Here is a 230,686-nt window from a genome sequence, read left to right as displayed (position 1 = left end):
TCTAAGCATCAAAGCATTAGAAGAAAATACGAATGAATCAGCGGACACTGAAAAACCAAAAGAAAAGTCAAACAAACAGTCTAAAAACAAACCTGAAATCAAACAGCCGTCACTGCGTGATGATGAAGACGACGAAGGTGCATTCACATTAGGCGATCAGATCGGTGATCAGCTTTCTGGCTTCATGACTGATGAAGACGAAGAGTAATAAATAAAAGGGTATATTTTACCGCACCCAACTGTATCTAGGTATAATGCCTATTTCAGTTGGGTGTGCTGTTTTTACTGAGTAAATTAGAAATGAGAAAGAAGGTGTTTTAGTAGTGAAACCAACTGTAGCAATTGTAGGTAGACCGAACGTAGGGAAATCAACGATTTTTAACCGTGTTGTAGGTGAACGAATATCCATCGTCGAAGATACATCCGGCGTGACGAGAGACAGGATTTATGCCGATGCTGAATGGCTCGGTCGCGAATTTGCTTTAATAGACACGGGTGGCATCACTTTGGAAGATGAGCCGCTGAATGTTCAAATCAGACAGCAGGCACAGATCGCCATAGAAGAAGCCGACGTCATCATCATGATGACAAGTGTGAAAGAAGGCGTCACATATGAAGATCAGCAGGTTGCTCCGATTTTATTCAAATCAGGAAAACCTGTTATTCTGGCAGTCAATAAAGCCGACAACCCTGAGTTGAGAAATGATGTGTACGAGTTTTATTCTTTAGGCCTGGGAGATCCCTATCCTATATCAGGCTCTCATGGTTTGGGTCTTGGAGATGTTCTGGATGAAGTCATCAAGCACTTCCCGGCTGACAATGAAAGTGACTATGATGAATCAACGATCAAATTCAGTGTCATCGGACGTCCGAATGTAGGAAAATCCAGTCTGGTCAATGCCATTATCGGCGAGGAACGCGTGATCGTTTCCAACATCGCCGGTACGACACGTGAAGCTGTCGATACACGTTTTCAGACCAATGAAGGACGAGACTTTGTCGTCATAGACACGGCCGGGATGCGTAAAAAAGGAAAGATCTATGAAACGACTGAAAAGTACAGCGTTTTAAGAGCGCTTAGAGCCATTGAGCGTTCCGATGTCGTCTTATGTGTCATTAATGCTGAGGAAGGTATCAGAGAACAGGATAAGCGAGTCTTTGGCTATGCACATGAAGCAGGCAAAGGAATCATTCTTGTTGTGAATAAATGGGATACCGTTGAAAAAGAAACAAATACCATGAAAGAGTTCGAACTGGATGTCAGAGATGAGTTCCAGTATCTAAGTTACGCACCTATCGTGTTTGTTTCCGCATTAACGAAGAAACGTCTGCATTTATTGCCTGAACGTATCGAAGAGGTCTTTATGAACCGCAACCTGCGCATACAGTCATCTATCCTTAACGACGTAGTCATGGATGCTGTAGCGACCAATCCGACACCAACGGACAAAGGCCGACGTCTTAAAATTTATTATACGACGCAGGTGTCTGTTTCACCTCCGACGTTCATTATTTTCGTCAACGATCCGGATCTGCTCCACTTTTCATATGCACGTTTCCTGGAGAACAGATTCAGAGATACGTTTAATTTTGAAGGAACACCTATTCGGATCATTCCCCGCAGACGAAAATAGAAAGAATAGAAAATCCTTAAAAGTCAACTATATTTTCTTCTCTAAATTAGCTATAATTTCAAGAGAATAGTATAAAAGCATTGCAGTATCAAGGATTCTATGGTATCTTTTTAATTGAAATGTCATAACAGACTATTTCACCCAAGTGCATTTTTATAAAAGAGAGTGCAGTAAGATCGCACGTTAATTCCTTAAATTGGCATGCATCGATCTTCTTTTGAGGAGGTGAAAGATAACGATGGCAAATAAAGCAGAATTAATCGAAAAAGTAGCAACTTCAGCTGACCTTACTAAAAAGGACGCAACAGCTGCAGTAGAAGCAGTTTTCGAATCAATCAAAGATACATTAGCTGACGGCGAAAAAGTACAAATCATTGGTTTTGGTAACTTTGAAGTACGCGACCGCGCAGCACGTAAAGGACGTAATCCTCAAACTGGGGAAGAAATCCAAATTCCTGCAACTAAAGTTCCAGCATTCAAAGCTGGTAAAGCTTTAAAAGACGCAGTTAAATCATAAAAGTTTAATACTTTTTAATTGTCGAGATCAGCCGATCTCGACTTTTTTTTGTACACACTCATCATCGCAGAGTAAAGGTCTTGAATGACATGTTAACTGAGAATCAGGAAATGATGGCCGAGACGGAGGAGAGCGAGAGGTGTAGTTGGTGTTTATCGCTGAAATCTAAGGGATTTTTGAAAAAAAGAGAAATTAATTGACAAATAAATAAGATGTACGTACTCTTAATAATGAAGAAGATCAAACAATCTGAAAGGATGATGAATGGACAATGTCCTCCAATCGAAAAGAGGAAATTAAGAACGAGGCAAAAGAGAGAAACGTCAGGTTTTTGAGGTTGATGTTTACGGATATAGATGGGGTCATCAAGAATGTGGAGGTCCCTATCAGTCAGCTTGATAAAGTTATGGACAACGAAATGGCTTTTGACGGTTCTTCTATAGATGGTTTTGTGGAAATCGATCAAAGTGATATGAAATTGCACCCGGATCTGGATACATGGCTGATTTTTCCTTGGGAACTTGATTCAAGTGACGGCCGTATCGCACGTTTTATCTGCGATGTTTATATGCCTACTGGAGAACCGTTTGAAGGGGATCCGCGAAGCAACCTTAAACGTGTCTTGAATGAAATGGAACATATGGGATTCACTGAATTCAATTTAGGACCTGAACCCGAGTTCTTCCTGTTTAAACTAGACGAAAACGGGAATCCAAGCAAGAATCTGAATGACCACGGAGGGTATTTCGATCTGGCTCCCACTGATTTGGCTGAAAACTGCCGAAGGGACATCGTTTTGGAACTGGAAGCACTGGGCTTTGAAATCGAGGCCAGTCATCACGAAGCCGCACCCGGACAGCACGAAATCGACTGGAAATATGCGGATGCCGTAGAAGCCTGTGATAATATCCAGACGTTCAAGCTGATCGTCAAAACGGTTGCCAGAAAACACGGACTCCATGCCACGTTCATGCCTAAACCGATTGAAGAAATCAGCGGCTCGGGCATGCATTTCAATATGTCTTTATTCAAAGACGGAAAGAATGCCTTTTTCGATGAAAGCAATGAAGATGGGCTGAGCAGGACTGCCTATCAGTTTATTGCGGGACTATTGGATCATGCACAGGCCTATACAGCTGTATGCAATCCGATCATCAACTCCTATAAACGTCTCACGCCTGGATTTGAGGCGCCTGTGTACGTTGCCTGGTCTGGAACGAACAGAACCCCTCTGATCCGTGTACCGGCGTCCAGAGGACAATCTACGCGTGTTGAGCTGAGAAGTGTCGATCCGACAGCCAATCCTTATCTCGCTCTGGCTGTTCTCTTAAAAGCAGGGATGAAAGGTATAGCTGAAGCTAAGAGTGCACCCAGCCCAGTAAATAAGAACATCTATAACATGAGTCAGTTTGAACGGGATGAAAACCAGATCCAGTCACTGCCAAAAACCCTTGCTGAAGCTCTTGAAGCATTGAAAAAGGACGAGACAATTAAAGATGCCATTGGTCAGCACATCTTTGAACGGTTTGTGGCTGCCAAAGAAGCAGACTGGAGAAAATATTCCACCGCTGTATCTCAATATGAAATGGACCGTTATTTTAAACTTTACTAAAAAATTCAAAATGAGAAAATGCCCTCTGAAAGAAGTTTTCTATGCTTCTTTCAGAGGTTTTTTTATGATCAGGTGATCGATAAAAAATCAGACATTTTTTCTTGCACTCTAAAAGTAAAAGTGGTATCATTCAAAAGTACTTATTAACAAAGGCATTATAAGCGATAAAAATACATTGGTATACACGAGGAGAGATTGAGATGAATGAAATAACTAGAGAAAAGATCGTCGATGACGTCAAGAAAGAGAATGTCCGTTTTTTAAGGCTGATGTTTACAGATATACTGGGGATCATTAAGAATGTAGAAGTACCTGTGAGTCAGCTCGAGAAAGTATTGGATGGAAAAATGATGTTTGATGGTTCTTCGATCGAAGGCTTTGTCCGAATCCATGAATCAGATATGTATTTAAAACCGGATCTGGATACCTGGCTCGTTTTTCCATGGGAAATCGAAACGTCAAGAAGTGGTCGGGTGGCACGCCTGATCTGTGATATTGCCAATCCAGACGGCTCGCCTTTCTCTGGTGACCCGCGTACCAATCTGAAAAGAATGATGAACGAAGCAAAAGAAATGGGCTTTACTTCATTCAATCTTGGGCCGGAACCTGAATTTTTCTTGTTTAAACTGAATGAAGAGCATGAGATCACAGAAAACTTGAATGACAAAGGCGGGTATTTTGATTTGGCCCCGACCGACTTAGCTGAAAACTGTCGTCGTGATATCGTGCTGGAACTGGAAGATTTAGGTTTTGAGATCGAAGCGAGTCATCATGAAGTTGCGCCTGGTCAGCACGAGATCGACTGGAAGTATGCAGATGCAGTAGAGGCCTGTGATAATATCCAGACGTTCAAGCTGATCGTCAAGACAGTCGCCCGTAAATATGGGCTGCACGCTACTTTCATGGCGAAGCCCTTATTCGGTATCAATGGTTCAGGAATGCACTGTAATATGTCTCTGTTTAAAGAGGAAAAGAACGCGTTTTATGATGAATCGGATGAAAGAGAGCTGAGCCAAACGGCCTATCAGTTTTTGGCGGGCCTGCTGCACCATGCGCCAGCTTACACAGCGATAACTAATCCAACTGTCAACTCATACAAGCGACTTGTTCCCGGTTATGAAGCACCTGTATATATCGCCTGGTCTGGTAGTAACCGAACACCAATGATCAGGATCCCTGCTTCAAGAGGCTTGTCTACACGACTGGAAGTACGTTCTGTCGATCCGACAGCTAATCCTTATCTGGCATTGGCAGTGATGCTGAAAGCAGGCCTTGACGGCGTGAAAAACGAGTGGATGCCGCCAGAAGAAACGTGTGACAATATTTATGAAATGAATGAGCATGAGCTGGAAGAACATGGCATCAAGTCTCTACCTACGAGTCTGCATAGTGCCTTGAAAGTGCTGAAAAGCGATGAAACAATACAGTCAGCTTTAGGCAATCATATATACAAAAACTTTTATCAGTCTAAAATGGTGGAATGGGATGCTTATAAAGCTTCTATCAGTCAATGGGAGAAAGACAACTACCTGCATTTATATTAAAAAGTTGAAAAAACATGATCCTTCTCTGAGGGGTCATGTTTTTTGTTTGCTAAGACTAGGGTAAAAGCATTACAATAAAAGGTATTATGATGAATGTATGGGGTGCTAGAATGAAAATATATACTGGTAGAGGAGATCATGGCAATACGAATCTGATCGGCGGCCAGACGGTCAGGAAAACGGATGTAAGGGTGGATGCCTATGGGAGTATTGATGAATTGAATGCCCAAGTGGGATTGCTTGCCAGTCTGGTCGATGAGGAAAAGACTGTATCGAGGAATATTATCAAAGAATCACTGAGTCGGATCCAGCACAACTTATTTGATATCGGCAGCATTCTGGCTGATAAGGGGAATAAACTGGGGATGCAGTTTAACCTTTCTGAGATCCAAACGATCGAACAGGAAATCGATGAACTGACAGAAAAAGTAAGTGAAATCAACTATTTCATCTTGCCGGGAGGAGCAAAACAGGCGTCGCAGGCTCATATAGCGAGAACAGTGACACGCCGGGTCGAACGAACAGTCATGAAGTTGAATGAAAAAGAACCTGTGGCGGAACCTCCCTTGATTTACCTTAACCGCTTGTCTGATTACTTTTTTGTATTAGCCAGATACTTGAATAAACTGGCTGAAAAAGAAGAAGTGTATTATACAAAAACAGGAAAAGTTTTTCATAATGACGAACGTCCTAAAAGGAAAGACGAGAAGTAAGTGAAAACAGGTTCGGGCAAATAGCTCAAACCTGTTTTTAATCAGATAGAATGGGTAGAACCAAGATAGCAGTGCTGTTTTCCCATTAAATACATATAGAATAGAAAAAAGAGGAGGAGACGAAAGTCTCCTCCTCTTTTTTCTATTTTGATCATTGACGTTCTGGGAGGGATTCGAACCCCCGACCGTTCGCTTAGAAGGCGAATGCTCTATCCAGCTGAGCTACCAGAACAATTTTACCAACAGAATTTATTATATAGTGATTTTATGAAAAAGTCAATAACTATTTTTAGATCATAAAACGACCGGGACGGGCAAAGAATGGTTCTGTTCGAACAACAATCTAATATCGTTTCAATCACACCGGTTTTTCGCTATAATATATAGGAACTGATAATCAAAGGAGAATGAAAAATGGATTGGTTTATTACTTTGCATCCTGTACTGCAGGCCCTGCTGGCCACATTATTTACCTGGGGCGTTACAGCACTTGGTGCATCTTTAGTCTTTTTAGTGAAAGAAATGAACAAAAATCTTTTAACGGCAATGCTTGGTTTTGCCGCCGGCGTAATGATTGCAGCCAGTTTCTGGTCTTTGCTCGCTCCGGCCATTGAGCTGGCAGAAGCGACAGGTGTTCCTGGATGGATCCCTGCTGTCGTGGGCTTTTTATCCGGCGGACTGTTTCTGTTCATCACGGATAAGCTATTGCCCCATCTGCATCCGAGTTTAAATGATAGCAATGGGAAAGAAGAAGGGATAAAAACAGACTTGAGACGCAGTGTCCTTCTCGTTTTAGCTATCACACTGCACAACATCCCAGAAGGACTTGCCGTAGGGGTGGCTTTTGGCGCTGCTGCTGCCGGCTTTCCAGCCTCTACGGTAGCGAGTGCTATTGCCCTTGCAGTGGGGATCGGACTGCAAAACTTCCCGGAAGGTGCTTCGGTATCCCTTCCTTTACGAAAAGAGGGGTTCAGCCGGTTTAAAGCCTTCGCTTATGGGCAAGCTTCAGGGATCGTCGAACCATTTGCCGGTGTCATTGGGGCGGCCTTAGTCTTATCCATGCGCCCGCTCCTGCCTTACGCCTTATCTTTTGCTGCCGGGGCCATGATTTATGTTGTGGTTGAAGAGCTGATTCCTGAAGCAAAAGTTGAACGGCATAACGATATCGGGACGATAGGAGCTATGATCGGCTTCACAGTCATGATGTTTTTAGACGTCGCTTTAGGTTAGTGATCATCTGCTCCAGTTGTTATAGTTGGTGACAGCTCATCAACTCTGTTAAAATTATAGTGAAGAACAGCAATTCATAGGAGGAATCAGAATGAAATTTTTAAAGGCTCAGCAGCAATTAGGCCATATAGTGTCGGATATCGAAAGATTCATTCAAGAGGGACATTACTCAAAAGATGAGCTGGTACTTATTTGTACAGAGGAAGAAAGAGCGAACTGTGAAGCGATGGTCGATATCGATGTGGAAACCGTCAGCAGAGAAAAATTGGATAAAGAGAGTAATTATCCGCTGGAAAAGTACCATCTTGAAGAGAAGGACATGGCTGTACACGAAGATACGATCGGCAGAGGCGGATTCATCCTTCTAGCCAAAGATGCTTCAACCTCTTCACACAGGAACGACAAGGACGCTAGGCTGGACAGCGACCAGTCAGGCGGGGCAGACGACTCTCATACAAAAGAGATAAAGAAGACCTCAGACGAATCAGATATGTCTTCGGCGGAAGATCTCACACCTCCGGGCTTCGGCGTTGATTTCAACGTGCCACAGTCTGATGCAGAGACCCATGAAGATGTTTTTAACCCGGAAGATCCCGATCCTGATCACTATAGAGAATGATTAGACAGGAGACTGCATACCGAACCCATTCAGTGTGCAGTCCCTTTTCTTTTTTTCATTGAAATAAGTCGGGAAATTAGATATACTAGAGCTTGTAAGTGCGAGAGTTACCCAAGTCCGGCTGAAGGGGACGGACTCGAAATCCGTTAGGCGGCTTTGTGCTGTGCGAGGGTTCGAATCCCTCACTCTCGGTATATAACCTTATAATCCTTGTGATTATAAGGTTTTTCCATTTTTGACTACCTTTTTGACTACCCCCTGTCTAAAAATCGATATAATTTGCAAATTTTTCAGCAAATGTGTCACGGGCTTCTTTGGTGACGTGAGTGTACACTTCCATCGTCACGCTTGCTTTTGAATGTCCTAGACGTTTTTGGACTTCTTTGATACTAGCACCAGCTTCAAAGAGGAGAGAAGCGTGAGTGTGTCTAAATCCATGAATAGGGATAGGTTCAAGATCTGTGTTCTTTATGATGCTTCTGAACCAGCGACGAGGTTTAGAAGGAGTGAGAAAGGCACCTTTGGTATTGTTAAATATGCGACTATGATTATTATATTTTTTCCAATCCAACAAAATATCTAAGGTTTTATCATCAATGGAGATGGTCCGCTTGGATGCTTTCGTTTTTGGGGTTTCGATATATAGTCCTTTTTCGCTTTCTGAGAGAGTTTTAGATACTTCTAGGGTTCTAGCCTCAAAGTCAATATCATTCCAGTCTAAAGCTAGTGCTTCACCTCTACGTAGACCAGTAAAAGCTAAGAGCCTGAAGTAAACGAGTGCTTGAGGGTGATTCCAATCTTCAAGAGCCTCCATGAATATTTTGAGTTCATGCCGATCATAGAATTTTTTCTTAGGAGCTTTTTTTACTTTCGGACGAATGACACCTTGCATAGGATTTTTCTCAATCATTCCGTTGATCAAAGCATAATCAAATATTTTATTTACATAGTTTAACCATTTCGATACATTTGAATACTTTTTCCATTCGTTTGCTTGCTGCTGAATCATATGCGTTGTTATTTTATCTATTTTGTAATTTCCAAAACTCGGTAAGATGTGATTTTCAAAGATACGCATGACAGAGAAGAAGGTGGAGGCTTTGACTGTATTCTTGTACCCGGGGGCCCAGCGCTCAAATACTTCTTTATAAGTCATTCCTCTGATATAACTATCCTGGAAATAAGTTCCTTCAGCAACTTGTTTTTCAATACGAAACAGTGCAATTTTTGCTTCACGTTTAGTATTAAATCCTCTACGAGTTGTCCGCTTCTTTTTTCCTGTTCTTGGATCGATTCCTAGATATGCTTGAAACTGATAAGCCGTTTCACCGTTTTTCTTTTTATATTTCTGTATTTCAGCCATTTTCATTCACCTCACATATGTTATAATAGGTACACAAAAGAGACCTACACTGTAGGCTTCTTTTTCTTGAACACACCTAGTACTTCTTGGCGGGAGGGTAGGTGTGTTTTTTTAATTTGCTTTTTTATAGATAACAGCAATTCTCGTATGCAGAGCTAAACCTTCTTCAGGTTTTCCAATGTTGACAATTTCAAGGTTATGATTGTTAGCATATGCTGCAATTTGGGGGTATAACTGAGTAGTTGCATATTTTTCTCCAACTATTTGAAATTCAGCAGCAACATATTTACCTTTGATACTGTTAATATATTCTCTTTCTGCTTCTAGCTTTATTTCTATTTTTTCTTCTTTATTTCCTCCAAATAAACCCATTAAATCACTTCTTTCTATAAATTTATTTTACAGTATAATTCTCAAAGTCTTCTCTGAACTCATTTTTGTATTGTGAAGTATCAGAGTAAAATTTTAATCCTAATAAACGGACATCATCATTTTCCGATAACACCTCAATATCATTCCGTTCTAATAGAGAAGTCAGGAAGTCTTCTTTCCATTTATCAGTCAATCTTAAATGATCACCTTTAGGTTCGAGGAAGACTTGGTAGGTGTAGTTTTCGTCTCGTAAGTAGAGCAGGAAGTCGGGCATAAATCCTCGTACACCGTCTATTTCCACTATTTTTATCTTACGTTCGTTTCTGATTAAATAGACATCATCGTATTTCTTCTTCAATTCCTCAATATAATCATTGATAAAATCGATAAAAGAATCTTCAAGGTTATTCACTATAGCTTTATCATATATAAACCAATCAAAGTGTCTCATAGATCGAGGCTGTTTGACTTCTGTCATGTCTGACACATTTGCATTCACTTTATTCATCTCTACATAATAATTATTGATAAGCTCAGAGAATGCTACTCCTTCAAAGACAGGCGTACCACGTTCTTTAGAATAGTTCAGACGTATTTTTTTCTCGAGATACTCAAAGAACTGATCAACCATTTTAAGTCTTTCTTTTGGGGTTAGATCTTCAAGGTTCATTGAGATGGGTGCAGATATATTTAACGTTGCTTTACCTAAAAAATCAGGACTATTTAAAAAGTCTTTCATGCTGGATAAAGAAGGTACATAGTTCTTGAAGTTCTCAAACCTAAAGAACGTATTACGTTGGATTGCTTTTTGTTTATATATGGAATCTATTTTCCAGGACAGAAGATGTGTATCGAAATTGACTTTAGATTTTACATTTCTACCGAATTGTTGCTCAATAGCGGGTTGAAAACTAATATCGTACGAATCATAAGCATTATATTTCTCCAACGTATCAAAGTCATCAGGAGTCGTTTCAACAAGTTTATTGATATAAATCTTCCCATCCTTAAAGATTGGATGCTTTCTAAAGCTAGGCTTTATTTTAGCTTCTAGTCGTTCGTAACTATCTTCTTTGACTTGGATGTTAGCAGCTTCAAGTGACTTATTGAGATTATTGATATAAGAGTTCTTATTAATTGTATGGTAGTGCAGTGATTCTATAGCTTTCATATCTGATCCGATAGCATCAAAACGTCTTTTATACGATTGTTCACCTTGATGTTCAAAAGGAAAGTAACGGGCGCCACGGCCAATAAGTTGAGCTTCACTATCGGTAGTCGTTTTTGTAGTGGATGCACCTTCACTCACTCGAACGATATCAAAAAGGTTCAAGACATCCCAGCCTTCATTTAGCTTAGCTACAGCAAATATTGTTCTAATTGGATTATTAGGCTCCTCAAGACTATTAAGCATGAGGGCATTGTCTTCAGAAAGAAATTCTTTACTATTTGCATTGATAGTCGTTGCATCAGTAAAGTCCCATTTGAGATCTTGGAGAACGTGATTCATATCTTTTGTCTTATAGTAATGGAACATTTTCCCCCAGATACCTTGGTTATGCTGGTAGAGTGCATATCCATGTTCGATTGTGTCTGTTAGTTTATCCAGTGTTAATGATTGAATCATATTAAGCAATATTTCGTTAGCTTTTACAGATGTAGCAATTTTATTTGATTTAAATAAAATAACAGGTTTTATCGATACATTGTTATCATGAGCTATATATTTACGGTATTGGCTGAGTAAGATAGCATGAAACATTTTATTATCGTCATCTTCATCAGCTCGAAGGAGCATTACGTTTTTAGAATAGCCATCATTCATAAAATGTTTTAAGTCATATTGGTATACGATTTTGTCACGGTATTTATCAAAGAGGGTGTCTTTAGTTAAATCGATAGTAGCAGTAAATTCCAGGAGTCTATTTTCCGGATTCAGTGCTAACAACTTACTTACAGTGTTTTCCCAGGTTTTTTCTTCAGCTTCTTTTGTATTAAGTTTCCGTTTGTCACGTTTTGTTAAAGCGTTGATATGATGAGCCTCATCAGCAAGCAAAATAACTTTATCCTCTTCTAACGAATCAAAAGTTAATGAATTTTCTCTAGGTTCAGTTAAATCCACGTGTAGTTTCTGAATAGTCGTTAGCTTAAGATATATCGTGTTTTTGTCTGGCAGTGAAGGAAAGACCTCAACAATTTGAATATTAATCTTTTCTCCATCAATAGTGATGCCATCTTTTGTAAAAAGATATTTAGATGAGGACAGGTTCGTTAAATTATCAAATGTTTTTCTGATAATAGCATCTGTATTAACAAAGAAGATAAAGTTTTGATGATTATGCTGCTTGAACAAGTAAAGCATAGTTCCAGCAAGCACCAAAGTCTTGCCTGATCCAGTAGCCATATGGAATAAAAGGTGATTAAAACTCATATTCGAATTTTCTAATTCCTGAGTATAAATTAGATGGCTAAGCGCCTCTTCTTGATATGGTCTTAAATCATGACTCAAGTTATCCGTTATATAGTTAGGAATTTCCTTAGGTGGTTCAAAAATGTTGAATGAATCAGCTATTTTTTTGTGTAGTAGTTCTTCAGCCAATTTATTCGCCTCCTTGACCATAGAATGAATGATTAAATTGTTTAACTTCGTCTGATATATCATATTGAGTATCATCAATTTCTGAATAATTTAGATACAGTTGATTCATATCTAAGACATCGATTAATACTTTTTTCTTTTCGTCTATGGATAGGGTAGAGAAGTGCTTATCTTCTACGGTTACTTTATTCAGCTCAACTTTGAAGTTTAAGTAGGCAGATGACTTCATTTCCTCCAATATGGATTCTAACACTTCCTCAGAGGTAATCTTAGTCAATTTATCGATATAATGTTGATTTAGACTATCTAATTCAGCATAAATAAAACTTCCACCGCCTCGCCAATTAACTTGGTTAGTTATACCGCTGCTTTCACCATTGATTGTATTTATTAGTCTCTTAGTGGTTAATTCTTTAATATAACTCAATTGTTCAATTGCTATAAACTGTCTCTTCTTTTTTATTGAGACCGCAGCTGTAGTGCCACTCCCGACAAAAAAGTCCAATACAATGTCATTTTCGGTGGTACATAAATCAATTATTCGAGAAATTAATTTTTCTGGTTTTTTTCCTTTTCTGAGTACTACGCCACCTTCATTATGAATATCATTTGGTAAAACATCATCCCATATATCAGTAGCGGGTTGAGCAAAAGTGTTTTCTCCATCAATATTTACCATTCTATCCTTAATAAATAGTATTAGTTTTCCATTTACGATGTAGTAAGGTTTTCTTCCCTCTCTTTCCATATAGAAAATCTTTTGGGGGTGCTCAAGTGATTCTTTTTTTAATTCAATCGCTTTTTTACTTATGCTATTTTCGTCTAGAGTTGCTAATTGAGCAATCCGATCAGAATTTTTATATACAAAATTACTTAACAACTCTTCATAATCCTCTTCGAGTTCTTTTTTTAATCTTGATTTACTAATTCCCATTTCTCTTGAAAATTCTTCTAAGACTGTAGTGAATTCCCATTTTTCAATTCCCCCGTCATAGTTTTTAATGAACTGATTGTATCTTTTATCCCAACCGTTCTTATTTTCCATAAATACTCTATTAGGACTCCAGTAATCCTCATCTTTGGAATAAATTACTACATACTCTGCAATGTTTACTACACCAGGGTTAATAACCTTGGCTCCAGTAACTGATCCTCGTTTAATAGTTATTATATTTTTCCGATTGTTTCTTCCGAATAACTCATCCAGCATGACTAACAAATAACCTAATTCGTTATTATCAATTGAAATTGCTATAGTACCATCTTTTTGTAACAATTCTCGCGCTATTTCCAAGCGAGTATTTATAAATGCTAACCAAGTTGAATGGTTAAATCGGTCATTGTATCTGAAACTATCATTACCAGTGTTATATGGTGGATCAATATAAATCAATTTTACTTTGCCAGCATAACGTTCTTTCAGAGTATGTAAAGCTAAGAGATTATTACCTTTAATGATTAAGTTATCCTCGTCATTGAATTCGGTAATCTCGTGTTCTCCATCTTCATCATACTTCTTAATATTAGTTAGTACTTTAGGAGATAAGAGGGTATCAATTTCTTCTTTTGCAATAACATTATGATAATAGACTTCTTTTTTACCTTCATCCTCATTGGACATGCCGCCTTCTAACACACAATCTTTAAAAGGGAAGTCTAGGACCACATCTGTATTGTAATTCAAATATTTACCATCGCTGGTCAATCCAATTTCATTCCGGTATTTTGTATAACTATTTTCCCAATAATTTTTATATCTTAGCATTTCGATGAATTCTTCAACTTTAAAAATAGTCATGTCTGCAACTGAAAGGGCATAGGCTTCTTTAATTTTATCGTTAGATAATAAAGCAGTAATGACTTTTTCATCGTAGTGTCTAAGATCTTCAATAACTTTATTTTTCAGTAGTGTTTCTTCGTCCCAATATTCAGGGAAATCCGAAAGCACAGATTTTATGTTATTCAATAGTGTTGTCTCTATTGTTGAGTTCACTGAACATTCTCCTTATTACAAATTAGAGTTCTACATCTACTCTTAAAGCTTTCCCTACAATCTTGGCAAGATTATCTTCCGTCACTATGTAAGGGCATAAACCTAGTTAGTAGTACCTTTTTCATTCTAACTTTACCATTGTATATGTTTTATCTCAATATAATATACAAGGATAACCCAATGGAATTAAAGCGGGAGTGTCAATAATTATGTGTAAATGAAGTACTCCTTCTATAAAATCGATTTATTAATTTGTTAATCTTTCAAACATTTTTTCTAGCTCTGCTTCAGCTTGTTGGAAGCCGCGGTGAATCCGTGTCAAAAACTTCTGATTGTACGTATCAAAACGGGAAACCAAAAAGCGATCCATAGATTCTTCATTCTGAAATTGCTCTTTACGTCGACTATACTTTTTAATTTGTTTATTAAAGGATTCAATCAAATTAGTGGAATACAAGCTCCTACGGATTGATAAAGGGAAATCGTAAAATGTAAGTAAGTTATCATTTTCTAGAATAGACTTGGCCAGTTTAGAGTAGCTACTGCGCCATTTTTCTGAGAAAGCAAGGCGAGCTTCAAGGGCCGTCTCTCGTGAATCTGCTTGATAAATCGTCTTAAAGTCTTCGCATATTTCCTTGCGATCAGCGACGCGTACTTTACTAGAAATGTTGCGAGAAACATGGACACAACAGTGTTGGTAAGCTGCTTGAGGAAAAACGTGATGAATCGTATCTTTAATACCCTTGAGACCGTCGGTCACGAAAAGAAGAACATCATTGACACCACGGTCGGATAAATCTTCCAATATCTCTTTCCATGTGACGGTCGATTCATTAGGGGCAATAGCGTATCCTAGGACTTCTTTGGCACCATCTGGTCGAATTCCCACCGCAATGTGTATGGCTTCTTTCTCAACGGTTTTCCGCTTCAAAGGAATATAGGTAGCGTCCAGATAAATGACTGCATAATGACTGTTTAGTTTACGCTTTTTGAACGCTGATACTTCTTCAGTAAAGACTTTAGTCATATTGGACATCGTTTGTGGTGTATAGTGATGACCGTACATTTTCTCAATCAAATCAGCAATTTCAGACATGGTAATACCTTTTTGAAAAAGATGAATGACGGTTTCTTCTAACGTACCATTGATTCGCTTATATGCAGGAAGAGTCTGTTGTTTAAATTCACCGTTGCGGTCGCGCGGAATCTGTAGATGAAGTTCGCCGTATTCTGTCTTGACCGTACGGTCATAGGACCCATTGCGTGAGTTCCCTGAATGGAAACCAATCCGATCATACTTTTCGTAATCCAAAAAGGCAGTCAGCTCTGTTCTCAGGAGCGTATTTACGGCTAATTCCAAGTGCGAACGGAATAATTCGTTCAAATCACCTTTTGTAGCTAGAGTCTGTAAGATATCTGTAGTAAGATTGTTCATAGGGAAGTCCTCTTTTCTGTGAATTTAGTGTGGTAACTCTATTCTACAGAAGGGACTTCCTTTTTTCTATTTACACAAAATATTTTACACTCTCATTAAAGCAATTCTACATCCTATACTTATATTAAACGAATAAACAAATACTAACCGTTGATATAATTATCAGAGTACTGAGATGAAAAACGAGTAAAATAATTATGTATAAATCTCATACAATAATGAATGGTCTGAGTTATCTACTTAACCATTATTATTAAAATGCATGTATCTGGTACGTCCAAGATAAACTCAAAGGTTTTGTAAACATTAATTTTGCCATACGATTTTCTTAGATGGAGTCATAATAGTACAAAATTAACCTAATGATAGGAGGAATGAATTTCAAAGCATTGCTAATGGCACAGATGAAATGGAAGATTAAAGAAGAGATGGAAGCTGAAAAAACTAGAAGAAAAAAGAAAACAAGAGAAACGCCCACTCTTGATGAACGCATTGAGATGCTGGAGCAGGCTATTTTAATTTTAAGTATGGAATAGATGTGAAAGGAAGTGAGAAGTGATATGTACGGATGTATTCTCAATATGTGGATCATGGGACGTATAGAAGAAACATACGTTATTGAACAGGCAAAACGTGGCCGCATTACTGAAGAAGAGCGAGATATGATTTTGGCTACGCCTAAAATATAACGAGCTATTAATTATCATACGAATTTAGTATTATTAAGTAAACGTATAAGTAGGTGTGTTGATTGAATCCATTAAGATTAAACAAAATGGAAAAAGATATTGTAGAAATTCAAAATGAAACTAGTGAATTGACAAATGAGTTAAATGAAATAAACGATGATCTTGAAAAAGTGATCTCTAATATTGAAGATATAAGCAATGATATTGAAAAGACCAAAAAGAATATACGATTGAAAGATAAAGATGTATTAACAGAACTGAATAAAGAAATAATGTTTTTACTAAGAAAAGATTTAGAATTAGAAAATGACAAATTGGAAAATCAATATGATATTTTAGAAGAACTTGAAAAATCTAAGGAAAAGCTTGAAAGTGCAGATAATAGCCTCCGAGAGCGGATAACACAACATAAATCATCTCTAAACATATTTAAAGAAGAAGTAAAGGTTGCTATTGCGATAAGGAATATTGGATGGTTTTTTTATTCTACAGCATTCGTAATTATTTTAGGAACAATACTTGCTACTTTAATACAAAATAACTTTGACTTAGTACAAAGATTTATTCACGATATTCAAGGAGGTGCGAAGCTTCTTTATTTCTTTTGTATAATATTGATAGTAGAGGGTGGTGCTATTGCTCGAAAATCTACAAGATATAAAGATGTAAAGGCTTTTTATGAGAAGGATAAGAATGTAAAAATCAAAAATGTTCTAACGCGACTGAGTTTTAATGATTTATATTTTGGATTATCATTTATTCTACTGTTATTTTTTCCAGACATTTTTATAAGCAGCTTTAGTAGTAGTTGGGGATTTTTAGCTCTTTCTATATTGAGTAGTCTATTAATTGCAGTGTTAATCCTTCATATAATTGATTTTGTTAAATTAATAATAGATACTTTCAATGATGCAATAGAGGATCCGAAAGATAGAATACTAGCTTTAATTGCAGCCGCTGGGACTGTCATTTCAGTAATTGCATTATTTAAATAAATTATACATTAGAGTAGTCCAATCGGGCTACTCTATTTATATAAATAAATATAAGAAGGAAAGGGTACAATTTGGTTGATTTTAGAATTAAACGATATAACTCATCAGATTCACTCAATATATACGAACGGATTCATGCAAACACTTATCTCGTGTGTGTTTTTTGATATCTTCACAGAGATGTTAAAGTCTTTTAAGCAGAAGGAAACAAGTTCGAGCGTCAGTTTGTTTGGCATTGCAAAACATTCTTTAGTTGTATTACTCATATTCGTTTTAAATGTGTATCTACCATTATTCGGATTCCAGGTATATGCACAAGGTTTTACTTTATGGATGGTAGTAACATATTTAATCAGTATTGCAGAAAACTGGGGAGCCTTGGGCTTACCATTACCAGATGCAGTTGAGAAGACGTTGATTAAATTGAAAGAACACACTGAAGATAAGATCCATATTGATGCAGATGTAATGAAGGTAGAAGAAAAAGAGAAAGTCATTACTAAGGAGGAAGAATAATGATACACGGATTATTTCCAGATCTACCAAAATTTAAAGACTTCAGGCTCCAAGTTGATCGACATTCAACCAAACGTTTCCCGGTATTAGATATGAATGGGAAGACAGAAATAGCTATCCATCACTCATTAACTAGACAGGGCTTATCAGGATCCAATGCAGAAGGTTTTGCTAGATATCATGTTAACGCTAATGGATGGCCATCTATTGGTTACTCATATGTCATTGAACCTGATGGAACAATTAAATTTTGTAACCCTGTTAATTGGAGAACCTACCACGTCGGAAACTCAAATAACTTTTCTATTGGAATTTGTTTGACTGGTGACTTCAGATATGAGGATCCAACAGATGAGCAGAAGAAGTCCCTAGTATTACTAGTAGAGCGTTTAAAGAAAGAATATCCTCAAATCAATCGTGTTCGTTCACATAATGAGTACCCGGATTATGCCTGGAAGAAATGTTGTGAGTTTGACTATAAGAAAGTATTATCTGAAGGTAATAAAGAAGCTTCTAAAGAAGAACTAGGCAGCACATATAAAGTCCAAGAAGGTGATACTTTTTGGAGCATAGCAAAAGGACGAGAATTTGATGTAATTGATTTAGAACACGCTAATCCAAAAGTTGATCCGCAAAAACTACAAATCGGACAAATGATAAATATTCCTGCTTCTGAGAAAGAAAAAGCAACGGCAGAAGAGAAGGAATCCAATGAGTATCATGGAAATTCCATAGTTAAGTATCTTGAATCACTAGGGCTAGATAGTTCTTACAATCATCGAGCTAGATTAGCAGTTAAAAATGGTGTAGTTAGTTCAACTTCTTCATATAAAGGAACAGCACAACAAAACATTAAGCTATTAAACATTCTGAGAGATGCCAATACTAAAGCTGAGCAAAAATATGAGGAATTAGTAATAGACGGATCATGGGGCGTAGCTACAACTAGACGATTGCAGCAAGTTCTTGGTATTGTTGTTGATGGTGTTATTAGTGGTCAAGTAATCAATGGAGTAACTCGAAACATTCATAGTGTTGAGTTTGGAAGAGGTGGATCATTATTAATTAGAGAAATGCAGAAAGTCTTGGGAGTGAAGGTTGATGGTTATATTGGAATTAATACGACTAAGGCCTTACAGCGACGAATGGGAACAACAGTTACTGGTAGGATTTCTCGCATGAATTCAGCAGTTGTCAGAGCAATGCAGCGTAGATTAAATAAAAATATATTTTAGATATTAAAAAGCCCTTACCTTAATTAGTGGGGGTTTTTAAATATTATGTGGAAATTAGTAATAGTAATTTGGTATACTACTCCCTAGAACCCTTAAGTAGGGAGAGATAGTATGGAAAAAGTTAGTTATTTTCAAAGAGCAATTGAAAACGGTATTACACGTCCTTCTTTAGTACAAGCAACGGATAGTAAAGAATATGTTTTAAAAGCTCGGAACGAAGAGGGAACTAGTGGAAAAACGTTACTTAATGAATTAATAGGATACAGATTGGGTAAGTTGTTAGATATTCCAATACCTAATCTCAAGCTATTGAGATTAGAAAAAGAGTTCATTGAAAACAATGATTATTATAGAGATATTGGGGCTAAACCAGGTATTTGTATAGGTAGTGAATATCTAAAAGGTAATGCTAAGGTAAACCCAGTTATACTTGATAAAGCGTCGAATATAAATGAAATACCAGGAATAATATTATTTGATCAAGTTATAATGAATAATGATAGAGCAGAGAATGATGGGAATCTATTTTTCGAAAGAAAAACAAAAAGAATTATAGCAATTGATCACTCTCATGTATTTACCTCTGATATATGGGATATAGGTCAAATTAATAGATTAAACAGCACTATTCCAAGTATAGTTAAAAATATAGATGGACCGGTGTATAAATATTGCTCTCCATTTATAAATGGGAATTCTCCTTTCCACTATTGCAAAACGAAATACGATAGTATAACATTAGAAAGATTAGACGAGGTGTTTTCTAACATCCCTTCAGAATGGAATATTTTAGAAGAAGAAATAATAGGGTTAAAAGAGTTTGTATGGGGACAAATACAGCAAATTGATGAGATATTAGAGGAAATAAAACCACACTTTAGTTATTGGAAAGGAAGTGTTTGATAATGAGTAAAATAAAGTTGAATTATGCGATTTGTCAGTATACTCCTGATCCTCTAAGAGCAGAGACTATTAATGTGGGTATGGTATTTCATTACTGGGATAATAAAGATGCATTCTCTGAATTTAGAAGAATAAGGAATAGAAGTAGACTTGCTTCTTTTGATGATGAGTATGATAAAGAGTATATAGATATGATGTTTGATTCCTTCAGTTATGATTTTGATTATAACTTAATTCATAGATTTGAGAACGTAATGGTTGATGAATTTAAAGGAATTAAAGATGACAACTTTTTATATTCTAAAACAAAATATTATGTTAACGAATTTAGTTTTACAAACATTAGAAGTATCTATACTACCTCGAAAGACGTTAATGAGGATATTAATGATTTACAGTCAACCTACTTATATTATGACAAAGCTAAAAACGAAAGAATATCAACTGATAAAGTTAGAAAATTAGTTAGTAAGCACATTATTAAGTATGGGTTGAGCAAAAAGTTAAAAGAACCAAAAGTTTCGGATATGTTTAATAATAAAATATTTGATTTTGAATATGACGACACGTACATTAAAGCATTCTCTTTGGATTATAAACGGCAGAGTGATCTTCATAAAAATATAAAAATTTTACTACATGACCTTCATCAAAACCAAGAAATTTTAAGTAATAAAAACTTAAAAATGATTATCGATAAGAGCTATAGTGATGATAATAAGTATATCGAAATTATAAACAATTCTATTGACAATAAATCTTTTCATTTAGAGATTGAACCTCTAAATGAATATCTTGAGGAGATAACGTCAAAAGGATTAAGTTAAATGTTTAAAGCCCTCACCTTAATCGGCAGGGGCTTTTTTTAATGACAAACGGTGGTATAATTAACTTTTAAATACATTATTAGCATCAGTAACTAATCTTTCCAAAAAGTTATAATAATAGTAAAGTTTATCTTTTGTACTATAGTCTCGATCATCTAAATTTTCTCCAGGGATATTTGGAAGGTCTTTTAATTCAATACTATGGTTAATTTTTACAGAATTTGGTAATTCTACATAATATTTATTCGTAGAAGAATCATCAACTTTTATTTCCCATCCTGAACCACCATATTGGTCTCCAATAAAAAAATTTGTAGCATTAGGTGGCGGATTATCTAATATTGGTTTCAAATCGCTAGTGTCTAAATGTTCTATATGCATAGATATAGAAGAATTAATAACACCTTCTTTTGAGATCTCTGATCTCATGGTATAAAAAGCTTTCATTAAAGGGTCGGACTTCATATCTGTCTGCCACGGATCATACCATTTGTTAAATTCTTCTTTACCAACAGTAGACCGCAAATTTTGCAATACATTGGTGACTGATCTAGAAAAAACAATAAAGTTTCTTAATCCGCTATCCCTTCTTTCGGGGCTTGAACCTAAAAAATCATTTAATCCAAACTTGGCAGTATTTAAAGTTCTTTCTGCATTCATTAATATAGAATTAGTTGTTTTTGCCATGTTTTTTCTCCTTTCACAAAAGAACGAACCAACATTTTTTATCAGTCTATTCGGCTTTTTTTATTTATTCAGATGGGCCGCTTAGTATAATGAAATTATAACATAAGGTAATAATTAGTTAAGAAAGAATGTAAAAAAAAAGACATCAGCATTCTTTTTTATTGCGCTTTTAACTTCTCATACTTCTTCAGAAACCGCGTATCATGCTGCAAATATCCACCATATAACTCCTTAGTATCTAGATCCACCATCAGAATCCAATCCGTGGTTTCGTCAACCTTCTTCAATGAAGGCCAGATCAAATCAAACCTAAATCCATCAATTTCCAGTATGTCTGCCATGAATTCCGAACCCATGTTGATCACCTCATGATTATTAAACTATCATCAGCCAAATATCTCATCATTTTTTCTATAAGCAAGCATTAGAGCAGTGGCTGCAATAATCGCATCATCCTCTGTAGGTCTAACTACCATGATTATTCGTTTATATATTTGAACAATGATAGTCCTGTAGTTAATATGTATAGAGACGGTCCCTCTATGTATAACATTATCCACTTGTTTATAGTATAATTCTGTCCATCCGTTCATGTAACACCTCCATAAAGATTATTATACGCTCACTTTAAATCTGTGGCTATATTCTATTAGAATTTTTTACTAGTTATGATATACTAAGAAAAGAAAAAGAAGCCAGAGGAATCATCAAAAGAAATGACTACCCTTTTGACTACCCTTTGACTTCCTTCATTAAGTCTTGTAGCACTATAAATATAATAAAGTTAGTGGTATTATAGGGAATACAGACCGTATTATTCTTGTAACTTGTCTGTAAGTGAATCCCTCACTCTCGGTATATAATTGAAAGGAATGATGATATGGCTAAGAGAGACTGGTTTACAATACCGAATCTTCTATCTTACTTTAGGCTTATCCTCATTCCTTTTTTCGTGTATTATTATGTCATTGCAGATACACAGGCGGATTATATGCTGGCGACAGGGATCCTGCTTATTTCAGGCATTACAGATGCGGCAGACGGATTCATTGCCAGAAAATTCAACCAGGGGACGAAAATCGGACAGCTGCTCGATCCAATTGCAGATAAACTGACACAGATCGCCGTCGTTGCGGTATTGATGATGAAGTGGCGGGCATTTATTTTTCTGTTCAGCTTATTCCTGATCAAAGAAACCTATATGACGGTCCAGAATATCCGCTTATACCGGAAAGACAAAAGGCTCGACGGGGCTGAATGGTATGGAAAAATAGCCACGATCGTTTTCTATCTGACGATGTTCATCGCCGTCTTTTTCCCGAATCTATCGGATGTGACCGTGACTTCATTAGTTGTACTGGCCAGTGCCTATCAGCTGCTTGCGTTTTTCTATTACGCCAGACTCTTCAAACAAATGCACAAAGGATGAAAGAATGAGACAGTTATTTTTATCACCTCTCATTTATGGTAAAATATGATTTGCTGATCTTCTGACTAAGTAAAGTCAGCGGCAGAAACAGTTAAAAATTCGTCAACATACAAAGGTGATTAAAAGATGACTATAAATCAGAATGAACTGAAAGCACTAACGATACTATTAAAAGCGTCTTCGAGCGTTGAAAAGGTAGTCAAGAAAGACATGTCTTCATACGGACTCAACGCCACAGAATTTACGGTACTTGAACTCCTGTACAGCAAAGGGAGACAGCCGATACAGAGAATCGGTCAGCAGGTTTTGCTTGCGTCGAGCAGCATCACTTATGTGGTCGATCGTCTGGAAGAAAAGAAATTCGTCAACCGCGTAGCTGATGAAAGCGATAGACGGGTCACCTTCTGTGAACTCTCTGATGAAGGGGAAACGTTGATGCAGGAGATCTTCCCGCGACATGCAGAGAAGATTGCTGAGATATTCGAATCCTGTACCGAAGAAGAAGTGCTGGCTTTACAGTCGACACTGAAAAAAATCGGATACAAAGCGGCTGATTTACTGAAGTAAACATCAGTCGTTTTTTCTTTTGATCCTTAATATCATCGGCCCGGAAGTGTTTAGTCGATAAACACTTTTTTTTATGGTATAATGGTTAAAGGTATATAAAAACTTTATGAAAGAATTGAGGGATGAAAGTGGCAAAAGTCGAAATAACCGCTGAAGTTCAAGAACTAGTGGAAACAGAACTTCGAAAAGGCGCCAGCAATTCCCGTATTGCTAATCTACTGGATTTGCCTTACAAAGAAGCAGTTGAAATCATAGATACGATCAAAGAAAATCTCCGACCAGATGTAGGGGATGAAATCATTTTTACTTTCCGTGAAGAACCGATGGAAGGCAAGATCGAAAAACTGCTGACGAACAGTGCAATAGTAAAAATCAACTGGACACATTCAGCTGAACGCATGCATGATTTAGTTGAAGAAAAAACAGTTGTCAATTTCAAAGATATCGAAGGATTCAAGAGTCAGATCAACGAAGATGACGAACAAGAAGAATAACTTTTCGATAAGCCATTATAGTGATGGCTTATTTTTTTGGAATCTTTTCTTGACAGCAGATGAAATCTGAGTTAGTATTTTGATTGTCAAATAGTTTGATGTTCAAACAATATTTGAAAGTTGAGATTTGGAGGGGTTGATGTGGATCAACGAATAAACGAAGTCAATGGATACTTGGTATCCATCTTCAATGATGTCCTTATGATCGAAGAACGTACTTTACAAATGAGTCAATTCAAAGATGTCTCAATCAAAGAAATGCATACGATAGATGCGATCGGCATGTATCAGGAACACACCACAAGTGAAGTCGCCAAAAAACTGGGGATCACAGTGGGGACCTTGACTGTTTCTGTCAACAACCTGGTAAGAAAAGGGTATGTTGATCGGGTGAGAAGCGAAACAGACCGCCGCGTCGTTCAACTGGCTTTGACTAAACGAGGTCGGCTGCTTTATCGTCTGCATGATAAATTCCATCGTGATATGGTAAAAGAAACGATCAATGAGATGGGTGAAAAAGAATCTGAAGTACTCATGCAAGGGTTGAAAAATCTACATGGGTACTTGGAGCGTACAAAGGAGCAGTTACCAGACTAATGAAAACCTTTGGAGTGACGATCCACTCAACAGGCAGATATGTTCCTGATAATGAGGTCTATAACGAGACGCTGACTCATTGGATGGAGACATCTGATGAATGGATCAGAAAAAGAACTGGGATCAAAAAAAGACACCTTTCAACAGGTGAGGATACAAGTGATTTATGTATCCGCGCCAGTCAGGCTGCTCTTTCGAAACAAAAAATAGATGTCAGTCAGATCGGTCTCGTCATTGTCGCAACCATGACGCCTGACAGTCAGTCGCCATCTGTTGCAAGTAAAGTTCAGGCAGCTATCAAAGCTGAGAATGCGGTCGCTTTTGACTTGAGTGCCGCCTGTTCAGGCTTTATCTACGGTTTGTCTGCAGCAGAAAAAATGCTGCGCCACATGGCCCATCCTTATGCACTTGTGATCGGCGGGGAAGTCATGTCAAAAACACTGGACTGGAGCGACCGAAAAACATCGGTCCTGTTCGGCGACGGAGCCGGAGCTGTTCTGTTAAAAAGAGATGGGGATACAGAGGCTTTCATTGCTGAAGATCTACACACAGACGGTGGAAAAGGGAGTGCCCTGGTCTCAGGAGAACAGGAAGTGACCAATCCCGTCTGTACAAGTGATGCTAAAAATGGTTTTCTGACGATGGACGGCCGGGCTATTTTCAACTTTGTAACTAAATCGATCCCAAAAAGTATCACGCAAGTAGTAAAAAAAGGATCGATTGACCTTGAGGAAGTGGATTTTTTCCTGCTTCATCAAGCCAATGCAAGAATTATAGAAATCGTTTCAAAGAAAATAGACAGACCATTATATAAATTTCCGATGAATATCGAAAATTACGGTAACACCTCTGCTGCCAGTTTACCTATCCTGCTGGACGAATCCATCGAAAACGGGACGATCAGACTGGGCAGTGGGCAAACAATCGTTTTAAGCGCGTTCGGCGGGGGATTGACCTGGGGAACGCTGTTAATAAAAATATAAAAATTCAAACAACATAAATGGAGGAAATTAAAATGACAACATTCGAACAAATACAGGAAATCATCGTGGATCAGTTAGACAAAGAAGAAAGCGAAGTACAATTGGATACAAACTTCAGAGATGAACTTGAAGCTGACAGCCTTGATCTGTTCCAGATCATCAACGATATCGAAGATGAATTTGACATCAAAATCGAATCTGAAGAAGGCTTGAACACTGTAAAAGATCTCGTTGATTACGTAGAAAAACAAAAAGAAGCAAAATAATTCTGGAAGGAGCTCCTAGATGAATCAATCATTAATAGAACAGATAGGGATCGATTATCCTATCATACAAGGAGCCATGTCTTGGGTAGCTACACCGAGTCTCGCAGCAGCCGTCTCTAATGCCGGTGGTTTAGGTATGCTGGGGTCAGGTCATGAGCCGAGCGAAGTGATAAGAAAAGCGATCAAAGAAACGAAAGAAATGACAGACAAGCCTTTTGGCGTCAACGTCTTACTCTTATCTCCATACGTGGATGATGTGGTGGATGTCGTGTGTGAGGAAAACATTAAAGTCGTCACCACAGGTGCAGGCACACCGGGTAAGTACATGAAACGATTTAAAGAAGCCGGAGTCACTGTTATTCCGGTCGTTGCCTCTGTAGCCTTGGCCCGCCGCATGGAAAAAGAAGGTGCGGATGCTATCATCTGCGAAGGAATGGAAGCCGGTGGTCATATCGGTAAACTGACAACGATGACCCTTGTTCCTCAAGTGGTCGATGCTGTAGATATTCCGGTCATTGCAGCTGGTGGCATAGCAGACGGACGTGGAATGGCAGCAGCAATGTTTCTTGGAGCTGCAGCTGTTCAGTTAGGCACCCGTTTTGTCGTTGCTCATGAAAGTATCGCACATGATACTTTCAAACAGCGTATCATCAAAGCCCGTGACATCGATACGGTCGTTACTGGACAGATCACCGGACATCCAGTAAGGGTCTTGAGAAATAAACTGACTAGAGAATATTTAAAAGTAGAAAAAGAAATGTCGAGTGATGAGAATCCTGACTTTTCCCGTCTTGAAGTACTGGCTAAAGGTGCTTTGAGAAAAGCGGTCGTTGAGGGAGATAAAGACGGCGGCTCATTCATGTCCGGTCAGATCGCTGGACTGGTCAAAAAAGAGCAGAGCTGTCATGACATCATTCAGGAACTAATGAGTGAATATGATGAACTGGTTTGACATCCGAGACTTTTTTAGACTATTACTTTGATTATCAAACTAATAACGAGTAAGCTTATCAGAATGAAGTTGACTAAAAGAACAGGAGCGATAGCTTGAAAACAGCGTTTTTATTCAGTGGACAAGGTGCACAGTATAATGAGATGGGGAAAGACTTCTATGATGAATTCAGTGAAGTCAGAGAAATCTTTGATTCAGCAAGCAGACAGCTGGATACGGACCTAGCTGAGATATGTTTCAATAGTGATGTCCGACTCAACGAAACACCTTTTACACAGCCTGCTATATTGACTGTCAGCTATGCGATCGAACACATCCTGAAAAAGTCTATGGACATTACGCCGGATGCTGTCGCTGGGTTGAGTTTAGGTGAGTATACAGCTCTGGTATCTTCTGGAGCTTTAAGTTTTGAAGAAGCGGTGCCGCTGGTGCACCAGCGCGGATCCTTGATGGAGAAAGCTGTCCCGGCTGATGAAGGGGCAATGGCTGCCATTCTTGGTCTGAAAGCTGAAACACTGATTCAGATATGTGACGAAGTATCCAAAGAGTCCTATGTGGCCATCGCCAACTTCAATACACCCGACCAACTGGTTATTTCCGGTAAGGCCGCAGGTGTTAAAAAAGCCATGGAAAAAGCAGTGGAAAGTGGAGCGAAAAGAGCCATCCCACTTAATGTGAGCGGACCTTTTCATACTGAGCTACTGGAGCCGGCAGGACAGGCCTTTTCAAAAAGCCTCGAAAAAGTCGATTTCAAGGCATTCACTGTCCCTGTGTATTCTAATGTGACGGCAGACGTTTATCCGGATACAGAAGCGATACAACTACTTCTGACCCGACAGATCTCTTCGCCGGTGAAGTTCGAACAGATGGTCAGCCAGATGATTTCTGATGGAGTGACGACCTTTATCGAAATAGGACCAGGAAAAACACTGCGTTCATTTGTTAAAAGCATCGATAAAAGTGTCGCAGTCAAGAACATAGAAAAAGTCAAACAAATAGATACGATCAGGAAAGTAATACAGTCTTAAAGGAGTCGAGTATGGACAATAAAAAAGTTGTTATTGTGACGGGGAGTTCAAGAGGTATAGGTAAAGCGATCGCGACCTTGTACTTAAAACAGGGACATACGGTCGTCGTCAATGGTCGAAGCGAGTTCACGCCTGAACTGATGGACTATTTTAACAGTCTCGGTGGCAAAGTCCACCCGATCGTTGGAGATATCAGTGATGAGTCGTTTGTCAAGCAGATGATAAAAGAAACGAAAAAAACACATAAGAGAATCGATGTCCTTGTGAATAACGCCGGACGTACCAAAGATAATCTGCTTATCCGCATGTCGGAAGAAGATTTTGATTCTACACTGACCGTCAACCTGAAAGGAACCTTCTTTACCGCAAGAGAAGCAGCAAAAGTCATGCTGAAACAGCGTTGCGGACATATCATCAATATTTCAAGCGTTGTCGGTACAGTCGGAAATGTCGGCCAGGCGAATTATGCAGCCAGTAAAGCTGGAGTCATCGGCTTCACTAAATCCATTGCTAAAGAACTAGCACCACGTGGAGTCGTTGCCAATGCGATCGCACCTGGATTTATAGAATCGGACATGACTGAGAGCTTAACGGATGCTATCAAGGAACAGGCTTTACAGTCCATACCACTTAAACGGCTGGGTACAGCAGAAGAAGTTGCGGAATTAGTGAACTTTTTGAGCGACCAGAAATACATCACCGGTCAAGTCCTGCACGTTGACGGTGGAATGGTCATGAATGGTTAAATCTAGGAGGATATAAATGGAAAGAGTTGTCGTTACTGGGCTAGGGGCTATTACTCCTTTAGGAAACTCAGTTGAAGAATTTTGGACAGGATTAAAGACTGGCAGGAACGGTATCGTTCCTTTAACTAAATTTGATGGAGAAGCCATTAATGTAAGTGTTGCCGGCGAAGTGAAAGATTTCGTGGCCAAGGAATTAATGGACAGAAAACTGGCTAAGCGAATGGATCCCTTCTCGCAGTATGGTGTCGCAGCGGCACTTGAAGCGATGAGAGACAGCGGTTTGGATGATTATGCATTCGATGCCGACCGTTTAGGCGTGATCGTAGGATCGGGTATAGGCGGATTGTCAGCAATGCAGAGTCAGATCATTAAAATGCATGAAAAGGGTCTCGACAGAGTCGAACCGCTTTTTGTGCCGAAAGCCATCGGAAACATGGTCGCCGGAAACATTTCTATAGCAACAGGCGCCAAAGGACCAAATTTATCCATCGTGACGGCATGTGCCTCAGGGAATAATTCCATTGGCGAAGCCTTCAGACAGATCAAACACGGCTATGCAGACTATATGCTGGCCGGCGGCTCGGAAGCCAGTGTGAATGAAATCGGCATGTCAGGTTTTGCCGCACTGAATGCCTTGTCAACAAGTGAAGATGTCAATGCTGCTTCAATACCTTTCGATAAAAACCGTCATGGTTTCGTCATGGGCGAAGGGGCAGGCGTGATCATTCTTGAGAGCCTGACCTCTGCTAAAGAACGGGGCGCACATATCTATGCCGAGATCGTCGGATACGGTGCAACGGGAGACAGCTTCCATATGACAGCTCCTACACCAGACGGCGAAGGAGCTGCTAAAGCGATGAAACTGGCAATGAAAGAGGCCGGAATCGAACCTGGTGAAGTTGGGTACATCAATGCGCATGGCACATCGACACCGGCAAACGACTCCGCTGAAACAAGTGCGATAAAAATGGCTCTTGGTGAAGCAGCGTCCAAAACGGTGGCTGTCTCAAGTACGAAGAGTATGACAGGTCACTTGTTAGGTGGAGCAGGCGCGATAGAGGCTATTGCAACTGTGATGTCTCTGCAGGAAAGCATCTTGCCTCCAACTATCAACACGAAAGAACTGGATGAAAACTGCGATCTGGATTATATCCTTGGAGAAGCCCGCGAAAAAGATTATCTGTTTGCCTTAAACAACTCTCTTGGTTTTGGCGGACATAATGCTGTGACCTGCTTTAAAAAATGGAGTGACTCTGAATGAACAACAAAGAAATAAAAGAACTGATCCATCTGATCGACCAGTCGAGCCTGATGCATTTTGAATTTGAGAATGCATCGGCTTCATTGACGCTCAGTAAGCGTGAATCAGGCGAAGACAGTCAGAAAATCGAATCATCCAGATCCGATGATCAGACTGCATTAACTAGACCGGAAAGCTCTATGCAGCAATCAGATAGAGTGGAAGTAGAAGCTGATTCAGTTGACGCAGTCAATGCAGAAGACGAACACTTTCATCTGATCAACTCACCGATCGTCGGTACGAGTTACCGGTCCAGTTCACCGGACTCTCCAGCTTTTATCAAAGTAGGAGATACCGTTGAAGAAGGACAGACGATTCTGATCATCGAAGCCATGAAAGTGATGAACGAGATCAAAAGTGATGTCCAGGGGACGGTAGAGGAAATACTTGTCGAAGACGGACAGGCCATCGAATTTGATCAGACCCTTGTAAAAATCAAAGCCAATTAAAAGGAGAATACAATGACAACAATGAATATTGCGGAGATTCAGGAACTGATCCCGAATCGTTATCCCATCTATTATATTGACAAAGTGACTGAACTGATTCCTGGAGAACATGTGACAGCGATCAAGAATGTCACGATCAACGAAGAATTTTTCCAAGGTCATTTCCCGGGAGACCCTGTCATGCCAGGTGTATTGATCGTGGAAAGTCTGGCTCAAGCCGGATCGATCCCGCTTTTGAAACTGGATCGCTTCAAATCTCAGACAGCTTATCTGGGCGGCCTGAACAAAGTCAAGTTCAGAAAAAAAGTCCAGCCGGGTGATGTCCTGGAACTTAAAGTGGACATCGTTAAGCTGAAAGACTATGCTGGTATCGGTAAAGGTGTTGCATATGTGGACGGCAAAAAAGTATGTGAAGCAGAACTGACATTCATTATCGGAAGATGATCTGTTTGACGCTTAAAAATGTATAAGGAAGGTATGTGCATGTTTCAAAAAATACTTATAGCCAATCGAGGAGAAATCGCTGTCCGGATCATTCGGGCATGTCAGGAAATGAATATAAAAACAGTGGCTGTATACTCAACGGCGGATAAGGATGCTCTTCATATGCAGCTGGCAGATGAAGCGGTGTGCATAGGCCCTTCTAAAGCAAACGAATCCTACTTGAATATACATAATATTCTAAGTGCAGCGGTTCTGACCGGCGCAGAAGCGATCCATCCTGGCTTTGGTTTTCTTTCGGAAAACAGTACGTTCGCGGCCATGTGTGAGGAAGTCAATGTCGCGTTCATCGGTCCGAAAAAAGAAGTCATCGATCAGATGGGCAACAAATCCAATGCACGGGATATGATGAAAAAAGCCGATGTCCCGGTCGTTCCGGGAAGTGATCATGCCATCACAGAATTCAAAGATGTCAAAGAAATGGTCGATGAGATCGGCATGCCCGTCATTATTAAAGCTGTAGCCGGAGGTGGCGGAAAAGGTATGCGGATGGTCTTTGAGGAAAAAGACCTTGAAGCGAAGTTCCTCCAGGCTCAGTCTGAATCGAAAGCGGCTTTTGATGATGACCGGATGTATGTCGAACGGATCATCACACCGGCGAAACATATCGAAGTACAGATATTAGCCGATCATTTTGGGAATGTCATCCATCTTGGTGAACGTGACTGTTCGCTGCAGCGGAATCATCAGAAAATACTGGAAGAAGCACCAAGTCCGACATTATCGGAAGAAACAAGGCAGCGTATTTGTCAGAGTGCTGTGGATGCAGCTGAAACAGTGGGGTATGAGAATGCGGGCACGATCGAATTCCTGGTGGATACGGATGAGAACTTCTATTTTATGGAAATGAACACCCGGATCCAAGTGGAACATCCGATCACTGAAATGATCACTGCTTTCGATATCGTTAAAGAGCAGATCAGGATCGCTTCCGGCGAACGTCTGTCCATCTCCCAGGACGATGTGACATTAACGGGACATGCGATCGAATGCCGGATCAATGCTGAAAATCCGTTGTTCAATTTCGCGCCGTCTCCAGGGAATATAGACTTTCTGAACATACCTTCGGGTGGCTTAGGGTTGCGTGTGGATACAGCGATGTTTGCCGGATCTGTGATCCCGCCGTACTATGATGCGATGGTAGCTAAAGTCATTACCCATGGCAACACGAGGGATGAAGCAATCAGTAAGATGAAACGTGCCTTGAATGAAATGGTGATCGAAGGGATCCAGACAAATCTGGACTTTCATATCGATCTGCTTCATGATGAGCACTTTAGAAACGGCCGATACACCACTGACACGCTTTCACAAGTCATTATTCCCGACTGGCTGAAAAGCAAGGAGGCTAATGGATGAGGTTATTCAAGAAACGGCCTTATATATCCCTGCAGAAGACCGAGGCACAGAATGGTCCTCAGGTACCGGACGGCATGTTTGAAAAATGCCCGAACTGTCAGAAACCGATCTATGTCAAATCATTAGGTAAAGCAAGACGGTGCCCGAACTGTCACTATACTTTTCGGATCAGTGCACAGGAAAGACTGGCCATCACGGTGGATGCTTCTTCATTCAATGAATGGGATACGGAAGTCACGACAGGTAATCCACTTGATTTTCCTGACTATGAAAATAAAATTGCCAAAATACAGATCAGAACGGGTCTGCGTGAAGCAGTGATGACGGGCGAAGCGCGTATAGGTGGACATGAAACGGCTATCGGCATCATGGATTCTCATTTCATTATGGGGAGCATGGGGCAGGCTGTCGGGGAGAAAATCACCCGCTTATTCGAACGAGCAGCTGAAAAAAATCTGCCGGTCGTGCTTTTTACCGCTTCAGGCGGAGCACGGATGCAGGAAGGGATCTTTTCTCTAATGCAGATGGCCAAGACGAGTGCAGCGATCAAACGCTTTTCCGATAAAGGGCTGTTTTATCTGACTGTACTTACCGACCCGACAACGGGCGGTGTAACGGCGAGCTTTGCCATGGAAGGCGATATCATTCTAGCTGAACCAGGTGCTCTCGTGGGATTTGCCGGCAAGCGTGTCATCGAACAGACGATCAAAGCTTCTTTGCCGGATGACTTTCAGCTAGCAGAAACAGTTATGAAAAACGGGTTTATCGATCAGATCGTCGAGAGAGAGAAACTCAAGCAAGTCATCACCGATCTTATCGATATGCATACCTATCCAACTGGAAAAGAAGGTGATCACGATGAGTAACGCAATGGATATCGTCAATCAGGCCCGCAGAACGGACCGGCTCAGCATGAAGGATATAACGACTGGATTAGTTGAAGGATTCATTGAGCTGCATGGTGACCGGCTCTATAAAGACGATGAAGCCATCATCGGTGGCATAGGTAAAATCAGCGGCATGCCGGTAACGGTCATCGGAAATGAGAAAGGGACGGACGTCAATGAAAGTGTCAGACGCAATTTCGGTTCCCCTCATCCCGAAGGCTACCGCAAGTCTTTAAGACTGATGAAGCAGGCTGAAAAATTCAATCGTCCCATCGTTAATTTCATCAACACATCCGGTGCTTACTGTGGTGTGGAAGCGGAAGAACGGGGACAGGGCGAAGCCATTGCCCACAATCTCTTTGAGATGAGCAATCTTAAGGTACCAGTTCTCTCCATCATCATGGGAGAAGGCGGGAGTGGTGGAGCGCTGGCTTTAGCTCTGGCAGATGAAGTGTGGATGATGGAATTTTCCATTTACTCTATCCTGTCTCCGGAAGGGTTTGCCTCTATCCTGTGGAAAGACGCCAAACGGTCATCTGAAGCAGCCGAGTTGATGAAGCTGACAAGTTACGATTTAAAAGAACTAGGGATCGTAGAAAAAGTCATCAATGAGAAAAATAATGATCAGTGGATCGACAAACAGCTGCTGATGAAACAGATGAAAAGTGACATCACAAAAAAACTGAATGAACTTGCAGCACTGCCAGTAGAGCACTTACTCGAAAACAGATATCAGAGATTCAGAAACTTTTAAGCAATGGGGCAGCACGATCCTGTTGCTTTTTTTTCGTCTCTTCTAGAATAAGATATGATACACTAGTTAAGAGGTGAGTGAAAACATGGGAGAACAGATAGAATTTCCAAAAAACTTCAATATGTATATGTCACAGGTCATGGAGCACTTAAGAAAAGGGAACGTCGTCGAGGCCATCGACTATATGAAAAAAGCTTACACCATCAAAGATGAAGACAGCTTGAATGTCCTGCTTGTCTCTTCGCTATTGCAGGCGGGCGAGTATGAAGAGGCACTGCGGCTGGCCGATGAGAAGAATGACTTTTATACATCCGATGAAAAAAGACTGCTGATTTACGTCGAGGTGCTGCTGGAAAATAACCAAATGCTCCAGGCAGAAAAACACATAAAAGAGCAGCTGGATAATCAGGCAGTCAAGTATGTCGATTCCTGGAATCGCCTGGACAGTCAGCTGGCTAAAATAAAAAGAGTGCAGGAAGAGAACAAACGAAAAGAAGAAGACAGGATCGTTAAGCAGCTCTTTTCCTTAGCATCGCTGAATACGCTTGAACAATTTGCTGCGATGAAAAACATCTACACTTTGCCGAATGCCAAACTGAAACAGCTCGCACCACAGCTACTGGTCAATCCTTATGTTCATCCGCTGGTCCGTGCGACCTTATTTTCTCTACTGGCAGAAAGGGGCGTGGATGGCTCTTATCCGTATCTCTGGTTTGGTGAGGTCAAAGAAGCGACCCCTAGCGAAACCTATCCCCTGGAGCAGCATCCGACTGCCAAAGCGATCGCTGCCGATCTGAACGAATGCCTGTCTCAAAATCCGTCGCTGTATCAGCTGGCTGAAAATGAGGTCGATACGGTCTTGTTGATGCTGTATCCGTTCGAGGCTGAAATCATTGCTCCGGGGGAAGAAAAAGCATGGGTCACGTCTTTAATCCGGATGATCGATCCGACTTTCGAATCTGCTGAAATGAATGAAAACGGAGATTCTGATCATATTTTAAGCTGGATCGAAAAAATCCATAGCGAATTGCTTAGATTTGAGTAACCACAGTTTACATCTGAGCTTAAATATTGTATGATATGTAAGTATGTTTAATAAATATGTGTAATAAAACGATCGTAACTGGAAAGAATTTTGTCCGGATACATCCTTTTATAACGTTTAAAATAAAAACAATGTCGGAGGTTAATAGTAATGGAAACAAATTTTGAAAAAACTGGGCCAACTACTGGTCGCTTAGAATTTACAATTGATCAGGAAACAGTTAAACAAGGGTTGGATAAAACCTTTAAAAAAGTTCAGAAAAACCTGAATGTCCCTGGTTTCCGTAAAGGACGTGTCCCTCGCCGTATCTTCAACCAAATGTATGGTGAAGCAGCATTATACGAAGATACATTAAATGATCTTTTACCTGATGCTTATTCTAAAGCACTCGATGAAGTGGATGTTGAACCAGTGGCTCAGCCCAATATCGATATCAAATCAGTAGGTAAAAATCAGGACTGGGAATTAGTTGCTGAATTGACATTGAAACCTGATGTTGAATTAGGTCAGTACAAAGACCTGGATGTTGCCAAACAAGATAGAGAAGTAACAGAAGAAGAAGTTGAAGAAAGCATTGAAAGACGTCGTCAAGGCATGGCAGAACTTGTCATTAAAGAAGACGCTGCAGAAGAAGGCGACACCGTCGTTATCGACTACAAAGGCTTTAAAGGCGAAGAAGCATTTGAAGGCGGCGAAGGTGAAAATCATTCACTGGAACTTGGATCAAATTCTTTCATTCCCGGATTTGAAGAGCAGTTAGTTGGCGTTAAAGCCGGTGACGAAAAAGAAGTCAATCTGACTTTCCCTGAAGAGTACCATTCAGATGAATTGGCTGGACAGGAAGCAACATTTAAAGTCAAAGTACATGAAGTCAAATCTAAAGAATTACCTGAATTAGATGATGAATTTGTTAAAGACTTGGACGAAGACGTTGAAACTGTGGATGAATTAAAAGAAAAAGCTCGCAAAGAGCTTGAAGAGCGTAAAGAAACAGCTGCAAATGATGCCCGCGACGATGAAGCAATCAGAAAAGCTGTAGAGAACGCAAAAATCGAAGAAATCCCACATGAAATGGCACACGAAGAAGTGCATCGTCAAATGGAAATGTTCCTGAACAACTTGAAACAGCAAGGTATCTCAGCGGACATGTACTATCAGATGACAGGTTCTACGGAAGCTGACCTGCATAAGCAGTTCGAAGGCGAAGCTGAATTCAACGTTCGCACAAACTTAGTGCTGGAAGCAATCGTTGAAGAAGAAAACCTTGAAGCGACTGAAGAAGACATGGAAAAAGAAATTTCCGAATTAGCTGAACAATATAATATGGACGTTGAGCAGGTACGTAATGTTCTTTCTCCACAACTTTTAAATAGAGATATCTCATTGAAAAAAGCCATTGATCTGATAACATCAACGGCTAATGAAACTTTAGAATCTAAAGAAGATTCTGACTCTGAATAATTTTTTAAATAAAATGGGGGATGCTGATAAAGCATTCCCGTTTTTCTTAATAGGAACAAAAAATCAAGGAACAAACTTGAAACGAGGTGACCAAAAAAATGTTTGATGATGAAGGACAAAACGGCAATATTTCATGTTCTTTTTGCGGAAAATCACAAGACCAAGTGAAGAAAATCGTCGCTGGTCCCGGAGTGTACATCTGTAATGAGTGTGTGGATCTCTGCCAGGAAATTATGGAAGAAGAGTTCAGTAAGCAATCGTTTGAAGGCGACATGACTGTACCCAAGCCATTTGAAATCAGAGAGATTTTAAATGAATACATTATTGGTCAGGAGTCTGCCAAGAAAACGTTATCTGTAGCCGTATATAATCATTATAAGCGTATCAACAGCATGGTTGATGCGGAGGACGATGATATCGAACTGCAGAAAAGCAATATCTGTCTGATCGGTCCGACTGGGTCTGGTAAGACCTATCTGGCTCAGACACTTGCCCGTTTATTGAATGTACCGTTTGCTATCGCAGATGCGACGAACTTGACGGAAGCTGGATATGTCGGTGAAGATGTCGAAAATATCCTGCTCAAACTCCTGCAGTCTGCTGATTATGATGTAGAAAGAGCTCAGCACGGCATCATTTACGTGGATGAAATCGATAAAATCGCGCGTAAATCAGAAAACGTCTCGATCACACGTGACGTGAGTGGTGAAGGGGTCCAGCAGGCGCTCTTGAAGATTTTAGAAGGCACGACAGCCAGCGTTCCTCCCCAGGGGGGACGTAAGCACCCGCATCAGGAACTGATCCAGATCGATACGACGAATATCCTATTTATCGTCGGTGGAGCTTTTGACGGTATCGAAACGATCGTTAAAAACCGTTTAGGTGATAAAGTCATCGGTTTCGGGGCGTCAACGCAACGTAAAGATGCTGAAGATAAAGGCAGCATCATGCAGCAGATCATTCCAGAGGATCTCCTGAAATATGGACTGATCCCAGAGTTTATTGGCCGTCTGCCGATCACTGCTGTTCTTGATAAGCTGGATGAAGATGATTTAGTCGAGATTCTGACTAAACCGAAGAATTCGCTCGTCAAGCAGTACAAAAAACTCCTTAAAATCGACGATGTCGACCTGGAATTTGAAGAAGATGCTTTGCGCAGCATAGGCAGAAAAGCAATCGAACGAGACACAGGCGCACGAGGTCTGCGCTCGATCATCGAGAGCATCATGATGGATATCATGTTCGAAGTACCGAGCCGATCAGAAATCAAGAAAGTCCGTATCACTGAAGAAACGGTCGAAACAAAGAAACATCCTGTTTTCTATAACGAAGACGGAGAAATGGTCAGTTAAGTGACTAGACTTTAACGAAAAAAGCCCTGCTTATCCGATTGACGGAGAAGCAGGGCTTTTTCATGTCTCAGCTGTAAAAATAGGATAAATCACTGGCAATGGTCGGGTAAGCAAACACAATGTCTGACAGCTCTTCAGTTTTCACTTTTTTATTTATAAGTATACTGAAGTAGTTGATCAGTTCATCTGCTTCGCTGTTCAGGCAAGTCGCTCCGACCAGCTGTCCGGATCCTTTCTCAGTGATGACCTTTGCTTTGGATACCGGTTCATTTTTTCTTGCGTAACTGAACCAGCTCGTTGCATCGATCTCTGAACATTCATACGTGTCGTCCGCTTCTGCTTCTTCTGCCGTCACACCGATCTGAGCCAGTTTCGGGCTCGTAAAGACGATGCTTGGGATAGTAGGGTAAACGAGGGGGGCATCATTCTTTCCTGTAAACTGAGAAACGATATAGCTGGCTTCCAGACTTGAAACGGGGGTCAGTTTAGGTTGTTTTTTAGATAAGACGTCTCCTATGGCATACACGGCTTGATTGCTCGTCTGGAGATAGTCGTTGACTATGATCCCCATTTTATCATAGTCGACCCCAGCTTTTTCCAGATTCAGTTTATCGACACTTGGCACGCGGCCAGTCGTGCCGAAAACCAGGTCTGTGCGGAGCGAAAAGTCGTTGTCTCCACTCAGCAGATACCCGTCCGCCTTGGTACTGATTTCAGTAACGTTGGTATCTAAATGAAAGGTGACACCTTTGGATTCCAGCTGATCCATGATTTCTTTTACAAATACCTGATCATATTCTTTAAGCGGTGTGGAGTTATGCTGGATCACATGCACCTTTGCTCCGGCAGCAGAAGCGATCGCCGCAAATTCAAAGGCGATATAACCAGCACCAATAAATGTGATGGTTTCCGGCATGTCAGCCAGAGACAGAAAGTCATCACTCGTGAGGAAATGTTCGTTTCCCCTGATATCTAAAATAAACGGGTGTGCACCTGTAGCAATAATGAAACGTTCAGCTTCCAGTACATCGTCATTGATTTGAAGAGAAGTTTCATCGATGAATGCAGCGGTACCGGTATAGACATCTGCACCGGCAGACTTCAGACTCTCTTTACTCTGTTCAGGTACAGGATCTGTGAAGGTCTTTTTGAACGCCATCAGATCCGGCCAGTGGACTGGAGGTGTATCGGTGACTCCTTTTCCTTTCATCTGTGCCGCCATGGTTTGAGCCTCTACTGCAGAAACGAGGACCTTTTTGGGGTCACAGCCGCGATTCGGACACGTTCCTCCCCAAAGGTCATTTTCAATGACAGCTACCTTTCTTTGAGTAGAAGCGAGCCCCGATGCGGCTGCCTTTCCGGCAACACCACTGCCGATCACAACGATATCATATGTCTTTTTCACCGTATCATCTCCTTGATTGTAGTTGAATGAAGGGTCTCCATGAAAAGCTAGGTTAGTCTTAAAAGCGTCCGATGTCTGATCGGATAGTAAGTTGTGTCTAGTATCTTAAACGTGTGATATTTGCGCAGAGACCTGATATGAAAAAGACACGAACTGTTAGTATTATATAGGGGAGATTGATCTTTCTCTCGACTAACTCTTTTAATTGAAACCCTTATTTTTTGTTGACAGACGCATCATAAATGGATTCGATTGCTTTTCTCAATGACTCATTGAATTCCTCATCGGACTGGTCGACACGCAGATCCTGTGTGAGTGCTCTTGAAAAGCTGGCGATCAGGCCTTCATTATGTCTGAGTTTTTCATTTGCTTCTTTCCGTGTATATCCGCCTGAGAGGGCAACGACTCGAACCACACGAGGGTGTTCGGTGGCTTCCTTATAGAGATTTGGTGTCTCTGGAAGTGTCAGTTTCAACATGACTTTTTCATCTTCAGCCAACTTATCAAGATGTTTCATGATCTCATCTTTTAAGATATTTTCGGCTTCTTCTTTTTCTTTACTGTGGATATTCACTTCCGGTTCAACGATAGGGACCAGGCCGGCATCGGTGATCTCTTTGGCAAATTTGAACTGCTGATCCACGATTTCTTTGATTCCTTCGGCATTTGCTTCATGTATCACTGAACGCATTTTTGTACCGAAGATATGACGTTCGTTGGCACGAACAAGCGTGTCTTTCAAGTTCGGGATAGGTTTCATCATCTGAACGCCTTTAGATTTTTCGGCTAGTCCATTGTCGACTTTAAGGAAAGGGGCGATCCCTTTTTCCTCCGCCAGATAATCCGCCGTATATTTTCCTTCTATTTTGCTGTCCATCGTCTGCTTGAACAGGATGGCACCCAAAATATGTTCCGAATCAAAGGCGGGGGCCGTGATGATCCGCGTTCTCATTTCATGGACAAGATCGAACATTTCGTCTTCAGTAGAATAGGCCTCTTCCATGACGCCGTATGCTGCAAGTGCTTTTGGTGTGCTGCCGCCACTCTGATCCAAAGCTGCTATAAAACCTTTACCATTTGAAACGTTATCAAAATGATTCTCTCTCATTATATCCGCTCCTTTAGAGTTTGTGTGTTCCTGTAAGTGATGAAAGAAAAATCTCCTAATCTCAGTTTATCACTAGTCATAAAAAACGTGTAGTAAAGCACATTATAGGTCGCATTTAGTCTATAGAGCTGACTGCTGTGGAGATGGCTTCCGGGTTTTAAGAAGAAACAGATCGGGTATAGAATAGCTCTGGATCGTCAAATGGTTTTTGACACTGTTTTGTAACAGAAAACATATTTGTCATTAATATTTAATATTTATCTTTATGTTTTTCGAAAATGTGGTATACTAACAAGTGATTTATTAAACGATTCAAGGAGAGATGACAATGAATAGCAATAAAATAGATTATGCTGAAATAACAATAAGTGCAGTTTCTCCTACTCAATATCCGGAAGATGGCTTACCAGAAATCGTATTAGCAGGACGTTCCAACGTCGGGAAATCTTCATTTATAAATACAATGGTCAATCGAAAAAAGCTTGCGCGAACTTCCGGAAAACCCGGGAAAACAAGAACTCTGAATTTTTTCAATATTGAAAACGAACTCTTCTTTGTAGATGTTCCCGGTTATGGCTATGCCAAAGCTTCTAATGCGGAGCAGGAAAAGTGGGGACGCATGATGGAAGATTACTTTTCCACTCGTGAAGAACTGGTGCTGGGGATACTGCTCGTCGATTTCAGACATGAACCTTCAGAACACGATATCTTGATGTATGATTTTTACAAACATTATGATGTGCCGGTGTTTGTTGTGGCTACAAAATCAGATAAAATTAAAAAATCTAAATACAACAAACATGAGAGTTTGATCAGAAAAACGCTTAAGATCAGTTCTGAGGACAAATTCTTCACGTTCTCTTCGTTTACAAGAGAAGGAAGACAAGAGGTCTGGGATGCTATTCTGGCACATATATCAAAGGATGAGAATGCATGAAGCTGATTATGTATGGTGTGAACCGGGATACTGTTTCTTCCGTTGACATTCATAAGTATGGACTGGATGAATCGCTGCGCATGCGTCATTTAAATGACATCAGTCGATTTGACGGGGTTTCTGAAATCGTTCTGGTCACTACAGATAATAGAAACGAATATTATTTATACATCGATGAACAGAGTTTCAGGCATGGTGACTTGCTGAGATATCTGTCTTCTCACACAGGGAAGTGTTTGGAAGAGATCATCCTGGAGACTTACAGTAAATTCAATAACGATGTGGTGAAGCATTTATTCACTTTGACTAGTGCTGCAAATGAACAGTCAGAGTCGGTGAATGTACTGGAACAGGCCTTATATGAGAGTAGTATCCAGGGAACAGCTGGGGACACACTGACCGGTCTGTTCAAGAAGGCCATAGAGTTCTCGCTTTCACTGTTTGATAACGAAACCTTATATCCGATCGTGAGCGGATATGAAACCAGGACTATTCAGTCACTAAAACAGTATTATCCCATAAAAGAGGATATGAATTTCCTTATAATAGGAAGCAATGACAGTATAAATCAGATAACCAAGTACATTATTGGAAAAACGAGTGCCTATTTGACCTTTCTGGAAAAGAATGAAAAGTCGAAAGCAATGGTAGCAAATATAAAAAAATGGATGAGCCTTACCAGTGACAGCCGATGGGAAAGCGAGATCCAGTCCGTTGAATTGAGTCAGCTGGTCTATCGTTTATCAAAAGCCGATATAGTGATCATAGGACCGTCTATTCAAAATGCCTGGCTTTCTGAAGAACTGCTGGATGATATGTTCGAAATGAGGCCGACAGCAAAGAAACAGCTGATCATAGATTTGTGCGGGTCTCAGGATGAAACACTCTTTTCTGATTATCCTGCCTTAAAGTATACTCAAATCGGTGACACTCCTGAGCAGGACTATTCCCTGGAGAAGATCGAAGAAGCCAGAACGTATTATGAGGAGTATTTAAGCAGTAAGACGAATGAATTCATGGAAATCTTCAATCGGAAAAATGAAGATAAAACCAGAGTATTGCCTTCGCGAGAGCCGGCCAGTCATAATGTCAGCTTTATCAAAAGAATAAGTTATAAAGTATAAGAAGAGTCAGCCGATGACTCTTCTTTTTTCGTAATAAATCCAATTAGATATCACCTGTCATTTAGTGTAAAATGAATAGATGGTAGAGAAGTGTTTTATAGAAAGAAGGGATATAAGTGTCTATGTTTTTGGATCAAGTTAAAGTTAATGTAAAAGCTGGTAATGGCGGAGACGGCATGGTAGCTTTCAGACGTGAAAAATATGTGCCTGACGGTGGACCCGCAGGTGGAGACGGTGGCGAAGGCGGAGATGTCATTTTCATCGTTGATGAAGGATTAAGAACGCTAATGGATTTCCGGTACAATCGTCATTTTAAAGCAGAACATGGTGAAAACGGTATGTCTAAAGGCATGCACGGTAGAGGAGCAAAAGATCTATTCGTTAAAGTTCCTCCCGGTACGATCGTTAAAGATGCGGTCACAGGAACGATGTATGCTGATTTGACGGAACATGATCAGAAAGCAGTGATTGCTAAAGGTGGACGCGGAGGCAGAGGCAACATCCGATTCGCTTCTCCAAGAAACCCTGCTCCGGAAATTGCTGAAAACGGCGAACCCGGGGAAGAAAAAGAAATCGAGCTGGAATTGAAAGTGTTGGCAGATGTCGGGCTTATAGGTTTCCCTTCCGTTGGGAAATCAACTCTATTATCAGTCGTGTCTGCAGCCCGTCCTAAAATAGGGGCTTACCACTTTACAACACTCGTTCCCAATCTTGGAATGGTCAAAACAGAAGACGGACGAAGCTTTGTCCTGGCAGATATGCCTGGATTGATTGAAGGAGCTTCTCAAGGTGTCGGCTTGGGCATTGAATTCCTGCGCCACATCGAGCGAACCCGTGTCCTTCTGCATGTGATCGATATGAGTGGAGTGGAAGGCAGAGACCCTGTCGAAGACTACTACACGATCAATCAGGAACTAGAAGAATATGATCTGAAACTGCGTGAAAGACCTCAGTTAGTGATCGCTAATAAAATGGATATGCCTGACTCGCAAGAGAATCTGGCGAACTTCAGAAAAGCTCTTGAGAAAGATGATCAGGATGTTGAGATATTCGAAGTTTCCGCCCTGACTCAAACAGGTCTTAACACTGTGATGTCAAGGACGGCAGAGCTGCTGGAAACCACACCTGAATTTCCTATGTATGAAGAAGAGACGGAGAAAGAAGAACGAGTCCTTTATAAATTCATACCTGAAAATAAAGAATATGCTATTACAAGAGAACCTGATGGTACATGGGTGATATCTGGTGATAAAGTCGAGAAACTTTATCAGATGACCAATTTCCAGTTCGATGAGTCTGTTATGCGATTTGCCCGTCAGCTAAGAGGGATGGGGATCGATCAGGCACTTAGAGATCGAGGTGCCCGTAATGGCGACACAGTCAGAATCGATAACTTTGAATTTGATTTTGTAGAATAAAGAAAGTAAAGGAATGTTTTATGGAATTATTATTTTTAGGTACCGGGTCAGGCGTTCCAGCGAAACACAGAAATTTGTCAAGCATTGTACTGAAACTGCTTGATGAAAGAAACAGTATGTGGCTGTTTGACTGCGGAGAATCTTCGCAGCATCAGATCCTGAACACAACGGTCAAACCACGGAAAATCGATAAGATATTTATCACGCATATGCATGGTGATCATATCTTTGGTTTGCCGGGACTTTTAAGCAGCCGTGCGTTCCAGGGGGGAGACACCCCGTTAACGATATATGGACCTAAGGGGATAAAACAGTACGTAACCATGACGTTAAAGTTGTCCCAGTCTGGTTTGAGATACGGTATACGCTTTGTTGAGATCGAAAAGGATGGCGTATTGTTTGAGGATGAACAGTTTGTTGTTACAACTAAGCGATTGCATCATGGTATACCATCCTATGGATACCGGATCGTCGAAAAGGACCGCGAAGGTGAACTCATGGCAGATAAACTGCATGAGATAGGTGTGCCTTTTGGTCCCTTGTTCGGCCGGCTGAAAAAAGGTGAAACGATCACTTTGGATAATGGGCAGGAAATCAGTGGCAAAGACTTTATCGGGGCCAAGCAAAAAGGGCGCATCGTCACTATTCTTGGAGATACTAAGTACAGTGAAAGCAGTATCGAACTGGCTCAAAATGCTGATGTTCTTGTACATGAAAGTACGTTCATGCATAAAGATAAAGATCTGGCACACAGTTACAATCATTCGACTAATCTCGAAGCAGTCACAGTTGCTCAAAAGGCCGGAGCAACTAAACTTCTGTTGACGCATATCAGTGCACGCTATCTTTATGCTGAAAGTAAACTGATGGAGAAAGCTGCACAGGAGAAGTTTCCAAATGCCTTTGTCATGAACGATTTAACAGAAGTTTCTATTCCACTAAAAAGAGAAGAGGGATGAGATGCGTTCATTAAAAGATAAAACAGTATGGATAACAGGAGCATCTTCAGGTATAGGAGAGGCGCTTGCTTATGGGCTGGCTGAAGAAGGTGCCATCCTCATACTTAGTGCCAGAAGAAAAGAAGAGCTGGAACGTGTGAAACAGGAATGTGTCAGGAGATACGACGCTCAGGTGATCGTCTGTCCGCTGGATGTTTCAGACAGAAACGAGATCGATCGTGTGATGGACATCCTTTATTCAAAACTGGATAAGATCGATGTACTGATCAACAATGCAGGGTATGGACATACTGAGAACTTTATCGATTATGATTTTTCCAAGGTCGAAAATATGTTCAAAGTCAATGTACTGGGACTGATGTATATGTCACAGCAGGTTGCCGGTAAAATGGCAGACCGCCGTTCCGGTCATATCATCAACATTGCTTCGATCGCCGGAAAAATCGCTACACCCAAGTCTGCAGTCTATTCATCTTCCAAGTTTGCAGTGATCGGTTTCAGTGATGCATTGAGACTGGAACTCCGTAAACACAACATTAAAGTGACGACCATCAATCCGGGACCAGTGGATACAGCTTTCTTTGATACATTCGATCCTGAAGGAAGTTATCTGGAACGAGTGGAACCGTTCGTGCTGACACCTGAAAAAGTAGCAGAAAAGACGATTGCTGTTATTGGAACGAACAAGAGAGAAGTCAATATACCGAAACTGCTGGAAGTATCTTCCAAATTCTATTCTCTCTTTCCTGTTCTGGGCGATTTTTTTGTCGAGCACGTATTCGATAAAAAGTAATATATATCAATGTAATATCTGAAAAATATGTGTTATTCTTATGTATATAAAGTGGTGTATTGGAGGAGAACGAAATGAAAAAACAATGGAGTATGGTTGGTGCTATCATATTGTTTTTAGGGGTCGCTATTCTATCTGTGTTAAATGTTGACCCTGTACCTGTTAATTTCGGATTTGCTGTCGTGGAATGGCCATTGATCGTCATAATATTCGTATCCGTATTACTTGGAGCACTGATCGCAACCTTGCTGTCTACTTACAAAGCATTCAAGGATCAGCGTAAAAACAAACACAAAAACTCAACTGATAAGACAGATGCCAGTGAGGGGCCAGGACTAAGAACGACACGTTCAGATAAGAGTGTCAAGGATAAACCGAATAGCGATGAGCCTGATTCAAAGTCCAAGTCACAGGATGATGACTTAGTGTAAAGCTGAAAATTATGGTAGGGGGAATAAGCATGAATGAAAATAAAATTGCTATCTTAACTGATTCAGGGTCTGATGTACCTCAAGAAATCAAAGAAAAGTATGATGTGAAAGTCATTCCGCTGAAAATCATTTTCAGTGATGGGGAATATATCGACAAAAAAACCATCACAGCTCAGGAAGTTTATGATCGCATGGAAGAGGAAATTCCAAAAACGTCGTTGCCTGATGGTGAAATGATCAAAGAAATGTTTGATGAAATCAAAGCTGAGGGCTATGAAAAAGTGGTTGCCGTGACTATTTCAAGTGGCTTAAGTGGAACGAATAACATGGTAAGAGTCGTTGCCGAACAATATGAAGGTCTTGATATCTTCGTGCTGGATACGAAAAATATTGGTATTGGCTCTGGGTTTTCTGTAGCCGAAGCTGCCATACAGTCCAACAGCGGAGTCGAATGGGAAACACTCAAAACGAACCTTAAAGAAGGTGTAGACAAGGCGAAAATCTTTTTCCATGTCCCTACACTTGAATATCTCCAAAAAGGTGGAAGAATCGGACTTGTTCAGTCTATTGTCGGAAGTATGATGAATCTGAAACCTATTATTACGTGTAATGACGAAGGCATTTATCATACTGTCGCTAAAGTCAGAGGAAAGTCTAAATCAGTGAAGAAAACACTTGAGCTCGTACAGGAATTTGCTGAAGGGTCTCAAAAATATCATTTAGCTATCGCTTACGGTGGGGAATCCGCACGTGAAGAGTCTGAAGCGATCAGGGAAGAAATGAAAGAGTTATTACCGTACTACGAACATTTTTACTATGATCAGGTCAGCCCTGCTTTAGGTGTCCATACTGGTCCTGGACTAATCGGTATCGGGGTACAGATTCTCGATTGATCAGTCTGAAAATAGAAATGTTTCAAGACACAATGAAGTCTATTCTTTATTGTGTCTTTTTTTTGTTATAATATAAGTCTGTGAGTAATACGAGGAGTGACAGAATGCAAAATAAAAAAACTGTATGGAAATTGAATAAACAGATAGACGAAGCAAAACGTGATCAGCTGGCATCAGAACTTGGTCGATCAAAAACATTCGCAGAGCTGTGCTTGAAAAGAGGCTTGGAGACGAAAGAGGCGGTCGAACAGTTTATTACCCCCAGTATGGATCTGATCGGAGACCCTTTTTTATTTTATGATATGGAAAAAGCAGTAGAGCGGATAATGGCTGCTGTGGAAAGTCATGAGCAGATAACTGTTTATGGTGATTATGATGCCGATGGCGTAACGAGTACGGCCATTCTTTATGAAGCCATCGAACTGCTCGGGGGACAAGTCGATTATTTTATTCCCAACCGATTCAAAGAAGGCTATGGTCCGAATGTCGAAGCATTTGATCAGTTAATTGATAATGGAACACACTTGATCGTGACCGTGGATAACGGTGTATCTGGTCATGAGGCTATTTCACATGCTCGGTCCAGAGGCGTGGATGTCATTGTGACGGATCACCACGAATGTCCGGATGTTCTCCCGGAGGCCTATGCGGTCATACATCCTAGACATCCGGAACAACATTATACAACACCGGACCTCTCCGGAGCGGGAGTCAGTATGAAAATGGCACAGGCTCTGCTTGGTGAAAATTCAATGGAGTTTCTTGAACTGGCAGCTATCGGAACGATTGCAGATCTGGTTTCATTGACCGGAGAAAACAGAGCGATCGCCTACTATGGTCTGAAAGTCCTGCAGCAGACGCAGCGTCTGGGATTGATCACTTTGATGCAGGCCAGTAATATCAAACCTGATTCAGTGGATGAAGAAACAGTAGGTTTTCAGCTGGCTCCCCCCATCAATGCGGTGGGACGATTAGGGGATGCCTCGTTGGTGGTAGACTTGTTGACCACCTTTGATGAAGAAAAAGCCGTTAAACTGAGTCATGAGATCCTGGCAAAAAATGATGAGCGGAAAGCTATTGTCGAGGCGATCACTGAAGAAGCGATGATCATGGCTGAAGATAAAAAAAATCAGTCCCTGATGGTTCTGGCAAAGAAAAACTGGCATGAAGGTGTGTTGGGGATCGTTGCAAGTAAGATCACTGAGAAATTCCATAAACCCGTGCTCGTTCTGACAGTCAATGAATCTGAAAATAAAATAAAAGGTTCCGGCAGGAGTATTGAAGGGTTCAATCTTTATGAGTGCGTTAATGACTTCAGGGATAAACTTCAAAGTTTTGGCGGGCACGAAATGGCCTGCGGTCTCAGCCTGGATCGAAGCTACTTGTCAGAATTCACAGAAGAAGTCAACAAAAAAGCGGAACAGCTGTCAGGTTCACTTAAAAGTGAAAAAACGTTTCATATCGCAACTGAAATCGACTGGAGAGATATCGATACACAAACTATCGAAGACATCGAGCAGCTGAAACCGTTCGGACAGGATAACACGAAACCACTGGTGAAAATCGGGTCAGTTTTTCCTGAAAATACAAAAAAAATCGGCGCGAATCAGACGCATTTCAAAGCCACTTTACAAAAAGACGATAGCCAGCTGGACATGATCGCCTTTAACAGCGCAGACTGGTCTGACATCCTGAAGTCCTCGCCGGAAATCGATATCATCGGTTACTTGTCGATAAATGAATGGAACGGATTCAGAAAAGTACAGCTTCAGGCTCTCGACTACAAGTCAAAAGAACCCTTGATCATTGATCAGCGGAAAAGTGCCATTCAGGACAAGATGTTTAAAGCATCGAATGTTCATTTCATCTTTTTCCAGAAAGCTATTGCCGCACAATGGACGCCACGTATCGATAGTGGGTCCACTCATCAAATCGCAGACAGTGAATCAGAATTAAAAGAAATTCCTTCCGGGACGCCGATCATCATCGTGGATACCCCAGAAGATGTTGAACATTTCAAATCGATTTATCAGACATATCAGTCACATCCGATCTACCTCTATTTTCATTCGCCTAATGACTATTATCTGAAAGGGATGCCCAAAAAACAGCATTTTCAGAAATTATACAAGTGGTTGATGAAAAAGCAGGAAGTCGTTCTGTCTAAAGACACGAAACACATGGTGAAAAGTATGAATTTAGATAAAGATACATTAAAATTCATGTTAATGGTGTTTTTAGAGAACGAATTTGTTACAATGGAAGATGGGAAGTTGAGTTTAGTGTCGAATCCGAGTAAAAAACAGCTGGAAGATACGCTGACTTATAAAAAAAGGCTGAAGCAGATAGAAGCAGAAGAAGTACTTGTCTACAGTTCTTTTAAAGAGTTGCTTGCTTACCTGAAAAAATAATGATGAACGATTCAAATGATGGAGGAAGACAAATGGATTTTAAGAAATATATTGCGGATGTTCCTGATTTTCCGGAAAAAGGTATCATATTTAGAGATATTTCACCATTGATGGCAGATGGGGAAGCCTATAAGGCCGCAACGGATAAAATCGTTGAATATGCTAAAGACAAAGGCGTTGAAATGATCGTAGGTCCTGAAGCAAGAGGCTTTATCGTAGGATGTCCAGTAGCTTATGAGCTGGAAATTGGTTTCTCACCCTGCCGTAAAAAAGGGAAGCTGCCAAGAGAAACGATCGAAGTAAACTACGGTCTTGAATACGGTACCGATGTTTTGCAATTACACAAAGACTCTATTAAACCTGGTCAGAAAGTGCTGATCACAGATGATCTTCTCGCAACTGGTGGGACCATCGCTGCTACGATCGAACTCGTAGAGAAACTTGGAGGCGTCGTCGTTGGTGCAGCATTCTTTATTGAATTGGAAGAGCTTAGAGGCCGAGACAAAATCAAAGGTTACGATATCTTCACCTTGATGAAGTATTAATAGACATTCTGAAATCTGCAGGTAAAGACCACGAGGGTGGTTTTTACCTGTTTTTTTTATTTAAGCATAGTAAGGGGAAAGAGGTCTTAAAGAAGGCTTAGAGTTAGAGTCTGAACCTAAAAAGCTTCAGCTTTTCAGCTGATTCGGTAAGTACGATTTGGGTTACGAAAAGAACTTGCCGAAGTTCTCACTATTCAGTAAGTAGGGAATAAAGAGCAGCACCTAATTACCGAAGTGGACCTGTACTCGACACATTGAAACTCATCCTGTCAACCTAATTACCGAAGTGAGCCTTCTTCGGTAATTAGGTTACTGCCAGCTAACCCTATCGACCGAATAACAGTAGAATTCGACAGTTAGAAAAAAATCGAACCTGCCTATCTGCCGAAGTTTGCTTTATTCGTCACTTAGGGAAGCGAGACCTGATCCTAATCGTCTAAGGTAGCTGGAGCGATCAAGAGTAACCTTAACGGAAATAGCTTTTATAGTCCTGCAGGAGATCTAGCTATCTCATGTAAAACGGCAAAGCATCGACTTATGATAAAGCGGAAGACGGACTGGTTTTTATCACGCGTTTGCGGGAGGAATCGATAAGGAAACACGAAAGAGGCTGGGACATTTCTGCCCCAGCCTCTTTCCTACGTTTAGTCAAGGAAAAACATTCCTCCTGCAGTTTTGTAACCAGTTCACACCGTAAATTTACAGGAAGTAGTCACAATAGCCGTTTAGTGACCAGTTGATACCGTGATTCACTAGGAAGTGGTTGTCATGCAGCGAAATCACTCATCTGAATGTCCTCACTCTCCAACAGTTTCAAAAAAGCAAAAAGGCCGGGAGTTTTTATCCCAGCCTTTTTCATTTCGTATGATATTTCTTAAAAAATGTGACTTCTGTATAATGAAACAACTTTCCCAAGGATTTTTACATCATTAAGTATGATAGGAGCCATCGTTTCATTCTCCGGCTGTAATCGGATATGATTGGCTTCTTTGTAGAATCGTTTACAGGTCGCTTCATCTTCATCAGTCATAGCGATAACGATATCACCATTATTGGCAGCTTCCTGTTTTCTGACAATGACCTGGTCGCCGTCTAAAATGCCGACATCCATCATACTGTCTCCGCGAATGGTCAGCATGAACAGATTGCCTTTTTCTATCTCAAGGTCATTGGGGATAGGGAAGTAGTCCGTTGCTTCTTCGATCGCAAGGATCGGTTCCCCGGCTGTGACGATACCCAGAAGGGGGATCTTATCCTCGTCCGGGTCGATGCCCAGCTTATCCAGTCCTAAAGGAGTAAATTCAATGGCTCGCGGTTTAGAAGGGTCACGCAGGATAAAGCCGTTTTTTTCAAGTCTGGCCAGGTGTCCGTGCACTGTAGAGGTAGATGATAGTGCCGTGGCTTCACCGATTTCTCTAACAGTAGGTGGATAACCTTTCTTTTTTACTTGTTTATAGATGAAATTCAGGATCTCCAGCTGTTTCTCACCTTTACGCCCTCTTGTCGTCATACTAAAACCCTCTCTGTTATTTGTTCAGTATATGGAACAACCGTTCTATATTTTATTAAAGTATAGCATAGTATATACCCTGAATCAAACGAATGTTCGAATAAAAGGAGGGGAGTGGAATTCTTAGAAGCTATACCTGGAAAAATGTCATTATTTTGATAAATAAATGAGAATGCTATCTATAACTACCACTTTATTGTCACAAATGGTATGATAGGTAATGTGAGAAATAAATGACTTAAATGGTGTAAGGAGGATAACATGCTTGAGAAACAAAAGCTCGACCGCATCAATGAATTAGTAAGAAAAGAGCGCAATGACGGCTTAACTGATGAGGAAAAGCAGGAACAAAAAGGTTTAAGAGACGAGTACATCAAAGCGTTCCGTTCTGGTATGAGAAACCATATAGAAGGCATGAAAATAGTAGATCCTGACGGAAACGATGTGACTCCTGATAAAGTGAAGGAAATCCAGAAAGATAAAGGCCTTCACGATCGTGGGTGAACGCCACTTACGTTTTCTTCTATTGATAGAGTTTACATTGAAATGAAAGCGTAATGATAGTACACTAATATAGTGAGTTTAAATTTTAAACAAACGGAAGGAATGAAGTTCATTGTTCGATAAAACCGATCAAATGGCAGTCGATACGATTCGTACATTAAGTATTGATGGCGTACAGAAAGCAAATTCAGGTCACCCGGGGTTACCTATGGGGGCAGCACCAATGGCGTATACATTATGGACACGTCACTTGAATGTCAATCCTAAAAACCCGAGATGGTTCGACCGTGACCGTTTCGTATTAAGTGCAGGACACGGTTCTATGATGCTTTACAGCTTGCTTCACTTGTCTGGCTACAAGGTCAGTGTTGACGATCTTAAAAATTTCCGTCAACTTGAAGGCAATACACCAGGGCACCCAGAAGTACATGTCACAGACGGCGTGGAAGCAACAACTGGACCGCTTGGACAAGGTATCGCGAATGCGGTAGGTATGGCAATGGCTGAAGCACACTTATCAGCTACTTACAATAAAGAGGGCTATTCTATCGTCGACCATTACACCTATGCATTATGTGGAGACGGCGATCTTCAGGAAGGTGTATCTCAAGAAGCTGCATCTCTTGCCGGACACCTTAAGTTGGGTAAACTGGTTATGTTATACGATTCCAATGACATTCAGCTGGACGGACCAACATCTAAAGCTTTCACGGAAGATGTCGGCAAACGCTTTGAAGCTTATGGATGGGAACATATCTTAGTCGAAGATGGCAACGATCTGGACGCTATCGACAAAGCGATCACAAAAGCAAAAGAATCAACAGACAAACCAACCTTGATCGAAATCAAAACAGTTATCGGCTTCGGAGCGCCCAACGCTGGAACACATAATGTCCACGGTGCACCATTAGGACCTGAAGGCGTTGAAGCAGCTAAAAAAGCTTACGGATGGGAAGGCGAAGATTTCTTCGTCCCTGAAGAAGTAGCTAAACGCTTTAAAGAGCACATGATCGATAAAGGCGATAAACTTGAATCAGAATGGAACAAAAAGCTTGAAGACTATCGCAATACCCATTCAGATCTAGCTGCCCAGTTTGAAGATTCATTGTCTGGTAAATTACCAGAGAACTGGGATAAAGAACTGCCAGTCTTTTCAGAAGGCGACGGGGCTGCTGCTACACGTTCAACAAGTGGTGAAGTGTTGAATTCCATCGCTAAAGCTGTTCCTAACCTATGGGGCGGATCTGCCGACTTGTCTGGATCTAACAAAACAACCATCGACGGTGTTGAAGATTTCCAGGCTGGACAATATGAAGGACGCAACATCTGGTACGGTGTACGTGAATTTGCCATGGCTGCTGCCTTAAATGGTATCATGCTGCATGGAGGGACCAAATCTTACGTCTCAACATTCTTCGTATTCACTGACTACTTGAGACCAGCTGTCCGTTTAGCTGCCTTATCAGAAATCCCAGCTATTTATGTCATGACACATGACTCTATTGCTGTAGGTGAAGACGGTCCGACACACGAGCCTGTCGAACAGCTTTCAAGTTTCCGCGGCATGCACAACTTATCTGTTGTGAGACCTGCTGACGGCAACGAAGTAGCAGCTGCATGGGAAGTTGCACTGACTTCACAAAGCAGACCAACCATGCTTGTGTTGACTCGTCAAAATCTTCCAGTCCTTGCCGGTTCAAAAGAATTGGCTAGAGAAAACCTTAAAAAAGGCGCCTACGTCCTGTCACCAGCTGACAAAGAAACACCGGACGGCATCCTGATCGCGACTGGGTCAGAAGTTTCATTGGCAATGGATGCTCAAAAAGAGCTTAAAGCACAAGGCAAAGACGTATCAGTCGTCTCAATGCCAAGTTTCGACTTGTTTGAAGATCAGTCTGACGAGTATAAAGAGTCAGTTCTTCCAAGTGCTGTTAAAAATCGTGTAGCGATCGAAATGGGCTCATCATTCGGCTGGCATAAATATGTCAAAGATGCCGGTAAAGTGATGGCTATAGATAAATTCGGTGCCAGTGGTAACGGCGAAGCAGTTGTTGAAGCTTACGGCTTTACACCTGAGAACGTTGTGAACACTTTTCTATCTTTAAACAGCTAAATCGTTCAAATACTGAATAAAGATCTGGAAAACTTCCTTTCAATTTCTTAATTGAAAGGAAGTTTTTTAAAAATCAAATCTTGAATCAAACGTATAATATACACTAAATTACGTTTATAGGTTTATTTTTCCATGTTAATTGTGTAAAATAGTTCAGTGAGCAGTTTTATTGGAATGTATAAAACGGGCGACAGGTTTATTAGTAACAAGTAATAGCTGAGAGGAGTGAATATGTATGGATATGTGGTTAGCGATAGTATTAATTTTATTGGCACTGATCGGTGGACTTGCTGGCGGATTCTTCATTGCCAGAAAATATATGATGGACTACTTTGAGAAAAATCCTCCTATCGATGAAAACATGCTGCGCATGATGATGATGCAGATGGGTCAGAAACCTTCTGAAAGAAAAATCAATCAGATGATGAGCCAGATGAAGACGCAACAGAAAAGTAAAAGCACAAAAAACAAAAAGAAATAGGTTGAATTGACGGACAGATAGCCTGTCCGTTCAACTTTAACCCAATATGACATATTGTCACATTGAAGAATGTAACCGGTAGAAAAATGTAAAATGTGGGAGATTAGAATTATGGATATATTTAAACGGTTAGGATGGTTTTTCAAGCAAGAGAAAAAATCCTATTTATTAGGGGTCGCAGGTTTAATGATCGTGGCTGTTCTGCAGCTGATACCGCCTCGGATCATCGGGATCGTGGTAGATGAGATCGAGACAGATGTCTTGACTGAACAATCATTACTGCAGTGGATGCTCATTTTGACTTCTACAGCTGTGCTGCAGTATATTTTGCGGTACATGTGGCGTGTGAATATATGGGGGAATGCCGCCAAGCTGGAACAAATAGTCAGAAAACAGTTATACGACCATTTTACAAACATGGATAATACATTTTTCCAGAAATACAGAGCCGGCGATTTAATGGCGCATGCAACCAACGACTTGCGTGGGCTGCGCATGGTCGCCGGTGGGGGAGTCCTGACGATGGCAGATGCCATAAGCGTAGGGCTGACAACGCTTTTGGCTATGCTGTTCGTCGTTGACTGGCGTCTGACACTGATCGCCGTCATTCCTTTGCCATTTCTGGCACTGACGTCACGTATTCTAGGCCAGCGTCTGCACTTGCGGTTTAGGGATGCTCAAGCTGCCTTTTCTCAGTTGAATGATAAAGTCCAGGAAAGCATTCAAGGGATCAAAGTCATGAAGACGTTTGGTCAGGAAAAGGAAGATGTCGAGAAATTCGAGAATCAGACGGATAATGTCGTTTTGAAAAACAAAGCAGTTTATAAAATCGATTCGCTTTTTGACCCGGCTATCACGCTGATCATGGGGCTCTCTTATGTCCTGACGATCATTGTCGGTGGATACCTTATTATGGGAGATGAAATTTCTATCGGTGATTTTGTCACCTTCATCAATTATATCGGTATGCTGGTCTGGCCGATGTTCGCTATCGGACGTTTGTTCAACATCATCGAACGCGGATCGGCAAGCTATGACCGTATTGAAAATCTTTTAAGAGAAGACAGTGCGATCAATGAAAGACAAGGGGCGATCGATGAACCTATTTCAGGCACACTTTCATTCGATATCGACGCTTTCAGTTATCCGGACGACGAAATGGTTGCTCTGCATCATGTGTCATTCAATATCGAACGGGGGCAGACTTTAGGGATCGTCGGTAAAACCGGTGCCGGCAAAACGTCGATCATGAAACTGCTCCTGCGCGAATATGATAACTATAAAGGAACGATCCGTTATGGCGGGTACGATATCAAGGATTACACACTTGATGCTCTTTTAAAACAAATCGGTTATGTCCCACAGGATAACTATCTCTTTTCGACAACGATCAGAGAAAACATCCGCTTTGCTGATCCGACATTGTCCCAGGAAGCTGTCGAAGCAGCTGCTAAACTGGCTGATATTCATGACGATATCATGGAATTACCAGAAGGCTATGATACCGAAGTAGGGGAACGAGGCGTCTCTCTTTCTGGCGGTCAAAAACAGCGTATTTCCATTGCGCGCGCCATTCTGATCAACCCTGAGCTCATGATCCTGGATGATTCATTATCTGCAGTGGATGCCAAAACTGAGGAGTCGATTTTATCGGGCTTGAAAGAGATCCGGGAAGGTCAGACAACGATCATTGCGGCGCACCGGATCAGTTCCGTCATGCATGCCGAAGAAATCATCGTTATAGAGAAGGGCACGATCATCGAGCGAGGCACGCACAGCGAACTGCTTGCTCATGGCGGCTGGTATGAAGATATGTATAATCAGCAGCAGCTGGAACGTAAACTGGAAGGAGAGGATTACTAATGATGGAACAGAAAGAGTTGTCAGTTAGACGATCCATACCTTTCAAAGAGCAGATGCATATCCTGAAACGCATCATGACCTTCGGCAAGCCATATAAGAAGCAGTTTGCTGTTGCTATCTTTTTCAGTGTCGCTCTTGCTATATCGACAGCTGCACTACCGCGTATCATTCAGCTGTTTATCGACAATCATTTGACGACAGGCGATTTGTCACTTTCGATCATTCTAACCTTTGCAGGGCTGCACTTTGGTGTGACGCTGATCCGGTTGACTGTCTGGTATCTGGAATTGTATCTTTTCAATATGGCTTCAGAGAAAACGGTCCAGAACATCCGTAATCAGCTATTTGAAAAGCTTCATACACTGGGGATGCGCTTCTTTGACCAGACCTCGACAGGCTGGCTCATCACGCGTGTCACTAATGATACGGAAGCAATGAAAGATTTCTGGAACGTCTTTTTGAACATCATGCAGGGAGTCTTTGGTGTCGTCATTTCATTAGGAGCGATGTTCCTCTTGGATGTGACCGTGACACTTTGGATCCTGATTTTTGCACCGGTGTTACTCATCGTGATACGTATCTATCAGGTTTACAGTTCAAAGACTTACAGTGAAATGAAGTCGAAACTGAGTCTGCTGAATACGAAGCTGGCTGAGACGATCAATGGGATCTCGATCATCCAGCAGTTCCGTCAGGAGAAACGTCTTCAGAAGGAATTCGAGGAGACGAACCAGTCTTACTTTGATTCGCGTTTTTCAATGACGAAAATCAATGCCCTGCTTTTGAGCCCGGTCATCAATCTGCTTTATACCTTGTCAGCCGTCGTTATTTTGACGATTTTTGGCCTGGAAGCACTGACGGGTCCGGTCGAAGTCGGGATCATTTATGCATTCACGACTTACGCCAACAACTTTTTCCGGCCACTGACACGCCTTATGGACAGCATGAGCTTGTTCCAGGACGGTATCGTATCCAGCAGCCGGATCTTGACGGTCATGGACAATGAGCAGTATGCACCGGCGCAATTGGATAAGGAAGACGCGCATATCGAAGAAGGAAAAATCGAATTCAAGAATGTATCATTTTCTTATGATGGCAAGAACAACGTACTGAAAAATATTTCCTTCACCGTCAATCCAGGCGAGACCATCGCTCTGGTCGGCCATACGGGAAGCGGGAAGTCTTCCATCATCAATGTACTGATGCGTTTCTACGATTTTGGTGAAGGGGAAGTCCTGATCGACGGCAGATCGATCAAAGAGTTTCCCATGCGTGAACTGCGTCAGCGTACCGGACTCGTCCTTCAGGATTCCTTCCTTTTCTACGGAACAATCAAAGATAATATCCGTTTACTGAATGAATCGATCACCGACAGAGAAATCATTGAGGCGGCACGTTTCGTTCAGGCAGACAAATTTATCGAAGAACTTCCGGGGCAGTATGATGCCAAAGTGGTCGAGCGTGGAGCCAGCTTCTCAAGTGGACAGAAGCAGCTGATCTCGTTTGCCAGTACGATCGTCAGAGATCCGAAGATCCTTATACTGGATGAAGCGACGGCCAATATCGATACGGAAACCGAAGCACTCATTCAAGAAGGTCTACAGCGAATGAGAAAAGGGCGTACCACAGTTGCGATCGCTCACAGATTGTCGACGATCAGAGATGCTGACCAGATCCTCGTACTGGATAACGGACATATCATTGAACGCGGCACACATGATGAGCTCATCGATAGCGGTGGACAATATAAAGACATGTACGAACTTCAGAATCTTGGGTTACAGACACAATAAATGAATAAGAACGCATGACTGCAGCGGAACGTCATCTTAGGATGAACGTTCCGCTGCTTTTTTGCTGGTTCTGAAGTTCAGACGGCAAAGTGAGCAGGATTTATTGGATGACTTTGTCTTTTTATGCTCGGAATGACAGTGTCAGGCGTCGAATGTTGCCGAGCTTGTCATTCTAAGCTTGAAATGACCAGGTGGAGAAGGAAAATATTTTGAGCCGGTCATTTTGAATCAGAAATGGCAGAGTCATGGTTAAAATATTTTTGAGCTTGTCATTTTGGAAAAAATATGACAGAGTCGAGGATGGGAGTCATGATGAGCTTGTCATCGTACCCCTGAAATGACAAGCCCGGAGTGAAATTATTACTGACTTTGTCATTTTGCGTCAAGAATGGCTCAGTCAGGAATAAAGCTTAGATGAGCTTGTCATTTTATGCTGCAAATGACAAAGTCATCGCCGGAAAGCTGACGAGCTGGTCATACAAAGAGGGGGGAGTGATGAAAAGTGTCAAGTCAAAGAGATACTGTGAGCGGGTGCGACATCATGTGGAGAAAAATGTTCACTCATGGTTCAGATGCTTACCGAGCACGACATTCTGAAGAGGAAACTGCTCACTGATGAGAGTAGTGGTCCATGAGTACGACATTCGGGGGCCAAAACTGTTTACTGGATAGAGGTGTGGTCTATGAGTACGACATTTGAAAGCGAAATCTGTTCACTGGGGGGAGTCGTGGTTCGTGAGTGCGACATCATGTGGAGAAAAATGTTCACTCATGGTTCAAATGTTTACCGAGCACGACATTCGAGAGCGGAATCTGTTCACTGATGAGTGTAGTGGTCCGTGAGCGAACAATACCGTCATAAATAGAAGGAAATACTGATATATAGCGCAACGATCGTTTCATTATTTCAGCATAAATGAACCTTTATAATGAAACAGGCTGACGCAGCAGCGCCAGCCTGTTCTGATCAAGTATAAGATTCTAGTTTCGGTCGAGTTCTTCAAACGCCTGCTGGATCTTTTCAGAATAGTATGCGTTCGTGTCTTTAATGCCTTCGACTTTACGTTCCACATAGAAAGGCTCGCCGATACGGACAACAGCTTTTTTACGTTTCACCAAGTCACTGAAGGTTAAAGGACCGCTGTATACAGCAGGGACGATCGGTTTCTTGCTCAACTTGGCTATAGTCACGGCGCCACCTTTCAATTCATTTGAATGACGCGTGCCTGTCGGGAAAATGATCAGACCCAGATCGGTTTCTTTTAAGGATTTGACAGGGGTTTTGATGGCGCTTGGGCCGGGATTGTCTCTATCGACCGGGAAAGCATTCATGTGCGTAATGATCCATCTGAAAACTGGATTCTTGAACAGTTCTTTTTTGGCCATGACACTGAACTGCTTGGGCGTGGTCGCCAGAACAAGATAGACCGGATCGATCCATGAACGATGTGGGGCGATTAAAATGTAATTGTCATCCTGTGGGAGGTTCTCTTTGCCGATCACCTTAAACTTGCCATTCAGTATCCAGACAAGTACCAGAATGATACTGCGTACAAATGAGAAAAACATAGTCGTCACTTCCTTTTCATATTTCTTCTAATAGTATGCGATAGGTTAGTCGAATTAGCAAGATTTTTTTAACACTTTATTGCATTATGCTGATGAATGTTGTATACTTAATGGCGGTGCATAACGCACTGATTTCACACCTTGACCGATGCCTTGAATGGTGCTCTGTATGCCATGGAGTGTTCAGGCAGATGACGTCAGGGGAGGAAAATACAAAAACCAAATGGAGGAATGACAAATGGCAGTAGTATCAATGAAACAATTATTAGAATCAGGGGTACATTTCGGACACCAGACTAGACGCTGGAACCCTAAAATGAAACCTTTCATCTTTACAGAAAGAAACGGTATTTACATCATCGACTTGCAGAAAACTGTTAAGCTGATCGACAAAGCTTACAACTATGTACGCGAAGTTGCAGAAGATGGCGGAACTGTTCTTTTTGTAGGAACTAAAAAACAAGCTCAAGATGCGATCAAAGAAGAAGCACAAAGAGCCGGCGCTTTCTACATCAACCACCGTTGGTTGGGTGGAACGTTAACTAACTGGGACACGATCCAAAGACGTATCAAACGTTTGAAAGATTTAGAAAAAATGGAAGAAGACGGAACATTCGAAGTCTTACCTAAAAAAGAAGTTGGTCTATTGATCAAAGAACGTGACCGCTTAGACAAATTCTTAGGCGGAATCAAAGACATGCCTGGCAAACCAGATGTCTTGTTCGTTGTAGATCCTCGTAAAGAACACATTGCAGTTAAAGAAGCTCAAAAATTGAACATTCCTATCGTTGCAATGGTAGATACAAACTGTGATCCAGATGATATCGATGTCATCATCCCTTCAAACGACGACGCTATCCGTGCAGTTAAATTATTAACTAAAACAATGGCTGACGCTGTTATCGAAGGTAACCAGGGAGAAGAAGGCTTTGAAGAAGAAGCTAAATCTGATTCTTTAGATGAAATCGTTGAAGTTGTAGAAGGCGACAACGAATAATTTAAACTTACAGGTTAGAATCATAATCTACTGAGGAGGAAGAAAAATAGTGGCAAATATTAAAGCGGCTCAAGTTAAAGAATTACGTGATAAAACAGGCGTAGGTATGATGGATGCGAAAAAAGCATTAGTGGAAACTGATGGCGATATGGACGCAGCTGTTGACTACCTAAGAGAAAAAGGCGTTTCTAAAGCAGCTAAAAAAGCAGACCGTATTGCGGCTGAAGGATTAGCAAACATTCACGTTGAAGGTAATGTTGCAGCGATCGCTGAAATCAACTCTGAAACGGACTTCGTTTCTAAAAACGATAAATTCCAGAACCTAGTTAAAGGTATCACTAAAACAGTGGCACAGGAAAACCCTGCTTCTGTTGAAGATGCTTTGAAACTGGAATTGAATGGTGAAACGATCCAGGACACGATCACTGAAGCAACAACAACGATCGGTGAAAAAATCACTTTCCGTCGTTTTGCAGTCGTTGAAAAAACAGACAACGATGTGTTTGGTGACTACGAGCACATGGGTGGACGTATCACTGTGTTGACTGTATTAGAAGGCGCTGACGAAGAAGTAGCACGTAACGTTGCCATGCACGTTGCAGCTATCAATCCTAAATACATTACACGTGAAGATGTAGCTCAAGAAGACAGAGATCACGAATTAAGTGTATTGACTGAACAAGCTAAAAATGAAGGCAAACCAGCAAACATCGTTGAAAAAATGGTTCAGGGACGTTTGAACAAATGGTTGGCTGAGGTAAGCTTGGTCGATCAGCCTTACGTTAAAAATCCTGACTTGACAGTTGGAGAATACTTGAAAGAGAACAACTCTTCAATCAAATCATTCATCCGCTATGAAGTCGGAGAAGGAATTGAAAAACGTTCTGAAGACTTCGCTGCTGAAGTACAAAGTCAATTAGGTAAAAAATAAGAAGAGTAAAGCAGGGATAGTTAACTATCCCTGCTTTTTTTTAGAGTGATAACGCTATGATTGTAAGATTTATTAATGACGCTACCTGTTAAATATGGTAAAATTATTGTGTATGAATGATGGAGGGAAAGATTTTATGGATGAGCCGAAATACAAACGCGTTATATTGAAACTAAGTGGTGAAGCACTTGCTGGTGATACCGGATTTGGTATACAACCACCAACCATTCACGAAATTTGTCAGGAAATTAAAGAAGTACATGAACTGGGCATTGAGATAGCTATCGTAGTGGGTGGCGGAAATATCTGGCGCGGTCATGTTGGGGCAGAAATGGGAATGGAACGTTCTCAGGCAGATTATATGGGTATGATCGCAACGATCATGAACGGACTGGCCCTGCAGGACGCACTTGAAAACATCGGGGTGCCTACGCGTGTTCAGACGTCGATCGAAATGAGACAGGTCGCTGAACCTTATATCAGAAGAAAAGCGATCAGACACCTGGAAAAAGGCAGAGTCGTCATTTTTGCCGGAGGAACGGGAAGCCCGTACTTCTCTACAGATACAACGGCGGCACTCAGAGCTGCTGAAATGCAGGCGGATGTCATCATGATGGCTAAGAACAATGTGGATGGGGTCTATTCTTCGGATCCGAACATCGATGTCGATGCCGTTAAATATGAGGAACTGACTTATCTCGATATTATAAATAAATCACTTCAGGTCATGGATACAACGGCTTCATCATTAAGCATGGACAATGATATCCCTCTAGTCGTATTCAAGTTGAATGAAAAAGGAAATATCAAGCGTGTTGTTCTGGGAGAAACGATCGGAACAACTGTCAGGAGGAAAAAATAATGACACAGGAAATTTTGAAAGAAACACAGGCACGTATGAAACAATCAGAACAGGCTTATATTAGAGAATTAGGTTCGATCAGAGCCGGGCGCGCTAATCCAAGTTTGTTGAACCGTGTAAATGTCGAGTATTACGGGGCACCGACACCACTTAACCAGCTGGCACAGATTTCTGTTCCTGAGCCTCGTGTACTTCTGATCACGCCTTACGATAAAAGTGCTTTAGGTAACATTGAAAAAGCGATCAACCAGTCGGATGTCGGTATTCCACCTTCCAATGACGGGAACGTTATCAGATTAGTTGTTCCTGCGCTGACTGCAGAACGCCGTAGAGAAATTGCCAAGCAAGTGGGCAAAGAAGCTGAAAATGCAAAAATCGCGGTACGTAACATTCGTCGTGATGCCATGGATTCACTTAAAAAAGCAGAAAAATCCGGTGATCTGACCGAAGACGATCTGCGTCAGTATGAAGAAGAAGTACAGAAACTGACAGATGCAAGTGTCAAAGCTATCGACAAATTATCTTCCGAAAAAGAAAAAGAAATTATTGAAGGTTAAGATCGAAGGTTAAAAAAGTAAGGAGAGTAGCACAGGGAAACTTAACAGAATGCCCGTTCAAGGTGTCATTCTCTAAGTTTATGAGCTTACTCTCCTTTTTCTTCTTTTTGATTACAGTTTATCGATGATGTATTTATTGACGAGTTTAGTGACAACAGCCGTTACAACTAAACCCATCAGGTATTTACTTATACGTTTCATGTGGGCGTTCCTCCCTTTATAAACTTTTTTAAACGACAATATTTCTACATATAGTATAGCAAACCAGCCTTTTCTGATAAACTATTAGGATCAGGACGGTTTATTCTTATATAATATTTAATGGTAATTCATGCTTTTTTTTACTACAATAGAAGAGATGTCACAGACTTTAGGAGGTATGGTGCAGTTAGTCTAAGCACCGATTATTATGAGTGAACAAGAAAAAAACATTCCAGATCACGTTGCAGTCATTATGGATGGCAATGGCAGATGGGCTCAAAAACAGGGCAAACCCAGAAAGTTTGGACATGAAGAAGGTATGGAAGCGATACGCAGAGTAACGATGCGTGCGAGTGAACGAGGAGTAAAAGTGCTCACGCTATATGCTTTTTCAACTGAAAACTGGAAAAGGCCTCCTCAGGAAGTCCATTTTCTCATGCAGCTGCCTATCCGCTTCTTTGACCGTTTCGTACCTGAACTGCAGGAAAAGAATGTGAAAGTGAATATGATCGGGTTTGAAGAAAAAGTTCCTCATTCTACTAAGAAAGCGATCAGCAGAGCAATGGATCAGACCAAAGACAATACAGGAATGGTACTGAACTTTGCCTTCAACTATGGTGGACGAGCTGAAATCGTCGAGGCGACACAGGCTCTGTGCCAGAAGGTTTTGAATAAAGAAATCTCCTGCAGTGATATTTCTGAAGAACGCATTGAAGAACATTTATTTACACGATCGATCGCTCCATACCAGAATGTTGATTTGCTCATCAGAAGCAGCGGCGAACAGAGGTTAAGTAATTTTCTACTGTGGCAGAATGCCTACAGTGAATTTTATTTTACAAACTTACTGTGGCCTGACTTCGATGGTGAAGTTTTTGATCAGGCTATCCTGGAATACCAGAAAAGACAAAGACGATACGGAGCAATTTAACATACAGAAAGCTGAGGATTGCATATGTTTACTAGAGTCATTACAGCGCTCATAGCTGTAGCACTGTTTATACCATTGATATGGATTGGGTCATGGCCGCTTGTTATCGGAATGGCCATACTAGCTGTCATTGGTCTTTCAGAATTTCTTCACATGAAAAAAATGAAAATGTCTTCACCCCCTGCGGTACTTTCTTTGATCGGCGTAGCCCTTATGGTTCTCTCTATTTACTTTCCGATCCTCTTTGCAGTGGAAGTATTCTCGCGGATCATTATTTTAACCATGGTGCTGCTCTTTTTATATTCACTCGCTTTTCAGGAAACGACCACAAAGGATATCTCAGAGATGATCCTGATGATGATCTATATCGGGATAGGCTTTTATGCCTTTGTCTCATTGAGACTCACTAATGTATCCCTGCTCGTTCTGATCCTGCTGGTCATCTGGGCAACCGACTCCGGAGCCTACCTGATCGGCAGAAAAATAGGCAGAACAAAACTGGCTCCAGCAATCTCCCCCAATAAAACGGTTGAAGGTGCGCTGGGAGGTACGGTATTGGCGTCAGTGCTGGTCTTCATTTTTCTTCAGTACTTCCCTCAGTCAGAACATGTCTTTGCTACATTTTTACTGATGGTCGTAATATCCATTACTGGACAAGTTGGAGATCTACTTGAATCCAAGATAAAAAGAGAGTACCATACTAAGGATTCCGGCACGATATTGCCGGGACATGGAGGCATACTCGATCGTTTTGACAGTCTGCTCCTTGTTTTGAATGTGTTGTTTATTCTTGGTGTCGTATGATCTATAAAGGAGTTTTGATATGATTCAAAATATTTTAGCATTTATTTTAGTTTTTGGGATCATCGTAGTGGTGCATGAGTTCGGGCATTTTTATTTTGCCAAGCGAGCCGGCATACTTGTACGTGAATTTGCGATCGGTTTCGGACCGAAACTTTTTTATCACAGAAAAGGTGAGACGACCTATACTGTGCGCATGCTGCCGGTCGGCGGGTATGTCAGAATGGCCGGTTATGAAGAAGAGGCCGATCTGAGACCCGGGATGGCTGTCCAGCTGTCACTTGATGCAGAGGACAATGTTGAAAAAATAGACATTCAGGGCTCTGACGAATCGGTCGATTCAGTGCCTGTTGAAGTTTCCTCTTTTGACTTTGATGAAAAAATGTATCTGACGGGACGAGTCGGCATGGATACAGAAGAAACCACCTTCAATGTCAATCGCGATGCCCTGCTAGTGGAAAAAGACGGAACGATCCTACAGATCGCGCCTAAAGACAGACAGTTCCAGAGTGCCTCGTTGCCTAACCGCATGCTGACGAACTTTGCAGGTCCATTGAATAACTTTATATTAGCTATTGTTGCTTTTACACTCTTGGCTTTTGTTCAGGGCGGTGTACGCTCGGACGAAGCTAGGTTCGGGAATGTGGAAGAAAATACCCCTGCGGCCGAAGCTGGCGTCGAAACAGGAGATAGAGTCTTGTCTATAGATGGTCAGGACGTCGATTCCTGGAATGAAATGGTCATGATCATTCAGGAGAATCCGAACGAAGAACTTTCCTTTACCCTGGAAACTGAAGAAGGTGACGTCTATGAAGAGACGATCGTGCCTTCAGGGGTGGAGGTAGAAGGAGACACCATTGGAAGGATCGGAGTAGAAGCCTACATGGAAGACGATTTAGGAGCCAAACTGACTTATGGTTTCACTGAGACCTTCTTTATCATCAGTCAGATCTTTACGCTGCTTGCGTCCTTCTTTACCGGAGGGTTCAGTGTCGATCAGCTTGGTGGTCCTGTTGCGATCTATGCTACGACAGAACAGGTCGTGCAGGCTGGAACCGTTGGACTGATCAGCTGGCTGGGCTTTTTAAGTGTCAATCTAGGCATTATGAATCTTCTGCCGATACCGGCTTTAGATGGCGGCAAGTTGTTACTCAATATTATCGAAGGCGTCCGTAAAAAGCCTTTGAGTCAGGAAAAAGAGGGTTATATCACATTGGTGGGCGTTTTATTCCTGCTTATCCTCATGCTGCTTGTCACATGGAATGATATACAGACATTCTTTTTAAATTAATCATTGAAGGAGATATCAGTTTATAATGAAGCAGTCAAAATTATTCGCACCTACATTAAGAGATGTTCCAAATGATGCTGAGGTCATCAGCCATCAGTTACTATTACGCGCGGGGTATATCCGTCAGCTGTCATCAGGTATCTACAGTTATCTGCCGCTGGCCAACCGCGTACTGGAAAAAATCAAAACGATCATTCGGGAAGAACTCGATGCGATCGACGGGGCTGAAATGCTGCTGCCGGCTTTACTGCCTGCAGACTTATGGAAAGAATCAGGCCGTTATGAGACCTATGGCGAAGATCTGATCAAGTTAAAGGACCGCCACGAACGGGATTTCATCCTCGGTCCGACACACGAAGAAACCTTTGCCAAGCTGATCAGTGAAGAAATCAAATCTTACAAAAAACTGCCGCTGCTCTTGTACCAGTTTCAGACGAAATACCGTGATGAAAAGCGTCCACGTTTTGGTCTGATGCGAGGAAGAGAATTTATCATGAAGGATGCTTATACCTTCCATGACAGTTATGAAAGTCTAGCTGATTCTTATGATGCGATCGCCCAGGCATATACGAACTCATTTACGAGACTTGGACTGGATTTCCGAGCCATCATCGGTGATGCAGGGGCGATGGGCGGGAGAGACTCCATTGAATTCATGGCACTGGCTGACGCCGGGGAAGATACCGTTGTCTATTCCGATTCAACGGATTATGCTGCGAACCTGGAAATGGCAGCCAGTTATTATAAAAAATCACCCAAAACAGATGTCCAGCTGGAACTTAAAGAAGTGGACACACCTGACACAAAAACGATCGAAGAAGTTTCTGACTACCTGAAAGTGGCTAAGGAAAAAATCTTCAAAAGTGTGTTATATATGGCTGACAAGGAGACCCCTGTTCTGGCCATCGTACCTGGAGATCAGGAAGTCAATGATGTGAAGCTGCGCATTGCTCTTGATGCTGAAGAAGTCGAACCGGCTACCGAAGAAGAGATCGAAAGTAAATTTAAATCGTATCCTGGCTACGTCGGACCTGTAGGCTTGGATAAAGATGTCAAGATCGTTGCTGATCTTCATGTTCAGGACATGGTCAATGGTGTCACTGGAGCCAACAAGGAAGACATGCACTACACGAACGTCAACACGGATAGAGATTTCACGGTAGATACCTATGCGGACATCCGCGTCGTTAAAGAAGGCGATCCGGCTCCGGACAACAAAGGGACTCTTCGTTTCACTAAAGGAATCGAGATCGGACACATCTTCAAGCTGGGCACACGCTACAGCGATGCCATGAATGCGACTGTACTGGATAACAACGGCAGACAGACCTCTGTCATCATGGGAAGCTATGGTATCGGCGTGAGCCGTCTGTTGTCGGCCATCGCAGAGCAGTATGCGGATGACAAAGGTCTCGTATGGCCATCTGCGGTCGCACCGTTTGACGTGCATATCATCCCTGTCCAGGTCAAGAAAGCAGAACAAATGGATCTGGCTCAAAAGCTGACTAAACAGTTCGAGGAACGCGGCTACTCTGTACTGATCGATGACCGCAAAGAGCGCCCCGGCGTCAAGTTCACGGATGCTGAACTGATCGGGATCCCCGTACAGATCACTGTCGGTAAAAAAGCGTCAGAAGGTATTGTTGAAGTAACGATTAGAGAATCTGGAGAGATGGTCGAAACGAAAGTGGATGATCTATTCCATACCGTCGAGATCCTAACTTCCAGTACAAACCAGAAATAAGCAAAGAGAGAACTGAGGCATTTTATGTCTCAGTTTTCTATGCTATTATCTTAAGACGAGCGAAGACTTTAGAAAGAAGGATCGAATGTGAGCTTAAGTAAACAGGAATTATTTCAAACCCTCTTGAAACAAATCGGATTTTCTCCTTCTCCAGAGGAAGCGGAATGGCTGAGAGAAGGAAAAGTAGAATCCGTGACCGTATATAAAAAACAGAGAAAATGGCACATCACCTTAAAACTGATGAACATTTTGCCTTTTTCTCTCTTCTTGTCTCTGAAAAATGCATTAAAAGCCTCTTTTGATGTTTTATCCGAGATCGAATTGTCCATACAGACGGAAGAGCCGGTAGTCACTGAAGAAAAAGTCCAGCATTACTGGAAATATGCCTGTCACCTGAGTGGGGTGGATTCGCCGATCTGTAATCGGGCATTTGCGGAAAACTATCCGACGAAAGACGGCAATCACTGGGTCTTTCTGATCGATCAGGAACTGGCTAAAGATAAATACGAGAATGACTTTCTTCCTAAAATCTCTCAGAGTTATCATCAGCTGGGTTTCCCCAAGCAGTTCAAACTCACACCTGTCGTCGATTCCCATGCTCACCAGAAAAAAGTCGAGCAGTTCAAGCTTCAAAAAGAAGAAGACGACCAGATCATGGCGCAGGAATACACGCGTCTGGTAGAAAAAGCTGAAAAGAAAAAAGAAGAGAACAAAGAAATCAAAGCGGATGGTCCGATAAAGCTGGGACGACCGATCCCCGCGAATGAAGAAATCAAACAAATGATAGCCATTGAAGAAGAAGAGCGTCGCGTCACCCTGGAAGGGTATGTCTTCGATTCGGAAATCAGAGAACTGCGCTCAGGCCGCAAGTTGCTTATTTTTAAGATCACAGATTACTCCTCATCCTTCTCATGCAAACGATTTTCCAATAATGAACAGGACGAAGCCATGTTCGAACGGATCAAACCGGGGACTTGGGTCAAGGTCAGAGGAAGCATTCAGGAAGACACCTTTATGCGCGATCTGGTCATGAACGTCCAGGATATCACTCAGACTTTTCATGCGAGCCGAAAAGATACATATCCGGAAGATAGAAAACGGGTCGAGCTGCATGCGCACACGAACATGAGTCAGATGGATGCCACACCAAGTGCAACAGATCTTGTCAAGCAGGCGGCTGAGTGGGGACACAAAGCTATAGCCATAACGGATCATGGTGTTGCTCAGTCGTATCCGGAAGCTCATTCTGCCGGCAGCAAGAACAATGTCAAAATCATTTACGGCGTGGAAGCCAATCTGGTGGATGACGGTGTGCCCATTGCCTATAATGAATCAGAAGACGATCTGCATGAAGCCACCTATGTCGTGTTTGACGTGGAGACCACAGGCTTGTCAGCTATTTATGACAACATCATCGAGCTGGCCGCTGTCAAGATGCATAAAGGGAACGTGGTGGCAGAGTTTCAGGAATTCATCGATCCTGGACATCGTTTATCGAATACGACTATCAATCTGACAGGGATCACGGATGAAATGGTCCGCGGGTCGAAATCGGAAAAAGACGTGCTGGAACAGTTCAAGGCCTTTTCAGAAGGCAGCATTCTAGTTGCCCATAACGCAACCTTTGATATGGGCTTTTTGAACACCGCCTATAAAAAGCATGATATGCCGATGTCTGAACTGCCGGTCATCGATACCCTTGAATTTTCACGCTTCATCAATCCGACCTTTAAAAGTCACCGTCTGAACACCCTTGCGAAAAAATTCAAAGTGAATCTGGAACAGCATCACCGGGCCATTTACGATTCACAGACGACGGGACAGCTGCTCTGGATCTTTGTGAAAATGGCAAAGAAAGAATATAATATCGAACGCCACAGTGAACTGAACCAATATATGGGCGGGGGAGATGCTTATAAAAAATCCCGTCCCAGTCACGTAACGATCTGGGCAAAAGATCAGGCCGGGCTTAAAAACCTATTCAAACTCATATCCGGTTCGCTGGTCGATTATTTTTACCGGGTCCCTCGCGTACCCCGGTCATTTTTGGACAAGTACAGAGAAGGTCTGATCATAGGATCCGGTTGTGCACAGGGCGAAGTCTTTGAAGCCATGATGCAGCGCGGGTATGAAGAAGCCAAAAAGAAAGCAGCTTATTACGATTACCTTGAAATCATGCCGAAAGAAGCCTATTTGAATCTCATCAACCGCGAACTGGTCAGAAATAAAGATGACCTGGAAGACATCATCACAAATATCGTGAAGCTGGGTAAGGAACTGGACAAAAAGGTCATCGCGACCGGAAACGTACATTTCGTGAACCCGGAAGACGGTGTCTACCGCGATATCCTGCTTGAAACACAAAATAAATCGCATGTCAGCCAGCATAAGAATCCGCCGGTGTATTTCCGGACCACGGATGAAATGATGGAAAGCCTGGCCTTTTTAGGCGAGGAAACAGCAGAAGAAGTGGTGATCACCAATCCGAATGAATTTGTCGACAGTGTCGCGGATGATATCACACCTGTGAAACAGGACCTGTACACGCCGAAAATGGAAGGGTCCGAAGAAGAGATCCGTAAAATGAGCTACGATAAGGCGCATGAACTGTATGGTGAAGATCTACCAGAAATCATCGAAGCCAGGATCGAGAAGGAACTCGACAGTATCATCGGGAATGGCTTCTCGGTTATTTACCTGATTTCTCAGAAACTGGTGCATAAAAGTGTGGAAGACGGCTATCTGGTTGGTTCAAGGGGGTCGGTCGGCTCCAGTCTGGTCGCTACCCTGACAGGGATCACCGAAGTCAATCCCATGCCGCCGCATTACCGCTGCATAGGATGTAAGCATTCTGAATTCTTTACGAACGGCGAATACGGCTCCGGTTTTGATCTCCCTGAAAAAGCCTGTCCCAAGTGTGGTGAGTCCTTATACAGAGACGGTCAGGACATTCCCTTTGAGACATTCCTGGGCTTTAATGGAGACAAAGTTCCCGATATCGATCTGAACTTCTCCGGTGAATACCAGGCGAGAGCCCACTTGTATACGAAGGAACTGTTTGGAGAAGAGTATGTTTATCGTGCCGGCACGATCGGTACCATTGCCGACCGGACAGCATTCGGCTTCGTCAAAGGCTACGAACGCGACCATCAGCTGAATTACCGTTCGGCTGAAGTGGACCGGTTGTCCAAAGGTCTGACTGGTGTCAAACGGACGACAGGCCAGCATCCGGGCGGGATCATCGTTATCCCGGACTATATGGATGTCTATGATTTCTCTCCGATCCAGTTCCCCGCGGACGATCAGGAGTCCGAATGGAAAACGACCCACTTTGACTTCCACTCGATCCATGACAATGTCCTGAAACTGGATATCCTGGGTCACGATGATCCGAGTATGATCCGTATGCTCCAGGACTTATCGGGGATCGATCCATTAGACATCCCGGTTAATGATCCGGATGTCATGAAACTGTTCAGCGGGACAGAAGTTTTGGGCGTTACAGAAGAGCAGATCTTCTCAAAAACCGGAACCTTAGGCGTCCCCGAGTTCGGTACGCGTTTCGTTCGTCAGATGCTGGAACAGACGAAACCGACGACCTTTGCGGAACTGCTCCAGATCTCAGGTTTGTCTCACGGGACCGATGTATGGCTTGGGAATGCTGAAGAACTGATCAGACAGCACAATATCCCCTTGTCGGAAGTAATCGGGTGTCGAGATGACATCATGATCTATCTGCAGCATAAGGGACTGGAAGACGGTCTGGCCTTTCAGATCATGGAATATGTCAGAAAAGGTCGCGGGATCCCTGATGACTGGCAGAAAGAAATGCGAAACAATGACGTCCCGGAATGGTATATCGCTTCCTGTCTGAAAATCAAGTACATGTTCCCTAAAGCCCATGCCGCTGCCTATATCCTTATGGCTCTGCGTGTGGCCTACTTTAAAGTGCACCATCCTTTATATTATTACGCGGCTTACTTTTCGATTCGGGCCAGTGACTTCGACCTGGAAGCCATGTCCAAAGGGAAAGAAGGCATCAAAGCTTGTATGAAGGAAATCACCGCTAAAGGCATGGATGCATCGACGAAAGAGAAGAACCTTTTAACTGTGCTTGAAATAGCGAATGAAATGGTCGAACGCGGTTTTTCATTCAAGATGGTCAACATCGATGAATCGGACGCGAAAGATTTTCTGATCCAGGACGATGCCCTGCTGGCACCGTTCAGAGCTGTCCCTTCGCTTGGTGGAAGTGTGGCCAATGCTATCGTGGAAGCCAGAAAAGACGGACCTTTCTTGTCTAAAGAGGACTTGTCCAGAAGAGGGAAAGTCTCTAAAACAGTCATGGAATACCTGGAAACCAATCAGGCGCTGGTAGGCCTGCCTGATGAGAATCAATTATCGTTATTTGATTTGTAATGTAAAAGTGTCAAAGTTGCGACAGCGTCGTATCTATGGTACACTGATAACGAATCGAGCGAGATAGACTGAGGAAAGAGTGAGCGAATCCGCTCACTCTTTTTCACAGCCTTTATTTAAAAAGAAATTAACCGGACAGTATGTCTGAGAGGAGTGAAGATGTCGTTGAATACAGTGGAAAAAGTGAAAGAATTATCTCGACCTGTGGCAGCAGACCTTGGGTATGAGCTAGTCGATGTCGAGTATGTAAAAGAAGGTAAAAACTGGTTTTTACGTTTATATATCGATAAAGCAAACGGCGTAGATCTGGATGATTGTGCTCTGTTCAGTGAAAAAGTTGGAGAAATGTTGGATGCGATCGAACCAGACCCGATCCCTCATGCTTATTATCTGGAAGTCTCTTCTCCAGGTGCTGAAAGACCGCTTCGTTCAGACGAAGATATGAAAAACGCAGTGGGTCAGTATATCCATGTCAAGTTACATGGTGAAATAAATGGCCAGAATGCCTATGAAGGCACACTGAAAGAGTGGCACGACAGTCATATCATATTGACCATCAAAGATAAGACCAGACGTAAAGATTTGGAGATCGAAAAGAAACACATAGCTAAGGCTCGATTAGCTATCGAATTTTAAATCCACACTGCGTCAGGAAATGATTAAAAGGAGTAAAAATATGAGTAAAGAATTAATATCTGCTCTTGAGACTTTAGAAAAAGAAAAGGGTATTTCTAAAGAGGTTGTTATCGATGCACTTGAAGCTGCCCTTGTATCAGCGTATAAGCGCAATTATGGGACGTCTCAGAACGTTGAAGTCGATTTCAATGAGAAGAAAGGCTCGATCACTGTTTATCAGGTCAAGGAAGTCGTTGAAGATGTCTATGACTCACAGCTTGAGATCAGCCTGGAAGAAGCGCGTGAACGCAAAAAAGCGTATGAAATCGGAGACAAGATCAAATTCGAAGTCACGCCGAAAAACTTCGGACGTATTGCTGCTCAGACGGCCAAGCAGGTCATCATGCAGCGTATGAGAGAAGCTGAACGCTCGATCATCTACAATGAATACATTCAGTATGAAGACGACCTGATGACTGGGACAGTAGAACGACAGGACAACAAGTTCATCTACATCAACCTAGGTAAAGTTGAAGCCGTTCTGTCCAAGCGTGACCAGATCGAGAATGAAACCTATGAAACGCATGACCGCATCAAAGTCTACGTCAGCAAGGTCGAAAACTCGACGAAAGGCCCGCAGGTTTTTGTCAGCCGTACACATCCTAACCTGATCAAACGTCTGTTTGAACAGGAAGTGCCGGAGATATATGATGGCATCGTTGAAATCGTGTCGATCGCCCGTGAAGCCGGCGACCGTTCCAAGATCGCTGTCTTCTCCCGTGATGAGAACGTTGATCCGGTCGGTACCTGTGTCGGGCCAAGAGGCTCACGTGTACAAGCTATTGTAAACGAGCTGAACGGTGAGAACATGGATATCGTTGAATGGGACAAAGATCCTTCAGTCTACATCAAGAATGCTCTGAATCCAGCGCAAGTCGTTGATGTTCAGTTTGACGAAGACCAGCACTCCTGCGTCATCGTCGTTCCGGATTATCAGCTGTCGCTGGCGATCGGCAAGCGCGGTCAAAATGTGCGTCTGGCAGCGAAACTGACAGGATTCAAGATCGATATCAAATCTGAATCCGACATGGAAGCTCTGGCGGAAGAGTCTGATGAATTGAAAGATGATTCATTCTTTGAAGCGTTGAGTGAAAACGATGCGGATGCAGCGAATGACCTTGAATCGATCTCTGAGGCACCTTCACTATTTGAAGATGACGAATCTACAGATGTAAAAGCCTACAATGATGACAATGTATCGGATGATGCAGATTCAACTGTATTAGCCGAAGACAGTAATCAGATGGACAGACAGCCTGGAGAACCAGTCATGGAAACAGACTTTCAGACCGGCGAACTTGATCCCAATGATACCGAAGACTTGATCGAATTCGCAGAAGAAAGAGACGGCATGGGCGAAGAAGAAGGTTATGAAGCGTCAATGGAAGAAGTTGAAGAAGCGACTTTTTCAGAAGACGATGAGCCGACCCCGACAAGTGGTGGACAAGGCGAGCCGCCGTTTACTGATAATGAGGAACGACGATTCCCTGAAAATCAGGAAACGACATTCTCTGATGATGAAAATATTGGAAAATAAAACAATGCGGAATAAGGTGGGGAATTATGCAGAAGCGTAAGATACCTATGAGAAAATGTGTTGTCTCCGGCGAAATGAAACCAAAGAAAGACATGGTGCGTATCGTTAGAAATAAAGAAGGCGAGGTCTCGATCGATCCGACAGGCAAGAAAAACGGACGCGGTGCTTATGTCTCTTTAGACACTGAACTCGTTATGAAAGCTAAAAAGAAAAAGATGCTGGACCAGGCATTGAATGCGCAGGTCGATGACTCTTTTTACGATGAACTGATCGACTACATTGAGTATAAGAAGGCAAGAATGGAAATCGAAAATGAACAATAACGAACGGGCTTTAAATCTGTTAGGATTGGCTCAACGTGCGGGCAAGCTGATATCAGGTGAATCGCTCGTTTTACAATCCGTAAGATCGAACAAGGCGAAGATTGTCTGTCTCGCGTCTGACGCAAGCGACAATACGTCAAAACAATTTTTGAATAAGTGTGAGTATTATGATGTGCCTCTCGTAACAGCTTTTACACGGGATCAGATCTCTCATGCTTTGGGGAAGGACCGGACAGTATGTGCCCTCATGGATGATGGTTTTATGCATTCCCTTCAAAAATTGCTCTAATTAAGAACGGGAAGGTGATTAAATGGGCAAAAAGAGAGTCTATGAATTCGCGAAAGAAAATAATGTAGCAAGCAAAGATGTGCTGGATAAAGCAAAAAAACTGGGGTTCGATTACAGCAGCCACATGTCTTCAATGGAAGACAATGAGGTCAGTAAGCTGAAAACGGCATTGAGTCAGAAAGAATCTCCAAAAGAAAAGCCGGCAAAACCTCAAGGTCAGACTGATAAGAAAAACAGTTCAGATCAGAACAAACCGGCTGCAAAAAAACAGTCTAATGAATCATACAAAGCGGCTGGCAAACGTGATGCTCGTCCAAACTCGAATCAGCGTCAAAACAACCAATCAAAACCCGCTGACCGATCTAAACAAGGAACACAAAGCAACCAGTCAAACAAAAAAAATGAGAAAACTTCTCAACACAGTAAAGGACAAAAGAATATAAATAATAAAAAAACGTCATCTCAACCAAAAAACACTAAGAAAAAAGCTGCGCCTAAAGCTAACCAAAGTCAGACACCGGAATTACCTAAACGAACGACTGATGAAAAACAGAAACAGTCATTTGAAAACAAACGCAGACGTAATTCAAGACAGCACAGAGGTATCCACGGTGGACCTGCCGGAGCAAGAAGACGTAAGGGTAAGAAGAACCAGAAGCCGCAGACACCTGTGACTCCGCGTAAGCATAAAGAGCTGCCGGAAGTCCTGGAGTATACGGACGGCATGACTATTGCCGAACTAGCGAAAAAACTCCACCGTGAACCAGCTGAAATCGTGAAAAAACTGTTCATGATGGGTGTTATGGCTACTCAGAACCAGTCACTTGACAGTGAAACGATCGAGTTGCTGGCTACTGAATACGGTATCGAAACGGAAGAGAAAGTTCAGATCGATATGACCGACTTCGACACCTTCTTCGATCAGGAACCTAACGAAGAAAACATGGTCACTCGTCCACCTACTGTTACGATCATGGGACACGTTGACCATGGTAAAACGACCTTACTTGACAGTCTGCGTGAAACGAAAGTAACGGAAGGCGAAGCCGGCGGGATCACTCAGCATATCGGTGCCTATCAGGTCAAAGAAAACGGCAAGACGATCACTTTCCTAGATACACCTGGACACGCCGCATTTACAACGATGCGTGCCCGTGGTGCTGATGTTACTGATATCGCGATCATAGTCGTTGCTGCAGACGATGGGGTCATGCCTCAAACCGTTGAAGCGATCAATCACGCTAAAGCTGCTGAAGTACCGATCATTGTTGCAGTCAATAAAGTCGATAAGCCTGGAGCAAATCCTGACCGTGTGATGCAGGAACTGACAGAATACGGACTTATCCCTGAAGCATGGGGCGGAGAAACGATCTTTGTTCAGATCTCAGCGTTATTCAATCAGAATCTGGACGAACTGCTTGAAATGATCCTGCTTGTTGCTGAAGTCGAAGAACTGAAAGCCGATCCTAAACGCTTGGCTATCGGAACAGTTATTGAAGCAAGACTAGATAAATCACAGGGCTCTATTGCCACACTGCTTGTACAGGAAGGTACACTCCATCAGGGAGAACCTATTGTTGTAGGGAATACTTTTGGGCGTGTGAGAACGATGACAAACGACAAAGGACGTCGCGTCAAAGAAGCCGGACCATCGACTCCAGTCGAGATAACTGGCTTGAACGATACGCCACAAGCTGGCGACCGTTTCGTTGTCTTTGAAGATGAAAAAACAGCAAGACAAGTGGGCGAATCAAGAGCATCAGCTGCAACTGAAGCACAACGTTCAACGAAAAGTAAAGTTACGCTGGAAAACTTGTTCGACAGCCTGGAAGAAGGCGAACTGAAATCAGTAAATGTCATCATCAAAGCTGACGTACAAGGTTCAGCAGAAGCACTGGCAGCAAGTCTTGAGAAAATCGAAGTCGAAGGTGTCAAGATCGACATCATCCATACTGGTGTTGGTGCCATCAACGAGAGTGATATCACTTTAGCTTCTGCAAGTTCAGCGATCATCATTGGCTTTAATGTCAGACCGACTGTTCAGGCTAAAGAAAGTGCCAGCCGTGAAGAAGTCGATATCCGTACGCACCGTGTCATCTATAATGCCATCGATGAAATCGAAGCAGCGATGACAGGTATGCTGGATCCTGAATTCGAAGAAAAAGTTACCGGTCAGGTCACTGTCCGAGAAACATATGATGTTTCCAACGTTGGTACGATTGCCGGCTGTTTCGTCACTGACGGAGTCATTAAACGCAGCAGTTCGATTCGTCTGATCAGAAACGGCGTGGTCAAGCATGAAGGCGAACTTTCAAGCCTGAAACGCTTCAAAGATGATGCGAAAGAAGTCAGAAACGGCTACGAATGTGGTCTGACGATCGCAGGATACAACGACATCGAAATTGACGATGTAATCGAAGCCTATGAAATGGTCGAAGTTGAAAGAAAGAGATAAAATCTTAAGGACAGGTGAATAATATGCCTAACTATAGAGTGGGTAGAGTCTCACAGGAAATACAGAAAGAAGTCACGGACATCCTGCGCAAGCGTGTCCGTGATCCACGTGTCGAAGGTGTGACCGTAACGGGTGTTGATGTGACAGGCGACCTGCAGCAGGCAACGATCTATTACAGCACACTTTCTGACGACAAAGACAGCGTCAATCAGACACAGACGGGTCTTGAAAAAGCGACAGGTCTGATCAGGAAAGAATTGGGTAATCGACTGTCTCTTTATAAGACGCCTGAATTAACGTTTGCCCGCGACGAATCTGTTGCATACGGCAGCAAGATCGATCAGTTATTGAACAAAATAAAAGAAGAGCAAGACGAATAAGTCTATAAGTAAGATTTGAAGTCGTTTTTCTTAGCAAAAGAAAAGAGGAGAATCTTTGTTTAGTGAACATTGATTCTCTTTTCTTTTGTAAATTTTTAATATGGAATAGATCAAGGAGGATACGATGGAAGGATTATTACCTATATGGAAAGAAAGAGGCATGACAAGTCACGATTGTGTTTTTAAATTAAGAAAAATACTTAATATGAAAAAAATCGGCCATTCCGGTACGCTGGATCCGGATGTTGACGGAGTTCTGCCTGTAGCGATCGGTAAAGCAACAAAAGTCATCGAATACATGATGGATTCTGAAAAGATCTATACCGGAGAGATCACGCTTGGATTCTCAACGACGACAGAAGACCGTTCGGGCGAGATCGTTGAAAAGGAACCTGTGAGCAGTGAAATCGATGAAGCGTCTATCGACAGGGTATTATCCGAATTCGATGGGGTCATCACGCAGACACCTCCGATGTATTCCGCAGTGAAGATAAACGGCAAACGCTTATATGAATATGCCAGAGAAGGAAAAGTCATTGACAGACCTTCCAGAGAAGTGATGATCCATTCCTTCGACCGGACTTCCGACGTAAAGAGGGATGAGGAGAACGCCACATTGTCTTTTTCTTTCAAGGTCGTATGCGGCAAAGGAACCTATGTGAGGACCCTTGCTGTCGATGTCGGCAGAAAACTGGGTGTTCCATCACATATGTCAGATCTGACCAGAGAAGCAAGCAGTGGCTTTGACCGAGAAGAAGCATTGACGCTCTCTCAGATCCAGTCACTGGTCGATGATGGCAGCATTGATGATCACATTCTTCCGCTTGAACGTGCACTCGTTCATATGCCGAGATATGATCTGACTAAAGAAGAATACCTTCTGGTCAAAAACGGAAGCCGTCTTGAACGGGAGAAGTATATGAAAAATAAAGAAGACGAAATCGTCTTCTATTATATGAACAAGGCCGCAGCCATTTATAAGGTCCACCCGACCAAGAAAGACCTTATAAAACCGGCAAAGGTTTTGAGAAATGAAATGGTGGTGTAAAGATGGATATCAGAAGAATTCATCATCCCTATAAAAAAGAAGAGATAGGCAGCGAAGAAATCGTTCTGGTCTTAGGTTTTTTTGATGGCGTACACCGAGGGCATCAGGCGGTTATCAGCAAAGGTGTAGAAATAGCAAAGGAAAAAGGACTGAAATGTGCTGTCATGACGTTCAACCGGCACCCTGCTTTTGTCTACCGCAGTTTCGATCCGGATAAACATACGTATCTGACGCCTCTTGATCGTAAAGAAGAAATCATCAGAAATTTAGATGTCGATATTCTTTATGAAGTGGCGTTCACTGCACGCTTTGGCCGCTTGTCTCCTCAGGACTTTGTCGATCAGTATATCGTTGGATGGAATGCCAAAGTCGTTGTCGCCGGCTTTGATTATACCTACGGAAAAGCAGCAGAAGCGAATATGAACACCATGCCGGTATATGCAAAAGGGCGCTTTGAAATCGTCAAAGTGGATAAAAAAGTCGATGCTGAAGATAAAATCAGTTCAACGCGTATTCGCCGGTATATCAGTGAAGGAAAACTGAAACAGGCGAATGAACTCCTCGGTTATATCTATGAAACGAGCGGATTCGTCATTCACGGAGATGCCAGAGGAAGAGACCTTGGATACCCGACTGCAAACATCTATCCTCACCCCTATGTTATGGTACCTAAACGCGGAGTTTATGCCGTTAAATTATGGGTAGACGGAAAATGGCTGGATGGGATGGCATCGATCGGTTACAACCCAACATTCGGACATCGACCAAGTTATTCCATAGAAGTACATATCTTTGACTTCAATGAAGATATATACGGCGAGGACGTCAAAGTGAAATGGGTCGATTATCTGAGAGATGAAGTAAAATTCAATTCTGCCGAAGAGCTGATCGAAAGACTGGACCAGGATGAACTGGATGCTAAAGAAAGTTTGTCAAAGGTCAAAATAAATCAGATTTAATTGTTGACAGTAATCAATAGATTTGTTAAATTATAGATGTGTTAGCACTCGATAACTTCGAGTGCTAATTTAATGAAAGCTCACAGAAACAAAGCGCAGAGGACCTTTACTGTGCTTTGCCTAGTCTCTAATGATGCAGGATGCATCAAGGAGTGATTACACATGTTAACAAAGAGACAATTAATTATTCTAGATGCTCTCATTCGACTGTATACATCAACGGGTCAGCCGATCGGTTCGAAAACCATTCTGATCGACACGGCTATCGAAGCCAGTTCAGCTACGATAAGAAATGAACTGAGTCAGCTTGAAAAGCTGGGATTCATTCAGAAGACACATTCGTCGTCTGGAAGAATACCTTCTCTCAAGGGATACCGTTTCTATATCGACCATCTTATGCGGCCGCAGGAAGTGGCTAAGGATAAGATGAAGATCATCAGTGACGTATTAGGGAACCATGTAAAGCAAATGGACGATATCATGCATCAGTCGGCTCAGCTATTGTCTGATCTGACAAATTACACGGCTATTGTCTTGGGACCAAGGGCTGAAACAAGTCGCCTGACTGGGTTTAGACTTCTGGCATTGAATGACAACCATGTCATGGCTATCATTCAGACAGACAAAGGGACGATAGAAAATAAAGTATTCCGCATGCCTAAGACGATCAATGAGGCTGATCTGGTAAAAGTCACTAACATATTCAACCACCATTTAGTTGGTCATACGTTAACTGAAGTGGCCAGAAGACTCCAGCGTGACATTCCTCTCTTGATCAGGAAATACGCGTCAAATGCCGCAGAAATGTTTTTATCCATCGAATCAGTCTTTAAGGAATCAACTGAGTCGAGACATCACATTTCCGGCAAACTGAATATTCTGGATTTTTCTGAGAATATTGACACCCAAAAACTGAAATCGTTGTATACGATGCTGGATAGCAGTGGCGATCTATACGCGCTGGTCGATCAGATCAATGATGACTTCGTTGTAAAAATCGGGGAAGAAATAAATCATGACTTACTGAAAGACTTCAGTCTGGTCACGACGACTTACAACGTGAGCAGCTATGGAAAAGGTGTCATCGCAGTACTTGGACCAACGAGTATGGCTTATGATGAAACGTTCGGTGTACTTGATGTGTTTAGAAAAAAGTTGACACACACACTACTGGAGTATTATTTAGAATAATCAGGAAATGAGGAAGAGTTGTGAAAGATAATAAAGAGAAGCGCAAGCAGGAAGAGACAGACGAAACGTCACAGGAAGATGCTGCTGAGAAAGAATCAGTGATCATCGAAGAAGAAACAGCAGGCACAGATCCAGCTGAAAAATCAGAACAGAGTGAACTGGATAAAGTTTACAAAGAACTGGATGACGTGACTGACCGTTACCTTAGACTTCAGGCAGAACTGGCTAACATACGCAAGCGCCAGGAGCGTGAACGTCAGGATCTTCGTCGTTTCAGCTCTCAGTCACTGGCCAAGGAACTTATTCCTGTTCTGGATAATCTGGAAAGAGCCTTGACGATAGAAGCTGATACTGAAGCTGGAGAGAACCTGAAAAAAGGAATCGAAATGGTTCACAGCAGTTTCCTTCAGGCTTTTGAAAAAGAAGGGATCGAAGTGATCGATCCGTTGGGCGAACCGTTCGATCCTAACTATCATGAAGCCTATACGCAAGTACCGGCTAATGAAGGTCAGGAAAGCAATGAAGTCGCTCAAGTATTTGAAAAAGGATATAAACTGCACGAACGTGTCTTACGTGCTGCAAAAGTATCTGTTACATTATAAAAATCAAAGTAAAGGTGAGATAAATCATGGGAAAAATCATTGGTATCGACTTAGGAACAACAAACTCAGCAGTTGCCGTTTTAGAAGGCGGAGAAGCTAAAATCATCCCTAATAAAGAAGGGAACCGTACAACACCATCTGTCGTTTCATTTAAAAACGGCGAAGTACAAGTGGGCGAGGTTGCTAAACGTCAGGCGATCACTAACCCGAATACGGTCAGCTCGATCAAACGTCACATGGGTGAAGACTACAAAGTTGAAGCAGAAGGCAAGAGCTATTCACCACAGCAGATCTCAGCATTCATTTTACAGCACATCAAAGATTATGCTGAAGACTATCTAGGTGAAACAGTAACAAATGCTGTTATTACTGTCCCTGCTTACTTCAACGATTCACAGCGTCAGGCAACTAAAGATGCCGGTAAGATCGCTGGACTTGAAGTAGACCGTATCGTTAATGAACCAACAGCTGCATCACTGGCTTATGGTCTTGATAAAGTAGAAAAAGATGAAAAAATCCTGGTCTTTGACTTAGGCGGCGGAACATTCGACGTTTCTATTCTTGAACTGGGCGACGGTGTCTTTGAAGTTATGGCTACTGCAGGTGACAACCACCTGGGTGGAGATGACTTTGACGAGAAAATCATCGACTATCTTGTTGCTGAATTCAAAAAAGAAAACGGCGTAGATCTGTCTAAAGACAAAATGGCTGTTCAGCGTTTGAAAGATGCTGCTGAAAAAGCTAAAAAAGACTTGTCAGGTGTTTCTCAGACACAAATCAGCCTGCCATTCATTTCTGCCGGCGAATCAGGTCCATTGCACCTGGAAATCACTCTGACACGTGCTAAATTTGATGAAATCACAGACAGCCTGGTTGAACGTACGAAACAACCTGTCCGTCAAGCATTGAAAGATGCCGGTTTATCAAAATCAGACATTGACGAAGTTATCCTTGTTGGTGGATCCACACGTATCCCAGCAGTCGTTGATACAGTGAAAAAAGAAACAGGCAAAGAGCCTAACCGTTCAGTCAACCCTGACGAAGTTGTAGCGATGGGTGCTGCGATCCAGGGCGGCGTCATCTCAGGTGATGTGAAAGATATCGTCCTGCTTGACGTTACACCGTTATCGTTAGGTATCGAAACGATGGGCGGCGTCTTTACTAAGCTGATCGACAGAAACACAACGATCCCTACAAGCAAGTCACAAGTCTTCTCAACAGCTGCTGACAATCAGCCAGCCGTAGATGTACACGTGCTTCAAGGTGAACGTCCAATGGCTAAAGACAACAAAACACTTGGACGCTTCCAGTTAACGGATATTCCACCAGCACCACGTGGCGTTCCTCAAATCGAAGTATCTTTCGATATCGACAAAAACGGTATCGTCAACGTATCTGCGAAAGACTTAGGTACAGGTAAAGAGCAGAAGATCACGATCAAATCTTCTTCAGGTCTATCTGATGAAGATATCGAGCGTATGGTCAAAGAAGCGGAAGAAAATGCTGAAGCAGACAAGAAACGTAAAGAAGAAGTGGAATTACGTAACGAAGCTGATCAGTTAGTCTTCCAGATCGACAAGACCTTGAAAGAACTGGAAGGTAAAGTCGACGAAGCAGACGTCAAAAAAGCGGAAGAAGCACGCGACGAACTGAAAGCAGCCTTGGAAAATGATGACACTGAAGAAATCAAGACGAAACGTGATGCATTAAACGAAATCGTTCAGGAAATGTCAGTGAAGTTGTATGAACAGGCAGCTCAGCAGCAGGAACAAGCTCAAGGTGCTGAAGCTGGAGACACAGCTGACGCCGGTTCTTCAGATGATGTCGTAGATGCAGACTTCGAAGAAGTAGACGACGAAGAAAAATAATAGAATAAGAAAAGCGATATAAGCCTGTTCTGACTCCTACGAAAAAAAGGAAATCAATCCCTGAATGAGCATACTGCGCAATGGGTTGATTTATCTTTTTTCGTAAGGAGTCAGGCTTAGATCGCTGGACAATGTATATCTATTTGATAATGATTTTTATAGATACTGATATTCAAACAGGAGAAAGCACTTATGCTAAGTTTTCAAAAGTGCTTTCTTTCTTTTTGGTATCCATCTGATCGTTCTTTATCGACGTGAGAGATGGTTTACCGGATCGATCATAACGATGGAGGAATACTATGGCTGAGAAAGAAGATTTTTATGACCTGCTGGGTGTCTCGAAAGATGCCTCCCAGGATGAAATAAAAAAAGCTTACCGCAAGCTTTCAAAGAAATATCACCCGGATATCAACAAAGCAGACGATGCGGAAGATAAGTTCAAGAAGATATCTGAGGCATATGAAGTATTAAGCGATGAACAGAAACGAGCAGCATATGACCAGTACGGACACGCGTCTACCGATCCTAACTTTGGGGCCGGGGGCGGTTTCGGCGGGGGCTTCGGAGGCGCTGGCGGCGGCTTCGGCGGAGGCGGCGGTTTCGAAGACATCTTCGAGCAGTTCTTCGGCGGAGGCGGCAGACGCAGGAATCCGAATGCACCACGTCAGGGAGAAGACCTGCAGTATGTCATGGATCTGGAATTCGAGGAAGCGATCTTCGGTAAAGAAACGACGATCCGTTACAATCGCCAGGAAGAATGTGACAACTGCAACGGCAGCGGAGCAAAACCCGGAACAAGTCCGCAGACCTGTTCGACCTGTCATGGGGCCGGACAAGTGAATGCTGAAAGAAACACACCATTCGGCCGTGTCATGACACAGCAAGTCTGTCCGACATGTAATGGAACAGGAAAAGAAATAAAGGAAAAATGTCCGGTCTGTCACGGTGATGGACACACGAAACAGCAGCATTCTGTAAAAGTGACGGTCCCTGCCGGTGTGGAAGACGGTAATCAGATGCGTCTGCAGAATCAGGGTGATGCGGGTGAAAACGGCGGACCTTACGGCGATCTGTACGTCATTTTCAGAGTGAAAGCATCGAAAACATTCGACCGCAGAGGTTCCGAGATCTACTACGAACTGCCGATCAATATGGTTCAGGCTACTCTGGGTGACGAACTGGAAGTGCCGACCGTACATGGCAAAGTCAAGTTTAAGATACCGGCTGGAACCCAGCCCGGCACGACTTTCCGTTTAAGAGGAAAAGGCGCACCACGCCTTAGAGGAACGGGCAACGGGGATCAGCACATCAAAGTGAAGGTCGTCGTACCGGACAAGCTGACTCAAGACCAGGCTGAACACTTGCGAAAATTTGCTGAAGCCAGTGATTACGATAACGTCGTTGAACAGGGAGACAGCTCATTTTTTTCGAAAGTAAAAGACGCCTTTAAAGACAAACGCTAAATTTCAGGAAAAGCGTAACAAGCCGTTTTGACCTCGACAAAAATTGCTTTTCAACTAGCATGTTCCTACTTAGTTGAAAAGTACCAGGGGAGCATAGCGACCGTGGTTACCTTTTAATCGATCACAAAGCTTGATATTGTTTCACTAGTGTAGTCGGTCAACATGCATAAACTGGTAGTTTATTTCTCTTTTTTGTGAGAGGTCAGGCTAGTTTTCGCTGGACAGGAAAAGCGAAACAAGGTAAATAACATGTTATTTGAAAAGAAGAGGCCACTCTTAGCGATTTTGAGAGTGTTCCTCTTCTTTTTGTCTTAGTGAAAGTAATTGTACTCTGCCTTAATCGTTGGTATAATAGGATGGAATGTTTTAGAGGAATGAGGAAACAGAGAAATGGATAAAAAACAAGCGCGAGCACGACAGAAACAAATCAGAAACTTTTCTATCATCGCACATATCGACCATGGGAAATCGACCCTTGCTGACCGTATTCTTCAGCTGACACACACCGTTGCTGACCGTGAAATGCAGGACCAGTTACTTGATTCTATGGACTTGGAGCGTGAACGCGGTATCACGATCAAATTGAATACAGTTGAAGTGATCTATAAAGCCAAAAATGGTGAAACCTATATTCTGCATCTGATAGATACACCGGGACACGTGGACTTTACGTATGAAGTATCCAGAAGTCTGGCTGCCTGTGAAGGGGCCGTTTTAGTCGTTGATGCAGCTCAGGGCGTGGAAGCGCAGACTTTAGCCAATGTTTATTTAGCCTTGGATAATGATCTTGAGATCCTTCCAGTCATCAATAAAATCGACCTGCCTGCTGCCGATCCGGAACGTGTCCGTAAAGAAGTCGAAGACGTTGTCGGACTGGATGCCAGTGAAGCCGTATTGACGAGTGCCAAGACCGGGATCGGTATCGAAGAGATCCTGGAACAGATCGTCGAGAAAGTCCCCGCACCTGAAGGGGATATCGACAATCCGTTGAAAGCTCTTATTTTTGACTCAGCCTACGACCCGTATAGAGGCGTCGTTTTAAGTATACGTCTAATGGATGGTACACTGAAAAAAGGCGACACGATCCAATTGATGAGTAACGGCAAGACCTTTGAAGTCACAGAAGTCGGTGTATTCTCGCCTAAACCGATCGAACGGGATTATCTGATGGTCGGTGACGTCGGATATGTCACAGCGAATATCAAGACCGTTCGTGAAACACGTGTCGGTGATACGGTGACTTTAGCCAACAATCCGACAGAAAAAGCACTCCCAGGTTACCGTCACATGAATCCGATGGTATTCTGCGGAATGTATCCGACTGATTCTTCAAAATATGAAGATTTAAGAGAAGCGCTTGAACGCCTGCAGCTGAATGATGCAGCTCTGCAGTATGAAGCAGAAACATCTCAGGCATTAGGCTTCGGTTTCCGCTGCGGTTTCTTAGGTATGCTGCATATGGATGTTGTCCAGGAACGACTGGAACGTGAATTCAACTTGGACTTGATCACGACCGCGCCTTCCGTTATCTACAAGATCAATAAGACTGACGGTGAAACGATCATGGTTTCTAACCCGTCAGAAATGCCGGAACCTCAGGAAGTTGAGACGATCGAAGAACCCTATGTCAAGGCCACGATCACTGTGCCCAATGATTATGTAGGAGCAGTCATGGAGATCTCTCAGCGCAAGCGTGGAGAATTTTTGACTATGGAGTATCTTGATGACGTCCGAGTCAATGTCATGTACAATATCCCGCTGTCAGAAATCGTCTATGACTTCTTTGACCGCCTGAAATCAAGTACCAAAGGCTATGCTTCACTCGATTACAGTGAAGCGGGGTACCGTCAGAGCAACCTTGTGAAGATGGACATCCTGATCCATGGTGAAAGAGTGGATGCACTGAGCTTTATCGTGCATAAAGACTTCTCCTATGACCGCGGACGTTCAGTCGTTGAACAGTTGAAGAAAACCATCCCGAGACAGCAGTTCGAGATCCCGATCCAGGCGACCATCGGACAGAGCATCGTCGCCCGTTCGACCGTCAAAGCTTACCGTAAAGACGTTACAGCCAAGCTGTACGGCGGGGACGTCACACGTCGCCAGAAACTTCTCAAGAAACAAAAAGCCGGTAAGAAACGCATGAAGAATGTCGGGAACGTAGAGATCCCGCAGGAAGCTTTCATGGCTGTTCTTGATCTGGATGAAGAATAAACGTTGATATATCAACAACTGTAATAAGTAACTAACTTTAAAAATAGTAAACTTCCATCATTTTGCCATCATAAGACGGCAGATGATGGAAGTTTTTTGCTATTTCATCAGATTTTCAAAAATATCGTTTGTACAATTAAGGACGCTGGTGAGATTTTCTCTCACCAGCGTCCTTAATTGTACAAACTTAATTGCTTAATAATGCAATGTTATCTTCTAATTCTGAAACTCTAATGGGAGAAATATTTACATTATACTGATCATTAACTTCTCCATATATGGAAACGATTTCTGAATAATTAGTAAGAGTATGGCTAATGTCATCTAATATTGCGTAAAATGAAGCATCTTTTGTTCCTTTTAGCATACTCACATCCATACCTAACACTTTAGAATAAGTCAAATCATTGGGAGAGTTTATAATTCTAATAAGTTTATCGTGTTTTTGTCTGGTGGGGATTGAAAAATCAAATATGAAAGTAATACCACCTTTACCTATAGCGGGATATTTTGTTGAATATAGAATATTATGTTTATCCAATGCTTTAGATACTGTTTCAAAAGTAGCATTAGGCTCATAGTTGGGGCGTAATAAAAACATATCATTGATTTTTAGAACTGCTTGTAACAATCTATGTTTTGACACAGCAAATTTATTAAAGTTTGTTTCGATAAATATTTCGTTCGATTCTGGATTAAAGTCTACTCCATAATCTTCACATATATCATTAACCATATTTATTCTTTTTCTAGAACGATTAGTGATTGAGTAACCTAATGAACGCAAGTTAGCAAGAGTGTATCCGTCATCAGATATAACCAACTTATTATTTTTTAACAAATCAACATAAAGAATAATATCATCAAAATCATTATCCATAAAAGGGGTATCGATCCGAATGGTTTTGCTGTCAACCTCAGAATACTTCATGCTATCCATTATCCAATTAGAATACTGCTTTTTTAATTCTAAGATGGTGCTCATATTACCCCTCCTTTTTATTAACCTAGATTCTCTTTAATGCTAGTATACAGTGTAAAATTAGAAAAAGCATCGATTATATTCTGTACATTTGGAAATTCATGAGAATCTAAAGGGTAGGCAACCCTATCTCTTTTTGGATACTCTCTACTGTAAATATGAATATGATCTCCATCGATTCTAGTGCCATCAGGATTGTTGTGACCACTGCCAATATCAATTCTGATTAACTGATGATGTTTACTTGCAAAGCGTAAGTTAATTGTATATCTATTCATATCTCTATTGCCACGATAAATATGTAAGATATATTCTATTTCATCTGCAATACCAACAATTTTCTCGTTAACTTCTAATGAGCCCAACATTGGTGATATTTTGGCATTAATTTCTTGTATACCGAAAATTTTACTAGGATTTTTCAAAGAAGAAATTAATCCTTGGACTTCATTGTCATGAAGTTCATCTAAGTTCATTTATTACTTCTCCTTTCTAATCAAGCTACTCAACCTCTTTGACGGAGAAGAGTGGTTTTTTAGTTATCAAACACATTCCCGCAATTCTTGCAGTGCTATTTGTCCGTTTTCCCTTTTTTTCCAGCAAAACCAGCTAACTTTCCAAATCAACTAGTTAACAAAGCACCACCTAAACTTCCTCTACAGTAATACCTCCGACAATTCCAACGGCACTCCATACAACGCAGCTAAATCAGTTTTTGTAAAAAGACTTCAATCCATTTTCCTCAATGTATAAGTTATAGCATAAGTACAGGGCAAATTTATTCACTTCTTGTTCCATCTTAGAACGAGAGAGGGCATTTAACGTATATTAACTAGCAATCTCTTCATGTTCCAGCGCATGGTGTAATTCATGAGAAGCAACGAAATATTCTTGCGGTGAATTTTCAATCGATTTGTTTAATAAGATTGTAGGGTTGTTAAATAATTTTATGTACTGGCCAAGCGGATTGGCTCCGAAATCAACATAATGCAAGTCAATGCCAGCATGGTCAATAATAGCGAAGCGGTCTAGTGTACCGATTTCCTCATACAGGTCCTCAACCATATATTTTATTCTTTAACTCACGGTTCCCACCTTCTTTTTTCTCCTGTAGCTTGTCCCAGAAGAGGGTGGTTAAAACGTCTTCCACACGTTATTTTTCTGCTTCAGTGAGAGATTCGCCGCCGAAAGCAATGTTGACGTTGGAATTTAGCAATTCTTCTAGATTAATGACATATTTAGAGTATCCAGCAAGAATCATTAACTTAGGATAAGAAACATTATACACAACTGCAAATGCTTTTAACTTGTCCGGTGAGAGTGTATAAGAGTTTCCATGCGTACCACCACCTTTTTCAGCTGTACTAATAACATTATGACTAAGCCTGAAATTAGATCTTTTAGCAACGTGTCGACCTAATAAAATTATAACACAAGGAGTGGCGTAATGTTTCCAGAAATTGACAAAGAACAGACAAAGAAGATTGTCCATCGATTATTATCAAATTACAGCACAATGGCAAGGTTAGCAGATGAAGAGTACACTCCTGAAATTACCGCTACCTTCTCATTGGAATTGAAAGGCTGGGGAGGTAAGCCAAGTGATCAAGTAGGTAACGCAGTCGCTAGGAAGGTAACGGCTGAGCAGGAACTATGGAAGATTGGTAGAGCCATGAATCAATTGAATGCGTATAAAAGCCAAAATCTCCACTATAGGTACATAGATAGTCGAGAAATGATGGACACCATGATTTATTATGATTTGAACATGAGTGAACGGAGGTTTTACAGAGAATTAGGGAAAGCGCAGACTGAGTTTGCTGAGAGTTATGACAATGGCAGACTCCTGGCAGAGATATGACTGACATGTGGCTGACTTAAGGCAGTGAGACGGATTATAATTATATTGTGGTAAAGTATAGAGCTGGAGAAAAACACCTCCTGAAGACCTCCGATGACATATATTCTCGACGCCTATACTTAAGATTAAAGGGCTATCCGATCTGGTAGCTATTTTATTAGCATTTGGAGGCTCCTTTTTTGATATAATAAAAAGAAAAAGGAGTTATAGTATGAATTTTAATATTAATATTGACTATGATTTAGGTAACATTTGGGAACTTCTAACAGCAATAGGAACCGTGTCGGCAGTGGTCATTTCGTTATGGTTCACCTTTAGAAAACCAAAATATAAAAATGTGGAAATTTCTGGGAAAATTTTTTCTTCAGCTAGTAGAAATATTTCATTTACTATTGATAATGACGGCGGAAAATTATTGAAAATAATAGATGCTGGTGTATATATTTATTCTGGAAGTAAATGGCCAAAGAAACTAAAAAAAATAAATGAACCGACTATTAAATATTATTTGAGAAATGTCGGTTTATTAGGGCCTAAAGTAAATGTGGTTAAGAGTGTTGAAGATGAAGAAATAAGAATGAAAAGAATAATAAATCCTTATGAAAATGTAGGATATGTGTCAAGTTGGAGTTTAGAAAAATTTGAAGAACAATTTTCAGATTCTCCTAAAAATACCACCTATAAGTATTATGTAAAATTTGATGATGGGCATGAAATTCTTTCTAGTTTTTTTACTGTTGATAATAATCAAATAATAAATATAATCAACTAATCATTTTTAGGTTTTTTATACTTAGTTACAAAACAAACACAAATCGTGAGGTGGTGAAGATGTGCCTAAAAAACGGAATCCGAAAGGGGATGAACCCTATCAAATATGGTTAAAATCCAAAGGGAATAAGCTTTTAAAAGACATAGCAAAAGAAGTGGGGGGAGCATCTTCCACTCTCAGGAAATGGGAGTCCCAAGATAGTTGGGATTACGAAACGGAGCGCTCCGAATAAAAAGAGCGTTACGAATCGATGAGAGATAATAAAAACGCTAAAGGCAACCCCGGAGGAAAAGCTCCACCAGGAAAATCAAATTCGGTCACTCATGTCCTTTTTGCTAAGTGTCTTTTTGAAAACCCTGAAAGATGAAGCAGGTACCTTATGTGAAGACGAGTAAAGGCTGAAGTGTTCAAGTTTAAAAAGTTCAGCAAGAGATAGAAGAAAATTATCAACTGGTCGGTGAAAACAAGCCCAGTCAAAGATAAGAACGGATTATTGCAGACGGGGCCATCCGGAGCAGTAAGACAATCTCTATGAGCCGTTCTTCTGTGATGTGGGCGATGGAAACATTTAGCGGTCAGAACATGGGAATGGCTAGTAAGACGATTGGACCCTTTAGACGAAACGTGTTCTTCTGGTTACGGCTTATTCTGCTATTCCGTGGCTACAGAGTTAAAGATCATCAGACCGATAACATGGTGGAAGTCATAACTAAAGCATTACGAATTACTTCTTTATCTTTGGTGGTAAGGATGAACGGTCACAAGTCTTGATCCAAAGGATATCCTTATCCGGTATAATCTTTGATGAAGTGGCTCTAATGCCTCAGTCATTCGTTAACTAGGCAATAAGTCGTTGTTCAGTAGACGGCTCCAAGTTCTGGTTTATATGTAACCCGGACGGACCTTATCACTGGTTCAAGACGGAATGGATAGATAAGCTGGTTGAAAAGAATCTGATCTATCTTCACTTCAACACGGAAGACAATTTAGGCCTGTCTGAGCGTATTAAAGAACTTAATCGCTCAATGTATTCAGGCGTTTTCTATAAATGTTAGATCGGAGTATTATGGACCGTTGCGAAGGTATCATTTATGTTATCTTCGACCAGAGCAAACGTGTTTATAACGAGCTCTTAGAATATATCTTTGGAGGGAACTATATATCCAGTGAATACGGTACGCCAAACGCTACCGGTCTTTTATTGTGGAAGAAAGATAAAGAAGGCGTATGGTGCGGCACAAAAGAATACTATTATTAGGACGTGACCAAAAGAAACAAAAAACAGATAAAGAGTTCGCTGATGATCTATATGAGTTTACAAAAGGTATCAAGATAAAACCAGTCATTTTGTATCCAGCGGCTGCTTCTTTCAGAACAGAATTGAAACAAAATGGGTTTAACATCAAAAACGCTAGCAATAATGTGTTGGATGGTATAAGACTGTTCGGTACATTGTAAACTGAGAGTAAAATTCGATTCTATGCAAGTTGCAAGAACACAATAAAAGAATTTAATGCATATATTCGGGGTGAAAAGGCTGCAGATAATGGGAATGACAAACCAATAAAGATTAATGACCATACTATGGACGCGGTTAGATAATGCGGCTATATGATTCTTAGAAATGGTTCTAGATGGCTTTGTTAGGGGAGAAAGGAATAGTGTATTAAATGGTCTGTGATAACCTACAGAAACATCTAGAGAAAAAAGGGTTGAAAATTAAAGAGAAGAAAAACCAATCTTTTAAAACACTCACCACAAAGGAAAAAGACGATTTATTTGAAGAAATGGCACGTGAATTAGGCTATATCGATTAGAACTAAATAACAAAAAATCGTTTTCGAACTATAAATAGTAACAAAAACGATTCTCATAATATTACATTATGATTTATTGCTTTGAATCAAAACATTAATATAGTAATTCGTGAAGACCTAAAATTTCAGAGTAACAGTATCTGGTTCAACCGAAAAAGAATACGAATACTCAGCGTTAGAGGAAACGTAAAGATGTCCATCTCCACCTTGAGTGTAAAGAGCGGCTCCGTCATTTCTTATTACTAAAGAAGCATTATCACTGAGCAAAAACTGTGTTTCAATGTTCTGATCTGTAAAATCTGCACACTTCATTTGTTTTGCTTTACCTGAAAAATCATTTGAATAACCTAGTTCAATTTTATTCATTATTCTTACCTCCTTTGGTTAGAGTATATCAAAATAGGTAGAGAATGTATAAATACTTTTAGTTTGTATGGATGAATAAGTTTATTACCACGACTAACAGCATGTGAATCTATAAGGATAAGTATTAAAGAGTAATCCATGAGTAAATCATTAGTAAGTAAAGTACTAAAAGAAACAGGACCGGCCAAGATAATTTTATAAATAATTTTATTAATTCAAACTTGTTTTTGTAATGTTTGTGATTTATCCTATAACTTGAGTTTCTTAAAGGGATGCCAATATCCTTGCATAATCTATCATATCTATAGCTGAAACGTTCAGAAAAGTAAGTCCAATGTTTCATGTAGTCTTTATCGTTAGAACGTTTTAATTTCAATGCATAGTCTTTTACAGAAGGGTGGTAATATCCATCAGAGTTAGATAAGAGAATAATTATTTGGTTAGCTATTTCATGAGCTTCTTTTACGGTAATTGATTTGCTATACAAATCATTCTCAACATAATTGAAAATTGGTAAAAAAGATTTTTCATATAACAGTCTGGATGTTTTTTGTTTTTCCGGCTTAATTCCAATTTTAAATGTTGCGTAAGAACTAATGATGGTTAATAAAACTGGTATAAACAACTCATTTAAATTAATAGTGATCATTTGAATCAGCTCCTCCTAAAAGGAGTATATCAAAAGCAGTTTCAAACGTATATTAATTTTTTATTGAAAAAGAGCATTCTGTTTCATTTTAAATAGAAAATTTAAACTAAAAAAGAGAAGGGCTTTCTCTTTTTTTACATGACTATTTTTTCGTAACAGTCAAGTTTTATAACAATCTATGCTATAATAAAAGGGAAAAACAATGAAAGTAGGGAATGCAATTAAATGGATAGTGATAATATAAGGAGTATCATCATTCTTGTCATACTGGTCTTGCTATCTGCTTATTTTTCTTCTTCCGAAACCGCTTTTACTTCAGCCAATCGGATCAGGTTACGGAATGAAGCAGAAAAAGGGGATAAACGCGCGGAGCTCACGCTGAAGTTAGCAGAAAATTTTGATGCGGTGCTCTCAACGATACTGATCGGAAATAACATCGTGAATATTGCCATGTCGGCGATCGCCACGTTACTTTTTGTCAGCTGGTTCCCGGTATATGGACCGACGATCGCTACAGTGGTCATGACCATCATCATCCTTATCTTTGGTGAGATCACACCCAAATCGATCGCTAAAGCAAAGAGTGAACCCCTTGCTAAAGCCTCCACACCTTATATTTATTTTCTAATGACCATTTTTAAACCTGTATTATGGCTGCTAAGGCGCTGGAAACTCATGATCGACAGAGTGTTTCAATTGGATGAGACGGAGATCATCAGTGAAGACGAGCTGCTTTCTATCGTTGAAGAAGCTGAAAGCGGCGGAAGTATCGAAGGACATGAAAGCCAGCTGGTCAAGGCAGCGATCGAGTTTGATGATATGGAAGTAAATGTGATCCTCACACCGCGTGTGGATGTCGTGAGTGCCGAACTGGATTCGACGGATGCAGAGATCGAAGAGATTTTTATGAATCATAATTTCTCACGCTTGATCATATACGATGAATCCATTGATAATGTAGTAGGTGTCCTGCATGAAAAGGACTTTAACAGGTATCTGCGAGCTAAACAGGCGAAACAAAAAGCCGTTTCTTTACTCTCAGTGGTAAAGGATGTTATTTTTGTGCCCCCGGTCATGAATTTATCAAAACTGCTTAGATTGATGCAGAAGAGTAAGACACATATGGCTATCGTAGCTGATGAACATGGCGGAACCATCGGTATTGCCACCATGGAAGATGTCCTGGAAGAACTTGTCGGAGAAATTTGGGACGAATCGGATATCATTGAAGAAGAGGTCGTTGAACTGAAGGCCGGAAAACGATACAAGGTCAAAGGCACAGCGAGTCTGGAGAAGATATTTGAACTATTCGGTCTGACCGGCTATGAATCGTATGTCTCCAATTCAATGAGTGGTTTCGTCATCGAAGAATTAGGTCAGTTCCCGCAGGTCGGGGATGCATTTAAATATTACAATATGAAAGTATCCGTCACAGCTGTCAGGAACAGACGTGTCTTGGAGGTCCAGATCGATTATCTGCCGACGGATATGACTGAAGAAACAGAAGATTAAGTAATGGAGTGAATGAAAAATAGCATGTCATTTTTAACAGATCCGTCCTTATCAACGGTAGAGATAGCTGAACAGCTTCTTGGCTGTCTGCTGGTAAAAGAAGTAGATGGTGTCATTACATCCGGACATATCGTCGAAACAGAAGCTTATGTCGGTATAGAGGATCAGGCCAGTCACAGTTATAACAGCAGGAAGACACCGAGGATGACGGCCATGTATGAACCGGCCGGTACTATTTATATTTACAAAATGCACACCCATCTGATGCTGAATGTCGTGACTAAAGATAAAGGCGATCCGCAGGCAGTCCTTATTCGGGCGATCGAGCCTCACGCTGGAACACAGCTGATGGAGGAAAGACGACAAAAACAGGGTGTTGAAGCCACGAGTGGGCCCGGAAAACTGACGAAAGCAATGGGGATCGCGATGGACGATCATGAAACATCGATCCTGAAGCCTTCTCTTTATATTGATACACATGAGAAAAAATCACCTGTCAGTATCGAAAGATCTAAGCGTATCGGGATCCCGAATAAAGGCGAATGGACAGACGCGCTGCTGCGTTTCACCGTCAAAGGAAACCCTTACCTCTCGAGAAAAAAAGGACAGGTAAGAGTAGATAATGGATGGGATGCTATGTTAGACTAAAAGGAGGGATTATTATGTCGAAGGACTTATCAGGATACATTGATAATGAATTGAAAGAGATGTTGCCTAACTTTAAGTGGAAAATAGTCAAAGAGAGCAAAAAGAACCTGATCGAGCTTTTTCTGACGTTTCATGTCGAAACAGATGAAGAGTATCAGGTCCAGGATATGATCGGGAAGAACAACGAACCCGGACTGGTTCAGTTTGAAGATGTCATCTGCTTTTATGATCCGGCTTATGCACATGTCAAACCTCAAAATTATCTCGCTTCTTTCTCTATCGACAGTCATACGGGTGTCGAGAAAGGTTATGTCGATGCTATTCTCAGACAGTTGAATTACACAACAAAAAAAGGCAAAGTTGAGCTGACTGAATTTTTAAGAGATGATTTTGCCGATTCATTTGCATTGACCTGGAAAGAAAGTAATCTACAGAATATGGTCGATACATTGAAAGAAACTGGGCGTTACAGTGAAGAAAAAATACCAATGAATCTGGATGATGAACAATCATTCTTAGAAAAGTTGAAAAAGGGTGACGCGAATGACGGAGTGGAAAGAGTTTAGTGTCGCAATTAATAATGAGGCCGCAGAAGCGGTATCTTCTATTTTCACAGAGCTTGGCTCGTCAGGAGTCTCTATCAGCGACCGCAATGATTTTCTGCATATGCCGGAATACGGTAAAGATACATTATGGGAACTGAATGAAGAAGACTTTCCTGAAGATGGGGTGATCATCAAGGGATACTTCACAGAACATGACGACCTGGATCAGATCAGAGAAGATTTGACACAGCAAGTGAAACAGCTGGAGACTTTTGGTATACAGATCACACATCTGGATATCACTGTGAGTGATGTCAAAGAAGAAGACTGGTCGAATGCCTGGAAAAAATACTATCATCCGGTAAATATCACCCGATTTCTGACTATCGTCCCTCAATGGGAAACCTACGAGAAACGATTTGATGATGAACGTATCGTGTACCTGGATCCGGGGCTGGCTTTCGGTACAGGGACACACCCAACGACTCAGTTATGCATCCAGGCTCTGGAAACATGTGTGTTTCCGGAAGCTAAACTTTTTGACGTCGGTACAGGGTCAGGTGTCTTGTCGATTGCGGCAGAGTTATATGGAGCAAAAGAAGTCAGAGCCTATGATCTGGATGAAGTGGCTGTGACATCTGCGAGAGACAACATCAAGCTCAATCAGCTCGAAGATGCTATTGATGTTCAAACGAATAATTTGCTGAAAGACGTCAGTGACAAAGCAGACATTATCGTCGCTAATATACTGACAGAAGTCATCTTACCTTTTATCCCTGATGCCTATGCGCATTTAGAGGATGACGGGTTGTTTATTACCTCAGGCATTATTTTAGATAAAAAAGATGAAGTGATTGATTCTTTGATCCGACATGACTTTGAGATCCTTCAAGTCAATCAGATGAAAGATTGGATAGCTGTCATCGCTAAAAAAACAAAAAAGGAAGAGTGAATTAAATGGAAAAAATGGAAAAATATATCGATCACACACTATTAAAACCGGAATCAACAGACATGGATGTACAAAAAATCTGTCTGGATGCAAAGAAATATAACTTTAAATCTGTCTGCATCAACCCAGGCTGGGTAAAATATGCAGCTGACTTATTAAAAGATTCAGAAGTTGAAACCTGTACGGTCATCGGTTTTCCTTTAGGAGCCAATACGTCTAAAGTCAAAGCCTTTGAAGCGGAACAAGCAGTCAAAGAAGGCGCAACTGAAGTCGATATGGTTATCAACATCGGCGCTCTGAAAAGCGAAGATTACAGCTTAGTACATGATGATATCAAAGCTGTTGTCGATGCTGTGAACGGTAAAGCGCTAGTTAAAGTGATCATTGAAGCCTCTCTATTGAATGAGCATGAAAAAGTAAGAGCCTGCGAAGCAGCTAAACGTGCCGGTGCAGACTTTGTCAAGACATCTACTGGCTTTTCAACGGGTGGAGCTACCCTTGAAGACGTTAAACTGATGCGTAAAACTGTCGGACCTGATATGGGAGTTAAAGCGTCAGGCGGCGTGCGTTCGATCGAAGACGCGAAAGCCATGATCGAAGCGGGTGCAACACGTATCGGTACATCTAACGGTGTTGCGATCGTTGAAGGAAATGAAGCGACTGAAGATTATTAAGGTGTCATACATACAGCCTGCCTTGAAGTAAGAGCTGAAAAGTTTTATAATTAAAAAGAAGAAGTAACCAGCACTCCTATAAGTGCTGGTTTTCTTATCAGGAAAGGCCAATCAACTATGATAACCTCAAAGAATGAAGGTGACACCTATGCCACAAAATAAAGATTATGCCCCACAGGAAGTTATTGCACTATGTCTGACGTATATGAGCAGCGAACATGTCGGCTTTGTCAAAAAAGCCTATGATTTAGCTAATGAAGCTCATAAAGGTCAGATGCGAAAATCCGGGGAAGAGTACATTATGCATCCGGTGCAGGTTGCAGGGATCCTCGCTGAATTGAAAATGGATCCTGTTACTGTTGCAACGGGTTTTCTGCATGATGTTGTTGAAGATACAGACTACACCTATGCCCAGCTGGCTAAACTGTTCACGCCGGAAGTCGCAGATCTCGTCGATGGTGTAACAAAGCTGGGTAAAATCAAATTCAAATCCAAACAGGAGCACCAGGCTGAGAACCATCGGAAAATGCTTTTAGCTATGGCTCAGGATGTTCGGGTCATTCTTGTCAAACTAGCTGACCGTGTACACAACATGAGAACCCTTAAGCATCACCGGCCTGAAAAACAGCGGGAGATCGCCAGAGAAACGCTGGATATCTATGCACCGTTGGCGGACCGTTTGGGTATCAACCGCATGAAATGGGAACTGGAAGATACCTCATTGAGATATTTAAATCCCCAGCAGTATTATCGTATCGTTCACCTGATGAACTCCAGACGTGAAGACAGAGAGAACTATATTGAAGATGCGAAAACGGCTATTCAGAAATCAGTTAAAGAACTGGGTGTCGAAGCCCAGATAACGGGAAGACCTAAACATATTTATTCGATCTATAAAAAAATGAAGAGTCAAAAAAAGCAGTTCAACGAAATCTATGATTTACTGGCGATCCGGATCATCGTCGATTCCATCAAGGACTGCTATGCCGTGCTGGGTGCCATCCATACACGATGGAAGCCGATGCCGGGACGATTCAAGGATTATATCGCCATGCCAAAAGCTAATATGTACCAGTCACTGCACACCACAGTTCTTGGCCCCCATGCAACGCCTCTTGAGGTCCAGATCAGAACGATGAAAATGCATGAGATCGCTGAGTACGGGGTTGCGGCTCACTGGGCATATAAAGAAGGTATCACCCAAAAAATAGATAACGATGAACTAAGTGAACACATTTCGTGGTTCCGCGATATCCTTGAGCTTCAAAGCGAGTCCCGCGATGCCAGTGATTTCATGGATTCCATCAAGCAGGATATCTTTAAGGATAAAGTCTACGTGTTCAGCCCTAAAGGTGACGTTATGGAGCTGCCTAGCGGATCCAGTACACTGGACTTTGCGTATCATGTCCACACTGAAGTTGGAAATAAATCGATGGGAGCGAAAGTGAACGGTAAGATCGTTCCATTGAATTATAAATTAAAGACAGGCGATATCGTCGAGATGCTGACCTCAGCCAATTCATTCGGTCCAAGCCGAGACTGGCTGAATTATGTCAACACATCAAAAGCTAAAAATAAAATCAAACGCTTCTTTAAAACACAGGAAAAAGAGCAGAATATCGAACGCGGGAAAGAGATCCTTGAGAAGCTGCTATTGGAAATGGAATTCAATCCAAAAGATATCCTGAAAAAGGATAAACTGAGAAAAACAGCGGAACGGTTCAACTTCCAGACTATTGACGACCTGTATGCCGGTATCGGTTATGGTGAAGTCAAGAGTGCAACAGTAGCCAATCGTTTAACGGATAAAGAACGTCGTGATCGAGAAAAGGAATCATTCCAGCTGGATGAATCGACCAATACGATCGAACTTAAGAATAAAAAAGAACCAGAACGTATGAAGATCCGTCACGAAGGCGGCGTTGTGATCCAAGGGGCTGACAATCTCCTTGTCCGTTTAAGCAAGTGCTGTAATCCGGTTCCCGGAGATGAAATCGTGGGCTATATCACACGTGGTCGTGGAGTGTCGATCCACAGAAAGGACTGTCCGAACCTTCATTCGTCTGATGAAAATGAAGACCGTCTTATCGACGTTGAGTGGGAATCGACCAAGGCCAGTGCGAATAAGGACTACAATGCTGAAGTACAGGTCGAAGGGTATGACCGCAGCGGATTCTTAAATGAGATCCTGCAGGTCATCAACTCCCAGACCAATAAGCTGAGCAATATCAATGGCCGAGTGGATAAAAATGGAACAGCCATCATTAAATTCACGATTGCTATCCAGAACCTGAAAGAGCTGGAACTGATCGTAGATAAGGTGAAGTCTGTGCCGGATGTGTATTCAGTTAAACGGATAACGACATAAATTTTCAGATCGACTAGGAGGATTTAAGTGAGAGCAGTGATTCAGCGTGCGAAAGAAGCACGGGTGCGCGTCGAAAACGAAGTAGTGGGTGAAATCACTCATGGACTGGTTGTTTTATTAGGTGTAGAAGATGCAGATACACAGGAAGATATCGCTTATCTGGTACGCAAAATAAGCAAGCTGCGCATTTTTGAAGATGACGAAGAAAAGATGAATCTGTCAGTTCAGGATGTAAAGGGGGATATTTTATCTATTTCCCAGTTCACTCTGCATGCAGACACCAGAAAAGGCAATCGTCCCAGCTTTACTGGGGCAGCCAAACCAGAACATGCTGATGAATTGTACAAACAGTTCAATGCTGAACTGGCTGATGAAGGAATCCATGTTGAAACCGGAAAATTCGGGGCACACATGGAGATCGATTTTATCAATGATGGTCCGGTGACCATTTTGATCGATTCAAAAAACAAATAAAGACAAAAAAAGACGGGGAAAACTCCCCGTCTTTTTTTTGTCTTTAGCCAAGTATTCAACTGTGGAACGGGAACCTCACCAAGCTCTGACTCATTTCACATAGTAAGAGGTCGAAACGTTACTCTCAACCACTTTTTTGTTGTTCATAAAACGATCAACGCTGGGAAAAATACTGGTCCAGTGCACTGTATACAGCATCTGCAACTGCTGACTGATAAGCGTGCGTGTTGACGACAGAAATATCATAATCGTTGTTCAGATACCCTAGCTCAAGCAGGACAGATGGCTGGGCATTTTGGCGCAGTACCTGATAATTACCATGCCTTACACCATTGTTATCGAGTCTGATATCCTGAGCAAGTCGCTGGTTGATGACCTCTGCCAGCGGTTGTTCGTTGTCTGAATAATAGTAAGTAGTCGTACCGGATACTGTATTGGCCTCTTCGACGGAATCGTAATGGAGGCTGATAAAGGCATCTGCATTGGCCTGATGGGCGTAGTAGACCCGATCATTCAGTGAAATATACTCGTCTGTGCTGCGGGTCAGGATCACGTTGACGCCGGCTTTTTTTAGTCGGTCCGCCAGCAGCAGTCCAGTATTGAGCGTCACTTCTTTTTCCGAGAAGCCACTGGAAGCGACGGCACCAGGATCATGTCCGCCATGCCCTGGATCGATAACGATTGTTGCTTCAGCTAAGGTCGTTGCATAATGTGAGGCCGAGGCGTTTGGCAGAGCTTCTTCTGCACTGACTGTTTCAGCAGAGATGGTTTCCGCTACCCAGCTGGCTACGAAACCGCGTGAGCCATCGGTCAATTCTATTTCATACCATTCATTTTTTTCGTCTAATACGTCGAACTCTTCAGCGCTTCTCAGTGTGGTCAGAATTTCGGCGTCTGTAGACGGCTCGTATCGAATATTTGTCGGCGTGCTGCCCACTTTGATTTTAAGTGACGTATCTGTTTCTTCTTCTGTGGCCGCACGTTCAGTGGGCTGATCGATGACAGCAATCAAGTCGGCATGAAGCCAGGCTACACGTTGATCATAAAGGATCTGGACCCAGTCATCTTCTCTATATAAAATAGGGAATTCTTCACCTTGTCTGACAGTACCAATAACGTTAGAGTCTGTCGTTGAGAATTGTCTCACGTTGACTTCCGGTGAAGTGACGCGTCCATAAAACTGATTATCTAAAGATACTTCTTCATTTTCCACGAGCCAGCTGGCGACCCAGCCGATCTGATCTGATTCCAGTCGTACTTTATACCATTCATTTTCTTCGCCGAGGACATTCAGCTGATCCTGCTCATTCACTTGAGTGAGGATCTCGTGGGATAAGCCGGGGCCGTATCTGACATTCAGTGTCGATGCCAATACGGTTACTTTGTTTTCATTAGCTAATGCAACGATGGAACCCAATAGCAGAACGATGAGACCGGTAACTAGGAGAATAAATAAAGAACGGTTATTTTTACTATGTAAGTGACTCTGATCCATGACTATACCTCCTCTTTTTAAGGTTTGTTCTTATTATACCGATAGAGACACTTTCATAGCAATAGGAAAGACACATTTTCTACACATTTTCAAAAAAATGTATAATTATGAAAGATATCTTCATACAGGACCTAAGGCTGCGAATAAATAGTGAAACAGAAGTGTATTGACATCGGTCTTCTATTCTTGTAAGCTTATAAGAAGCGAATTAAATAACCATCCGGATTTAGATGAAGTAGCTGATGACTGATCCTTAAAGAGAGAACCTTCCTGGCTGAAAAAGGTTTATATCATCATGAGTGAAAGACAGTCTGAGTAGGAATGACAGGAAAACTGTCACGCGTGAGCGTTAACTCTAAGAGAGAAAGCGAAGGCTTTCTGAATTTAAGGTGGCACCACGTAATGACTACGTCCTTTTTCTATGATCGACATAGAAAGGGGTCTTTTTTTATGGACAAATATATATTTAAGTGAATTATTATGGTTCTTTGTCAAATCGTGTTGGTCAGAATTCCCGGAGGTAGAAACTTAAATGTTTCTACCTCTTTTTATACGACTTTTAAGTTTCTTTGTTTTTCTATTTCCTTTTCTTCTTCAAATGTTAAAGGTCTGTTTGATTTTTCAGTTTTTTCTGTTAACTTAAAGCTGATGAGAATACGGGCTCTCAAATGTCTGAAATTATGGTAACCATAGCCGCTTCGTTTCAATGTTTTAATTTTATTGTTAATGCCTTCTAAATGTCCGTTGGACAAGGTATAAGTGCAAGAATTTTCTATTGAATCTAAGTATTTTTCTAGTGTCTGGAAGGTAGTCCTAACATATCTTTTGATAGATCTTTCCTTACTTCGTTCAAGCTGATTGACGAATTCCTCATAGTTACCGGTAGAGAGGTGCCATTTCAAGTCATTGATTAAATCATAAATCCACTGGAATTGGTCATCGATTGACAAGAGATAATTGACCATCATTTTTTCTGTGACCTGGCCATCGTAAAGTCGATGAGTAAAGTAGTGTTCAAAATCAACACTCCAGACATTCTTTAAAATGATTTTCCATTGTTTCTTTAGTTTAGAATAATCCCGAGGGCGAGTATATTTAACAGTTTTCATAATCTCTATACGTAAACGATTTAAGGCTCTATTCATATGTTGGACAATGTGGAATCGATCAATAATTAGTTCGGCATTCGGGAAACAGTCATGTATAACTTTTAAATAGGGGCTATACATATCCAACGTTACTGTCTTGACTTTTTTTCGTAGGTCATAGGGATAACGTTGGAAATAAGCAATGAGTTCTTTCTGCTGCCTATTTTCAACGATATCTATAATGTCATGGGTTTGAGAATTAGTAAAAATAAAACTCATAGAACCAGCAGCTTCCTTCACTGATTTAAACTCATCAAAAGAAAGGTGTTCAGGTAGTTCGAACCTTGAAGGTTCGAGGGTTTCTCCAGTACTTTCCAGCAGTCTTATAACTGTAGATGATGATACTGAAACACGTTTAGCAATAGTTTTCATACTTTGTGTTTCGGATAATTCATAAGAAACAACATTCTTGATAGGGTTAGAAATGAAACAGTATTTATTCACCAGAGATGTTTTTGCCATAAAAGTTCGCCCACATTCGTGACACATATAGCGTTGCTTTCTTAACCTTAACAAGGCAGGTTTAAAGAGGATGTTCCCTAATTTTATTGTAGATATTTTTGTACCATGCTTAGTGATGGAATAATCTTGGTTTACAGCCCCGCAGTGATGACAGGCCTTCGGCTTGTATGTAAGAGTTCCTTGGTAAACAATATAGTTTGTATCTTTAATAGTTTCTTCTGGGCAAAGATAGTCATTGATATCAAAAATAATATTTTCATCTTTAATATTTAATGAATTTCGTATAATATGAGAGTAGGTCATGTAGATTCTCCTTTGTTTGGTTTTCGTCGACTTAATTATAAGGGAATCTACTGGCCTTTTTCTATTGATATACAAAAAACCGTGCCAGCGAGTTCGTTAGAACTCACCAACACGATTTATTATAGAACCATTATTATGGGAGGTTTGAGGATTGAATTATAAAAAATTAAAAGGGACCGTTGATATTTTACCTGTTGAATCTGAAAAGTGGCAGATCGTAGAAAAGCAGGCGAGAACGATCCTGCACAACTATCAGTTTAAAGAAATCCGCTCACCGCTTTTTGAACAGTTTGATTTGTATGCAAGAGGCGTCGGTGAAACAAGTGATATTGTTTCCAAAGAGATGTATGACTTTAAAGATAAAGGGGATCGTCACCTGGCTTTAAGACCTGAAGGTACAGCTGGTGTGGTCCGTGCCTATGTCGAAAATAAACTGTATGCACCAGAGTACCACAAACCGATGAAGCTTTATTATCTTGGCTCGATGTTCAGATATGAACGTCCTCAAAGCGGACGACAGCGTCAGTTCAATCAGCTGGGTGTCGAAGTGTTCGGAAGCAAGAATCCCGCTGTTGATGTCGAAACGATGGCGCTGGCCATGGATTTGTTCAAATCTTTCGATATCAAGGATCTGAAACTGGTCATTAATTCACTGGGTGATACAGAATCAAGGCTCCAGTACCGTGAAGCACTGATTGCTTTTCTTGAGCCGCATTTTGACGACTTAAGCAAGGATTCAAAAGAACGCTTATACAAAAATCCATTGCGTGTTTTAGACAGCAAAGATAAAAAAGATAAAGCCATCGTCGCTGATGCGCCGTCTGTCCTGGACTTTTTGAATGACGAATCCAGAGCACACTTTGAAGCAGTGAAGGATATGCTTGATGAACTGGATATCCCTTATGAAATCGATAAGAACATGGTCAGAGGTCTGGATTACTACAACGACACGATTTTTGAGGTCATGACGACTCATCCGAAATTCGGCTCTAATGCGACGATTTGTGCAGGGGGTAGATATGACGGACTGGTTGAAGAAGTCGGCGGACCGTCGACACCGGCATTCGGCTTTGGATTCGGCTTGGAGCGTCTCCTGATCCTGCTGGAATTCATGGACTATGATTATCCGAAGACACAAGTCATCGATGCCTACGTGGTCACGATCGGAGAGAAAGTAAATACAGCAGCGACGAAGCTGACTCAGTATCTTCGTCAGAACGATCTGTCTGTTGAACGGGAATTCATGAACAGAAAACCGGGGAAGCAATTCAAGACCGCCGATAAATGGCATGCCAGATATGTCTTTACCTTAGGCGAAGAAGAAGTGAATCAGAATAAAGTCACAGTGAAAGATCTGGAGACCGGCAAGCAGACAGACATCGGTCTTGACGATTTGTACAGTGATTTTAAAGAAACATTCAGGAAAGCAGAAACAAAATTAAAGAAAAAGGGTGAATAACATGAAACGTACAGCATATTGTGGACAGATTACGAAGGAATATCATGAAGAAATGATTACTGTTACTGGCTGGGTACAAAAACGCCGTGACTTGGGGGGCATGATTTTCATTGATTTAAGAGATCGTGAAGGTATCGTGCAGGTCGTCTTTAATAGTAATCAAAACAAAGAAGCCCTTGAAATTGCAGAAAAAATCCGTTCAGAATATGTGATCGCTGTTAAAGGAACTGTTGTTTTAAGAGAAGAAGGTCAGATCAATAGAGAATTGGCGACGGGTGAAATAGAAATCATGGCCGAAGAGGTAGAGATTTTAAGTGAAGCCAAAACGCCAGCGTTTGAGATCACGGATGCTGTGGAAGTGTCTGATGATCTTCGTCTAAAATACCGTTATCTAGACCTTAGAAGACCGAAGATGCAGGAAAACATGAAACTGCGTCATCAGGTCAAGAAAGTATTCAGAGATTTTCTGGATGACGAAGGCTTTTTGGATATCGAAACACCTTATCTGACAAAATCCACACCTGAAGGGGCTCGTGACTATCTCGTACCTTCGCGCGTCAATCAGGGTAAATTTTTTGCCTTGCCGCAGTCTCCGCAGCTATTTAAACAGCTGTTGATGAGCTCGGGCTATGACCGTTACTATCAGATCGTTCGCTGTTTCAGAGATGAAGATCTGCGTGGTGACCGTCAGCCTGAATTTACACAGGTGGATATCGAGACCAGCTTTACGGATAAAGAAGACATCCAGAACACGATGGAAAACCTGCTTGTCCGTTTAGTCGAAGAAGTCAAAGGGATCACTCTGAAAACACCGTTCCCGCGTCTGACGTACAGAGAAGCGATGGAACGCTTCGGCAGCGACAAGCCGGATCTGCGGTTCGCTATGGAACTGGTCGATCTGAATGAAGTAGCGAAGGATTCAACCTTCAAAGTCTTTTCATCTGCTGTAGAAAACGGTGGCATGGTCAAAGGTCTGACCGTCAAGGGAGCTGCCAAGCAGTTTTCACGCAAAAACATCGATGCTCTGGAAAGTATCGCAAAAATTTACGGAGCCAAAGGACTAGCGTGGATGAAGATGACGGATGAGGGATTGACTGGACCTATCGCAAAATTCTTCAGTGATGAAGAGGCTCAGTCATCACTGGTAGAAACGATGGATGCCGAAGATGGCGACTTACTGCTGTTCGTCGCTGACAATTCAACTGTTGTCTATGATGCCTTAGGCGCATTAAGGGTGCATTTAGGTAAAGAACTGAACCTGATCGATGAATCTCAGCTGGCTTTTGCCTGGATCGTCGAGTGGCCACTATTGGAGTATGATGAAGAAGCCGGACGCTATAATGCCGCTCATCACCCATTCACCAAACCGGTCGAGGCGGATATAGAAAAACTCGCTGCCGAACCGGAAAACGTCATGGCTGATGCTTACGACATCGTCTTGAACGGTTATGAGATCGGCGGGGGTTCTATCCGTATCCACCAAAGAGCACTGCAGGAAGAAATGCTGTCTGCCTTGGGATTCTCTAAAGAAGAAGCCTACAGTCAGTTCGGTTTCCTCTTAGATGCTTTAGACTACGGTTTTCCACCACATGGTGGGATCGCATTCGGACTGGATCGTCTAGTGATGATCCTTGCCAATGAAAACAATATCCGTGAAGTCATCGCCTTTCCTAAAAACGGGAAAGCCATGGATCCATTGACTGATGCTCCGTCACTGGTGTCAAATGACCAGCTGATTGAACTGGGTCTGGAGTTAAGAGACAGTAAGCAAACGGAGGAAGATTAATGGTTTTACTGGGTTCACATGTATCGATGAAAGGCAAGAAGATGCTGCTAGGGGCCGCTGAAGATGCAGCCGCTTATGGCTCGTCTACTTTCATGATCTACACCGGTGCGCCTCAGAACACACGTCGTAAAGATGTCAGTGAAATGAATATCGAAGCCGGGCATGCCTTTATGGAAGACCATGCGATCAAGGTCTCAGACATCGTCGTTCATGCACCCTATATCATCAATTTGGGTAATACGATCAAAAAACAGAACTATGGTTTCGCTGTTCAGTTCATGCGGGAAGAAATCAAACGTGCCGAAGCCCTTGGCGTTACCCAGATGACGATGCATCCTGGGGCTCACGTCGGTGCCGGACCGGATGCTGCTATCGCACAGATCGCTCAGGGACTGAATGAGATCCTGCATGAAGATCAGACCCTTCAGATCGCTTTGGAAACCATGGCTGGCAAGGGGACCGAGATCGGACGATCGTTTGAAGAGCTGGCACAGATCATTGATCAAGTCGAATTAAAAGACAAGGTTTCTGTTACTTTAGATACGTGTCATATCCACGATGCGGGGTATAATGTCAAAGAAGACTTTGATGGGGTACTTGAAGAATTCGACCGAATCGTAGGCCTGGATAAGCTTAAAGTGATCCACGTCAATGATTCAAAAAATATCCGGGGTGCAGGCAAGGACAGACATGCCAATATCGGTTTCGGCGAGATCGGCTTTGACGCGCTCAGTCATGTCGTTCATCACGAAAAGCTGGCTCATCTGCCGAAGATCCTTGAAACACCTTTCGTCGGTGAGGATAAGAAAAATAAAAAACCGCCTTACAGTCACGAAATCGCGATGCTGAAAGCTAGAACGTTCAACCCGGATTTACTGGAAGATATTTTAAATAGTTAAGTTCAAAAAGGAATCTGTTCGTAAACAGGTTCCTTTTTGTTATACTTGATATAACTAAGGTAAATGGGGTGGAACAGATGAATGAAGGATTGGCAAGCCAGACTATAAAAGCGATCGATACCTATACAATAAATGAAGTAGGGATCCCCTCGATGGTCCTGATGGAACGGGCTGCATTAGCCATTACTGAAGAGCTGCTAAAAAACGATAGTGGATCTGCAGCTTCTTATGCTGTGATCTGCGGAACGGGAAATAATGGAGGAGACGGTCTGGCTATTGGACGCATCCTCCACCAGGCGGGCAAGACAGTAGATATCTATCTGGTCGGTAATGTAGAAAAAGCTTCAGATGAATGCAGGAAACAGTTAAGGATCGCAAAAAATCTGGGTTTATCTATTGAGTTTTTTGATGAAAGTGCTGAGGCATTCCATGCAGACGTCGTGCTGGATGCACTATTTGGGATCGGACTGGATAGGGATGTTGAAGAACCGCATAAAATAGCAATAGAGAGAATCAATCGTTCCCATGGACAAATCGTTGCAGTGGATGTGCCATCTGGATTATCAGCAGATACCGGTGGGGCGCTGGGTACGGCTGTTAAAGCCGATACAACGCTGACGATAGGGTTCATGAAAAAAGGTTTCACAGCCAAAGAGGCTAAGGCTTATATTGGTGAGCTGAAAGTCATGGCGATCGGCTATCCTGACAGTTCTCTACTAAAAGACATCATAAAAAAGGAGCAGGCGAATGACTAATCGATTTGATTTTAAAGGAGTAAATGCAAAAGCGCCTTATTTTGAAGGATGGTATGTTAAAACAACAGATGCTGCTCAGGATTTTTCCCTGGCACTGATCCCGGGGATGGCACGTTTTTCCGAGACTGAATGTTTTGTCCAGTACAATCTTTTTTATAAAGGGAAGTCTCTAAGCGGGAAAATAACTTTTCCGATAGATGACTTCATAGTCGTCAGTGAACCCTATTCCATCCTGATGCCTTTATTTGTATTGAGTGAAAAAGGCGTTAAAGCGCATATAAAAGATGAAGAAAATGACATACTTATTGATCTGACGTTTGGAAAACTCCTGCCATTGAAACAGGATCTCTATTCTCCGAGTATCATGGGACCGTTTGAGTATATAAAAATGCCCTGTTCTCATGATGTGATCAGCATGAATCATGCAGTAAGTGGAACAGTCATCATAAATGGTGAAAAAATCGATTTGACCGCTGGTGATGGGTATATGGAAAAAGACCGCGGATCGACATTTCCAAGTAAGTATGTATGGGCACAGTCAAACAGTTTTGAGGAAGACAGAGATAGTTCGTTTTTTATATCTATAGCTGATATTGGTCTGAAGTTTATTCAATTTACGGGAGCGATCGGAGTTTTTCATGACGGGATCAAGGAACATCGCTTCGCTACTTATTCAGGAACCAAGGCAGAAGTGAAAGTGAGTGAGAATCAGCAGGAATACACAGTCTGTTTAAAAGACTCAGATAAAAAACTGACAGCCCAGGTCAGTTTTCTTGTCAGCGATGAGCTTATTGCTCCAATGAATGATAAGATGGATTATGCAATAAAAGAAGCGATAAAAGCAAAGATTATTCTTACATTTCAGGAAAAAAACAAAGAACCCATCCAGCTGACAACTGAAAATGGGGCTGCGGAAAGAGTGAACTGGAATTAAAAAACGAAGCTGGATTTTTTTTCCAGCTTCGTTTTTTAATATCTTAAATTGTAAAATTAAGCTAGACAAAAAATAAATCAGTATTTAAACTTTTTCGTTGACCGGTATTTCTTTTAGATATTTTGTTGGAGTTTTTCCAGTCATTTTCTTAAATACTTTAGTGAAATAAGAATGACTGTTAAAACCTGCGAGATTAGCGACTTCGCTTAACTGATGTTCGCCGAGGTGGAAATAGTATTTTGCCAGGTAGATACGCTGCTGATTGACATAGCCGATAAATGTGTTACCGGTTTCCTGCTTGAATTTACGCGCTAAGTGCACAGGGTGCATGCCATAAATCGAAGCGATATTGGTCAAAGTCAATTCGCTTGTAAGGTTATCAGTTATATATGTAACGATTTCTTTCATAACTGAAGAGTAATTGGACGTAGAGAAATATACCACGGCATGACAGTATTCTCTGAATATATCAAAGTATACATGCTCGATCAGGTAGTCCAGGGAATAAGTATCTTTTATGATCATAGAGAAACGTTCAAAAATCAAATGTAGATATAAAGGAATAACGCCACCATTTTTAGCTGCTATACGCGTATAAGTATTGACAGTCATTAAATGGTTTTTAAATGACTCGAGTCGGTCGCAGTCATTTTCTTTTTCCAAATAATTAAATACACGATCCATATCTATCAATTTCAGTGTTTCTTCTAATTTTTCCTGATTTCCAGAACTTATAGCTTCCGCTAACTGGTCCTGCATAAGATAACGGTAATCCATAGATTCATTAGTCAGTTCTTTTAGTTTATTTAAACGTTCCTGTTTTAATTTTTCTTTCTCCTCTTGCTTATTCATTTTGCATGATCCTTCCTAACAATCTAAATTAGATAACACTTATTATGTTAAATATACCATAAACCGTGTGAAAAAAAACACTTAATAACGAAAAAAAGTGGATTCAGCCTTTATTTTATACCACTTATGTAAATGTATCAATTCAAATTTGTAACAATCATTAGGATAAAAATGGCGAGACAGGAAAAACCGGTACAAGACAAAGGTAAAGGCCCTCTTATTTATGTCCTGATTCCAGCCGATTGCTCTCACTAAGCGTTTTCTTTTACATGCCCAGGGTCTAATGATACCATTAGACATAGATAAGTGAACAAATTATGACAATATATATAGGAAGGGTGAAGGTATGGATCGCCATATTTTAGGAACATTTAAAAATGAGGAGGATGCTGTTTCTCAAGTAGAAAAACTTCTAAATGAAGAAGGTTATTCACCGAATGAACTGATGCTTGTCATGGATGAAAATACCCAGTATGACAAAAAGATCGCGTCCATTAAGAATGTGAAAGTCAATAAAGTGGAAGTAGAAGATGAGAGCATCTGGGAAAAAGTTAAAGAAGCCTTCTCCTTTGGCACGTATGACAGCGAAGGCAGCAGTACGACACTTGAAGAATATGGTGTTCCTCATGACCGGGCTGATCATTACACAGAAGCTTTGAAAGCAGGCGAAATCGTCCTTCTTGCGGATACTGATGCACCTAAACAAAGCGAACTATCTGAAGTGAATGAAGAAATCATTGAAAACGGGGAGAGAGAAGATATCATGACTGATAAAAAAGAGACACCCATAGATGAAGTGAATTCTGAAGAACCAGAAGCGATCAAGGATAAAAATACGAATGGCGTAGAAACTTCTGAGAATAAAGAAGTCAACGGTTCTGTTGACCCAAGTCAGGCGAACGACATGCGTAAAGAGACAAAAAGTGATAATAACAAAACTAAAGGAAAAAATGAATCGACACAGGGCACAGGGTCTAAAGAAGAACCGGATCTGACGGGACAGGAAGATACTGTTGAAAAAGAAGAGTCTGAACACGGATATGGTAATACGGTAGCTGAAGGTGTAGTGCGTCCAGAAGCAAAAAGCCCTTTGAACACGGATAAGAAAGACATCAAAGAAGCTGATGAAAATACTGAAGCGCCTGAAGCAGAAGCTAATTATTCTGAGGAAATGGAAGAACAAGGTAAAAAATCATGGGAAGATAACAAGTAAGTGGATCAAATGAAATCAGGTCAGAAAGGTGAGATGGCATGAAAAAAGATAATGAACCAAACAAATCGGACTTTAAATCTAAAAGAGATGCAGAGAAAATATCAGCCTCTGATGAGGTGGTGGCTCCGGACTATAGTTTGCCCAATACGAGTGCACCGAACAGTGCACCGAACCCAAATGCCTCAATGGCTTATGGTAAAGACAGACCCGTGAAAGAAGGGCTGGATGAATCTCAAGTCGCGGCTCAAAAAGCCAAAGGCGAGACGCCGGGAAATGAAGTCGAAGCATCCCTGAACCCGGATGAAGAGAACATCGAAGAAGAAAAAACAGATCAGTAGATTGAAAGTGCCTAAATTATTTTAGGCGCTTTTTTTACGGATGGATGCATTAATTAATCGTCTGGTAAATGGTATACTTAGTAAAGAAAGAATCGAGGTGCAGGTCATGAATCGACGAACAGAATCAGAAAAAAATGAACCATCTCTCCCAAATTTAATTGAACTTGGTCCGAGCAAGAAGGAAATTAAGCCAAGTGAGAAAAAGAATATCACCCTGGAAGATGTAAAAAATCTGAAAAAAGATGACACAGAAGAAACAGATGCAGAGTTTGTCATTACAAAAGTGCAGGCTCAGAAGGCTAAGAACCGGTACAATATCTTCATCAATGATTCGTATGCCTTTGCTGTGGATGATTCCATACTGGTGAAGCATCGTCTCATTAAAGGTAAAGAACTCGACAAAGAAATGATCGAAGAGCTAAAGCAGCAGGGAGAAATGAGCAAAGCTTATCAGGCTGCGCTTCATTATTTGAATTACAAAATGCGTTCAGAAAAAGAAATCAGAGAACATTTGGCCAAAAAAGACTATGCAGAGATCGATGCGGTCATTGAACGCTTAAGAGAACATCTACTGATCAATGACATGGAATATGCTAAGAGTTTCGTTCGTACCAACTATAAATTGAAGACAGAAGGGCCGAAAAAAATCGAACGGTCACTATACGCGAAAGGTTTGTCGCCGGAGGAAATCGCTTATGGTCTGGAAGAATATTCAGATGAGGATCAGCTGGAGAATGCCAAGAAACTGACAGAGAAAACACTGAAGAGACAACGAAATAAATCGAACCGGGAAATCGAACAGAAAATCAAAGAGCAGTTGATGATAAAAGGCTTTGACAGAGATGTCATCGCACAAGTGCTGGAAGACATGACGTTGGAACAGCCTGAAGAAGATGAGTATGATGCGTTAGTCAAACAAGGGGATACAGCGTACAGGCGTTATGCGCGTAAACATGACCCCTATGGTGCTAGACGTAAAACCAAGGCTTTCTTGTATTCAAAAGGCTACCCGTTTGACTTGATCGAACAATTTTTATCAGAAAAAGAGGGAGATTCGTGAAACAGAAGGATTTATTAGAAAAAAACGAGATAACCATGTGGTCCGAGGAAAAAATACGTGATTTCCGGGCGACATTACTGCAGTGGTATGATGAGAATAAAAGAGATCTACCCTGGCGCAGTACAAGTGACCCTTACTATATCTGGGTATCTGAAATCATGCTGCAGCAGACCCAAGTGGATACGGTGATCCCCTATTATAAACGGTTCATAGAAACCCTGCCGACCATTGAAGATCTGGCCAAGGCATCAGAAGAGACCCTGTTGAAGTTATGGGAAGGACTGGGGTATTATTCGAGAGTAAGGAATATGAATGTGGCGGCCAATCAGATCCTGGAAAAGCATGAAGGAAAGTTTCCGACGGCACATAAAGATGTTCTGACTTTGAAGGGAATCGGTCCTTACACAGCCGGAGCTGTAACCAGCATCGCCTTTAACCAGCCCCAGCCTGCTGTAGACGGTAATGTGATGCGTGTCTTGAGCCGGCTGTTCGAGATCGATCTGGATATCAGCAAGGCCTCTACGCGTAAGGTATTTGAGGAAATGATCCGGCGCTTGATCGATCCCGATCGGCCGGGGGATTTTAATCAGGCCCTGATGGATCTGGGAGCGACCATCTGCACGCCGAAGAATTATTCGCCGGAAAATAGTCCGGTCAAAGAGTTCAATGCTTCCTACCTCAATAAATCCTGGGAAAAATACCCGGTGAAAAAGAAAAAAAACAAAGTGACGGAACAGACTTACTATACTGTTATGGTAAAGAATAAAGAGGGGGAGTACCTTTATAAGAAGCGTCCCAGTAAAGGGGTACTTGCCGGCATGCATACACCTCTCATGATCGACCGAAAGGACCTGAATGAGGAAGGATGGAAAGCGTTCAATCAAAAAGAGCTTTACGACAGTCGTCTCAGCCAGGAACTGGAACAGATCATAAAGGAGACACATGATCTGAAAGTGACGGTGAATGAACAGCCAAAAGGAGTCGTTGCTCATGTCTTTTCACATCTCAAGTGGGAGATGATCGTATTCGAAGCAGTATTGATTGAAGAACTGAGTCATTCTTCCGAATTGAAATGGATACACGCCGACCGGTTCGATGAAGAAATGTTTCCTATGCCAACACAAAAAGTCAATAAACTGGTCAACACCTTAACGCTTTTTTAGTAAATCTTATTTTAAATCCTTATTCATTATATTATCATCCATCGTTTATGATATAATGACACATGAGATTGAAGGAACAAGCTGCACCATGTAAAAAAGACTAGAAAGTTGGTAAAAAGATGACATTTCCAAAAGAAGGGGAATTCATCACAATCAAAAGTTACAAACATGATGGGAGTCTGCATCGGACATGGCGTGACACAATGGTGTTAAAAACAACTGAAAACGCGCTGATCGGCTGCAATGATCATACTCTGGTCATCGAGTCTGATGGTAGAAGGTGGAAAACGCGTGAACCGGCCCTCGTTTATTTTCATAAGCATTACTGGTTCAATATCGTTACGATGATCCGCCAGAAAGGCACATCTTATTATTGTAATATGGCGTCTCCCTTTTTGATCGACGAAGAAGGGGCCAAGTATATTGATTATGACCTGGACGTGAAGGTCTTTCCTGATGGAGAAAAACGCTTGTTGGATGTCGATGAATATGAGGAACACGGCAAAAAATGGGACTATCCGGATGAAATAGACTTGATTTTGAAGGAACATATCAAAATATTGGTCGACTGGATAAATGAGGAAAAGGGGCCCTTTTCTGAAGGGTATGTCGATTTATGGTACAACCGTTACAAACAGTTAACGGGAAAAAAATGATTGTGATGCGAACAGTAGCAAGACGTCAATGTCTGCTGCTGTTTTCCTTGTCTAGTTTTTAAAAAGCAGCAAATTTAAATAGAGAGGAATAAGCAGTGTGAAAAAAAGTGTGATGATGATGCCATTATTATTCACCGCAGTACTGGGTACTATCTTTTTTGGTCGACGTTACTCTGCAGGCCAGAGTGAAGAAATGGCTGAAGAACAGATGACGGTTTCTCAAAGAGAGGATGAAACAGAAAAGCTTGCAGTAGAACAAGTGCCTGACAACGGAGATAAACTACCCGCAGGAAGTAGTCCGGCAGAATTGCTGGAATATTATGAAGCAAACAGCGAAATCCTTTCACTTTACCAATACTTAGATTATGTGTCATTGAAAAAGGAAAACGTAACGCTTGCGTATTATGGTGAGATCGATACAAATAATACCTGGGTCAGTAAAGTGACTGAAAAGATGCAGGACTCAGTCAGTGGAGAGTTCACGATGATCGATCTAAGCTTTCCAGGCTATGATTCATACGAATTATACATAGAACAGACAGCTCAAACAGTGGCCGACGAGGACCCGGATGTCGTTATATATGGCTTGCCGGCCTTGTCTGATCAGATGAGAGATATGGGACTGGAAGAAACAGAAGAGTTCATGAGCTATGTCCTTGACCGGCTTTTAATGATAGAGGATGCAAAACTCATAACTCTTGAACCCTTCCCGGTACCTGGACAAATGAGTCAGTTGAATTCACGTTCTCTGGATTACAGGAACTATATAAGCCGGATGCAGAAGGTGAGTGAAGAGTACAACCTGCCTTTAATACCTTTACATGCAGATTTCACTGCTGAAGTCCCAGAGGATCAACTCGATGATTATTATGATGAGACGAATGAGTTGAATGAAACAGGTAACGAGCAGGTGTTCTCATTATTAGATGATTGGTTCAGCGAAGAGATGTAATGAAACAAAAACAGGGAACCCTTTTATTTAAGGGCACCCTGTTTTTTAATGTAACGAGCGGATCTCAGACTGATTATCTGGATGATTTGTTTTAAAACTGCTGACAAGCTTGTTCAAGTGCTGAAGCTGTTCCTCATACTCGAGGACCGATGACATGAGATGGATCACGGTATTGCTTTGTCCATAGTCATTTTGAAGATAAGACTCCAGACTGGCTTCGTTGAAAAAGGAATGCATGAATGTTTTCCTCAAATCAGATTTGTAAGCGATGAAATTCACTTCTTTTGGCAGCACACGACCGTTCCACTTTAAGATGATCTGTTCATGAGCCGACATGAGCGTCTCAAGCCTCTCCCTTAATAAGGTACGTAACTCTTCAGGGAAATGATTGTAAACATGTTCTGACTTATGAAGAGTTAGAACAAGAAAATAGGCGGATTCTGTTGTACGAATGAACTGGCGGTATATAACCAGGGTCCGTTTGAAAGACTGGCCCCGTTTCTTTCCTAACGGATGCCATTCACCGTCTTTCAAGAAACTGAGCAGACGCTTCATTTCTCTTATCGCTTGTTCGATGGATTCAAGATCTGTACGCATAAGTGAATACTGACTGTTTTTCCTCAGATTCACACGCATGAACCGGGTCAGATCATCAGTTACCTGATTAGTGGTGTGAAAAAGTTTTTCTTCATAGTTTGGTGGCAAGATGACACGATTGACAATAAAGGCGACGGCTACCCCTGTGAATGTAGCCAGGACTCTATAAACGGCATTGGAGAGGATATCCCCGTCTGTCGAGAGCATAATGATGATCAGAGTCATGGCGGACAGACCGATCACATTATTAAGTTTCAGCTGATGCAAAAGAGAAATAAGAATGGCTGTTGCCACACTAACGACAATGAAAGACGTACCGAACCCTAAGGCCATGATGACAGCGACAACGCCTCCGATAGTATTGGCGACAAGTCTTTCCTTAAAGGTGGTGAAAGATCTTTTTACCGACGGCTGCATGGATGCAACGACAGATATCCCGGCCAGCGAAAGCACCTCATACATGCCGAGTAAAGAAGGAATCAGTAAAGCAAAAAATACGGCGATACTGGTTTTAAAGGTTCTTGCTCCGATTTTCATAAACTAAAGTCACAACTTTCCTGATTCATTTTTGTTTGTTACATTATACTACAAATCCTTCTCTAAATTCATTAAATTAGAAACTTGCTATTTTAACAAATGTATGTGTAAAGTATACATATTCTTGCAAAGTTTGTATTAAAACTGTATCATTTGAGTATACAAGTAAACTAATGAAGGATTGATAGAGATGAGTTATTTAGTTGAACAATCCATTGAACGGTTAAAATACAACAATGTACGAATCACGCCTCAACGCCATGCGATCTTAGAATATCTGATCGACCAGGATAGTCATCCTACTGCTGATGAAATATATAAGGCTTTAGAAGTAGATTTCCCAAGCATGAGTGTCGCAACAGTATACAATAATCTACGTTTATTTACCAAAATGGGTCTAGTGAAAGAAATGATGTTCGGTGACAACTCCAGTCGGTTCGATTTCGCTTCGACTGAACATTACCATGCCATATGTACACGATGTGGTAAAATCGAAGATATCTATTATCCAGGACTGGATGATGTCGAAGTCGTTGCCAGCAACTTAACAGGATACGATGTCAATTCACATCGTCTGGAAATTTACGGCTTATGTCCTGACTGTCAGGAAGAAGTCGGCGAATAACTGGTACGAAAGTGTACCGGGTCATTATGATATAAGAAAGAGCTTTTGAGTGTGGATAGCTATCCAGATTCAGAAGCTCTTTCTATCTTTTCAGGGCAAGTAAAGGTCTTAACTGCTATGAACAGTTAATGGGTGGTATAATGAAGAAATATAAGCAGAGTATCAAAAAAAATAGGGAGTCTATCCGGCTGTATTCCTGGTGTCGAATCAGAAGAAGATGGGGAAAAGTTTTCTGATCGTGAACCTCAGAGAGAAACGACACCGTCCGGAACACTAATATTTTTTTCGAGCTGATGACTGTAGTACAATGGTTGTATGAACTAATCAGTTGGAAGGGGACAAACAAATGAAAGATGTTATGATTATCGCAAATCCTTCTTCTGGTAAAAGAAAAGCTGAAGAATATGCAGACGACATGGAAAAAACATTTTTAAAGCACGAGCGAAAAGTAGACATAAAGTGGACGGAAAAAATCGAAGATGTATCCAGATTTTCCATTCAAGCCAGTGAGGAAGCATATCAGCTCCTGGTGATTATAGGCGGGGATGGTACAGTGTCGGAAGCTGCCAATGGATTGAGCAGCCAGAAATATCGGCCTGCTATGGGGATCATCCCAGCAGGTACAGTCAATAATATAGCCAAGGGTCTGAATGTTCCCGCTGATCCAGCGGAAACGATCGCACAGATGCCCCGGTTCAAAGAAAAAAAAGCTGATGTCGGCAGAGTCAATGACCGGATATTCCTCAGTTCTGTTTCAGCTGGACCAGTTCCGGAAACGGTGTGGGAAGTCAGTGAAGAACAAAAAGGTAAGTTCGGACAGGCTGCTTACTTTATGGAAGGAATAAAATCTCTAAGAGACGAAGAAACATATGCAATGGAACTGACTATTGATGAAAAGAAGGTCGATATCGATTTGAATTTACTTCTTGTCGGCGTAAACAGCTCGATCGCAGGCATTCCGAACTTCTTCGATGAAGCAGAAGTCGATGACGGTAAGCTCTATTTGTTTGGATTGAAACGTTCGACTATCGGACAGAAACTGACGGTTCTGCAGGCACTGCTTTTCAGTAACAAAGAGTTCAATGATATGCAGGATGTTGCTTTTACCGTATCATTTAAACGAGCTGTTTTCACTGTGAAAAATAAAGAGACGTTCACAACAGTAGATGGTGATCAGGGCCCGGCCTTCCCGATCATTGTGGAAATACTCCCACAGCATTTTACTTTTCTTGTGCCTGTTGATGATTGACAGGGAGAATCGCATCTTCAGATATATAGTTAATGCTAGTGTGGCAAGAAGAGGAAAGTCGGGTCATTCAAAAAATCGAAACAAAAATCACTGAATAGATTGACACATCTTTGTAACCATGTTACGATATAACAGTTGCTGAAGAAAAAATTTATCCGCAATAGCTCAGTTGGTAGAGCGCATGACTGTTAATCATGATGTCGCAGGTTCGAGCCCTGCTTGCGGAGTTTCAATATGGAGAATTGTCCGAGTGGCTGAAGGAGCACGCCTGGAAAGCGTGTATACGGTTTTTCCGTATCGAGGGTTCGAATCCCTCATTCTCCGTTTTTTATTTTTACCGGCCCCTTGGTCAAGCGGTTAAGACACCGCCCTTTCACGGCGGTAACACGGGTTCGAATCCCGTAGGGGTCATACATAATGAAATTGGCGCAGTAGCTCAGTTGGTAGAGCAACGGATTGAAGCTCCGTGTGTCGGCAGTTCGACTCTGTCCTGCGCCATTCAACTTAATATTCTGGAGGGATAGCGAAGTGGCCAAACGCAGCGGACTGTAAATCCGTTCCTTCGGGTTCGTAGGTTCAAATCCTACTCCCTCCATTAGTTAGGGGTATAGTTTAATGGTAAAACTATGGTCTCCAAAACCATCGATGTGGGTTCAATTCCTACTACCCCTGTTCAGTAAATTTACTAGTGAATCTTCTGGATTTTTATGGTATACTATTTATTGAAAAACCAATATGGCGACTGTGGCGAAGTGGTTAACGCACCGGGTTGTGGTCTCGGCATGCGTGGGTTCGAACCCCATCAGTCGCCCTTATATTGGGCTATAGCCAAGCGGTAAGGCAGCAGGTTTTGATCCTGTCATTCCTAGGTTCGAATCCTAGTAGCCCAGTAAGTTTGAAACTCAATGCAGCTGCATTGAGTTTTCTTTTTATTTAAATAAATAGGAAAGAGTGAATATGATGACAGAAAAACACGGGAAGTTTTTTATTATAATGGGTATCCTGATATTCCTGCTTTCTCTTTATGTAGTTACCAAAGACCCGATCATTGGTGGAGTTGGAGTTCTGATAGGGTTATGGAATATGCTGATGGGTTACCGGACCTCTAAAGGAAAAACATTTTTCACACCAAAAGATGAATAGTAAAAAGGAAGAGACAAGGGTCATTGACGATCCTTGTCTCTTCCTTTTTATTTACATGTTATTCTTCATCATTAGTATTGGTTGACTCATCGGAATCATCGGGTGTTTCATCGGTGTTATTCTGATTATTAGAAGTATCTTGTTCAGGATTTTCGTCTCCATCTGAGGTTTCTTCGTCCTGATCCTCATCAGACGGAGGAGGGGTACCGTTTCCGGCATCCTCTTCCTGGTCTGATTCTTCATTATCATTATTCTGATTGTTATCAGTGTTTGTTTCTTCGTCTTCCGAAGGATTATCTTCTTCCGGTTCAGTTTGAGGTTCTTCTTCAGTCTCTTCCTCTTCCGGTTCTTCTTCCACAGGTTCAGGTACCGTCACCGTTGTGGTAGCTTCCGGACCAGTGGAGTCATAAGCTGAAACGGATAATGTGATAGTCAGATCGCCTGCCGGAGGTCCAGTCAGCGTGAGTTCATTATCTGAGAGAGTGCTGGACTCGCCGTCAATAGAGAGGTTATATGAGACGCTTTCGTCTTCATTCTCGAGGGTATATTCATCCCAAGTGACAGTCAGTTCGTCGTTCTCTTCATCGTATTCAGCTGTCAGTCCTGTCGGTGCTTCCAGTTCTTCACCGTAATTCAGTGATTGTTCAGTTGGCTCAGTTCCTTCTACAAAGAGTTCCGTGACTCGTTCACTTTCTGGTGTGTTTGGACCAGGAAGCTGGGCAGGGTCTGTTCCATCTTCAACCGTTACTTCTGTAACTGATGAAGGCATCTGCCAGTCAGTGTTTTCGACATCTTGAGAAACATACTGCATGATTTCTCTATAGATATGACGGGGGAGGAGACGAGAGCCGTCATTGAAGGTCAGATAACCCTTTCTGTTATTGTCATAGCCAGTCCATACGGATAAGGAGTAATTAGAGGTATAACCGGCGTACCAGGAAGCAGGCACAGCATCTGAAGGATATCCCAATTCGCTTAATTGTTCATCGGTGAAATTGGTCGTTCCTGTTTTTCCAGCCTGTGGGATGCCACCCAAGCCTACAATATTATTGTAATTGGACGCGACATCTTTCAGCATATCCGTCACCATATAGGCAGTATAATCAGACATGGCCTGATTCGTTTCTGGAGTCAAATCGATTTCCTGTCCGTCTTGAGTGATCACTTTAGAGACGGTATAGGGTTCGGTATACTGTCCGCCATTTGCAAAAGCTGCATATGAGGCCGACATTTGTAAAGGAGACATCTGTCCACTTATAGCGTTAGAAGGAACCAATTCGCCTTCTAGAGACATCGGATCGATCGGGATACCTAACTGGGTCATGAATTCTTCGACTTGATTCATCTCCAGATCTTCATTGAAAAGTTTCGCCGTCGGGACATTCCGTGAGTCTACCAGAGCTTCTCGCATGCTGATTTGACCTCTGTACTGACCGTCATAATTTCTCAAGGAAGTCCCATCCGGGTAACTATAGGCTTCGTCAACAACCTGATGATACGTCGAGTATTTTAAATATTCGATCGCCGGACCATAAGTCGATAAAGGTTTGATCGTTGACCCAGTAGCCTTGGTTTGAGTGGCGCGGTTAACCCCTCTAAGGACCTCTGTATTTCTTCCGCCACCCAAGGCTCTTACTTTTCCTGTATCAGCTTCTACTAGGGAGACTGCCGCCTGAACTTCGTCATTGATATAATTCACATATTCATCTGAATTTAATACATCAAAGACGCGCTGCTGGGCATCTATATCGATATTGGTCTCTATAGTCAACCCTGCGGTAGCGGGATTTAAATCTGTTTTTTCTTCTACTTCATCCAATACACGCTGGACATATGAATCAGTGACTAAGGCAGTGTTGTCTGACTCACTTAATTCAACGAGCCCTGCATCGATCGGTGTGTTATAGGCTTGTTCAGCTTCTTCACTCGTGATGTGGCCCTCTTCAGCCATGACACTGATTACGGTGTCCCGTCTTTCTTTTGCAAGTTCAGGATTGGCGTAAGGGCTGTAGCGGTTAGGCGCTTTGGCCATGCCGGCGAACAGTGCGGCTTCATGGATCTCCAGCTCACTGACTGATTTACCATAATATTCTTCTGCCGCAGTAGCCACGCCGTACACGTTACCGGCCATATGGATTTTATTCAAATATAAAGTCATAATCTGTTCTTTAGATAATTCGCGCTCCAGCTGCAGTGCAAGCCAGGCTTCCTGAGCTTTTCTCTCCAGAGTCTGGTCTGCTCTTGTTGTAGAGAAGACGGACAGTTTGACCAACTGCTGGGTGATGGTGCTTCCGCCACCAACGATCTGTCCCTGGTTCGTAACGTAACCAATAGCCGCCCGTGCGATACCGATAGGGTCTATCCCCATGTGGTCATCAAAACGCTGATCTTCAATGGCCGTCATGGCATCAGTCATCACATCGGGGTATTCATTGGCTTCAGCATACTCACGGTTTTCACCGCCGAGAGTATAGAAAACATTGCCGTCTTTATCAAGCAACTCTGATGAGAATGTTCCAACCAGATCTTCTTCGGTCAGTTCAGGTGCAGATGATGCATAGTAAGCAAATAAGGCTCCACCGGCCACGACAACGAGTAAGAAGACAGTGATAAAGGTCAGTATAATACGTTTGAACCATTTTTTCGGCTGCTTCGATTCTTTTTTCTTGGTATTTTTCTTATAGTCTTTACGAGACATTTTATCTTTTTGTGACATGTTACGCTCCTTTACTTTCTACTTAGTTGAAATCCAGTAAAAAGGTTCATTTCATTTCGTTTCATTAGAGAATGACTTTACACTATTTAATGAAGAGAGTCAATAAAGCTGTATTTTTCTTAAAACACTCTTAAGCATTTCGTTCACTGATCAACTGATCCACAATTTTTAAATAAGGCAGACGCGGAGAGAGGCTATAATTGATTTCGAACGCATCCGTTTCGATTTCTTTTAGAGGGATCGACTTCTTTCCTTTTTCCTCAAGCTGCTGATTCCACCATTTGTAAAGCAGCGGGAAATTCAGTAAAAAGACCCGATTCAAGGTGCTGAACCGGATAATAACGAAGCAGACCCCGCCATGCTCATGACACATCTCCATATGAGTCAGCTGATGGTCATGAAAATTCTTCAATGGAAAAGACGTTTTGTTGCGCGTTTCTTTGGCTTCAAAATCGATATAATGCCCTTTATAGATCCCATTATAGTCAGTGGTCGAAGCGCGTTTGTAGTAAGCCTCGGTAATCTTAGCTGCACTTCGTCTGGGGTAATCCACGTTGACCACCTGGATGGGGATGGGCTTTTTATGAATGACTGCTTGTTTTCGCAAAAGATAATAATCATTCGTCGCGTTCAAATCTTCTTCCAATGTCATTCCGCGATTACTGTAAGACACTTTCTTTTTCTTTGGTTGATTTTCATTCGTCTTTTTGTCATTATTAATACGATAAGGTTTACCGTTAGGGTACCGAATAGTCATTGTGTTCACAACCTTAAATTAAGTTAACTCTAGTTTACCAAACAACGACAGGCGAATGTAGAATGGAGGACAAATTTATTAAAAACTTATATGTTAGTGGTTACCGATCCTACGAGCTGTCTATTTTTCAGGCAGATGATCCCAAGATTGATTACATCAAAAAGTTTTTCAAGCGAAAACTGATCGAATATATCGAAGAGGGACTTGAATGGGTGATCATATCAGGCAATCTGGGCACAGAGCTATGGATGGGTGAAGTCGCACTGGATCTGAAAGGCGATTACCCGGAGCTTCGCCTGGCCGTTCTGCTTCCGTATACGAACTTTTCCAGCAAGTGGAATGAAGTGAATCAGATGTACTACAACTCGATCATTGAACGGGCTGATTATATCAACTATACATCAAATCAGGACTACGCCAATCCCGGTCAGTTGAAGAACAATCAAGCCTTCATCGTAAAAAACACTGATGGCTGCCTGCTGTTCTATGATTCCGAACACGAAGGGAAAGTCGGTTACTTCTATGAACAGGCGCTGAAGTATCAGGAACGGCATCCCTATGAAATAGAAACCACTTCCTTTGATGAGTTACAGTGGTTCATCAATGATCTACTGGAAGAAGAACGATTTGAGTAGTATTCAATAGTGAAAGGTTAGGACGGCTGTCCTAACCTTTTCCTTATAAATAAGGGATTTTTTTGTGTATTCAGTTTTAACGGAGTAAAAGTGGAAACTGCCTGCTGATTAGGTCTAGTCAGAATAAAATTATTCTGAGCGATGCCAATGAGGAGCTCATTAGACGTACTCGAGAAAAAATAGCGCTGGGTAATGCCAATGAGGAGCTCATTGGGCGTACTCCAGAAAAAATAGCGCTGGGTGATGCCAATGAGGAGCTCATTGGGCGTACTCCAGAAAAAATAGCGCTGGGTAATGCCAATGAGGAGCTCATTGGACGTACTCCAGAAAGAATAACGCTGGGTAATGCCAATGAGGAGCTCATTGGGCGTACTCACGGTCTATCGGATTTGAGCAGGGCCAATGCGGTAGTGATTGAGCGTGCTCAATCACTTTCTTAGTTGAGTTGTACTAATTAGTTTAATAGGTAATTGATAGAATCCTTGACCTTGACGCAACGTTAAGGTTTAAACTTAGAATATAAAGGAAGCGTGAGTGAATGTATACAGTGAAAGAGCTCGGAGACCTGACCGGGCTATCTTCCCGGACCCTCAGGTATTATGATTCGATAAACTTACTATCTCCAGCAGAATTAAGTGAATCTGGATATCGGTTATATGATAAAAGAAGTGTCGATCGGCTGCAGCAGATCCTTTTTTACAGAGAGAGGGGCTTGCCGCTTAAAGAAATCAAACGAATACTGGACGACCCGTCTTTTGATGAGATTAAAGCTTTGCAAAAACACAGAAGACAGCTCATTGAAGAACAGAAAAAACTCTCTCAGTTGATCAGCACTCTTGAAAAAACACTGATTGAAAAGAAAGGAACGATCACTATGTCAGATAAAGAAAAGTTTGAAGGTTTCAAAAAAGTGATGGTCGATGAAAACAGCAGAATATATGGAGAAGAAGTGGAAGCTGCATATGGTTCAGAAAAACTGAATAAAGCAAACAAACAGATCTTAAAAATGTCAGAAAAAGACTTTGATAAGTGGAAAATTTTGGAGAAGTCCATTATTTCAACGCTAAAAGATCTGCTTGAAAGAGATGTTATATCTGATGAAGAAAAATCGACCCTTGGCGGAATGCACCGCGAATGGCTCAGTTTTACTTGGGATACGTATTCTACAGCTATGCATGAAGGACTAGTCGAGATGTATCTGGCTGATGATCGGTTCAAGGCTTACTACGATGACCGAGCAGGAAACGGTGCAGCTGAAGTCCTTGTGAACGCAGTGAAAGTGTATACAAAAGAATTACATGAGAATCAGCCAAAATAAAACAAGTTTAAACCGGGAAATCTTCACTTTTCAGCTTATATTTGCTATAATAGAAATATAGTAATAGATTTGTAGAAATGAATAATTTTGACTAATTCTGTTATAATATTATTGAGATGAGAAGATGGGGTGTAGGTATGGATAGAGAGTTGACCCAAAAAGAGATTTTAGAGAAAGACTTTAAATCTAAAATGCGCGGGTATGATCCAACTGAAGTGGATGAATTTCTTGATGTCGTGATCAGAGACTACGACAATTTCCAGAAAGAAATCGAACAGCTTAAAGCTGAAAATGACCGGCTGCTTGACAAGGTCGATGAACAAGCTAAACAATTGAGCACACAAAGCTCAAGTTCTAACCAGACAAATTCAACAGTATCCAACTTTGATATTCTAAAACGACTATCTAACCTTGAACGTCATGTTTTCGGATCAAAATTAGATAACGACTAATACAACTGAATAGTGTACATCACGGATGATCGCGCAGTTTTTATAGAACTGTGAGGAAAGTCCATGCTCACACAGGCTGCGATGCCTGTAGTGTTCGTGCGCAGCGAAACAATAAGCTGCGGCTCCCAGTAATGGGATGACGGCAGGAAAAAGAGCTACGGGTATATACCTATGCTCGAGTACCCTTGAAAGTGCCACAGTGACGAAGCAGACGTGGAAACGCGTCTGGTGGAACGCGGTAAACCCCTCGAGTGAGCAACCCAAACTTTGGTCGGGGCACTTTTCTCCTGGAATTGAACAGAGAGAAGAGGCAGGGCATTTATGCTCGTGCAGACAGATGATCATCTCTGATAAGACTTCACCGTCTTATCTAGACAGAACATGGCTTACAGTGGTGTACATAGTGGCGGAATCCTCTCTTTTTAGGGAGGATTTCTTTACGTAAACAAATGTATAAGGCATACTAGAAGTATAAGAGAGGTGGCAGATAGATGACGTATAAATTACTCGCTACAGCCGCAAGCGGCATTGAGGCCCTTGTCGGAGATGAACTGAAAAATTTAGGGTATGAGGTCCAAGTAGAAAACGGACGCGCACGCTTTGAAGGCGGCAAAGAAGATATCGCTAAAGCCAATTTATGGCTCCGAACAGCCGACAGAGTGAAGATCATTGTGGGTGAATTCGAGGCTAAAACCTTTGACGACTTATTTGAACAGACGAAAGCTCTGCCATGGGATGATTATTTATCCATGGACGCAGCGTTTCCGGTCAGCGGCAAATCGATCAAGTCGACCCTTTACAGTGTTCCAGACGTTCAGCGTATCGTGAATAAGGCGATCGCTGAAAAAATCAAAGACGTGTATCACAGAAGAGGCATGCTTCCGGAAACAGGTGCCAAGTTCCCGATCGAAGTGGCCATTAGAAAAGACAAGGTCATGCTGACGATCGACACGACCGGACCAAGTTTATTCAAGCGCGGCTACCGTATCGACAAAGGCGGGGCGCCGATCAAGGAAAATATGGCGGCGGCACTCATCATGCTCACGACCTGGCGCAAAGACCGTCCGTTCGTTGATCCGACCTGTGGTTCTGGAACGATCCCGATCGAAGCGGCGCTGATCGGACACAACATCGCTCCTGGCTTCAACCGCTCCTTCCTATGTGAAGAGTGGGACTGGATGCCGAAAGAATTATGGCAGAAAGTGCGTCAGGACGCTGAAGATCAGGCAGATTATGATGTGGAACTCGATATCCTGGGAACAGACATCGACGGTCACATGATCGAGATCGCTAAAGCGAATGCGATGGAAGCAGGCCTTGCACATAGTATCGAATTCAAACAGATGCAGGTGGCTGACTTTACAACTGACAAAGAGTTCGGTATCATCGTTTCCAACCCGCCATACGGTGAACGTCTCGGTGACCCGGAAGAAGCCTATCAGATCTACCGCGACATGGGTAAAGCCTTCAGACCGCTTGAAACATGGAGCAAGTACATCATTACAAGTGACCTGGACTTTGAAGAGCATTACGGAAAAAGAGCCACTAAAAAACGCAAGCTCTATAACGGTTATCTCCGTACGGATTACTTCCAGTACTGGGGCAAACGTCCGTCTAGAAAATAATAAACTGATTAATCCCCCCAAAAACAGCTAGAGAAAATATTCTTCTATTTTGGGGGCTTTTCTTATGGAGATTTATATTTTGAAAACGTGTCAAGACAGTTGATCATAGCCCTGAATGTATTGTATCATGATTTTTTATTACTTAATGTGGTCGACTGATATATGATATTAGTTGAAAGGGGATTATATGAGTAGAAAAGAGAACAAAAAACAGAAAAAGCAAGAAAGGCAAAAGCAGGAATACGCAAGTATGACTGAGAAAGAGCGCCTACTTGAGTCAGAACGTCAGTTAGCTAAAAAACTAAGAAAAGAAGAAGTAAACGCACGTAAAGAAGCCATAAATAACCGTGAACGTTTTAAAGGGTTACAGATAAGACCAACGGTGTCGTTGTTTGATGAAAAGGGAAGGGAAAAGGTTGGAGAACGTAACTGGGAGGGTTACGGGTTTGATATCCATCCACAGGTCACGATTCCAGCTACCATTATTTTGACTCTATTTATTGCGGCAACATTGACGTTCCCTGTTGAAGCCAATAATTTATTTGACAGTTTGTTGACTGTTATTACTAATTATGCAGGCTGGTTTATGATTTTTGCGGCCAACATCTTTATAATAGCTGCTGTTTATTTTGCATTTGGGCGGTATGGTTCGATAGTGATCGGAGGAAAGGAAGCTAAACCAGAGTTTTCCCGGTTTGCCTGGTATGCCATGCTGTTAAGTGCGGGAATGGGGATTGGACTGCTGTTCTGGAGTGTGGCAGAACCTATTTCACACTTAGGGAATCCTTCCCCGATGTTTAATTTGATAGAACCGAATTCCCCACAGGCTGCTCAGGCAGCCATGGCAACAACCTTTTTCCACTGGGGTATTCATCCCTGGTCGATTTATGCGATCGTTGGATTAGGACTGGCCTTTTTTTCTTATAACAAAGGACTGCCTTTGACTATACGTTCGCTGTTTTATCCATTGATCGGGAATAAGATATTCGGTTTCTGGGGCAATGCGATCGATATTTTATCTGTCCTGGCTACATTGACCGGCCTTGCTACCTCCTTAGGTTTAGGTGTGGCACAAGTGAATGCAGGCTTGAATTACCTCTTTGGATTCAGTATTAGTGTCACTACTCAAGTCATACTGATTGCCGTGATTACAGCTTTTGCTACGATCTCAGTAGTTATGGGACTTGACGGCGGAGTAAAACGGTTAAGTGAAATCAATATGATTCTTGCAGGTGTTTTCTTAGTGTTTGTTCTTGTGGCAGGACCAACTATATATATTTTAAGCGGGTTCACTCAGAATATAGGCTATTATATCTCTAACTTCATGGAGATGAGCATGTGGGCGGAAACCTTTAGAGATACTTCTTGGCAGGGAGGCTGGACGATATTCTATTGGGCCTGGTGGATTTCCTGGTCACCGTTTGTCGGTATGTTCATAGCTCGTATATCAAAAGGACGTTCCGTGAGAGAGTTTATTATCGGTGTCATCATCATTCCGACTGCTATTTCTTTCCTGTTTATGAGTGTGTTCGGTGGAACAGCTATTTTCCAGCAGTTGAATGGCATAGGGAATCTCAGTACGATTGTCGATCTCGATGAATCACTAGCCTTGTTTGCATTGGTTGAGAATCTGCCATTCTCCAACTTATTATCGTTGATAGGTGTTATTCTCGTTATCGTCTTCTTTGTAACCTCGTCTGACTCAGGATCATTGGTGGTCGATCATTTAACTTCTGGTGGGAAATTGGATTCCCCAGTACCTCAGCGTGTGTTCTGGGCTGTCATGGAAGGTGTCGTTGCAGCAACTTTACTGATCGGTGGCGGACTGACTGCTTTGCAGACTGCTTCGATCGTCACAGGTTTGCCGTTTACGATTATCCTGCTCGTCATGGTCTATTCTCTATATCTTGGATTGAGGCAGGAATTCCTGATCGAACGAGCGGTCAAACAAAAACTACAGCGCGTAAGAGATGACCATATCATTACAGAAGTTATCCAAACAAGAGTGGATGATGATGTATTGATAGATAATGTCGTTGAAGTCTTGGCTAAAAAAGAGAACGATGAAATCGAAGAGTTTGAAGAGATTGCAGAGATCGAAGAAATAAGCGATGAAGATAAACCCGATTCATAAAACTTTCATTGAGGCATGAGTTTTAAAAGAAATGACTGGATAATGGGTGACCGATATAAATAGTTCCAGGATCAACCAGCTAAGTGTCATGGCTGATCCTGGAACTATTTTAAAACTCTTATGAAATCTCTCTACACAGATAGAGTCCCCTTGACTGTTATTAGAGAAAACTACTGTGCGTGTCAATTATTATACTAACTGGGAGAAAGCATTCACCACTACCTCAAGAAAATAGTAAAAGGAGTGACCGTCTTGGCGGGAATGGTGATAGTTCAATTTGATGTGTTAAACTAAGATAAACGCAGATAATTAATTGAAAAGAGATGAAAATGAAAAAGAGAAAATTAATTCTTATCGTTGTGATTATAGCTGCTTTATTTTTTGTCGGTGGAGGCATGTATGCCACGCAAGAGGACACAGAGCTGCGAATAAAATTAAATACAAATAAGACTGTACCTCAAGGCGAGGAAATGGATATACTCATTGCCTCAGATATTCATTATCTTTCACCGGATTTAATGGAAGAAGGGCTGCTGGAAAAGGTCTTGCTCGAAACTGGTGATGGGAAGATAACGCATTATAGCGAGGAAATCATGGATGCCTTTATCGAAGAAGTATTAGAAAGACAACCGGATCTTCTGGTCTTGAGCGGTGATTTGACTTTTGATGGTGAAAAAGAAAGCCATATAGCTCTAGCAGAGAAGTTGAGTGTACTGAAAGATAATGACATAGAGGTGAGCGTGATTCCCGGGAATCACGATATCAATGCATATAATGCCCGTGGTTTTTCAGAAGAATCGACGTATAAAGTGGACTCAGTTTCTGCTGAAGAATTTGAAGAGGTCTATTTTGAACTTGGATATGAAACAGCCGTCAGTCAGGATCCAAGTTCTTTAAGTTATGTAACTGAGCTCTCTGAAGATGCATGGGTCATCATGCTGGATTCCAATAAATACGCCTTTCATAATCAACAGCGCAAGTCGATCTCATCTGGCGAGATCAAAGAAGGAACCTTGGAGTGGCTCGCGTTTGTTTTAGAGGAAAGTAAAAAACGAGGTATTCAGCCGCTTGTGGTCAATCACCATAATTTTTTGAATCACCATCGAAGCACCAATAATAGTTTTACTTTAGATAACAGTGAAGAAGTGGTCGAGCTTTTAAATCGCTATCAGGTGAACTTAACCTTTTCGGGTCATATTCATTTACAGGATATCGCTAATGAAGGGGACTTTTATGATATTGCTTCCGGTTCTTTGAGTGTGTATCCGCATTATTTTGGTGAAGTGACCGTTAATCCCTCTAAAAATAATCTAACGTATGGAACATCACGACTAAACCTAGGTGAGACATTGACCGACTATTCTAAAGATTTCTTTAATGACGTTTCTCGGAAGAAAGTCTTCAGTCATCTGCTTTATTTTGAACTTGATGACTCGGTCACAGAGAGGATGACGGATACGTTTGTTCAGTTCAACCATGCTTATTTTACAGGTACCATTGATGAAGCGTATGATTCTATAAAAGCCAGCACAGGATTCAGTCACTGGGAAAGGATTTCCGGAACAAGATACAAAGATTACATCCTGCAGGGGCTAGAAGAAAACAGACATAACAGCCGAAATTTAGAAAAGTCTTTTATTAGTGATAACTAAAATAGTTAAGCAGTCTGGTTTCTCAAAAAAAGCAGAAAAGACGCAAGGCATTCTTATAGCAGAATGCCTTGCGTCTTTTACTTGTTTTAGATCACCTATTTTATTTTTAATCTCGAGCAGGCAGGTCTTCGATCGAATCGATATCTTCCATATAAGCGGGAACAACAAAACCGACAACGGTACCATTCAGGTTAGGGCCTAAGTCGACAATGTTTTCACCGTATGTTTCCATAAATGCACCTTGAGCAGTCGGGAGCCACGCGCCTACGGTTGCATCCACTTCGCCCTGATTCAAGGCCTGATAAAGAACAGCGGGGTCAAGGTTCGTGATCTTGACATCGTAGCCTATTTCTTCAAGGACACGAGCCATAACATTGGAAGATGATCGTTCAGTGTCCCATGGAATAGAGCCTAATTCAAACGACTCGCCATCGACTTTATCGATGCCTGCTGTCCATTCATCAACCAATTCGCGATTGTCTTCGACCCATTCAGCGGTTACTTCTTCAAAGTCTCTTTCCAAAGCTTCAAGCATGATTGCCTGCATGTGTTCTGGTTCCCATTCAAATCGGCTAAGTACTTCAAAGGCTTCAGGCATCTCTTCTTCGAGACCTGTACGTGTTAATGTATAGATGCCCTCAGCATCGCCAAAGACATTCTTCGGATCATCCAGTATCTTCAAGTCGTATTGTTCAAACTTGTAATGAGGTGTCCAGCCTGCCACAACGATAGGTTCTTTATTATTGATCGCCTGCTCTAGTTCTGTCAGCATGCCGGCAGTCGAACTCTCCTGAATTTCCCAGCCTTCTAGATTGTCATATTCTTCAAGTGTCTGACGAGCGATTTGAGACATCCCTGCGCCAGGTTCTATGCCAGTGATCGTATACTCCATAGCTTCTCCGACATTTTCTTCCTGAGAAGCCTCGCTGTCGCTGTCTCCACATCCTGTCAGCAGTAAAGGTGCAGCAAGCAGTACCGCAGTTTTTGATAACGTAATCTTTTTCATTTTATCTCCTCCTAAGATTAATAAAATCACAACTCATCCATCATAACATAGATAGTTGCAACTGACAAATTTCCTTCTGTGATATAAAACCCTTTGAATACTATAAATAAAAAAAGAAGAGGGGGGACATTTATGCTCAGTCTAAAATGTTTACCGATGCAAAGTCTGGAGTTTAAATTTTTCATTTTTTATTCTACTTGGTATAGGAAGGACAAAAGGTTAAACGAGTTGTTGTATTATAAAAGGTTCAGGAGTGGCTTAATAATGAGCAAAAAGACAGATGGGGGAAAATATTTAGTAATCAGCTTTCCATCTGCAAGTAAGTATGCGTTCATATTATTGAATGTATTACACAACCATTTGTTTGTTTCCACGTATTATTTTTGGAAGTCATAGAACTCATTTCTTCAATGCGTTCAGATTGTATATCTAGAAAACAGATGGGTAGATACAAGGGACTGGGTGAGAGTAAGAACCGGTATAAACTGCCCTAGATTAGAGCATTGATTAATGAAAGATTTGATCTATTTTAGTTGTGACCAACAATTATCTGTTGATTACTTTAGGTTGGATGTTTTGTATCCACCTGTACCTTTTCCGGAAAAGGAAGAGCAGCGCCGGTTATACCTCGCCTGTTTCTTACAGCTAACGTAGCAATGGGAGACGTACTGGATCAGTATATGTATGAAAGAATAGGGGAGGATCCAGAGCGAGTTCTGGGTATGCTTCAAGAGATATGCCAAACGAGTAAGCCTGAAAAAATCTTGGTACGTCAGGACTCGATGGAATGGGTCATTGAAGATTTCTGTTATAAAGTCAGCATCGAACATGTGTTGAAAGAAGATTTATATGCTGTTGATGAAGTAATGTATGAACTGATGAGTATGAATGATCCTCTCTAACACATTTGAATCAAAATAGAAAAAGAGCTTGAAAAGACTTATCATTCAGTCCTTTCAAGCTCTTTTGTTAGTTGAACAGAAAAATCTTTATTTAGTCAGGTTTACCTTTATTTTTTACAGTACGAGCGCACCGATGATCCCGAAAATCATGATAGGGATATTATAGTGCATAAAGGTAGGAACGCACGTATCCCAGATGTGATCGTGCTGGCCATCGACATTCAAACCGGCCGTTGGTCCAAGCGTACTGTCAGAAGCAGGAGAGCCGGCATCGCCTAATGCAGCAGCTGAACCAATGAGTAAAACAGTTGCCATCGGGCTGAAGCCCAGTTCCAAAGCTAACGGAACATATATGGCCGCGATGATAGGGATGGTACCAAAAGAAGTTCCGATCCCCATGGTGATCAAAAGGCCGAGGGTGATCATTCCTGTGGCAGCGATGAACTGATTGCCCGCAAACGAACCGCTGACGGATTCAACGAGGGGTTCGATACCGCCGGTTGCCCGGATGACATCACCGTAACCTGAAGCAACGAGCATGACAAAGGCGATGAAGCCCATCATGCTGATCCCGCTGTGGATCATATCGTCCAGACTGTACCACTTGATGGCTCCACCGGCCAGCATGATCAGCAGACCAAGGATAGCTCCCAGCACTAACGAACCGATGGTCAGTTGAACAATGAGTGCAGACAAGGCACCGGCAACCGCAAAGGCGTGATCTCGGTTGAAAGTCACTTCTTCCCATTCGTGATCCTTAAAGCCGAACTTGAAACCAGTTTTTTCACTATCCTGATAGTCGCGTGGCTTGCGGTAAGTAACTAGGATAGCGATCAAAAGGCCTGTTACCATGGCCAAGCCAGGTATCCACATGACATGCCAGACTTCTGCATCACCGAGGTCTAAACCACTGAGTGCCATTTCATCCCGGATGATGTTATGGAAGATCAGGCCGTATCCTACAGGCAGAGCGACATAGGGCGCTTTGAGTCCGAACGTCAAAGCTGAAGCAACAGCACGTCTGTCTATCCGTAGTTTATTCATGACCATGATAAGGGGAGGGATCAGTATGGGGATAAAGGCGATGTGTACAGGGATCAGGTTTTGAGAAAAGATACTGATAAAAGCGATAAGGAAGACCAAAGACTTGCCTGTTCCTTTCATGCTTTTTGATAATTTTTGAGTGATGATGGTTGCCGCTCCGGTTTTTTCAATAGCCGCAGCCAGCGCACCGAGTAAAATATAATTCAGGGCTGTTTCAGCATTTCCGCCCATACCGCCAAGCAGAGTTTCCATCGTTTCGATCAGAGGCATGCCCGCAGCCAGTCCACCAGTCAATGCGGCTATAATGAGAGCCAGCAGGACATTGAGTTTAAATAGAGATAATATCACCATGACTATAACTGATATTAAAACAGGATTTAGTAGCATAGAATCACTTCTTTCAAAATTTTATTAAGTAAGCGTACCATACATTAGCTGTTCTGGCGATATAAAATCAGCAATTTATCACTAAAAAAGAAAGCAGACCCTCCTGTAAGATCAGGGGTGGCGTATAAACAAAAAAAGAGTATGAACGATTCAACCCGTCCATACTCTTTTTAGTTTAAATTTCTTCCTGTAAAACCAGGCTTGTATCGTTCATCATCGATTCATCAAATTGTTTGATGGTTTTCGATGAAATGATACCTGCAACGATACTGTCGTTGACATTTAAGAAGGTTCTAGCCATGTCGATGATCGGTTCAACCGAGATGACAAGTCCAACGATCGATATCGGAAGACCAAGTGAACCTAAAACGATCAGGGCAGCAAAGGTCGCACCGCCACCGACACCGGCAACACCAAACGAACTGATGGCTACCACAGCCATGATCGTCAGGATATACATGGGATTGGTGATGTCGATGCCCATTGTTGGAGCAATGATCGCTACAAGCGTTGCGGGGAAGATACCGGCACAGCCATTTTGACCGATCGATAAACCGAATGTTCCCGCAAAGTTGGCTGAGGCATAATCGACACCCAATACTTTTGTTTGAGTTTCAATATTTAACGGCAGTGTTCCAGCGCTTGAACGTGAAGTGAAAGCAAAACTGAGAACGGGCCAAACTTTTTTAACATACGTGACTGGATTGACTTTGAATCCGGCTAATATGAGTAAGTGAATGATAAACATGACAGCAATGGCAACGTAAGAGGCGACAACGAACAGCCCCAGATTCAAAAGTGCCTGGAAATTGCTGGTCGCAATGGCTTTGGTCATCAAAGCGAAAATTCCATAAGGGGACAAGCGCAGTACTAAGGTAACGATACGCATGACGATAGCGTATAAGCTGTCAATGATCGATTTGAATGTTTCGGCCTGTTCAGGCTCTTTTCGTTTGATACCGAGATAAGCCGTACCGACAAAAGCTGAGAAAACAACCACAGCAATGGTACTCGTGCTTCTTGCATTAGATAAATCGGCAAAAACGTTACGTGGGATAAAGTTAGTGATTTGTTCCGGAATAGACAGATCTTCAACGGCCGTCTGACTTTCCTGGAGCTGTTCGATACGCGCCGTTTCCTGCTCGCCTTGAACGAATTCTGCACCATCCAGATTGAAAGCCATCACACTCAATATACCGATCAGTGCAGCAACAGCTGTCGTCGCAATCAACGTGATCAGTACGGATGAACTGATTTTCCCTAAATCTTTACTTCCTTGTATCTTAGTGAATGCACCGATGATCGAAACAAAGATCAAAGGCATGATCAGCATCTGCAGGAAGCCTACATAGCCATTCCCTACGATATTGATCCATTCCATCGCACCACTCGTGATGCTGCTCTCTGTTCCAAATAAGACCTGAAGAGCACCACCAAATAAAATACCTGCGCCCAGACCGACAAATACACGTGTCGAAAACTTAACATGTTTCTGCTGAAGTTTCCATAAGCCGAACAATGTCAGCACAAAGGCGACTAAAACACCAACTATTCCTAAAATAGTCATAAAAAATCTCTCCTTTAATGTTCTTTTCCGAAGAAAAGAGATGGGTCATAGGGTTAAAGGCCCTAGATAAAGATTTTTTCCGAAATCAGTATCCGTTCCGTATACTCTTGTAAACAGGGAACGTGACTAATCTATAATAACTAGCGCACAACTGAATTGCAACCAATATTAAAAAATAAAAATATTTAAACCTTATATATGAAGAAAAGTTCATTACCTGCCTCTTTGAAATCGCTAGGAAAATTCATTATAAATCTAGGGAATGGTGTGTTATGATAGAAAAGCTGCATCAATTCTTACATTATAAAAGGAGAAGATTTTAAATGGATTGGATCAATCTTGTTGTTGAAATGGCGATGCCTGTCGTACTGGCCATCGTCACACTTTTAGTAGGGCTTGCCGTGATAAAAGTCCTAGTGAATATCATAAGCAAGCAGATTTACAAGTCGAAGCTGGATGAAAGCCTGAAACCTTTCATCATGTCGGTCATCAGCATCGGATTGAAACTGCTGCTTGTGGTCAGTGTCGTTGGCATTTTAGGTATCCCGACAGCCTCATTCGTAGCGATACTGGGTTCTTTTGGTCTTGCTTTAGGCTTGGCTTTCCAGGGATCCTTGTCGAACCTGGCCGGGGGCGTACTGCTTTTGACCATGCGTCCGTTCAAAGTGGGAGATTATATAGAAGGAGCCGGATACAGCGGTACGGTCAAAGCGATTCAAATCTTGTATACGGAATTAGTGACGCCGGATAATAAAATGATATACGTACCGAACGGCAACATGTCTAATTCAGGCATCGTCAATTATTCTGTTCATGACACACGTCGCGTCGACTTCACGTTCGGCGTAGGCTATGAAGCTGACAACCAGCATGTCCTCGATACACTGAAGCAGATCGTACTGAAGCACCCGAAAGTCCTGCTGGATCCAGAACCCTTTGTCCGCCTTTCCGGTCATGGAGACAGCGCCGTAGAGTATACGGTCAGAGCCTGGACCAAAGCGGACGATTACTGGGACGTTCATTTCGACCTGCTTGAAGAAGTGAAAACGACCTTTGATAAGGAAAGCATCTCGATCCCTTATCCGCAGATGGCTATTCATACCGTAAATGATTAAAAGGTCACTCTGACCATGCTTGTTGAAAACACGACCCGGATCCGGGTCGTGTTTTTTTTGAATATATATCCAGTGATTGTCTATAATTGAAAAGCTAAAAAGGACGTTGACGTTTAAAAGTATGACTGCATAAAAGAATATATTTTATGGATGTCGTTCATTTACTCGTTTACAGTCCAGTTGTCCTGGGCGGTTTTCAGCTTGTTCAAAATAGGGGAATAGTTTACTTGAAAGTGCAAAGCAGAGTATAGTAGAATATTTCTTTAAACATCTTTCATGTTTTTGATGAACCGGGTGTATAAAGAACAAAAGGTATTCGGTCTTTTGAGATTGAGTGATATAATAGAAGAGATAGAAAAAGAAAACTGGAGGACGGTTATGTATAAAGTGGGTTTTGATACAGAGAAGTATCTGAAGGAACAGTCTGCGTATATTTTAGAACGCGTAGAAAATAGTGAGAAATTGTATCTGGAATTTGGCGGTAAGCTGATCGGGGACAAACACGCCAAACGGGTCCTGCCGGGTTTTGATGAAGATGCAAAAATGAAACTGCTGGCTACGCTGAAAGATAAAGCAGAGATCATTATCTGCGTTTATGCCGGAGATATCGAAAGAAACAAGGTCCGCGGAGACTACGGGATCACTTATGACCGGGATGTTTTACGCTTGATCGATGAATATAGAGCCTACGGTATCCCTGTAAACAGTGTGCTCATTACACGTTATCAGGAACAGCCGAACGTAAAAATATTCATGTCCAAACTCGAACGCAGCGGGATCGATGTACATACGCATCGCGCTATCGACGGCTATCCAACCAACGTGGAGGCCATCGTCGGTGAAGAAGGCTTTGCCAAAAACACCTATATCGAAACGACAAAACCACTTGTGGTCGTGACGGCCCCCGGAGCTGGAAGCGGGAAACTGGCGACCTGTCTGAATCAGCTTTATCATGAATATGCTCACGGACACAAGGCTAGTTACGCAAAATTTGAAACCTTCCCTGTCTGGAACATGCCGATCAAACACCCAGTCAATATTGCCTATGAAGCAGCTACAGTGGATCTGAAGGATGTCAACATGATGGATAACTACCACTTTGAAGCTTATGGCGAAGTGGCCGTTAATTATAACCGGGATATTGAAATGTTCCCTGTTATCAAACGGATCATTGAAAAAATCACCGGCAAGCCATCCGTCTACAAGTCACCAACGGATATGGGGGTCAACCGGATCAAATCTGGTATCATAGATGAAGCAGTTGTCGTTAAAGCAGCGAATGAAGAAATCATCAGACGGGCCTTTTCAGTAGAAAATGATTATAAAAAAGGACTGGCAGATGAAGACACTTTGCGCCGGATACAGCTGATCCTTGAGGAATCGGATCTGAAAAAAGAACACCGGGGTCCTGTAAGGATCGCACGAAACTATGCAAAAAAACTGCAGGAAAGAAATGAAGATGCTAACCTTCAGGCTGTCATAGCGATAGAGCTGAACAACGGGGACATCATTACCGGACGCACCACCACGCTTATGGATGCTTCCGCTGCAGCAGTCGTCAATGGCCTGAAAGTCCTGGCTAACATTTCGGATGAAATCGATTTGCTGGCTCCAATGATCCTTGAGACGATCCAGCGTCTGAAAACGGACGAACTGAACAGTAAAGTCCCGACGCTGTCAGCGAACGAACTGCTCATCGCTCTGGCGATCAGTGCGGTAACGAATCCGACAGCTCAGCTGGCTTACAATCAGTTAGCTAAACTGAAAGATACCCAGGCCCATTCGACCGTCATCATGAACCATGAAAATGAACAGACGCTAAAAATGCTCGGGATAGATATTACAAACGATCCTGTTTATCCAACTGAAAATTTGTTTTATAACTAATCTCTGTTGATAATAAAAGCTGAAAAGCAAAAATGGAAAGAGAGTGATTCGATGTCAAACACACGTATTGGTATAGTGGGTTACGGTAACTTGGGTAAAGGGGTCGAAGCGGGGCTAAAGCAGTCATCAGATTTGGAGTTGGCCGGTATTTTTTCCCGGCGTCAGCCCGAACAGCTGGAAACGACTTCTCCCGCTTATCACATGGATGATCTTTTGGGATTTAAAGACAGCATTGACGTACTGATTCTTTGCGGGGGTTCACAAAAAGATATTCCTGTTCAGGGGCCTGAACTGGCAAAGACGTTCAACACAGTCGATACGTATGATAATCACAATGAAATTCCTGTACATTTTGCAAAACTTGACCAAGTCGCAAGAGAAAACGACACGGTCGCTGTTATTTCAACCGGATGGGATCCAGGTCTGTTCTCCCTGAATCGACTGATTGCAGAATCCATTTTACCTAAAGGTGAGACGTATACGTTCTGGGGTCCTGGACTCAGTCAAGGTCACAGCGATGCGGTCAGACGCGTAGCGGGTGTCAAGAATGCCGTCCAGTACACGGTTTCTAAAGAAGAACTGGTGGACGCAGTCAAAGACAAGCAGTCTATCGAGTATAATAAACTGGATGCCCATAAACGTGTGGTCTATCTTGTATTGGAAGAGGATGCTGACGAAAGTAAAGTCAGAGAGACGATCTTAACGATGCCTGACTATTTCGAAGGCTATGAAACGGAGATCCATGTCATCGATCAGGAGACCTTTGATCAAGAGCATGCCGGAATGCCTCACGGGGGAACGGTGATGAGACAAGGGAAGACGACAGATGACCATACAGCAATCTACCAGTTCGGACTGGATCTGGAATCAAATCCGGAATTTACGGCAGCCGTGGCGATCGCCTATGCCCGTGCAGCCGGAAAACTGGCACGTGAAAAACAATACGGGGCCAAAACGGTATTCGATATCGCACTCGGCTACCTTTCACCGAAAAGTGGCGCACAGTTAAGAAAAGAATTACTTTAAAAAGAAAAACAGAAAGTGAGATCTAAACTCACTTTCTGTTTTTTCTTTGTTTAGCCAATGCCTGTTTGGCTAAATTATCTGTCCCTTTATTTTCTTTTTCAGGAATCCATTTCACTTCATAGAAGGACAATTTTTCCAATGACGCGATGATTTCATCAAAGATTTCTTTATAGGTGCTGTTCTTCATATGATTTTTTCTGATTGCTTGGGCAACGAGCTGACTATCTGTATGGAAAATGGTCCACTCTTTTAAGCGGTCCTGTTCGATCGGCCAGTTCACAGCGTGGTGGAAAGCCATGAGCTCTGCCAGATGATTATCTTCTGTAGAGGAGAGAGGAATGGAAAGCTGTTCATACACCCCTTCACCGACGATGACAAGCCCGGCACCGGCTAAATGCTCTTTGGGCGAAACTGCTGCATCACTGTAGATTCTTAACATTTTAAACACTCCATCATATAAAATAGAAAAAAGTCAGTCTCATAGGAGAACTGACTTTAACCGTTCTTAACTATTTTCGTTAACTGCTTCGACGACATTCACATTCGTAGCTTGAGGACCACGAGACCCGTCTACGATATCAAATTCTACTGACTGGCCTTCATTTAATGCTTTATAGCCGTCCATGTTGATACCAGTAAAATGAACGAAAACATCATCTTCTTCGTTGTATTCGATGAAACCATAACCTTTTTGGTTATTAAACCACTTAACAGTCCCTTTAGTCATCGTTTTCCCCCTAATGATTCCTTAAGTTTAGTCGTCTACAACCTTCAGTATAAAGGATACCGTTTTCATAGTCAACGATTGATAGGATTCAAAGTTTAAGTGAAAAAGGGTCCTTTGGTATGCTAAAATAAGAAGGACTCTAATGTTAAGGAGAAAGTGATAATGAAAGAATGGAAAATCGAACACCTGACACATTCATATGGAATAAAAAAATTATTTGATGACGTATCCTTTTCGATTCAGGAAAATCAGAGAATCGGGCTGATCGGAGTGAATGGAACCGGGAAAACAACCTTTTTACGTATCGTTGCCGGCGTCCTGAAACCGGACGAAGGTGAAAAGACTCACCCTGGAGATTACGAAATCAGCTACTTGAGTCAGAAAAATGAACTGGATACTGACAAGAGTATTTTCGATGTGGTCTTTGACGGCGATTCACCCATGATCAGAGCTGCAAGAAATTATGAAGAAGTACTGAAAAAATTTAGTAATGACCCAACCAATCCAAAGTTTCAGCAGATGTTTACGGAAGCAGAGAAACGAATGAATCAGGAAGATGCCTGGAATGTCAATGCACGCGCGAAAGCCATTCTTAATAAACTGGGTCTGGAAGACACGGATAAGCGTGTGAGCGATCTATCCGGCGGTCAGCAGAAACGGGCCGCCTTGGCTCAAGTCCTTGTTCAGGAACCCGACCTATTGATCCTTGATGAACCAACCAACCATTTAGATTTTCAGATGATCGAATGGCTGGAAGGGTATCTGTCAAGTTACCGCGGGTCCCTCCTGATGGTCACCCATGACCGATATTTTCTGGATAGAGTGTCTAATGAAATCGTGGAACTGGATAACGGGAAGCTGGAACAATACCCTGGGAACTACCAGCAGTATATTCAGTTGAAAGCAGAAAAAGAAGCCACCGAACAGCGGATCGCTCACAAGCAGAAACAGCTTTACAAGCAGGAACTGGCCTGGATGCGCGAAGGAGTCAGGGCACGAGGGACAAAACAGGAGGCACGCAAGCAGCGCTTCTCTGAGCTTGAAGGACAGGTGAAAGGACATGAGGAGAAGGCAGAGCTTGAACTCCAGCTTTCCGGTACCCGTTTAGGAAAAAAAGTCCTGGAACTGGAAGCGGCGGAGAAACAGCTTGATGATACAGTGATCCTCGATGATTTTGAGCTGCTTATCCAGCAGACAGATCGCATCGGGATCACTGGGACGAATGGGTCTGGAAAGACTACTTTTTTAAATATCCTTGCCGGAGAAGAAGCGTTGGACAATGGTGTGCTGATCATGGGAGAAACGGTCAAGATCGGTTACTACAAGCAGATCAATGAGGAGTTTGATGAAGACAAGCGGGTGATCACTTATTTAAGAGAGATCGCAGAAGAAGTCAAGTTGTCAGACGGTTCCTCGATAAGTGTGTCTCAATTGCTTGAACGCTTTCTCTTTAAACGTTCCATGCATGGATCGCCCATCAATAAATTGTCGGGGGGCGAGAAACGCCGTCTGTATCTGCTGAAGATCCTCATGCAGCAGCCAAATGTTCTACTCTTGGATGAGCCGACGAATGATCTGGATGTCCAGACCTTGACGATTTTAGAAGAATTTATCGGTCAGTTCAGCGGTGCTGTGATCGCGGTTTCCCATGACAGATATTTCTTGGATAAAATCGCCAGCAAACTGCTCATTTTTAAAGGAGAAGGAAAGATCGAAGAATCCTATGCTTCATTGACTGAATATCTGGAGCAGAACGATCTGACTAAAAAAGAAAAACAGTCCAAGCTACAATCGAACACAGTGAGTTCTGGGAACGATCGAAGAGAAAAGAAAGAAAAAACATCACTGACCTATATGGAAAAGAAAGAATGGGAAACGATCGAGTCAGAGATCGAAGCACTGGAGTCAGAACTCGAAGATGTGCAATCTGAGATAGAACTGGTCGTCACGGATCATGTCAAGTTGAACGAACTGACGGAAAAACAAACGGAACTCAGTCATCAGCTGGAAGAGAAGTACAGCCGCTGGGAATATCTGGCACAGTATGTATAAGGAGTGAAGCAAAATGGAAAAAGAATATCTGGATTTAGCTAGACGCATATTAGAAGAAGGAACAGAACGACAGGACAGAACAGGAACGGGGACAAAGTCGGTCTTTGGTCATCAGATGCGTTTTGATCTGCAGAAAGGTTTCCCGCTTTTAACGACGAAGCGGGTCTATTTTAAACTCATCAAGAGTGAACTTTTATGGTTTTTAAAAGGAGATACCAATATTCGTTTCCTGCTTGAGAATAATAATCATATCTGGGACGAGTGGGCTTTTGAGAAATATGTCAAGAGTCCCGACTACAAAGGGCCTGATATGACCGACTTTGGGCTGCGATCTCAAAAAGATCCTGAGTTTAAAGAAGAATACAAGAAGCAGATGGCACTATTCAGAGAGAGCGTCCTGAACGATGATGTCTTTGCTGAACAGTATGGTTCTTTAGGGAATGTTTACGGAGCCCAGTGGCGGGCATGGCAGAAAAAAGACGGTGGTGTGATCGATCAGATCAAGAATGTCATTGAATCCATCAAAACCAATCCACAGTCCAGACGTCATATCGTCTCAGCCTGGAACCCGGAAGAAGTACCCACAATGGCGTTGCCGCCATGCCATACATTATTCCAGTTCTATGTAGAAGGAAATAAATTAAGCTGTCAGCTGTATCAGCGTAGCGGGGATGTCTTTTTGGGCGTACCGTTCAACATTGCGAGCTATGCACTGCTGACTCATCTTGTCGCTCAGGAGACAGGGCTGGAAGTCGGAGAATTTGTGCATACATTAGGAGATGCGCATTTATACATGAACCACATGGACCAGATCTATGAACAGCTATCAAGAGAACCTAAAGTTTTCCCAACGATCAAATTAAACAAAGAGAAAAGTATTTTTGATTTTGAGATGGATGACATAGAAGTGCTGGATTACCATCCGCATAAAGCCATAAAAGCACCAATAGCTGTCTAAAAAAAGGTGTCGTTGACACACGCAACTATATAGTTGCGTGTTGCAAATTATGAAAGAGGTGCTGATATGATAACGTTTGTCTGGGCAGAAGATAAAAATGGACTGATTGGAAAAGATGGCGAGCTTCCCTGGCATTTGCCGGCTGACATGCAGTTTTTTAAAGAAGTGACGTTAACTGGTGACGTCGTGATGGGAAGGAAAACGCTGGAGAGTATTCCTAAACCGCCTCTGAAAAAAAGAGAAAATTTTGTGCTGACATCGAACCCTTCATTCGAGCTGGAAGGTATCCATGTCTGTCATTCCAAAGAAGAGATCCTGGAGAAAACCAAGGATTCAGAAAAGCCCCTGCATGTAATCGGCGGTGTTTCCCTGTTTGAACTTTTTAAAGACGATGTGGATATGCTATATCGTACGGTGATCCATGAGTCGTTCGAAGGAGATACCTATATGCCTGCAATCGACTATTCACAGTTCGAATTGATTGAGGAAAAAGAGGGAACTGTTGATGTAAAAAATAAACATGCCCATACTTTTCAGATTTTCAAGAGAAATTAAAAAGGCAGATAAACACTGATCATCAGTGTTTATCTGCCTTTAATTTACTTTTAAGTGTAGAGATAAATGGAGAAGAACATGCAGATAGTTCCGGACATGACAAACAAATGCCAGACGACATGCATAAATTTAATATGCTTTAAACGGTAAAAGAGAGCACCTACCGTGAACGAGAGTCCACCGGCGAGCAGCCACAAGAAGCCGCTTGTTCCGAGCCCCTGATACAGGTAATGCATGAAGAACAAGGATATCCAGCCCATTGCAATGTACAGCCAGAGAGACAGCCCCTGAAATTTCTTGAACCAGATCGTTTTATATAAAACGCCCAGAAAAGCGATCGTCCATATGAGTGTCGTTAAGAACACACCTAGCTTACCACCTATAGTGATCAGTGTGTAAGGTGTATACGTACCGGCGATAAGCAGGAAGATACTGCTGTGGTCGATGATGCGAAACACATATCTGGCACGGGTAAAAGTGAAACTGTGGTAAAGCGTGCTGGACAAGTAAAGAAGTATGAGTGTGACTCCATATACGGTATAAGAGGTTACTTTTAAAACTCCGCCCATTTCGAGTCCTTTTTGCACAAGAAAGATCAAAGCAATGATACTCAAAATCACTCCGATGCCATGTGTCACGGCGTTTAAGACTTCATTTGTGATTTGATATTTTTTTGAAAATGAGGATGATTCGGTTTGGTTTGACATGATTACCTCCTTAAAACGGTTACTTTCTGTACGAATAGTTGAAATTTTGTTATACTACTTAAGAAAGACTATCGTTTTTTCTGATTTTTATTTATTATAACACAGATAAAATGTTAACACATAAATTAAAATCAAGTAGAAATGTGCAGTTATAAAGGAGGGTATGCGATTTGGCGGATACGCGTGGAAATCGAACAGCAGGACAACATGGATCTGGCTGGAAATGGGCATTCATCATACTGCTGGTGGTCAATATCGGCATTTTTATATGGCTTGCTGTGCAGCTGAATATCCTTTCAGACAATGAAATGATCCAGACCGATACAGAAGAAATCGCTGTGTCGGATGAGGCGATGGACTTTGAGTTAGTCACAGACAAAACTCAAGTCGAACGAGTCGCTAATTTGTATCTGCAGGAAGAGTTAGATGAACGATTTAACGGTTACACGGTTACAGTTGATGAGCTGGTCGAGATGGAAGGGGCGTTGAATGTGTTTGGCTTTGATGTCGATTTCGGTTTGTACATGGAACCTTTAGTCATGGATAATGGTAACCTGCAGTTGCGTGCGCAGCGTATCCAGCTTGGGGCGTTTGACCTGCCGATTGACATCGCGCTGAATATTTTAGATCAGCAGCTGGAACTACCGGAATGGATCCGCATAAACAGCGATGACGCGTTTGTCCTTGTTGCATTTAATGAATTCAGTCTGAAAAATGATATGCAGCTGCGGATGAAAAAAATCGATCTAGAAGCGGATGATATCAGACTGGATATTATTTTGCCTGAAGAAGCTATAAAATGATATAATAGTTTTGTTTCGTATCTTTATATTTAGAGAGGATTTTTTGATTGGAAAAGGCATTATTTGCAGGCGGATGTTTCTGGTGCATGGTCCAGCCTTTTGAAACGATGAAAGGAATAAGTAAAGTTGTTTCGGGCTATACTGGCGGACACGTTTTGAATCCGACGTATGAACAAGTCAAGGCACAGGAAACCGGTCATACCGAAGCGGTGATGGTCCATTACGATGAAGAGGAGCTTTCTTACGAAGACCTCCTGACGATTTACTGGCAGCAGACGGATCCGACAGACGCCATGGGTCAGTTCATGGATCGCGGTGAGAGTTATCGTCCGGTCATCTTCTATTTTAATGAAGAACAGAGAGTCAAGGCTGAAGCTTCTAGAACTCAGCTTCAGACATCGAACGATTACGATAAACCTATTGTGACCACAATAGAAAAAGCCGGCCCTTTTTATCCGGCTGAAGAAGAACACCAGCAGTTTTATAAAAAAAATCCGGCTGCTTATGCACGTGAACAAGAACAGCGGAGACAATGGGCAGAATCACATCCTCAGGAGGTCTGTGAATGAGACGCTCATTTTACCACTATGTCAAAACGTTAAGAGATCCGTATAAAAAAGACGATATCACACGTTTTGCGAATGCGGTTGATCATGACGGCACATTTCCAAAGCAGTCAACTGATTATAATGAACTTTCCGATTATCTGGAAATGAATGGGGATTACGTCGTCTCGATGGAAGTCTTTGACAAAGTTTATCAAATGTATAAAGATAATAATAAATAAAAAAATATGTTTAAAGGAGAATGTCAAATGAGTGTACACATAGAAGCAAAAAAAGGTGAAATCGCAAAAACAGTCTTGATGCCGGGGGATCCTCTTCGTGCTAAATATATCGCTGAAACATTTTTAGAAGATGTCAAGCAGTACAATACTGTCAGAAACGCCTTTGGTTATACAGGAACCTACAAAGGGACTGAAATCTCAGTTCAAGGAACAGGTATGGGGATCCCGTCACTGATGATCTATGGTGAAGAATTGATTCAGGAATATGGTGTAGAGAACCTTATCCGTGTTGGTTCAGCCGGGGCATTGAAAAAAGAAGTGAAGATCCGCGACGTCGTTCTCGCTCAAGCAGCAACGACCGATTCAAGTATCCACCGTCACATTTTTAAAAATCAGGTGGATTTTGCACCGATCGCAGACTTTGACTTGCTGAGACATTCCTACGATATCGGTATGGAAAAAGAAATGAACATTCGTGTCGGGAATGTTTTGAGTGCAGACCGCTTTTATAATGAAGAGCTGGACAAGCAGAAACTGGCTGATTACGGCATCATGGCTGTAGAAATGGAAGCTGCAGGTCTTTACTCCCTGGCTGCCAAGCACAATAAGAGAGCTTTGGCATTGTTGACGATCAGTGATCATATCCTGACCGGAGAAGAAACGACTTCCGAAGAGAGACAGACGACCTTTAACGATATGATGATCATTGCACTCGAAGCAGCATTAAGAATGGAAGACAACAAGTAAATTTAAGAGAAGAGGGCTTTCATGCAGCACGAACCGGAGAATAAAGAGACGAAAAAAGTCAGTTTGACTGTATATATAGCATCCTTACTGATCGTACTTCTGGTTGCGGTTTTAGGAACAGTCCTGGCCCTGAATGTCACTGGAGATTCAGACGATCAGGCCGACCTTCAAAACGAAACGGAAGAAGCAGATTCTTTACTGGGAACAGAATCAGAGGACCTGGCAGATGAGGTGGATTTTGAACCTTTGAGAGAAGTCTACTCGATTTTAATGACCCAGTATCTGGAAGAAGTAGATTCGGATACCTTGATCGAAGGAGCGCTTCAAGGAATGGCTGAAGCTGTGGAAGATCCTTATACGACGTATCTTGATGAAGTGGAAGCCACTTCAATGAACGAAGATATTGAAGGTTCTTTTGAAGGTATCGGTGCTGAAGTGATGAAAGAAGGCGAATACGTACGTATCATCTCACCAATATCTGGATCGCCTGCTGAAGAAGCCGGCTTACTGCCCAACGATCTGATTGATGAGGTGAACGGTGAATCCGTAGCTGAACTGTCGATCAATGAAGCGGTCGCTTTGATCCGTGGCCCTCAAGGGACAGAAGTAGAATTGTCGATCATCAGAGGAGACAATGAATTTACTGTTAACATCATCAGAGATTCCATCCCGCTCGAGTCAGTGGTATATGAAATAGACGCAGATAATCCGACGATCGGTTATGTGCACATCACGAATTTCAATCGACCGACCTACGAGGAACTGGTAGACGCGATCGAGGCCCTTCAGGCAGAAGGCGCTGAAGAATTTATTTTTGATGTGAGAGGAAATCCGGGCGGACTGCTCGATTCTGCTCTGCAGCTTTCTAACATTTTTGTTGAAAACGGCGAACCACTGATGCAGTCTCAAGGTAGAGGTGAAGAACCTTATGTCTATACGGCGTCGGATGAACTCGGAGAATTTAAATTGGATCAGGAAAGTGTCCTGCTGATCAACGGCGGCAGCGCCAGTGCTTCTGAGATCCTTGCCGGAGCAATGAGTCAGTCGGCTGATATCCCACTGATCGGAACGACCACTTTCGGCAAAGGGACCATACAGAATGTCCTGGATATTACCGGTGATGGTGAAATCAAGTTCACAGCCGGAAAATGGCTGACAGCTGATGGGACATGGATCAATGAAGAAGGCATCGCTCCGGATATGGAAGTTGAAATGCCTGACTATATAAACCTTATGCTCGTGAATTCAGAAGAAACGTATGAAACGGGTGATGTATCCGAAGAAGTGTATAATCTGGAACAGATCCTGGATGTCCTTGATTATGATGTGGGGTCAGTCGACTTCACTTATGATGAAGAAACGGTAGAAGCTGTAGAATCTTTCCAGGCTGAAAATGAACTGGATCAGGATGGCATCGTGACCGGTGATACCGCACGTACGCTCGTCGAGAGACTGCGTGAGCTGATAGAAGCAAATGATGCACAGTACGATGCGGCAGTCGATTATTTATTGGAAAATTAAGAAGGAAGAGAAAGAAAATATCGCGTGTCTTCTGATGCCCGATCATTTTCTTTCTCTATCTTTTTTAAATATGTATAAGAGAGAGTAGGTCATTGTATGGAAGATTCATCTTTTACTCCCCGAAGAGACAAATATAATAAGAAGCCCCAAAAAGAAAAAACACTGTTTCAAGAAATCATAAGTACATTTATTTATATTGTTGTCATCACCGGTATATTCTTAAGCATCAGACTCTACGTTATAGCTCCCGTCAGAGTTGAAGGGGCGTCTATGGAACCGACTCTGCATGATGGAGACCGCTTGATTTTGAATAAAGTGGGTGATATCGACCGTTTTGATGTGATCGTCTTCCCTTCACCTGAAGATAACGATAAACAGTTTATCAAGCGGGTGATCGGTCTGCCGGGAGATGAGATCACATTTTCTGATCAGACCCTTTATATCAACGGAGATACTATTGAAGAAGACTACATCGATCTCTCCGGAGTCAGTGAATCGGACCTGCAGTCATTGAACAGCAACTTCAGTCTGGCTTCCATCGAAGGTGTCGAGGAAGTGCCTGATGATGCTTACTTTGTCCTGGGCGATAACCGCGTGAATTCAAAGGACAGCCGTTCCTTCGGTTTCATCGATAAGGATACCGTGACTGGAAAGACGAGTCTCCGAATCTGGCCGCTGGATCGTTTCGGCTTCATCGATGACGATGAATAAAAAGCGGGAGCTGTTATAAAGCACGCATGGAAGGAGAGGACAGACGCATGATACAATGGTACCCCGGCCACATGGCCAAAGCTAAAAGACAATTTCTGGAAAAACTGAAAATGGTCGATGTCGTATACGAACTGATCGATGCACGGATACCTTATTCAAGTAAGAACCCGGATGTCAAAGAGATGATCGGTGAAAAACCGCATATCGTCGTATTGATGAAAAGTGATCTAGCAGATCCCAGACAGACATCTGCCTGGCTTAGAGATTACGAAGAAAGAGGCATTCCTGCGATCTCGATCAACGCGAAAGAAGGACAGGGCCTCAAAGAAATTTTGAAACTGACAAAAAAAGTGCTGAAGCCTTTCTTTGAAAAACGCGAAGCGAAAGGCATGAAACCACGTGCGATCAGAGCAGTCTGCGTAGGCATACCGAACGTTGGGAAATCCACACTGATCAATCGGTTTGCACACAAGAACATTGCCCGGACTGGGAACAAACCGGGTGTAACTAAAGCTCAGCAGTGGATCAAGTATGGTAAAGAACTGGAGCTTCTGGATACTCCAGGGATCCTATGGCCGAAATTCGAAGATCAGGATGTCGGGAAACGACTGGCCGTAACTGGCGCAATCAAAGATACCCTGCTGCATCTGGACGATATCGCTCTGTATGCCATGGGTTATTTGAAAGAACATTACCCAGGGGCGATGACAGAACGCTATAACTTAAAAGAGGGCAGAGAAGAGGAACTCGACCTGCCGGAATTACTTTTAGAGATAACAAAAGTCAGAGGGTTCAGGGATGATTATGACCGAGGAGCAGAAATGTTCATTCACGAACTTAGAAATGGATTGTTAGGAAGGATCACACTTGAGCGACCAGAAGATATCTATGGAAAAGACACAGACGATTAAAGAAATAAAAGAACTCTTAAGCAGTGGAACAGAAATATCCAGCGATTATCTTGCACTGTTGAAACAAGACGCGAGAAAAGGTGTTCAAACGGCATTGAAGCAGTATGAAAACCGGTTGAAGAAACAGGCCCTGATACAGGAGAATTACCATAAGATGCAGTCGTATGAGCGTGCTCTAAGGGAACAGGGTAAAGGATATATCGCCGGTATCGATGAAGTGGGACGCGGTCCTCTGGCTGGTCCTGTCGTTTCTGCTGCAGTCATTTTGCCGGAAGAACCTGATTTGGCTGGTATCAATGATTCCAAGCAACTCAGTGAGGTAGAACGGGAACACTGGGCTGAAAAGATAAAAAAAGTGGCGCTGGCTATCAATTATTCGGTCATCTCTCCAGAAATGATCGATAGTTTGAACATCTATGAAGCGACCCGCGTATCGATGAAAGAATCTGTTGAAGGTCTGGGCATCCGTCCTGACTGTCTGCTGATCGATGCCATGCGTATCGACAGCCGGATCCCTCAGGAGAAAATCATCAAGGGCGATGCTAAAAGCATATCGATCGCCGCTGCTTCCATTATTGCAAAAGTCACACGCGATAATATAATGAAGGAATTGGCGGAAAAATATCCGGGATACGGTTTTGAGAGAAATGCCGGGTACGGTACAAAAGATCACCTTGATGGGCTGAAAAAGCATGGAGTGACACCTATCCACAGGAAGTCGTTCCGGCCGGTCAAAGACCTTCTGTAAAAAAATCGAATAAAATTAGTGAGTTTTTATTTCTTTTAACAATAAAAGAGATAGGAACTCAATTTTTTTATTTAAGGAGATAATGTTTTGCAGACGATCCAGACAGAAGATTACTTATATGCGTTAGCTTATTGCCCGTTTTTAAGTCATAAGGAAAAATGGAAGGTCTTGATCAGTGACCATCCGGAATTTAGTGACTACACGTTAGTATCTGACCGGTCACTTGCCATGACTTTTCAGAAGAAAACAGCTTTCTGGCGATATTTGAAAGAATTCGATTATGTTACATCCATGGAAGAAGAGAAAGCGGCAGGTATCCATACCGTTTATCTCAGTCAGGAAGATTACCCGCATGCCTTGAGGAAAAGTTATGAACCCCCGTTGGTCCTCTTTTATAAAGGAGATTTTTCTCTCGTATATAAAGGGACGATAGGCATTGTCGGTGCACGTGACTGCACAGAGTACGGTGAGCGATTCCTCAAAGAGCTGCTTCCTCCCCTTGTCTGCCATGATTTGGTGACAGTGAGCGGTCTGGCGAGAGGCATTGATACGTATGTGCATACCAAGACTATTGAAAATGGAGGAAAAACGATCGCGGTCTTAGGGAATGGGATCGGATATGCTTATCCAAGGGAAAATAAACCGCTGCAGGAGGAAATCGGCAAGAACCATCTGATCCTTTCTGAGTATCCGCTGAACAGAACACCTAAGAAGCAGTATTTTCCTCTGCGTAACCGGATCATTGCCGGCCTCTCCCGTGGTATCTTAGTCGTTGAGGCCAGAGAACGGAGCGGAAGTCTCATCACGGCACGACTGGCTCTTGAAGAAGGACGTGATGTTTTTGCCGTTCCTGGTTCTGTTTTCAGCGAGCAGTCAAAAGGATGTCTGGATCTGATCAAAGCAGGAGCAATACTCTGCCAGTCGTACGACGATATTTTATCAGAATGGCACATGACTGTGTGAAGTTTTTAATTAAATATAGTTTTAAAAGTTGACAAAGTGAATTCATATGCCCTATGATAGATTACGATTCTTGTGAAGACCAAGAATATGACGCAATTATAGAAAATCAGCGTAAAAAATATGGTATATGAGGAAGGAGCCTGCAATTTGGCTTATAAATATTTAGTCATTGTAGAATCGCCCGCAAAAGCAAAAACGATCGAAAAGTATCTTGGAAGAAATTATAAAGTGGTGGCCAGTTTAGGTCATATCAGAGACTTGCCCAAAAGTCGTATGGGTGTGGATTTTGAACATGATTACCAGCCCGATTACATTACGATCCGCGGTAAAGGCCCGGTCATCAAGGATCTAAAGAAACATGCAAAAAAAGCGGAAAAAGTTTTTCTCGCAGCTGACCCGGACAGAGAAGGGGAAGCCATTGCCTGGCACTTAAGCCACATCCTAAAACTGGATAATGAAGAAAAAAACCGTGTCGTCTTTAACGAGATCACCAAAGACGCCGTGAAGAACGCTTTAAAAAATCCGAGAAATCTGAATGAGGATCTCATTGATTCCCAGCAGGCCCGACGTATCCTTGACCGTATCGTGGGATATCAGATCAGCCCGCTGCTCTGGAAAAAAGTCAAGCGTGGTCTGAGTGCCGGACGGGTACAGTCTGTTGCTTTGAAAATGATCTGCGACCGCGAAGAAGAGATCAAGAACTTCGTGCCTGAAGAATACTGGTCCATCGAAGCCAAATTCAAAAAGGCAAAAAATGTGTTTGATGCGAATTTTTACGGCTTGAACAACAAGAAAACCAAACTGCCGGATAACGATGCCGTACAGAATGTGCTGGAGAAACTGGATCAAAAGGCTGACTTTGATGTCACCAAGGTCGTCAAGAAGGAACGCAAGCGTAATCCTTATGCACCGTTCACGACCAGCAGCCTGCAGCAGGAAGCCGCCGGCAAGCTGAACTTCCGGACCCGAAAAACCATGATGATCGCCCAGCAGCTTTATGAAGGGATCTCATTGGGTAAAGGCGGGACCACAGGACTAATCACCTATATGCGTACGGACTCCACGCGTCTGTCTGAAACGGCGAAACAGGAAGCCCATGAAGTGATCCTCAGCGAGTTCGGTGCAGAATATGCGGCCACTAAACCCAGAAAGCAGAAAAACGCCCAGTCTGCCCAGGATGCGCACGAAGCCATCCGTGCGACCAGCGCCATGCGCAAACCGTCTGACATCAAGCAGTATCTCTCAAAAGATCAGTACAAACTGTATTCGCTGATCTGGTCACGTTTTATTGCCAGTCAGATGAAACCGGCTGTTTATGATACCGTCCGCGTGGATATCGAGCAGAACGGTGTGAGATTCAGAGCGAACGGTTCGCAGATTAAATTCAAAGGGTATCAGCTGGCTTATGCTGAAAGCAAGAAAGACAAGGACAACATCTTGCCGGACCTTGCTGAAGGCGATAAGATCAAAATGGATGCGATCGAACCGAACCAGCACTTTACACAACCGCCTGCCCGCTACAGTGAAGCCACATTGATCAAAACACTGGAGGAAAACGGTGTGGGGCGTCCGTCGACTTATGCACCGACGCTTGAAACCATCCAGCGCCGCTACTATGTGACACTGGCGAACAAACGGTTTGAACCGACAGAGCTCGGTACCATCGTCAATACGATCATCGGTGAATTCTTCCCGAATATCGTCGATGTCAACTTTACAGCGGATATGGAGAAAGATCTGGATGCCGTTGAAGAAGGGACCAAAGAATGGGTCGAAGTCATCGATCAGTTTTATAAACCCTTTAAAGAAGAAGTCACGACGGCAGAAAAAGAACTCGAAGAAGTGGAGATCGAGGATGAACCGGCTGGCTTTGACTGTGAAAAATGCGGGTCGCCAATGGTTATTAAAATGGGCCGCTACGGCAAGTTCTATGCCTGTTCCAATTTCCCTGACTGCCGAAACACCAAACCGATCGTCAAGAAAATCGGTGTGACATGTCCGGTATGTAAAAAAGGTGAAGTGGTGGAGCGCAAGTCCAAGAAGAAACGTATCTTCTACGGATGCGAAAACTACCCGGAATGCGAATTCACGTCATGGGACAAACCGATCGGTCGCGATTGTCCGAAATGCGATCACTATCTGGTCGAGAAGAAAACGAAAAAACAGAAGCAAGTCATTTGTTCCAATTGTGATTACAAGGAAGAACCACAAAAATAAAGATCGTTATACGGTGGAAAGAGGCTGGAGACAGCCTCTTTCTTCGTCTTTAGAGAGCTCATTGAGGGGTGAAACTTACAAGGCTGGCCTGTTGGGTTTAAATGCAGCGAGAACTTTAGGAATGTTGTGCTTGAATTTCCCGCTATGCCGGTATTGCGACAGGTTTTGAGTACTGTGCGGCATAAAAGGTGTTCTAATCACGGTATTGCGACAGGTTTTGAAGAGCATAGGGCATAAAAGATGTTCCAATAACGATATTGCGACAGGTTTTGAGTACTGTGCGGCATAAAAGGTGTTCTAATAACGGTATTGCAACAGGTTTTGAAGAGCATAAGGCATAAAAGATGTTCCAATAACGATATTGCGACAGGTTTTAAAGAGCATAAGGCATAAAAGGTGTTCTAATCACGATATTGCGACAGGTTTTAAAGAATATAAGGCATAAAAGATGTTCCAATAACGGTATTGCGACCAGTTCCAGAGCCCTAAATGTTTGAAAGTGTCACTATATCGGTTTTGTACCCACTTTCCGCTTGAATCAGTGGAAGAATCGGTTGCTAAGAGACTTGAACAACCGATTCTCGAAATTGTGATAGGCTAAGCCTGTGCTGACCTTCCAGATACTAAAGGGATCGAGCATGATCGATCCTTCATTTCAAATGTTCTTAAATCTTCATTGTTTTATCCCACTTTCTTTATGTGCCTCAGTGTCTCACATATGGTAAAATAGAGAAGGTGAGGAGAGATAGGCATGGAAAATAAATGGATCACCCTTTTTTCGAATTATCTGACCAATGAACGTCACTATTCTGAGCATACGACTCTTGCTTATATTGACGATTTAACGGCCTTTGAGCGATTTTTAAAAGAAACAGGGGAAGAAGACATCTTGACAGTTGAATTGTCTGATGCACGGATATATCTGAGTTATTTGACAGATAAAGAGTACTCGCGTGCATCGATTTCGCGAAAAATCTCCAGTATCCGTGCTTTTTATCAGTTTTTACTCAACAACGAAATCGTTAAGGACAACCCGTTTTCTTATCTGCATCTAAAAAAACGCGGGTCACGATTGCCCAGCTTTTTCTATGAAGAAGAAATGAAGGTGCTGTTCGAAGCGACAGAAGGGGATGCCCCGCTCGACCAGCGCAATCAGGCTCTGCTGGAACTGCTTTACGGTACCGGTATCCGGGTAAGCGAATGCCAGGGCATCCAGCTGGAAGATATCGATTTTGAAATGGGGATGCTTTTCGTTAAAGGAAAAGGACGGAAGGAACGCTATATTCCTTTCGGTCATTATGCGAGTGAAGCCGTGAAAGCTTATATTGAAGATGGACGTCAAGTCGTAATGTCGAAATACAAGAAAGACCACGACTATCTGTTCATCAATCATCATGGCGATCAGATCACGCAGAACGGCATTCAGTTCGTGCTGACACAGCTGATCAAAAAGAGTTCGCTGTCTCATAACATCACTCCTCACATGCTGCGTCACACGTTTGCGACTCATTTACTTAATAATGGCGCCGACATACGGACGGTACAGGAACTGCTGGGGCATAAGAGTCTGGCTTCGACGCAGATCTATACGCATGTGACCACTGAGCACCTGCAGAAGGATTATAATTCTTATCACCCCAGAGCATAAACTAAACACTTTTAAATGGAGGAATACAAAATGACAGAGTTTCATGCAACCACGATTTTAGCTATTCAACACAATGGCGAATGTGCCATGGCTGGAGACGGTCAGGTCACGATGGGCGAGAAAGTCATTATGAAAGGCTCAGCCCGTAAAGTAAGAAAGATCTATAACAATGAAGTCCTCGTCGGCTTTGCCGGCAGTGTGGCTGATGCATTCACACTCGAAGAAAAATTTGAAGGCTATCTGAACCAGTACAACGGTCACCTCATGCGTGCTGCCGTGGAACTGGCCAAGGAATGGCGTACAGACAAGATGATGAAAAACCTGGAAGCTTTGCTCATCGTCATGAACAAGGAACAGATGCTTCTGGTTTCCGGTAATGGTGAAGTCATCCAGCCGGACGATGGTATTTTAGGTATCGGTTCAGGCGGAAACTTTGCCTTGTCAGCTGCCCGTGCCTTGAAGAAACACGGAGAAACCCTGTCCGCAGAAGAAATCGCCAAAGACAGTTTGACGATTGCAGCGGATATCTGTGTATACACCAACCATAATATCGTAACCGAAAAACTGTAAGGAGACTGATGACATGAAAGCAAGAAATGATTTAACACCAAGAGAAATCGTAACCAAACTGGATAAATACATCGTGGGCCAGAAGGACGCTAAAAAAGCGGTCGCAGTCGCACTGCGTAATCGCTACCGTCGTCTGAAGCTCGATGATGACATGCAGAAAGAAATCACACCCAAAAACATCCTGATGATCGGTGCAACGGGTATCGGTAAAACAGAGATCGCCCGTCGTCTGGCTGCTATCGTGGATGCCCCTTTCATCAAAGTGGAAGCCACAAAATTCACAGAAGTCGGCTACATCGGCCGGGACGTTGAATCAATGGTCCGTGACCTCACAGAATCGGCCATCCAGCTGGTCCGTGAAGAGTACCGTAAAAACGTACGCGGACGTGCAGAAAGACGTGCCATCGAACGCGTCGCTAAAGCCCTGGCTCCAGGGATCAAGAAGGAAAAAAGCGGCTATGACAACAATCCTTTAGCGGGAATGTTCAAAGGGATGGGCATGGACCCGAACCAGTTCAATCAGAATGCCGAAGAGGAAGAAGAAACTGTCACGGAAGAGATCTCTTCCAAACGTGACGCCCTGATCGACCAGATCAGCCGCGGGATCCTTGACTCACGCGAAGTCGAGATCAAAGTCGAAGAAAAGAAAAAAGCGTCGAATAGTCCGATGAGCCAGCCGCTGGAATCGATGGGTATCGACTTGTCAGAAACATTCGGCCAGCTGACCCCGACTAAAAAAGTGAAGCGTAAAGTCACGGTTAAAGAAGCGGTCGATATCTTTACGGAAGAAGAAGCAGACAAGCTGATCAACACGGAAGATATTTATTCCGATGCGATCAACTTGACAGAGAACTCAGGGATCATCTTTGTGGATGAGATCGATAAGATCACGTCTAAAGGACAGCAGAACAGCGGTCAGGTCTCCCGAGAAGGTGTTCAGAGAGACATCCTGCCGATCGTTGAAGGATCCAGTGTGCGTACGAAATATGGAACAGTCAATACCGACCATATCCTGTTCATCGGTTCCGGCGCTTTTCACCTGTCTAAACCAAGCGATCTGATCCCTGAACTGCAGGGACGTTTCCCGATCCGCGTGGAACTGAATGACTTGACGAAAGACGATTTCGTGAAGATCCTGACAGAACCGGAAAATGCTTTAGTGAAGCAGTACCGTGCCTTGCTTGAAACAGAAAATATCAACGTGATCTTTACGATGGAAGCAGTCGAAAAAATCGCTGAGATCGCCTATGACGTGAATGAATCCACGGATAATATCGGGGCACGTCGTCTGCATACGATCCTTGAGCGCCTGCTTGAAGATCTGCTGTTCGAATCTCCGGACATGACGATGGGCGAAGTGAAGATCACAGAAAAATATGTTGAAGATAAAATCGGCCATATCGTCGAGAACAAGGACCTTAGCCGCTATATCTTATAAGACATTTATTGGGGTGCAGAAGTGATGAGTGAGCAATTACATGAGCGGACTAAAGAGGAACTGCTCTTTAAGATCAAGGAACAGCAAATGCTGATCGATGAACTGCTGGCCGAAAAAGCAGCCGAAGCGAAGCTGGACTATCCCTGGAAAGGAAATCTCGGTCACTGGTACTGGAATATCCAGACCAATGACGTGGTCTTTAATCCTTTGAAAGTGGAAGCGCTCGGCTATTCTGTCGATCAGCTGCCTGAAAAGATCCCTTATGATTTTTTTACAAACAAACTGCATCCCGATGATTATGAAACTGTGATGGATAATATGCGGCAGCACTTGAAAGGCGTGACGCCTGTTTATGAGGTCGAATACCGCATCAAAGCCAAGGATGGAACCTGGAAATGGTTTTATGACCGCGGGAAAGTCACGAAAAGAGCAGAAGACGGGGCACCTTTATTTGCTGTAGGCATCGTATTTGATGTCTCCAAGCAGAAAAGCAAAGTGGAAAATCTGGAGGATCTGACGTCTTCACTGATCGAACTTGTCGACAAAGATGAACTCACACAGATCAGGAACCGGCGTGCAGTCATCAGAGAACTGAAGACCCATATGATCGATTCGGCTGTCAAAGGCAAACAGCTGGCAGTGAGCATGGTGGACATTGACGATTTCAAGCATCTCAATGACACGAAAGGCCATGTCTTTGGGGACTACGTGCTCAAAGAAATCGCGAAGACACTGGAATGTAAACTGGATAGAAAAGGGATCGTCGGCCGTTACGGCGGTGAAGAATTCCTGATCCTTTTACCCGACACTTCAAAAGAGGCAGCAGAAAAACAGCTTAATGACTGCCGGTTAGCGATAGAAACCAATGAATTCCTGAAACTGGAATCGCTGACTATCAGCGGGAAATTCACTCTGTACACCCAAGGGGACCATCAGGATGTTCTCAGAGAAGCGGATAAAAACTTGTACAAAGCTAAAGCGAACGGAAAAAACCGGGTAATCGGATAAAAAAGACCTTTTCCACACTCAGTCGTATTAAACAGACTGAGCTGGAAAAGGTCTTTTACTCTTTATTTATCTGATTGATTCAATCCAAAAGGGACCTTGTTTTCTTCGCCCTTTCTGATCCGGTCGATGTTTGCCCGGTGCCTCACGACAACTAAAATCATAGCGATCCAGACGATGGCAGTGAAGACCCAGTCCCCTACAAAGAGAGCGGCTCCGGCAGCGATGATCAGGGTCAGTACGCTTGCAAGGCTGACCATACTCGATGTATACAGGATGGCCGCGAACACCATGATCAAAACCAGGACAAAAAGGGGTTGGACTCCCAGAGCGACACCAGCAGTCGTCGCCACGGCTTTTCCGCCTTTAAATCCGGCAAAAATTGGATAAACGTGGCCGATGATCGCAAATAAACCGAAAATCATCGGATGAATCGTGACGCCAAACCATAGCGGCAGCAAAACAGCTAGTGTTCCTTTGGCGATATCCATGACCAAAACGACTGTGCCGGCCCATTTCCCGAGGACCCGGTAAGTATTCGTAGTCCCTGAGTTCCCGCTTCCCTGTTCTCTTATATCTGTTTTAAAAAAAGCTTTACCTATCCATACGCCCGAGGGGATCGATCCGAGCAGGTAAGCTGCAGCAATGAGTATTAGTTCAATCAAACATGTTTCCTCCTTAAGTTCACCCTTAATCCTTTATTATTCTACCATGACAGGACGGTGACAACAATAAAAGATGGCAGGTGAGGGCACATAACATGCCTCTGGCGTTAGGGGAACAAAGGTTTTTTACACATGCTACTTAAATTATGGTAAGATTAATAGTGCTTGGCTTTTAACGAAAGAATACACAATCTATTTTTATTATAAAAAGTTGAATAACGAAATATCAGCATGTGAAGAATCAAAGGAGAATCTGTGGTAATGGCAAAAAATAATTACGATGATAGTTCAATTCAAGTGTTGGAAGGCCTGGACGCGGTCAGAAAACGTCCGGGTATGTATATTGGATCGACAGACTCCAGAGGGCTGCACCATCTCGTCTATGAGATCGTTGACAACGCCGTAGATGAAGTGCTGGCCGGATATGGGACACGGATCGACGTTACCATCCACAAAGACAACAGCATCACAGTCAAAGACGATGGACGCGGGATGCCGACGGGAATGCATAAGTCTGGTGTGCCGACTATACAAGTTATTTTTACAGTCCTGCACGCCGGTGGCAAGTTCGGCCAGAGCGGCGGATACAAAACATCCGGTGGTCTGCATGGTGTAGGGGCTTCTGTTGTGAATGCGCTGTCTGAAGAGTTGACGGTCCAAGTCAACCGCGACGGCTTTGAGTACACGCAGCATTTTAAAAAGGGCGGAAAGCCTGCCGGTAAACTGACGAAGAAAAAAGGCCAGAAAAAAGCGACTGGGACCACGGTGCATTTCAAACCGGATCCTGAAATCTTTTCAACAACGGACTATTCTTTCTCACAGTTGAGTGAACGCTTGAGAGAATCGGCCTTCCTTTTGAAAGACGTGACGATCTCGGTCAAAGATGAACGCAAAGAAGATGCCGAAGAAATCTTTCATTACGAAGAAGGCATCAAGGAATTCGTCAAATATATCAATGAAGAAAAAGATACACTGACACCGATCGCCTACTTTGAAGGTGAATATAAAGGCATCGAAGTGGAATGTGCCTTTCAGTACAACGATGGCTACTCCGAGAACCTGCTGAGCTTTGTCAATAACGTACGCACGAAAGATGGCGGGACGCATGAGATTGGTACAAAAACGGCGATCACAAAGACCTTCAATGAATACGCCAAACGCGTGAACCTTTTGAAAGAGCGGGACAAGAACCTGGAAGGGACCGATGTGCGTGAAGGGATCGCGATCATTCTATCCGTTCGTATCCCTGAGAACCTGCTGCAGTTTGAAGGTCAGACGAAGAGCAAGCTGGGGACGACTGAAGCCCGTGCGGCGTGCGATACGGTGATTTCAGAGCAGTTCAACTTCTGGCTGGCTGAAAATGGCGAAATGAGCCAGCAGATCGTCCGTAAAGCGATCAAAGCGAGAGAAGCCCGGGAAGCGGCACGCAAGGCGAAAGATGAATCCCGAAACGGCAAGAAGAAAAAACGCAAAGAGACACTCTTGTCCGGCAAGCTGACACCGGCTCAAAGTAAAAACGCTAAGAAGAACGAATTGTATCTCGTTGAGGGGGATTCTGCCGGCGGTTCAGCCAAGCAAGGCCGGGACAGAAAGTTCCAGGCGATTCTGCCGCTGCGAGGAAAGGTCATCAATACAGAAAAAGCGAACATGCAGGATATCCTGAAAAATGAAGAGATCAGCACGATGATCTACACGATCGGTGCAGGTGTCGGACCTGAATTCGATATCAAAGACTGTAATTACGATAAAGTCGTCATCATGACCGATGCGGATACAGACGGTGCGCATATCCAGGTCCTGCTTTTGACCTTCTTCTACCGTTATATGAAACCCCTGATCGAAGAAGGCAAAGTGTATCTCGCCCTGCCGCCTTTATATAAAGTGTCTAAAGGTAAAGGCAAGAAAGAGGTCATCGAGTATGCCTGGACGGATGAAGAACTGGACAAACTCCTGAAGACATTCGGTAAAGGCTACATCATCCAGCGCTACAAAGGTTTGGGTGAAATGAACGCCGACCAGTTGTGGGATACAACGATGAATCCTGAGTCACGGACGCTCATACGTGTGACGATCGATGACGTCGCACAGGCTGAACGCCGGGTGTCTGTCCTCATGGGGAACAAAGTCGATCCCCGTCGTAAGTGGATCGAAGAGAATGTGGAATTCTCGCTTGAAGAAGAAGGCAGCATTCTGGAAACGAATGACATCCTTGAAGAAGTGGAAGAAACTGTAGAGTTGTGAGAAAGGTTTGACTTACTGATATGGCAAAACAACGAGAAGAAATCCAAGAGTTAACACTAGAAGAAGTAATGGGCGACCGTTTCGGGAGATATTCGAAGTATATCATCCAGGAACGGGCACTGCCGGACATCAGAGACGGTCTCAAGCCCGTACAGCGCCGAATCCTGTATGCGATGTATTCAGAAGGCAACACGCACGACAAGGGCTTCAGAAAATCAGCGAAAACGGTGGGGAACGTTATCGGTAACTTCCACCCGCACGGCGACAGCAGTGTTTATGAAGCCATGGTCCGAATGAGCCAGGACTGGAAAATGAAGACACCTTTAGTTACGATGCACGGCAACAACGGGAGCATGGACGGCGATCCACCGGCAGCCATGCGTTATACCGAGGCGCGACTGTCAAAAGTGGCTAATGAATTATTGAAAGACATCGATAAAGAAACGGTCGAGTTCGTCCTGAACTTTGACGATACGACCAATGAACCGACCGTCCTGCCGGCACGTTTCCCTAACCTTTTAGTTAATGGGGCAACGGGTATTTCTGCCGGTTATGCTACCGATATCCCGCCCCATAATCTGGGCGAAGTCATCGATGCCTGCATCTACCAAATCCAGCATCCGAATGCATCCGTCGACAAACTGATGGACTTTATCAAAGGACCGGATTTCCCGACCGGCGGCATCATTCAAGGCGTCAAAGGACTTAAAAATGCCTATAAAACGGGTAAAGGGAAAATCGTCATCCGTTCAAAGACCGAGATCGAAAAAGTGAGAGGCGGCAAAGAACAGATCGTCATCACCGAGATCCCTTATGAAGTGAACAAAGCGACGATGGTCCGTAAAATGGACGAGATCCGCATCAACAAGAAAATCGATGGCATCGCAGACGTGCGTGATGAAAGTGACCGTACCGGCTTGCGTATCGTGGTCGAGCTGAAAAAAGATACGCCGACTCAGGGGATTTTGACTTACTTATTCAAAAATACGGATCTTCAGGTCTCTTATAACCTGAATATGATCGCCATCAGCGACCGTCGTCCGCAGCAGGTCGGACTGAAAGAGTTTTTATCTGCTTATATCGCTCACAAGAAAGATATCATCAGAAAGCGTACGAAGTTCCTGCTCAACAAAGACCAGAAACGTGCGCATATCGTTGAAGGTCTGATAAAAGCTATTTCTATCCTGGATCAGGTCATCAAGACCATCCGGGCCAGCAAGAACAAAGGCGACGCGAAGGACAATATCATTAGTGCGTATGACTTTACTGCAATGCAGGCTGAAGCCATCGTAAGTCTGCAGTTGTACCGCTTGACCAATACAGATATCACGCAGCTTCAAAAAGAAGCAGACGAGCTGGCAGCGCGTATCGACGAATATAATAAGATCTTGAACGATGAAAAAACACTGGAATCAGTCATGAAAAAAGAACTGAGAGAAGTGAAGAAAGAAAACGCCAAAGACAGACAGACGGTGATTGAAGACAAGATCGAAGAGCTGAAAGTCGAAAAAGAAGTGCTCGTCACTGAAGAGGAAGTCGTTGTGTCAGTGACCAAAGAGGGCTACCTGAAACGGACCAGTCTGCGTTCTTATGGTGCTTCGAACGCTGAAGAGATTGCTTTGAGAGACGGGGATTACTCAGTCTTCACTGAAAAAATCTCGACGCTGGATCATGTAGTTCTGTTCACGACGAAAGGGAATGTCATCAACCGACCGGTCCATGAGATCCCTGAGATCAAATGGAAAGATCTGGGCGAACATATTTCCCAGACGATCAGCATACAGCCTGACGAGAAAATCATTGCGGCTTACGGCCTGAAAGAATTCTCGGAGCAGCAGAAGTTTGTCTTCATCACCAAAGCGGGGTATATCAAGCAGACGCTGGTTTCCGAGTATGCACCGAAACGGACGTATCGTTCCCGTTCCGCAACAGCGATCAAGTTAAAAGGGAAAACGGATGAATTGCTGTCCGTGTATCTGATCAATGACGAATCACTCTATGATGTATTCTTAGTCACCCAGCTGGGATTCGGCCTGCGCTATACCTTGCCTGAAGTTTCGACCGTGGGTGCCAACGCCAGTGGTGTGAAGTCCATCAACTTGAAGAAAGAAGATCAAGTGGCCGGTGGACTCATCTTTGATCCTTCTGAAGGAAACAAGAGCGTCCTGATGGTCACTCACCGCGGATCTGTCAAGCGGATGAATGTCGCAGATTTCGATGTTATTTCACGAGCCAAACGCGGCCTGCTGGTATTAAGAGAACTGAAAAACAAACCTCACCGTATGGCGCTGATGATCGATATCGAACAATTGGATGCTGAATGGACCATCGTGACGGATAAAGGCAATGATTTCACAGTCAGAGCGAAAGATTATGCCTTCAGCGACCGGTACAGCAACGGTTCATTCATTTTAGACGAAGATTCCGACGGCGTACCCGTGGATGCGTATAAAGAAAGCATCGTGCGGATAGAGGAAGAAAAAGAAGTAAAATAATCGAACGAGGTAGATAGGAAGGCCCGCATTCCCGGTGGATGCGGGCCTCTTTTTGATGTGAGACCGAGAGAAAATGTCCCTATGTGGAACTGGAAAGTGTTCACTGATGAACCGTTTGAGTCGCGAGTGAGACATTTCAAGGATAAATGTGTCCACTCGCGTCCGTGAGATTAGGTGAGTACGACATCTCGGCAGGAAAAATGTTCACTGAGGAACCGTTTGAGTCGCGAGTGAGACATTCCAAGGGAGAAAGTGTCCACTCGCGTCCGTGAGATTAGGTGAGTACGACATCTCGGCAGGAAAAGTGTTCACTGAGGAACCGTTTGAGTCGCGAGTGAGACATTCCAAGGGAGAAAGTGTCCACTCGCGTCCGTGAGATTAGATGAGTACGACATCTTGGCAGTAAAAGTGTTCACTGACGAACCGTTTGGGTCGCGAGTGAGACATTCCAAGGGAGAAGGTGTTCACTCGCGTCTGTGAGATTAGATGAGTACGACATTTTGGCAGTAAAAGTGTTCACTGATGAACCGTTTGGGACGCGAGTGAGACATTCCAAGGATAAAAGTGTTCACTTGTGAATCTTAGAAATCATGAGTGAACACTTTCCTGTATAAAAATGATGAACAGGTGTTTTTCGTTAAGATAATCGGGATGTGAAAAGAACATAAATACTTGATGAAGATTCTGTCCAGACTGCTCCAGGTTCATACGGTAACGAAGGGAATCAAAAAAAGGCTGAACAGAAAAATCCATTCAGCCTTTTTTGTTTGATACCACTCAAGCCCCGGCTAACTTTTTTAGTTTTTTGAGATCGTCATTATCTCCGAGGGCGATAAGTGTCTGGCCGGGTTTCAGTAGATGATCTTTTGTCGGATTAAAGACGATGCCATCATCCTCTTTTTCCTTAATGGCAATAATGATCAAATCAGTCTGTTCCGGAATATTAGCCTGCATCAGTGTTTTGTTACTGATCGCTGAAGAAGGTTGGATCACCACTTCATTTAAGTTCAGATCGATCTTTCCTGAGTGAGTGATTGTGTCTAAGAATGCAATAACTGATGGTTTCAGCAGCATGGAAGCCATACGGTGTCCGCCGATTTCATTCGGAGAGACCGTTTTGTCTGCTCCGGCTCGAATCAGTTTTTCATGCGAATTATGAGTAATAGCACGGGCAACAATAAGCAAATCAGGTTTTAGCTGACGTGCCGTAAGTACGGTGTAAAGATTGTTTGCATCACTATTCAGTGCGGCTATCAATCCTTTGGCACGATGGATCCCAGCTTTTTCAAGGACCTCATCTTGAGTCGCATCCCCTTGAAAGGCTATGACATTATCATATTCTTTAATGGCTTCTAACTTGTCTTCCTCAAATTCGATAACTACGAACTCTACATTTTCCCGCTCTAGAGACTGTATAATGTGCTGACCTGTTTCGCCAGCACCACATACGATGATATGATCGTTTAAATCGGCAAGCCGATCTTTCATTTTTTGTTCCCTCCAAACTTCCTGCAGCGTACCTCCAAAGAAAAAACTGATCAGCTGTGAACCGGTATACCCAAGGGTCCCCAAACTGAAGAAAATCAGGATAATGGTAAAGAGCTGAGCAGGTACAGTCAATGGTACAACTTCCTGGAAGCCAACTGTGGATATAGTTATCACTGTCATATAGAAGGCATCCATTAAACTGATATCAAGCAACAGATAATATCCACCAATGCCTATCAGAATAATCGCTACCAGCAAATATAATATATATAAGGTTCGTTTATGCTGCTGCATATATTCAACTCCTTGAGAGATAAGCGAAATCTAACTCTACTCTATTATTTTATCACTTAAAGCAGGAAAGATATAGAGGATTCGCTTATGAAGTCATGAATATAGATAAAAGGGAGGGCGGTTTAACTTCACTAAAAAAGTACGTACTGAAAAAGTGACGAAAACAAAAAAGAAGAGACCGGCAATACCTGTCTCTTCTTTCTTGTTCTTCTTTTCTTATCCTTTATAGGCGTCTCGGTAAACTTGAGCAAGTTCTGTGACTAAAGGTAATTTAGGGTTAGCTGTTGTACATTGATCTTCGAATGCACGGTCAGCCATAGCGTCGACAACTTTCTCAAAGTCTTTTTTATCTACGCCATTTTCTTTGATACTCATTGGAATATTCAGTTCTTTGGCTAGATCATAGATTGCTTTGATCAGACTTTCTACGCCTTCTTCGGTTGTGCTGGCAGGCAGGCCCAATGCTTTAGCGATTTCTGCATAACGTTCATCCGCAATGAAGTGTTCATATTTAGGAAACGCGACGAATTTTGTCGGTTTCTTCGCATTGTAGCGGATGACATGCGGCATCAGGATGGCATTTGAACGGCCGTGAGCGATATGGAACTGTGCTCCCAGTTTGTGAGCCAGACTGTGGTTGATTCCTAAGAATGCATTGGCGAAAGCCATACCTGCAATAGTTGAGGCATTATGCATTTTTTCTCGTGCTGTTTCATCAGCGCCATTCTTGTAGGCGGTAGGCAGATGCTTGAAGACTAACTGGATCGCTTTAATGGCCAATCCATCTGTATAGTCGTTAGCCATATTGGAAACATAAGCTTCGATCGCATGAGTCAGTACATCCATCCCGGTATCAGCTGTCACGACAGGAGGGACGGTCATAACAAATTGTGGATCGATGATCGCAACGTCCGGAGTCAGCTCATAATCAGCCAGTGGATATTTGGTCGATGTTTCTTTATCAGTGATGACTGAGAATGATGTAACTTCTGAACCCGTTCCTGATGTTGTCGGGATGGCTACAAATTGAGATTTCCCGCCCAGTTTAGGGAACTTGTAAACACGTTTTCTGATATCCAGGAATTTTTGTTTGATGCCGTTGAAATCTGTATCCGGCTGTTCATAGAATAACCACATACCTTTAGCAGCATCCATAGGTGATCCACCGCCTAAAGCAATAATGACGTCAGGCTGGAAAGCAGCCATGGCTTCTGCACCTCTCATCACGGTTTCCTTTGAAGGATCCGCTTCGACGTCAGAAAAGATCTCACAGTGGACATAATCCGGACGGTTTCTCAAGTGATAGAGGACACGATCGACATAGCCGAGCTCGACCATCATCGGGTCAGTCACAATAAAGGCCTTCTTGATGTCTGGCATTTTAGCAAGGTATTGAACAGAGTTACGTTCGAAATAAACTTTTGGTGGAATCTTGAACCACTGCATATTGTTTGTACGTTTGGCACGTTTCTTGACATTGATCAGATGCATGGTACCGACATTTGTTGACACAGAATTCCCTCCGTATGAACCACATCCAAGAGTAAGAGAAGGGATGTAGGCGTTATAGATATCTCCGATGGCGCCTTGACTTGAAGGTGCATTGACGATGAGACGGCCGGCTTTCATGCGGCGGTCAAATGCCTGAATGACGTCATCGTTGTGAGAGTGGATGACAGCTGAATGTCCCAATCCACCGTAAGCCAGCATTTCTTCGGCCCGTTTGATGCCTTCTTCAGAACTGTTTACTTTATAGGCTGCAAGTACCGGGCTCAGTTTTTCTCTTGATAGTGGATATTTTTTACCCACACCAGCGTATTCCGCAATGAGGATCTTCGTATCCTGTGGTACTTTGATACCTGCCATTTCGGCGATCTGGTAGGCTGAACGCCCGACGATAGCTGCATTCAACTGACCTTCTTCTGAGACCATCAATTGTTCGACTTTCTGTCTTTCTTCATTGTTCAGGTAGTGACAGCCGTTATCTGTCAACTCTTTTTTAACGTCAGAGTAAATTTCTTTATCCACGATGACTGCTTGTTCAGAGGCACAGATCATGCCGTTATCGAATGTTTTTGATAAGATCAGATCGTTAGTGGCACGCTTGACGTTTGCTGTTTTTTCTATATAACACGGAACGTTACCAGCACCCACACCTAGAGCGGGTTTCCCTGAACTGTAAGCAGATTTGACCATGCCAGGTCCACCGGTAGCCAGGATCGTGGCGACACCGTCATGTTTCATCAAGGCCTGTGTTGCTTCAAGTGAAGGCTTGTCGATCCACTGGATGCAGTTTTCAGGTGCACCTGCTTTGACGGCTGCTTCATATAAGGCACGGGCAGCTGCAGCACTCGATTTTTGAGCAGAAGGGTGGAAAGCAAAGATGATCGGGTTTCCTGTTTTGATCGCGATCATGGACTTGAAGATCGTCGTTGATGTCGGGTTAGTGACGGGGGTCACACCAGCGACCACTCCGATAGGTTCAGCGATCTCGACCGTTTCTTCATGTTTGTTCTCGTTGATGACACCGATCGTTTTATCTGATTTAATGCTGTGATAGACGTATTCAGAAGCAAAAAGATTTTTGATGATCTTATCTTCGTAAACGCCGCGGCCCGTTTCTTCGACAGCCATTTTAGCCAGTGTCATGTGCTGATCCAGTCCTGCCAGCGCCATCTGCTTGACGATTTCATCAACTTGTTCCTGATTTAATTCATACATTCCTTCTAATGCTTTCTGTGCTTTCGTGACTAACTGATCGATAGTCTCGTTCACATTCGTTTCTTTTTTGTTTTTTTCTAAAACCTTTACCATAATCATTTCCTCCTATAGTTAGTGAAGTATTGAGCAATACACTTTAAAAATAAAAGCCTTTCTCATATTTAATGTTGTGGGCCCTGAAAAAGACAGTATATTCTAGAAACAAAGCGATTGAACTTTTTTCACTTTTTTACCACAAACCTAGAGTACCATAGTGAATTCGCTTTCGCAAAGAGGAAAATGTGTCCATATTGTTACAGATTACACAAATCGATAAAAACGTTGATTTTAAAGTAAAACGTCATATAATGTTCATTGATTCACTTGTATATAGTGAGTTAATGTGATACTATGAACTTGTCGAAATTGATATACACACAAAGGAGAATTAATTATGGAAAAACAGCGTACCGAAGAGTTTTCTCTTGAATCCATTTGGAATGGTTTCACAGGCAAGACTTGGAAAGAAGAAATCGATGTTCGTAACTTTATTCAAAGTAACTACCACCCATACGACGGCAACGAATCCTTTTTAGAAGGTCCAACTAAAGAAACAGAAAAATTGTGGGACCAGGTCATGGACCTCAACAAAAAAGAACGTGAAGCTGGCGGCGTACTGGATATGGATACCCATGTCGTTTCTACCATCACTTCTCACGGTCCTGGCTACTTGTCTAAGGACATGGAGAAAGTTGTCGGTTTCCAGACAGATGAACCCTTCAAACGTTCACTCCAGCCATTCGGCGGCATCCGCATGAGTGAAATAGCAGCTGAGTCTTATGGTTATGAAGTGGATCCTTTCCTGTCACATGTATTTAGAGACTGGAGAAAAACACATAATCAGGGCGTTTTCGATGCCTACACACCTGAAATGCGTAATGCCCGCCGTACAGGGATCATTACAGGACTTCCTGATGCTTATGGCCGTGGACGTATCATCGGCGATTACCGTCGCGTTGCCCTTTATGGTTTAGATCGTCTGATAGCTGAAAAAGAAGCAGACAAAACTAACACAGATAAAGCAATGATGAACGAAAAAATGATCAGAAAACGTGAAGAGATCAGTGATCAGCTGAAAGCTTTACATGAGCTGAAAGAACTGGGTAATATTTACGGTTTTGATCTTTCGCGTCCTGCTCAAAATGCTAAAGAAGCATTCCAGTGGTTGTACCTTGGATATCTTGCAGCGGTCAAAGAACAGAACGGTGCTGCAATGTCATTGGGACGTACATCAACATTCTTAGATATTTATATTGAAAGAGATCTTGAAAATGGAACGATGACTGAAGTGGAAGCACAGGAATTAGTGGATCACTTTGTCATGAAACTCCGTCTGGTCAAATTTGCCCGTACACCAGAATATAACGAACTGTTCTCAGGGGATCCAACTTGGGTAACCGAAGTGATCGCGGGTGTCGGTTTAGACGGCCGTCACATGGTCACTAAAAATAGCTTCCGTTTCCTGAATACTTTAACAAACTTAGGACCAGCTCCAGAACCTAACTTGACTGTTTTATGGTCAACAAAACTGCCTCAGTCATTTAAAAATTACTGCTCACGCGTTTCTATAGAAAGCAGCGCGATCCAGTATGAAAACGATGATATGATGCGTGAAGAATGGGGCGACGACTACGGAATCGCCTGCTGTGTGTCAGCTATGCCTATCGGTAAGCAAATGCAGTTCTTCGGTGCCCGTGCCAACTTGGCTAAAGCCTTATTATATGCCATCAATGGCGGTGTGGATGAGAAATCTAAAGCACAAGTTGCACCTGAATTCCGTCCGATCACTTCTGAGTATCTTGATTATGATGAAGTCACTGAAAAATATGACCAGATCCTTGACTGGTTAGCTGAAATGTATATCAACACATTGAACATCATTCACTACATGCACGACAAATACAGCTATGAAAGTCTTGAAATGGGCTTACATGATTCAGACGTTGCCCGTACGATGGCTACAGGTATTGCCGGATTCTCAGTCGCAGTGGACTCACTTTCAGCTATCAAACATGCGAAAGTCAAAGTCATCCGTGATGAAGACGGACTTGCTGTAGACTACGAAATCGAAGGCGACTATCCAAAATATGGTAACGATGATGATAGAGTCGATGACATTGCTGTTGAACTGCTGAAAACATTCATGAACAAAGTCAGACAGTTCCCAACTTATCGTGATGCAACACACACAACATCTATCCTGACGATCACATCAAACGTTGTTTACGGTAAGAAAACAGGTAACACACCTGACGGACGTCGTGCCGGCGTGCCATTCGCACCTGGTGCCAACCCATTACACGGTAGAGATACGAACGGTGCTCTGGCAAGTTTGAACTCCGTTGCCAAATTGCCTTACAAAGAGTCACTGGACGGCATTTCAAACACCTTCTCGATCGTACCAAAAGCTTTAGGTAAAGAAGACAGCGTTCAGCAGAACAACCTGTCAACGATGCTTGACGGTTACGTGAAAACAGGTGGACACCACTTGAACGTCAATGCCTTGAACCGTGAAACACTTGAAGATGCGATGGAGCATCCTGAAGAGTATCCGCAACTGACGATCCGTGTGTCCGGATACGCTGTAAACTTCATCAAACTGACGAAAGAACAGCAAATGGACGTACTGAGACGTACATTCCACGACTCATTATAAGAAAAGCAGTTTAAACTTTATTAGGGGGAAGTAATAATGACAGATTCACCAATAGGCTATGTACATTCAACAGAAAGCTTCGGCTCTGTTGACGGACCTGGGATCCGCTTCGTAGTGTTCATGCAGGGGTGCCGTATGCGTTGTGAGTTCTGTCATAACCCTGATACCTGGAATATGGGCGGCGGCACACCTTACGCACCTCAGGAACTTCTGGATCAAGCATTGAAGTATAAGAACTACTGGGGAGAAGAAGGAGGGATCACCGTCAGTGGCGGTGAACCGCTCATCCATATCGATTTTCTGATCGAATTTTTCAAACTGGCGAAAGAAGCAGGCGTCAGCGTCTCTTTAGATACCTGCGGGCAGCCGTTCACGTATGACGAGCCTTTCTTCAGTCGATTTGAAGAATTGATGAAGTATACGGATCTTGTCCTGATGGATATCAAGCATATCGACAACGAGATCCATAAGAAATATACGATGCATTCCAATACCAGTATTTTAGACATGGCGAACTACCTGTCCGAAATAGGTAAACCCATGTGGCTGCGACACGTGCTTGTTCCTGAACGTTCAGATTTTGATGAGCACTTGGAACGCTTGAGTGAGTTTATTGAACAGCTGGACAGTGTGGAAAAAGTGGAAATACTGCCTTACCACCGTCTGGGCGTTTATAAATACGAAGAACTGGGTATCCCCTATAAACTGAAAGATATCGATCCTCCTACGGCTGAACGTGTTGAAAATGCCAACCGTATTTTGAAAACACATAAATATCAGACGCAAAATTAAGTCGAACGTGCCGGCTGTGTCCATAGTGAGTCATTCACTTGGTACAGCCGGCACGTTTTTTCATTTATTGAAATTTCATGGGTTTTACTATATTCTATAAGAAGAGAATGCAAAACAAAGGAGAATGACAGTGAGTAAAATATTGATTTTTGGACATCAAAGTCCAGATACAGACGCCATCACATCAGCAATAACTTTTTCCTATCTGCAGAATGCCTTAGGAAAAGAAACAGAAGCTGTTGCTTTAGGAAAAACAACAGCGGAAACACAGTATGCATTGGATTACTTCGAGGTTGAGACACCTCGCGTCGTGACCACAGTGGCACAGGAAACACCGGAAGTTATGCTGGTCGATCATAATGAAGCACAGCAGAGTGTTCCGGACATTGAGAAGGTTAAAGTCCTGGCTGTTGTCGATCATCACCGTATTGCCAACTTCCAGACGGCCAATCCGCTTTATTATCGAGCCGAACCGGTCGGCTGCACGAACACGATCATCCTTAAGATGTTTAAGGAAAATAACATCGACGTCCCTAAACATATTGCCGGATTGATGCTTTCAGCAATCATTTCAGATACGTTATTGTTGAAATCACCAACCTGCACACAAGAAGACGTGAAAGCAGCAGAAGAATTAGCAGAAACCGCTGGCGTGGACTTGGAAGCTTACGGTAAAGAACTGCTGAAAGCCGGTACGGATACTTCAAGCAAAGATGCCGACATGATCCTGAACGACGATGCGAAGAACTTCCCAATGGGCGGATTGACTGTACGTATTGGTCAGGTAAATGTCGTGGACGTGGATGATATCCTGGACCGCAAACAGGAACTGCTCGATGAAATGGCAGCTCAATCCGAAAACAATGAGATAGATCTATTTATCCTTGTAACCACCGATGTATTGAACAGTAATTCAGTTGCTCTTGTTTATGGAGAAGAGAAAGCTCAAGTAGCGCAGGCCTTTAATAAAGAGCTGAAAGACGACACGCTTATGCTTGAAGGTGTCGTATCAAGAAAAAAACAAGTCGTACCACCGTTGACTGTAAAATTCGGTTAATTGGAGATGTAAATAAAAAATGGTCGTCCTCAAAACGAGGACGACCATTTTTTTATGCATCATATATATGAAGAGCAGGACAAGCTGGGGCAACAAACATAGCGATATATCGCTCATCTCGTAAAGAAGCAGAGGAGATTGCCCAGCTTCGAATGAGAATGATTAGATTAGATGCAGGACACGTCAAATGTCTGTTTATTGAGACTGGACATCTGCTGGGAAAACGAGCCAATACCGTTTTTCGTTAACCAGTCAAAGCGCAGGTCATCGTCATAAAGCGTGACTGTATCACCGATTTCAATATCTTCGTCCACTTCGATAAGGATATGACTCATCATCATGACGCGGATGGGATATTCTTTATCGTTGATTTTGACTGGAAAGTCTTTGCGTCCTTTCAGCAGGCCATTGCCGTAACCGATGTCGCAGACGGCGATCGTGATGTCCTTATCTGTCTGATATTCTGCAGAATAGCCGATCGATCGGCCGGCTTTCACGGGAGTCAATTCGATGACGCTGGCCTCGATGCTCACTGCCTGTTCAGCTATAGTCGTATCCAGACCATCATAATAAGGACGCGTCCCATATAAGATCACACCGCCGCGTATATGGGTGTGATAGGGAAGCAGATCATCACGCAGATAGGAAGAGCTGTTCTGAGCGTGGATATAGGTCAGATCCGGGAGGTAAGCTTTTAATTGATCCAATATGATCAGCCAATTTTGGACTTCTTCCTCGTAACGCTCCACACCAAAATCATCGGCCGAAGCGAAATGCGTCCAGATGCCGCTGATATTCATGTCGGGATCGTCCAGGATCTGTTTCATCTGGTCACTCGACGTAAACCCCAGCCGGTTAAGGTCATTTCTGTAAACCAGCTGGATATCTATGTCTTTGAGTTCCTCTCTGTACTTATCATAGAAAGCCATAGAGGACACAGTCAAGGTCAAGTGATACTTTCTGATCTGGTCAAAATCGGCACCCGGATCGAGCAGTAGGATAAAAATATCATTATCCCATTTTCTCAACTGAATAGCTTCAGCCAGGCTGGTCGTTGCGAATGCCCGGATGCCGCCTTTGTAAAAAGCCTGATAGACTGTCTCGAGCCCATGGTTATACCCATCGTTTTTTACGATGGCAATGGTGTCGACCTGCGATTGAAAGCGACGGGCTTGCCGGGTCAGTCTTTCGGTGTTCAGTATCAAACGAGCAGTCATCCAACCAACCCTAACGTATTAGCAATAGACTGGTAATATTTCACACCGTTCAGCAAAATCTTTTCGTCAAAGTTGAATAAGGCGGTATGCAGTCCGTGAATGTAGCCTTTTTCTTCATTACGGACTCCCAGGAAGGCAAAGTTCGTTTTGGCGATGGATGAATAGAACGAGAAGTCTTCCCCGAACAGATAAGGGACATTTAGAAGTTCCAGTGTCAAACCGGCCTGGTCCGCACTTGTTTTAACGGTATCCATCAGGGACTCGTCGTTATAAACAGCCGGATAACCTTTGGCAAAGTCGAGTGCGGTTTCCGTTCCAAAAAGGGCATCGGTACTGGCTACGATAGTTTCCATTTTATTCTGGATGTGTACGAGATCCTCTGGCACATACGTACGGATCGTTCCCTGGATATGACCGTCCGTAGCCACTGTATTGATGGCTTCACCGGCATGGAGTTTACCGATATGGAGGATATTCTGGTGCAGGCCGTTTAAAAAGTACTGCTGGACCTGACCGAGCTGGTTCGCGATGTGAGTCACTGCACCGAGGGCACTGTAGCCTTTTTCTTTCTGTGCGACATGAGCGGACAACCCTTTGACGTTGATTCGGTATTCGGTGGCGCTGGCCATGAGAAAGCCCGGTTTAGTAGCCAGAGTATGTTCGGGAATATCCGGACCTAAGTGCAGGCCGTAGATCTCTTTGATCTTATAGTCTTCAAAAGGAAACGCACGGATCAGTGCATCGGCACCGGCATTGGATTCTTCAGATGGCTGAAAAATCAGCAGCATGTTTTTCTCGAGTTTTCCTTCGTCCTGTTTCTCCTTGCACCATTCGGCGAATGCCAACAGCATGGATGTGTGACCGTCATGGCCACAGGCGTGCATGGCGCTTTCGTGCTGCGATTTGAACGGGACATCTGTTTCTTCCTGGATCGGCAGAGCATCGATGTCCGCACGAAAACCGATCGTTTCTTCTGAACCGGAACGGCCTTCAAAGAAGACCACAGTTGCAGTATCCAAGGGTGTAAAATAAGGGATGGACAGGTTATCTAACGTATTTCTGATATACGCGGTCGTTTTGTATTCATGAAAAGACAGTTCGGGGATCTGGTGCAGGTTTCTTCGATGTTCTGTTAAGGTTTCGGGTAGGTGATCCATACATTCCTCCTGTAAGTGATGACTGTGTAAAATTGCGGGTCGTAAGTGATTTATGAGTCAAGCTCTCTCAACGCGGAGATGATCGCTACTTTTTCAGAGGCCACATCGGACGTGTTTTTGATTTTCCGGGCAGGCACGCCGGCTACGACGGTATCTGCCGGGACGTCTTCTGTGACGATGGCGCCGGCAGCGACCACGGAGCCTTTGCCGACACGGACACCTTCTAAAATAACGGCGTTCGCACCGATGAGGACGTTGTCTTCGATAATGACCGGCGTAGCGTTAGCGGGTTCGATGACACCGGACAGGACAGCTCCAGCCCCCACATGGACGTTTTTACCGGTCGTTGCGCGGCCGCCTAAAACAGCGCCCATGTCGATCATGGTCCCTTCGCCGACGACAGCCCCGATATTGATGACTGCGCCCATCATGACGACAGCATTTTTGCCGATCGTGGCGTGGTCTCTTATGAATGACCCCGGTTCGATCCGTGCATCCACTTTAGAGGTATCCAGAAGGGGGATAGCGGAATGGCGTCTGTCCTGTTCGATTTCAAGCTCGCTGATCTGTTCGCTGTTAACTTCGTAAAACGGACTCCAGTCTTTTAGATCGGCAAAGATCGTATAGCTGCCTTCTGATCCGAATACTTTAAACGTCTTCGGGAAAGCATCTCGTTCAAGCATCGTATTAACGTAAATCTTTAACGGTGTTGATTTTTTTGATTGACTGATATAGGCGATGATTTCTTCCGGGTTGAATGTCTGCATTTTTACACTCCTAAATTGTTATACGTATAATATCCATTTTCTTTCTTTATCAGTTGTTCGGCTACTTTCAAGGCGCCACGCGCAAAGATATCTTTCGACTGGGCAGAATGTTTCACGGAGATGACTTCATCGTGTCCGGCAAACAGGACTTCATGTTCGCCCACGATCGTTCCGCCGCGGATCGTTGAAATGCCGATATCTTTTTTATCACGTTTTTCCGTGACCTGACTGCGGTCATAGACTTCTCTGGCATCGGGACGGGCTTTGTCTTTGATGGCGTCCAGGAGCTTGATAAGTGTGCCGCTTGGGGCATCGATCTTCTGATTATGGTGTTTTTCGATCATCTCGATATCGTAGTCGTCCATCAAGGGAGCGATCGTTTCAAGGAGCTGGGTCACGATATGGACGCCGTAGCTCATGTTGGCGCTGAAAAAGACCGGCGCCGTTTCCGCTTTTTTATCCATCAGGTCGAGCAGCGTCTCTTTTTCGCCCGTGGTGGCGATGACCATGGGGATATTAAGGTCAGACGTCAGGACCTTTTTCGTCACTGTCGGGTGAGAAAAGTCGATCAGACAGTCTGCTTCGGGCAAGTCTTCATTTACAGAGTCAAAAAGCGGATAGGGACAGTCATTCTCTTCAGCGGGTGAAAGAACACCGACGATCTCGTGTCCGTTCGCTTCAGCCAGCTTGGCGACCCGTTTATTCATCGCGCCGTATCCAATAAGTAATAGTTTCATCTCAACCGTCCTTTCTTGTGTGGTCAAAGAGTTCAGTCAGGACATCCTGAGCAGACGATTCCAGTGGAACTAAAGGCAGACGCAGAGAATAGTCGCCGAACCCCAAGTGACTGGTCAATACTTTGATCGGGATCGGATTGACATCCACGCCCAAGGCATCCACTAAGGGGAAAAGTCTGTGACTGAGTTCAGCTGCTTTTTTCGGATATTTCTGAGCCGCTTCATACATCGCTTGATATTCTTCCGGCAGAGCATTGGCCAGCACGGAGATCAGACCGTGTCCGCCCATTGAATAGAAAGGCAGGGCCAGGTCATCGTTGCCGCTGTAGAAGGAAAAGCTGTCATCCACGACATACTGGAGACGATTCAGATGAGCCAGATCACCGGTCGCATCTTTCAGACCCACGATATTGGGATGCTGAGCCAGGACTTCCAGAGTTTCTGGAGCGATGGTCATGCCTGTACGGGCCGGCACATCGTATAAGATGATTGGGATGGTCACAGCTTCAGCAATCGCTGTAAAGTGAGCCAGCAGGCCTTTCTGACTGGTTTTATTGTAATAAGGCGTGATCACTAAAAGGGCATCCACACCGAGTTTTTCTGCCTCTCTGGAATGGGCGATGGCATCGGCCGTGTTGTTCGAACCTGTTCCGGCAATGACCGGGATGTCTCCGTCAGCCACATCGATCGCGATGGACAAGAGGGTGGATTTCTCTTTCTTTGTCAGTGTGGAACTTTCGCCTGTCGTACCATTGACGACGAAGGCCTGGATGCGGTTCTTTTTAAGAAACGTCAGGTGACTCTTGAAGCTGTCATAGTCGACGCTTTCATCTGTAAAGGGTGTGGTGACAGCAGCAGCTGCTCCGGTGAATAATCGTTTCATTAGCGTTCTTCCTTTCTGAGTAGGAGTTCTTCAAGAATCTGTACGGCATTCAGTGCGGCACCTTTCAAGATGTTGTCACTCACTGACCATAAATGATAGGTGTTTTTAAGACTGTTGTCTTTTCTGATCCGTCCGACAAAGACGCCTTCTTTACCGGCGGCATCCAGTGGTGTCGGATACATGCCGTTTGACGGGTCGTCCATAAGAATGATACCAGGGAAGTCGGCCAGGACAACTTTCAGTTCTTGAACAGTCGGTTCTGCTTCCAGCGTAACATTGATGGCCACTGCATGTGCGTGAGGGACAGGGACACGGACGCAGGTCGCTGTCACGGCAATGGATGCATCGTTCAGTATTTTCTGTGTCTCCCTGATCATTTTGTCTTCTTCTTTCGTGTAGCCATTGTCTAAAAAGACATCAATCTGGGGGATCACATTATGATAGATCGGTTTAGGATAATTCAAAGGTCCTTCGCCATGCTCACCGCGCTCCAGATCCTCGATACCCTTCCAGCCGGAACCGGAGACGGACTGATAGGTCGTGTAGGCCACACGCTTGAGGCCAAAGGCATCCGCAAGAGGCTTCAGAGGAACCACAGACTGGATGGTCGAACAGTTCGGGTTGGCGATGATGCGGCGCTTGAGACTGGCCTTGTTGACTTCAGGAACGACCAGGTCGATGGCCTGATCCATGCGCCAGGCGCTTGAATTGTCGATCACGACGGCTCCGGCCTGTTCAAAAAGGGGAGCGAACTGCAGGCTGGTGTCCCCGCCGGCAGACATCAGGACATAGTCGAAACCGCCGTCTGTTTTTTCCTCCGTCAGTTCTTCAACGGTGTAACTCTTTCCTTTGAATGTCACTTCCTTACCGGCTGAGCGGGCGGAAGAAAAAAGGGTGAGAGATGAATAAGGGATGTTTTTTTGTTCAAGCATTTCCAGCATGGTCTTTCCCACAAGACCTGTGGCACCGACTATGGCAATATTCATCATTAAATCGTCCTTTCATGTTTAAATAGTATTTTATAAATTGAAGGCCTGACACAAAAGACGGGTGGCTTTTTCGCCGTTTTCTTCGTCTACAACGTAAGACACACTGATCTCGGAGGTCGTGACCTGATAAAAGGGGATGTCTGAGGCCAGGAGCGTCTTGAATATTTTCGAAGCGACCCCGGTCATGTCGCGCATGCCGGCCCCGATGACCGACAGCTTGCAGTAAGTGGTCTCTATTTTAACGTAAAGATTCGCATAGGACTCTTTCAATGAATCAAAAAGCTGACTGAGTTCGCGTTCTTCGGATTCTTTAAAGGTAAACGACAGCTGCAGGCCTTCCTGATTCTGGATCTGAGAAATCATATCGATGTTGATTTCAGCTTCTTCCAGTTTAACGAACAAATCAGTCAGGAATGTCTTGGTTTCCAGAGGGTAAGTAATCGTGACGTGAGCCATTTCTTTATCTAAAGCAACCCCCGTGACAGCTTTGCGTTCGAGCATTTGATCATTCGGCACAATCCATGTTCCTTTCTCTTCTGACAATGTTTTCCCCAAGTAGATCGGGATGTTATGGTTATTGGCTAATTCGACGCTGCGTGTTTCAAGCACACCGGCACCCAGGGCGGACATTTCCATCATTTCTTCAAATGAGATCATTTCCCAGCGTTTAGCCTCCGGGAAAATACGGGGATCTGTACTGAACACCCCTGTGACATCGGTGTAGATCTCGCACGGGCAGTCTAGAGCAGAAGCGATGGCGACCGCCGTGGTATCAGAACCGCCGCGACCAAGTGTCGTCAGTTCGCCGGCTTTATTGAAGCCTTGAAAACCGGCGACGATAAGCAGGTCATGGGTTTCAAACAGTTCTTCCAGGAACTCTGTTTTAATGGAAGAAATTTTACTTTTCAGATGTTTGCCTGTCGTTTCGATCCCGGCCTGATAGCCCGTCAGCGGTCTGGCCCGGACACTCAAGTCATTCAAGGCCAGGGACAGGAACGAGATCGTCTGCTGCTCGCCTGTATTCAATAGCATGGCTATATCCTTATCGTTGGGATTATTAGTCAGGTGACTCACAGACGCCAGCAGGTCATCGGTGGTTTTTCCCATAGCTGAAACGACAACGATCAGCTGTTCATCTTGTTCGATACGTGATTTGAGGTAGCCGGCGATCTCTTTGATTTTCATGAAATCCGCCACACTGGATCCTCCAAATTTTAAAACACTTCGTTTCATAGCGACTCCTTTTCTATATATGAGAGGGGAGAGCAGGGCGTTTTATATACAAAAAAACAAGCCGGGAATGCCGGCTTGTTCGCAAATAGATATCGTCACAAGCGGAAGCACTCCGTTAAGCCTAAAGCTTTACGGCAGTCTGCATATTTTTCATATACAGCCCAACGGCCTGTTTTCTGTAAAAAACAGACGATTTCGGCAAATTTCCCTTTCCTCAGCTTCGAACTTACAGGTCCATACAAAGTGAGTACTTATGATTTTTGCGCCTCATCCAGTCATTTAATTATTAACTTATGTTTATAAGCTTATCAAACTTTAATGTTAATGTAAACAATGAATCACCGTTAGTTAAATATCCATGCGTACAGGCTAGGGTTTCTCTGCTTCGTATTGATTGAGATTTATAGTTATGCAAGGTATGATAAAAGAAGTGAAAATCTCATGAGTAAAAGGAGGACCTAAATTATCCAATAAACTGATTATGGTCAAGTTAACTTAAATATCGATATATCGCTAATAAAGAACTAAAATAATTCATGTGAGAAATTGTGATTTTTCTAATAAACTTATTAGTATAAATTTAAAATTAATATTTTTTGTATATAAAAGCATAATATACAACGGTATTCCTATGATACACCATTAAATATACAAATAATTGATTATTATACAAAACTAGCTCGAAAATAGTTTAGGGAAGCGTTACCAAACTGTTAACAAAGGGCTTTGTAAGTGTTATCATATGGGTATCAAAGCAAATAAGGAGGAACGAGAGTGAAGTCAACGACTGAAACAGAAAGTATATCTAACGAGACAGGAGAGAATACAATGGAAACGAACAAGAAGTCAATTCACGTCTTTTCAGAAATCGGTGAACTGCAGACTGTCCTTTTGAAACGTCCGGGCAGAGAAATTGAAAATTTGACCCCTGATATTATGGAACGCCTGCTTTTCGATGACATTCCACATTTGCCCGTCATTCAAAAAGAACATGACAAGTTCGCAGAAACATTAAGAGAAAACGGTGTAGAAGTTTTATACCTTGAAAAATTATCAGCGGAAGCCATCGATGCATCCGACACGAAAGAATCCTTTGTGGAAACGATGCTGGATGAATCCGGTATTTCTTCCAAGAATGTATATAAAGTGCTCAAGGATTATCTGCTGTCTATGGACACTCTGGAAATGGTCGAAAAAATCATGGCTGGGGTACGTAAGAACGAAGTAGAAGTAGACTCCAACCATCTGGCAGATATCAGTGATCGTCATCAGTATCCGTTTTACATGGATCCAATGCCTAACCTTTACTTTACTCGTGATCCGGGTGCCTCAATGGGCAACGGCATGACTATCAATAACATGACCTATCAGGCACGTAAGCGTGAGACCTTATTCCTTGAAACGATCATGAAACATCACCCACGGTTCAAAGACGGCGGCACCGATATCTGGCGGGACCGTAATGTGACGACTCATATGGAAGGCGGAGATGAACTCGTCTTAAATGAAAAAGTCCTGGCTATCGGCATTTCTCAGCGAACAGAAGCAAAAGCTGTTGAAGACCTGGCTATTGAATTATTTGAGAAGGGTGCTTCATTCGAAAAAGTCCTGGCTATCAAGATCCCGAATGTGCGGGCCATGATGCATCTGGACACAGTATTTACAATGATCGATCATAATAAATTTACGATCCATCCGGGCATCCTGGAACTTGACGGTTCGATCGATACCTATATCCTGGAAAAATCAGATGAAGCCGGGAAGGTCAAGATTACGCATGAAACGGATCTGGGAAAAGTGCTGAAAGATGCACTAGGCGTGGATGACATCGAACTGATTCAGTGTGGCGGAGGCGACGCGATCGCAGCACCTAGAGAACAGTGGAACGACGGATCCAATACTTTGGCAATCGCACCGGGCGTCGTAGTGACTTATGACCGCAACTATGTTTCAAATGAACTGCTGAGAGAAAAAGGGGTCAAAGTCATTGAAGTGGAGTCAAGTGAATTATCCAGAGGTCGTGGGGGTCCCCGATGCATGAGCATGCCACTGATCAGAAAAGATATAAACTAAAAAATCAGAAAAACTATTAGGAGGAAACACTATGCAAAACGTATTTCAAGGACGCAGCTTATTAAAGGAAAAAGATTTCACTAAAGAAGAATTGATGTATTTCATCGATTTTTCAGCTCATTTAAAAGATATGAAGAAAAAAGGCATCCCTCACCGTTACCTGGAAGGAAAAAACATCGCCCTTTTATTTGAAAAAGCTTCTACACGTACCCGTTCATCCTTTACCGTGGCAGCCATCGACTTGGGTGCACATCCTGAATATTTAGGCAAGAACGACATTCAAATCGGTAAAAAAGAATCGGTCGAAGATACAGCTAAGGTACTTGGCGGTATGTTTGACGGCATCGAGTTCCGTGGATTCAAACAGGAAAGCGTGGAACTTCTGGCTGAACACTCTGGCGTACCAGTCTGGAACGGTCTGACGGATGAATGGCACCCAACACAGATGATCGCGGACTATCTGACGCTGAAGGAAAACTTCGGCAAACTGGAAGGCCTGACATTAGCCTATACTGGTGACGGCCGTAACAACGTTGCCAACAGTCTATTGATCACCGGAGCCATCCTGGGTGTAAATGTGCACATCGTTTCACCTGAATCTCTCTTCCCAGATGAAGAACTCGTCGATCTGGCCAAAGAATATGCCGAGAAATCCGGCAGCCGAGTCCTGATCACTGACGATGTGAAAGAAGGCGTGAAAGGTGCCGATGCTTTATACGCCGATGTTTGGGTATCCATGGGTGAAGAAGATAAATTCGAAGAACGCGTCAACCTGCTTAAACCATATCAGATCAATATGGATATGATCAACGCCACCGGCAAAGAGGATACTATCCTCCTGCACTGCCTGCCAGCTTTCCATGATACAGAAACAGAATACGGGAAAATGGTTGAAAAAGAATTTGGCGAAGTCGAAATGGAAGTCACAGACGAAGCCTTCCGAAGCAAGCATGCCCGTCAGTTCGACCAGGCTGAAAACCGCATGCATTCCATCAAAGCCATCATGGCCGCAACTTTGGGCAACTTATTTATTCCACGCGTGTAAAAAAACGAATAAACTGGCTGGTCAGTCCGGTCAGTTTATTTGACTATAATTAATCGATGAAAGAGAGTGATCATTTTGTCAAAACGAAAAATCGTTGTCGCTTTGGGCGGCAATGCTATCTTAACGAATGATTCATCCGCAAAGGCTCAGCAGAAAGCACTGGAACATACCGCTGAGTATCTCGTTCAGTTTGTTGAAAATGGGGATGCCATCGCTGTTTCACACGGAAACGGTCCTCAAGTGGGCAATCTCCTCCTGCAGCAGGAAGCCGCACACAGCGAAAAGAATCCGGCGATGCCTCTGGATACCTGTGTTGCCATGACACAGGGAAGCATCGGCTACTGGCTTCAGTCTGCCATGGCTAAAGCGCTGAAAGTCAAAGGCATAGACAAAGAAGTGGCTTCGATCGTGACGCAGGTCATAGTATCTGAAGAGGACCCTGCTTTTAAGAGCCCTTCAAAACCCGTAGGCCCTTTCCTTTCTAAAGAGGAAGCTGAAAAACAGATGGAAGAAACCGGAGCTAAATTCATCGAAGATGCAGGCCGTGGATGGAGAAAAGTCGTTCCTTCGCCTAAACCCATCGACATAAAAGAAGTCAAAGTGATCAAGACGCTGATCGAGAACGATATCATCCCTATCACTGTTGGTGGCGGCGGTGTGCCGGTCATCAAACAGAATGATGACTATATCGGTGTAGAAGCTGTGATCGATAAAGATTTCGCCTCAGAAACCTTGGCAGTCAGCATAGAAGCTGATCTGCTGGTCATTTTGACCGGGGTCGACAATGTGATGATCAATTATCACACACCGGATGAAAAAGTATTGAACGAGGTGACCGTGGATGAAATGAAAAAATACGTCGATGAGAAGCAGTTCGCTGCCGGCAGCATGCTCCCTAAAGTGGAAGCAGCCATCAAGTTCGTTGAAGGGAACCCAAAAGGGAAAGCGATCATCACGTCGCTGGAAAACATAGAGGCAGCAATATCAGAAAGTGGTGGTACGATAATCACGCGTTAAAGAATAAAAATAATGAGTTGGAGGGTTTAACATGTCAGAGAATAAGATCAAAGATAGATTGATGTCCTTGCCATCATCGTTTACCATACTATTTATTATTATTGTTATCATGGCTATCCTTACCTGGTTCGTCCCGGCAGGCAGCTATGAAGTGAATGAAGCCGGAGAGATCATTGCCGGCACATTCGCTTATACTGAACAGCAGCCTCAGGGCCTGTGGGATATCTTCATGGCTCCCGTCAAAGGGATGCTTGGGACAGACACCACACCGGGAGCGATCGAAGTGTCGCTGTTCATTCTAGTCGTCGGTGGATTTTTGGGCGTCGTTGATAAAACGGGTGCCCTAGATTCAGCTATCGCACAAGTCGTCGGTGCAAACCGCGGACGTGAAAAAATGCTCATTCCTATTTTGATGTTCATCTTCGCCTTAGGTGGAACCACATACGGGATGGCAGAAGAAACACTGGCCTTTTATCCATTAATCATTCCCGTCATGATCGCTGTCGGGTTCGATATGCTCGTTGCAGTGTCCGTGATACTCCTGGGTGCCGGTGTCGGTGTGCTTGCGTCGACAGTCAACCCGTTCGCCACTGGGGTAGCGTCGCAGGCTTTGGGTATCAGTCCGGGTAACGGGATCGTTCTCCGTCTAGTCTTCTTCGTGGTGATGTATGCCATAGCGACAGCGTATGTCTATCGTTATGCCACAAAAGTTCAGAAAGACAGAGAAAAATCGATGGTATCAGAAGACTACGAAGAAAACAAGAAGAAATTCAAGCCAAAAGATACCAATGAAAAAATGAATACCAGACAGAAAATCGTTATTTTCCTGTTTGCCTTGACCTTCATTCTGATGGTCCTTGGACTTATTCCATGGACACTGCTTAATGAAAACTGGACGATGTTTGAAAACTTCAATGCCTGGCTGATGGGTCTTCCGGTGATCGGAACAGTCCTTGGCCAGCAGATGGTCCCATTAGGCGACTGGTATTTCGTTGAGATCACGATGCTCTTCCTTGCCATGGCTATTATTATCGGCATCGTCTACAGAGTACCTGAAGAAGATATCGTTTCAGGCTTTGTCAACGGTGCAAAAGACCTCTTGAGTGTTGCCCTGATCGTGGCGCTTGCCCGTGGGATCCAGGTCATCATGAATGAAGGGATGATAACTGCGACCATCCTGCACTTCGGTGAAGAAACACTGTCTGGCTTATCGCCAGTCGTCTTCTCCGTGCTGACGTATATCTTCTATATTCCGTTGTCCTTCCTTATCCCTTCAACGTCCGGACTTGCTTCTGCGACGATGGGGATCATGGGACCTTTAGGAACATTCGTTGGCGTTGCCGAACATATCGTCGTCACTGCCTTCCAGTCAGCCAGTGGTATCGTGAACCTGATCACACCGACATCGGGTGTCGTTATGGGGGCGCTGGCGATCGCCGGAGTCGAACTGACTACCTGGTGGAAGTTTACCGCTAAACTGATCGGCATCATCTTCGTCGTGACCTGTATCCTCATGGCACTGGGTGTCCTGATTTTTTAAAACTTGATTCATCAGTGCGTCATAGATGCTGCTCAGAGTATGTTAGAGCAGGACGATGACTGACTGTGTCATAAGCAATCGAATAGAAACGAAAAGATCTCTGATCCGGCAGTCCTGTCGAGTCAGGGATCTTTTTTATGGATAACTTCAGATGAAATTTAAATACGATGAATGTTTTTGAGCGTTTTAGGATGATGATGATTGATTTATAACATTGCTTATGTTAGAATTCAATGGAAGAGGTGAAGAAAGTGCTTACAGATGAGAGACATTCATTTATTCTCGAGCAGCTTGAACAGAAAAGCACGCTGACGGTACAAGAGCTGGTCGAACAGCTGGGGCATTCAGAATCAACGATCCGGCGCGATCTGACGACGCTGGAGGATCAGGATAAGCTCGTCCGCATACACGGCGGCGCCAGAAAAAAACGCAAACCCGTGGATGAACCGACGATGGATGAAAAAACGGTCAAATTCATGCAGAAAAAAGAAAAAGTCAGTCAGCTGGCTGCTTATCTGGTCAATGACTTTGATGTGATCTACCTGGATGCCGGAACCACGACCTATGCCATGATCCCTTATCTTGAAGGAAAAAATATCACGGTCGTGACCAACGGTGTCCCGCATGCGGCTTTATTAACGGACTATAATATCGAGACTATTCTAGTGGGAGGGAAAATCAAACAGCGGACAAAAGCAGTCATCGGTTCTATTGCAGAACGGCAACTGGATGAAGTGAACTTTACCAAAGCCTTTATGGGCATGAATGGGGTCGACATCACTCAAGGCTTCACTACCCCTGATACGGAAGAGGCAGCCATCAAGAGAAAAGCGATCAGACAGTCCAATCAGTCGTATGTCCTGGTGGATGTATCAAAACTGGATGAAGTCAGCTTCTCGAAAGTGGCAGATATCGATGAATGCACGGTCATCACCAATCACCTGTCGGACAAACAGCAGCGTTTGAAAGACTATACTCGAATAATGGAGGCATAAAAATGATTTATACAGTAACATTGAATCCCTCGATCGATTACGTTATTTACCCCAACAGCCCGATCAAACTGGGTCAATTGAACCGGATTGAGAAGGATCAGAAAACTCCCGGAGGTAAGGGCATCAACGTATCCCGAATCCTTACACAACTGAATACAACGAATGTGGCGCTTGGCTTTGTTGGCGGACACATCGGCCAACTGCTGATCGAACAGCTGCATGACGAGAGTGTAAAGACAGACTTTACTCACATCGATGCCGATACACGCATCAATGTGAAAATCAAAGGCGGACAGGAAACAGAGATCAACGATGACGGGCCACTCGTGACCGAAGCGGACAGTCAGCATTTCTACACCAAGCTGGACAAACTCTCTGAAGATGATCTCGTCGTTATCGCCGGAAGTAAACCCAAAGGTCTGTCAGAGGACTACTACCAGCGTCTGATCGATCATGTGAAAAGCAAAAAAGCCGATTTCATCATCGATACGACCGGTGAAGAACTGCAGATGGCATTGGCTCAGAACCCGCTCTTAGTCAAGCCGAATATCCATGAACTGGAAGACTTGTATGGCGTGACATTGGATGGTTTAAGTGATATCGTCCCTTACGGCAAGAAAATGCTGGAAGCGGGCGCCCAATATGCCATCATCTCTCTTGGCGGAGACGGTGCGTTGTTCTTTATGGGCGATGACGTGTATTACAGTGCCCCTCCAAAAGGACAGCTAGTCAATTCGGTCGGTTCCGGAGATTCCATGATCGGCGGATTCATTGGTGAATACCAGAAAAATGGCGATCCATTGGCTGCCTTCAAGATGAGCCTGGCCTGCGGCAGTGCGACAGCGTTCAAGGAAGATCTGGCTAAAAAGGAAGAAATAGATAAACTCTTACCACAAATCACAATTGAAAAATGGGAGGAAAAATAAATGAAGATAAATGATGTCCTGAAAAAAGACTTGATGATCATGGATCTGAAGGCCCGAACAAAAGAATCCGCTATCGACGAGATGGTCAAACGTCTCGTGGATGAAGGAGCTGTCAGTGACTTTGATACCTTTAAAGAAGGGATCATGGCCCGTGAAGCGCAGACGTCAACAGGTTTAGGCGACGGGATCGCCATGCCTCACTCGAAAAACAAAGCGGTCAAAGAACCAGCTGTCTTATTTGCAAAATCATCCAGCGGGGTGAATTATAACGCCTTGGACGGACAGCCGGTCGAGATCTTCTTTATGATCGCTGCACCAGAGGGCGGGAATGACTTGCACCTGGAAGTGCTGGCTTCACTATCAAGACGTCTCGTGGATGCAGATGTCGTCCAGGCTTTGAAAACAACTCAGACGCCGGAAGACGTACAGACTATTTTTGACGAAAGCCAGGAAGAAGAAAAAGTGACAGAAGCGCAGGCCCATGAAGAAGGCAAGAAATTCGTCGTCGCTGTCACCGCATGTCCAACGGGTATCGCCCATACCTATATGGCGGAAGATTCATTGAAGAAAAAAGCAGCGGAGATGGGCGTCGAGATCCGTGTGGAAACAAACGGAACAGACGGGGCCAAGAATAAGTTAACAGAAGAGGAGATCAGACGCGCAGACGGTGTCATCGTCGCCGCAGACAAGAAGGTAGACATGGCTCGCTTCAACGGCAAACCTTTAGTTCAGCGTCCAGTCTCTGACGGGATCAAAAAAGCTGAAGAGCTGATCACAAAAGCCAGTACAGGCAATGCCCCTGTGTTTGATTCTGGAGAGAGCTACAGTTCAGAACGTTCATCTGAAACGGATGAAGGCGGATCTGTCTGGCAGTCGGTTTATAAAGACTTGATGAACGGGATCTCCCACATGCTGCCATTCGTTGTCGGTGGTGGTATCTTACTCGCTGTATCATTCTTATTTGAATCTTTATTAGGATCTGACAGTGTGTTCTTTACATCACTGAACTCTATCGGAGGTTCTGCTTTCCAGTTCCTTATTCCGATATTGGCTGGATATATTGCCTACAGTATTGCTGACCGTCCCGGCCTACTTCCCGGTATGGCAGGTGGTTTACTGGCCGTTAACAGTAATGCCGGCTTCTTAGGCGGACTGGTTGCTGGTTTCGTTGCCGGTTACGTGATGAACTGGATCAAGAAAATGCTCAGAAATGTACCGAAAACATTTGAAGGTCTTAAAGCGATCTTACTTTATCCAGTACTCGGTCTATTAGTTGTCGGTTTACTGATGTTCTTCCTGATCGGTCCATTCTTCGCTGTTATCAACAATGCGATGCTGGACTTCCTGAACAACCTGGGAACAGGGAATGCAGTCGTTTTAGGCGCAGTTCTAGGCGGCATGATGGCTGTAGATATGGGCGGTCCTGTAAACAAGGCAGCCTACGCCTTCTCGATCGGTATCTTTACAGATACAGGCGAGGGTGCACTGATGGCCGCGGTAATGGTCGGTGGTATGATCCCACCACTTGCAATCGCGATTTCTACAGTATTATTCAAGTCTAAGTTTACTGATCTTGAAAGACAGTCTGGATTATCCAACTTTGTCTTAGGCGCTTCATTCATCACTGAAGGAGCGATCCCGTTCGCAGCCGCAGATCCATTGCGTGTCATCGGTTCATCTATCTTAGGTGCGGCCGTCGGTGGCGGACTGACTCAACTATGGAACGTTTCTATACCAGCACCTCACGGCGGATTGTTCGTTGTCGGTATCGGAGAGAATCCACTGCTGTTCATTGTGGCGTTACTCATCGGTTCCATTATTACAGCAGTCGTTATGGGCTTATGGAAACCTCGCGTTGAAGATACACAGAAAAACGTTACCGCAAGTGATATGAACTAAGGATTGTAGTGGAAAAGGGCTTCTCTTTGGAGAAGTTCTTTTTTATTTATAGAACATGAACAAATGTTCGTGACGGCGATTTTGGGCAATGAGTCAGCACGAAGGTGAGGGAAGAGGCGTAAACAAACGTTGTTAGAAGTGGATGTATGGTAAAATGAAGGAGTATTATGAGTAAGGACCAGTAGTTTTAAATATGGAACGATCAAAGTGACAGAGTCAGCGACTATTGTGTTTTGAGATGGTCATGAGACTGACGAAATGACAGACCCAGACTTTTCTAAATGATGACCTTGTCATTTTTCCTTATAAATGACAAACTCCACATATTGTCGCATTTGACCTTGTCATTTTAAACAGAGAGTAACAGACTCATCCCTTAGCTAGCAGTGACTCGGTCGTATAGGTTAAATAATGATACAGTGACGACAGATCAGTCTTTGAGCAAGTCATAATTCCTAGTTAATGATTTATCGACGGTTTAAAAGTGTGATCAAGTCCAGTATCAGCAAAACAGCAAAAAATCAGGAGAAAAGGAGATTAAATCAATGGCGAAGCACAGGATATTTACTATGAGTTTTTCGAAAGTTTACCCAAATTATGTAAAAAAAGCAGAGAAAAAAGGCAAGACAAAGGATGAAGTGGATGAACTCATTCGCTGGCTGACAGGCTATACGCAAAAAGGCTTGGAAGAGCAGCTGGAAAAAGATAATGACTTTGAAACGTTTTTTGCCGAAGCACCTCAAATGAACCCTGCACGTCGATCGATCAAAGGTGTGATCTGCGGTATCCGTGTAGAAGAAATCGAGGATCCGCTGATGCAGGAGATCCGTTATTTAGACAAACTGATCGATGAACTGGCGAGAGGTAAAAAGTTTGAAAATATTAAACGAGACCAGATATAAGTTTCATTAAGTACTTGATAGGAAAGATCATCTGCGGATGATCTTTTTCTATTTAAAGGTTTAAGTGTAATAAAAGTATGAATAAAGAGAAGAAGTTTCAAATCGTAACTATTACGATTTGTTAAAAAATAATCACGACTATAGTAACTGTAAATCAACTTTTAAACAGTGAAGCCAACATAGACAGCCAGATGAATAAACAAATCATAATCTGAAAGCAGATGATCAAGAGTGTGTATGATGTAAAATAGAAGAAAATTCAAAGTTTTGACTTTGTCCAGCACGAGCAGCAAATAATAGATCATTTAGAAAAATACGGATCAGCGCAGATATTCAGGACGATTCTATGAAACGCTGATGGCTAATCATACGTGGATCGAACTGAAATCAGCTTGTAAAGCTTGCTGAAATGATGGAATTGAATCCGAAGTCATGCAAAGCGAGACAAACGCGACAGATGGAAATTATTACGATAGAAAATTATAAAAATAAAATCAGCAGTTTGAAATGATACGATAGACAGAAAAAACTAAATCATACATAATTATTAAATAAAACAGCTGTAAATCAGGTTGAATTGAATTCAATTCAGAACGGAATCAAGAGAGACTTGAATTTGATCTATAATGATCCCGAGAGAGGCTTATCTCATATAATCTACTTGGTATAATATATATTATGTAAACTAAAATAAAGAAAATGAAACCAGCCGTCAAGATACGTTAAAAATTGAATTAATCCCCTATTTATTGCTTTATTTTCCTATAAATTTCTTTACTTAAGATAAATCATGGATTAATCATGGATTTATGTGTTATTTATTGTCGTTAACTCAACTTAAAAGAGAAATAAATCCGAAGCGCTGTCACCGGCCTGAGACTTACAAGAAATCTATCATATATTCTGCTCGATCAGTAAAGTTGAATTTTTTTGAGGCTTTCTTTGCTGCCGATCTGATTTTATTCCAGATATTTTTATTCTTCGTATTTTCTGAATCTCACTGTATTTTTTAAAAAATTGATTCCAGTCATTATTTAATGTTTTAGACCAGAATATCTGCTGAAATGGTCAATCCATCAATAAATCCTTTATCAGATCAATGAATCATTTCAATCAGTTCAATCAGTCGATCAGTGATCCCAAAATAAAAACCATCTCGACGACGATTAGCTATAAACTTAGTCGTTGAGATGGTTTCACGTGCATTCTATGACGATTTCAGCTGTCTATACTGATACAGTACTCGAATAGTAATCACAGCGCGCCAAAAAGAGTTTCTTCGACTTTATCCAAGCGTTCCAGTGCGTCATCACGGTCACTTATCAAAGCATCCTTAATCTGGTCCAATTCGTCACGCATTTCTTCAACTTTAGAAACCCGTCTGTAAACGACAAAAATCGATACTGGAAAACGTCGGTCAATTTTCGACCTCAAAAGCGCTTCACGACGGTCCAAAGCATAATGCACATGGTTTATTCTTTCATCTAAAAACATGTTACCAACTCCTTTTCTCAATTTAAATCACAAAAAAAGCACCACTTGAAATAAAGTCGTGCCTGAAGGCGTTGGACTCATCTTTCAAGATTTCTCTTGTTGGATTTAGCACAGTGCCGGTTACGGTCTGCTGCTGAAGCTTCACAGGGCCAATTCCCTCCGCTTGCTCTTGATAAGGTGTTTATGTGATTAGCTATAAGATACCGTATAAACGCTTATTTGTCAACGTTTAAGTCCTGTCAGACATGCTGTCAGAAATAGAAAAAGAGAAGAGTCTCCTCTTCTCCCCCCTCCTCCCTCACCTCTATCCAGTTCAAGAGATGCTGATAAACTGAATGGTACAGGGTGAAGCTTTATTAAAGACTGCGGCGTATCTCATCGATCTCGTTTGAGAATTCTGGAATGATCGGTTCGAAATAAATGCCAAGCTTTGGATCACGCTCGACGGTCGTGCTGTGTCGCAGTGATTTTTCGATATAATCCGAGCTTTTAATGACCGCTTCTTTGACTGAGTAACCCAGCAGATAATAAGCGGTGATGAAACTGACTGAAATGTCACCGACGCCTTTGAACCACACATCCTCTTTTTCGTGCATATGGTAAAAAGGTTTGCTGTCCTCGGAGTAAATATAATACCCTGTCTCTCCTTCGCGCTTGTCTCTGTTTTGATAAACGCTCGTCAACACCACATTTTTTGCCCCTAAGTCACATAGCTTTTGAGCGATCTTTGGATAATCCTCCGGTCCCAAGTCGTCTGAATACGGGTAATCGGTGATCAGACAGGCTTCAGTTAAGTTGGGAACGATAATGTCGGCGTACTTAACAAGCTTGCGGAATTTCTCAGGAAAATCTTCACTGAAGCCTGCATACAGTTTGCCGAAATCAGCCATGATCGGATCGATGATGACCGGCATGGCACGATCCACAGAGTCCAGGTAATCGATCACCGTGGTTATCTGCCTGCTGTCCGCAAAGTAACCGGTCAGTGTCCCTTTGAATTGGATATCCAGATCTTTCCAGTGAGCCAGTATCGCATCAAAGGATTCATTCAAATAGTGCTTCACGATACCGGGATAACCCAAGGTATGCGTCGACAGCAGCAAGGTCGGCAGCAAGGCGACTTCGAACTGAGCTGCTTCTAAGATAGGCAGATTGGACATGCCGGCAACCTTTGCGACGCCGGGCAAGTCGTTGATCACTAATACCTGTTCACTCATATGTTTCCACTCCTTTTTTAAAGTCAGTGACCGTTAACCTTCATTCGTTAAGGCGATGACCTCTATTTCGATTCGGGCATCCAGTGGTAAAGCCCCCACTTCGAAGGCGGTTCTTGACGGATACTCCCCTTCTTCAAAGAAGCCGGCATAGACGGCGTTGAAGGCTTTGAAATCGCTGATGTCTTTTAAAAGGACAGTAGTTTTGATGATTCTATTCATACTGCTGCTGTTTTCTTCCAGGATTGCTTTGATGTTTTTCAAGGCCTGTTCGGTCTGGCTCTCGATCGTTTCATCAACGAGTGAACCCGTGCTGGGATCCATGCCCAGCTGTCCTGAAGTGTAGATCATGTCTTTCACTTGTGTTGCGATAGAATACGCCCCAATGGCTTTTGGTCCATTTTCTGCAGATAGTCTTTTCATTTTAAAAACCCCTTTTTAGTTTGATATTTTTACTCCTTCGCCTAAGCGTTCCACCTGTCGTGCGATTTCGATTTCTTCATTTGTCGGCACATTCAAGACAGCGACTTTTGCCCCTTTTTTCGAGATGATCGCTTCTTTACGCGTGTCATTCCTCTGCTCGTCTATCTCCATGCCGAACCAGGACAGTCCACTGACGATCGCCTGTCGGATGCTCGACGAGTTCTCCCCTATCCCTGCGGTAAAGACGACCGCATCTGCCCCGTTCATTTCAGCCATATAGCTTCCGATATATTTCTGAACGCGGTTGACGAATATCTCTAATGCCAGTTTGGCCCGGACGTTGCCGGATACTGCAGCCGTTTCGATATCGCGCATATCACTTGAAATACCGGACAAGCCTAAAAGGCCGGATTTGTTGTTGAGGATAGCGATCATGTCATCGACCTCATCAAGTCCAAGTTTTTCCATCAGGAATGGCAGGATAGACGGATCCACATCTCCGGACCGTGTCCCCATCGTCAGACCGGCAAGGGGCGTGAAACCCATCGATGTATCGACCGAACGTCCGCCTTCAACAGCAGCGACCGAGGCACCGTTTCCAAGATGACACGTCACGATCTTCAGATCCTCTATCGGTCTGTTTAGGAGCTCTGCCGCACGTTTGGCGACATAACTGTGACTCGTTCCGTGAAAACCATATTTACGCACGCCGTATTTCTCATAGTATTCATAAGGGATACTGTAGAGATAGTTCTCTGAAGGCAGCGTGGCATGAAAGGACGTATCGAACACAGCGACCATGAGCGTTGCAGGCAGCACGTCTTTGAATGAACGGATGACTTTTGCCTGAGCCGGGTTATGCAAAGGAGCCAGATAACCCAGCGAGTCGATCTGATCGATGACGTCTTCAGTGATCACTACAGAATCCGGGAACAGTTCCCCACCTGATGCCACTCTATGCCCTACCCCTTTGATCTCGCTGCTGTCATTAACTATCGACAAGATATAAAACAGCTTGAACAGGAGATCCACGGCTTCCTCGTGATTGGCGATATCTTTCGTCTGTTTAAAGTTTTTTTCTTCCCCGTCGGCATGATAAGCGATAGAAATGATCGAATGACTCAAGCCTATCCGTTCGATCAGTCCTTTGGCAATGACCTTTTCGTTTGGCATTTTAAAGAGCTGAAATTTCAGACTGGAACTCCCTGCATTGACCGATAGTATTTTTTTCATATGATGATCTCCTTATTAAGTTGGCATTGAATAGGAATAAGCCAGAGAGAAAGATAAAAGGTTCATTCCTCTTCTGGCTTAAACGTATTTATCTAACCGTGATGACTTACCTTAAGCTTTTTTAACTAGTTTGACTTGCTTTTTTCTAGAAGTCACGACCAGCTTATAAAGTCGGTAGGCGATGGCCACAGCATACACGCCTAAGCCGATACGTCCGGAAACAGACATCAGTACATTGATGATTTGAGCGTAAGATCCCAGGAAGCTGATACCAAAGGCAAGCAGAATAATGAGGATACCGGTGATCTTGTAACGCGTTGTGCCGCGCTCGGCAAAGTAGTCCGCTGCGATCAGAGCGATCGGTGCTGTTGTTGTATAAGAAGCAGCCACGATCATGGCGACTAAAGCAACAGCCAGTCTTGGTGTGTGTGCCATTGCGACGCTCACGTTCGGTGCAGCAGCTCCGATAACTAAACTGATGTTGGCGACCTGAGAAGTGATCATTAAGCCTGTGAGCAGTGCCAGAATGATAAAGGCAGCGGCCAGCCAGGTCACGGTTTCACGGTTGGACGCATCTGGATCAACAGTATACGTGCTGACAAAGTAAGGAACTAGGAATAAAATCAGATAAGAGTGATGCAGGACCGTTGAGACGAGCCAGGAATCACTGGTTCTGAAGACATCCTGATTTGCCAGGATAAGTTCTGAACCGCCGGCGATACCGTCAACCGGATCGATCAGGCTGATGACGAATACCAGGATCATTGCGATAAGAATAAACGGTGCAATTTTACTGATGATATCGATCATCTTCTTGAACCCGACAAGGACAGACATGATCAGCAGAAGGACAAGCCCGGTCGACCCGACGATATATGGCAGACCATAGAACTGATTCACTATCGAACCCGTTCCCGAGATGAGCTGGAGCAGTGTGAAAAAGACAAAAGCTGCCGTGTAGTAATAGACCGCTGTCCCGACATACTTTCCTAAGAACCAGATAAAGACGTCTTTAGGTTCTGATAGTTTGTGTTTCTTGGCGACAAAGATAACGACAAAGGCAAGTGCTGCGATCGAGATCTGGTTGATCACGACCCCCAGGATGCCCATGATGCCGTGCGTCCCGTACGACTGGAAGAATTCCTGGCCAGTCCCTGTCGACGCCCCGATATAATAAGCGATCATTGCACCTGTCATAGCTAAAACAAAGGACGGTCGTACACTTCTATTTTTTTCTTTCATAATAATAGCTCCTTTAAATATGATTAAGTTCAAAATAAGTGACCTTGCGTTTCCTGTCATCAGCGATCCCTTTAAAGTAGACAGATGGACTGAATACTTTATTAAAAACACGCCCGTTTGCAGGATGACGGTACCGCAAAGGGCGTATGCTGTTTTTAATAAGAGATATCTGACGGTGCAGCGAGTCGGATTCGGGTACTCCTTTGCAGTCTACACAATTTGTTTAAACAGTGAACAATTTACGTGGGAAGTTAGCCAATGTTTCATAGCCGTCTTCCGTGATAACGACCGATTCACTGATCGATACGCCGAAGTTGTCCAAGTACATACCTGGAATACAGTGGAACGTCATGCCAGGCTCAAAGATAGTTTTGTCTCCAGGACGCAGGCTGGCAGTATGCTCGCCCCAGTCAGGCGGGAAGTTGAGGCCCATTGAATAGCCGATGCGTGACTCTTTATGGAAGCCGTGTTTCTTGAGCACTTTGTTCCAGGCCGCTTCGACCATTTCTGCTGTGTTGCCAGGCTTGAACTGTTCCAAAGCAGCGTTCAGTCCTTCGATCGTGATGTCAGCTGTTCGCTTCACTTCTTCGCTTGGTTCGCCGATAGCGATCGTACGCGCAAGTGGTGAGTGATAACGCTGGTGTGCACCTGCGATCTCGACCGCTACAACAGTGTTGTCCGGATATTTCTTGTCAGACCAGGTCAAGTGCGGTGCACCGGCTGTTTCGCCTTCAGGAAGCATCGGCACGATCGCTGTATAGTCGCCGCCGAACTCTTCTGTTCCTTTGATTTGTGCGTTGTAGATAGCCGCAACGACGTCGTTTTCACGCACTCCGGCAGCCATGGTGTCGATCGTTGCCTGCATGGCTTTTTCAACGATCTTGCCGGCACGTTTCATCAGTTTGATTTCTGCTGGTGATTTCACGATGCGGACCCAGTTGACGATCAAGTCGCCGTTTTTGAAGTTGGCATCCGGCAGGCCTTTTTGCAGCTGCTCGTAAGCTTTGGCTGTGAAGTAATAGTTGTCCATCTCTAGACCGATGTTTTTCTTGTCTAAGCCGAGTTCTTTAACCACTTTAGCGACATAGTCCATTGGGTGCTTGGTCAAGCTCTGTACGTGATCATCGCTGTAAGCACGGACATGCGCTTCGTCTAAGTAAGTCGTTTTCACGACGCCGCTGAAAGCATCCATGTATCGTCCGATGAAGTAAGGCATTTCTTCGTTCACGTCGACCAGAACCATCTGATGGACGTAGAATGACCAGGCATTGTGGCCAGTCAGATAGCACATGTTTGCTGGGTCAGTGATCAAAAGGACATCGATATCTTTCTCTTTCATGCTCTTTTTCACTTTGTCTAAACGGGTCATGAATTCTTCTCTTGGAAACATTGTCATTGTATTGCACTCCTTTAAAATTGTATTTTTTATAGTTTAAGGCTGTAGATTATTTCAAGAACTCCAGGGCTGAATGGACATGGAACTTCACGCCGGTGATCAGTGTATCTTCATCGATGTCAAAGTTTGGTGCATGATGCGGATACGTGGTCCCTTTGCTTTCATCACCCGTACCGATAAAGACGAACGCACCGGGTACGTTGTTGCGGTTGATGAATTCGGAGAAGTCTTCTCCGGCAAGACAGAAGTAAGGCTGGATCTGGTCCGCTGTGGTGAAGTTAGGCAGCACGCGCTCTTTCAAGAAGGCCACACTGTCTTCATCATTGATGACTGAATAGCTGCTTGGCACGATCTCGATGTCGTAGTCGATATCATGGGCCGCACAGATTCCGTCGATCAGACGTCTGAACCGTTTTCGTGGATGCTGAGGCGTATCATCGTCGCCGTCGTACAAGTAACGCAGCGTGCCTTCCATTGTTACTGTGTTGGCTAGGGCATTATATGACCCATCAGAAACCACTTTGCCGAAAGCAATAACAGTTGGATCAAGAACGGAGATCTCACGTGTCTGCAAGGTTTGTGCTGACGTGATGATGTTCGCTGCACACGGCACGGGATCTTTGGCTTCGTGAGGAGCTGACGTATGTCCGCCGCGACCTTTCAAGATCAGCTTGAAGATAAACATTTCTGCCATGACCGGTCCGGACTGGATGCCGATCTTGCCGCTTTCCACCTGCGACCAGAGATGGACACCGAAGGAAGCGTCGACTTTAGGGTTTTCAAGGACGCCCTCTTCGACCATGAACTTGGCTCCTTCTTCTTCTTCGTTTGGCTGGAAGACGAGTTTCACGTTACCTTTCAGTTCGCTTTGGTGATTCTTCAGGACTTTGGCTGCGATCATCAGCATAGACGTATGACCGTCGTGACCACAAGCATGCATCACACCAGGGTTCTCTGATTTGAATGGCAGATCAGTCTCTTCCGTTACTGGAAGCGCATCCATATCTCCGCGCAGTAAAATCGTTTTGCCGGGCTTCGGTCCTTCGATCAAGCCAACGACACCGGTATTGAACATGCGCTGAGTCGGGATACCCAGGTCATTCAGGTATTTCTCGACGATTTCAGAGGTGCGGAACTCTTTCGTCCCCAGTTCCGGGTGACGGTGAAAGTCACGACGCAGTTCGATCAGTTCATCATGGTGAGACAAGATCTCTTCTTCTAAAACAGTTAAATCCAATACATTTTGAGCCATAGATTTTATCCTCCTGTCATATCCTTTAACTGGAGCCTGCCTGCATGCCGTAAATCTTGACACGCAGGGTCAGGTCAGCAGTTTATTTATTTTTTAGTTTGTGTTAGATAAGGGCCAGTGACTGTTCCAGGTCTTCGATCAAGTCTTCCACATCTTCGATACCCACAGAGATTCTGATCTGTCCGTCGTAGATGCTTGATGCTTCTCTTTCTTCAGGCGACATGTCGAAGTGACTCATGGATGGTGAGTGCTGGATCAGCGAGTCGACGTTGCCTAAACTTGTGGCCAGACTGAAGACTTTCATGTTGTTCATCACGGTACGGACTGAATCCATGCCGCCGTCCAAGTCGAAACTCATCAAGCCGCCGAAGCCGCCGTTCATTTGCTTTTTGGCGATCTCGTGTGTCGGGTGGCTTTCAAGTCCTGGGTAATAAACGTTCGTGATCTTTGGATGTTTCTCCAGGTATTCAGCGACCTTCATTGCGTTCTGACACGTGCGTTCCATGCGGATGCCCAAAGTCTTCATCCCTTGTGTGACCTGCCATGCACCGAACGGGTCGATGACTGAGCCAAGCGTCTGCAGATATGGCATGCGGCAGCGGTCGATGCGTTTCTTGTCGCCGACGATCACACCAGCTGTAACGGAACCATGTCCAGCCAGGAATTTCGTTGCTGAGTGAACGACCAGGTGTGCCCCGAGTGTCAGTGGGTTCTGCAGATAAGGTGAAGCGAACGTTGAGTCAACGATCAATGTCATACCTTCGTGTTCTTCTACGATGTCAGCGACAGCTCTAATGTCTGTGATCTTGAGCGTTGGGTTCGCAGGTGTTTCCACGTAGACGACTTTCGTGTTTTCCTTGATGGCGTCTTTGATGTTCTGCGGATCAGTTGTATCGACTCGAGTGATCTCGATCCCGTAGTTGTTCAGAACTTGTGCGAACAAGGTGTAGCTGCAGCCGTAGATAACATCACCGATGACAGCATGGTCGCCGGCTTTCAGTGAACTCATGACAGCGATGGAGATAGCGCCCATACCTGAAGCAACGGCCAGTCCAGCGTCGCCTTTTTCAAGGACTGCCATTCTTTTTTCCAGTTCGTCAGCGTTAGGTCCGCCAAAGCGAGTGTAGACATACCCTTCGTCCACGTTCTGGTTCAAGTGGACAGCACTATCAAAATCCTTCAGTATGTATGTGGATGTTTGATAGATCGGGCTCACGTGAGTCATGGCTGATGGCTTGTAGCTTCCTTCTACCACCGCGTGTTTTTGTGCTGAATGTAACAAGTCTGTATTCATTCCCATTTTCTATTCCTCCATTTTCGTATTTTTTAATTTGTAGTGATGGTTTATCAATTTGTCGAAATCGATAGGTCAGTATTGTTTCCGCTTACATCTTTTGATGAAAAAATTTGATTCGTTCATTATCATCTGCTTTCTTTTCTCTTTGTTTCTTTGATTAACCTTATGATATACTAACGGTAACGCTTCATCAACGTACAATAGTGAAGGAATTATCAATCGGTTTGTACTACACATTGTAGGAGGAAAAAATGTTAACTCTTAAAGATATCATGGATATGGACATCCTGAAAGACGCCACGGTAATCAATGAACCAGAAGATTTTTCAGAAGTAAAGGTTGATTATATCTCTGTCCAGGAACCTCCTGTAGAAGGCTTTGTACGTGAGAACGAGATCGTTATCTCGACAGCGGCCGCCCTGGACGATACGGCTGAACTGACCCGATTCATACAAGATGTCTATCAGGCAAAGGCTGCAGCCCTCATCTTCTCTTTCAAACCCGGTTCACAGAACGAACTCAGCCCGGACGTCATCGACTTGGCGAATGCGCACCAGCTCCCGCTAATAGAGATCCCCTGGAACGTGCGTTTTTCTGATGTCATCGAGGCTGTGACAAAGGAACTGAAAGCAAAGGACTTACATAACGAATCCACATGCATCAAGCTGCAGGAAAAACTGCTTCAGCTTTATTTTATGGATGAATCGCTGGAACATGTAGCCGAACGCGTTGCCGTGTCGACCGGTCATTCCATTAAAATTACGGATAAGCACAAAAATGAAAAAGGGCGCTACATTTTTGACGATGCAGAAGCCTTTCATGAAATAGAAATAAAAGTAAACAGCACCTTGTATGGCTATTTATATATTGCTGAATCTCCCCATACAGATGAAGAGCCAGTCGACATCGACCTTCTGAACCATTATATCAATGTCCCCCTGTCCCTCTGGTTTGAAAAAGAGGAAGTCATCAATATAACAGGGCTGAAACTCAAAAATGATTATATCTGGAAACTGGCTATCGAAAAAGACACGACACCGGAGATAGTGAATCAAGGCGTTCAACTTGGTTTCAACATGGATGCGCTCTACTTCTGTGTGCTTCTGAAGATTCATTCAGTCGATCATGCTGCGGAAAATTATAGTTCGCTGACGATAACAAAGGTCGAAAAGAAAATCATCGGTCTGCTGCAGGAGAAAAACATTCAGGCTATGATCAGTTTCAAAAACGATAGATTTATTCTGTTTCTGGAAAATCAGCCGGAACTGAATACGACGGCCCTCCTTGACGAGATCGAAAAGGTCCTTTCAGAAATGGATCCCTCATTCAGATATCACTGGGGCATTGCGGAACGCACGTCAGAAAAAAATGCCTTCCCCGAACAATACCGGAAAGCAAAAATCGCTCTGGAACAAGCACTGGACTTGAACATCTCGCGTCTGGACTTCAGGCAAAGCCGTATCACCAGCCTGATCAACCAGATGACGCCACGCCATAAAGTGCGCGAACAAGCCTATGCCCTTTTGGATGTGATCATACAGAATGACCGCTATAACGAAAATGGCATGGACCTCATCCAGACAGTGATCGTGTATATCAAAACGAATTTGAATACCAGTGAAACGTCACGTGAATTAAGTATCCACAGACAGTCCCTCCTTTACCGGTTAGCTAAATTCGAAGAACTGACTACATTGTCTCTGAGTAACGCCGATGATTTATTTATACTTCAATATTATCTGAGGCTCCTGGGCAAGTTTCAGTGAATGCCGGTTTTCAAAGAGCCACTCGCATATAGTTAAGTAAACGAGTGCACAGGTATATAAAGAAAAACACGATGATCCTATACTCCTGTGTGGCGGAATAGGATCATCGTGTTTTAACTGACAAGGATCAGCTTTTGCTTTTTCTACAGAAGTGCTTACATATACTGGCGCGTCAGTATTCGTTTACTTCAGGACTTTTTTGATCGATTCGATAAACAATTCAAAATGTCCCACATTGAATACGGGCAAAAATTCTTTTTTATTGCATATCTCGGAAGTGATGAAGATATCAATATCGCGATTCAAGTATTCCTGTTCCAGGTCGCTGATCAGTTGTATGTCAGCTGAATCATATGTATAAGCAACGGACCCGTTTCTTCCGTGTTTTTTGGCTATAACATAGGCCATAATTCAGTTTCCTTTCTCTATGTAGATAATGATATATACTATTTCTTTAGTTAGTTAAGGTCTATACATGTTAACAACGTACAAAAGATGTCAACATTTGTATTTTACGCTATTCTGTTTGGTTAATCCATACACTTATAAACAAAATGATGAATAAAATCAGTTTGAAGCACGTTTATGGATCTCTACCCTTCTCGATATGAAAACTATCTGAGGAAAAAGTTCTGTATTTCAAAGACTCAGTGTTCAGTTGGCTTTTTAGTTAAGGGAATAGACGTCTATTTCAGGAAGTCACTGGCTTGTTATCCGATGAGTATGGGCTATACGCGCATATAACAGGAACTCGAGTGTGAGTGTATTGGTGAGATGCGGTTATAGAGGCGTATAACTGGAACTGATGGGTGATCTTCTTGCTGAGTATCGGTTATAACGATGTATATCATTAACTGACGCGTGGTCGTCTTACTGAGTTGCGGCTATAGGGGTATATAATAGGAACTGGCGCATGACAGTCTTGCCGAGTTCCGGTAATAGAGACGTATAACCTGAACTGGGGCGCGATTGCCCCACCGAGATACGGATATGAAGACACATAACGGTAATTCAAAACGTATTCCTCTTCTGAGTTCCGGTTTCATGGACCATAAAGATATTAGAGTGCTAGTTCTCGTGTCGAGATCCGTTAACTTCTATGCTACAGTCGCTTTCTATACTATTTATCCAAACTTAGCGTTATAATTAGACTAAACCTGGCACAAGGAGGTCCTTATCTTGATCGATGCACTCCATCTACATACAAACAATACCATTCCCATAGACGAACTGATGGCTTCGGCTGTGGGTGAATACACTAAAGAAAGACCCTTCCCTGCCGACAGATTCAAAACGGTTCCTTTATGGAAAAAGCTCTGGAATGAGCGGCGTCTTAAGAAGCTGATCAATAAGCTTTTGGATGACATCGAACCGTATCTTCCTGAAATAAAGGAGCATAGGGATGCTCCTTCAGAATTGTCTGCTTCAACATTGAATGCATTGAAGGTTCTCGTTACAGGGACCATGCACGCGATCGATGCGGAATACCTTTTGTTCGAGCGGCCCTTCCTGACTCACTTTATCGATCAGGGTTATCTGGATGTCGCTGAAGCCTTTATCTTTAAAGCCAGCAAAGAAGATGGCCAGTTAAGTCACGAGGAAGTGTTTCAGGCTCTTCGTAATGTCTGGATCATGAACAGCCTTCAGTTATGCTGGAATCTTCCTCTTGAACTGACGCCGCCGATATATGCCTACAGCATGCTTTATCCTTATACCGATAATTTACTGGATAATCCCATGATCAGTCCCGAGACTAAAGACGACTTCAACCAGCGTCTGGGCAAAGCACTGGCCGGTGAGCGTCTTTCATCTAACGATAAAGCGGAACAAAGGATCTTCACGTTAGTCGAACACATCAGCACACATTTTCCGCCGACCCGCTTTCCCCTCGTGACTGAAAGTATCCAGCTTATTCATGAAGGACAAGTCAAAAGTCTACTTCAAAGCAATGGGATGTCTTTAGACCAAGAGGAAATAAGGACGATCAGTTTTTTTAAAGGAGGTACCTCAGTTCTTGCTGATGCCTATTTGGTCAAAGGAACACTCACAAGTGATGAGATGGCTTTTGCCTTTCACTATGGGGCCTTTCTCCAGCTGCTGGATGACCTACAGGATAAAGAAACGGATGAAGAAGTGGGAAGTCAGACTCTCTTCAGTTCAAAAAAGGATAAGGCAGCAGTTGACCAGGAAATCCGACGGTTGATCACGTATATCTTTACTGTAAATAAGAGAGATCCAGAGGAGTCTGTTCCTTTCTCTCGTATGAAAGACGTGATCAGCCAGTGTACTCTTTTGATGGTGATGGAAGCGGTCGGAAAAAGTCCGGAGATCGTGACACGGTCCCTTTATAAAGAACTGGAGACTTTTTCACATGTCCGTTTGACGTTTTATAAAGAACTGGAAAATAGACTGAGTGAAATTTTTAAGAATGAATAGACAAAAACGGACAGGAAGAGAAGCTCTTCCTGTCCGTTTTAAAGTTTTTCAGATCATCAGATTACAGTAGACTCTCCAGTGGGTGGAAAATAATATAAGCCAATCCCAAAATGAATTTTTTATACCAGGGTGTCGGAACGTTCTCTGCCGTATCCTCAACAAGTTGTTCGGCGTAGTCGTTGTACGGGACACTGTTTCGGGCGATATCTTTAAGACTCTCTTCCAGTGCCGTTGACAGTTCCGGACTGTCTATAACAACCAGATTTTCCTGACTTAAGAACGAACTGCGCGGGTCAAAGTTAAAGGACCCCACTAAACTCAAACGGCGGTCGAACATATAGGCTTTCGCGTGAATGTAGCCTTTCCCCTGAAAATGATAAAATTGCGTGGTGTCATTACTCAATTCTCTTAAATACTTACGCTGACCGGCGATGGCAGGAAAGTTAGTCGACACAGCCATCGAGTTAGTGATGAAGAAAATCTTGGCGGTCGTATGCTTCAGCGAGATGTATTCTCTCATCTCTTCACTTGGTACGACATAGGGACTTTGGAAGATCACACTGTTTTCGGCTTCATCAAACAGTCTTCCAAGCGTTGCCAGGATATGCGGATCTTTTTTCCAGCGCTGGATTCCATTTGTGACCAGACTCACCTTGCGAGTCGGGTACATGTGCTCTTCCCAGTCGATCGTTCTGCCAGCACCGTATTGATTGTTTTTTTCGGCTTCTTTAACGGTCGATACCAGTTTTTCATAGGTCTCATTTGCAAGCTTCTCATATCTGTTCATGATATGACTCGGTCTGACACTTGTATACGGATGGAACCACATGGATTCAAAGTACTCTGTATACTGCTTCACGACACTTTCGTCATAGCGATCGGGGTCTTTATTGATGATCACCACATCGCGGTCGTAAACTGCTTCTTCATTATCTTTGACAAAGAACGCATCTTCCAGATTGACGCCACCGGTTAAAACATAACATTCATCGATGATCATGTACTTGTCATGCATCCGATTTTGCCATGTCCAGGGACGCAGCCAGTCAAACTCTTCATAAAACGCCAGATTGACATTCGGATGAGCCATCAGTGCCCAGTATTTGCCATTACTGATCCCAAACAGGTTATGCCCTTTGCCATCAAACAGGATATAGACTTCAACCCCTCTGTCTGCGGCTTTCAACAGTTTACCGTAGAACAAATCACTGGCGGCACCGTCTTCGATGGAAAAGTTGGCAAATTTTATTGTTTTCTTTGCGGACTCAATCAGGTTCAGGTGCAGTGTCAGCAGGATATCCTGGGTATCAAAGAATGCGGCCTTGTCCGGACCCTCGTCTTCATCGTCACCATAATAATACGGCAAACCCTTTTCTTCCAGTTCTTCTCTGCTTTTCGGTTTCTTATAGTGAAGCAGGACATTAGAAGTGAAAAAAGCATACCCTAAATAAGCACCGAGACCGATCAACCCACCTTTAGCTATCTTTTTTAACATGTTCATCAACCCTCTCCGGTCCTTTCAAAGTGTTCATTAGTAACTTTAGTATAACATTTATTATTGTAACGATAAAAAATAGTGATTCTACTTGAGAGATGAAAAAACAGGAGCTGTACGCCCTCTATGTTAGAGTGATCGTCCAGCTCCTGTTTCTTTAAAGTGATTAGATATTTACCCAGCACATGACTTACACGTTTTGTCGTCAGTCGTCGTGTCCCTGCATACACAGTCTTCAGTATGTGAGAGGTAATGCTCCGTCTGTTTAAGAAACTGGCTGGCTGTGTCTTGGCTGATCGAATAGTGGTTCCATGTCCCCTCTTTTCGGACAGTGACCAGACCAGCTTGCGTCAAAGCTTTGATATGATGCGAGAGTGTCGGCTGAGTAAAGTCGAAGTGCTCCAGTATACCGCAGGCACACATCGAACCGCAGGACAGCATATCAAGGATTTTGACACGTTTCGGATCGGATAAGGCCTTGGCTATTTGTGCGTAATTTTCATAAGTCATTCGTCTCGTCTCCATTCAAAGGTCACTTTATCTTTAGTGTGATTTATAAATCTAGGTCAGCTGATACACTTGCATACCTTCCATTTCCAAACCGTTACGGTGATTTACTTTTCATCCTCATCGTCTTTCTGTGCAAAATACATGACGATCATCGTCCATACGATAAAAATGGCAGTGACTGGTGTGGGAGGAACACTGATTCCCATGTATTCCAACAAGGCCAGAAGAAGGAAAATCCCCCCCGTGATGTATCCATAATAACCCAGGATCTTTCGGTAGCTTTCCGTATTTTTATTGTTCTTTTTTGCATTAGGCTTCGTATTATAATAAGCGATCAGTATGTTCCACTTCAGGACATGTACAGCAAAGCCGATCGCCAGCAACACGATACCCATGAAAAGGTATGTCAGCATGGTTTTCCTTCTTTCTAGGTGGTTTCATGTAGAACTCAAAGTGTAGATTTAATGCTAGCAGAATGCCATAAGATGTGAATTTACGATATAAGAAATTAAGTCTGATGCGTAGAGAAACTAATTATGATATTTTTAATGATAATATTTTATTAATATCTAAGAACCAATTCCGAAAATTATTTATAATTTTGTTTATCTGTTTATGTGTTTTTCTATTTTCGATGATATTTGGATCCTTCAATAGTTTATCAATCATAATAGACTTTGTCATATTATCGAAATTTGTATAATTTTGAATCGTTAATAATTCTTTGCAAGTCTTAGACATACATATTATTTTTATTATTTCTAGATATTTATCTTCAGGATTTTCGTTTGCCATTTTTTTAAATATATCACTAAAAAAATATTTATTATCATAATCTTCTTCTTTATAATGTACAATACCGAAATAAGTTAAAGCATCAATTAAATCAAAAGTGGATTCTTCAAAGTGATTTAAACTTGTAATCAACCATTCATCAGTAAAATAACTCTTACTTAATAAGTTCAATGGTAGGCTAGACAATTCATATACTAAAAAAATAAATTCATTTATATTTTCTATATCAGGAAAATGCTCGCCAGGATAGATTGATCTCGAATTAGTTTGTTCAATTCTAGTAATCCAATTTTCTACAAATTTAGTATTATGTTTGAGCTTATCAAAACTATATATAAAAAAGATCTCTTCATTCAATGGTTCTGCTGACACATCAATATTAATATTATTATTATTTTTCAACATATAACTAGATACTTGAGCAGATGTATTTCTTTCATCATCCAAACTCATTAAATTGACGTTAAGGAATTCATCCCAATTTAAATCATTTGAAGATTCCATTATGACCCTCCTATATTATTTACAGAATTTAATATCGATTCTACTTCTTCTTGATCATCAATGTCAGTTTTAATTTCACTTAAATGTTGATCTACATTCAACTTAATATCTTCTTCTGTTTCAAGTAAATTATCTTCCGCATATTGTATTAGATTATCTATACTAAATCCACTATCTAAACCCGTATAGTCTTTATTTAATAATTCAATACCGTAATAAGCGTATTCCTTTAACTCTTGTAACAGTTCCCTAGTATCTATAGAATTTAGACTCATATTAAAAACTTCAGCGGTTTCAATTGGTTGATTTTTTAGTACCTTCTCATGTTGAAGGAAGACAAATAATGAATTTTCTAGATCCGCTCGTTTACCCCAAATTGTTCTCGATATTTCAACTTTATCATTGGATGAAGTATCCATTTGACTCCTTGTTCCGTGATAGATACCTAACAGACATGCGTCTATAAAAACTTCATAACCTTCTTTATAAACGTTGTTATCAATTAGATAATTAACGATAGAAGCATGTTTTCCTCTAATGATTATATCTGTATTTATTATAGACAAATTATTTACCTCCTATGGTTAATGCAGTAAGTTCGTTATTGGTTAACTGGTTTTCATTTTCACCTGTAGGAATAGTTAATTTATACAATTTACCTAAATAAGGTTGTAAACTTTTCTTAACAGGTCCCTCGTACTGCCTCAAAGTACTAAATAATATAACTTGTTCAATAGATTCTGGTAATTTTTTTGATATTCTAGATGAAAACTGTTCATCTAGAGTGGCAAAAGCGGCATCCATAAGAATTGAAAATTTCTTGTCAACTTCTGTACTTAATTCGTTAGCGGTACTATTATTAAATCTTTCTTTATGAGCATCAATTATAGCTAGGATTAAGGAAATACTTATTGAAACTCGTTCTCCCTCAGAGGGAGACGCCACCTGATTATTTTCTTCTCTAACTGTATATTCAAATTTATTGTTGAGATTTATGGTTTTGTTCTTATATATAATCTCATTTAAATGTTTATTAGCTTTATTTTGAATATTTCTTTTTCTTTCGAGCTTGTCGCTATTATTTTTTTCTTCTAAAAACTTGATACTTTGATTAACTAAGTCTACTTTGAGTTTTTTTACATCATTTAAACCTTTTAGTTTACTTTTGATATTATAGTCTTGTATAATATCTTCCAATTGTTTAGTATAAAAATTTAGTTTTTCTTTCTGTTTGCCCAACTCTTCTAAATCTCTTGCTATACTATTTTTTAATACTTTTCTACGATCATTTTTCTTTTTTATTTCTTCGGAATCTGCATTACCTATTCGAGTGTTAAGCTCCTCAATTTTTTCATTGTAAGTTTCAAGAGTATCTACTTGGTTATAATAATACCCAATCTGATCTAATAGATTATCATAAGATTCATTGATACCTTTAGATAAGTAGTCAACATTTCTGTTAAAATCCTTTATTAACTGTGCATTTGAAATAGGTGGTTGATAATCACGTTGCTCTTTCAAGTGAAGAATATGATTTTCAGTTAACTCTTCACCACATATGCATACCCCTCGATTTATAATCGTATCAATTGAATCAGCTTGCATATTAGGAATAGTTTTTTCCCTATAAGATTCGTTGAAGGTTAAGTTCTTGTATTTTCTATTTAATTGAAAAATAAAAGTTTTTCTTCTGTGATCTTTTATATTTTTTAATATCGAACCCTGAAGTTCAGGGTTCGATTTATTTAAAGAGTCAACATTTGTTTCTAATTTTTTTCGTTCTTTTATCAATAAGTCGATTTTATCATAATGACTAAGACTTTCATCCAGATTATCTTTTTCAGAGTTTTGTTCATTCAATTTAGTTTCAAGATTTGTAATTTCGTTCTCAACTTTCTCTATACTAATTTCTAAAGTGTTTCTTTTATTATTTAATCTTGATAAGTCGGCATCGTTAGTTGAATCAGTTAAATCATTCCTATAGGACCTTTCTATTTTTTTTAACGAAGAGATTGCATTTTCTAATATAGGCATTCCACTAATTGCACTTATGGCCTTCTGAATATCTTTTCTAGACTTTGTATTGTTACTTCCTAAATTATTTATACGTTCTCCATCAAACAAAAAGTACTTAGACATTTCCTTAGTTAAAATATTATTAATCATTCTGTTTATTTTCTTTTCTTCTTCTAGTCCATCAGAACTATTTATTATAATTGTTTCACCTAGATCGTTCTTATACTCTAACGTTTGATACTCATCGCTGTATCGATGATTTTTAGTGAATACAACCTTTGTCCTTCTAACTTTGTATAATACATCGTCTTCGAAGACTTGAACCTCTACCCAATAACTTTCTTTCTCTTTAGTGCTATATTTTTGTACCGCCTGATTAAGCATGCTATTTTTATTCTCAAGTTCAGTTTCGTCTTCTCCGTAAAGGCACCAGTTAACAGATTGCATTAGTGTAGTTTTTCCTGTTGAATTTCTAGCTAAAATAACAGTTACGTTTTTGTTTACATCCGTTGAAAAATCTATAGTAAAATCTTTGAATTGCCTAAAGTTATGCAATGTTAATTTATGAATTTTCATAATCTAATCCCTCTTTTTCTGCTATTTCTTTAACAATTTCATTTACCTTTCTTCTATATTTATTTTCATTCTCGTTAATTTCTTTAGCGGTCGGTGTTGGATTCAATTTGTAAGTTTCTTTTTCCTGACTTAAAACATATTTAAGTAATGTAAATTTATGGCTATCTTCAAGCATTTTCATTATCCTCCATTTCAATAACTTCTTTATACGCTTCTTCAATATCTTCAATTAACTCTCTATTTTCATTATTATTTGAAGCTGCACTATTGTATGATTTCATTCTTCTCAACTCTCTAGAGACAAAATAACCATCTGCTTCTTCAGGTGAGAATAAAAGACTTCTAAAATCTTGAGGTAACATTACAAAATCATATATTACTGAGGTTGGTTTACCCTCAAATGTTCTCAAAATTCTCCCTCTTCTTTGTATAAACTCCGTTTCGGAATCGGTACTTGATAATATATAGGCAATTGCAACCTCAGGAAGATTAATACCTTGATCTAAACATTTTATAGCTAATAATGAATTTAACTGTTTTTCTTTAAATTGAGATAGTATTTTTTTTCTGTCTTCACTCTCTACACCACTTCTTATTATTCGAAAGGAAAGTTCCTCTTCACTGAGTTTGTTCGCGGTGTATTCTATATGTTTTTGATCAAATTTGTTTTGCCCATCATTATAAACACCCGGGGCACAATAAATAATTGATTGCTTATCTTTACCATTATTATCAATGTGATTGATCAATTCCTCCACTTTAGCAGTAGATGAATTAGCTATTGATGAAGTTAATCTTTCGATCGTTTGTATAGCGATGGCATCGTTCTTTTTTATAAGTTCTAAATTATTGTTAACTGACTTTCTGTATTCATACAAAGTTTCTTGATCGAAGTACAACAAAACTGGTTTATATACATACTCATTTAAGAAGCCATTTCTTATAGCTTCCTTTAAGCTATAAGAAAATACTACTTTGTCAAAAAAACTAATTAGTTGTTTACTCTCGGAATCTGATTTTCTAAATGGGGTTGCACTTACACCGAGTCTGTAAGGGAATTTTTCCATAAGGTTATCATAAATATTACGTGTAGTAGTTGAACCAAAACTGTGAACTTCATCGGCTATTAATAGTGTGGAAAAATCATTGGAGTTACTAATTAAATCTTGGAATTTTTTTCCAATAAAAGTATCTCGAGTTACAATAGCAGTTAGATATCCTGTTTTTTTCCTTTTTAACATTCTTAACTTGCTATTAAGTTTCCTTTCCCAATGTTTATTATCCGAAGAACATATAATTCCAGTAGTGCCACCATCCAATAAGTCTTTTTCCCACTGATATAAAAGCTCAATTTGAGGAACAACTATTACTGTAACTAATTTTTTAGTAGTGTCAGCTAGCTTTTGGTTACAAGCTAAAGATGTAATAGTTTTTCCGGTTCCAGTTGCCATTTCGAGTAATCCTTTAAAATTATTTTCCTTCCACTTTTCTACAGCCTCTTCTTGGTAATCATGCAAATTGTAAACTGATGCAATGTTGATTTTAGTAAAAGAATCGATTTCAGTATTTTCTTTGATTCTATTGGATTTCTGTTTGAGTTTCTCAATAATCTTATCTGAAACGTTTAGAACTTCTAACTCATTTAATTCATTGTTCCAAATCAAATCGAAGTTATTTTCAATTACCTCTACGTGTTTATAATTATCGGATTGAGTTAAGACGGTTAGTGATTCATAATTGTTGTATATTGCACTATAGGTTTCGTTATTAGACCCAGTAAAGGCAATTTTATAATTATCTTTATCGATGAATACACCCTTTTTGTCATGAAATAGGCCACTTTTATTTTTTAAGTAAACAAATTTTATATCCAAAGTATTTTCTGCTATTAATTTAGTAACAAAAGGAATAGCATCATTATCTTCAGAAAAATTCTCGATTTCAGTAATAATTTGTTTTTCCATTAGGTCGCGAATTTTATATCCTTTAGCTATCTTTTCTTTATCTTCACTTTTCATATTTGGCGAACAAAGGATACTTATTTTAATTTTATTATTTAATGTAGAAGATTTAATCTCATCAGCAAGTATATTAAGAAATTCTGCTGAAAAATATCCTGTTATTCGCTTATAAGTAGTAGAATTCAGTATTGCTGGTTTATAAAAATCACGTATGATACTTCCATCGTCGGATGAATACATAGGTTCCCATTCGATACTATTTAAACTCATTTTTCAATACTCCCTTATTATTAAGAATATACATATTTTAATCATATCATACATATGATTATGATTGGAATCCTTTCCAAACGAAAAATAAAAAACTGCCATTTTACGGCAGTTCTCATTATATATTATTGTGATACTTTTTAGGTTGTTCATAGGATAGAATCTTAACAAAAATAGTTTAATGAAAGATCGCTTAAGATAATGTTTGATTTGAATTAATTAACTGTTCAATCCATGAGGCTATTGTTCGACTACGTCTTCTTATTGTGTAGGGAGAGTATTTTTCTTTTAAAAAAGGCTTTAAAAGATATTCGCTTTCAGTAGGAGTAGACTTTCTTCCAGTCCGTAGTCGATGCTCGATTAACACTCTAAAGGATTTATATTTAGCAAGTTGAGAAAGCAATTCAATCTTTTGTTCTCTTTTAGTTAGTCTAGCAATTTCTTTGCCTCTTTCAGTTAAAGTAGCTGTTCTATCATTAAATCGAAATAAGTTTAAGTAGTATCCTGCATTTAAGTAATAAGCCGCCTGTCTGGAATGAACACCAAACATGATACTAACTCCATCATTGGTAATTTCATCATTATCTTCGATATAAGCCATAATATCTTTAACTTTAATAAAATCATCTGCTTGAGGGAAAGGAATACCCTCTGGCTCTTTTTCTAAATTTGAAGACTTCAATGCTCTTTCTATATCACCATCATCTAATATATCTATCTGATTCACTAGAATAAAATTCCTTCTTTCTTTTAAATATATTGAACTGTATTCTTCAAAATTATCAAACTCAAAAATAGAAAAATTATAAACTCCATCTCTGTATTGCAGGTAGACTGGTATAACTGGTTTATCTATAATGTTTTTCCATCGACGATAGGGATAATACAATTGACGTATCAAAAAGTTATCAGTTATATTATTTTTTGCTTCAATTATATAAAATGCTTTTTCTGTTTCTATACTTCCATCAATTTCTAATTGACTATTTTTGACTGATATTTGGTGATATTCAGAATTGAATTTAGTATTTTTAATTTTAAAATCGAACGTCCCTGTAGTCATTCTGCCACTAACTGTTTGAATTGCTTTTTCAGTATTTGTTAACTTGTTAAGCATACCACTCACTGTAGCAGCATTGATCATTGTTGATTCAGATGTTATATTTTCGTAATCCAAAGTTTTAATCCATTGAGGAAATTGAATGTATTCATAAGTATCTCCAAAATTTTTATCAATAGTTTGATATGCTTCGAATGGACCTATAATATATTCACCTCGTCTAGTGGGTAATATGGAAATTTTATTGTCATAAAACAGATCAGGTAGAGAATCAATATAATCGAATTTTGTCATCAGACGAGCTTCTTTAAATTCATTGATTTGACTCGATGTGATGATAAAGAAACCATGCATGTCTATTTGATTTAATATATCGTATTTATCAAATAGAAGTTTCCAATTCTTATCAATTATTCTTGTACTGTTTCTATTTTTAGACATATAAATCTCCTTTTAGTAGTTTGTTATTATGACTTCTTCCACAGCACCTCTACCTTTACTGTTACTATTAATGGCTCTATTCGCTTGAACGATATCAATATTGTAATCCTTATATAAGTCGGTAATAATCGGAGTATTGGAATTACTATGCATAAACTTAGCACCTTTAATTGTTATATAATCACATATTTCTTTTAACTCCTCTTGATCTTTCAAATCAAAACCAACATCTGTATAACTCGTAAAATAAGATGTTGCATTTAACGGAACATAAGGAGGATCTAAGTATACAAAATCTCCTTTATTTACTTTAGATAACGCATCTTTATAATCTTGTGATGTGAAATGTATCTCATTATTATTGAAGTATTTATTTAGTGTTCTTAATAAAGGTTCATTTAAAATTTTAGGATTCTTGTAACGTCCAAAGGGGGTATTAAACTGTCCTTTTCGGTTCACTCGATATAGCCCGTTATAACATGTCTTATTTAAAAATAAAAATCGTGAAGCTCTCTGGACATTACTCCATTGTTCAATCGCTCCAGTCCTATCAACTTCTCGAATACTATAAAAGTATTCTTTTTCGTTTTTATGTTGTTTTAATTCTTCAATTAGTTCCTCTACATTGTTTTGAATAACCTTGTAAGTAGTTATTAATTCACTATTAACATCATTTAAATATGCAATATTAGGTTTTAATTCAAAAAACATAGCCCCTCCACCTAGGAATGGCTCGTAATATTCTTCAAAGTTGGTTGGGGCTCTTTTAATTAACTCAGGAAGAAGTTGCCTCTTCCCTCCAGCCCATTTAACTACTGGTTGTATTTCATTCATACTATCTCTCCTTATCTAATCTATTTTATCATTAAGATTTCTTAGTGTCCATAATATTTATGCATACTAGAAATTCAATTATCGTAGAAGTAGTATTCAATAGTATTAATTACTACTTCCTCTTATAATTAAAACTTTGATATTTTTAAAGTTTGATTTATAAAATATCTCATTTATAAAATTTATTAAACTAGAAGAATCACTAAGTTCATTAATGTTTTTATAGAAATCTCTATTATTGAACGTAACTTCTATGAATTGTTCATCTAAATTAATATCATAAGTACTTAACCTTTCGTAGCAATGATAGAAGCTTTCATTAGTAACAATAGAAAAGTAATCGTTAAAGTCTAGATACTTATATATATCAAAAAGTATTTCTCCCTGATCTTCTGTTGAGATAATCAGACGTTCTCCTTTAAAGTACTCATCTATTATTTCGATATCTATTTTTATAGGATCAGTTTCTGTTTGCTTGATATGTTCAGTTAAAAGAACAGGCTCAAAGCATACACTAGAATTAATGATATAATAATCATCAAGTGACAAACTGTCTATTTTAACTGGTTCTATCCATTTATATAAATTTTTATTCTGAATTCGGCATTGAAAGTTAACATATTCTTCGGTTAATATATATATGAGATCGGACCCTTTTATAATTAATAGGTTACTCATCTCCAATTCTTCCAGTGTTTGATTCAATTTAGTCCGAGAGAGCTTTAAGTTTCTTTTATCTAAATATAATCGATATACATCATTTAATGAAAAAGCAGTTTTCATTTACTCACTCCTAAATAAAGAATAAAAAAATAATTACGGTCTATATTATATAAACTGTTAAAATAAATTTTTTATCACTTTTTTTATTTGTGTAATTTGTAATAATGAATCATAGTATGAAAAAACCTATTTAATTAATTTTTATTCTGAAAAATCCATCTGCGGACGCCATTTTCCGTCAGAAGCTTCTTTCAAGAAGTCGTAGGTCTGGAAGGCACTCTTATTTGCACCAAAAACGTCAGGGCCTTTTTCTTTGCTGATGGCTCCTAATTCAAATAATATCCAGGTCATGTACTTCTCAGCCCATTCTGGGTCACTGACCTGGTACAGGCGTGCCAGAGCGATAGCATCTTTGTCTTCAAAGATGTCTTCAAGCGTTCTGCCTTTGTCTTTTTCACTTTTAATGTGGGCACTCAGCATATCAAAGAATAGTTCCTGCTGCTCGAGTGTCGCCGGTCCTCTCCGTGTGGTTACTTTGAAGACAGCTAAAAGTTCGATGACATCTTTATAGTCCGGGAGTTTGTACCGTGTCAGGAGCTCCTTGCTGTTCGTGCGCACTTCTTCCATGGCATCAAGGAAAATTTCGAATTTCTCTAAGTTGGCTGGATACACGACCCCGGTTTCATTCAAATCTGGATCAAAATAGAGGTATTCTCGAGCCCAGGGTCTTTCATCTAATATTTCTATTAATGTCATCCCGCTTCCTTTTCCTCTCATAAAGTTTCTAGTGGTCATTCTCTAAGTAGCATTTTAGCTCTTGTATGCGTGTTGTGGCATCTTTGACTCCCAGGTCATACATGGACTGCAGTTTATCCGGATCGCGCTCCAGCCGCTTGATCGGGACAGTCATAGACGGTCGGATGACGAACGTTTTTCCTTGTTTCTCATCTTCAATGATTTTTTCGATCGTCGCGTTGTAATTTTTATATCTGTTTTTCAGTGCTTCTTTGAAAGCCGGATACTTTTTGTACCAGCGGTCGATGATAAAGTCATTGGGCTTCGTCTTTCTGTAATCGAGTGGCCGTGTCAAAATGACAATGTTTTTCTCATAACCCAAAGCCTCTGCTTTTTCCAGCGGGATACTGTCACTGACACCGCCGTCCAGATACTTCGTTCCTTTGTGCTCGATGGGTCTGGAGACAAAGGGCATGGATCCGGATGCACGTAAAGCCTCCATCTGTTTGAAGGGTTCCGTTATATGGATATATTCAGGGTGACCCGTTTCCATATTGGTAACTGTGGCATAGAAAGCGATCCCCGATCGTTTGAAAGCAGCTTCATCAAAGACATCCAGTGAAAATGGGACCGTATAGTAAGCAAACTCTTTATTCACCATATCGCCTGTTTTCAACCAGCTTCTCATGCTGATGTAGCGCTTGTCTCTTATGTACGTTTTATTGTAGCGTAGGGCTCGGCCTTTCTGTCTGGACGCAAAGTTGATGCCAAAGAGCGCACCTGCAGATACCGTCAGCATACCGTCGATATGGATCTCTTCATCCAATAACGTGTCCAGCACACCTGCCGTATAGAGACCGCGCATCCCTCCGCCTTCTAAAACCATTCCTGTACTCATGTTCTCACCTTTTCATTCGTCATTCATAAATAGTTATATAGTCAACTACACAAAAACTGTTCCTCTTAACTATACCATTTTTAGTGTTTACAAAGAAAGAACCCATGCTGAAAATCCAACATGGGTTTACAATACTTTAGTTTAAGTTATCAATAGCATAATCTGCTTCTTCTTGAGTAAACTGTTCACCGTATTCGGATGTTAACTGATCTCTGATTGCTTCAGGAGACATGTCCATGGTTTCCTGATAACTTTCTGCTTTCTTTAATGCATTCTCTTTATAATCCGTTACAAGATTCTCCACAGCAAAATTCGCTTCTTCTTCAGTGAATTGTTCGCCATATTCAGAAGTTAATTGTTCCATTATGCCTTTCTTAGACATGTGCATAGTGTCACTATATGATTCTGCTTTAGCAAGAGCATTCGCATTATAATCAGCTTCTATGGTATCAATAGCATATTGTGCTGCCTCTGCGGAGAACTGATCTCCATATTCAGAAGTTAATTGATCATATAGTCCTTGCTTCGACATGTTCATTAAGCTGGAATAAGATTCAGCTTTATTTAGAGCTGATTTATGTTCAGTCGGAATATCATTATCCACTTTCTCTGGTTCCTCTTCGACAACTTCTTCCACTTCAGCTTCTTCTTCCGGTTCTTCTTCAACAACTTCTTCTACTTCAGCCTCTTCTTCCGTTTCCTCTTCAATAACTTCATCTATATCCTCTTCCGCTGCTTCCGTTTCTTCACTCTCTGCGACTTCCTCTGTTGCCGCCTCTTCTGCAACATCTTCATCCCCCTCACCCATGGATGAAAAAACATTGAACATAAATATCACCACTATGGCAATAAACCACCATCTTTTATAAAAAGGTTTTACTTTCTTTGCTTTAACTTGTTTTCCCTCTGCATCGTAAAACTTTTTCTTGGACAAAATGATTCCTCCTTCATTTATTTGTATATATATTAACACTAAAATAGATTTATAACTAGTGATTATGTAAAGGTTTTCTAAAACTTTATTCTGTGCAAACTGAAGTAAGAGCCTCAAAAGATTTTCACGTTTTAATAAGTTGACACTAGAGTGGTCCTTTATAAAGAAAGAACCCATGCTGAAAATTCAACATGGGTTTACAGTCTTATTCTATATTATCCATGGCGTACTGGGCCTGTTCAGGAGTGAAACCTTCAAAGATGAGCTGGTCGTAGAGTTCACTGTCCGTGTAAATGGAATAATCCAGGTAGTCCTGGGCTTGCTTCAGAGCATGTTTGTTCCAGTCTGCTTCGATATTCGAGATAGCATACTTGGCCTGTTCTTCGGTATATTCGTCATAAATGAGCTGGTCGTATAAACTGTCTTCTGAAAAAGAGGTGTACATCAGGTAATCTTCTGCCTGTTTCAGTGCCTGCTGGTTCCAGTCGGCCTCTATATTTTCGACGGCATAAAGAGCAGCATCATCCGAATATCCTTCAAATACCAGCTGATCATATAAAGCAAATTTAGGGTATGGCGAGTAATTTAAATAGTCACGTGCTTTAAGCAAGGCGGCTTCCTGTTCAAGTGAGACCTCAGTTTGAGCTTCTTCCGTCACTGCCGCACTGTCGTTTTCAGCAGCTTCCTCTGTTTCAGTGTCCGCTTCTTGTGTGTCTTCTTCAACTACCACTTCAGTGTCAGTGCCCTCATCCTCAACGGTTTCCTGTGGCTCTTCTTCTGTGACTTCTTCAGCGACTTCCTCTGTTTCCTCTTGAGTACTGTCTTCTGTTTCCGTTTCTTCTGCTGGTTCAGCTTCTTCTACAGCAGGTTCTGTATCGGTTTTTTCGACGAGTTCAGGCTCGGTGTCTTCAGGCTGAACATTATCTGAGCCTCCCAATCCTGCGCCGGCAGCGCCGATTCCAATAAGTGCTGCGATCAGCCACACCCACCATTTTTTATAGAAGGGTTTCTTCTTTTTCATTTGATTGCTGCGTGTTTTTCGTGGCGTATTTCTTGACATCGTCATTTCTCCTCGGCTTATTACTTTATTCAATATAGGCATTATTCTACACTATTCATAAGTGTTTGACAGACGATTTTGTGTCGTTTCAGTGAAAAGTTTACTGATAAGAAAGACCCTGTTCCCATCGCGTTGATAACACGTGATAAGGAACAGGGTCTGACGTTTAATCTAATATGATCATTTTAAATTCGTTGTCTGCGTTGGCTTCTCCTTCGATGACTTGACCTTCTTCTACGAAAGGCAAGGCATCGTGTAAGGTGATGTCGGCTTTATAGATACTGCCGTCGATCATGAAGTAGTAGATGGTGTTGCCGGAAACGACAGCTTGGGAGATGTTCTCCACTTGGCCGCTGACTTCGCTTAGGTTTTCATCGACCACCTCGACGATATCTTCTTCAGCATCCTCTGAATCAGTGAGTGTTTCGCCGTTCAGCTGAGTGATCAAACCGTCCACGGTTTCGCTGGTGATGACTTTCTGATAATCCTGTGCATCGACCAGGGCATATGAACGGACAAGGCCGGAATCATCTTTCAGTGATGAAATGTAATACGGGCGTTCGTTTAGGCTGATCAGCAGCGGGAAGGTCGATTCAAAGCGCATCTGCTGAAGTGACCCCTCGGCAGAATCCATGGCTGAAAATTCATCCGCCGATGTGACGGGATAAAACTCGGCTGCTTTGGTACGCATATTGACCAGATAGAAACCGATATTCGAAGCATCGTTATTAACTGAGGTCACACCTGTGTAAAGATAGACATCATCATTCATCGGGATATAGTTATACCCTTCTGTTGTTTGCGTGACGCCGCGCTTGCCAAAGAGTGCATTAAAGAAGCCGCCGCTGTACTGACCTCTATAGTTCAGCTGCTGCAGGATCAGATTGGATGAATATACACGGTCGACCCAAGTCGGCATCGTATCCAGGGTATACTCTTCTGTTTCGCCTGTCACGGCATCCAAGACGATCAGACCGGTCGGTTCGAGCTGCTTGAACCAGAAAATATTTTCATATGTCGTTGCGATGTAATGCGGGTGTCCTTCATTATCGACTTCAAAAGACGGATCTTCAAAGAGTTTGGTCGGGTGTTTGAAGCGCAAGTGACGTTTCACATTGCGGTTCAAATATTCTGAATCCGAATACTTGATGTTCTCGTCCAGGTCTTCCACTTCGACTTCCCCCGTCACCATATCGACTTTCAGGTAATTAGGGATCCCTTCGCTGCGGTTATTAAGCCAGCGGATGAAACTTGCGTACTGCAGCGGCGTTACACGATACGGATCGTTATCGATATTGATCTGTGTGTAGGTTTCAGCCGGCACAAATTGCGACACCAGTTCACTGATCGAACCGATGCGTCGGTCGCCTAAGCGCTGAGCGGTGTCTTTATCCATCAAGGGGATAGACGATTCGTCCATGGCCGGGAAATCTTCCTGGAAGCTCTTCTCTTCCACTTCGATCAACTCAGCATAGTCCGTTGCCCGGAACATGACGCCGTTCACTAGGTTACCGACCGCAATGACGATGACAGCCAGGATCGGCAAGGCCAATGCGCCATACTTCATCTTTTTCAGATAGAAACCTTGGCCGTCTATAGACACCTCGATACCGATGACTGCCACAGTAAACAGCAGGATGTAAAACCTGAATTCCTGCGAGTGGATATTGAGCGCTGGTGTATATATGTAAAATACAACTAACGTAAGGATAAATAGAGTGAGATATAAAGCTAAACGTTTCTTGGTTGTTTTCATAAAACCTTCCTTTTTCTGTATCGTTCATCCACTAATGGATAAACAAGTGATTTCTGGGTAGTGTTCAGTTGCTGGCAAAGCGTTTCAAGGTGAGGACGAGCTGGATGATGTAGAGATATAACGGGATGACCGCTGCATAGATACCGATGTTGAACAGTTTTACCGGTGTCCACTCCATCCATTCAAGTGCGATGCGTCCCGCTACTCCCAGCAGATGCAGCAGAGTGACGATCTTCAGTACTTTCAGTGGCTGATTCTTGTAGAGTCCATACAGGATGACGCCGACAATAAAATAAAAGACGGCATATCTCAAGATCATCGAAAAATCGATAAAATCGAAGGGCACCATGAACATCCCAAAGAGTCCAACATAGATAAATGTGGCGAATCTAAACTGTTTTCTATACGTATCGATAGCAGTGAATAATTTATCCACTTCTTCTTTATCACTTAAAAACAAAGTGACGCCACCCGCGACCAGGGCGAAATAAAACAGTCCCATTTTGTCCTCTTCCTTCCCATGCAGAACGAAACACTACCTTACCTAAGTATAAACGTCTTTTGACATTAATCAATATGTGATTTAAATATAAAAAACGCCCTCCAGATCCGGCTGAGATGATCAGCCGTGATCAGAAAGACGTTCTGTCACTAGCGATATGAAAATAATTTTCGCTGCATTCCTTTTATATGTTATCACTAATCAAAGGATACTTAAGCTTTCTCGATCTCGCCCACGCCGATTGGAAGGGTCGTATGCGGACCATACTCTTTTACGGTGCCTTCAACTGTATCTGGGAGGTCCAGAGACTCTGGTACGCCATGAATGATAATCGTTCGGGATTCTAACTGCAGATCTTCTGAGCCAAATTTCTCTATAAATTTGGCTTTCAATGGAACTATAGGCACCTCAAACTCATAATTCCAGTTCCCGTCTGCATCAGAATGTGGATAATTATCATGTGGCACATTGATATCTTGAGGGGCGTTGTCAAACGGGACCATGGTCTGGCCCGCTACTTTATAGACTTCGGGCAAGTCAATAAACCCGTCACCATTTAAATCAGCCTCTTTTCCAGGCACGCGCCCCTTCTTCCCATCTAAGAACCCATGGAAGTGGCTCCAATGCATCATGTTTGGTGGCGTCCCCTTAGCTTCGATTTTGATTTTCAAGGTATCGTCTTCTTCAATAAGTTCTGCCTTGCCCGTAACGGACGTACCGATCGCCTCTGCGTTCACCGGTTTAATGTCTGCAACGTATCTTTTTGCCATACTGAACATCCTCCTTATATGATTGATCCCTTTTAAAACCTTACTAGATTCAGTTTAACACGCTTCTTTAGTAAGTTCAGGCTTTAACACTTGTGATAGCTATAGGTGTCTCGAGGATGATTTGTTTGTCAATAAGCTAACATCGATGCCGCCTATTTAATATGCTTGATCAGAAAATCTCTGATGATTCCAACGACTTCATCGGTATAAAAGATGCTTCCGCCGTGATCGGCTTCGTCCACGCAGAAAAACTCTGCTTTTAAGTCATATTCAAGGCAGACTTCATAGAGCAGGACGCTTTGCTCGAAAGGAACCACGGTGTCTTTATTGCCGTGGAGGATCAAAAGCGGAATAGTCGGTTTGTTTTTCTCCAAGTAATACTGGACGGACGCCTGCTTGACGTGTGCGTCATCGTTCCCTCTGATGAATTCTGTGAGCAGCAGGTTCGGCGGGCTCGTCGGCTTGGCGTGATCCGTCGCGGATGGCTGATTCACAATGGCCTCAAAATCAGTGACGCCGTATATATCGATACAGGCCTTGATATCTGGAAGCGGTTCGGTCGAGTTGTCCAGCATGTCTGTCTGCCAGGTCGCCCATGTCATTACGGCGGTGTGTCCGCCGCTCGAGTCGCCGGATAGGAAGAGATTTTCCATATCGAGCTGAAGTTCATCGGCGTGCGCATTCAGATAACGGACAGCCGTTTTAGCGTCATGGATATGACTCGGGAAACTGGCATCAGGTATTGGCAGATACTCCACCACCGCCAACACGAACCCGCGCTTAACGATCGGCATGAGGTCTGTGATAATGTTATTCAGATCCTGCTGGAACCAGCCAGACCCTTGGATATGTACTAGGATTGGATAAGGCCCCTCGAGTTCGTAGCCTTCCGGATAGACCAGTCGGATACGCAGGTTCCGGCCGTTTTTGCGCTGGTAAATATGGTCTTCGGGTAATATGCGCGCCCGGATATTTTGCTTGTCGCCTTGGACTGTCTGCATTCCTTCTGGGTGAGCGTTCGATTTTGGCATATTTTCGTAACTGTCGATCATGTGTAACCGTCTCCATTCTGTTAGTTAGTTTATGTACGTTTTTATAAAAGCCTCAGTGAATCAGGCTCTTATAAAAACGAGTATGTAATTAGTCCAGTTATTGCTTCTATTCGATCGGGTTAATCAGTTCAGCCAGTCCCATAAGAATCCGTCTTCCATCTGTATAAGCTGGCCGGCAATACCAAAGACTCGGATGGTGAATGACTCGCCGTTTTCATCCTGAAAAACTTTTTCCTCGCTCGCAAAGAGACCCGTATTCCTGTAGTGACTGAACATCTCCTGGATCTGTTTCCCGTCTTTTTTGAATAAGCCAAAGGCGATTGCTTCGTTCGAGTCATCTTTTTGCGTGATGCCCTGTTCACTGGCCAGCCAGTCATAGATATCGTCCTTATCCGGCTGGGTCAGGAACAAGATAGAACAGAGAAGCAGCAGGACAATCACCGCGCGTTTTTTTTTCATGTCATCCCTCCTGAATGGCTATATTCTTTAGTATATCTTTATTCATTATATGGATTAATGAAGGCATTTTCAATGCGTACTCGACTAAATGAGAAAAATGGCAAATGGCGAACAGATGTTTCTGTGCAAAAAAAGGTGTCCGCTCCTATAGTCTGGAGCGGACACCTTTTTGAGTTCTCTATTGGTTTATTGACCAAGCATATCTTCGATCTCCTGGACTTTTTCTTCCATGGCGTTCTCACGTCCAGGACGAATATCGCCTTTCAGAACGACTTCCGTGCGGATCCCTTCATCAGCCAGGACCATCACAGCGTCTTTGACCACTTTCATTACCTCATCCCAGGGGCCTTCGATTTCTGTAAACATCGAGGTCGTTTTATTGGGCAGGCCGGAGTCTCTGATGATCTTGATCGACTTCGACACATGCGGGGCAAGAGCTTCCTCTGTTCCGATGGGCACGATAGAAACGGCAACAAGTGTATTCATGTTTTATCCCTCCTCCTTAGTTATAGTCATAGTGATAAACTATTTCTTCCTCAGTGATCTATATGCTCAGTATACAGCGTGGCTTTTTGGAGATGCAAAGGATAGCTATTGAGAGTAAAAACCAGACCAGTAGCGTGTGATGGCTGCTAGTCTGATCCTGATTTTATTCTGATTTGGTCCTGATCGATCGGATCGATCGGATCAGTAAAGGTCGTACACTTTGTCGAACAGCTCTTTTTCGTTTTCGATCTGCGCCTTGTTGCCGATGACCACCACAGAGCCTGAGTCGATAACTGTTCTGAAGTCGTCATGCAGGGCTGACAGTTTGTCTGAATCGGTCGCCAATATCTCTTCTTTCAGCTGAACGATATCCTCTTTTTTGATGTCGCGCTGCAGTCGGTTGAAAGCAGTGAGTCCTTTGCTGTGGGCAGATTTCGGCTGCTCCAGCGGGCTGAGTGAACCGATGATGTATTTCAATAGTTCCGACTCAGGCAGTTCCAGACCTTTAACGAAGTCCGGGATGCCTTTATAGACGTCCAGCGTTTTTTTGATATTTGGATCGCGGTAAGAACCAAGTGCCACGCTGCCGTTACGTGTATGACGGTATAGAGAGCCGTATGCCCCGCCTTTGACGCGGATCGCGTTCCACAGGTAATCGAAGCGGAAAGCGGTCGACAGGACTTGCGACGTGCCTGAATAGTCGAGCGTCCCTTTGGCATCACTGCCAAGCCCCACGTAGTTCACGTCCTGAGCTGTGACGTAGGCTTCGTTTTGCTTCGGACCTGGCTGATACGTGACTTTGTCACCGAGGTCTTCATTCGGTAGGGATTCAAAGGCTGTTTTCAGCGCGTCCTTGACCGTGTTCTTGCGGTTTGCTTCACCCGTATACAAGACGTTCAAGCGGCGCTTGTTCATCAGTTTATTGAGGAGCTGCGCGAGACTGTCCGTCAGCTCAGTGGCATCCTTTTTCAGTTCATCGCGGACGGTTTTCAGATAATTGAACTGGTCGATTCCGCCGATGCGTTCGCTCAGCTTGGCTGTCGGTTTCACCTGGCTCAAAGCTCGGTTTGCGACGATGCCGTGTGAGCTGAAGTTGATCTTGTTCTCAAAGTTCGAGATCAGACGCTGCGTGATTTTTAACAGTTCAGCTTTGTTGTCGAACTGGGTGTAAAGCGTGATTTCTTTCATCAGACCGATCAGATCGTCTAATGAAGCTGCCAAAGCTTTCCCGCTGACTTTGAAGAACGGCTTGATGTTGCCGTCAACGTCTTCATAAATAGACACATTGCCGTAGATGCCGCCTGTGTGGGTATCCATCTCTGTCTGCAGGGCCGCTTCGTCATAGTTGTCCGTCGCCAGTTTGCCTAGGAGGTTGCTGAAGTAGCCTAGGAGTTCATACTCGTCTGCTTCAAAGTCTTCGATGTTGAAGTACAGGTCGATATAGTCGATGCCTGACGTAAACTGCTCGGCATGGTAGAAACTGGTGTCTTCGCCGAACACTTCTTCATCGATCGGATAATCCTGCTCGTCTGTTGTCAAGTCTTCGCGCTTCAGCGTCGGGATCTTGGCCAGGTCTACTGCCTTATCCGGTGTTTCCTGACGTTCGATCAAAGCAAGCGTCTCTTTAATGATCCGCTGACGCTCGTCTTCTGAGATATTCGCTTTGTATTCCTGGAGCTTTTTAAGTGTTTCCTCTTCCTGCTTGTCACTCTTTCCGGGCTCGGCTTTCAGAATGACTTGCGTGAAGACGTCGTTATCGATCAGTTTGCGCTGGATCAATTCTTCAAAGTAGCCGTCTTCTGCGACTTTAGCCAGTTCTTCCAGGTAATGGTTGAACTGGAGGTTCACGAACGGATCCTTGTCATACAGCCAGGTGTTCAGTGACTGGATGGCATAAATGACGCCGCGCGGGTTGTCTTCCGAAATCGCTGCTTCCCGTGTCTGGAAAGTGATCTTGTTCAGAGCCGCCTGAATAAGATCTTTACTGATGCCGTTTTTGACTAAGTCAGTAAGTGTCTCCTGTACCACTTCTTTGAACTTCGCCATCTTGTCGGCGCTTGAGTACTTCGCCATGATCAGGAAAGCCGTCGGATAGCCGATGTCTGAGACGTCACTGTTGATATCACCGCCGATCTCTGCGTCAAGGAGAGCCTTCTTAAGCGGTGACTGGTTGTTCCCGAAAAGGATCTCGTCCAGGACTTCCAGGCCGAAGATGTCCAGTGTTTCATCCGGCAAAGCGCCGTGCCAGCCGAGGGCCAGGTAGTCTTTCCCGGTCGGATCGTCGCCGGCTGTAATGGAATACGTATCCGTATAGACAGCTTCTTTAGGCTCCGTGGGTTCGATGGACAAGTCCACTGTTTCGCTATGTCTGCCCATGCCCGTGAAGTACTCTTCCAGACGGTCGAAAACGTCGGTGATGTTCACGTCGCCGTAAACGGTCGTTAAGGAATTGCTTGGGTGATAGTAGCGCTGATGGAAGGCAATGAACTCTTCCTGGGTCAGTGTCGGGATCGCTTTGGGATCGCCGCCTGAATTCTTGCTGTAAGTGGTGTCTGGATACAGCTGGCTCGACACGTGGTCATAGACCTGGCGCTCCGGTGAAGCAGACGCCCCTTTCATCTCATTGTAAACGACGCCTTTGTAGATCAGCTCATCGTCTTCGTTTTCCAAGTGGTAGTGCCAGCCTTCCTGAGCCAGGATCTGCGGGTCCTGATAGAGTTTCGGCTGGAAGACTGCGTCTAAATAAACGCCGACCAGGTGGCCGAAATCTTTTTCGTTAGTGGATGCGACCGGATAAATGGTTTTGTCCGAGAAAGTCATCGCGTTGACAAAAGTGTTCAAGGACCCTTTGATCAGTTCCACGAACGGTTCTTTTGACGGGTATTTCTTTGAGCCGTTGAGGACCGAATGCTCCAAGATGTGTGCAATACCGTTGTCGTTGTACGGCGGTGTTCTGAAACCGATCGTAAAGGACTTGTTGGTATCATCGTTTTCTAAATAAAGGACCTGCGCCCCTGTTTCTTCGTGCTCATATAAATGACCCTCCGAATGGATATCTGGAAGGCTCTGTGTTTCGATTTTCTTAAAAACCATACGTATCTCCTTCATATTCTCATTATTTTTTCATATAAGACCATTGTACACGATTTTAGTCCGCTTTGACTAGAGGAAGAGATTGAAAGCCTTCAATCTCTCCCCTTTAAAGCTTTGGATAAGGAAAGAAACGAGGCGCGTGCCTCGTTTCAGCATCATCGCATAGGGATTTTGTTCGTTTAATCTCGTTGTTTGTGTCTCTGAGAAAAGGTTTGGTGGAGAAGTGCTGGCTCAGTCTTCGGGTATACGTGAGTGAACACTTTTGTTGGCAAAATGTATCACCCACGTCATGACTGTTCATGAGTGAACATTTTCCCGCCCTAAATGTCGCGCTCATCGAAGCACTCGGCCGCGACTGAACACTTTCGTACTTAAAATGTCGCACTCACTGAATCGCTGATCCACAAGTGAACACTTTCGAGCTTTAAATGTCGTACTCATGACAACGTACCCTTACGACTGAACACTTCTCTACAAAATTGTTCAACCCGCTCCTCACTAGAGGCGCGGGTTGTTCCTTATTGGCTTTTTAAAATGCAGTAACCTATTTTCTGAACGCCACACCGTTGGCTTTCAGTTCTTTGATGGTCACTGGCCCGATACCATCCAGGCCAAGAACGTCTTTCTCACTCACTTCTGCAAAATCTTCGAACGTTATCAGTCCTGCCTGGTAAAGGATGCGGACACGGTCTATTTTTATCCCCCGAAGCGGATTGGATGAATCTTCACTGAGAGATTCGAAGAAATTTCCCAGTTCTAACGAGCCGTAGGGATCGATTTCACCGTAAAAAGGCTGATGCATTATTTCATTTTTCTGATCTTCAGGAAGTAGCTTAAAGGTTTCCCGCTTTAGCCATTTGAAGAGATATTCGTTCTCGATGATGACGTAAAGAATATCTCTTAAAGCCATGAGTAGGCTCTGATAGGAAAATGGCTGGAAAGATGGTGCTGATGTTATCTCGTCATCATACAACTCTTCTATCGGCCACATGTCATCGATGAATACCATGCCGATTTCCGGATTCACTTCAACCAGTTTCTCCAGCAGGCTTTTGGCCAGATCTTGACGGTCTGTTAGGACAGCAAGAATAATGATGGGCAACAGCAACTGATCATCTTCGTCAGCCCCCTCGGCTTTCTGATAAAAGCGCCAGGCACTTTTCCAGTCGAATTTGCGTACATAGAGTGCCATGATTTTGTAACGCGTACCTAAAGCATCGGATTCATCTATTTTATATAATTCAAGTAGATGCTCCAGGGCATGGTCGACCATACCTATATCCATGAATAGAAAAGCCAGTTTACCTTTTAGTCTCAAGTAAGGACGTTCTTCAACATTACGGTAGCCGACTCTGTCAGTATTTTTCTGCCAGTCTTTGTGTGCTCTTTTTTCCAGATACTTATAGTGGTCCACAAGTTGGAACATGTCTATATCGGGATCCGAATCGATCAGCATACTTTGTGCGTCCCAGTTTTCGGGCCAGAGCTCAACGGCTTCTTTGAGCAGCTTTCTACTGCGTTTGAATGAATCAGTAGACATTGCTTCATCCAGTTTATCCATTGAACGCGTTTCGGTAGTTGCTGACTGGGTAAAATCCCCTCCAGCTCTGTTTTCTTCATTATATTTTCGGGTAAAGTAGTCCACAGCCTCCATTGGCGAATCGAATTCATCACCGTGTTCGTTTAAGAACTGCTGGACCATTCTCTGAAATTGCTCCATACCGTTTGCCATTAGTTCAGCTCCTTAGGTGTATTAGGTTTATTATAGTAAAAAGTTTTCAGGTCTTGCAATACTTTAAAGACTTAATCAAACAAGCAGCAAAACGAGTAGGGCATAGCATGAGAAGGTTATCAGGACACTTAACATCGTCCCGATAACAAAGTATTCAGAAAAATACGGGTCTTCGGCGATCAGCTTGTAGCGGGCGAAGGCTTTGATGGACAAGATCGCGACCACTGACAAGAGGCTGCCAAAGAAAAACGACAGCAGAATCAGCAGGCGTTCAAGGTTCCCGATCATCGCACCGGCTCCTTTGAAACCTGAATCCTGTTCCGTCTGTGAAGCCAGCGCCGCGTCTTTTTTCGGGTCATACTTGGAACTGACCGCACGGATGACCAAGTTTGTCGGTTTCATCAACAACAACAGCACGAAACTTAAGGCAATGAGCATCCGATACGGCGACTGTGTGACGAACGCTCCGACTGGAAACGTTGCAAGCTGGAGCAACTCTAGCCCCTGCAACAGGATCTGCAGAAGGATCAGTGTCACCGCGCTCAACACGATGTATGTACTCGCATGCTTGAGCAGTCTGTTCCAGGGGTAGTGGCTGCCGGATTCTTTCCTGTTGAGTGCATAAAGACTGACCATAAAAATAAGGAGGAAGACTATC

209 protein-coding genes, 10 tRNA genes, 1 other RNA gene, 1 pseudogene and 2 riboswitches (2 of these 223 cut by a window edge) are annotated in these 230,686 nt (G+C 42.5%); of the genes and pseudogenes, 147 read left to right on the top strand and 74 right to left on the bottom strand.

Annotation, left to right across the window (positions count from 1 at the left end; translation table 11 throughout):
* From rpsA to AB4027_RS07320, 6 genes are all read left to right on the top strand, one after another.
* On the top strand, positions 1 to 208 hold the final stretch of the coding sequence (gene rpsA, locus AB4027_RS07345) for a 30S ribosomal protein S1 (protein WP_368646414.1). The gene continues 1,085 nt to the left of window position 1, outside the view; only the last 208 of its 1,293 coding nucleotides appear in the window; its start codon lies off the left edge, out of view; its stop codon occupies positions 206 to 208.
* Positions 209 to 293: 85 nt separating this feature from the next.
* Positions 294 to 1,634 (top strand): ribosome biogenesis GTPase Der, encoded by a 1,341-nt coding sequence (gene der / locus AB4027_RS07340; protein ID WP_091485831.1) that lies wholly within the window; start codon positions 294 to 296, stop codon positions 1,632 to 1,634.
* Positions 1,635 to 1,872: 238 nt separating this feature from the next.
* The gene (locus AB4027_RS07335; RefSeq protein ID WP_091485828.1) at positions 1,873 to 2,151 is read left to right on the top strand and encodes an HU family DNA-binding protein; all 279 of its coding nucleotides are present in this window, start codon (positions 1,873 to 1,875) and stop codon (positions 2,149 to 2,151) included.
* Positions 2,152 to 2,422: 271 nt separating this feature from the next.
* The gene (gene glnA, locus AB4027_RS07330; protein ID WP_368644867.1) at positions 2,423 to 3,763 is read left to right on the top strand and encodes a type I glutamate--ammonia ligase; all 1,341 of its coding nucleotides are present in this window, start codon (positions 2,423 to 2,425) and stop codon (positions 3,761 to 3,763) included.
* 194 nt (positions 3,764 to 3,957) lie between these two features.
* Complete coding sequence (gene glnA, locus AB4027_RS07325; RefSeq protein WP_218142316.1) at positions 3,958 to 5,307, top strand: type I glutamate--ammonia ligase; 1,350 nt, start codon at positions 3,958 to 3,960, stop codon at positions 5,305 to 5,307.
* Positions 5,308 to 5,417: 110 nt separating this feature from the next.
* On the top strand, positions 5,418 to 6,020 hold the full coding sequence (locus tag AB4027_RS07320) for a cob(I)yrinic acid a,c-diamide adenosyltransferase (protein ID WP_368644866.1): 603 nt from the start codon (positions 5,418 to 5,420) through the stop codon (positions 6,018 to 6,020).
* A gap of 158 nt (positions 6,021 to 6,178) precedes the next feature.
* On the opposite strand, the gene AB4027_RS07315 is transcribed toward AB4027_RS07320, so the two are convergent.
* Positions 6,179 to 6,252, bottom strand: a tRNA-Arg gene (locus AB4027_RS07315).
* 182 nt (positions 6,253 to 6,434) lie between these two features.
* Between AB4027_RS07315 and AB4027_RS07310 the strand changes: the two genes are divergently transcribed.
* From AB4027_RS07310 to AB4027_RS07300, 3 genes are all read left to right on the top strand, one after another.
* Entirely contained in the window at positions 6,435 to 7,250 is an 816-nt protein-coding gene (locus tag AB4027_RS07310; RefSeq protein WP_368644865.1) for a ZIP family metal transporter, read from the top strand.
* Between the two features lie 91 nt (positions 7,251 to 7,341).
* Positions 7,342 to 7,869 (top strand): hypothetical protein, encoded by a 528-nt coding sequence (locus tag AB4027_RS07305; RefSeq protein ID WP_368644864.1) that lies wholly within the window; start codon positions 7,342 to 7,344, stop codon positions 7,867 to 7,869.
* A 101-nt stretch (positions 7,870 to 7,970) separates the two neighbouring features.
* Positions 7,971 to 8,061: transfer RNA gene (locus AB4027_RS07300), tRNA-Ser, on the top strand.
* Positions 8,062 to 8,131: 70 nt separating this feature from the next.
* On the opposite strand, the gene AB4027_RS07295 is transcribed toward AB4027_RS07300, so the two are convergent.
* The 5 genes from AB4027_RS07295 to AB4027_RS07275 form a co-directional block, all read right to left on the bottom strand.
* On the bottom strand, positions 8,132 to 9,232 hold the full coding sequence (locus AB4027_RS07295; RefSeq protein WP_368644863.1) for a site-specific integrase: 1,101 nt from the start codon (positions 9,230 to 9,232) through the stop codon (positions 8,132 to 8,134).
* 111 nt (positions 9,233 to 9,343) lie between these two features.
* On the bottom strand, positions 9,344 to 9,604 hold the full coding sequence (locus AB4027_RS07290) for a hypothetical protein (RefSeq protein ID WP_368644862.1): 261 nt from the start codon (positions 9,602 to 9,604) through the stop codon (positions 9,344 to 9,346).
* A gap of 22 nt (positions 9,605 to 9,626) precedes the next feature.
* Positions 9,627 to 12,203 carry a DEAD/DEAH box helicase family protein gene (locus AB4027_RS07285; protein WP_368644861.1) on the bottom strand — a complete coding sequence of 859 codons (2,577 nt, stop codon included), beginning with the start codon at positions 12,201 to 12,203 and terminating at the stop codon, positions 9,627 to 9,629.
* A 1-nt stretch (position 12,204) separates the two neighbouring features.
* Positions 12,205 to 14,196 carry a DNA methyltransferase gene (locus AB4027_RS07280; RefSeq protein ID WP_368644860.1) on the bottom strand — a complete coding sequence of 664 codons (1,992 nt, stop codon included), beginning with the start codon at positions 14,194 to 14,196 and terminating at the stop codon, positions 12,205 to 12,207.
* 247 nt (positions 14,197 to 14,443) lie between these two features.
* On the bottom strand, positions 14,444 to 15,631 hold the full coding sequence (locus tag AB4027_RS07275) for an IS256 family transposase (protein ID WP_368644859.1): 1,188 nt from the start codon (positions 15,629 to 15,631) through the stop codon (positions 14,444 to 14,446).
* 374 nt (positions 15,632 to 16,005) lie between these two features.
* Between AB4027_RS07275 and AB4027_RS07270 the strand changes: the two genes are divergently transcribed.
* The 7 genes from AB4027_RS07270 (at position 16,006) to AB4027_RS07240 (ending at position 20,796) form a co-directional block, all read left to right on the top strand.
* Positions 16,006 to 16,167 carry a hypothetical protein gene (locus tag AB4027_RS07270; protein ID WP_368644858.1) on the top strand — a complete coding sequence of 54 codons (162 nt, stop codon included), beginning with the start codon at positions 16,006 to 16,008 and terminating at the stop codon, positions 16,165 to 16,167.
* 24 nt (positions 16,168 to 16,191) lie between these two features.
* Positions 16,192 to 16,320 carry a hypothetical protein gene (locus AB4027_RS07265; protein WP_368644857.1) on the top strand — a complete coding sequence of 43 codons (129 nt, stop codon included), beginning with the start codon at positions 16,192 to 16,194 and terminating at the stop codon, positions 16,318 to 16,320.
* Positions 16,321 to 16,406: 86 nt separating this feature from the next.
* Positions 16,407 to 17,315, top strand: a complete 909-nt coding sequence (locus AB4027_RS07260; protein WP_368644856.1) for a coiled-coil domain-containing protein — start codon at positions 16,407 to 16,409, stop codon at positions 17,313 to 17,315.
* Between the two features lie 75 nt (positions 17,316 to 17,390).
* Complete coding sequence (locus AB4027_RS07255; RefSeq protein ID WP_368644855.1) at positions 17,391 to 17,831, top strand: phage holin family protein; 441 nt, start codon at positions 17,391 to 17,393, stop codon at positions 17,829 to 17,831.
* Positions 17,831 to 19,066 (top strand): N-acetylmuramoyl-L-alanine amidase, encoded by a 1,236-nt coding sequence (locus tag AB4027_RS07250; RefSeq protein ID WP_368644854.1) that lies wholly within the window; start codon positions 17,831 to 17,833, stop codon positions 19,064 to 19,066. Before AB4027_RS07255 ends, AB4027_RS07250 begins: the two co-directional genes overlap by 1 nt.
* Positions 19,067 to 19,177: 111 nt before the next feature.
* Positions 19,178 to 19,969 carry a HipA family kinase gene (locus AB4027_RS07245; RefSeq protein ID WP_368644853.1) on the top strand — a complete coding sequence of 264 codons (792 nt, stop codon included), beginning with the start codon at positions 19,178 to 19,180 and terminating at the stop codon, positions 19,967 to 19,969.
* 2 nt (positions 19,970 to 19,971) lie between these two features.
* A complete protein-coding gene (locus AB4027_RS07240; RefSeq protein WP_368644852.1) occupies positions 19,972 to 20,796 on the top strand; it encodes a DUF3037 domain-containing protein in 825 nt (274 codons plus the stop codon).
* A gap of 60 nt (positions 20,797 to 20,856) precedes the next feature.
* Here AB4027_RS07240 and AB4027_RS07235 read toward each other — a convergent pair whose 3' ends face one another.
* The 3 genes from AB4027_RS07235 to AB4027_RS07225 form a co-directional block, all read right to left on the bottom strand.
* A complete protein-coding gene (locus AB4027_RS07235; RefSeq protein WP_368644851.1) occupies positions 20,857 to 21,483 on the bottom strand; it encodes a hypothetical protein in 627 nt (208 codons plus the stop codon).
* Positions 21,484 to 21,641: 158 nt separating this feature from the next.
* Entirely contained in the window at positions 21,642 to 21,839 is a 198-nt protein-coding gene (locus tag AB4027_RS07230; RefSeq protein WP_368644850.1) for a hypothetical protein, read from the bottom strand.
* Between the two features lie 30 nt (positions 21,840 to 21,869).
* On the bottom strand, positions 21,870 to 22,076 hold the full coding sequence (locus AB4027_RS07225) for a hypothetical protein (protein ID WP_368644849.1): 207 nt from the start codon (positions 22,074 to 22,076) through the stop codon (positions 21,870 to 21,872).
* 287 nt (positions 22,077 to 22,363) lie between these two features.
* On the opposite strand from AB4027_RS07225, the gene AB4027_RS07220 reads away from it, so the two are divergent.
* The 18 genes from AB4027_RS07220 to clpX all read left to right on the top strand — a co-directional run bounded on the left by AB4027_RS07220 (position 22,364) and on the right by clpX (position 37,653).
* Positions 22,364 to 22,912, top strand: a complete 549-nt coding sequence (locus AB4027_RS07220; protein WP_091485811.1) for a CDP-alcohol phosphatidyltransferase family protein — start codon at positions 22,364 to 22,366, stop codon at positions 22,910 to 22,912.
* A 126-nt stretch (positions 22,913 to 23,038) separates the two neighbouring features.
* Positions 23,039 to 23,479 carry a MarR family winged helix-turn-helix transcriptional regulator gene (locus AB4027_RS07215; protein WP_368644848.1) on the top strand — a complete coding sequence of 147 codons (441 nt, stop codon included), beginning with the start codon at positions 23,039 to 23,041 and terminating at the stop codon, positions 23,477 to 23,479.
* Positions 23,480 to 23,607: 128 nt separating this feature from the next.
* Entirely contained in the window at positions 23,608 to 23,973 is a 366-nt protein-coding gene (locus AB4027_RS07210; RefSeq protein WP_368644847.1) for a DUF2187 domain-containing protein, read from the top strand.
* A gap of 201 nt (positions 23,974 to 24,174) precedes the next feature.
* Positions 24,175 to 24,570: a MarR family winged helix-turn-helix transcriptional regulator gene (locus tag AB4027_RS07205; RefSeq protein WP_091486151.1), complete on the top strand. Its 396-nt coding sequence runs from the start codon at positions 24,175 to 24,177 to the stop codon at positions 24,568 to 24,570.
* Positions 24,570 to 25,553, top strand: a complete 984-nt coding sequence (locus AB4027_RS07200) for a beta-ketoacyl-ACP synthase III (RefSeq protein WP_368644846.1) — start codon at positions 24,570 to 24,572, stop codon at positions 25,551 to 25,553. The genes AB4027_RS07205 and AB4027_RS07200 overlap by 1 nt, the downstream gene beginning before the upstream one ends.
* A gap of 32 nt (positions 25,554 to 25,585) precedes the next feature.
* Positions 25,586 to 25,819, top strand: coding sequence for an acyl carrier protein (locus tag AB4027_RS07195; RefSeq protein WP_091485801.1), 234 nt, complete (start codon positions 25,586 to 25,588; stop codon positions 25,817 to 25,819).
* Positions 25,820 to 25,838: 19 nt separating this feature from the next.
* Complete coding sequence (gene fabK, locus AB4027_RS07190) at positions 25,839 to 26,771, top strand: enoyl-[acyl-carrier-protein] reductase FabK (RefSeq protein WP_368644845.1); 933 nt, start codon at positions 25,839 to 25,841, stop codon at positions 26,769 to 26,771.
* A gap of 95 nt (positions 26,772 to 26,866) precedes the next feature.
* The gene (gene fabD, locus AB4027_RS07185; RefSeq protein ID WP_368644844.1) at positions 26,867 to 27,799 is read left to right on the top strand and encodes an ACP S-malonyltransferase; all 933 of its coding nucleotides are present in this window, start codon (positions 26,867 to 26,869) and stop codon (positions 27,797 to 27,799) included.
* Positions 27,800 to 27,810: 11 nt separating this feature from the next.
* On the top strand, positions 27,811 to 28,545 hold the full coding sequence (gene fabG / locus AB4027_RS07180) for a 3-oxoacyl-[acyl-carrier-protein] reductase (protein ID WP_368644843.1): 735 nt from the start codon (positions 27,811 to 27,813) through the stop codon (positions 28,543 to 28,545).
* Positions 28,546 to 28,561: 16 nt separating this feature from the next.
* The gene (fabF, locus tag AB4027_RS07175; RefSeq protein ID WP_091485789.1) at positions 28,562 to 29,806 is read left to right on the top strand and encodes a beta-ketoacyl-ACP synthase II; all 1,245 of its coding nucleotides are present in this window, start codon (positions 28,562 to 28,564) and stop codon (positions 29,804 to 29,806) included.
* Positions 29,803 to 30,294 carry an acetyl-CoA carboxylase biotin carboxyl carrier protein gene (gene accB / locus AB4027_RS07170; RefSeq protein WP_091485787.1) on the top strand — a complete coding sequence of 164 codons (492 nt, stop codon included), beginning with the start codon at positions 29,803 to 29,805 and terminating at the stop codon, positions 30,292 to 30,294. Before fabF ends, accB begins: the two co-directional genes overlap by 4 nt.
* Before the next feature lie 21 nt (positions 30,295 to 30,315).
* Complete coding sequence (fabZ, locus tag AB4027_RS07165) at positions 30,316 to 30,738, top strand: 3-hydroxyacyl-ACP dehydratase FabZ (RefSeq protein ID WP_177170444.1); 423 nt, start codon at positions 30,316 to 30,318, stop codon at positions 30,736 to 30,738.
* A 39-nt stretch (positions 30,739 to 30,777) separates the two neighbouring features.
* Positions 30,778 to 32,154 carry an acetyl-CoA carboxylase biotin carboxylase subunit gene (gene accC, locus AB4027_RS07160; protein ID WP_368644842.1) on the top strand — a complete coding sequence of 459 codons (1,377 nt, stop codon included), beginning with the start codon at positions 30,778 to 30,780 and terminating at the stop codon, positions 32,152 to 32,154.
* Complete coding sequence (gene accD / locus AB4027_RS07155) at positions 32,151 to 33,020, top strand: acetyl-CoA carboxylase, carboxyltransferase subunit beta (protein WP_091485779.1); 870 nt, start codon at positions 32,151 to 32,153, stop codon at positions 33,018 to 33,020. Before accC ends, accD begins: the two co-directional genes overlap by 4 nt.
* Entirely contained in the window at positions 33,013 to 33,795 is a 783-nt protein-coding gene (locus AB4027_RS07150; RefSeq protein WP_368644841.1) for an acetyl-CoA carboxylase carboxyltransferase subunit alpha, read from the top strand. The genes accD and AB4027_RS07150 overlap by 8 nt, the downstream gene beginning before the upstream one ends.
* Positions 33,796 to 33,880: 85 nt before the next feature.
* A complete protein-coding gene (locus tag AB4027_RS07145) occupies positions 33,881 to 34,840 on the top strand; it encodes a hypothetical protein (RefSeq protein ID WP_368644840.1) in 960 nt (319 codons plus the stop codon).
* Between the two features lie 150 nt (positions 34,841 to 34,990).
* Entirely contained in the window at positions 34,991 to 36,301 is a 1,311-nt protein-coding gene (gene tig, locus AB4027_RS07140; protein ID WP_368644839.1) for a trigger factor, read from the top strand.
* Between the two features lie 98 nt (positions 36,302 to 36,399).
* Positions 36,400 to 37,653, top strand: a complete 1,254-nt coding sequence (clpX, locus tag AB4027_RS07135) for an ATP-dependent Clp protease ATP-binding subunit ClpX (protein WP_091485768.1) — start codon at positions 36,400 to 36,402, stop codon at positions 37,651 to 37,653.
* A 67-nt stretch (positions 37,654 to 37,720) separates the two neighbouring features.
* Here the strand turns inward: clpX and AB4027_RS07130 are convergent, their stop codons facing one another.
* On the bottom strand, positions 37,721 to 39,058 hold the full coding sequence (locus AB4027_RS07130; protein WP_368644838.1) for an NAD(P)/FAD-dependent oxidoreductase: 1,338 nt from the start codon (positions 39,056 to 39,058) through the stop codon (positions 37,721 to 37,723).
* A gap of 214 nt (positions 39,059 to 39,272) precedes the next feature.
* Positions 39,273 to 40,166: a fructose bisphosphate aldolase gene (locus tag AB4027_RS07125; protein ID WP_368644837.1), complete on the bottom strand. Its 894-nt coding sequence runs from the start codon at positions 40,164 to 40,166 to the stop codon at positions 39,273 to 39,275.
* Positions 40,167 to 40,488: 322 nt separating this feature from the next.
* On the opposite strand from AB4027_RS07125, the gene yihA reads away from it, so the two are divergent.
* From yihA to AB4027_RS07080, 9 genes are all read left to right on the top strand, one after another.
* Positions 40,489 to 41,103: a ribosome biogenesis GTP-binding protein YihA/YsxC gene (gene yihA, locus AB4027_RS07120; protein ID WP_091485761.1), complete on the top strand. Its 615-nt coding sequence runs from the start codon at positions 40,489 to 40,491 to the stop codon at positions 41,101 to 41,103.
* Positions 41,100 to 42,227, top strand: coding sequence for a hypothetical protein (locus tag AB4027_RS07115; RefSeq protein ID WP_368644836.1), 1,128 nt, complete (start codon positions 41,100 to 41,102; stop codon positions 42,225 to 42,227). Before yihA ends, AB4027_RS07115 begins: the two co-directional genes overlap by 4 nt.
* Before the next feature lie 122 nt (positions 42,228 to 42,349).
* The gene (gene obgE, locus AB4027_RS07110; protein WP_091485756.1) at positions 42,350 to 43,645 is read left to right on the top strand and encodes a GTPase ObgE; all 1,296 of its coding nucleotides are present in this window, start codon (positions 42,350 to 42,352) and stop codon (positions 43,643 to 43,645) included.
* Positions 43,646 to 43,665: 20 nt separating this feature from the next.
* The gene (gene rnz, locus AB4027_RS07105; protein WP_368644835.1) at positions 43,666 to 44,604 is read left to right on the top strand and encodes a ribonuclease Z; all 939 of its coding nucleotides are present in this window, start codon (positions 43,666 to 43,668) and stop codon (positions 44,602 to 44,604) included.
* 1 nt (position 44,605) lies between these two features.
* The gene (locus AB4027_RS07100) at positions 44,606 to 45,397 is read left to right on the top strand and encodes an SDR family NAD(P)-dependent oxidoreductase (protein ID WP_368644834.1); all 792 of its coding nucleotides are present in this window, start codon (positions 44,606 to 44,608) and stop codon (positions 45,395 to 45,397) included.
* Between the two features lie 74 nt (positions 45,398 to 45,471).
* Entirely contained in the window at positions 45,472 to 45,828 is a 357-nt protein-coding gene (locus AB4027_RS07095) for a lipopolysaccharide assembly LapA domain-containing protein (protein WP_368644833.1), read from the top strand.
* 29 nt (positions 45,829 to 45,857) lie between these two features.
* The gene (locus tag AB4027_RS07090) at positions 45,858 to 46,721 is read left to right on the top strand and encodes a DegV family protein (protein WP_368644832.1); all 864 of its coding nucleotides are present in this window, start codon (positions 45,858 to 45,860) and stop codon (positions 46,719 to 46,721) included.
* Between the two features lie 104 nt (positions 46,722 to 46,825).
* On the top strand, positions 46,826 to 49,132 hold the full coding sequence (gene recJ / locus AB4027_RS07085) for a single-stranded-DNA-specific exonuclease RecJ (protein WP_368644831.1): 2,307 nt from the start codon (positions 46,826 to 46,828) through the stop codon (positions 49,130 to 49,132).
* Between the two features lie 32 nt (positions 49,133 to 49,164).
* Positions 49,165 to 49,677 carry an adenine phosphoribosyltransferase gene (locus AB4027_RS07080; RefSeq protein WP_091485740.1) on the top strand — a complete coding sequence of 171 codons (513 nt, stop codon included), beginning with the start codon at positions 49,165 to 49,167 and terminating at the stop codon, positions 49,675 to 49,677.
* 874 nt (positions 49,678 to 50,551) lie between these two features.
* Here AB4027_RS07080 and lexA read toward each other — a convergent pair.
* Complete coding sequence (gene lexA, locus AB4027_RS07075) at positions 50,552 to 51,187, bottom strand: transcriptional repressor LexA (protein ID WP_091485738.1); 636 nt, start codon at positions 51,185 to 51,187, stop codon at positions 50,552 to 50,554.
* 261 nt (positions 51,188 to 51,448) lie between these two features.
* Here lexA and AB4027_RS07070 point away from each other — a divergent pair, with 261 nt between their 5' ends.
* The 5 genes from AB4027_RS07070 to AB4027_RS07050 all read left to right on the top strand — a co-directional run bounded on the left by AB4027_RS07070 (position 51,449) and on the right by AB4027_RS07050 (position 57,941).
* Positions 51,449 to 51,691, top strand: a complete 243-nt coding sequence (locus AB4027_RS07070; RefSeq protein WP_091485735.1) for a DUF896 family protein — start codon at positions 51,449 to 51,451, stop codon at positions 51,689 to 51,691.
* Between the two features lie 112 nt (positions 51,692 to 51,803).
* Positions 51,804 to 53,804 carry a transketolase gene (gene tkt, locus AB4027_RS07065; protein ID WP_368644830.1) on the top strand — a complete coding sequence of 667 codons (2,001 nt, stop codon included), beginning with the start codon at positions 51,804 to 51,806 and terminating at the stop codon, positions 53,802 to 53,804.
* Positions 53,805 to 54,039: 235 nt separating this feature from the next.
* Positions 54,040 to 54,285: a YneF family protein gene (locus AB4027_RS07060; RefSeq protein ID WP_091485730.1), complete on the top strand. Its 246-nt coding sequence runs from the start codon at positions 54,040 to 54,042 to the stop codon at positions 54,283 to 54,285.
* Positions 54,286 to 54,396: 111 nt separating this feature from the next.
* Positions 54,397 to 56,148 carry an ABC transporter ATP-binding protein gene (locus tag AB4027_RS07055; RefSeq protein WP_368644829.1) on the top strand — a complete coding sequence of 584 codons (1,752 nt, stop codon included), beginning with the start codon at positions 54,397 to 54,399 and terminating at the stop codon, positions 56,146 to 56,148.
* Positions 56,148 to 57,941: an ABC transporter ATP-binding protein gene (locus tag AB4027_RS07050; RefSeq protein ID WP_368644828.1), complete on the top strand. Its 1,794-nt coding sequence runs from the start codon at positions 56,148 to 56,150 to the stop codon at positions 57,939 to 57,941. Before AB4027_RS07055 ends, AB4027_RS07050 begins: the two co-directional genes overlap by 1 nt.
* A gap of 981 nt (positions 57,942 to 58,922) precedes the next feature.
* Here the strand turns inward: AB4027_RS07050 and AB4027_RS07045 are convergent.
* Positions 58,923 to 59,510 carry a lysophospholipid acyltransferase family protein gene (locus AB4027_RS07045; protein ID WP_368644827.1) on the bottom strand — a complete coding sequence of 196 codons (588 nt, stop codon included), beginning with the start codon at positions 59,508 to 59,510 and terminating at the stop codon, positions 58,923 to 58,925.
* Positions 59,511 to 59,748: 238 nt separating this feature from the next.
* On the opposite strand from AB4027_RS07045, the gene rpsB reads away from it, so the two are divergent.
* The 22 genes and pseudogenes from rpsB (at position 59,749) to lepA (ending at position 87,248) form a co-directional block, all read left to right on the top strand.
* Positions 59,749 to 60,507: a 30S ribosomal protein S2 gene (gene rpsB / locus AB4027_RS07040; RefSeq protein ID WP_091485719.1), complete on the top strand. Its 759-nt coding sequence runs from the start codon at positions 59,749 to 59,751 to the stop codon at positions 60,505 to 60,507.
* A gap of 49 nt (positions 60,508 to 60,556) precedes the next feature.
* On the top strand, positions 60,557 to 61,438 hold the full coding sequence (gene tsf, locus AB4027_RS07035; RefSeq protein ID WP_368644826.1) for a translation elongation factor Ts: 882 nt from the start codon (positions 60,557 to 60,559) through the stop codon (positions 61,436 to 61,438).
* A gap of 136 nt (positions 61,439 to 61,574) precedes the next feature.
* On the top strand, positions 61,575 to 62,300 hold the full coding sequence (gene pyrH / locus AB4027_RS07030) for a UMP kinase (protein WP_368644825.1): 726 nt from the start codon (positions 61,575 to 61,577) through the stop codon (positions 62,298 to 62,300).
* Positions 62,300 to 62,857, top strand: a complete 558-nt coding sequence (gene frr, locus AB4027_RS07025; RefSeq protein ID WP_091485711.1) for a ribosome recycling factor — start codon at positions 62,300 to 62,302, stop codon at positions 62,855 to 62,857. Before pyrH ends, frr begins: the two co-directional genes overlap by 1 nt.
* 409 nt (positions 62,858 to 63,266) lie before the next feature.
* Positions 63,267 to 63,989 carry an isoprenyl transferase gene (locus AB4027_RS07020; RefSeq protein ID WP_091485709.1) on the top strand — a complete coding sequence of 241 codons (723 nt, stop codon included), beginning with the start codon at positions 63,267 to 63,269 and terminating at the stop codon, positions 63,987 to 63,989.
* A gap of 24 nt (positions 63,990 to 64,013) precedes the next feature.
* Entirely contained in the window at positions 64,014 to 64,793 is a 780-nt protein-coding gene (locus tag AB4027_RS07015; protein WP_368644824.1) for a phosphatidate cytidylyltransferase, read from the top strand.
* Positions 64,794 to 64,815: 22 nt separating this feature from the next.
* On the top strand, positions 64,816 to 66,081 hold the full coding sequence (rseP, locus tag AB4027_RS07010; protein WP_368646413.1) for an RIP metalloprotease RseP: 1,266 nt from the start codon (positions 64,816 to 64,818) through the stop codon (positions 66,079 to 66,081).
* Positions 66,082 to 66,106: 25 nt separating this feature from the next.
* The gene (locus tag AB4027_RS07005; RefSeq protein WP_368644823.1) at positions 66,107 to 67,825 is read left to right on the top strand and encodes a proline--tRNA ligase; all 1,719 of its coding nucleotides are present in this window, start codon (positions 66,107 to 66,109) and stop codon (positions 67,823 to 67,825) included.
* Positions 67,826 to 67,912: 87 nt separating this feature from the next.
* Positions 67,913 to 72,244 carry a PolC-type DNA polymerase III gene (locus tag AB4027_RS07000; protein ID WP_368644822.1) on the top strand — a complete coding sequence of 1,444 codons (4,332 nt, stop codon included), beginning with the start codon at positions 67,913 to 67,915 and terminating at the stop codon, positions 72,242 to 72,244.
* Between the two features lie 159 nt (positions 72,245 to 72,403).
* Entirely contained in the window at positions 72,404 to 72,880 is a 477-nt protein-coding gene (rimP, locus tag AB4027_RS06995) for a ribosome maturation factor RimP (RefSeq protein ID WP_091485695.1), read from the top strand.
* 40 nt (positions 72,881 to 72,920) lie between these two features.
* Positions 72,921 to 73,955, top strand: a pseudogene (gene nusA / locus AB4027_RS06990) (transcription termination factor NusA); the annotation flags it as partial.
* 527 nt (positions 73,956 to 74,482) lie between these two features.
* Positions 74,483 to 74,779, top strand: a complete 297-nt coding sequence (gene rnpM, locus AB4027_RS06985) for an RNase P modulator RnpM (protein ID WP_368644821.1) — start codon at positions 74,483 to 74,485, stop codon at positions 74,777 to 74,779.
* On the top strand, positions 74,769 to 75,068 hold the full coding sequence (locus AB4027_RS06980; protein WP_368644820.1) for a YlxQ-related RNA-binding protein: 300 nt from the start codon (positions 74,769 to 74,771) through the stop codon (positions 75,066 to 75,068). Before rnpM ends, AB4027_RS06980 begins: the two co-directional genes overlap by 11 nt.
* Before the next feature lie 22 nt (positions 75,069 to 75,090).
* Positions 75,091 to 77,523, top strand: a complete 2,433-nt coding sequence (infB, locus tag AB4027_RS06975; protein WP_368644819.1) for a translation initiation factor IF-2 — start codon at positions 75,091 to 75,093, stop codon at positions 77,521 to 77,523.
* Between the two features lie 23 nt (positions 77,524 to 77,546).
* Positions 77,547 to 77,903 carry a 30S ribosome-binding factor RbfA gene (gene rbfA, locus AB4027_RS06970; RefSeq protein WP_091485682.1) on the top strand — a complete coding sequence of 119 codons (357 nt, stop codon included), beginning with the start codon at positions 77,547 to 77,549 and terminating at the stop codon, positions 77,901 to 77,903.
* Between the two features lie 124 nt (positions 77,904 to 78,027).
* Positions 78,028 to 78,951, top strand: coding sequence for a tRNA pseudouridine(55) synthase TruB (gene truB, locus AB4027_RS06965; RefSeq protein WP_368644818.1), 924 nt, complete (start codon positions 78,028 to 78,030; stop codon positions 78,949 to 78,951).
* Positions 78,952 to 78,953: 2 nt separating this feature from the next.
* Positions 78,954 to 79,910, top strand: a complete 957-nt coding sequence (gene ribF, locus AB4027_RS06960) for a riboflavin biosynthesis protein RibF (protein WP_368644817.1) — start codon at positions 78,954 to 78,956, stop codon at positions 79,908 to 79,910.
* A 162-nt stretch (positions 79,911 to 80,072) separates the two neighbouring features.
* Positions 80,073 to 81,101 carry a heat-inducible transcriptional repressor HrcA gene (gene hrcA, locus AB4027_RS06955; RefSeq protein WP_368644816.1) on the top strand — a complete coding sequence of 343 codons (1,029 nt, stop codon included), beginning with the start codon at positions 80,073 to 80,075 and terminating at the stop codon, positions 81,099 to 81,101.
* A 20-nt stretch (positions 81,102 to 81,121) separates the two neighbouring features.
* A complete protein-coding gene (grpE, locus tag AB4027_RS06950) occupies positions 81,122 to 81,703 on the top strand; it encodes a nucleotide exchange factor GrpE (RefSeq protein WP_368644815.1) in 582 nt (193 codons plus the stop codon).
* A 26-nt stretch (positions 81,704 to 81,729) separates the two neighbouring features.
* Positions 81,730 to 83,571, top strand: coding sequence for a molecular chaperone DnaK (dnaK, locus tag AB4027_RS06945; protein WP_368644814.1), 1,842 nt, complete (start codon positions 81,730 to 81,732; stop codon positions 83,569 to 83,571).
* Positions 83,572 to 83,870: 299 nt separating this feature from the next.
* On the top strand, positions 83,871 to 85,034 hold the full coding sequence (gene dnaJ, locus AB4027_RS06940) for a molecular chaperone DnaJ (protein WP_368644813.1): 1,164 nt from the start codon (positions 83,871 to 83,873) through the stop codon (positions 85,032 to 85,034).
* 390 nt (positions 85,035 to 85,424) lie between these two features.
* Positions 85,425 to 87,248, top strand: coding sequence for a translation elongation factor 4 (gene lepA, locus AB4027_RS06935; RefSeq protein ID WP_368644812.1), 1,824 nt, complete (start codon positions 85,425 to 85,427; stop codon positions 87,246 to 87,248).
* A 187-nt stretch (positions 87,249 to 87,435) separates the two neighbouring features.
* Here lepA and AB4027_RS06930 read toward each other — a convergent pair whose 3' ends face one another.
* The 3 genes from AB4027_RS06930 to AB4027_RS06920 form a co-directional block, all read right to left on the bottom strand.
* The gene (locus AB4027_RS06930; protein WP_368644811.1) at positions 87,436 to 88,233 is read right to left on the bottom strand and encodes a DUF1828 domain-containing protein; all 798 of its coding nucleotides are present in this window, start codon (positions 88,231 to 88,233) and stop codon (positions 87,436 to 87,438) included.
* Positions 88,234 to 88,250: 17 nt separating this feature from the next.
* On the bottom strand, positions 88,251 to 88,706 hold the full coding sequence (locus tag AB4027_RS06925) for a hypothetical protein (RefSeq protein WP_368644810.1): 456 nt from the start codon (positions 88,704 to 88,706) through the stop codon (positions 88,251 to 88,253).
* A gap of 352 nt (positions 88,707 to 89,058) precedes the next feature.
* Entirely contained in the window at positions 89,059 to 89,295 is a 237-nt protein-coding gene (locus AB4027_RS06920) for an ImmA/IrrE family metallo-endopeptidase (RefSeq protein ID WP_368644809.1), read from the bottom strand.
* A gap of 382 nt (positions 89,296 to 89,677) precedes the next feature.
* On the opposite strand from AB4027_RS06920, the gene AB4027_RS06915 reads away from it, so the two are divergent.
* The 5 genes from AB4027_RS06915 (at position 89,678) to AB4027_RS06895 (ending at position 92,680) form a co-directional block, all read left to right on the top strand.
* Positions 89,678 to 90,091, top strand: coding sequence for an ArpU family phage packaging/lysis transcriptional regulator (locus tag AB4027_RS06915; protein WP_368644808.1), 414 nt, complete (start codon positions 89,678 to 89,680; stop codon positions 90,089 to 90,091).
* 211 nt (positions 90,092 to 90,302) lie between these two features.
* Positions 90,303 to 90,863 (top strand): hypothetical protein, encoded by a 561-nt coding sequence (locus AB4027_RS06910; RefSeq protein WP_368644807.1) that lies wholly within the window; start codon positions 90,303 to 90,305, stop codon positions 90,861 to 90,863.
* Positions 90,864 to 90,924: 61 nt separating this feature from the next.
* On the top strand, positions 90,925 to 91,095 hold the full coding sequence (locus AB4027_RS06905; protein ID WP_368644806.1) for a phage terminase small subunit-related protein: 171 nt from the start codon (positions 90,925 to 90,927) through the stop codon (positions 91,093 to 91,095).
* 816 nt (positions 91,096 to 91,911) lie between these two features.
* Positions 91,912 to 92,121, top strand: a complete 210-nt coding sequence (locus AB4027_RS06900; RefSeq protein WP_368644805.1) for a hypothetical protein — start codon at positions 91,912 to 91,914, stop codon at positions 92,119 to 92,121.
* 412 nt (positions 92,122 to 92,533) lie between these two features.
* Positions 92,534 to 92,680, top strand: coding sequence for a hypothetical protein (locus tag AB4027_RS06895; protein ID WP_368644804.1), 147 nt, complete (start codon positions 92,534 to 92,536; stop codon positions 92,678 to 92,680).
* A gap of 117 nt (positions 92,681 to 92,797) precedes the next feature.
* On the opposite strand, the gene AB4027_RS06890 is transcribed toward AB4027_RS06895, so the two are convergent.
* Complete coding sequence (locus AB4027_RS06890; protein WP_368644803.1) at positions 92,798 to 93,046, bottom strand: hypothetical protein; 249 nt, start codon at positions 93,044 to 93,046, stop codon at positions 92,798 to 92,800.
* Between the two features lie 124 nt (positions 93,047 to 93,170).
* Positions 93,171 to 93,695 carry a hypothetical protein gene (locus AB4027_RS06885; RefSeq protein ID WP_368644802.1) on the bottom strand — a complete coding sequence of 175 codons (525 nt, stop codon included), beginning with the start codon at positions 93,693 to 93,695 and terminating at the stop codon, positions 93,171 to 93,173.
* A gap of 225 nt (positions 93,696 to 93,920) precedes the next feature.
* Here AB4027_RS06885 and AB4027_RS06880 point away from each other — a divergent pair, with 225 nt between their 5' ends.
* The 7 genes from AB4027_RS06880 to dtd all read left to right on the top strand — a co-directional run bounded on the left by AB4027_RS06880 (position 93,921) and on the right by dtd (position 100,868).
* Positions 93,921 to 95,207: an HlyC/CorC family transporter gene (locus AB4027_RS06880; RefSeq protein ID WP_091489302.1), complete on the top strand. Its 1,287-nt coding sequence runs from the start codon at positions 93,921 to 93,923 to the stop codon at positions 95,205 to 95,207.
* 24 nt (positions 95,208 to 95,231) lie between these two features.
* Complete coding sequence (locus tag AB4027_RS06875; RefSeq protein ID WP_368644801.1) at positions 95,232 to 95,855, top strand: DNA-3-methyladenine glycosylase; 624 nt, start codon at positions 95,232 to 95,234, stop codon at positions 95,853 to 95,855.
* 14 nt (positions 95,856 to 95,869) lie between these two features.
* Complete coding sequence (locus AB4027_RS06870; RefSeq protein WP_368644800.1) at positions 95,870 to 96,421, top strand: DUF3013 family protein; 552 nt, start codon at positions 95,870 to 95,872, stop codon at positions 96,419 to 96,421.
* Complete coding sequence (prmA, locus tag AB4027_RS06865) at positions 96,399 to 97,352, top strand: 50S ribosomal protein L11 methyltransferase (RefSeq protein ID WP_368644799.1); 954 nt, start codon at positions 96,399 to 96,401, stop codon at positions 97,350 to 97,352. The genes AB4027_RS06870 and prmA overlap by 23 nt, the downstream gene beginning before the upstream one ends.
* Positions 97,353 to 97,357: 5 nt before the next feature.
* On the top strand, positions 97,358 to 98,026 hold the full coding sequence (gene deoC / locus AB4027_RS06860; RefSeq protein ID WP_368644798.1) for a deoxyribose-phosphate aldolase: 669 nt from the start codon (positions 97,358 to 97,360) through the stop codon (positions 98,024 to 98,026).
* A 148-nt stretch (positions 98,027 to 98,174) separates the two neighbouring features.
* Positions 98,175 to 100,394, top strand: a complete 2,220-nt coding sequence (locus tag AB4027_RS06855) for a bifunctional (p)ppGpp synthetase/guanosine-3',5'-bis(diphosphate) 3'-pyrophosphohydrolase (protein ID WP_368644797.1) — start codon at positions 98,175 to 98,177, stop codon at positions 100,392 to 100,394.
* A gap of 27 nt (positions 100,395 to 100,421) precedes the next feature.
* Positions 100,422 to 100,868, top strand: coding sequence for a D-aminoacyl-tRNA deacylase (gene dtd / locus AB4027_RS06850; RefSeq protein WP_368644796.1), 447 nt, complete (start codon positions 100,422 to 100,424; stop codon positions 100,866 to 100,868).
* Positions 100,869 to 101,022: 154 nt separating this feature from the next.
* On the opposite strand, the gene AB4027_RS06845 is transcribed toward dtd, so the two are convergent.
* Together AB4027_RS06845 and AB4027_RS06840 are read right to left on the bottom strand one after the other, a co-directional pair.
* On the bottom strand, positions 101,023 to 102,363 hold the full coding sequence (locus tag AB4027_RS06845; protein WP_368644795.1) for an N-acetylmuramoyl-L-alanine amidase: 1,341 nt from the start codon (positions 102,361 to 102,363) through the stop codon (positions 101,023 to 101,025).
* Between the two features lie 548 nt (positions 102,364 to 102,911).
* On the bottom strand, positions 102,912 to 104,276 hold the full coding sequence (locus AB4027_RS06840; protein ID WP_368644794.1) for an ISL3 family transposase: 1,365 nt from the start codon (positions 104,274 to 104,276) through the stop codon (positions 102,912 to 102,914).
* 151 nt (positions 104,277 to 104,427) lie between these two features.
* Here AB4027_RS06840 and hisS point away from each other — a divergent pair, with 151 nt between their 5' ends.
* The 5 genes from hisS (at position 104,428) to AB4027_RS06815 (ending at position 110,109) form a co-directional block, all read left to right on the top strand.
* The gene (hisS, locus tag AB4027_RS06835) at positions 104,428 to 105,735 is read left to right on the top strand and encodes a histidine--tRNA ligase (protein WP_091489291.1); all 1,308 of its coding nucleotides are present in this window, start codon (positions 104,428 to 104,430) and stop codon (positions 105,733 to 105,735) included.
* A gap of 1 nt (position 105,736) precedes the next feature.
* On the top strand, positions 105,737 to 107,521 hold the full coding sequence (gene aspS, locus AB4027_RS06830) for an aspartate--tRNA ligase (RefSeq protein ID WP_368644793.1): 1,785 nt from the start codon (positions 105,737 to 105,739) through the stop codon (positions 107,519 to 107,521).
* Positions 107,521 to 108,420 (top strand): deoxyribonuclease IV, encoded by a 900-nt coding sequence (locus tag AB4027_RS06825; protein ID WP_368644792.1) that lies wholly within the window; start codon positions 107,521 to 107,523, stop codon positions 108,418 to 108,420. Before aspS ends, AB4027_RS06825 begins: the two co-directional genes overlap by 1 nt.
* Before the next feature lie 77 nt (positions 108,421 to 108,497).
* Positions 108,498 to 109,175, top strand: coding sequence for an NAD(P)H-hydrate epimerase (locus AB4027_RS06820; protein WP_368644791.1), 678 nt, complete (start codon positions 108,498 to 108,500; stop codon positions 109,173 to 109,175).
* Positions 109,168 to 110,109: a tocopherol cyclase family protein gene (locus AB4027_RS06815; RefSeq protein ID WP_091489285.1), complete on the top strand. Its 942-nt coding sequence runs from the start codon at positions 109,168 to 109,170 to the stop codon at positions 110,107 to 110,109. Before AB4027_RS06820 ends, AB4027_RS06815 begins: the two co-directional genes overlap by 8 nt.
* 84 nt (positions 110,110 to 110,193) lie before the next feature.
* Here AB4027_RS06815 and AB4027_RS06810 read toward each other — a convergent pair whose 3' ends face one another.
* Positions 110,194 to 110,961, bottom strand: a complete 768-nt coding sequence (locus AB4027_RS06810) for a helix-turn-helix domain-containing protein (protein WP_368644790.1) — start codon at positions 110,959 to 110,961, stop codon at positions 110,194 to 110,196.
* Between the two features lie 346 nt (positions 110,962 to 111,307).
* On the opposite strand from AB4027_RS06810, the gene AB4027_RS06805 reads away from it, so the two are divergent.
* The 6 genes from AB4027_RS06805 to AB4027_RS06780 all read left to right on the top strand — a co-directional run bounded on the left by AB4027_RS06805 (position 111,308) and on the right by AB4027_RS06780 (position 116,343).
* Positions 111,308 to 112,174, top strand: a complete 867-nt coding sequence (locus tag AB4027_RS06805) for a general stress protein (RefSeq protein ID WP_368644789.1) — start codon at positions 111,308 to 111,310, stop codon at positions 112,172 to 112,174.
* 38 nt (positions 112,175 to 112,212) lie between these two features.
* Positions 112,213 to 112,512, top strand: a complete 300-nt coding sequence (locus tag AB4027_RS06800) for a hypothetical protein (RefSeq protein WP_368644788.1) — start codon at positions 112,213 to 112,215, stop codon at positions 112,510 to 112,512.
* A 40-nt stretch (positions 112,513 to 112,552) separates the two neighbouring features.
* Positions 112,553 to 113,572, top strand: coding sequence for a recombination regulator RecX (gene recX / locus AB4027_RS06795; protein ID WP_368644787.1), 1,020 nt, complete (start codon positions 112,553 to 112,555; stop codon positions 113,570 to 113,572).
* Positions 113,569 to 114,735: an A/G-specific adenine glycosylase gene (gene mutY / locus AB4027_RS06790; RefSeq protein WP_368644786.1), complete on the top strand. Its 1,167-nt coding sequence runs from the start codon at positions 113,569 to 113,571 to the stop codon at positions 114,733 to 114,735. The genes recX and mutY overlap by 4 nt, the downstream gene beginning before the upstream one ends.
* A 119-nt stretch (positions 114,736 to 114,854) precedes the next feature.
* A complete protein-coding gene (locus tag AB4027_RS06785) occupies positions 114,855 to 115,391 on the top strand; it encodes a DUF402 domain-containing protein (protein WP_091489276.1) in 537 nt (178 codons plus the stop codon).
* A 97-nt stretch (positions 115,392 to 115,488) separates the two neighbouring features.
* Entirely contained in the window at positions 115,489 to 116,343 is an 855-nt protein-coding gene (locus AB4027_RS06780) for a hypothetical protein (protein ID WP_368644785.1), read from the top strand.
* A gap of 45 nt (positions 116,344 to 116,388) precedes the next feature.
* On the opposite strand, the gene AB4027_RS06775 is transcribed toward AB4027_RS06780, so the two are convergent.
* The gene (locus tag AB4027_RS06775) at positions 116,389 to 117,477 is read right to left on the bottom strand and encodes an aromatic acid exporter family protein (protein ID WP_368644784.1); all 1,089 of its coding nucleotides are present in this window, start codon (positions 117,475 to 117,477) and stop codon (positions 116,389 to 116,391) included.
* A 190-nt stretch (positions 117,478 to 117,667) separates the two neighbouring features.
* On the opposite strand from AB4027_RS06775, the gene AB4027_RS06770 reads away from it, so the two are divergent.
* The 11 genes from AB4027_RS06770 to AB4027_RS06720 all read left to right on the top strand — a co-directional run bounded on the left by AB4027_RS06770 (position 117,668) and on the right by AB4027_RS06720 (position 120,494).
* Positions 117,668 to 118,102 (top strand): Fur family transcriptional regulator, encoded by a 435-nt coding sequence (locus tag AB4027_RS06770; protein WP_091489271.1) that lies wholly within the window; start codon positions 117,668 to 117,670, stop codon positions 118,100 to 118,102.
* A gap of 346 nt (positions 118,103 to 118,448) precedes the next feature.
* The gene (locus AB4027_RS06765) at positions 118,449 to 119,351 is read left to right on the top strand and encodes a diacylglycerol kinase family protein (protein ID WP_368644783.1); all 903 of its coding nucleotides are present in this window, start codon (positions 118,449 to 118,451) and stop codon (positions 119,349 to 119,351) included.
* 154 nt (positions 119,352 to 119,505) lie between these two features.
* Positions 119,506 to 119,578 (top strand) — tRNA-Asn (locus tag AB4027_RS06760).
* A gap of 9 nt (positions 119,579 to 119,587) precedes the next feature.
* Positions 119,588 to 119,675, top strand: a tRNA-Ser gene (locus AB4027_RS06755).
* Between the two features lie 15 nt (positions 119,676 to 119,690).
* A tRNA-Glu gene (locus AB4027_RS06750) sits at positions 119,691 to 119,762 on the top strand.
* Positions 119,763 to 119,776: 14 nt separating this feature from the next.
* A tRNA-Phe gene (locus tag AB4027_RS06745) sits at positions 119,777 to 119,849 on the top strand.
* 16 nt (positions 119,850 to 119,865) lie between these two features.
* Positions 119,866 to 119,946: transfer RNA gene (locus AB4027_RS06740), tRNA-Tyr, on the top strand.
* Between the two features lie 6 nt (positions 119,947 to 119,952).
* Positions 119,953 to 120,023 (top strand) — tRNA-Trp (locus AB4027_RS06735).
* Between the two features lie 66 nt (positions 120,024 to 120,089).
* Positions 120,090 to 120,162: transfer RNA gene (locus tag AB4027_RS06730), tRNA-His, on the top strand.
* A gap of 7 nt (positions 120,163 to 120,169) precedes the next feature.
* A tRNA-Gln gene (locus tag AB4027_RS06725) sits at positions 120,170 to 120,241 on the top strand.
* A gap of 67 nt (positions 120,242 to 120,308) precedes the next feature.
* On the top strand, positions 120,309 to 120,494 hold the full coding sequence (locus tag AB4027_RS06720) for a hypothetical protein (protein ID WP_091490315.1): 186 nt from the start codon (positions 120,309 to 120,311) through the stop codon (positions 120,492 to 120,494).
* A gap of 58 nt (positions 120,495 to 120,552) precedes the next feature.
* On the opposite strand, the gene AB4027_RS06715 is transcribed toward AB4027_RS06720, so the two are convergent.
* On the bottom strand, positions 120,553 to 123,210 hold the full coding sequence (locus tag AB4027_RS06715) for a transglycosylase domain-containing protein (protein ID WP_368644782.1): 2,658 nt from the start codon (positions 123,208 to 123,210) through the stop codon (positions 120,553 to 120,555).
* 130 nt (positions 123,211 to 123,340) lie between these two features.
* Complete coding sequence (gene recU / locus AB4027_RS06710) at positions 123,341 to 123,967, bottom strand: Holliday junction resolvase RecU (protein ID WP_368644781.1); 627 nt, start codon at positions 123,965 to 123,967, stop codon at positions 123,341 to 123,343.
* 62 nt (positions 123,968 to 124,029) lie between these two features.
* Between recU and AB4027_RS06705 the strand changes: the two genes are divergently transcribed.
* On the top strand, positions 124,030 to 124,602 hold the full coding sequence (locus AB4027_RS06705) for a DUF1273 domain-containing protein (RefSeq protein WP_368644780.1): 573 nt from the start codon (positions 124,030 to 124,032) through the stop codon (positions 124,600 to 124,602).
* Positions 124,603 to 124,619: 17 nt separating this feature from the next.
* On the opposite strand, the gene AB4027_RS06700 is transcribed toward AB4027_RS06705, so the two are convergent.
* Positions 124,620 to 124,979: a hypothetical protein gene (locus AB4027_RS06700; protein ID WP_368644779.1), complete on the bottom strand. Its 360-nt coding sequence runs from the start codon at positions 124,977 to 124,979 to the stop codon at positions 124,620 to 124,622.
* A gap of 161 nt (positions 124,980 to 125,140) precedes the next feature.
* Here AB4027_RS06700 and AB4027_RS06695 point away from each other — a divergent pair, with 161 nt between their 5' ends.
* The 6 genes from AB4027_RS06695 to AB4027_RS06670 all read left to right on the top strand — a co-directional run bounded on the left by AB4027_RS06695 (position 125,141) and on the right by AB4027_RS06670 (position 131,783).
* Positions 125,141 to 125,920 (top strand): MerR family transcriptional regulator, encoded by a 780-nt coding sequence (locus tag AB4027_RS06695; RefSeq protein ID WP_368644778.1) that lies wholly within the window; start codon positions 125,141 to 125,143, stop codon positions 125,918 to 125,920.
* Between the two features lie 137 nt (positions 125,921 to 126,057).
* Positions 126,058 to 126,372 carry a cell division regulator GpsB gene (gene gpsB, locus AB4027_RS06690; RefSeq protein WP_091488777.1) on the top strand — a complete coding sequence of 105 codons (315 nt, stop codon included), beginning with the start codon at positions 126,058 to 126,060 and terminating at the stop codon, positions 126,370 to 126,372.
* Between the two features lie 17 nt (positions 126,373 to 126,389).
* Positions 126,390 to 126,766: RNase P RNA component class B (rnpB, locus tag AB4027_RS06685), an RNA gene on the top strand.
* A gap of 97 nt (positions 126,767 to 126,863) precedes the next feature.
* Positions 126,864 to 127,997, top strand: coding sequence for a class I SAM-dependent RNA methyltransferase (locus AB4027_RS06680; protein WP_368644777.1), 1,134 nt, complete (start codon positions 126,864 to 126,866; stop codon positions 127,995 to 127,997).
* A gap of 187 nt (positions 127,998 to 128,184) precedes the next feature.
* The gene (locus tag AB4027_RS06675; protein ID WP_368644776.1) at positions 128,185 to 130,131 is read left to right on the top strand and encodes a BCCT family transporter; all 1,947 of its coding nucleotides are present in this window, start codon (positions 128,185 to 128,187) and stop codon (positions 130,129 to 130,131) included.
* Between the two features lie 329 nt (positions 130,132 to 130,460).
* Positions 130,461 to 131,783, top strand: coding sequence for a metallophosphoesterase (locus AB4027_RS06670; RefSeq protein WP_368644775.1), 1,323 nt, complete (start codon positions 130,461 to 130,463; stop codon positions 131,781 to 131,783).
* A gap of 106 nt (positions 131,784 to 131,889) precedes the next feature.
* On the opposite strand, the gene AB4027_RS06665 is transcribed toward AB4027_RS06670, so the two are convergent.
* A complete protein-coding gene (locus AB4027_RS06665) occupies positions 131,890 to 132,789 on the bottom strand; it encodes a glycine betaine ABC transporter substrate-binding protein (protein WP_368644774.1) in 900 nt (299 codons plus the stop codon).
* Positions 132,790 to 133,469: 680 nt separating this feature from the next.
* On the opposite strand from AB4027_RS06665, the gene AB4027_RS06660 reads away from it, so the two are divergent.
* A complete protein-coding gene (locus AB4027_RS06660; RefSeq protein WP_368644773.1) occupies positions 133,470 to 133,691 on the top strand; it encodes a hypothetical protein in 222 nt (73 codons plus the stop codon).
* 114 nt (positions 133,692 to 133,805) lie between these two features.
* On the opposite strand, the gene AB4027_RS06655 is transcribed toward AB4027_RS06660, so the two are convergent.
* Both AB4027_RS06655 and AB4027_RS06650 read right to left on the bottom strand, forming a co-directional pair.
* The gene (locus AB4027_RS06655) at positions 133,806 to 135,122 is read right to left on the bottom strand and encodes a Na+/H+ antiporter family protein (protein ID WP_368644772.1); all 1,317 of its coding nucleotides are present in this window, start codon (positions 135,120 to 135,122) and stop codon (positions 133,806 to 133,808) included.
* A 175-nt stretch (positions 135,123 to 135,297) separates the two neighbouring features.
* Positions 135,298 to 136,689 (bottom strand): L-cystine transporter, encoded by a 1,392-nt coding sequence (locus AB4027_RS06650; RefSeq protein ID WP_091488767.1) that lies wholly within the window; start codon positions 136,687 to 136,689, stop codon positions 135,298 to 135,300.
* 323 nt (positions 136,690 to 137,012) lie between these two features.
* Between AB4027_RS06650 and AB4027_RS06645 the strand changes: the two genes are divergently transcribed.
* From AB4027_RS06645 to AB4027_RS06635, 3 genes are all read left to right on the top strand, one after another.
* Positions 137,013 to 137,804: a mechanosensitive ion channel family protein gene (locus AB4027_RS06645; RefSeq protein WP_091488766.1), complete on the top strand. Its 792-nt coding sequence runs from the start codon at positions 137,013 to 137,015 to the stop codon at positions 137,802 to 137,804.
* 378 nt (positions 137,805 to 138,182) lie between these two features.
* Entirely contained in the window at positions 138,183 to 139,691 is a 1,509-nt protein-coding gene (locus AB4027_RS06640) for a DUF1846 domain-containing protein (RefSeq protein ID WP_091488764.1), read from the top strand.
* Between the two features lie 51 nt (positions 139,692 to 139,742).
* On the top strand, positions 139,743 to 140,717 hold the full coding sequence (locus AB4027_RS06635; RefSeq protein ID WP_368644771.1) for a diaminopimelate dehydrogenase: 975 nt from the start codon (positions 139,743 to 139,745) through the stop codon (positions 140,715 to 140,717).
* A 28-nt stretch (positions 140,718 to 140,745) separates the two neighbouring features.
* On the opposite strand, the gene AB4027_RS06630 is transcribed toward AB4027_RS06635, so the two are convergent.
* The gene (locus AB4027_RS06630; protein WP_368644770.1) at positions 140,746 to 141,156 is read right to left on the bottom strand and encodes a ribonuclease HI family protein; all 411 of its coding nucleotides are present in this window, start codon (positions 141,154 to 141,156) and stop codon (positions 140,746 to 140,748) included.
* A gap of 66 nt (positions 141,157 to 141,222) precedes the next feature.
* Positions 141,223 to 141,444 (bottom strand): cold-shock protein, encoded by a 222-nt coding sequence (locus tag AB4027_RS06625; protein WP_091488760.1) that lies wholly within the window; start codon positions 141,442 to 141,444, stop codon positions 141,223 to 141,225.
* Positions 141,445 to 141,606: 162 nt separating this feature from the next.
* On the opposite strand from AB4027_RS06625, the gene AB4027_RS06620 reads away from it, so the two are divergent.
* From AB4027_RS06620 to AB4027_RS06610, 3 genes are all read left to right on the top strand, one after another.
* Entirely contained in the window at positions 141,607 to 143,496 is a 1,890-nt protein-coding gene (locus AB4027_RS06620; protein WP_091488758.1) for an ABC-F family ATP-binding cassette domain-containing protein, read from the top strand.
* Between the two features lie 13 nt (positions 143,497 to 143,509).
* Positions 143,510 to 144,454 carry a thymidylate synthase gene (locus tag AB4027_RS06615; RefSeq protein ID WP_368644769.1) on the top strand — a complete coding sequence of 315 codons (945 nt, stop codon included), beginning with the start codon at positions 143,510 to 143,512 and terminating at the stop codon, positions 144,452 to 144,454.
* Between the two features lie 66 nt (positions 144,455 to 144,520).
* Positions 144,521 to 145,009 carry a dihydrofolate reductase gene (locus tag AB4027_RS06610; RefSeq protein WP_368644768.1) on the top strand — a complete coding sequence of 163 codons (489 nt, stop codon included), beginning with the start codon at positions 144,521 to 144,523 and terminating at the stop codon, positions 145,007 to 145,009.
* 50 nt (positions 145,010 to 145,059) lie between these two features.
* Here the strand turns inward: AB4027_RS06610 and AB4027_RS06605 are convergent, their stop codons facing one another.
* Positions 145,060 to 145,716, bottom strand: coding sequence for a hemolysin III family protein (locus AB4027_RS06605; protein ID WP_368644767.1), 657 nt, complete (start codon positions 145,714 to 145,716; stop codon positions 145,060 to 145,062).
* Between the two features lie 170 nt (positions 145,717 to 145,886).
* Here AB4027_RS06605 and AB4027_RS06600 point away from each other — a divergent pair, with 170 nt between their 5' ends.
* The 14 genes from AB4027_RS06600 (at position 145,887) to AB4027_RS06535 (ending at position 159,788) form a co-directional block, all read left to right on the top strand.
* Entirely contained in the window at positions 145,887 to 146,519 is a 633-nt protein-coding gene (locus AB4027_RS06600; protein ID WP_368644766.1) for a YpmS family protein, read from the top strand.
* A 47-nt stretch (positions 146,520 to 146,566) separates the two neighbouring features.
* Positions 146,567 to 147,088 (top strand): peptide-methionine (S)-S-oxide reductase MsrA, encoded by a 522-nt coding sequence (gene msrA, locus AB4027_RS06595; protein WP_368644765.1) that lies wholly within the window; start codon positions 146,567 to 146,569, stop codon positions 147,086 to 147,088.
* On the top strand, positions 147,085 to 147,306 hold the full coding sequence (locus AB4027_RS06590) for a YozE family protein (protein ID WP_091488748.1): 222 nt from the start codon (positions 147,085 to 147,087) through the stop codon (positions 147,304 to 147,306). Before msrA ends, AB4027_RS06590 begins: the two co-directional genes overlap by 4 nt.
* Positions 147,307 to 147,333: 27 nt before the next feature.
* Entirely contained in the window at positions 147,334 to 148,053 is a 720-nt protein-coding gene (gene deoD, locus AB4027_RS06585; RefSeq protein ID WP_091488746.1) for a purine-nucleoside phosphorylase, read from the top strand.
* A gap of 21 nt (positions 148,054 to 148,074) precedes the next feature.
* The gene (locus AB4027_RS06580; RefSeq protein WP_091488744.1) at positions 148,075 to 149,574 is read left to right on the top strand and encodes a S41 family peptidase; all 1,500 of its coding nucleotides are present in this window, start codon (positions 148,075 to 148,077) and stop codon (positions 149,572 to 149,574) included.
* 96 nt (positions 149,575 to 149,670) lie between these two features.
* Entirely contained in the window at positions 149,671 to 150,285 is a 615-nt protein-coding gene (gene lepB / locus AB4027_RS06575; protein ID WP_368644764.1) for a signal peptidase I, read from the top strand.
* 47 nt (positions 150,286 to 150,332) lie between these two features.
* Positions 150,333 to 151,196 (top strand): ribosome biogenesis GTPase YlqF, encoded by an 864-nt coding sequence (ylqF, locus tag AB4027_RS06570; protein WP_368644763.1) that lies wholly within the window; start codon positions 150,333 to 150,335, stop codon positions 151,194 to 151,196.
* Positions 151,174 to 151,944 carry a ribonuclease HII gene (locus AB4027_RS06565; RefSeq protein ID WP_368644762.1) on the top strand — a complete coding sequence of 257 codons (771 nt, stop codon included), beginning with the start codon at positions 151,174 to 151,176 and terminating at the stop codon, positions 151,942 to 151,944. The genes ylqF and AB4027_RS06565 overlap by 23 nt, the downstream gene beginning before the upstream one ends.
* Positions 151,945 to 152,031: 87 nt before the next feature.
* The gene (dprA, locus tag AB4027_RS06560; RefSeq protein ID WP_368644761.1) at positions 152,032 to 152,907 is read left to right on the top strand and encodes a DNA-processing protein DprA; all 876 of its coding nucleotides are present in this window, start codon (positions 152,032 to 152,034) and stop codon (positions 152,905 to 152,907) included.
* Between the two features lie 147 nt (positions 152,908 to 153,054).
* Positions 153,055 to 155,124, top strand: coding sequence for a type I DNA topoisomerase (gene topA / locus AB4027_RS06555; RefSeq protein ID WP_368644760.1), 2,070 nt, complete (start codon positions 153,055 to 153,057; stop codon positions 155,122 to 155,124).
* 751 nt (positions 155,125 to 155,875) lie between these two features.
* Positions 155,876 to 156,772 (top strand): tyrosine recombinase XerC, encoded by an 897-nt coding sequence (xerC, locus tag AB4027_RS06550; RefSeq protein ID WP_091488734.1) that lies wholly within the window; start codon positions 155,876 to 155,878, stop codon positions 156,770 to 156,772.
* A 30-nt stretch (positions 156,773 to 156,802) separates the two neighbouring features.
* Positions 156,803 to 157,342: an ATP-dependent protease subunit HslV gene (hslV, locus tag AB4027_RS06545; RefSeq protein ID WP_091488733.1), complete on the top strand. Its 540-nt coding sequence runs from the start codon at positions 156,803 to 156,805 to the stop codon at positions 157,340 to 157,342.
* A 13-nt stretch (positions 157,343 to 157,355) separates the two neighbouring features.
* Positions 157,356 to 158,780: an ATP-dependent protease ATPase subunit HslU gene (gene hslU, locus AB4027_RS06540; protein ID WP_368644759.1), complete on the top strand. Its 1,425-nt coding sequence runs from the start codon at positions 157,356 to 157,358 to the stop codon at positions 158,778 to 158,780.
* 24 nt (positions 158,781 to 158,804) lie between these two features.
* Positions 158,805 to 159,788, top strand: coding sequence for a sensor domain-containing diguanylate cyclase (locus AB4027_RS06535; RefSeq protein ID WP_368644758.1), 984 nt, complete (start codon positions 158,805 to 158,807; stop codon positions 159,786 to 159,788).
* Between the two features lie 62 nt (positions 159,789 to 159,850).
* Here AB4027_RS06535 and plsY read toward each other — a convergent pair whose 3' ends face one another.
* Positions 159,851 to 160,450: a glycerol-3-phosphate 1-O-acyltransferase PlsY gene (plsY, locus tag AB4027_RS06530; RefSeq protein WP_091488727.1), complete on the bottom strand. Its 600-nt coding sequence runs from the start codon at positions 160,448 to 160,450 to the stop codon at positions 159,851 to 159,853.
* Positions 160,451 to 160,711: 261 nt separating this feature from the next.
* On the opposite strand from plsY, the gene parE reads away from it, so the two are divergent.
* Together parE and parC are read left to right on the top strand one after the other, a co-directional pair.
* Positions 160,712 to 162,691: a DNA topoisomerase IV subunit B gene (gene parE / locus AB4027_RS06525; RefSeq protein WP_368644757.1), complete on the top strand. Its 1,980-nt coding sequence runs from the start codon at positions 160,712 to 160,714 to the stop codon at positions 162,689 to 162,691.
* A gap of 20 nt (positions 162,692 to 162,711) precedes the next feature.
* Positions 162,712 to 165,186: a DNA topoisomerase IV subunit A gene (gene parC, locus AB4027_RS06520; RefSeq protein ID WP_368644756.1), complete on the top strand. Its 2,475-nt coding sequence runs from the start codon at positions 162,712 to 162,714 to the stop codon at positions 165,184 to 165,186.
* Between the two features lie 777 nt (positions 165,187 to 165,963).
* On the opposite strand, the gene AB4027_RS06515 is transcribed toward parC, so the two are convergent.
* Together AB4027_RS06515 and adhE are read right to left on the bottom strand one after the other, a co-directional pair.
* On the bottom strand, positions 165,964 to 166,968 hold the full coding sequence (locus tag AB4027_RS06515; protein WP_091489848.1) for a TrkA family potassium uptake protein: 1,005 nt from the start codon (positions 166,966 to 166,968) through the stop codon (positions 165,964 to 165,966).
* Positions 166,969 to 167,184: 216 nt separating this feature from the next.
* Positions 167,185 to 169,782, bottom strand: a complete 2,598-nt coding sequence (gene adhE, locus AB4027_RS06510) for a bifunctional acetaldehyde-CoA/alcohol dehydrogenase (RefSeq protein ID WP_368644755.1) — start codon at positions 169,780 to 169,782, stop codon at positions 167,185 to 167,187.
* A 340-nt stretch (positions 169,783 to 170,122) separates the two neighbouring features.
* Here adhE and pflB point away from each other — a divergent pair, with 340 nt between their 5' ends.
* The 3 genes from pflB to AB4027_RS06495 all read left to right on the top strand — a co-directional run bounded on the left by pflB (position 170,123) and on the right by AB4027_RS06495 (position 174,233).
* Positions 170,123 to 172,384 carry a formate C-acetyltransferase gene (gene pflB, locus AB4027_RS06505; protein WP_368644754.1) on the top strand — a complete coding sequence of 754 codons (2,262 nt, stop codon included), beginning with the start codon at positions 170,123 to 170,125 and terminating at the stop codon, positions 172,382 to 172,384.
* A gap of 36 nt (positions 172,385 to 172,420) precedes the next feature.
* Complete coding sequence (gene pflA, locus AB4027_RS06500; protein WP_368644753.1) at positions 172,421 to 173,176, top strand: pyruvate formate-lyase-activating protein; 756 nt, start codon at positions 172,421 to 172,423, stop codon at positions 173,174 to 173,176.
* Between the two features lie 130 nt (positions 173,177 to 173,306).
* Complete coding sequence (locus AB4027_RS06495; protein ID WP_368644752.1) at positions 173,307 to 174,233, top strand: manganese-dependent inorganic pyrophosphatase; 927 nt, start codon at positions 173,307 to 173,309, stop codon at positions 174,231 to 174,233.
* A 167-nt stretch (positions 174,234 to 174,400) separates the two neighbouring features.
* Here AB4027_RS06495 and AB4027_RS06490 read toward each other — a convergent pair whose 3' ends face one another.
* From AB4027_RS06490 to AB4027_RS06460, 7 genes are read right to left on the bottom strand one after another with little or no spacing between them, the layout of a single operon-like run.
* On the bottom strand, positions 174,401 to 175,450 hold the full coding sequence (locus AB4027_RS06490) for an alanine racemase (RefSeq protein WP_368644751.1): 1,050 nt from the start codon (positions 175,448 to 175,450) through the stop codon (positions 174,401 to 174,403).
* Positions 175,447 to 176,607: a M20 family metallopeptidase gene (locus tag AB4027_RS06485; protein ID WP_368644750.1), complete on the bottom strand. Its 1,161-nt coding sequence runs from the start codon at positions 176,605 to 176,607 to the stop codon at positions 175,447 to 175,449. Before AB4027_RS06485 ends, AB4027_RS06490 begins: the two co-directional genes overlap by 4 nt.
* Before the next feature lie 50 nt (positions 176,608 to 176,657).
* Positions 176,658 to 177,374, bottom strand: coding sequence for a 2,3,4,5-tetrahydropyridine-2,6-dicarboxylate N-acetyltransferase (dapD, locus tag AB4027_RS06480; protein ID WP_368644749.1), 717 nt, complete (start codon positions 177,372 to 177,374; stop codon positions 176,658 to 176,660).
* A 2-nt stretch (positions 177,375 to 177,376) separates the two neighbouring features.
* Positions 177,377 to 178,111 carry a 4-hydroxy-tetrahydrodipicolinate reductase gene (gene dapB, locus AB4027_RS06475; RefSeq protein ID WP_368644748.1) on the bottom strand — a complete coding sequence of 245 codons (735 nt, stop codon included), beginning with the start codon at positions 178,109 to 178,111 and terminating at the stop codon, positions 177,377 to 177,379.
* 1 nt (position 178,112) lies between these two features.
* Positions 178,113 to 178,994 carry a 4-hydroxy-tetrahydrodipicolinate synthase gene (gene dapA / locus AB4027_RS06470; RefSeq protein WP_368644747.1) on the bottom strand — a complete coding sequence of 294 codons (882 nt, stop codon included), beginning with the start codon at positions 178,992 to 178,994 and terminating at the stop codon, positions 178,113 to 178,115.
* Positions 178,994 to 179,983: an aspartate-semialdehyde dehydrogenase gene (locus AB4027_RS06465; RefSeq protein WP_368644746.1), complete on the bottom strand. Its 990-nt coding sequence runs from the start codon at positions 179,981 to 179,983 to the stop codon at positions 178,994 to 178,996. Before AB4027_RS06465 ends, dapA begins: the two co-directional genes overlap by 1 nt.
* A gap of 30 nt (positions 179,984 to 180,013) precedes the next feature.
* A complete protein-coding gene (locus tag AB4027_RS06460; RefSeq protein ID WP_368644745.1) occupies positions 180,014 to 181,216 on the bottom strand; it encodes an aspartate kinase in 1,203 nt (400 codons plus the stop codon).
* A 97-nt stretch (positions 181,217 to 181,313) separates the two neighbouring features.
* Positions 181,314 to 181,495: riboswitch (Lysine riboswitch) on the bottom strand.
* A gap of 549 nt (positions 181,496 to 182,044) precedes the next feature.
* On the opposite strand from AB4027_RS06460, the gene arcA reads away from it, so the two are divergent.
* From arcA to AB4027_RS06420, 8 genes are all read left to right on the top strand, one after another.
* Positions 182,045 to 183,289, top strand: a complete 1,245-nt coding sequence (gene arcA, locus AB4027_RS06455; protein WP_368646412.1) for an arginine deiminase — start codon at positions 182,045 to 182,047, stop codon at positions 183,287 to 183,289.
* A 31-nt stretch (positions 183,290 to 183,320) separates the two neighbouring features.
* Positions 183,321 to 184,334 carry an ornithine carbamoyltransferase gene (argF, locus tag AB4027_RS06450; protein WP_368644744.1) on the top strand — a complete coding sequence of 338 codons (1,014 nt, stop codon included), beginning with the start codon at positions 183,321 to 183,323 and terminating at the stop codon, positions 184,332 to 184,334.
* A gap of 75 nt (positions 184,335 to 184,409) precedes the next feature.
* Positions 184,410 to 185,351, top strand: coding sequence for a carbamate kinase (gene arcC / locus AB4027_RS06445; RefSeq protein WP_368644743.1), 942 nt, complete (start codon positions 184,410 to 184,412; stop codon positions 185,349 to 185,351).
* Between the two features lie 31 nt (positions 185,352 to 185,382).
* Complete coding sequence (locus tag AB4027_RS06440) at positions 185,383 to 186,891, top strand: YfcC family protein (protein WP_368644742.1); 1,509 nt, start codon at positions 185,383 to 185,385, stop codon at positions 186,889 to 186,891.
* 251 nt (positions 186,892 to 187,142) lie between these two features.
* The gene (locus tag AB4027_RS06435; RefSeq protein WP_368644741.1) at positions 187,143 to 187,886 is read left to right on the top strand and encodes a DeoR/GlpR family DNA-binding transcription regulator; all 744 of its coding nucleotides are present in this window, start codon (positions 187,143 to 187,145) and stop codon (positions 187,884 to 187,886) included.
* 2 nt (positions 187,887 to 187,888) lie between these two features.
* Positions 187,889 to 188,812: a 1-phosphofructokinase gene (pfkB, locus tag AB4027_RS06430; RefSeq protein ID WP_368644740.1), complete on the top strand. Its 924-nt coding sequence runs from the start codon at positions 187,889 to 187,891 to the stop codon at positions 188,810 to 188,812.
* The gene (locus tag AB4027_RS06425) at positions 188,813 to 190,711 is read left to right on the top strand and encodes a fructose-specific PTS transporter subunit EIIC (protein WP_368644739.1); all 1,899 of its coding nucleotides are present in this window, start codon (positions 188,813 to 188,815) and stop codon (positions 190,709 to 190,711) included.
* Positions 190,712 to 191,256: 545 nt separating this feature from the next.
* Positions 191,257 to 191,613 (top strand): DUF2200 domain-containing protein, encoded by a 357-nt coding sequence (locus AB4027_RS06420; protein WP_368644738.1) that lies wholly within the window; start codon positions 191,257 to 191,259, stop codon positions 191,611 to 191,613.
* Positions 191,614 to 192,867: 1,254 nt separating this feature from the next.
* Here AB4027_RS06420 and AB4027_RS06415 read toward each other — a convergent pair.
* The 8 genes from AB4027_RS06415 to AB4027_RS06380 form a co-directional block, all read right to left on the bottom strand.
* On the bottom strand, positions 192,868 to 193,107 hold the full coding sequence (locus AB4027_RS06415; RefSeq protein WP_368644737.1) for a hypothetical protein: 240 nt from the start codon (positions 193,105 to 193,107) through the stop codon (positions 192,868 to 192,870).
* Between the two features lie 74 nt (positions 193,108 to 193,181).
* A riboswitch (SAM riboswitch) is annotated at positions 193,182 to 193,286 on the bottom strand.
* Positions 193,287 to 193,463: 177 nt separating this feature from the next.
* Positions 193,464 to 194,324 carry a pyridoxamine kinase gene (locus tag AB4027_RS06410; RefSeq protein WP_368644736.1) on the bottom strand — a complete coding sequence of 287 codons (861 nt, stop codon included), beginning with the start codon at positions 194,322 to 194,324 and terminating at the stop codon, positions 193,464 to 193,466.
* A gap of 33 nt (positions 194,325 to 194,357) precedes the next feature.
* Positions 194,358 to 194,744: a Rid family detoxifying hydrolase gene (locus AB4027_RS06405; protein WP_368644735.1), complete on the bottom strand. Its 387-nt coding sequence runs from the start codon at positions 194,742 to 194,744 to the stop codon at positions 194,358 to 194,360.
* A 15-nt stretch (positions 194,745 to 194,759) separates the two neighbouring features.
* The gene (locus tag AB4027_RS06400; protein WP_368644734.1) at positions 194,760 to 195,977 is read right to left on the bottom strand and encodes an acetate/propionate family kinase; all 1,218 of its coding nucleotides are present in this window, start codon (positions 195,975 to 195,977) and stop codon (positions 194,760 to 194,762) included.
* 111 nt (positions 195,978 to 196,088) lie between these two features.
* Positions 196,089 to 197,219, bottom strand: a complete 1,131-nt coding sequence (locus AB4027_RS06395) for a hypothetical protein (RefSeq protein ID WP_368644733.1) — start codon at positions 197,217 to 197,219, stop codon at positions 196,089 to 196,091.
* Between the two features lie 223 nt (positions 197,220 to 197,442).
* The gene (locus AB4027_RS06390; RefSeq protein ID WP_368644732.1) at positions 197,443 to 198,615 is read right to left on the bottom strand and encodes a M24 family metallopeptidase; all 1,173 of its coding nucleotides are present in this window, start codon (positions 198,613 to 198,615) and stop codon (positions 197,443 to 197,445) included.
* Between the two features lie 49 nt (positions 198,616 to 198,664).
* On the bottom strand, positions 198,665 to 199,867 hold the full coding sequence (locus AB4027_RS06385) for a M20 family metallopeptidase (RefSeq protein WP_368644731.1): 1,203 nt from the start codon (positions 199,865 to 199,867) through the stop codon (positions 198,665 to 198,667).
* A gap of 103 nt (positions 199,868 to 199,970) precedes the next feature.
* Entirely contained in the window at positions 199,971 to 201,167 is a 1,197-nt protein-coding gene (locus tag AB4027_RS06380; protein ID WP_368644730.1) for a PLP-dependent aspartate aminotransferase family protein, read from the bottom strand.
* 248 nt (positions 201,168 to 201,415) lie between these two features.
* Here AB4027_RS06380 and AB4027_RS06375 point away from each other — a divergent pair, with 248 nt between their 5' ends.
* Positions 201,416 to 202,930, top strand: coding sequence for a PucR family transcriptional regulator (locus AB4027_RS06375; RefSeq protein ID WP_368644729.1), 1,515 nt, complete (start codon positions 201,416 to 201,418; stop codon positions 202,928 to 202,930).
* A 183-nt stretch (positions 202,931 to 203,113) separates the two neighbouring features.
* Here the strand turns inward: AB4027_RS06375 and AB4027_RS06370 are convergent, their stop codons facing one another.
* Positions 203,114 to 203,338 (bottom strand): DUF6718 family protein, encoded by a 225-nt coding sequence (locus tag AB4027_RS06370; protein ID WP_091487512.1) that lies wholly within the window; start codon positions 203,336 to 203,338, stop codon positions 203,114 to 203,116.
* A 771-nt stretch (positions 203,339 to 204,109) separates the two neighbouring features.
* Between AB4027_RS06370 and AB4027_RS06365 the strand changes: the two genes are divergently transcribed.
* Positions 204,110 to 205,366 (top strand): class 1 isoprenoid biosynthesis enzyme, encoded by a 1,257-nt coding sequence (locus AB4027_RS06365; protein WP_368644728.1) that lies wholly within the window; start codon positions 204,110 to 204,112, stop codon positions 205,364 to 205,366.
* 61 nt (positions 205,367 to 205,427) lie between these two features.
* Here the strand turns inward: AB4027_RS06365 and AB4027_RS06360 are convergent, their stop codons facing one another.
* From AB4027_RS06360 to AB4027_RS06245, 24 genes are all read right to left on the bottom strand, one after another.
* A complete protein-coding gene (locus tag AB4027_RS06360) occupies positions 205,428 to 206,867 on the bottom strand; it encodes a phosphatidylserine/phosphatidylglycerophosphate/cardiolipin synthase family protein (RefSeq protein WP_368644727.1) in 1,440 nt (479 codons plus the stop codon).
* 168 nt (positions 206,868 to 207,035) lie between these two features.
* On the bottom strand, positions 207,036 to 207,371 hold the full coding sequence (locus tag AB4027_RS06355; RefSeq protein WP_368644726.1) for an ArsR/SmtB family transcription factor: 336 nt from the start codon (positions 207,369 to 207,371) through the stop codon (positions 207,036 to 207,038).
* A 104-nt stretch (positions 207,372 to 207,475) separates the two neighbouring features.
* A complete protein-coding gene (locus tag AB4027_RS06350) occupies positions 207,476 to 207,784 on the bottom strand; it encodes a DUF3784 domain-containing protein (RefSeq protein WP_368644725.1) in 309 nt (102 codons plus the stop codon).
* 121 nt (positions 207,785 to 207,905) lie between these two features.
* Positions 207,906 to 208,670, bottom strand: a complete 765-nt coding sequence (locus AB4027_RS06345; RefSeq protein WP_368644724.1) for a hypothetical protein — start codon at positions 208,668 to 208,670, stop codon at positions 207,906 to 207,908.
* Positions 208,670 to 209,236, bottom strand: a complete 567-nt coding sequence (locus tag AB4027_RS06340; RefSeq protein ID WP_368644723.1) for a hypothetical protein — start codon at positions 209,234 to 209,236, stop codon at positions 208,670 to 208,672. The genes AB4027_RS06345 and AB4027_RS06340 overlap by 1 nt, the downstream gene beginning before the upstream one ends.
* Position 209,237: 1 nt before the next feature.
* Positions 209,238 to 211,262, bottom strand: a complete 2,025-nt coding sequence (locus tag AB4027_RS06335) for an AAA family ATPase (protein ID WP_368644722.1) — start codon at positions 211,260 to 211,262, stop codon at positions 209,238 to 209,240.
* Positions 211,249 to 211,437, bottom strand: coding sequence for a hypothetical protein (locus AB4027_RS06330; RefSeq protein WP_368644721.1), 189 nt, complete (start codon positions 211,435 to 211,437; stop codon positions 211,249 to 211,251). Before AB4027_RS06330 ends, AB4027_RS06335 begins: the two co-directional genes overlap by 14 nt.
* Positions 211,430 to 213,493: a DEAD/DEAH box helicase family protein gene (locus tag AB4027_RS06325; protein ID WP_368644720.1), complete on the bottom strand. Its 2,064-nt coding sequence runs from the start codon at positions 213,491 to 213,493 to the stop codon at positions 211,430 to 211,432. The genes AB4027_RS06330 and AB4027_RS06325 overlap by 8 nt, the downstream gene beginning before the upstream one ends.
* A gap of 193 nt (positions 213,494 to 213,686) precedes the next feature.
* On the bottom strand, positions 213,687 to 214,994 hold the full coding sequence (locus AB4027_RS06320) for a hypothetical protein (protein ID WP_368644719.1): 1,308 nt from the start codon (positions 214,992 to 214,994) through the stop codon (positions 213,687 to 213,689).
* Positions 214,995 to 215,006: 12 nt separating this feature from the next.
* A complete protein-coding gene (locus AB4027_RS06315) occupies positions 215,007 to 215,828 on the bottom strand; it encodes a DNA adenine methylase (protein WP_368644718.1) in 822 nt (273 codons plus the stop codon).
* A gap of 105 nt (positions 215,829 to 215,933) precedes the next feature.
* Complete coding sequence (locus AB4027_RS06310; RefSeq protein ID WP_368644717.1) at positions 215,934 to 216,611, bottom strand: hypothetical protein; 678 nt, start codon at positions 216,609 to 216,611, stop codon at positions 215,934 to 215,936.
* Between the two features lie 141 nt (positions 216,612 to 216,752).
* Entirely contained in the window at positions 216,753 to 217,307 is a 555-nt protein-coding gene (locus AB4027_RS06305) for a hypothetical protein (RefSeq protein WP_368644716.1), read from the bottom strand.
* Positions 217,308 to 217,335: 28 nt separating this feature from the next.
* A complete protein-coding gene (locus AB4027_RS06300; protein WP_091487522.1) occupies positions 217,336 to 218,184 on the bottom strand; it encodes a patatin family protein in 849 nt (282 codons plus the stop codon).
* 136 nt (positions 218,185 to 218,320) lie between these two features.
* Positions 218,321 to 219,118, bottom strand: coding sequence for an Ltp family lipoprotein (locus tag AB4027_RS06295; RefSeq protein ID WP_368644715.1), 798 nt, complete (start codon positions 219,116 to 219,118; stop codon positions 218,321 to 218,323).
* 205 nt (positions 219,119 to 219,323) lie between these two features.
* Positions 219,324 to 220,178: an Ltp family lipoprotein gene (locus tag AB4027_RS06290; protein ID WP_368644714.1), complete on the bottom strand. Its 855-nt coding sequence runs from the start codon at positions 220,176 to 220,178 to the stop codon at positions 219,324 to 219,326.
* Positions 220,179 to 220,344: 166 nt separating this feature from the next.
* Positions 220,345 to 221,934: a hypothetical protein gene (locus AB4027_RS06285; RefSeq protein ID WP_368644713.1), complete on the bottom strand. Its 1,590-nt coding sequence runs from the start codon at positions 221,932 to 221,934 to the stop codon at positions 220,345 to 220,347.
* 64 nt (positions 221,935 to 221,998) lie between these two features.
* The gene (locus AB4027_RS06280; protein ID WP_368644712.1) at positions 221,999 to 222,436 is read right to left on the bottom strand and encodes a hypothetical protein; all 438 of its coding nucleotides are present in this window, start codon (positions 222,434 to 222,436) and stop codon (positions 221,999 to 222,001) included.
* A 212-nt stretch (positions 222,437 to 222,648) separates the two neighbouring features.
* A complete protein-coding gene (locus AB4027_RS06275; protein ID WP_368644711.1) occupies positions 222,649 to 223,206 on the bottom strand; it encodes a hypothetical protein in 558 nt (185 codons plus the stop codon).
* 152 nt (positions 223,207 to 223,358) lie between these two features.
* Positions 223,359 to 224,258, bottom strand: coding sequence for an alpha/beta hydrolase (locus AB4027_RS06270; protein WP_091487531.1), 900 nt, complete (start codon positions 224,256 to 224,258; stop codon positions 223,359 to 223,361).
* A gap of 123 nt (positions 224,259 to 224,381) precedes the next feature.
* Positions 224,382 to 224,717 (bottom strand): hypothetical protein, encoded by a 336-nt coding sequence (locus AB4027_RS06265; protein WP_368644710.1) that lies wholly within the window; start codon positions 224,715 to 224,717, stop codon positions 224,382 to 224,384.
* A gap of 186 nt (positions 224,718 to 224,903) precedes the next feature.
* Positions 224,904 to 225,203, bottom strand: coding sequence for an MTH1187 family thiamine-binding protein (locus AB4027_RS06260; protein WP_091487534.1), 300 nt, complete (start codon positions 225,201 to 225,203; stop codon positions 224,904 to 224,906).
* A 201-nt stretch (positions 225,204 to 225,404) separates the two neighbouring features.
* On the bottom strand, positions 225,405 to 228,296 hold the full coding sequence (locus tag AB4027_RS06255; protein ID WP_368644709.1) for an insulinase family protein: 2,892 nt from the start codon (positions 228,294 to 228,296) through the stop codon (positions 225,405 to 225,407).
* Between the two features lie 544 nt (positions 228,297 to 228,840).
* Positions 228,841 to 230,028 carry a tetratricopeptide repeat protein gene (locus tag AB4027_RS06250; protein ID WP_368644708.1) on the bottom strand — a complete coding sequence of 396 codons (1,188 nt, stop codon included), beginning with the start codon at positions 230,026 to 230,028 and terminating at the stop codon, positions 228,841 to 228,843.
* A 75-nt stretch (positions 230,029 to 230,103) separates the two neighbouring features.
* Positions 230,104 to 230,686, bottom strand: partial view of a hypothetical protein gene (locus AB4027_RS06245; protein ID WP_368644707.1) — the 3' portion only. Its footprint extends 422 nt past the window's final position; the window shows 583 of its 1,005 coding nt (coding positions 423-1,005); its start codon lies beyond the right edge, outside the window — the gene reads right to left on this strand; the stop codon is at positions 230,104 to 230,106.

Source organism: Alkalibacterium putridalgicola (assembly GCF_040959045.1).
GTDB lineage: Bacteria > Bacillota > Bacilli > Lactobacillales > Carnobacteriaceae_A > Alkalibacterium > Alkalibacterium putridalgicola.
This window is presented reverse-complemented; position numbering and strand designations above follow the sequence as displayed.

What these genes read in the sequence shown, in the direction of transcription:
- AB4027_RS06880 (WP_091489302.1), top strand. Translation starts at nt 93,921, where the DNA reads ATGGATAGTGATAATATAAGGAGTATCATCATTCTTGTCATACTGGTC.
- AB4027_RS07020 (WP_091485709.1), top strand. Translation starts at nt 63,267, where the DNA reads ATGAGTGAACAAGAAAAAAACATTCCAGATCACGTTGCAGTCATTATG.
- yihA (WP_091485761.1), top strand. Translation starts at nt 40,489, where the DNA reads ATGACAATGAATAGCAATAAAATAGATTATGCTGAAATAACAATAAGT.
- AB4027_RS06900 (WP_368644805.1), top strand. Translation starts at nt 91,912, where the DNA reads ATGTTAGATCGGAGTATTATGGACCGTTGCGAAGGTATCATTTATGTT.
- AB4027_RS06890 (WP_368644803.1), bottom strand. Translation starts at nt 93,046, where the DNA reads ATGAATAAAATTGAACTAGGTTATTCAAATGATTTTTCAGGTAAAGCA.
- AB4027_RS06650 (WP_091488767.1), bottom strand. Translation starts at nt 136,689, where the DNA reads ATGACTATTTTAGGAATAGTTGGTGTTTTAGTCGCCTTTGTGCTGACA.
- AB4027_RS06565 (WP_368644762.1), top strand. Translation starts at nt 151,174, where the DNA reads ATGGAAAAGACACAGACGATTAAAGAAATAAAAGAACTCTTAAGCAGT.
- AB4027_RS06635 (WP_368644771.1), top strand. Translation starts at nt 139,743, where the DNA reads ATGTCAAACACACGTATTGGTATAGTGGGTTACGGTAACTTGGGTAAA.
- hslU (WP_368644759.1), top strand. Translation starts at nt 157,356, where the DNA reads ATGAAAGCAAGAAATGATTTAACACCAAGAGAAATCGTAACCAAACTG.
- AB4027_RS07055 (WP_368644829.1), top strand. Translation starts at nt 54,397, where the DNA reads ATGGATATATTTAAACGGTTAGGATGGTTTTTCAAGCAAGAGAAAAAA.
- AB4027_RS07290 (WP_368644862.1), bottom strand. Translation starts at nt 9,604, where the DNA reads ATGGGTTTATTTGGAGGAAATAAAGAAGAAAAAATAGAAATAAAGCTA.
- AB4027_RS07015 (WP_368644824.1), top strand. Translation starts at nt 64,014, where the DNA reads ATGTTTACTAGAGTCATTACAGCGCTCATAGCTGTAGCACTGTTTATA.
- AB4027_RS07230 (WP_368644850.1), bottom strand. Translation starts at nt 21,839, where the DNA reads ATGGGTTCGGAATTCATGGCAGACATACTGGAAATTGATGGATTTAGG.
- AB4027_RS06490 (WP_368644751.1), bottom strand. Translation starts at nt 175,450, where the DNA reads ATGACTGCTCGTTTGATACTGAACACCGAAAGACTGACCCGGCAAGCC.
- pflA (WP_368644753.1), top strand. Translation starts at nt 172,421, where the DNA reads ATGACAGATTCACCAATAGGCTATGTACATTCAACAGAAAGCTTCGGC.
- fabG (WP_368644843.1), top strand. Translation starts at nt 27,811, where the DNA reads ATGGACAATAAAAAAGTTGTTATTGTGACGGGGAGTTCAAGAGGTATA.
- AB4027_RS06885 (WP_368644802.1), bottom strand. Translation starts at nt 93,695, where the DNA reads ATGATCACTATTAATTTAAATGAGTTGTTTATACCAGTTTTATTAACC.
- AB4027_RS06915 (WP_368644808.1), top strand. Translation starts at nt 89,678, where the DNA reads ATGTTTCCAGAAATTGACAAAGAACAGACAAAGAAGATTGTCCATCGA.
- AB4027_RS06310 (WP_368644717.1), bottom strand. Translation starts at nt 216,611, where the DNA reads ATGAAAACTGCTTTTTCATTAAATGATGTATATCGATTATATTTAGAT.
- dapD (WP_368644749.1), bottom strand. Translation starts at nt 177,374, where the DNA reads ATGCAGACATTCAACCCGGAAGAAATCATCGCCTATATCAGTCAATCA.
- AB4027_RS06375 (WP_368644729.1), top strand. Translation starts at nt 201,416, where the DNA reads ATGTTAACTCTTAAAGATATCATGGATATGGACATCCTGAAAGACGCC.
- AB4027_RS07095 (WP_368644833.1), top strand. Translation starts at nt 45,472, where the DNA reads ATGAAAAAACAATGGAGTATGGTTGGTGCTATCATATTGTTTTTAGGG.
- AB4027_RS07275 (WP_368644859.1), bottom strand. Translation starts at nt 15,631, where the DNA reads ATGAACAATCTTACTACAGATATCTTACAGACTCTAGCTACAAAAGGT.
- AB4027_RS06765 (WP_368644783.1), top strand. Translation starts at nt 118,449, where the DNA reads ATGAAAGATGTTATGATTATCGCAAATCCTTCTTCTGGTAAAAGAAAA.
- obgE (WP_091485756.1), top strand. Translation starts at nt 42,350, where the DNA reads ATGTTTTTGGATCAAGTTAAAGTTAATGTAAAAGCTGGTAATGGCGGA.
- AB4027_RS06390 (WP_368644732.1), bottom strand. Translation starts at nt 198,615, where the DNA reads ATGACAATGTTTCCAAGAGAAGAATTCATGACCCGTTTAGACAAAGTG.
- AB4027_RS06605 (WP_368644767.1), bottom strand. Translation starts at nt 145,716, where the DNA reads ATGTCAAACCAAACCGAATCATCCTCATTTTCAAAAAAATATCAAATC.
- AB4027_RS06615 (WP_368644769.1), top strand. Translation starts at nt 143,510, where the DNA reads ATGGAAAAAGAATATCTGGATTTAGCTAGACGCATATTAGAAGAAGGA.
- AB4027_RS06695 (WP_368644778.1), top strand. Translation starts at nt 125,141, where the DNA reads ATGTATACAGTGAAAGAGCTCGGAGACCTGACCGGGCTATCTTCCCGG.
- tig (WP_368644839.1), top strand. Translation starts at nt 34,991, where the DNA reads ATGGAAACAAATTTTGAAAAAACTGGGCCAACTACTGGTCGCTTAGAA.
- AB4027_RS06620 (WP_091488758.1), top strand. Translation starts at nt 141,607, where the DNA reads ATGAAAGAATGGAAAATCGAACACCTGACACATTCATATGGAATAAAA.
- AB4027_RS06440 (WP_368644742.1), top strand. Translation starts at nt 185,383, where the DNA reads ATGTCAGAGAATAAGATCAAAGATAGATTGATGTCCTTGCCATCATCG.
- AB4027_RS07200 (WP_368644846.1), top strand. Translation starts at nt 24,570, where the DNA reads ATGAAAACCTTTGGAGTGACGATCCACTCAACAGGCAGATATGTTCCT.
- AB4027_RS06355 (WP_368644726.1), bottom strand. Translation starts at nt 207,371, where the DNA reads ATGACTTATGAAAATTACGCACAAATAGCCAAGGCCTTATCCGATCCG.
- AB4027_RS06645 (WP_091488766.1), top strand. Translation starts at nt 137,013, where the DNA reads ATGGATTGGATCAATCTTGTTGTTGAAATGGCGATGCCTGTCGTACTG.
- AB4027_RS06610 (WP_368644768.1), top strand. Translation starts at nt 144,521, where the DNA reads ATGATAACGTTTGTCTGGGCAGAAGATAAAAATGGACTGATTGGAAAA.
- AB4027_RS07220 (WP_091485811.1), top strand. Translation starts at nt 22,364, where the DNA reads ATGGCTAAGAGAGACTGGTTTACAATACCGAATCTTCTATCTTACTTT.
- AB4027_RS06655 (WP_368644772.1), bottom strand. Translation starts at nt 135,122, where the DNA reads ATGCTACTAAATCCTGTTTTAATATCAGTTATAGTCATGGTGATATTA.
- AB4027_RS07045 (WP_368644827.1), bottom strand. Translation starts at nt 59,510, where the DNA reads ATGTTTTTCTCATTTGTACGCAGTATCATTCTGGTACTTGTCTGGATA.
- AB4027_RS06895 (WP_368644804.1), top strand. Translation starts at nt 92,534, where the DNA reads ATGGTCTGTGATAACCTACAGAAACATCTAGAGAAAAAAGGGTTGAAA.
- AB4027_RS07320 (WP_368644866.1), top strand. Translation starts at nt 5,418, where the DNA reads ATGAAAATATATACTGGTAGAGGAGATCATGGCAATACGAATCTGATC.
- AB4027_RS06845 (WP_368644795.1), bottom strand. Translation starts at nt 102,363, where the DNA reads ATGGATCAGAGTCACTTACATAGTAAAAATAACCGTTCTTTATTTATT.
- AB4027_RS06515 (WP_091489848.1), bottom strand. Translation starts at nt 166,968, where the DNA reads ATGCAGCAGCATAAACGAACCTTATATATATTATATTTGCTGGTAGCG.
- AB4027_RS07335 (WP_091485828.1), top strand. Translation starts at nt 1,873, where the DNA reads ATGGCAAATAAAGCAGAATTAATCGAAAAAGTAGCAACTTCAGCTGAC.
- AB4027_RS06420 (WP_368644738.1), top strand. Translation starts at nt 191,257, where the DNA reads ATGGCGAAGCACAGGATATTTACTATGAGTTTTTCGAAAGTTTACCCA.
- AB4027_RS06330 (WP_368644721.1), bottom strand. Translation starts at nt 211,437, where the DNA reads ATGCTTGAAGATAGCCATAAATTTACATTACTTAAATATGTTTTAAGT.
- AB4027_RS06370 (WP_091487512.1), bottom strand. Translation starts at nt 203,338, where the DNA reads ATGGCCTATGTTATAGCCAAAAAACACGGAAGAAACGGGTCCGTTGCT.
- AB4027_RS06305 (WP_368644716.1), bottom strand. Translation starts at nt 217,307, where the DNA reads ATGACATTAATAGAAATATTAGATGAAAGACCCTGGGCTCGAGAATAC.
- AB4027_RS06255 (WP_368644709.1), bottom strand. Translation starts at nt 228,296, where the DNA reads ATGGTTTTTAAGAAAATCGAAACACAGAGCCTTCCAGATATCCATTCG.
- AB4027_RS06465 (WP_368644746.1), bottom strand. Translation starts at nt 179,983, where the DNA reads ATGATGAATATTGCCATAGTCGGTGCCACAGGTCTTGTGGGAAAGACC.
- lepB (WP_368644764.1), top strand. Translation starts at nt 149,671, where the DNA reads ATGGAAGATTCATCTTTTACTCCCCGAAGAGACAAATATAATAAGAAG.
- aspS (WP_368644793.1), top strand. Translation starts at nt 105,737, where the DNA reads ATGAAACGTACAGCATATTGTGGACAGATTACGAAGGAATATCATGAA.
- gpsB (WP_091488777.1), top strand. Translation starts at nt 126,058, where the DNA reads ATGGATAGAGAGTTGACCCAAAAAGAGATTTTAGAGAAAGACTTTAAA.
- AB4027_RS06875 (WP_368644801.1), top strand. Translation starts at nt 95,232, where the DNA reads ATGTCATTTTTAACAGATCCGTCCTTATCAACGGTAGAGATAGCTGAA.
- rpsB (WP_091485719.1), top strand. Translation starts at nt 59,749, where the DNA reads ATGGCAGTAGTATCAATGAAACAATTATTAGAATCAGGGGTACATTTC.
- AB4027_RS06250 (WP_368644708.1), bottom strand. Translation starts at nt 230,028, where the DNA reads ATGGCAAACGGTATGGAGCAATTTCAGAGAATGGTCCAGCAGTTCTTA.
- AB4027_RS07310 (WP_368644865.1), top strand. Translation starts at nt 6,435, where the DNA reads ATGGATTGGTTTATTACTTTGCATCCTGTACTGCAGGCCCTGCTGGCC.
- AB4027_RS07050 (WP_368644828.1), top strand. Translation starts at nt 56,148, where the DNA reads ATGATGGAACAGAAAGAGTTGTCAGTTAGACGATCCATACCTTTCAAA.
- fabZ (WP_177170444.1), top strand. Translation starts at nt 30,316, where the DNA reads ATGAATATTGCGGAGATTCAGGAACTGATCCCGAATCGTTATCCCATC.
- AB4027_RS06360 (WP_368644727.1), bottom strand. Translation starts at nt 206,867, where the DNA reads ATGAACATGTTAAAAAAGATAGCTAAAGGTGGGTTGATCGGTCTCGGT.
- deoD (WP_091488746.1), top strand. Translation starts at nt 147,334, where the DNA reads ATGAGTGTACACATAGAAGCAAAAAAAGGTGAAATCGCAAAAACAGTC.
- AB4027_RS07005 (WP_368644823.1), top strand. Translation starts at nt 66,107, where the DNA reads ATGAAGCAGTCAAAATTATTCGCACCTACATTAAGAGATGTTCCAAAT.
- AB4027_RS06280 (WP_368644712.1), bottom strand. Translation starts at nt 222,436, where the DNA reads ATGGGACTGTTTTATTTCGCCCTGGTCGCGGGTGGCGTCACTTTGTTT.
- AB4027_RS07250 (WP_368644854.1), top strand. Translation starts at nt 17,831, where the DNA reads ATGATACACGGATTATTTCCAGATCTACCAAAATTTAAAGACTTCAGG.
- AB4027_RS06285 (WP_368644713.1), bottom strand. Translation starts at nt 221,934, where the DNA reads ATGAAAACAACCAAGAAACGTTTAGCTTTATATCTCACTCTATTTATC.
- AB4027_RS06785 (WP_091489276.1), top strand. Translation starts at nt 114,855, where the DNA reads ATGACATTTCCAAAAGAAGGGGAATTCATCACAATCAAAAGTTACAAA.
- AB4027_RS06680 (WP_368644777.1), top strand. Translation starts at nt 126,864, where the DNA reads ATGACGTATAAATTACTCGCTACAGCCGCAAGCGGCATTGAGGCCCTT.
- AB4027_RS06870 (WP_368644800.1), top strand. Translation starts at nt 95,870, where the DNA reads ATGTCGAAGGACTTATCAGGATACATTGATAATGAATTGAAAGAGATG.
- AB4027_RS06855 (WP_368644797.1), top strand. Translation starts at nt 98,175, where the DNA reads ATGCCACAAAATAAAGATTATGCCCCACAGGAAGTTATTGCACTATGT.
- AB4027_RS06640 (WP_091488764.1), top strand. Translation starts at nt 138,183, where the DNA reads ATGTATAAAGTGGGTTTTGATACAGAGAAGTATCTGAAGGAACAGTCT.
- AB4027_RS07265 (WP_368644857.1), top strand. Translation starts at nt 16,192, where the DNA reads ATGTACGGATGTATTCTCAATATGTGGATCATGGGACGTATAGAAGAA.
- AB4027_RS06415 (WP_368644737.1), bottom strand. Translation starts at nt 193,107, where the DNA reads ATGTTTTTAGATGAAAGAATAAACCATGTGCATTATGCTTTGGACCGT.
- AB4027_RS06385 (WP_368644731.1), bottom strand. Translation starts at nt 199,867, where the DNA reads ATGGCTCAAAATGTATTGGATTTAACTGTTTTAGAAGAAGAGATCTTG.
- hrcA (WP_368644816.1), top strand. Translation starts at nt 80,073, where the DNA reads ATGTTAACAAAGAGACAATTAATTATTCTAGATGCTCTCATTCGACTG.
- arcA (WP_368646412.1), top strand. Translation starts at nt 182,045, where the DNA reads ATGGAAACGAACAAGAAGTCAATTCACGTCTTTTCAGAAATCGGTGAA.
- AB4027_RS07060 (WP_091485730.1), top strand. Translation starts at nt 54,040, where the DNA reads ATGGATATGTGGTTAGCGATAGTATTAATTTTATTGGCACTGATCGGT.
- AB4027_RS06410 (WP_368644736.1), bottom strand. Translation starts at nt 194,324, where the DNA reads ATGAGTGAACAGGTATTAGTGATCAACGACTTGCCCGGCGTCGCAAAG.
- parE (WP_368644757.1), top strand. Translation starts at nt 160,712, where the DNA reads ATGGCAAAAAATAATTACGATGATAGTTCAATTCAAGTGTTGGAAGGC.
- AB4027_RS06820 (WP_368644791.1), top strand. Translation starts at nt 108,498, where the DNA reads ATGAATGAAGGATTGGCAAGCCAGACTATAAAAGCGATCGATACCTAT.
- AB4027_RS06405 (WP_368644735.1), bottom strand. Translation starts at nt 194,744, where the DNA reads ATGAAAAGACTATCTGCAGAAAATGGACCAAAAGCCATTGGGGCGTAT.
- AB4027_RS06300 (WP_091487522.1), bottom strand. Translation starts at nt 218,184, where the DNA reads ATGAGTACAGGAATGGTTTTAGAAGGCGGAGGGATGCGCGGTCTCTAT.
- lexA (WP_091485738.1), bottom strand. Translation starts at nt 51,187, where the DNA reads ATGACGACAAGAGGGCGTAAAGGTGAGAAACAGCTGGAGATCCTGAAT.
- AB4027_RS06715 (WP_368644782.1), bottom strand. Translation starts at nt 123,210, where the DNA reads ATGTCACAAAAAGATAAAATGTCTCGTAAAGACTATAAGAAAAATACC.
- clpX (WP_091485768.1), top strand. Translation starts at nt 36,400, where the DNA reads ATGTTTGATGATGAAGGACAAAACGGCAATATTTCATGTTCTTTTTGC.
- AB4027_RS07115 (WP_368644836.1), top strand. Translation starts at nt 41,100, where the DNA reads ATGAAGCTGATTATGTATGGTGTGAACCGGGATACTGTTTCTTCCGTT.
- AB4027_RS06630 (WP_368644770.1), bottom strand. Translation starts at nt 141,156, where the DNA reads ATGTTAAGAATCTACAGTGATGCAGCAGTTTCGCCCAAAGAGCATTTA.
- AB4027_RS06335 (WP_368644722.1), bottom strand. Translation starts at nt 211,262, where the DNA reads ATGAAAATTCATAAATTAACATTGCATAACTTTAGGCAATTCAAAGAT.
- AB4027_RS07240 (WP_368644852.1), top strand. Translation starts at nt 19,972, where the DNA reads ATGAGTAAAATAAAGTTGAATTATGCGATTTGTCAGTATACTCCTGAT.
- AB4027_RS07245 (WP_368644853.1), top strand. Translation starts at nt 19,178, where the DNA reads ATGGAAAAAGTTAGTTATTTTCAAAGAGCAATTGAAAACGGTATTACA.
- AB4027_RS06770 (WP_091489271.1), top strand. Translation starts at nt 117,668, where the DNA reads ATGAGTTATTTAGTTGAACAATCCATTGAACGGTTAAAATACAACAAT.
- AB4027_RS06265 (WP_368644710.1), bottom strand. Translation starts at nt 224,717, where the DNA reads ATGAAAAAAAAACGCGCGGTGATTGTCCTGCTGCTTCTCTGTTCTATC.
- AB4027_RS07100 (WP_368644834.1), top strand. Translation starts at nt 44,606, where the DNA reads ATGCGTTCATTAAAAGATAAAACAGTATGGATAACAGGAGCATCTTCA.
- AB4027_RS07150 (WP_368644841.1), top strand. Translation starts at nt 33,013, where the DNA reads ATGAGTAACGCAATGGATATCGTCAATCAGGCCCGCAGAACGGACCGG.
- AB4027_RS06720 (WP_091490315.1), top strand. Translation starts at nt 120,309, where the DNA reads ATGATGACAGAAAAACACGGGAAGTTTTTTATTATAATGGGTATCCTG.
- AB4027_RS06840 (WP_368644794.1), bottom strand. Translation starts at nt 104,276, where the DNA reads ATGACCTACTCTCATATTATACGAAATTCATTAAATATTAAAGATGAA.
- AB4027_RS06920 (WP_368644809.1), bottom strand. Translation starts at nt 89,295, where the DNA reads ATGGTTGAGGACCTGTATGAGGAAATCGGTACACTAGACCGCTTCGCT.
- AB4027_RS06275 (WP_368644711.1), bottom strand. Translation starts at nt 223,206, where the DNA reads ATGGCAAAAAGATACGTTGCAGACATTAAACCGGTGAACGCAGAGGCG.
- AB4027_RS07205 (WP_091486151.1), top strand. Translation starts at nt 24,175, where the DNA reads ATGATCGAAGAACGTACTTTACAAATGAGTCAATTCAAAGATGTCTCA.
- truB (WP_368644818.1), top strand. Translation starts at nt 78,028, where the DNA reads ATGGAAGGATTATTACCTATATGGAAAGAAAGAGGCATGACAAGTCAC.
- parC (WP_368644756.1), top strand. Translation starts at nt 162,712, where the DNA reads ATGGCAAAACAACGAGAAGAAATCCAAGAGTTAACACTAGAAGAAGTA.
- xerC (WP_091488734.1), top strand. Translation starts at nt 155,876, where the DNA reads ATGGAAAATAAATGGATCACCCTTTTTTCGAATTATCTGACCAATGAA.
- dapA (WP_368644747.1), bottom strand. Translation starts at nt 178,994, where the DNA reads ATGAAACGATTATTCACCGGAGCAGCTGCTGCTGTCACCACACCCTTT.
- pfkB (WP_368644740.1), top strand. Translation starts at nt 187,889, where the DNA reads ATGATTTATACAGTAACATTGAATCCCTCGATCGATTACGTTATTTAC.
- recX (WP_368644787.1), top strand. Translation starts at nt 112,553, where the DNA reads ATGGATGCATTAATTAATCGTCTGGTAAATGGTATACTTAGTAAAGAA.
- rnpM (WP_368644821.1), top strand. Translation starts at nt 74,483, where the DNA reads ATGCAGAAGCGTAAGATACCTATGAGAAAATGTGTTGTCTCCGGCGAA.
- AB4027_RS06320 (WP_368644719.1), bottom strand. Translation starts at nt 214,994, where the DNA reads ATGTCTAAAAATAGAAACAGTACAAGAATAATTGATAAGAATTGGAAA.
- fabK (WP_368644845.1), top strand. Translation starts at nt 25,839, where the DNA reads ATGAATCAATCATTAATAGAACAGATAGGGATCGATTATCCTATCATA.
- AB4027_RS06805 (WP_368644789.1), top strand. Translation starts at nt 111,308, where the DNA reads ATGGATCGCCATATTTTAGGAACATTTAAAAATGAGGAGGATGCTGTT.
- ribF (WP_368644817.1), top strand. Translation starts at nt 78,954, where the DNA reads ATGGATATCAGAAGAATTCATCATCCCTATAAAAAAGAAGAGATAGGC.
- AB4027_RS06400 (WP_368644734.1), bottom strand. Translation starts at nt 195,977, where the DNA reads ATGAAAAAAATACTATCGGTCAATGCAGGGAGTTCCAGTCTGAAATTT.
- rnz (WP_368644835.1), top strand. Translation starts at nt 43,666, where the DNA reads ATGGAATTATTATTTTTAGGTACCGGGTCAGGCGTTCCAGCGAAACAC.
- pflB (WP_368644754.1), top strand. Translation starts at nt 170,123, where the DNA reads ATGGAAAAACAGCGTACCGAAGAGTTTTCTCTTGAATCCATTTGGAAT.
- dnaJ (WP_368644813.1), top strand. Translation starts at nt 83,871, where the DNA reads ATGGCTGAGAAAGAAGATTTTTATGACCTGCTGGGTGTCTCGAAAGAT.
- AB4027_RS06815 (WP_091489285.1), top strand. Translation starts at nt 109,168, where the DNA reads ATGACTAATCGATTTGATTTTAAAGGAGTAAATGCAAAAGCGCCTTAT.
- rbfA (WP_091485682.1), top strand. Translation starts at nt 77,547, where the DNA reads ATGCCTAACTATAGAGTGGGTAGAGTCTCACAGGAAATACAGAAAGAA.
- AB4027_RS07260 (WP_368644856.1), top strand. Translation starts at nt 16,407, where the DNA reads ATGGAAAAAGATATTGTAGAAATTCAAAATGAAACTAGTGAATTGACA.
- AB4027_RS06345 (WP_368644724.1), bottom strand. Translation starts at nt 208,670, where the DNA reads ATGGAATCTTCAAATGATTTAAATTGGGATGAATTCCTTAACGTCAAT.
- AB4027_RS06315 (WP_368644718.1), bottom strand. Translation starts at nt 215,828, where the DNA reads ATGAATGAAATACAACCAGTAGTTAAATGGGCTGGAGGGAAGAGGCAA.
- AB4027_RS07125 (WP_368644837.1), bottom strand. Translation starts at nt 40,166, where the DNA reads ATGAGAGAGAATCATTTTGATAACGTTTCAAATGGTAAAGGTTTTATA.
- AB4027_RS06810 (WP_368644790.1), bottom strand. Translation starts at nt 110,961, where the DNA reads ATGAATAAGCAAGAGGAGAAAGAAAAATTAAAACAGGAACGTTTAAAT.
- dapB (WP_368644748.1), bottom strand. Translation starts at nt 178,111, where the DNA reads ATGAAACTATTACTTATTGGATACGGCGCGATGAATAAACGGGTCGCC.
- AB4027_RS07145 (WP_368644840.1), top strand. Translation starts at nt 33,881, where the DNA reads ATGGGAGAACAGATAGAATTTCCAAAAAACTTCAATATGTATATGTCA.
- AB4027_RS07090 (WP_368644832.1), top strand. Translation starts at nt 45,858, where the DNA reads ATGAATGAAAATAAAATTGCTATCTTAACTGATTCAGGGTCTGATGTA.
- AB4027_RS06460 (WP_368644745.1), bottom strand. Translation starts at nt 181,216, where the DNA reads ATGAAACGAAGTGTTTTAAAATTTGGAGGATCCAGTGTGGCGGATTTC.
- recJ (WP_368644831.1), top strand. Translation starts at nt 46,826, where the DNA reads ATGCAAAATAAAAAAACTGTATGGAAATTGAATAAACAGATAGACGAA.
- AB4027_RS06930 (WP_368644811.1), bottom strand. Translation starts at nt 88,233, where the DNA reads ATGAGCACCATCTTAGAATTAAAAAAGCAGTATTCTAATTGGATAATG.
- rimP (WP_091485695.1), top strand. Translation starts at nt 72,404, where the DNA reads ATGTCGTTGAATACAGTGGAAAAAGTGAAAGAATTATCTCGACCTGTG.
- AB4027_RS06675 (WP_368644776.1), top strand. Translation starts at nt 128,185, where the DNA reads ATGAGTAGAAAAGAGAACAAAAAACAGAAAAAGCAAGAAAGGCAAAAG.
- AB4027_RS06425 (WP_368644739.1), top strand. Translation starts at nt 188,813, where the DNA reads ATGAAGATAAATGATGTCCTGAAAAAAGACTTGATGATCATGGATCTG.
- lepA (WP_368644812.1), top strand. Translation starts at nt 85,425, where the DNA reads ATGGATAAAAAACAAGCGCGAGCACGACAGAAACAAATCAGAAACTTT.
- AB4027_RS06910 (WP_368644807.1), top strand. Translation starts at nt 90,303, where the DNA reads ATGAATTTTAATATTAATATTGACTATGATTTAGGTAACATTTGGGAA.
- AB4027_RS06775 (WP_368644784.1), bottom strand. Translation starts at nt 117,477, where the DNA reads ATGAAAATCGGAGCAAGAACCTTTAAAACCAGTATCGCCGTATTTTTT.
- AB4027_RS07305 (WP_368644864.1), top strand. Translation starts at nt 7,342, where the DNA reads ATGAAATTTTTAAAGGCTCAGCAGCAATTAGGCCATATAGTGTCGGAT.
- AB4027_RS06590 (WP_091488748.1), top strand. Translation starts at nt 147,085, where the DNA reads ATGAGACGCTCATTTTACCACTATGTCAAAACGTTAAGAGATCCGTAT.
- AB4027_RS06665 (WP_368644774.1), bottom strand. Translation starts at nt 132,789, where the DNA reads ATGAAAAAGATTACGTTATCAAAAACTGCGGTACTGCTTGCTGCACCT.
- AB4027_RS06670 (WP_368644775.1), top strand. Translation starts at nt 130,461, where the DNA reads ATGAAAAAGAGAAAATTAATTCTTATCGTTGTGATTATAGCTGCTTTA.
- AB4027_RS06290 (WP_368644714.1), bottom strand. Translation starts at nt 220,178, where the DNA reads ATGTCAAGAAATACGCCACGAAAAACACGCAGCAATCAAATGAAAAAG.
- AB4027_RS06580 (WP_091488744.1), top strand. Translation starts at nt 148,075, where the DNA reads ATGCAGCACGAACCGGAGAATAAAGAGACGAAAAAAGTCAGTTTGACT.
- AB4027_RS06800 (WP_368644788.1), top strand. Translation starts at nt 112,213, where the DNA reads ATGAAAAAAGATAATGAACCAAACAAATCGGACTTTAAATCTAAAAGA.
- AB4027_RS06380 (WP_368644730.1), bottom strand. Translation starts at nt 201,167, where the DNA reads ATGGGAATGAATACAGACTTGTTACATTCAGCACAAAAACACGCGGTG.
- hslV (WP_091488733.1), top strand. Translation starts at nt 156,803, where the DNA reads ATGACAGAGTTTCATGCAACCACGATTTTAGCTATTCAACACAATGGC.
- argF (WP_368644744.1), top strand. Translation starts at nt 183,321, where the DNA reads ATGCAAAACGTATTTCAAGGACGCAGCTTATTAAAGGAAAAAGATTTC.
- AB4027_RS06535 (WP_368644758.1), top strand. Translation starts at nt 158,805, where the DNA reads ATGAGTGAGCAATTACATGAGCGGACTAAAGAGGAACTGCTCTTTAAG.
- deoC (WP_368644798.1), top strand. Translation starts at nt 97,358, where the DNA reads ATGGAAAAAATGGAAAAATATATCGATCACACACTATTAAAACCGGAA.
- accD (WP_091485779.1), top strand. Translation starts at nt 32,151, where the DNA reads ATGAGGTTATTCAAGAAACGGCCTTATATATCCCTGCAGAAGACCGAG.
- AB4027_RS07270 (WP_368644858.1), top strand. Translation starts at nt 16,006, where the DNA reads ATGAATTTCAAAGCATTGCTAATGGCACAGATGAAATGGAAGATTAAA.
- ylqF (WP_368644763.1), top strand. Translation starts at nt 150,333, where the DNA reads ATGATACAATGGTACCCCGGCCACATGGCCAAAGCTAAAAGACAATTT.
- AB4027_RS07070 (WP_091485735.1), top strand. Translation starts at nt 51,449, where the DNA reads ATGCTTGAGAAACAAAAGCTCGACCGCATCAATGAATTAGTAAGAAAA.
- frr (WP_091485711.1), top strand. Translation starts at nt 62,300, where the DNA reads ATGACACAGGAAATTTTGAAAGAAACACAGGCACGTATGAAACAATCA.
- AB4027_RS06350 (WP_368644725.1), bottom strand. Translation starts at nt 207,784, where the DNA reads ATGCTGACATACCTTTTCATGGGTATCGTGTTGCTGGCGATCGGCTTT.
- AB4027_RS06325 (WP_368644720.1), bottom strand. Translation starts at nt 213,493, where the DNA reads ATGAGTTTAAATAGTATCGAATGGGAACCTATGTATTCATCCGACGAT.
- AB4027_RS07215 (WP_368644848.1), top strand. Translation starts at nt 23,039, where the DNA reads ATGACTATAAATCAGAATGAACTGAAAGCACTAACGATACTATTAAAA.
- fabF (WP_091485789.1), top strand. Translation starts at nt 28,562, where the DNA reads ATGGAAAGAGTTGTCGTTACTGGGCTAGGGGCTATTACTCCTTTAGGA.
- accC (WP_368644842.1), top strand. Translation starts at nt 30,778, where the DNA reads ATGTTTCAAAAAATACTTATAGCCAATCGAGGAGAAATCGCTGTCCGG.
- AB4027_RS06705 (WP_368644780.1), top strand. Translation starts at nt 124,030, where the DNA reads ATGGAGGACAAATTTATTAAAAACTTATATGTTAGTGGTTACCGATCC.
- pyrH (WP_368644825.1), top strand. Translation starts at nt 61,575, where the DNA reads ATGGATGAGCCGAAATACAAACGCGTTATATTGAAACTAAGTGGTGAA.
- AB4027_RS07195 (WP_091485801.1), top strand. Translation starts at nt 25,586, where the DNA reads ATGACAACATTCGAACAAATACAGGAAATCATCGTGGATCAGTTAGAC.
- glnA (WP_368644867.1), top strand. Translation starts at nt 2,423, where the DNA reads ATGTCCTCCAATCGAAAAGAGGAAATTAAGAACGAGGCAAAAGAGAGA.
- AB4027_RS06270 (WP_091487531.1), bottom strand. Translation starts at nt 224,258, where the DNA reads ATGATCGACAGTTACGAAAATATGCCAAAATCGAACGCTCACCCAGAA.
- infB (WP_368644819.1), top strand. Translation starts at nt 75,091, where the DNA reads ATGGGCAAAAAGAGAGTCTATGAATTCGCGAAAGAAAATAATGTAGCA.
- AB4027_RS06395 (WP_368644733.1), bottom strand. Translation starts at nt 197,219, where the DNA reads ATGAAAGAAAAAAATAGAAGTGTACGACCGTCCTTTGTTTTAGCTATG.
- AB4027_RS06825 (WP_368644792.1), top strand. Translation starts at nt 107,521, where the DNA reads ATGGTTTTACTGGGTTCACATGTATCGATGAAAGGCAAGAAGATGCTG.
- AB4027_RS06660 (WP_368644773.1), top strand. Translation starts at nt 133,470, where the DNA reads ATGTATGAAAGAATAGGGGAGGATCCAGAGCGAGTTCTGGGTATGCTT.
- AB4027_RS06485 (WP_368644750.1), bottom strand. Translation starts at nt 176,607, where the DNA reads ATGGATCACCTACCCGAAACCTTAACAGAACATCGAAGAAACCTGCAC.
- AB4027_RS07295 (WP_368644863.1), bottom strand. Translation starts at nt 9,232, where the DNA reads ATGGCTGAAATACAGAAATATAAAAAGAAAAACGGTGAAACGGCTTAT.
- AB4027_RS07080 (WP_091485740.1), top strand. Translation starts at nt 49,165, where the DNA reads ATGGATTTTAAGAAATATATTGCGGATGTTCCTGATTTTCCGGAAAAA.
- adhE (WP_368644755.1), bottom strand. Translation starts at nt 169,782, where the DNA reads ATGGTAAAGGTTTTAGAAAAAAACAAAAAAGAAACGAATGTGAACGAG.
- dnaK (WP_368644814.1), top strand. Translation starts at nt 81,730, where the DNA reads ATGGGAAAAATCATTGGTATCGACTTAGGAACAACAAACTCAGCAGTT.
- AB4027_RS06925 (WP_368644810.1), bottom strand. Translation starts at nt 88,706, where the DNA reads ATGAACTTAGATGAACTTCATGACAATGAAGTCCAAGGATTAATTTCT.
- AB4027_RS07235 (WP_368644851.1), bottom strand. Translation starts at nt 21,483, where the DNA reads ATGGCAAAAACAACTAATTCTATATTAATGAATGCAGAAAGAACTTTA.
- accB (WP_091485787.1), top strand. Translation starts at nt 29,803, where the DNA reads ATGAACAACAAAGAAATAAAAGAACTGATCCATCTGATCGACCAGTCG.
- recU (WP_368644781.1), bottom strand. Translation starts at nt 123,967, where the DNA reads ATGACTATTCGGTACCCTAACGGTAAACCTTATCGTATTAATAATGAC.
- AB4027_RS06625 (WP_091488760.1), bottom strand. Translation starts at nt 141,444, where the DNA reads ATGACTAAAGGGACTGTTAAGTGGTTTAATAACCAAAAAGGTTATGGT.
- AB4027_RS07225 (WP_368644849.1), bottom strand. Translation starts at nt 22,076, where the DNA reads ATGAACGGATGGACAGAATTATACTATAAACAAGTGGATAATGTTATA.
- AB4027_RS06260 (WP_091487534.1), bottom strand. Translation starts at nt 225,203, where the DNA reads ATGAATACACTTGTTGCCGTTTCTATCGTGCCCATCGGAACAGAGGAA.
- AB4027_RS06980 (WP_368644820.1), top strand. Translation starts at nt 74,769, where the DNA reads ATGAACAATAACGAACGGGCTTTAAATCTGTTAGGATTGGCTCAACGT.
- prmA (WP_368644799.1), top strand. Translation starts at nt 96,399, where the DNA reads ATGACGGAGTGGAAAGAGTTTAGTGTCGCAATTAATAATGAGGCCGCA.